Source organism: Cellvibrio sp. ATLC23 (assembly GCF_057196725.1).
In genome coordinates, this window is sequence record NZ_JBXUOS010000003.1 from 346,029 (window position 1) to 513,888 (window position 167,860).

General features: G+C 48.5%; 128 protein-coding genes (1 of these 128 running past the window's edge). 44 read left to right on the plus strand and 84 right to left on the minus strand.

What is annotated here, in order from left to right; translation table 11 throughout:
• The 5 genes in view from gspG to gspC are tightly spaced (at most 53 nt apart) and all read right to left on the minus strand, a layout consistent with a single transcriptional unit that may run on beyond the window.
• On the minus strand, positions 1-350 hold the 5' portion of the coding sequence (gene gspG, locus AC2CG4_RS07105) for a type II secretion system major pseudopilin GspG (protein WP_484485582.1). The gene continues 115 nt to the left of window position 1, outside the view; the window shows 350 of its 465 coding nt (coding positions 1-350); the start codon lies at positions 348-350; its stop codon lies beyond the left edge, outside the window.
• A gap of 53 nt (positions 351-403) precedes the next feature.
• A complete protein-coding gene (gene gspF, locus AC2CG4_RS07110; RefSeq protein WP_062062674.1) occupies positions 404-1,642 on the minus strand; it encodes a type II secretion system inner membrane protein GspF in 1,239 nt (412 codons plus the stop codon).
• A 12-nt stretch (positions 1,643-1,654) separates the two neighbouring features.
• Complete coding sequence (gene gspE, locus AC2CG4_RS07115) at positions 1,655-3,175, minus strand: type II secretion system ATPase GspE (protein WP_062063176.1); 1,521 nt, start codon at positions 3,173-3,175, stop codon at positions 1,655-1,657.
• A 27-nt stretch (positions 3,176-3,202) separates the two neighbouring features.
• Positions 3,203-5,266: a type II secretion system secretin GspD gene (gene gspD / locus AC2CG4_RS07120; RefSeq protein WP_484485583.1), complete on the minus strand. Its 2,064-nt coding sequence runs from the start codon at positions 5,264-5,266 to the stop codon at positions 3,203-3,205.
• Positions 5,267-5,273: 7 nt separating this feature from the next.
• Positions 5,274-6,308, minus strand: coding sequence for a type II secretion system protein GspC (gene gspC, locus AC2CG4_RS07125; RefSeq protein ID WP_484485584.1), 1,035 nt, complete (start codon positions 6,306-6,308; stop codon positions 5,274-5,276).
• Positions 6,309-6,854: 546 nt separating this feature from the next.
• On the opposite strand from gspC, the gene AC2CG4_RS07130 reads away from it, so the two are divergent.
• The 4 genes from AC2CG4_RS07130 to AC2CG4_RS07145 all read left to right on the plus strand — a co-directional run bounded on the left by AC2CG4_RS07130 (position 6,855) and on the right by AC2CG4_RS07145 (position 10,968).
• Positions 6,855-7,115, plus strand: a complete 261-nt coding sequence (locus AC2CG4_RS07130; protein WP_484485585.1) for an exodeoxyribonuclease VII small subunit — start codon at positions 6,855-6,857, stop codon at positions 7,113-7,115.
• Positions 7,115-8,002 carry a (2E,6E)-farnesyl diphosphate synthase gene (gene ispA, locus AC2CG4_RS07135; RefSeq protein ID WP_484485586.1) on the plus strand — a complete coding sequence of 296 codons (888 nt, stop codon included), beginning with the start codon at positions 7,115-7,117 and terminating at the stop codon, positions 8,000-8,002. Before AC2CG4_RS07130 ends, ispA begins: the two co-directional genes overlap by 1 nt.
• Before the next feature lie 73 nt (positions 8,003-8,075).
• Positions 8,076-9,983: a 1-deoxy-D-xylulose-5-phosphate synthase gene (dxs, locus tag AC2CG4_RS07140; protein WP_484485587.1), complete on the plus strand. Its 1,908-nt coding sequence runs from the start codon at positions 8,076-8,078 to the stop codon at positions 9,981-9,983.
• A 91-nt stretch (positions 9,984-10,074) separates the two neighbouring features.
• The gene (locus tag AC2CG4_RS07145; RefSeq protein WP_484485588.1) at positions 10,075-10,968 is read left to right on the plus strand and encodes a chemotaxis protein; all 894 of its coding nucleotides are present in this window, start codon (positions 10,075-10,077) and stop codon (positions 10,966-10,968) included.
• A 32-nt stretch (positions 10,969-11,000) separates the two neighbouring features.
• Here the strand turns inward: AC2CG4_RS07145 and vapC are convergent, their stop codons facing one another.
• The 3 genes from vapC to AC2CG4_RS07160 form a co-directional block, all read right to left on the minus strand.
• Positions 11,001-11,402, minus strand: a complete 402-nt coding sequence (vapC, locus tag AC2CG4_RS07150) for a type II toxin-antitoxin system VapC family toxin (RefSeq protein WP_484485589.1) — start codon at positions 11,400-11,402, stop codon at positions 11,001-11,003.
• Complete coding sequence (locus tag AC2CG4_RS07155; RefSeq protein WP_484485590.1) at positions 11,399-11,593, minus strand: type II toxin-antitoxin system VapB family antitoxin; 195 nt, start codon at positions 11,591-11,593, stop codon at positions 11,399-11,401. Before AC2CG4_RS07155 ends, vapC begins: the two co-directional genes overlap by 4 nt.
• Before the next feature lie 70 nt (positions 11,594-11,663).
• Positions 11,664-12,554: a LysR substrate-binding domain-containing protein gene (locus AC2CG4_RS07160; protein WP_484485591.1), complete on the minus strand. Its 891-nt coding sequence runs from the start codon at positions 12,552-12,554 to the stop codon at positions 11,664-11,666.
• A gap of 110 nt (positions 12,555-12,664) precedes the next feature.
• Here AC2CG4_RS07160 and AC2CG4_RS07165 point away from each other — a divergent pair, with 110 nt between their 5' ends.
• On the plus strand, positions 12,665-13,774 hold the full coding sequence (locus AC2CG4_RS07165) for an S-(hydroxymethyl)glutathione dehydrogenase/class III alcohol dehydrogenase (RefSeq protein WP_484485592.1): 1,110 nt from the start codon (positions 12,665-12,667) through the stop codon (positions 13,772-13,774).
• A 23-nt stretch (positions 13,775-13,797) separates the two neighbouring features.
• On the plus strand, positions 13,798-14,634 hold the full coding sequence (gene fghA / locus AC2CG4_RS07170; protein ID WP_484485709.1) for an S-formylglutathione hydrolase: 837 nt from the start codon (positions 13,798-13,800) through the stop codon (positions 14,632-14,634).
• Positions 14,635-14,953: 319 nt separating this feature from the next.
• Here the strand turns inward: fghA and AC2CG4_RS07175 are convergent, their stop codons facing one another.
• The 10 genes from AC2CG4_RS07175 to grpE form a co-directional block, all read right to left on the minus strand.
• On the minus strand, positions 14,954-16,174 hold the full coding sequence (locus AC2CG4_RS07175) for an MFS transporter (protein WP_484485593.1): 1,221 nt from the start codon (positions 16,172-16,174) through the stop codon (positions 14,954-14,956).
• A 41-nt stretch (positions 16,175-16,215) separates the two neighbouring features.
• Complete coding sequence (locus tag AC2CG4_RS07180) at positions 16,216-17,361, minus strand: Gfo/Idh/MocA family protein (protein ID WP_484485594.1); 1,146 nt, start codon at positions 17,359-17,361, stop codon at positions 16,216-16,218.
• Between the two features lie 17 nt (positions 17,362-17,378).
• Positions 17,379-18,431 (minus strand): sugar phosphate isomerase/epimerase family protein, encoded by a 1,053-nt coding sequence (locus AC2CG4_RS07185; protein ID WP_484485595.1) that lies wholly within the window; start codon positions 18,429-18,431, stop codon positions 17,379-17,381.
• Between the two features lie 214 nt (positions 18,432-18,645).
• A complete protein-coding gene (locus AC2CG4_RS07190) occupies positions 18,646-20,565 on the minus strand; it encodes a RecQ family ATP-dependent DNA helicase (RefSeq protein WP_484485596.1) in 1,920 nt (639 codons plus the stop codon).
• A 110-nt stretch (positions 20,566-20,675) separates the two neighbouring features.
• Positions 20,676-22,145 (minus strand): OmpA family protein, encoded by a 1,470-nt coding sequence (locus AC2CG4_RS07195; RefSeq protein WP_484485597.1) that lies wholly within the window; start codon positions 22,143-22,145, stop codon positions 20,676-20,678.
• 173 nt (positions 22,146-22,318) lie between these two features.
• Positions 22,319-22,822: an RDD family protein gene (locus AC2CG4_RS07200; protein WP_484485598.1), complete on the minus strand. Its 504-nt coding sequence runs from the start codon at positions 22,820-22,822 to the stop codon at positions 22,319-22,321.
• 125 nt (positions 22,823-22,947) lie between these two features.
• Positions 22,948-23,241, minus strand: coding sequence for a M23 family metallopeptidase (locus AC2CG4_RS07205; RefSeq protein ID WP_484485599.1), 294 nt, complete (start codon positions 23,239-23,241; stop codon positions 22,948-22,950).
• A gap of 111 nt (positions 23,242-23,352) precedes the next feature.
• Entirely contained in the window at positions 23,353-24,468 is a 1,116-nt protein-coding gene (gene dnaJ, locus AC2CG4_RS07210) for a molecular chaperone DnaJ (protein ID WP_484485600.1), read from the minus strand.
• 292 nt (positions 24,469-24,760) lie between these two features.
• Entirely contained in the window at positions 24,761-26,686 is a 1,926-nt protein-coding gene (gene dnaK / locus AC2CG4_RS07215; RefSeq protein WP_484485601.1) for a molecular chaperone DnaK, read from the minus strand.
• A gap of 228 nt (positions 26,687-26,914) precedes the next feature.
• Entirely contained in the window at positions 26,915-27,484 is a 570-nt protein-coding gene (gene grpE, locus AC2CG4_RS07220) for a nucleotide exchange factor GrpE (protein WP_484485602.1), read from the minus strand.
• A 421-nt stretch (positions 27,485-27,905) separates the two neighbouring features.
• Here grpE and AC2CG4_RS07225 point away from each other — a divergent pair, with 421 nt between their 5' ends.
• Both AC2CG4_RS07225 and recN read left to right on the plus strand, forming a co-directional pair.
• Complete coding sequence (locus AC2CG4_RS07225; RefSeq protein ID WP_484485603.1) at positions 27,906-29,525, plus strand: methyl-accepting chemotaxis protein; 1,620 nt, start codon at positions 27,906-27,908, stop codon at positions 29,523-29,525.
• 122 nt (positions 29,526-29,647) lie between these two features.
• The gene (gene recN / locus AC2CG4_RS07230; RefSeq protein ID WP_484485604.1) at positions 29,648-31,315 is read left to right on the plus strand and encodes a DNA repair protein RecN; all 1,668 of its coding nucleotides are present in this window, start codon (positions 29,648-29,650) and stop codon (positions 31,313-31,315) included.
• A 185-nt stretch (positions 31,316-31,500) separates the two neighbouring features.
• Here recN and fur read toward each other — a convergent pair whose 3' ends face one another.
• Positions 31,501-31,908: a ferric iron uptake transcriptional regulator gene (gene fur / locus AC2CG4_RS07235; RefSeq protein WP_484485605.1), complete on the minus strand. Its 408-nt coding sequence runs from the start codon at positions 31,906-31,908 to the stop codon at positions 31,501-31,503.
• A gap of 78 nt (positions 31,909-31,986) precedes the next feature.
• Between fur and AC2CG4_RS07240 the strand changes: the two genes are divergently transcribed.
• Positions 31,987-32,442, plus strand: a complete 456-nt coding sequence (locus AC2CG4_RS07240) for an outer membrane protein assembly factor BamE (protein ID WP_484485606.1) — start codon at positions 31,987-31,989, stop codon at positions 32,440-32,442.
• A 75-nt stretch (positions 32,443-32,517) separates the two neighbouring features.
• Here the strand turns inward: AC2CG4_RS07240 and AC2CG4_RS07245 are convergent, their stop codons facing one another.
• Positions 32,518-34,149, minus strand: coding sequence for a diguanylate cyclase (locus tag AC2CG4_RS07245; RefSeq protein ID WP_484485607.1), 1,632 nt, complete (start codon positions 34,147-34,149; stop codon positions 32,518-32,520).
• A gap of 269 nt (positions 34,150-34,418) precedes the next feature.
• On the opposite strand from AC2CG4_RS07245, the gene AC2CG4_RS07250 reads away from it, so the two are divergent.
• The gene (locus AC2CG4_RS07250; protein WP_484485608.1) at positions 34,419-35,642 is read left to right on the plus strand and encodes an HD-GYP domain-containing protein; all 1,224 of its coding nucleotides are present in this window, start codon (positions 34,419-34,421) and stop codon (positions 35,640-35,642) included.
• A gap of 6 nt (positions 35,643-35,648) precedes the next feature.
• Here AC2CG4_RS07250 and AC2CG4_RS07255 read toward each other — a convergent pair whose 3' ends face one another.
• From AC2CG4_RS07255 to AC2CG4_RS07280, 6 genes are all read right to left on the minus strand, one after another.
• Positions 35,649-36,032, minus strand: a complete 384-nt coding sequence (locus AC2CG4_RS07255; protein ID WP_484485609.1) for a response regulator — start codon at positions 36,030-36,032, stop codon at positions 35,649-35,651.
• A gap of 46 nt (positions 36,033-36,078) precedes the next feature.
• Positions 36,079-38,442: a PAS domain-containing protein gene (locus tag AC2CG4_RS07260; RefSeq protein ID WP_484485610.1), complete on the minus strand. Its 2,364-nt coding sequence runs from the start codon at positions 38,440-38,442 to the stop codon at positions 36,079-36,081.
• Positions 38,439-42,398 carry a PAS domain S-box protein gene (locus AC2CG4_RS07265; RefSeq protein WP_484485611.1) on the minus strand — a complete coding sequence of 1,320 codons (3,960 nt, stop codon included), beginning with the start codon at positions 42,396-42,398 and terminating at the stop codon, positions 38,439-38,441. The genes AC2CG4_RS07260 and AC2CG4_RS07265 overlap by 4 nt, the downstream gene beginning before the upstream one ends.
• 163 nt (positions 42,399-42,561) lie before the next feature.
• A complete protein-coding gene (locus AC2CG4_RS07270) occupies positions 42,562-42,933 on the minus strand; it encodes an RnfH family protein (protein WP_484485612.1) in 372 nt (123 codons plus the stop codon).
• A 42-nt stretch (positions 42,934-42,975) separates the two neighbouring features.
• Positions 42,976-43,410: a type II toxin-antitoxin system RatA family toxin gene (locus AC2CG4_RS07275; protein WP_484485613.1), complete on the minus strand. Its 435-nt coding sequence runs from the start codon at positions 43,408-43,410 to the stop codon at positions 42,976-42,978.
• 3 nt (positions 43,411-43,413) lie between these two features.
• Positions 43,414-44,796 (minus strand): sodium-dependent transporter, encoded by a 1,383-nt coding sequence (locus AC2CG4_RS07280; protein ID WP_484485614.1) that lies wholly within the window; start codon positions 44,794-44,796, stop codon positions 43,414-43,416.
• Between the two features lie 252 nt (positions 44,797-45,048).
• Here AC2CG4_RS07280 and smpB point away from each other — a divergent pair, with 252 nt between their 5' ends.
• Positions 45,049-45,534, plus strand: a complete 486-nt coding sequence (gene smpB / locus AC2CG4_RS07285) for an SsrA-binding protein SmpB (RefSeq protein WP_484485615.1) — start codon at positions 45,049-45,051, stop codon at positions 45,532-45,534.
• An 80-nt stretch (positions 45,535-45,614) separates the two neighbouring features.
• On the opposite strand, the gene AC2CG4_RS07290 is transcribed toward smpB, so the two are convergent.
• Together AC2CG4_RS07290 and tkt are read right to left on the minus strand one after the other, a co-directional pair.
• A complete protein-coding gene (locus tag AC2CG4_RS07290; RefSeq protein ID WP_484485616.1) occupies positions 45,615-46,787 on the minus strand; it encodes a phosphoglycerate kinase in 1,173 nt (390 codons plus the stop codon).
• 197 nt (positions 46,788-46,984) lie between these two features.
• Positions 46,985-48,988, minus strand: coding sequence for a transketolase (gene tkt, locus AC2CG4_RS07295; protein WP_484485617.1), 2,004 nt, complete (start codon positions 48,986-48,988; stop codon positions 46,985-46,987).
• 440 nt (positions 48,989-49,428) lie between these two features.
• Here tkt and AC2CG4_RS07300 point away from each other — a divergent pair, with 440 nt between their 5' ends.
• From AC2CG4_RS07300 to metF, 4 genes are all read left to right on the plus strand, one after another.
• Positions 49,429-50,454: a metalloregulator ArsR/SmtB family transcription factor gene (locus AC2CG4_RS07300; protein ID WP_484485618.1), complete on the plus strand. Its 1,026-nt coding sequence runs from the start codon at positions 49,429-49,431 to the stop codon at positions 50,452-50,454.
• A 150-nt stretch (positions 50,455-50,604) separates the two neighbouring features.
• The gene (gene metK / locus AC2CG4_RS07305; RefSeq protein WP_484485619.1) at positions 50,605-51,759 is read left to right on the plus strand and encodes a methionine adenosyltransferase; all 1,155 of its coding nucleotides are present in this window, start codon (positions 50,605-50,607) and stop codon (positions 51,757-51,759) included.
• A gap of 123 nt (positions 51,760-51,882) precedes the next feature.
• Positions 51,883-53,271: an adenosylhomocysteinase gene (gene ahcY / locus AC2CG4_RS07310; RefSeq protein WP_484485620.1), complete on the plus strand. Its 1,389-nt coding sequence runs from the start codon at positions 51,883-51,885 to the stop codon at positions 53,269-53,271.
• Between the two features lie 100 nt (positions 53,272-53,371).
• Entirely contained in the window at positions 53,372-54,220 is an 849-nt protein-coding gene (gene metF, locus AC2CG4_RS07315; protein ID WP_484485621.1) for a methylenetetrahydrofolate reductase [NAD(P)H], read from the plus strand.
• A gap of 96 nt (positions 54,221-54,316) precedes the next feature.
• Here the strand turns inward: metF and rph are convergent, their stop codons facing one another.
• Complete coding sequence (gene rph / locus AC2CG4_RS07320; protein WP_484485622.1) at positions 54,317-55,039, minus strand: ribonuclease PH; 723 nt, start codon at positions 55,037-55,039, stop codon at positions 54,317-54,319.
• Between the two features lie 137 nt (positions 55,040-55,176).
• On the opposite strand from rph, the gene AC2CG4_RS07325 reads away from it, so the two are divergent.
• On the plus strand, positions 55,177-56,046 hold the full coding sequence (locus tag AC2CG4_RS07325) for a YicC/YloC family endoribonuclease (protein ID WP_484485623.1): 870 nt from the start codon (positions 55,177-55,179) through the stop codon (positions 56,044-56,046).
• Between the two features lie 27 nt (positions 56,047-56,073).
• Here the strand turns inward: AC2CG4_RS07325 and AC2CG4_RS07330 are convergent, their stop codons facing one another.
• From AC2CG4_RS07330 to AC2CG4_RS07420, 19 genes are all read right to left on the minus strand, one after another.
• Positions 56,074-56,961, minus strand: a complete 888-nt coding sequence (locus tag AC2CG4_RS07330) for a helix-turn-helix domain-containing protein (RefSeq protein WP_484485624.1) — start codon at positions 56,959-56,961, stop codon at positions 56,074-56,076.
• A gap of 189 nt (positions 56,962-57,150) precedes the next feature.
• A complete protein-coding gene (locus tag AC2CG4_RS07335) occupies positions 57,151-58,773 on the minus strand; it encodes a DUF5060 domain-containing protein (protein WP_484485625.1) in 1,623 nt (540 codons plus the stop codon).
• 32 nt (positions 58,774-58,805) lie between these two features.
• Positions 58,806-60,287, minus strand: a complete 1,482-nt coding sequence (locus tag AC2CG4_RS07340; protein WP_484485626.1) for a nucleoside hydrolase-like domain-containing protein — start codon at positions 60,285-60,287, stop codon at positions 58,806-58,808.
• An 83-nt stretch (positions 60,288-60,370) separates the two neighbouring features.
• On the minus strand, positions 60,371-61,834 hold the full coding sequence (locus tag AC2CG4_RS07345) for a DUF1593 domain-containing protein (protein WP_484485627.1): 1,464 nt from the start codon (positions 61,832-61,834) through the stop codon (positions 60,371-60,373).
• A 27-nt stretch (positions 61,835-61,861) separates the two neighbouring features.
• Complete coding sequence (locus AC2CG4_RS07350; protein ID WP_484485628.1) at positions 61,862-63,277, minus strand: glycoside hydrolase family 140 protein; 1,416 nt, start codon at positions 63,275-63,277, stop codon at positions 61,862-61,864.
• Between the two features lie 52 nt (positions 63,278-63,329).
• A complete protein-coding gene (locus AC2CG4_RS07355) occupies positions 63,330-64,622 on the minus strand; it encodes a DUF1593 domain-containing protein (protein WP_484485629.1) in 1,293 nt (430 codons plus the stop codon).
• Positions 64,623-64,730: 108 nt separating this feature from the next.
• Complete coding sequence (locus tag AC2CG4_RS07360; RefSeq protein WP_484485630.1) at positions 64,731-65,753, minus strand: ABC transporter permease; 1,023 nt, start codon at positions 65,751-65,753, stop codon at positions 64,731-64,733.
• Positions 65,750-67,285 carry a sugar ABC transporter ATP-binding protein gene (locus tag AC2CG4_RS07365; protein ID WP_484485631.1) on the minus strand — a complete coding sequence of 512 codons (1,536 nt, stop codon included), beginning with the start codon at positions 67,283-67,285 and terminating at the stop codon, positions 65,750-65,752. The genes AC2CG4_RS07360 and AC2CG4_RS07365 overlap by 4 nt, the downstream gene beginning before the upstream one ends.
• Before the next feature lie 7 nt (positions 67,286-67,292).
• Positions 67,293-68,027 carry a DUF2291 domain-containing protein gene (locus AC2CG4_RS07370; RefSeq protein WP_484485632.1) on the minus strand — a complete coding sequence of 245 codons (735 nt, stop codon included), beginning with the start codon at positions 68,025-68,027 and terminating at the stop codon, positions 67,293-67,295.
• Positions 68,014-69,015: a substrate-binding domain-containing protein gene (locus tag AC2CG4_RS07375; RefSeq protein ID WP_484485633.1), complete on the minus strand. Its 1,002-nt coding sequence runs from the start codon at positions 69,013-69,015 to the stop codon at positions 68,014-68,016. Before AC2CG4_RS07375 ends, AC2CG4_RS07370 begins: the two co-directional genes overlap by 14 nt.
• Positions 69,016-69,119: 104 nt before the next feature.
• A complete protein-coding gene (locus AC2CG4_RS07380) occupies positions 69,120-70,616 on the minus strand; it encodes an FGGY family carbohydrate kinase (protein ID WP_484485634.1) in 1,497 nt (498 codons plus the stop codon).
• The gene (locus AC2CG4_RS07385; RefSeq protein WP_484485635.1) at positions 70,616-71,617 is read right to left on the minus strand and encodes a transketolase family protein; all 1,002 of its coding nucleotides are present in this window, start codon (positions 71,615-71,617) and stop codon (positions 70,616-70,618) included. Before AC2CG4_RS07385 ends, AC2CG4_RS07380 begins: the two co-directional genes overlap by 1 nt.
• Positions 71,614-72,456 carry a transketolase gene (locus AC2CG4_RS07390; RefSeq protein WP_484485636.1) on the minus strand — a complete coding sequence of 281 codons (843 nt, stop codon included), beginning with the start codon at positions 72,454-72,456 and terminating at the stop codon, positions 71,614-71,616. Before AC2CG4_RS07390 ends, AC2CG4_RS07385 begins: the two co-directional genes overlap by 4 nt.
• A 2-nt stretch (positions 72,457-72,458) precedes the next feature.
• Complete coding sequence (locus AC2CG4_RS07395; protein ID WP_484485637.1) at positions 72,459-73,895, minus strand: L-fucose/L-arabinose isomerase family protein; 1,437 nt, start codon at positions 73,893-73,895, stop codon at positions 72,459-72,461.
• Positions 73,896-74,157: 262 nt separating this feature from the next.
• Positions 74,158-76,089 carry a carbohydrate-binding protein gene (locus AC2CG4_RS07400; RefSeq protein WP_484485638.1) on the minus strand — a complete coding sequence of 644 codons (1,932 nt, stop codon included), beginning with the start codon at positions 76,087-76,089 and terminating at the stop codon, positions 74,158-74,160.
• A gap of 493 nt (positions 76,090-76,582) precedes the next feature.
• Positions 76,583-78,916, minus strand: coding sequence for a nucleoside hydrolase-like domain-containing protein (locus AC2CG4_RS07405; RefSeq protein ID WP_484485639.1), 2,334 nt, complete (start codon positions 78,914-78,916; stop codon positions 76,583-76,585).
• Between the two features lie 203 nt (positions 78,917-79,119).
• Positions 79,120-80,976: an endo-1,4-beta-xylanase gene (locus AC2CG4_RS07410; RefSeq protein WP_484485640.1), complete on the minus strand. Its 1,857-nt coding sequence runs from the start codon at positions 80,974-80,976 to the stop codon at positions 79,120-79,122.
• Between the two features lie 112 nt (positions 80,977-81,088).
• Positions 81,089-83,074: a cellulose binding domain-containing protein gene (locus AC2CG4_RS07415; RefSeq protein WP_484485641.1), complete on the minus strand. Its 1,986-nt coding sequence runs from the start codon at positions 83,072-83,074 to the stop codon at positions 81,089-81,091.
• A gap of 436 nt (positions 83,075-83,510) precedes the next feature.
• Complete coding sequence (locus tag AC2CG4_RS07420; protein ID WP_484485642.1) at positions 83,511-84,386, minus strand: helix-turn-helix domain-containing protein; 876 nt, start codon at positions 84,384-84,386, stop codon at positions 83,511-83,513.
• A gap of 316 nt (positions 84,387-84,702) precedes the next feature.
• Between AC2CG4_RS07420 and AC2CG4_RS07425 the strand changes: the two genes are divergently transcribed.
• Together AC2CG4_RS07425 and AC2CG4_RS07430 are read left to right on the plus strand one after the other, a co-directional pair.
• Positions 84,703-87,501: a TonB-dependent receptor gene (locus tag AC2CG4_RS07425; RefSeq protein ID WP_484485643.1), complete on the plus strand. Its 2,799-nt coding sequence runs from the start codon at positions 84,703-84,705 to the stop codon at positions 87,499-87,501.
• Between the two features lie 294 nt (positions 87,502-87,795).
• Entirely contained in the window at positions 87,796-89,256 is a 1,461-nt protein-coding gene (locus tag AC2CG4_RS07430) for a nucleoside hydrolase-like domain-containing protein (RefSeq protein ID WP_484485644.1), read from the plus strand.
• A 297-nt stretch (positions 89,257-89,553) separates the two neighbouring features.
• On the opposite strand, the gene AC2CG4_RS07435 is transcribed toward AC2CG4_RS07430, so the two are convergent.
• From AC2CG4_RS07435 to AC2CG4_RS07480, 10 genes are all read right to left on the minus strand, one after another.
• Positions 89,554-89,796 carry a hypothetical protein gene (locus AC2CG4_RS07435; RefSeq protein ID WP_484485645.1) on the minus strand — a complete coding sequence of 81 codons (243 nt, stop codon included), beginning with the start codon at positions 89,794-89,796 and terminating at the stop codon, positions 89,554-89,556.
• A 28-nt stretch (positions 89,797-89,824) separates the two neighbouring features.
• Positions 89,825-90,118, minus strand: a complete 294-nt coding sequence (locus tag AC2CG4_RS07440; protein WP_484485646.1) for a DUF2177 family protein — start codon at positions 90,116-90,118, stop codon at positions 89,825-89,827.
• Positions 90,119-90,308: 190 nt separating this feature from the next.
• Positions 90,309-90,737 carry an OsmC family protein gene (locus AC2CG4_RS07445; RefSeq protein WP_484485647.1) on the minus strand — a complete coding sequence of 143 codons (429 nt, stop codon included), beginning with the start codon at positions 90,735-90,737 and terminating at the stop codon, positions 90,309-90,311.
• Between the two features lie 240 nt (positions 90,738-90,977).
• On the minus strand, positions 90,978-91,574 hold the full coding sequence (locus AC2CG4_RS07450; protein ID WP_484485648.1) for a YceI family protein: 597 nt from the start codon (positions 91,572-91,574) through the stop codon (positions 90,978-90,980).
• 58 nt (positions 91,575-91,632) lie between these two features.
• Complete coding sequence (locus tag AC2CG4_RS07455; protein WP_484485649.1) at positions 91,633-92,187, minus strand: cytochrome b; 555 nt, start codon at positions 92,185-92,187, stop codon at positions 91,633-91,635.
• A gap of 283 nt (positions 92,188-92,470) precedes the next feature.
• Positions 92,471-92,875 carry an acyl-CoA thioesterase gene (locus tag AC2CG4_RS07460; protein WP_484485650.1) on the minus strand — a complete coding sequence of 135 codons (405 nt, stop codon included), beginning with the start codon at positions 92,873-92,875 and terminating at the stop codon, positions 92,471-92,473.
• A gap of 54 nt (positions 92,876-92,929) precedes the next feature.
• Positions 92,930-94,303 (minus strand): TRAP transporter large permease, encoded by a 1,374-nt coding sequence (locus AC2CG4_RS07465; protein WP_484485651.1) that lies wholly within the window; start codon positions 94,301-94,303, stop codon positions 92,930-92,932.
• Positions 94,297-94,863, minus strand: a complete 567-nt coding sequence (locus AC2CG4_RS07470) for a TRAP transporter small permease subunit (RefSeq protein WP_484485652.1) — start codon at positions 94,861-94,863, stop codon at positions 94,297-94,299. The genes AC2CG4_RS07465 and AC2CG4_RS07470 overlap by 7 nt, the downstream gene beginning before the upstream one ends.
• Before the next feature lie 92 nt (positions 94,864-94,955).
• Positions 94,956-95,492, minus strand: coding sequence for a transposase (locus AC2CG4_RS07475; RefSeq protein WP_484485653.1), 537 nt, complete (start codon positions 95,490-95,492; stop codon positions 94,956-94,958).
• A 109-nt stretch (positions 95,493-95,601) separates the two neighbouring features.
• Positions 95,602-96,873 (minus strand): M48 family metalloprotease, encoded by a 1,272-nt coding sequence (locus tag AC2CG4_RS07480; protein ID WP_484485654.1) that lies wholly within the window; start codon positions 96,871-96,873, stop codon positions 95,602-95,604.
• A 75-nt stretch (positions 96,874-96,948) separates the two neighbouring features.
• On the opposite strand from AC2CG4_RS07480, the gene AC2CG4_RS07485 reads away from it, so the two are divergent.
• The 10 genes from AC2CG4_RS07485 to AC2CG4_RS07530 all read left to right on the plus strand — a co-directional run bounded on the left by AC2CG4_RS07485 (position 96,949) and on the right by AC2CG4_RS07530 (position 106,485).
• Positions 96,949-97,437, plus strand: coding sequence for a DUF4265 domain-containing protein (locus tag AC2CG4_RS07485; protein ID WP_484485710.1), 489 nt, complete (start codon positions 96,949-96,951; stop codon positions 97,435-97,437).
• 128 nt (positions 97,438-97,565) lie between these two features.
• Positions 97,566-98,339: a peroxide stress protein YaaA gene (yaaA, locus tag AC2CG4_RS07490; RefSeq protein ID WP_484485655.1), complete on the plus strand. Its 774-nt coding sequence runs from the start codon at positions 97,566-97,568 to the stop codon at positions 98,337-98,339.
• 227 nt (positions 98,340-98,566) lie between these two features.
• Complete coding sequence (locus AC2CG4_RS07495) at positions 98,567-98,956, plus strand: TfoX/Sxy family protein (RefSeq protein ID WP_484485656.1); 390 nt, start codon at positions 98,567-98,569, stop codon at positions 98,954-98,956.
• A gap of 42 nt (positions 98,957-98,998) precedes the next feature.
• The gene (locus AC2CG4_RS07500; RefSeq protein WP_484485657.1) at positions 98,999-99,889 is read left to right on the plus strand and encodes a response regulator; all 891 of its coding nucleotides are present in this window, start codon (positions 98,999-99,001) and stop codon (positions 99,887-99,889) included.
• A gap of 96 nt (positions 99,890-99,985) precedes the next feature.
• Positions 99,986-101,248, plus strand: a complete 1,263-nt coding sequence (locus AC2CG4_RS07505; protein ID WP_484485658.1) for a hypothetical protein — start codon at positions 99,986-99,988, stop codon at positions 101,246-101,248.
• Positions 101,248-101,673 carry a hypothetical protein gene (locus tag AC2CG4_RS07510; protein ID WP_484485659.1) on the plus strand — a complete coding sequence of 142 codons (426 nt, stop codon included), beginning with the start codon at positions 101,248-101,250 and terminating at the stop codon, positions 101,671-101,673. The genes AC2CG4_RS07505 and AC2CG4_RS07510 overlap by 1 nt, the downstream gene beginning before the upstream one ends.
• Positions 101,670-103,268 carry a diguanylate cyclase domain-containing protein gene (locus AC2CG4_RS07515; protein ID WP_484485660.1) on the plus strand — a complete coding sequence of 533 codons (1,599 nt, stop codon included), beginning with the start codon at positions 101,670-101,672 and terminating at the stop codon, positions 103,266-103,268. Before AC2CG4_RS07510 ends, AC2CG4_RS07515 begins: the two co-directional genes overlap by 4 nt.
• Positions 103,269-103,533: 265 nt before the next feature.
• Positions 103,534-104,304 (plus strand): triose-phosphate isomerase, encoded by a 771-nt coding sequence (tpiA, locus tag AC2CG4_RS07520; RefSeq protein WP_484485661.1) that lies wholly within the window; start codon positions 103,534-103,536, stop codon positions 104,302-104,304.
• Positions 104,305-104,425: 121 nt separating this feature from the next.
• Positions 104,426-105,505 (plus strand): class II fructose-bisphosphate aldolase, encoded by a 1,080-nt coding sequence (gene fbaA / locus AC2CG4_RS07525; RefSeq protein ID WP_484485662.1) that lies wholly within the window; start codon positions 104,426-104,428, stop codon positions 105,503-105,505.
• 17 nt (positions 105,506-105,522) lie between these two features.
• Positions 105,523-106,485, plus strand: a complete 963-nt coding sequence (locus AC2CG4_RS07530; protein WP_484485663.1) for a class 1 fructose-bisphosphatase — start codon at positions 105,523-105,525, stop codon at positions 106,483-106,485.
• Here AC2CG4_RS07530 and AC2CG4_RS07535 read toward each other — a convergent pair whose 3' ends face one another.
• The 8 genes from AC2CG4_RS07535 to AC2CG4_RS07570 all read right to left on the minus strand — a co-directional run bounded on the left by AC2CG4_RS07535 (position 106,486) and on the right by AC2CG4_RS07570 (position 117,592).
• Positions 106,486-107,850, minus strand: a complete 1,365-nt coding sequence (locus AC2CG4_RS07535; protein ID WP_484485664.1) for a sensor histidine kinase — start codon at positions 107,848-107,850, stop codon at positions 106,486-106,488.
• A complete protein-coding gene (locus AC2CG4_RS07540) occupies positions 107,847-109,235 on the minus strand; it encodes a sigma-54-dependent transcriptional regulator (protein WP_484485665.1) in 1,389 nt (462 codons plus the stop codon). The genes AC2CG4_RS07535 and AC2CG4_RS07540 overlap by 4 nt, the downstream gene beginning before the upstream one ends.
• A gap of 24 nt (positions 109,236-109,259) precedes the next feature.
• The gene (locus AC2CG4_RS07545) at positions 109,260-111,677 is read right to left on the minus strand and encodes an ADOP family duplicated permease (RefSeq protein WP_484485666.1); all 2,418 of its coding nucleotides are present in this window, start codon (positions 111,675-111,677) and stop codon (positions 109,260-109,262) included.
• Entirely contained in the window at positions 111,674-112,447 is a 774-nt protein-coding gene (locus tag AC2CG4_RS07550; protein WP_484485667.1) for an ABC transporter ATP-binding protein, read from the minus strand. Before AC2CG4_RS07550 ends, AC2CG4_RS07545 begins: the two co-directional genes overlap by 4 nt.
• Positions 112,448-112,492: 45 nt before the next feature.
• Positions 112,493-113,749 (minus strand): efflux RND transporter periplasmic adaptor subunit, encoded by a 1,257-nt coding sequence (locus AC2CG4_RS07555; RefSeq protein ID WP_484485668.1) that lies wholly within the window; start codon positions 113,747-113,749, stop codon positions 112,493-112,495.
• Between the two features lie 195 nt (positions 113,750-113,944).
• Positions 113,945-116,221, minus strand: coding sequence for a methyl-accepting chemotaxis protein (locus AC2CG4_RS07560; protein WP_484485669.1), 2,277 nt, complete (start codon positions 116,219-116,221; stop codon positions 113,945-113,947).
• Between the two features lie 114 nt (positions 116,222-116,335).
• Positions 116,336-116,725 carry a TonB-dependent receptor gene (locus AC2CG4_RS07565; protein WP_484485670.1) on the minus strand — a complete coding sequence of 130 codons (390 nt, stop codon included), beginning with the start codon at positions 116,723-116,725 and terminating at the stop codon, positions 116,336-116,338.
• A gap of 27 nt (positions 116,726-116,752) precedes the next feature.
• A complete protein-coding gene (locus AC2CG4_RS07570) occupies positions 116,753-117,592 on the minus strand; it encodes a hemerythrin domain-containing protein (RefSeq protein ID WP_484485671.1) in 840 nt (279 codons plus the stop codon).
• A gap of 254 nt (positions 117,593-117,846) precedes the next feature.
• Here AC2CG4_RS07570 and AC2CG4_RS07575 point away from each other — a divergent pair, with 254 nt between their 5' ends.
• Both AC2CG4_RS07575 and AC2CG4_RS07580 read left to right on the plus strand, forming a co-directional pair.
• On the plus strand, positions 117,847-118,308 hold the full coding sequence (locus AC2CG4_RS07575) for a hypothetical protein (protein ID WP_484485672.1): 462 nt from the start codon (positions 117,847-117,849) through the stop codon (positions 118,306-118,308).
• Positions 118,308-119,678 carry a GAF domain-containing protein gene (locus AC2CG4_RS07580; protein WP_484485673.1) on the plus strand — a complete coding sequence of 457 codons (1,371 nt, stop codon included), beginning with the start codon at positions 118,308-118,310 and terminating at the stop codon, positions 119,676-119,678. Before AC2CG4_RS07575 ends, AC2CG4_RS07580 begins: the two co-directional genes overlap by 1 nt.
• A 12-nt stretch (positions 119,679-119,690) precedes the next feature.
• On the opposite strand, the gene AC2CG4_RS07585 is transcribed toward AC2CG4_RS07580, so the two are convergent.
• The 3 genes from AC2CG4_RS07585 to AC2CG4_RS07595 all read right to left on the minus strand — a co-directional run bounded on the left by AC2CG4_RS07585 (position 119,691) and on the right by AC2CG4_RS07595 (position 124,935).
• Positions 119,691-122,186 (minus strand): glycoside hydrolase family 2 protein, encoded by a 2,496-nt coding sequence (locus AC2CG4_RS07585; protein ID WP_484485674.1) that lies wholly within the window; start codon positions 122,184-122,186, stop codon positions 119,691-119,693.
• Between the two features lie 116 nt (positions 122,187-122,302).
• Positions 122,303-123,619 carry an alginate lyase family protein gene (locus AC2CG4_RS07590; protein ID WP_484485675.1) on the minus strand — a complete coding sequence of 439 codons (1,317 nt, stop codon included), beginning with the start codon at positions 123,617-123,619 and terminating at the stop codon, positions 122,303-122,305.
• A gap of 65 nt (positions 123,620-123,684) precedes the next feature.
• Positions 123,685-124,935 (minus strand): glycoside hydrolase family 88/105 protein, encoded by a 1,251-nt coding sequence (locus AC2CG4_RS07595; protein WP_484485676.1) that lies wholly within the window; start codon positions 124,933-124,935, stop codon positions 123,685-123,687.
• 119 nt (positions 124,936-125,054) lie between these two features.
• On the opposite strand from AC2CG4_RS07595, the gene AC2CG4_RS07600 reads away from it, so the two are divergent.
• Together AC2CG4_RS07600 and AC2CG4_RS07605 are read left to right on the plus strand one after the other, a co-directional pair.
• Positions 125,055-126,314 carry a DUF4861 domain-containing protein gene (locus AC2CG4_RS07600; protein ID WP_484485677.1) on the plus strand — a complete coding sequence of 420 codons (1,260 nt, stop codon included), beginning with the start codon at positions 125,055-125,057 and terminating at the stop codon, positions 126,312-126,314.
• Positions 126,315-126,533: 219 nt separating this feature from the next.
• A complete protein-coding gene (locus tag AC2CG4_RS07605) occupies positions 126,534-129,572 on the plus strand; it encodes a TonB-dependent receptor (RefSeq protein WP_484485678.1) in 3,039 nt (1,012 codons plus the stop codon).
• Between the two features lie 78 nt (positions 129,573-129,650).
• Here AC2CG4_RS07605 and AC2CG4_RS07610 read toward each other — a convergent pair whose 3' ends face one another.
• Positions 129,651-130,523, minus strand: a complete 873-nt coding sequence (locus tag AC2CG4_RS07610) for a hypothetical protein (protein WP_484485679.1) — start codon at positions 130,521-130,523, stop codon at positions 129,651-129,653.
• A 572-nt stretch (positions 130,524-131,095) separates the two neighbouring features.
• Between AC2CG4_RS07610 and uxuA the strand changes: the two genes are divergently transcribed.
• Positions 131,096-132,295, plus strand: coding sequence for a mannonate dehydratase (gene uxuA, locus AC2CG4_RS07615; protein ID WP_484485680.1), 1,200 nt, complete (start codon positions 131,096-131,098; stop codon positions 132,293-132,295).
• Between the two features lie 376 nt (positions 132,296-132,671).
• On the opposite strand, the gene AC2CG4_RS07620 is transcribed toward uxuA, so the two are convergent.
• The 6 genes from AC2CG4_RS07620 to AC2CG4_RS07645 form a co-directional block, all read right to left on the minus strand.
• Positions 132,672-135,263: an Ig-like domain-containing protein gene (locus AC2CG4_RS07620; RefSeq protein ID WP_484485681.1), complete on the minus strand. Its 2,592-nt coding sequence runs from the start codon at positions 135,261-135,263 to the stop codon at positions 132,672-132,674.
• A gap of 146 nt (positions 135,264-135,409) precedes the next feature.
• Positions 135,410-136,975, minus strand: a complete 1,566-nt coding sequence (locus AC2CG4_RS07625) for a cellulose binding domain-containing protein (RefSeq protein WP_484485682.1) — start codon at positions 136,973-136,975, stop codon at positions 135,410-135,412.
• A gap of 118 nt (positions 136,976-137,093) precedes the next feature.
• The gene (locus tag AC2CG4_RS07630) at positions 137,094-138,485 is read right to left on the minus strand and encodes a glycoside hydrolase family 5 protein (RefSeq protein ID WP_484485683.1); all 1,392 of its coding nucleotides are present in this window, start codon (positions 138,483-138,485) and stop codon (positions 137,094-137,096) included.
• Positions 138,486-138,546: 61 nt separating this feature from the next.
• Positions 138,547-140,841 (minus strand): hypothetical protein, encoded by a 2,295-nt coding sequence (locus tag AC2CG4_RS07635; RefSeq protein ID WP_484485684.1) that lies wholly within the window; start codon positions 140,839-140,841, stop codon positions 138,547-138,549.
• Between the two features lie 83 nt (positions 140,842-140,924).
• Positions 140,925-142,409 (minus strand): right-handed parallel beta-helix repeat-containing protein, encoded by a 1,485-nt coding sequence (locus AC2CG4_RS07640; RefSeq protein ID WP_484485685.1) that lies wholly within the window; start codon positions 142,407-142,409, stop codon positions 140,925-140,927.
• A 306-nt stretch (positions 142,410-142,715) separates the two neighbouring features.
• Positions 142,716-143,411 (minus strand): FadR/GntR family transcriptional regulator, encoded by a 696-nt coding sequence (locus AC2CG4_RS07645; protein WP_484485686.1) that lies wholly within the window; start codon positions 143,409-143,411, stop codon positions 142,716-142,718.
• A 245-nt stretch (positions 143,412-143,656) separates the two neighbouring features.
• Between AC2CG4_RS07645 and AC2CG4_RS07650 the strand changes: the two genes are divergently transcribed.
• Positions 143,657-144,523, plus strand: coding sequence for a substrate-binding periplasmic protein (locus tag AC2CG4_RS07650; protein WP_484485687.1), 867 nt, complete (start codon positions 143,657-143,659; stop codon positions 144,521-144,523).
• A 21-nt stretch (positions 144,524-144,544) separates the two neighbouring features.
• On the opposite strand, the gene AC2CG4_RS07655 is transcribed toward AC2CG4_RS07650, so the two are convergent.
• The gene (locus tag AC2CG4_RS07655) at positions 144,545-145,681 is read right to left on the minus strand and encodes a pectinesterase family protein (protein ID WP_484485688.1); all 1,137 of its coding nucleotides are present in this window, start codon (positions 145,679-145,681) and stop codon (positions 144,545-144,547) included.
• A gap of 124 nt (positions 145,682-145,805) precedes the next feature.
• Positions 145,806-147,296, minus strand: coding sequence for a mannitol dehydrogenase family protein (locus AC2CG4_RS07660; protein ID WP_484485689.1), 1,491 nt, complete (start codon positions 147,294-147,296; stop codon positions 145,806-145,808).
• A gap of 245 nt (positions 147,297-147,541) precedes the next feature.
• On the opposite strand from AC2CG4_RS07660, the gene AC2CG4_RS07665 reads away from it, so the two are divergent.
• Positions 147,542-148,483 (plus strand): sugar kinase, encoded by a 942-nt coding sequence (locus AC2CG4_RS07665; RefSeq protein WP_484485690.1) that lies wholly within the window; start codon positions 147,542-147,544, stop codon positions 148,481-148,483.
• A 107-nt stretch (positions 148,484-148,590) separates the two neighbouring features.
• Here the strand turns inward: AC2CG4_RS07665 and AC2CG4_RS07670 are convergent, their stop codons facing one another.
• The 5 genes from AC2CG4_RS07670 to AC2CG4_RS07690 all read right to left on the minus strand — a co-directional run bounded on the left by AC2CG4_RS07670 (position 148,591) and on the right by AC2CG4_RS07690 (position 153,748).
• Positions 148,591-148,986: a VOC family protein gene (locus tag AC2CG4_RS07670; RefSeq protein WP_484485691.1), complete on the minus strand. Its 396-nt coding sequence runs from the start codon at positions 148,984-148,986 to the stop codon at positions 148,591-148,593.
• Between the two features lie 122 nt (positions 148,987-149,108).
• Entirely contained in the window at positions 149,109-150,515 is a 1,407-nt protein-coding gene (locus AC2CG4_RS07675) for an NAD(P)(+) transhydrogenase (Re/Si-specific) subunit beta (protein ID WP_484485692.1), read from the minus strand.
• A gap of 2 nt (positions 150,516-150,517) precedes the next feature.
• Positions 150,518-150,817, minus strand: a complete 300-nt coding sequence (locus AC2CG4_RS07680; RefSeq protein WP_062062993.1) for an NAD(P) transhydrogenase subunit alpha part 2 — start codon at positions 150,815-150,817, stop codon at positions 150,518-150,520.
• Positions 150,818-150,829: 12 nt separating this feature from the next.
• Positions 150,830-152,002, minus strand: coding sequence for a Re/Si-specific NAD(P)(+) transhydrogenase subunit alpha (locus AC2CG4_RS07685; RefSeq protein WP_484485693.1), 1,173 nt, complete (start codon positions 152,000-152,002; stop codon positions 150,830-150,832).
• A 225-nt stretch (positions 152,003-152,227) separates the two neighbouring features.
• Positions 152,228-153,748 carry a UxaA family hydrolase gene (locus AC2CG4_RS07690; protein ID WP_484485694.1) on the minus strand — a complete coding sequence of 507 codons (1,521 nt, stop codon included), beginning with the start codon at positions 153,746-153,748 and terminating at the stop codon, positions 152,228-152,230.
• 763 nt (positions 153,749-154,511) lie between these two features.
• On the opposite strand from AC2CG4_RS07690, the gene AC2CG4_RS07695 reads away from it, so the two are divergent.
• From AC2CG4_RS07695 to gshA, 7 genes are all read left to right on the plus strand, one after another.
• Complete coding sequence (locus tag AC2CG4_RS07695; protein WP_484485711.1) at positions 154,512-155,906, plus strand: glycoside hydrolase family 28 protein; 1,395 nt, start codon at positions 154,512-154,514, stop codon at positions 155,904-155,906.
• Positions 155,907-156,209: 303 nt separating this feature from the next.
• Positions 156,210-159,011: a TonB-dependent receptor gene (locus AC2CG4_RS07700; protein ID WP_484485695.1), complete on the plus strand. Its 2,802-nt coding sequence runs from the start codon at positions 156,210-156,212 to the stop codon at positions 159,009-159,011.
• A gap of 103 nt (positions 159,012-159,114) precedes the next feature.
• Complete coding sequence (locus AC2CG4_RS07705) at positions 159,115-161,622, plus strand: DUF4861 family protein (protein WP_484485696.1); 2,508 nt, start codon at positions 159,115-159,117, stop codon at positions 161,620-161,622.
• 137 nt (positions 161,623-161,759) lie between these two features.
• Positions 161,760-162,599, plus strand: coding sequence for a 5-dehydro-4-deoxy-D-glucuronate isomerase (gene kduI, locus AC2CG4_RS07710; protein WP_484485697.1), 840 nt, complete (start codon positions 161,760-161,762; stop codon positions 162,597-162,599).
• 137 nt (positions 162,600-162,736) lie between these two features.
• The gene (locus tag AC2CG4_RS07715) at positions 162,737-163,531 is read left to right on the plus strand and encodes a gluconate 5-dehydrogenase (protein ID WP_484485698.1); all 795 of its coding nucleotides are present in this window, start codon (positions 162,737-162,739) and stop codon (positions 163,529-163,531) included.
• Positions 163,532-163,715: 184 nt separating this feature from the next.
• A complete protein-coding gene (locus AC2CG4_RS07720; RefSeq protein WP_484485699.1) occupies positions 163,716-164,045 on the plus strand; it encodes a hypothetical protein in 330 nt (109 codons plus the stop codon).
• A gap of 79 nt (positions 164,046-164,124) precedes the next feature.
• Positions 164,125-165,750 (plus strand): glutamate--cysteine ligase, encoded by a 1,626-nt coding sequence (gene gshA, locus AC2CG4_RS07725; protein WP_484485700.1) that lies wholly within the window; start codon positions 164,125-164,127, stop codon positions 165,748-165,750.
• A gap of 73 nt (positions 165,751-165,823) precedes the next feature.
• Here the strand turns inward: gshA and AC2CG4_RS07730 are convergent, their stop codons facing one another.
• On the minus strand, positions 165,824-166,384 hold the full coding sequence (locus AC2CG4_RS07730) for a flagellar basal body-associated FliL family protein (protein ID WP_484485701.1): 561 nt from the start codon (positions 166,382-166,384) through the stop codon (positions 165,824-165,826).
• A 241-nt stretch (positions 166,385-166,625) separates the two neighbouring features.
• Between AC2CG4_RS07730 and AC2CG4_RS07735 the strand changes: the two genes are divergently transcribed.
• Positions 166,626-167,123 (plus strand): disulfide bond formation protein B, encoded by a 498-nt coding sequence (locus AC2CG4_RS07735; RefSeq protein WP_484485702.1) that lies wholly within the window; start codon positions 166,626-166,628, stop codon positions 167,121-167,123.
• A 133-nt stretch (positions 167,124-167,256) separates the two neighbouring features.
• Entirely contained in the window at positions 167,257-167,721 is a 465-nt protein-coding gene (gene rsd / locus AC2CG4_RS07740; protein ID WP_484485703.1) for a sigma D regulator, read from the plus strand.
• Positions 167,722-167,860 lie beyond the last annotated feature (139 nt).

Sequence of the window (167,860 nt, forward strand, 5' to 3'; positions counted from 1 at the left end):
TGATAGTCATTGCCCCATGGGTCTTTGTTCAGGTTGTCGATATAACCACTCGACTTAAAATTGCGCGGTACCGGTGCGATAGAGCTTTTAGTCACCAGCGCTTCCAAACCTTGCTCGGTAGTGGGGTAATTGAAGTTATCGATGCGGTATAACTTGAGCGCGGTTTGCAGGGAGCTAAAATCCGCGCGCGCTTTTTGCACATTGGCTTTATCCAGGTTGTCCATCACGTTGGGCACTACAATACCGGCCAACAGGCCGATGATAATTACTACCACCATGATTTCGACCAGCGTAAAACCCGCCTGCTGCGCTCTTGTTTTCATCGATTTTATGTTCATTGTTGTGCTCATGACTGTCTCCTGAAATATCACTATAAACGGCTATCAACATCAACTCAGTCGCGTTAACCGAGCTTGGTCATTTCGAAAATCGGGGTGAGAATCGCCAATACAATCACGCATACCGCTCCCCCCATAAAAATAATGGTGGCCGGCTCCAACAAGCCCATGGCCACACCCAACATCATTTCCAATTCGCGCTCCTGATCTTTAGAGGCGTTATCTAACTGTTGCGGCAGAGTGCCATTGGTTTCACCACTGGCGACCAGCTGCACCAACAGCGGCGGAAAATGACCTGTATTTTCCATCGCCCGGCTCAGGCTCATACCCTCACGCACCGAGGCGGCGACGGTATCGCAAGCCTCTTGCAGGATTTTATTGGTCATCACCTGACCGGAAATATTCAGTGCCTGAAGCAGCGGCACACCACTGGCAGACAATAAACTCAAGGTGGCAGCAAAACGCGCCGAGTTAATCTGTTTCACCAACTCGCCAATCACTGGCAGCTTCAGCTGCACCACATGCCAGGCACGCAGGCGTTTGGGGTCGCGCATCAAGCGCTTGATGAAAAAATACACCCCGATCAAGGCAAATAACAAATAGACGCCGTAATTCATTAAAAAACTACTGGTGGCGATAAGACCCTCGGTCAGCGCGGGCAATTCACGCTTGCCCTGCTCAAAAATTTTGACCAGTTTGGGCACTACCAGCACCATCAACGCAACAATTACAGCGAGGCTCACCACCAGCATCACCACTGGGTAGATCATCGCCATTTTGATGCGCTGTTGCAGCTGCTGGCTGGTTTGGGTGTAATCCGCCAAGCGCTCCAGTACCGGGCTCAAATAGCCAGATCCCTCACCGGCGCGTACCAGTGCGCGATACATATCGTTAAAGGCGACCGGATTGTCGCCCAGTGCCTGCGCCAAACTAAAACCTTCCAATACTTTGGTGCGCACCTGGAGCACGACACGTTTAACGTTGGCTTTTTGCGATTGCTTAGCGGTTGCATGCAGGGCTTCGTCGAGCGGCAGACCAGATTTGACCAGCGAGGCCAACTGGCGGGTAATCAAGCTGAGGTCGCGCGTACTTAACTTGGATGCACGACGGCGGAAACTGGCAGCGATATTACCGCTCTCGCTATTGGCTGCTGCGGTGCTATCACCCGTGGCGCTCACCACCTCCAGCGGCTTTAATTTTTTCGCCCGCAATTGCGTGCGAATATGCCGCTCGGAATCCCCTTCCAGAATCCCTTTTACGGTTTTACCTTCATCGGTCAGCGCTTTGTAACTGTATGCACCCATAATCTACGTCCGCTACAGCTGGGTGGTGACGCGCAGCACTTCTTCAATGCTGGTGACGCCGTTGAGCACACACTGACGGCCATCGTCGCTCATGGATGGGCTGTGTTTGCGCGCTTCGGCCAGCAATTCCTGCTCGCCCGCTTGCTCGTGGATGAGATGGCGTAAACGCTCGGTGATCTCGATTAATTCGTAGATCCCCTTACGGCCGCGATAGCCCTGCTGATTGCAGTGCTTACAACCGCTGGGCGCCGGACGCCAGATGGGTGTTTCTTCGGGTAGTTTGAGCATCTCGCGCTCGGCATCGCTGGGCATATATTGCTCTTTGCAATGGCTGCAGAGTACGCGCACCAAGCGCTGCGCCATGACCACTTCAATACTGGACGCCAGCAAGAAGGGTTCTACGCCCATATCTTTCAAGCGCAACACCGCGCCAATTGCGGTATTGGTGTGGAGTGTTGATAGCACCAAGTGACCGGTCAGCGACGCCTGAATCGCAATTTCAGCGGTTTCGCCGTCGCGGATTTCACCGATCATCACCACATCCGGGTCTTGCCGGAGAATGGCGCGTAGACCGCGCGCAAAGGTCATATCAACCTTGGTATTCACCTGCGTCTGGCCAATACCGGGCAACAGGTATTCAACCGGGTCTTCAATGGTGAGGATATTGCGGCTGCGGGTATTGATATGGCTCAAGCCCGCATAGAGCGTGGTGGTTTTACCCGAGCCAGTCGGCCCGGTCACCAAAATAATGCCGTGGGGTTTAAGCAAGTTTTTGGTCAAGCGATCATAGACCAGCTGCGGCATCTGCAATTGCTCAAGCTTAAGTTGGCCTGCGGCTTGATCGAGAATACGCAATACAATCCGCTCGCCAAACGCAGACGGAATGGTCGATACACGGATATCCACCGCATGGCCTGCAAGGCGTACGGTAATACGGCCATCTTGCGGCAGGCGTTTTTCAGCGATATCCAAACGCGCCATTACTTTCAAGCGCGATACCAATACCGGCGCTAATTCCGCCTTGGGCGAGAGCACTTCGGTTAATACACCGTCGATACGAAAGCGTACCGAGACGCGATCTTCAAAGGGTTCAAGGTGGATATCCGATGCACCTTCGCGCACCGCCTGGGAGAGGATCGCATTGATCAAGCGAATAATAGGAGCGTCATCATCACCGGCGAGCAAGTCGGTACGGTCGGCCAAATCATCGGCCATAGACGACAAATCAAATTCGTTGCCCAAGTCTTCCGCTGCACGCTGCGCTGCGCCATCGCCACTTTGATATTCACGTGTGAGGCGCTTCTGGAAGTCTTCGGCGGGCAGCTCTTCCAGCACCAAATCGGCACCCAAAATACGCTGCAGTTCCAACAATACATCCAGTGTCAGCCCAGGGCGATGCAACACCCGCGGCATTAAACCGGGCGCCAGCTCTTCCAACATCACGCCATGTGCGGAAGCAAAACTGAACGGCAAACGCTCATAGACCGGGGGTTCGGCTACGACTTCGTCAAGGACCTCATCGGTCAGCACCAGCGGCTCCAACTCTAGCTCGCTCACGGCTTACTCCCCGGTTGCGTTCGCAGCATTTGCTGCTTCGGCTTGCTTGGTCTCTTCGAGATACTTCTGAATTTCTGCATCCCATTCGGGTAACACGGGAACATCGCGTTTGGGAATGAGAATCCCACGGGAACGCTGGAAATCCACCTGCTGCTCGCGAATGGTTCGATATTTTTCTGCCGTTGCACCCGTTAACACTTCATCAGTTCGGATAATCGTCGATTTAAGGAAAATCAATAAGTTAGTTTTGCGTTTAGAGGCGCTTTGGCTACGGAAAAGGTGACCAAGTACGGGGATACTACCCAACACCGGTACACGCGAATCACCTTTATTAATCTCATCCTGAATTAAGCCACCCAACACCACTGTTTGACCATCGCCCGCTAGAATTTGAGTTTTAATTTCACGTTTACTGGTAGTTGGACCGTTAGGGGAACTCTGAGTACTACCGATTACAGAGGAAATTTCCTGCTCGATATCCAAGACCAAGCTGTCGCCTCCATTGACATGTGGCGTCACTTGCAGCTTGATACCCACATCTTCCCGGTTAACTGTATTGAATGGACTGGCAAACGAGGTAGCTCCACCGGTGGTACCTGTATTAGCACCGGAGTATGAGCCCGTCACAAACGGAACCTGCTCCCCCACTAAAATTGATGCTTCGCTATTGTCAGTCGTTAAGAGACTCGGAGTGGATAGTATGTTGGATGACTCTGTCGTTTGCAGCAGTTTCAATACCGCCAAAAAGTCAATACTTCTACCTAAGCGTCCAACTCCAAATACAGGCGACTTAACAGCACTAATACCCCCTGCCAAAGTACCCAACGCAGTCGTGTCGCCAGGGTTGTCTAAAACATTCAGCGCTGCGCCTCCAACATTCGAAAGCGTCCCTCCCGAAGTGAAGCCACCAAAGCCCTGATCACCACCTTGGTACATCCACTCAATACCAATCTCTTTAGCGTTATTACCTTTGATTTCTACAATAATTGCTTCAATCAATACCTGCGCCCGACGAATATCCAAACTATCAATAATCGACAACATAGTGTCCATTGTGTCTACGTCTGCGGTGATGAGCACTGAGTTTGTTGCTTCATCAGCTTGAACCGCAGGCGGTGTGGCATTGGCGGGCGCGCCCTCCGCAGTTTTACCTTGCCCCAAGCTCTGGAGCATGCCCGACAGGACTTTCGCAACGTCTTCTGCCTTGGCGTATTTGAGGTATTCAACTCGCACGTTATTGTTTTTCGATTGCGGGCGATCCAGATCATCAATCAATAACTTAAGGCGCTGGCGAGTCAAATCATCGCCACTGATCACCACCGCGTTCGTGCGCTTATCCGCCACAATGACCGGCGGTGATGTGGTCATGCCACGGTTAGGGTCGGGTTTTTCCAACTGCGACAGCATAGCGACTACGTCAGCAGAGTTGGCGTAGCGCAGTGGGATCACATCGGTATGAGTGATGCCTATTTTATCCAGTTGCACCACGAGTTCATTCATCCGCGCAACGTTGGCGCGGGTGTCGGTAATGATCAGGGCGTTGCTAGGTTCATAAGTGGTGAGATGGCCATATTGCGGCACCAGCGGGCGCAAGGCAGCGAGGATTTTGGCAGCGCTGGTATTTTTAAGCGGAATTACCTGGGTGATATAAAGGTCATCTTTGTTGGTGACATTATTTTCGGTCGGGATGGGCAGATTGCGCGCGTCGCGGTTCATCACGATCCGCACAATATTGCCGCTCTCCACGGCGGTAAAGCCATGCACATCAAGGGACGCGAGAAATAGCTCGTACAACTCTTTCGCATTGAGCGGCTTGGAGTTGATCACCTTAATCGGGCCGCGTACTTTGGGGTCGATAATGAACGTTTTACCCGTCAGCCCCGCGATGGACTTAATCACATCCTGAATATCGGTATCGTTGAAATTGACTGCCCAGCGAGTTTCGCCTGATGCATCAACCGGTTGCGCTTCGACTTGGCCAAGGGCTGCACCACTCATGCCCACAAGCACTGCTAGCAACAGGCCGCCGATGATGTTGTTATTGTTACGACCATGAAACAGGATCACAAAAACCTCACTTGAGCATTACGTCTAGGTTAACTGTACTGCCACCGCGTCTGATTTCCAGATTCGCCGATGTGGCACTACCCATACTTTTGTAAATTTCCATAATCTTTCCCGGGCTGCTCAATGGCACGCCGTTAACTGAGGTCACTATGTCATCAGTTTGCAGCCCCAGTGAATTAAACATCTCCGCATTGCGCCCAGGGCGAATTTTGTATCCCACCACTTTGCCGCCTTCGCGATAAATACTCATTGCCACTACATCGGCAAGGGTTTTACTGGCGGCAGCGGCAGAGGGATCAGCGCCGAAACGCGGCGAATCCACTGCGGGGCTTTTATCGACATAAAGCGGTGGCTGTTGTTGATAGGGCGGGTTGGCATAACCACTCGGCGAGACTTGTACATCACCTGCTTGAGGGAACGCGACAGAACTGGTGAGTTTGGGAGCGTTTGGATCTTCTTTAAACAACCAGAGCGATTCAAAGGAGCCATTGTTATTGATAATAACCCGCCCATCCAACACCTTGGCGAGAGTCACATTATTGCCTACGGGCAGGGTATCGCCCACTGCATACACATCGGCACGCTCGCCCGAGGCGATAATGGCGCGACCCGCTTTTTCTTCATTACTGCCAAGCACCCCACGCAACACCAAGTTGAGTTGGGTATCAGCCGCATCATTTTCGATGCCCTGAGCAATCGGCTGAACATCAACGGACGGCGCCGCTTCTTGAGCGACGTCACCGAAGGGAGCCAATGACGTAATCTGACTTATGTTCACGGACTCAGCAGCAGCCCCTGACGTTTGTACATCAGCAGCGACAAGCGACAAGGTTGCCGGAGGAATCACCGGATTGGGAATGATGAGCCAAAACAGGCGCGCCAGACTGTGACTAAGCCAAATCACCAGCAATAGCATGACCAGCCACTGCCAGCGCTGTAGCGACACACGATTCAAAAGCGCAAAGAAGCGCCTGAGCTGGATTTCCAACTGGGCAGTACGCTGCTCGAAGGCGGCTCGATGGTTAAGTGATCTATCTTGCATAGGTCTGATTGAATCCCCACCTGGGCTGTACGACAAGAATCAGTGTGATGGCAAATAGTAGTCGTATCAAAAGCTTAGTGCGTTATGTTTATCAAAGCGATGAGATTCTACTCCATCCATATTACAAAAGCGAAGTACTAACAATGTGGCGCCAAGTCGCTAGGAACGCGAGTTTCAGCGCATTTTGGACGGCAGAACAGCGGGGAAGTTGCACAATCAATGAAATATGCGACAGAGGCCGCAAAATAGGCAGGTAAAAAAACAAAAAACCCTGATTGCAGGAGGGGGCAATCAGGGTTTTTACAGGATGACAGGCCATACCTTGGCGATAGATGTGCTCGATTCCATTTTACTCCTTGCCAGAGTCGCTTCCTGCGACAATCTCCAATGACGCCATTATTGATGAATTAAGCGTCACACAATAGTGGCTAATCTCGGCAAGTTTTGTAAGAGATGTCTCACAAAGACACCAATCAAAACGACTGCAGTTTTGCGCGTGCAGGTTTATAATCCGCCGCCTTCACTCAAATTCAGCGAGAAAACACCATGCCGCCCAAGACCTCTCCCGCCAAAAAGAAAGGCGTCGATTTTGAGCAATCGCTCAGCACCCTCGAAAGTCTGGTGAACCGTATGGAGCAAGGCGATATGACGCTGGAAGAATCGCTGCAAGCATTTGAGGCGGGCATTGCGCTCACCCGCGAATGCCAAACACGCCTCGCCGCCGCCGAACAGCAAGTGAACAAATTAATCGAGCAACAGGGCAATATAAGCTTGGAACCATTTCACGCCGATGAAGGCGACGCCTAATGCTCAGCGACTTTAAGCAATTTACCCAGCTTTGCCGCACCCGCGTTGATAGCGCCCTCGATCTTTATTTCCCTCTCGGAGAAGATCCTACCCAATTGCGCGCCGCCATGCGCTACAGCTTGTTCAACGGCGGCAAGCGCGTGCGCCCGATTCTCACCTATGCCGCCGCACTGGCGATCAAACCGGAAGCCGATCTCAGCCTGATCGACCCCATCGCCGCTGCACTTGAGTGCCTGCACTCCTACAGCTTGGTGCACGACGACTTGCCCGCCATGGACGATGACAAGCTGCGCCGTGGCAAGCCTACCTGCCATATCGCCTTTAATGAAGCCACCGCCATACTCGCGGGCGATGGCTTGCAGACACTTGCGTTTGATTTATTGACCCAAACCAATTTGCCGAGCAGCACACAAATCCAACTGGTGCGCCAACTTGCACTGGGCTCAGGCCTAGAGGGTATGGTGCTGGGGCAAGCAATCGATTTAGCCGCAGTTGCTCATCAATTGGATTTGGCACAATTAGAGCAGATGCACCGCCACAAAACCGGTGCCCTGATTCGCGCCAGTGTTGCCATGGGCGCCATTTGTTCCGGTGCGACTAAAACCCAACTGGCGGCGCTGGATAACTACGCGGCCGCCATCGGCCTCGCCTTTCAGGTGCAGGATGATATTCTCGATGTCACCGGCGATACCGCGACCATCGGCAAACAACAGGGCGCCGATATCGCCCGCAATAAACCGACCTATGTATCGCTGCTGGGGCTGGATGCAGCCAAAGCCAAAGCAAGCGAACTACACCGTCAGGCACTTGACGCACTGAGTGGTTTTGGCGCGAGCGCAACACAGCTGCGCCAATTGGCCAGCTATATCGTCGAACGCTCGAACTAGCCAAGGCTTAGGCAAGCCGCCTACAATGACCGACCACAAGCGGCAAACCGTACAACTATAAATGATGACTTGCATGCATAACGAAATCCCCACCAGCCGCCCGCAGACACCACTGCTGGACAGCATCGACTCACCCGCCGATCTGCGTGCGCTGGATGAAAAGCAATTACCCCAACTCGCCGACGAGCTGCGTGCGTTTTTGCTCTATTCGGTCGGCCAGACTGGCGGGCATTTTGGCGCAGGTCTAGGCGTGGTCGAACTGACCATCGCGCTGCACTATGTTTATCAAACCCCCGATGACCGCTTGGTGTGGGATGTGGGTCATCAAACCTATCCCCATAAAATTCTCACCTCGCGCCGCGAGCGGATGCACAGTATTCGTCAGGGTGATGGTTTGTCCGGCTTTCCGAAACGCGAAGAGAGCGCTTACGACACCTTTGGCGTCGGCCACTCCAGCACTTCCATCAGCGCCGCACAAGGTATGGCGATTGGCGCCAAAATGGCAGGAATTGAGCGTAAAGTCGCGGCGATCATCGGCGATGGCGCCATGACTGCTGGCATGGCGTTTGAAGCCTTGAATCACGCCGCGCACACCGAAACCGACATGTTAGTAGTACTCAATGACAACAACATGTCCATCTCGCCCAATGTCGGCGGCTTTTCAACTTACTTATCCAAAATCTGGGCAAGCAAGTTCTACAACTCCTTACGCGCAGGCAGCAAACAGGTGCTGGGCAAAATTCCGCCTGTGTGGGACTTTGCGCGCCGCACCGAAGAGCACATTAAAGGATTTATGTCGCCCGGCACTTTATTTGAAGAGATGGGCTTCAACTACGTCGGCCCCATCAATGGCCATGATTTAGGCGATCTGGTGCTCTGTCTGCGCAATTTGCGCGACATCAAAGGCCCCAAGTTGCTGCACATCATCACCCAGAAAGGTAAAGGTTTTGAACCCGCCGAGCTGGATCCGGTGGGCTACCACGCGCTGAATAAAATCGAACCGAAAAAAGCGGCGATTGGTGCAGTTGATGCGCCGAAAAAACCAAAATATCAGGATGTTTTTGGCCAATGGCTGTGCGATATGGCCGCGCAGGATGACAAGTTGGTCGGCATTACCCCCGCTATGTGCGAAGGCTCGGGCATGGTCAACTTTGCGCAAACCTATCCCGAGCGGTTTTACGATGTCGCCATCGCTGAACAGCATGCAGTGACCCTTGCCGCCGGTATGGCTTGCGAAGGGCAAAAGCCCGTAGTGGCGATTTATTCGACCTTTCTCCAGCGCGGATACGATCAACTAGTACACGATGTTGCACTGCAAAACCTTGATGTCACCTTCGCCATCGATCGCGCTGGCCTTGTCGGCGAAGACGGCCCCACTCACGCAGGCAGTTTTGATATTAGCTACTTGCGCTGCATTCCCAATATGGTGATTGCCGCTCCGAGCGACGAAAACGAATGTCGCCAACTGCTCTACACCGCCTACCAGCACCAAGGCCCCGCGGCGGTACGCTATCCGCGCGGCACCGGCACGGGCGTAGCGATTGAACAAACCATGGCCCGCCTGCCGCTTGGCAAAGGCCTACTGAAACATGATGGCAAACAAGTCGCTCTGCTCTGCTTTGGCACCCTGCTGCCAGTGGCGCAGCAAGTGGCCGAGCAATTCGGCTACAGCCTGTGCGATATGCGCTTTGTAAAACCGCTGGATACCGAACTAGTTGAACAGATGGCCGCCAGCCACCAATTGCTGGTCACGCTGGAAGAAAATGCCATCGCCGGTGGCGCTGGCAGCGGCGTGTGCGAATACCTCAACAGCCGCGCCCTGACCGTACCGGTTTTGCAGCTGGGTTTTGGCGATGAATTCGTCGAACACGCCAGCCAAAAACAGCAACTGGCCAGTCAGGGGCTGGATGCAAAATCTATCGCCGAACGCATCAGCCAGCGCTTGAGTACCGCCGCCAACACCCGCTTAGCCGCACGCTAAGCTCGATCTTGGCGGTGCAAGCGCCAAGTGGTGCTAGTATTGATTAACACCACCACTTTCCATCGATCCAATCTGCGAGGAGCGTTTTACCTTGTCATCCTCTAAAGCCGATCACTCCCAAGGGCTACTGTTATTCAGGCTGCACAACCAACAGGTGTTCGGTTTGGGCACCCTCAAAATTCAAGAGTTAGTGCCTTATCAGCCCGTAACCGCCATGGTCAACCAGCACCGCAGCATTTTGGGCGCACTGAATATTCGCGGGCACACCATGCCTATAGTTGATCTGGCGGCAGCCGTTGGCAAAGGCGCCACCCCCAAAGACGTGTTGGCGAGCAGTTTTATTATCGTCACTGATGTGCAGCGCCTCAAAGTAGGCTTTCTCGTGCGCCAAATAGAACGCATCACCGACACTAATTGGCGCGATATCAGCGCGCCAGATAAGGTGTTAGGTAAAGATATCTACATCACCGGTGTCACCCGGGTGGACGATCAACTGGTACAACTGCTGGATGTAGAAGTGATCATGGCGCGCCTGTTCCCACTCGATCCGTCCAAGGCCACCGCGACCATTAACGATGTAGAACGCGAACAACTGCGCCCTATGCGCATTCTGTTGGTGGATGACTCGCGCACCGCACGCAAACAACTGAGCGACTCGCTCGACGCCATCAATGTGCACTACCAAGTGACCGATGACGGCCAAAAAGCCTTGGAAATCATGCGCAACGCAGCCAATCAGGGTCAGCCTATCGACCTACTGGTCAGCGATATCGAAATGCCCGGCCTCGACGGCTACGAACTCGCCTTTGCCGTGCGCGACGATAAAAAATTGGCTGGCGCCTACATTATTTTGCACACATCTCTATCCAGCAGCATCAGCGTAAGCCAGGCTCGCCAAGTCGGCGCCGACGAGGCGCTCACCAAGTTTGATGCACGCGAATTAATCGATGCGATGCTGCGGGGGGCGGGGAAGAAGGTGAGATAGGCACCTCCACCGCACCGAGAGGTAACTATTAATTATCGGTAGAGCGCGAGCGGCAAGTGTTTCGAATAATTGTCGAAGTCTTTATCTGTCGTAAATATCTTCAACTTGGCGCGTATCGCTACCGCGCAAATCAGATAATCGGTATGCGACCCCTGAACGCCTCTGGCGCGGCAGAAGTTTGAATACTCAGCTGCAGCTTCATAATCGACATCCAGCGTTGGCTCATTGGGAAAGTATTGAAGTTTGGCGCGTAGATTTTCGTAACTTTGTTTATCGCTGTAACCTGACAGCAACTCCTGCCGGATGGCACCAATAATTCTGACTTGATTGTCGTCTATTAATTGGGTCAGTTCGGTGACTAGACCAGCATCGGCAGCTACTGCGCCACGCAAGGCGATAGACCAAACGCAGGTATCAACTAACACACCACTCATTTACGCCCCTGTTTGTAGTTGTAATCTACATCCTGCGGTAACTGCCCAAATAAAGCCGTGATTTCACGCTGTTTACGCCTTTGCACAAATTCTGCAAGCGCTTGATTTACCGTATCTTTTTTACTTGGAAGACCACCAATCAACAGCGCCTCATTGAGCAATCCCATATCGATTGAAAGATTTGTTGCCATCTTGAGACCTCTCGCTTACACACAAAAAACCATCATTTCACACAGTAGTCTACACACCAAAGTACAAAAATCAAACAGATTGCAACACCCCACCCGCAAACCTTTCCGCTAGAAAATCAACAAACAACCTCACCTTGGGCGCCAGATGGCGCTGTTGTGGGTAAACCACCCAAACGCCTGCATCTTTGAAGCGATACTCATCCAGCACCGCGACCAAACGGCCATCGGCCAGAAACTCATTGACGTAATAATCTGGCAGTTGCGCTAAACCCAAGCCTTTGAGGGCGGCGTCGACCAGTGCGGGGCCGGAGTTGGCTTGCCAGTTGCCGTGCACGACTAAATCCTTGCGCTGCCCCTGATCTTGCAGCAGCCAGTAGCCGCGGGTGCCGACTAAGCAGTTGTGGCGCTCCAGCTCGGTGAGGGTTTGCGGGGCGGAGACGCGCGCGAAGTAATCAGGCGAGCCGACGATATATTCCTGCCGGTCGCACAGGCGCTTGGCGACCAGGGTGGATTCGCGCATCACCCCCATGCGGATCGCCAGATCAAATCCCTCATCAATCAGCTCCACTTGTCGGTTGCTGAAATACATATTCACCTTCAACTGCGGGTGGAGCAGTTGGAAATCGTTCACTAATGGGGCGATATAGCGGTCGCCAAAAGTGGTGGCGGCGGTGATTTTGAGCAGTCCGGTCGGCTGCCCCTGATGGTGCTGTAGTAGGGATTCGGCCTCACGCAGCCCATCAAACAGATGACGGCAGCTCTCGTAATATAGCTGACCGCCATCGGTAAGACTGATCTGGCGTGTAGTGCGGTAGAGTAATTGGGTGCCGAGCTGCAGCTCCAACTGGCTGACCAAGCGGCTAACGTGGGAGTTGGATACTTGTAGCTCCCGCGCCGCCGCAACAAAACTCCCAAACCGGACCACAGCGATAAACGCTTCTACCCGCTCCCAATGTTGCATTGTTGCTCCAGTGCAATAATTAAGTGATTGTTAGGTAGCTTATTGCCAATGAGTCACTAGTCTACACTTTGCCCCCAGAAAATCCTCTCAAACCGGAATCAGGAGTCATTATGAAATCACGCGCCGCCATTGCCCTTGCCGCTGGCAAACCCTTGGAACTTGTTGAGATTGATGTTGATGGCCCAAAGGCCGGTGAAGTGCTGGTGCGCATAGTGGCGACCAGCGTGTGCCATACCGATGCTTACACCCTCTCGGGCGCTGATCCTGAAGGCGTATTTCCGGCGGTACTTGGCCATGAGGGCGCAGGAATTGTAGAAGCTGTGGGCGAAGGAGTGACCAGCTTGAAAGTGGGCGACCATGTAATTCCGCTCTACACCGCCGAATGCGGCAAATGCAAATTCTGCCTGTCGGGCAAAACCAACCTGTGTGGCTCAGTGCGCGCAACCCAAGGCAAGGGCTTGATGCCCGATGGCACCACCCGCTTCTCATTTGAAGGCAAGCCGCTGTTCCACTATATGGGCACCTCGACTTTCTCGGAGTACACGGTACTGCCGGAAGTCTCGCTCGCGAAAGTATCCAAAGAAGCGCCGCTGGATAAAATCTGCCTGCTCGGCTGCGGCGTTACTACCGGTATCGGCGCAGTAATCAACACCGCTAAAGTCACCCCCGGCTCGACCATTGCCGTATTCGGCTTGGGCGCTATCGGCCTAGCGGTGATCCAAGGTGCGCAGATGATGAACGCCAGCCGCATCATCGCTATCGATGTAAATCCCGACAAGTTTGAACTCGCCCGCCAGTTCGGTGCGACCGATTTTGTGAACCCCAAAGACCATAGCGCGCCCATCCAGCAGGTGATTGTGGATATGACCGACGGCGGCGTGGACTACTCGTTTGAATGTATCGGCAATGTGAACGTGATGCGCTCGGCGCTGGAGTGCTGCCACAAGGGCTGGGGTGAATCGATCATTATCGGCGTGGCGGGTGCAGGCCAAGAGATTTCTACTCGCCCATTCCAGCTGGTGACTGGCCGCGTATGGAAAGGCTCGGCGTTTGGCGGTGTTAAAGGCCGCAGCCAATTGCCCGGTTATGTGGATCGTTACATGAAAGGCGAGATCAAGATCGATGAATTTATCACCCACGATATGCCGTTCGACAAGATCAACAAAGCCTTTGAGTTGCTGCACCAAGGCAAAAGCATCCGCACCGTATTGCATTACTGATCGAGGGAGCGACCATGAGCCAAATAACCGAGATCGCCGCTAACAAAAGCTTTGGCGGCTGGCACAAACGCTTCAAGCATTACTCCAAGACACTCAGCTGCGAGATGATTTTTGCGGTCTATCTACCACCACAAGCAGAGACACAAAAAGTGCCGGTGCTTTGGTGGTTGTCCGGCCTGACCTGCACCGACGAAAACTTTATGCAGAAGGCGGGCGCCCAGCGCATCGCGGCGGAACTGGGTATCGCCATTATCTGCCCGGATACCAGCCCACGCGGACTCGATTTGCCCGGTGAACACGACAGCTACGATTTCGGTTCCGGCGCCGGTTTTTATCTGAATGCAACCCAGGCGCCCTGGAAAACCAACTATCAAATGTACGATTACGTGACGCAGGAATTGCCCGCATTAGTGATGACTAACTTACCGCTCAATGGGTGCGAATCCATTAGCGGCCATTCCATGGGTGGCCATGGCGCACTGGTATTAGCACTGCGCCAACCGGATCGCTATGCCTCAGTATCGGCATTTGCCCCCATTACCAACCCAAGCAATTGCCCTTGGGGCGAAAAAGCTTTTAGCGGCTATTTGGGCACTCAGCGCGGCACCTGGGCGCAATACGATGCCTGTAAGCTGATTTCCACTCGCCAATCGCGGCAGGAATTATTTGTCGATCAGGGCGAGGCTGATAGCTTTATCGCGGAGCAACTCAAGCCCGAACAGCTGCTGGCAGTTTGTAAAGAAGTAGAGCATCCGCTGATTTATCGCAGCCACGCCGGTTACGACCACAGCTACTTTTTTATCGCGAGTTTTATTGAGGAGCATTTGCGCTATCACGCAACGCATTTGTTCCGCAGTTAAGACAACCAGTGGGAGTATCAGAGAAACACAAAAGAGGGATATTCAAGGAAGGTGCTACTGGCTACTGGGGGAAGGGTGGAAACTCAAATCCTTTTGAGCTCACTAAACCACTCACTCATATCATGGTCATGCCAGTTATTTATACATTGGGTTTTTAAAAAAACCCAATGTACCGCAACACAAATGTGACGTACGTCCTGTATTTGTCGCCAAATACATCTAGATATTACAAAGCATTACAGTGTTTTTGTGATTGGCGTCAAATAACACCTACAAAAAAAGCGCCAATGGGCGCTTTTTTTGTAATAAGTGGAATCAGTTAATTGCTGTGCGCAAAACGTTTACGCAAGACAAACAACACACCAAAGGCAACGATCAATACACCAGGAATCATAGCAAGACTCTGCAGTGTCGCTTGCCCCGCAACCAGCTCGACTGCATCGCCGGTAACGCCACTTTCAATTGCCTCCTTCTTAGCAGCATCCAACCAACTGCCAATTACCGGATTCCATAAAAACACAGAGAACATACCCGCACCGCCCATCAGCGACATTCCCAAAGCGCCGGTTTTTGCCGTGTATTCACTAGTAAAACCGATCATAGTTGGCCAGAAATAGGTGACGCCCAACGCAAATACCGCCGCTGAGACATAAATCATGTAGCCCGATGCCTGACTCAATAACACCAAGCCGATGGTAGTCACAATCGCAGAAATCACCAATACACCAGCAGGATTAAACGCATGCACGAGTGGACCTGCAAAAAAACGCCCAAGTGCCATCAAACCTGCAGTGAGCGCTAACACCATCATAGGATGGACATCAGACGACTCAAAAATGCGCCCCACCCACTGCTGTGCTCCAAATTCCGAAATGGCGGTCATGGTCATACACAACATCATAAACAGGAACAAAGGCGAGATAAGCGCTTTGACATTGGCCGCAGTTGAAGTCTCAGAGTTCTCCATTTTCGGGAAAGTCTGACCAAAAATCATCGCCCCATAAATAAAGGTTGGGATAATCATAATGGCAATTTGCATCTGCCAGCCCAAGCCAAGCTTGGTCATGAGCGCTGACACCAAAGAGCCAATCACAATACCGCCGGGAAACCAGACATGGAATTTATTGAGCATGGCGGTTTTGCGCGTGTGATAAATATCGGCAATCAATGGATTACAAGCAGCCTCAACGGAGCCGTTAGCAAAGCCGATAAAAAAACTCGACAGCAACAGTGTCCAGAAACCGCCAGCAGTAATGGTCAAAACCAGCCCCAGCAGATGGCAGAAAAATGCCAGATACATCAGGGTGCGAGCGCCCACATAGTTATAAATAAATCCACCAAACAACATCGCAATGGGAAAACCAAAAAACGCCATGCCGTTGATCCAGCCCAACTCAGTATTGTTAAAGTTAAATTTAACGCTGAGCTCACTCAAAATACCGGCGCGAATCGCGAAGGTCATCGCCGTCACAATCAGCGCAACACAACAGGCGGTAAATAGCCGCTGTGGATTAATGGTTACAGTGGAAGTGGTCATCATTGTTATACCTTTTGTTATTGTTAATCACACAGAAAAAAATATTACGCCAGCGGCGTCCAAACACCATCGCGCTGGGATGAGGTTAGCACGGCTTGGATAAAGCGCATACCTTCCACACCTGTGTCTATATCCGGCACCCAGTGTTGTAGAAAATGGGTTTCACCTTGCTGACGCGCGACCAAAATATCGGCGATGTCTTTATACAAATTCGCAAAGCCTTCGAGATAACCTTCTGGATGACCGCCCGGTGTACGCATCCCGCGCGCGGCAATATCGCTACCTATATCACCACGACGGGTGAAGCGCTGACGCGGTTTATTTAATTCGCCAAACCACAATTCATTAGGATTTTCCTGCGCCCATTCGATCCCGGCTTTTTCACCGTAAACGCGAATGCGCAAACCATTTTCACAACCCGGCGCAACCTGACTTGTCCACAACATACCTTTGGCGCCACCATCAAAACGCAGCAGCGCATGCACGTTGTCATCCACCGGGCGGCCTTCAACAAAACTGGTCAGGTCCGCGCTCACTGCACTGAGTTTTTGTTGCGTAATAAAACGCGCAAGTTGAAATGCGTGCGTGCCTATATCACCCAAACAACCTGCAGCACCGGAACGTGCGGGATCAGTGCGCCATGAGGCTTGTTTGTTATCGTCCGCCGCCGCTTCCGTTAACCACTCTTGCGGATATTCCACTTGCACTACGCGGATTTTGCCGAGTTTGCCCTGCTCCACTAATTCACGAGCGTATCGCACTAATGGATAAGCGCTGTAGTTATGCGTGAGCGCAAAAAAGCAGCCGCTCTTTTTTACTATCTGCTCCAACTCCAACGCTTCTTCCAAAGTGCGTGTCACTGGCTTATCGCAAATCACATCCACGCCCGCTTCCAAACAAGCTTTAGCAACGGGAAAGTGCATGTGATTAGGTGTAACGATTACAACAGCTTGAATGCCATCGGCACGTGTTTTTTCTACGCGCAGCATTTCTTCATAAGAGGTGTAAGCGCGATCCGCAGCGATATGTAAATCGGCCGCTGAAGCTTTGGCATTTTCCGGATTAGCTGAAAGCGCACCGGCAACCAATTCAAAACGATCATCCATACGCGCGGCGATACGATGCACTGCACCAATAAATGCACCGCGACCACCACCAACCATGGCATAACGAATTCGTGGAGTTGTCATAGAGTTGCTCCTTATTTTTATAAACCGAGGATTCGGCGATTCTTGACTTCATCAACACCGCTTTTAGCAAAATCATCAAATGCGCGCTCAGTCACTTTAATAATATGTTGCTGAATAAACGGCGCACCTTCTGCTGCACCTACCTCTGGGTGTTTCAAACAACATTCCCATTCCAACACCGCCCAACCGTCGTAATCGTAAGCGGCGAACTTGGAGAAAATTTGTTTGAAATCCACTTGGCCATCGCCGAGTGAACGGAAGCGGCCAGCGCGATCTACCCAGCTTTCATAACCGCCGTACACGCCCTGCTGTGCAGTGGGATTAAATTCCGCATCTTTTACATGGAACATTTTAATGCGCGCGTGATAGCGGTCGATAAACGCCAAGTAATCGAGCTGCTGCAACACAAAATGGGATGGATCAAACAAAATATTCGCGCGTGGATGATTATCTACCGCCGCGAGGAAGCGCTCGAACGTTGCGCCGTCATGCAGGTCTTCACCCGGGTGAATTTCGTAGCAGACATCCACACCGGCTTTATCAAACGCATCCAAAATCGGCAGCCAGCGATTCGCCAACTCTTCAAAACCTTTCTCTACCAAACCAGCAGGGCGCTGTGGCCAGGGGTACAAATAGGGCCAGAGCAACGCGCCAGAAAAAGTGGCGTGCGCAGTGAGGCCAAGATTTTTACTCGCCTGAGCTGCAAACATTAATTGCTCCACCGCCCAAGCTTGACGCGCTTTGGGATTACCACGAACCGATTCGGGCGCAAAGCCATCAAACATATCGTCATAGGCAGGGTGAACCGCCACCAATTGGCCTTGCAGGTGCGTTGATAACTCCGTCGCTACCAAGCCGTGTTTCGCTAGCGTCGCCTGAAACTGAGCACAGTATTCAGGGCTTTTCGCCGCCTGCTCCAAGTCAAATACGCGCGCGTCCCAAGTGGGAATCTGCACGCCTTTAAAGCCCAAACTCGCCACCCATCCGGCAATGGCGTCAAGGCTGTTAAAGGGTGCTTCATCACCTAAAAATTGGGCGAGAAAGATGGCGGGACCTTTGAGGGTTTTCATAGCGTTTCTCCGAGCAGTGGCAGAACTTGGGATTTTTAATTATTGGCTTTGCAACCTACATGCAGGGCGCAAGGCGACAATTATCAGATTTATTATTTCAGGCGCAAGACTTTATGCCATGTCGCCCTAGGGCGCGATACTAGAAACAGTTATTTACACTTCTTATAACCATTGGCTGCGCAGGCCGCCGCCAATGGCTTGAGAATAGAACAATTTATTGCAAGGCAGCCAGTATCACTGGAAATGACACCTCCGCCAGCGCACCAAACGCGTGATGTGATTTCAGCGTGGAGCGGCTAGTCGCTGGGCTGGGTAAACCGCACAGGAACCGCGCCAATTGGCGCGGTTGGCGCAATACCGCGAGACCTTCGCTGTTAAGATTAGCGATCAAGCTTTGCTGTACCGTGGTAAGCGGTGCTGCAGCAGATAAATTAACCGGTGCCGGTGCAGTGCTGCGGCAGTGATTACAAATGCCGCAGGGCTGCGCGCTGGCCTCGCCAAAATATTGCATCAACTGCTGGCTTAAACAGGCGGGATTATTGGCAAACGCAAGCACGCTGTGAATGCGTTTGATATCGCGCGCTTCGCGTTCAGCAAATAAGGTATTTAAATGTTCGCACAGCGCAGCAATTTGTTCGGGCGATTTGACCGTCTGATTATTCTTGTAGCCCTGGCGCAAATTGGCGACAGTTAATTCGATCCAACCTTTCTCGGCAATGTAATCCAGTGCTCTGGTGATACGTTCTTTGGATTCATTTAATTGCAGTGGGATGGTGAGCATATCTAGCGATAGCCATTTTCTGCCCATGCGTCCAGCGGCAAACAACTGCTGTAAAAACGCGGCGCGATCTGCATCAAATTGGGAGAGGATAAATTGTTTATCCTGAATGAAATTGACTTTGTATTCAGTGTAAAACGGACTCTGCGCGCTAATCACATGTTGCAGCTCAAGATAGGTGAGCGCGGTATTTAATACCAGCGGACGCAAATCAAATTGGTTGGATAATTCGTAAGTGGAAATATCAAACACATCATCAAACGCGAGCAAGTGCTGAACCAGCGCGCGCAAACCCTCCGCCGTAGGTGTATCGCCGTAGGTGAAGTTTTCCAATACACGAATATCATCACCCACTGCCAACATTTCACACAGCGACGGATTGCCATCGCGGCCGGCGCGGCCAATTTCTTGCACATAGTTTTCAATCGATTTAGGCAAATTGAAATGGTACACCGCGCGGATATTGCTTTTATCTATCCCCATACCAAAGGCGATGGTCGCCACCACAATCGGTACTTCACCGCTCATAAATTGGCTTTGCACTTGCTCGCGCTCATCGTCTTTTAAACCAGCGTGGTAATGCGCAGCATTCAAGCCCGCTACGTTAATTGCTGCAGCAACTTCTTCTGCAGTTTTTTGCAGGGTGACGTAAATAATGGTGGCGGCATCACGCGGGTGTTTATGCAAACGGGCGAGCAATAAATCCATGCGCGATTCGGCCGTGCAAGGCGTAACGCGCAATTGCAGATTCGGGCGCGCGAAGCTGGTTTGAATATGGTGCTCAGGTTGTATCGCAAACTGTTTGCAAATATCAGCCGCGACACTCGGGGTTGCAGTAGCGGTTAAGGCAAGCACGCGACCGACGCGCAATTTTTTGGCGAGATCGGCGAGCAGCAAATAATCCGGGCGAAAATTGTGGCCCCACTCGGAAATACAGTGGGCCTCATCAATCGCTAATAAACTAATATTTAAATGGCTGAGCCGCTGCACAAAACGCTCGTTCTTTAAACGCTCGGGCGACACGTATAACAACTTCAAACTGCCATCTTGCAGCGCTGCATAAATCGCTTGGGTTTCATCTTTACCGAGCGATGAATCCAACCGCGCGGCGTTAATACCCAACGCCTGTAATGCATCGACTTGATCCTTCATCAACGCAATCAGCGGCGATACCACCAGCGTTAAACCTTCAAGCAGTAATGCGGGCAATTGATAACAGAGACTTTTGCCGCCGCCCGTGGGGAATACGGCAAGCGCCGACTGCCCATGCAAAAGCGCGGTGATTACCGCCTCCTGGCCCGCGCGAAATGCGGGTAATTTAAACGTATTATTTAACAGTGTTACAGGTGTAGTCATAATGGTTTCCGTTGTCTTTAATTTATCTTCCATGATGATTTGAGGGCTATACAATCCCTCTGGCTTTATTTAGAGGGATTGCAAGATCAAGCTTAGATGAAATTTAATAACTAACGCAAACGCTTCACCAATTCCACGCGGCGATTTTTTTGTTTGCCTGCATCGCTGGTGTTATTGGATGCTGGCGCGTAAGGGCCAACACCCTGTGCTTGCAAACGGCTGCTTGCAACTTGGTAATCTTTTACCAATGCCGCAACGACTGAATCGGCGCGCTGTTTGGATAAAGTTACGTTAGCTGCGCCGTCGCCCGTGTCATCGGTATGACCAACCACATAGAGCAACAAATCCGGATTGCGTTTTAATAATTCGGCGATGGCATCCAGCGTAGGTTTTGACTCGGTTTTTATCTCTGCCTTGCCGGTATCAAAATAGATACCGTAAATCAGCGCTTTGCCTTCCGCATCGATTTGCTGTTTTAAACCATCAGCATTTACATTTACCAAACCGGTTTGCACCGCTTTCTCTTGCACTACAACCTGCTGTACAGCGACCTGTGATTCATACGCACCAATGAATAGGGCGATATAAACATTACCAGTGGGTAGAGTTTTTTTAGCTAACAGATAATAGGGTTTTCGATACCAATTATACACATCGCCGGATAAGGCCACTTGATCACCCAGGTCATTCACTTGCTTTTCAGTCCCACAAGCCTCCAGCTCACACTGGGAAATAAAATTAAAGCCAGCATTGGTTAATGCGGTTTTGTAGTTTTCATATACTTTTAAAGTTGAAACATTTTCAACTGTATAGGTGTGCCTGGTTAAATCGCCGGTTAGCTGCAGTGGTGCTTTTTCCGTTGCATTAGCTGCAAACGGAATTTTTACCGTCTCAGTATCTACTTTTTTATGACCGTAAATTTTTGCCCCAGGGTAGCGCGGTAGCATAGAGTTATCTTCTGCTTTCTCTTTTTCTGACAGCGGCTCAACATGCGCTACTGCTTGCCCCGCGTAAGCAGCATCCACTTTAATCAAACCCGTTTCAAGCGATTCAGTTTCGACAATCACCTGCTGCACATTGACTGTATCTTCATAGGCGCCCACAAACCAAGCCGCCACCACCTTCCCTTTAGGCGAGTCTTTTTCACCGACCCAATAATAAGGATTGCGGTAGTTGTTATACACACTTCCACTGATTGCCAGCTTTCCACCAAGAGCTTTGGCATCCCGCTCTGCCCCGCAGGCATCTAACGCACAAACAAAAATTTCCTTGAAGCCTAATTGCTTAGCTGCGGCCAAATAATTCTCATATACCTTCAATGATGAAACATTTCTTATCTCATAAGTGTGGCGATAGAGATCCCCTATCAGCGCCAGTGGTGTGAATGTTTCGGGGTCAGACTCACCATTTACTGCAGACACCGGCAAAGTGAATTTTTCATAATCGATCATTTGCCCATAATTAATACTGGCTTGAGGATACGCGGAAAATAGCGGGTGATCCTTGTCATAACCCGCATATAACGGCTGACTGAATAAGGCCAAAGAAAACGACAAAAACGATAAGGTGCGAAGCAGCATAACAACTCCTTGATTCATTTGCAGTGAGGGACAAACGCGAGAACGGCAACAGAAAGATTGCAAGACTAACCACTAAAGCTGAACAAACGATGAACTGGAATCACAAAAGCCGTTTTTTAAAGTGAACAAACGCCACCGAGTGATAAGTGGCGTTATTTAACAGCGCATATGACTTAGCACTGAACCACTTTGGTTTTAGCAACCAAGTCATGAATGCAGCGTTTTTCTTTAGTAAAGATAAAGAGAATGTTAATTAGATTAAAAAGCTGGCCAACAAAGGGAACTTGCCCAGGTAAAAAATAGACTGCGTAGCGAACGAGTAAGTGCGACTGAAAAGCAGGAACGTTGCCGTTTAGATCAACAATTTTTATTTCCAGAACCTTTTTGCCCACAGTCTGACCATTAGTAACTAAAGAGCGATAGTTAATAATGAAGAATATAACAACGCCCAACACACCCATAGCCAAGGAATAAACAAATCCAGGCTGACGCCCATCCATTACACCATCAAAACCACCAGTCAAATACATCACAGGAAGCACAATAATCATCATGATTATCGAGTCAATCAACGATGCCCCCAAGCGCGCCCAGCGCGACGCCAACGGCTTTTCACTGTCATCTACTTGATCGACTAATTGTGATTGCGGGGTGCTGTAAACATTATTGTCAGTCATAAAAGCTCCTGTTTCTATTTTATTAATGCAATATGTGCTTTTAGTTAGCACTCAGAACTATAGCGAGAATCAGCAAGGTTGAGAAGGCACAGGAAATTTCAAACTGAATGGGTATTGCGATGGGCTTAGCAAACTCGCCATTTTGGCCCCAATACCGCCACCACTTTGCCACCACGCGGCAATTCGCCTGCAAAAATCACCACACCATAGGTAGTCGATAAAACGGGCGTATTCATCTTGCCAAAAATATCAATTCCCTTGTGCACCCCGGATTTTCCCCAAGGCTCAAACCAAAATGATTTTGCATTCCAATCTTTTGCAGTTGCGTCTTGTACAGGGATTTTGGGTAATTCAGGCAGGAATAAAATGATTACGAAAATTGCGAGAAAGATTTTTAACGCTTTGCGTTTTTTGGTCATGGCAGTTTGCCTGTTATTTTTGTAGGTTGGCGCTGAGCGCAGCGATGCCCAACATGAATATCAATAAAAAAGCCGATTCTCTCGAATCGGCTTTTTAGATTTAAATATTACTTACTCATTAAAAAATTTCTTAACCCCATCAAACCAACTTGACTGCTTTGGTGAATACTTTCCACCTTTCATCGTGGACTGGAATTCTTTAAGCAATTCTTTTTGCTTGTTGGTGAGACCAACCGGGGTTTCAACTACTACACGGCAGAGCAAATCACCTACACCGCCACCGCGCACTGGCGTTACACCTTTGCCGCGCAGTTTAAACAGTTTGCCGGTTTGGGTTTCTGCCGGAACTTTTAATTTTACGCGGCCATCGAGCGTGGGAACTTCCAATTCACCGCCGAGTGCTGCATCGACAAAATCAATCGGGACTTCGCAATATAAATCGGCGCCGTCGCGTTTAAAAATATTGTGCTCACGCACATGCACTTGTACATACAAGTCGCCACTTGGGCCGCCGTCTGCACCCGCTTCACCTTCGCCGGATAAACGAATACGGTCGCCAGTATCCACACCTGCTGGCACTTTAACGGAAAGCGTTTTGGTTTCTTCTACGCGACCTTGGCCGTGACACGATTTACACGGATCAGAAATAATAGTGCCGCGCCCGCGACAGGTTGGGCAGGTTTGTTGTACCGAGAAAAAGCCCTGCTGCATACGCACTTGGCCGTGACCGCCGCAAGTGGTACAGGTTACGGGTTTACTGCCCGGTTTTGCACCGGAACCATCACAAGGTTTACAGCTTACCAGGGTGGGAATTTTAATTTGTACGCTGGTGCCTTTAACGGCTTCTTCCAAACTCAGCTCAAGGTTGTAGCGCAGATCGGAACCGCGCGCTGGGCCTCCGCGACCACCACGTCCGCCGCCGCCAAAAATATCGCCGAACACATCGCCAAAAATATCGCTGAAATTATTAAAGCCAGCGCCGCCGCCCATGCCCGCTTGACCATCTACACCCGCGTGACCGTGACGATCATAAGCAGCGCGTTTATTGTCGTCGGACAATACTTCGTAGGCTTCGTTAGCTTCTTTGAATTTTTCTTCCGCAGAAGGATCATCCGGATTTCTGTCCGGATGGAATTTCATCGCCACACGGCGGTAAGCTTTTTTCAATTCTGCTGCGTCTACATTTTTTTTGACGCCGAGGACTTCGTAGTAATCGCGTTTAGCCATGGTTACACCGATAGTAGAAATGTGTTTTACATTTCAAATAAAATTTCATCGTAGCCCGTATGGAACCTAGCGGAATACGGGGTTGATCATTTAAAACATGCCCCGCATTTCGTTAAATTCCATACGGGCTACATTTGCCAGATTCTTACAAGACAAATGCGGGCAAGCCCGCATTTGTTTTTCGCTTTTCGTTTTTGTTCCTCCCCTTTAACAAGGGGGAGGCCAGGAGGGGGTTAGCTCAAAAAAAAACCCACCCCGACCCTCCCCTTGTTAAGGGGAGGGAGAGTAGGACTTACTTGTCTTCTTTCACTTCTTCAAATTCAGCATCGACTACGCCGTCATCTGCTGCTTTGCTGTTGCCACCCGCTTGTTGTGCGCCAGCACCAGCACCGGCTGCTTGTTGTTCGGCATAGAGTTTTTGCGCGAGTGAACCAGACGCTTCAGTTAACTTGGTGGTCGCCGCTTCGATTTTTGCCAAGTCTTCTGATTTAGCCGCTTCGCGACCTTCAGTCAGCGCTGCTTCGATGGCTGATTTCTCATCGGCAGTGGCTTTATCGCCCGCATCTTTCAAGGTTTTTTCAGTTGCGTGAATCAAACCTTCCAAGGTGTTGCGCGCGGTGACAACCTCAGCAAACTTGCGGTCAGCATCGGCGTTAGCTTCTGCATCTTTAATCATTTGCTGAATTTCGTCGTCGCTCAAACCAGAAGACGCTTTAATTACGATGGACTGCTCTTTGCCAGTTGCTTTGTCTTTTGCACTTACGTTCAAAATACCGTTGGCGTCGATGTCAAAGGTCACTTCGATTTGTGGCATACCGCGTTGCGCCGGTGGAATATCGCTCAGGTCAAAACGGCCGAGTGATTTGTTTTGCGACGCCTGTTTACGCTCACCTTGCACTACGTGAATGGTTACTGCAGTTTGGTTGTCATCCGCAGTCGAGAAAATTTGCGATTTCTTGGTAGGAATCGTGGTGTTTTTATCGATCAACGGAGTTGCAACGCCACCCATGGTTTCAATACCAAGCGTCAATGGAGTTACATCCAACAACAATACGTTGGTGGTATCACCCGACAATACTGAACCTTGAATTGCCGCACCGATTGCCACAGCTTCATCAGGGTTTACATCTTTACGCGCTTCTTTACCGAAGAAATCAGCAACGGCTTTTTGCACCATTGGCATACGGGTTTGACCGCCGACCAAAATAACGTCGTCGATTTCACTCAGGGATTTACCTGAATCTTTAATCGCTTGTTTTACTGGCTCCATTGAGCGAGTTACCAAATCTTCAACCAGCGATTCGAGTTTCGCGCGAGTCAATTTAACAACCAAGTGCTTTGGACCCGTTGCATCAGCAGTGATGTACGGCAGGTTCACTTCGGTTTGCTGGCTGGATGACAATTCGATCTTGGCTTTTTCTGCCGCTTCTTTCAAACGTTGCAGCGCCAAAGGATCGTTGTGCAGATCGATACCGGTATCTTTCTTGAAGGTATCAGCCAGGAATTCGATCAAGCGCATATCAAAGTCTTCACCACCGAGGAAAGTATCGCCGTTGGTTGAAAGCACTTCGAATTGATGTTCGCCATCAACGTCAGCAATTTCGATAATTGAAATATCGAAAGTACCACCACCCAAGTCGTAAACCGCGATAGTGCGATCGCCTACACCTTTATCCAAACCGTACGCGAGTGCTGCAGCGGTTGGTTCGTTGATGATGCGTTTTACATCCAAGCCCGCGATACGGCCAGCATCTTTAGTTGCTTGACGCTGTGAATCGTTGAAGTAGGCCGGCACAGTAATTACCGCTTCGGTAACTGTCTCACCGAGATAATCTTCAGCGGTTTTTTTCATTTTCTTGAGCACTTCAGCAGAAATCTGTGGCGGTGCTTTTTTATCGCCTTTCACTTCTACCCATGCATCGCCGTTATCGGCCGCAACGATTTTATAGGGCACCATTTTGATGTCTTTTTGCACTACATCGTCTTTGAATTTACGGCCGATCAAACGCTTTACCGCAAACAATGTATTGTGCGGATTAGTCACTGCCTGACGCTTGGCGGATTGTCCAACCAGAATCTCATCGTCGTTGGTGAATGCAATAATGGACGGCGTAGTGCGATCGCCTTCGGCGTTTTCGATCACTTTTGGCTTGCCGCCTTCCAATACAGATACGCAAGAGTTGGTGGTACCCAAGTCAATGCCGATAATTTTGCCCATGGTGCTGCTCCTAAAAATGCTATGTGTTGCTGAGTACAATTACGCGAGAACTTGTACTGAATTGTTAGTTTCTTGCCCTAGTTAGCGCAGATCTGTGACGATTTGCGCTTAGTTGGCAGTTGTTTTCTATATTGGCGCGCAGGAAATTAATTCAAGCCCTGCGCACAAAAAATCCTTACTTTCTTTGTGGTTTCCAGCACGCCCTTTTGTTGCCCCGCGCGCGAAGACTTAGGGCGCTTTGGAAACAACCACCATCGCCGGGCGAACCAGACGACCGTGCAGGGTGTAACCTTTTTGGAAACAATTGAGCACGGTATTGGGCTCAACATCTGGGTTGGGCACGGCAGAAACCGCTTGATGTAAGTTGGGGTCAAACGGCTCACCTTCCGGGCTAACAGCAAGCACTTGATGACGCGCCAACGCATCAACAAAGGATTTGTGAGTTAACTGGATACCTTCAACCACAGCAGCAAACGCCTCATTGCTGGTATCTATAGCCGCTAGTGCGCGCTCCAAATTATCCACCACAGGAAGCAGGTCATTGACCATCTTCTCCAAGCCGAATTTATGAGCTTTTTCTACATCTTGCTCTGCGCGACGGCGGGCATTTTGCGCATCCGCTTGCGCGCGCAGGGTTTGCTCTTTGGCAGACTCGTAAGCTGCCGCCAAGCTCGCCAGCTGCGCCTGCAAAGCCTCCATGCTCGGCTCATTGGATGATGGTGCCTGCTCCGCTTCGCCTTCGGCGGCATTGTGCGGCTCGGCCGTATTTTGAATATCGTTGTAGTCTTGGGTTGACACTCTTTTCTCCACTCGCAGGTTGGGCAGATAACAGGAAAAACACTGCTCCGCTTGAATTACTGTGTGGGCTATATGGGGTTGGCACGAGGGGATTCAAGTTTTAATGTCAAAGTTTTTCTCAATGCTGCCGCAATAGTAAATATGTAAGTTTAATCAGTAGCAGCAGCGAATTAATGCCTATACTCAAATCTGGGATTCAGCGGGGCACCCCACCCGGTTGAGACCAGAATAAAATAGGCAAAACGCACAAAGCAGAAGCAAAAACAAAGGGTTATGCACCAAAAAAGACGAGCCCGTAGCGCTTCAATTACTGAAAACCGAAAACCGCACTTATGCCGCCAAAAACCAGTTGACAACGTTGTCTTGTGCGCATAATGTCGATTGTTACTTGTTTATTACTTAGCCACTCCCAGGGGGCACAATGTCACTTCGCATCAAAATTTGGATCGTCTCTGCTCAAATTCTAATTGGCCTACTGGGAATTATGCTGATTGGCCTGTATACCGTGCGCTATTCCAGTGGTCAGGACAATGAGGCGCGCGTAGAACAACTGCTGAATAGCACCTATTCCACCGTGATTCAGATGGAACAGATGGCGGCACGCGGTGAAATGGATGATGAAACCGCTAAAAAAATCGCCACCACGCTGCTGCGCAACAATATTTATCACAAATCGGAATACGTATACGTCGCCGATGAGAAGCTTAATTTTGTCGCCGCGCCACTCGACCCGCAAATCCACGGCACCAGCTTTCATGAATTCAAAGATGGCAATGGCCGCAGCGTGGGCGAAATTCTGCTGAAAGCAGTCGGAAAAGCCAATGGCCAGCTCGCACGTTACAACTGGACCCAAAAACAAGCCGATGGGACGATTGAAGACAAACTTTCCATCGCCAAGCTCTCACCACGCTGGAGATGGGTGGTAGGCACCGGGATTGGTTTTAATGAAGTGAACGCTCGCTTTTGGGAGACCGCCAAGTGGCAACTCACTGTGTGCTTGCTGGTGATGCTGGCAATTGTAATACCAGTGGTGCTGTTCGCACGCAAGCTAGATCGCGGTTTGGGCGCCGAGCTGAAAGAGGTGTTAATTCTGGTACGCGCCGTGGCGAGTGGTGACCTGACCGAACGCAATGCCCATCAAGCACCGGAAGATAGTATTTACGGCTCCGTGGTCCGGATGCGCCACGCCTTGCGCGAAGTGATTGGCGGCATATCGCAAATGGTAGCGCGCCTGCATTCCATTAGTGACGATATAGTCCATAAAGCCGAAACCAGCACCGCAATGGCAGAAGATCAAAGCATCAATACCATTAAGATTGCCTCCTCTGCTGAAGAATTTAATATGCAGACTAAGGATGCAATGCAACAGGCCAAAGTCGCCACCAACCAGACCGATCATGCATCCAAAACGGCAACTCAAGGCCAGCAACTCATCTCCAATGCGGTAAATAGTTTTGTTGAAATCGACAACAGTGTGATTCAAACCCAAGGCAGCATTGATGACTTGGCCAACCGGATCAATAGTATTTCAGCCGTTATTTCGGTCATCAGCGAAGTCGCTAACCAAACCAACCTGTTGGCACTCAACGCCGCAATTGAAGCTGCTCGCGCTGGGGAACAAGGGCGCGGTTTTGCAGTGGTAGCCGATGAAGTTCGCCAACTGGCTCAACGCACTACCCAAGCAACCAGCGAGATAAGTGAGACTATTACCTCAGTACAGAACTCCAGCCGTGTCGCCAAACAAAACATGGATGACATGGTGATCCAACTCAAAGAGGGAATTGATCAAACCCGGCAAGGCGGTGAAATTGTGGAAAGCGTGCGCCACGAGACCGATGAAGTCGCCAAAATGGTGGCTCATATCGGCAGTTCACTCATCGAACACGTGCAGGCGAGCAGCTTAATTCTGGAATACGTCAGCCAGGTGGAGCAGTCATCCCTGGGCACCAAAGATGCTGCGCGCGGCACCTTGATGGCATCGCAACAGATTCGCGAAGCATCCGATGAGCTCAGCCGCCGCCTGGAAGGCTTTCGCTTGTAATAACATCGCTTTAATGCGGCGAGTTACTTGCCTCCCTTACGGCAATTACTGTATAAATAGCCAGACATTTAGTCACCCTAAGTGTCTGGCTATTTTATTGCTGCAACGCTTGCGAGGCGCCTATGCTCACTCACCTGAATATCCAAAATTTTACGCTGGTTGACCAACTCGATCTGGATATAAAGCCCGGTATGACAGTGATTACCGGTGAGACGGGCGCGGGAAAATCGATTGTGTTGGATGCGCTCGCGCTGACATTGGGTGACCGGGCTGAGGCTGACCGGGTACGTGCCGGGGCCAGCCGCGCCGACATTACCGCCACCTTTGACACCAGTGCGATCCCCAGTGCTCAAGAATGGCTGTTCAATATGGATTTGCAGCAACCTGACAACCCACAAGAATGCTTGTTACGCCGCCTGATCAATAACGAGGGCAAATCCAAATCCTATATCAATGGCCAACCCGTTACTTTGCAGCAATTACGCCTGTTGGGTGAAATGCTAATTGATATTCACAGCCAGCACGAACACCAATCGCTGCTGATTAAAGATACCCATCGCCGCCTGATCGACGAATTTGCCGGCCAAACCGACCTGGCCAAGCAGGTACGTCTTGCATTCCGCGAATGGCAGAGCCGTCTCGAACATTTTATCCACCTGCGCGATAACGCCGCCGATGTGAGCGCGCGCTTCCAGTTGCTTAGCTATCAATTTAATGAACTGGAGCAGCTAGGTTTGCAGCCAGGTGAGCTGGCAAAACTGGAAACGGAGCAGCGCAGCCTTGCCAATGCCGAAGAAATATTGCACGGCAGCCAACAGCTAGTTGCTTTTTGCAGCGACGACGAGCAGGGCTTGAGCGTCAACCTGCATCGCGCCTTACACATACTACGCAATTTGCCAGAGAAGTCGCAGGCGCTGCAGACCGCAGAAGAGCTGCTGACCAGCGCCCAGATTCAAGTCGAAGAAGCGCAGCACGAAATTGATCGCCATATTGATAGTTTTAATCTCGATCCGGAGCGCCTGAAGTTGGTGGAAGATCGCCTCTCGGCGATTTATGACTTGGCGCGCAAGCACCGTATTCAACCGGAAGAACTGCCCGCATTTATCGACAAACTCAGCGCTGAACTGGAACAGTTGCAAGGCGGCGATGGCAAACTCGACCAGCTCGCAAAACAAGTCGAACAGGCTGAAAAAGCCTATCGCCAACTGGCGGAACAACTCTCCGCCAAGCGCAGCAAAGCGGGCACCAGTCTCGCCAAACAAGTTAATGAGCAACTCAAGTTGCTGGCGATGACTAACGCTAATCTCAGTGTCAGCCTAATTCCACTCACCGAAAAACCCGGGCCTAATGGTTTGGAAGATGTGGAATTTCTCATCAGCACTAACCCCGGCCAGGCGCCGCGCCCACTGGCCAAAATCGCTTCGGGTGGAGAGCTGTCGCGTATCAGCCTGGCAATTCAGGTGATCACCGCGAAAACTTCCGCCACACCTACACTGGTATTTGATGAAGTCGATGTAGGCATTGGCGGTGCAACGGGCGATGTGGTCGGGCAGTTACTGCGGCAGTTAGGTGAGCGCGGGCAGGTGATTTGTGTTACCCACTTGGCGCAGGTGGCCAGCAAGGGGCATCAGCATTTGCAAGTGGTAAAAACCGCCAGCAAAAAAAGCGCAGAATCCACCTTGGTGGAACTGGAAGGGGAGGGCAAAGTAGAGGAGATTGCCCGCATGCTCGGCGGCCTAAAGATTACCGATCAATCACTGGCGCACGCGCGCGAAATGCTGGAGCTGTAGTGAGCTGGTATTCTCGCTAAGCATGTCGAATACCCGGAAAATAAAAAGGGCGCGATAAATCGCGCCCTCAAGCGGGTAACACAAATCAACGTTTTCTTTCATAAAGCACTAACGTTTACCGCATCTAACACTTGCTTTGCTACTTAAAAATACAAAAGCTACTTAAAACATCAACTTTTCTTGCACTAACGCTTCTTTCTCACATACAACACTAAACTGTGATCGGTCAGTTCGAAACCATACTCCGCTACAATACGCTTTTGCAAGGCTTCAATTTCATCATTATGGAACTCAATGATGTTGCCGGAATCTATATCAACCATGTGATCATGATGTTCACCGCGCGCCACTTCAAAAACTGAATGGCCGCCGTCAAAATTGTGCCTCACTACCAAGCCAGCGCTTTCAAATTGGGTTAAAACCCGATACACAGTCGCCAAACCTACATCATCACCCTGCTCCATCAGCGCTTTATAAACATCTTCCGCGCTCATGTGATGCTGTTCAGAGGATTCGAGCATTTGCAAAATTTTCACACGTGGCAAGGTCACTTTAAGACCCGCTTTGCGCAGTTCGTGGTTACCGTCTGCCATTATTTCCCCCAAACCCTTCTCAGTCTTCCTGTGGTTCGGGTATTATCCCCGTTCATTTTCGTTAGTGGAAGCCCTTGTATGAAATTAGCCAGCCGTGTTTTTCTGGCCACGATATTAATCTCCAGCCTCACCGCTTGCTCAAGCTTCCGCTTTCCCGGTGTTTATAAAGTCGGTATCCAGCAGGGGCACATCATCACCCAAGAGATGGTGGAGCAACTGAAACTGGGCATGTCCAAGCGGCAAGTACGCTTTGTGCTCGGCAATACATTACTCCCCGACAGCTTCAATGATGATCGCTGGGATTACCCTTATAGTGTGCGTCGCGGGTCGCAGGGTGACATTACCCAATACCTTTACACCGTGTATTTTGAAAATGACAAGTTGGTAAAGACGGAAGGTAACTATCTGCCTGGTAAGGCGCCCTTGTCAGGCGATAAATCTGAAAAATACCTGGATGACATGAACCGCGATGTGCCAGTTCCCACTGAAGACAGCACCCCGCCAAAAGTGCCAGATCCAGAAGAAATTGAGTAAAAAAAGCAGCCCCAATCCGATTAAACAAAACGCCCGGCTTTCCGGGCGTTTTGTTTATGGGGTAACAGAAATCATTTAATTGGCAAAGCAAATACGATCACGCCCTTCAGCTTTAGCGCGGTATAAAGCAGCATCAGCTTCTTGTAACAACTGCTCAGCACGCTCCACACCAGGCCGATAAGCGGCAATACCTGCGCTGAGTGTCACATTAAAACTGCGCTGATCCACCGTGAAAGTAATATCTCGCATGCGCTGACGCACATCATCCATCAACGCTTGCGCCTCTTCGCGACTGCAACGCGGCAGCACAGCGACAAACTCTTCGCCCCCATAGCGTCCCACGGCATCGGTTTTGCGCAGCCGTTGACGCAGCAGATGGGCAACTGCCTTAATCACTTTGTCGCCAGCCGGGTGGCCGTAAGTATCATTAACCCGTTTGAAATGGTCGAGATCAAGCATGACTACACTTAGGCTTTCGCCCCCACGTGCCGCCCGATTCAATTCTGCATCCACTTGATCCTTAATACGCGAATGTTTGAGCAACCCTGTCAGACTATCTCGATCCAGCGCATCGCTTAATTGACGACTGCGCGCTGCGCGCACTGACACGGCGGTAATCAGTTCGCGATCCCCCAGGGGCTTACTTAAAAAGTCATCGCCCGCCCGGCCCATTGCCATCGCGCGTTTTTCTTCATCTTGCTCCGATGAAAGATAGGTAATAGGAACGCGCAGCCAGTCCTGATTAAGGCGAATAACCTGTGCCAATTCGATGCCGTTGCAACCGGGCATATTGATGTCGAGCAAAATTAACTCGGGGTGAAAATCCTGTAGCACTTCAAAAATATCGCGCGGGTTATTACTGACTTCGGCGCGAATATCGGCTGAACTCAGCACCAACTTATAATGCTCCGCCAGCGCCAAATCATCATCGATAATAAGCACCCGATGCGGTGTACTGCGATGCCGATCAAGATAGTATTCAAAACACTCGACTAAGCGAATGATATCCAACGGTTTCACAAAATAACCCACTGCCCCTGCGCGCACAGCGGCATGATAGGCATCAAAATCCGTGCGTGTAGATACAAAAATAACCGGAATGGGGGCTGGTAAATGGGACTGTAAATTAGCAACTGCAGCGGGGGTTTCACGCCCCTCTTCGGTAAACATAATATCGCAAATCATGAAATCAGGCGGCTGTCGCAATACCTCTACTTCCGCCGCCGCGACAGTGGAGAAATGCACAACTTGATGACCGAAGTGTCGCAGCGTCATGCAGACCTCCGCCGCTACATCCGGGTCGTCTTCCAATACATAGATCAGGGTGTTGGTTTTGAGTGGCGCACTTTGCGATACCAAGGGAATTTTTTTTGCGCTATCGCTTTGCGCCTGCCCATCCAGCGCCGCAACCGCAACCGCAAAAACACGCAACATGCCCATATCCAACTGCTTGGCCGAGAGCCATGTCTGTGCTTGCAACTCCAGTTTTTTCGCTTGCTTACCCAAGTCTGCAAAACCAAAACTGCCCGCAGAGCCTGCTAACTTATGCAGTTTCTGGCTTAGTTGATCCAGTGCACCACGCTGTAATTCAGGATCGCTCAATTTATTGACTAAATCGCGTAGCGACTCAATCTCTGCAGGCAAACGCGCCGCATAGTCGTCACGCAGAGCCTGCAGTTTTCGCGTAATTTCAGCATTTTTATCCATGGGCAACCGGTGTTGGGGGCAGAAGGAAATTCTTATTATAGTGCGCGCACGCATTACTGACACCTGCACCGCCATTATTCTCGGCAAGGGGTTTAACCTGAATAATAGGAATGAATTGAGGGTTTAGCCAATCTTACGGCATAACAACATAGCCCCATCAGCGCACCGAACAATTTATTCCGCTTTCATTCCGCTGGCTAAAAAAACCCTGACTATACTCATCAGAGCACATCAATATTCCCCCTTTTGTCTTCATCTATTGGATCGACATGCTCAAACGAATTGCAGTTAAAGACATTCAGCTCGGCATGTTCATTTGTGAATTTTGCGGTTCATGGATGGAGCACCCGTTTTGGAAAACCAAATTTCTGTTAACCGATGAAAAAGACCTGCGCGATATACAAGCCAGCGGAATTAAAGAACTGTGGATCGATGTAGAGAAAGGCGCTGATTTGACCGCTGCGATTAAGGGGAAAACTGAAGAGGAAGTCGCGCGGGAAACTGAAGCTGTGTTAATGGAGGCGGAAAGTGCGCCGAGTAAAGAAAGAACTGCACTTGAAGATGAAATAGCGACAGCTGCCAAGCTCTGTGCCAAAGCCAAAGAGGCCGTTATTGCCATGTTCAGCGATGCACGTATGGGCAAGGCGATTCAAATCGAGCAGGCGCGGGAGTTGGTGGAAGACATTTCTAGTTCTGTCTTGCGCCAGCCCCATGCATTGATCAGTTTAGCGCGGCTGAAAACTGCTGATGAATATACCTACATGCACTCGGTGGCGGTCTGCGCGCTAATGATTGCCCTTGCGCGCCAATTGAACCTTACCGAAGACATGGTGCACGAAGCCGGATTTGCCGGCTTATTACACGATATCGGCAAGGTCGGCATCCCCCTCAAGGTACTCAATAAACCCGGCAAACTGACCGATAGTGAATTTGCCATCGTCAAATCCCACCCCGATGTGGGCGCCAAAATTTTAATTGAAAGCTATAAAGTCAGTCCTTTGGTGCTCGATGTCTGCCTGCATCACCACGAAAAAGTCGATGGCACCGGTTATCCCCACGGGCTCAAGGGCGACACTATTAGCCTGTTTGCCAAAATGGGAGCAGTTTGTGATGTCTATGACGCGATCACCTCCAACCGCCCCTACAAGAAAGGCTGGGCGCCAGCGGATTCGATTCGCAAAATGGCCGAGTGGAGTAAAGGCCATTTTGATGAGGCAGTATTTCAGGCATTTGTTAAAACCGTAGGCATCTACCCAACGGGTTCACTGGTGCGGCTGGAGAGTGGACGGTTGGCTGTGGTAGTGGAGCAGCACGAAAGCTCTTTGCTCAGCCCCAGAGTGAAGGTGTTTTTTTCAGCCAAAACCAAAATGCCAATTATTCAAGAAACGTTGGATTTGGCGACGCTAGTAGGAAAAGAGAAAATTATCGGGCGCGAATCGCCCGATGACTGGGGTTTTAAAAATCTCGATATGCTCTGGTCAGGTATTGGCTAGCCCGATTTATTGCTTTGCCCAAATATCCAGCAACTCCTGCGCCAGCGTCATAGGATCAAATGGTTTGGCGATGACACCGACGGCGCCTAAATTGAGATAGCCCTCCACCTCTTGCGGCTGCACCTTGGCAGTCATAAATACGACTGGCGTGTCTGCCAGCTCAGGAAAAGCACGCAAGCCTTTGAGCGTTTCCGGACCATCCATGCCCGGCATCATCACATCGAGTAATATCAAATCCGGCTTAAACGGCACGGCTTTTTGCAGCGCTTCACTGCCGCAACTACACGACTCCAAAGTGAATCCGTGAATACTATCCAATACCATCACCGCGATAGCCTGAATATCCGGATCGTCCTCAACGTATAAAATACGGTTCAACTCGTGTGCCATTATTAATCACCTATAAAGGAACGAATGATGCGCAACTGCGCAGGGATTACTGTAAAAAAATCGGTTGATCAATCACCGGAAAGCAGGCAAAAAACGTCGCGCCCCGCCCCGGTTCTGACTCAAAACCAATACTGCCGTGCATGCGCTCGACAAACGCTTTACTGATGGCCAACCCCAAACCGGTACCGCCGCGCTGACGTGAATCAGACGCGTCCGCTTGGGCGAACTTCTGGAAAATATGCGCGCGAAATGCGTCGCTAATACCTGGACCATAATCGACTACGGCAATCATCACCTGCTCACCTTGCCGCGATAATTGCACTTCAACTCGCCCTCCAGCCGACGAAAATTTAACCGCATTGGAAATAAAATTGGCCAGCACCTGCTGCAAGCGCTGCGCATCGACACACACCCACAGATTGCCACCCTCATTTTGCAACACCAGCGCGACATCAAAAGTAGCGGCATAGGCTTTGTTACTCTCCAGCGATGCCTCCAAAATCGGCAGGAGCGCCTGCTCCTGCATATCAAACACCATTTCCCCCGCGAGAATTTTCTCCATATCCAGCAAGTCGTTAATTAATAGTGTCAGGCGCTGAGCGTTTTTGTAGGCAATATCTAACATACTTTTCATTTTGGCCGGTAAATCGCCAAGTCTGCCGCTGTTCATCAATCCCAGCGAGCCGGAAATGGAGGTGAGCGGGGTACGCAGTTCATGGCTAACGACCGATACAAATTCATTTTTCATCTGCTCGATCCGTTTGCGCTCGGTAATATCTTGAATGAAGGACCAAATTTTCTGCTCCCCATCCGGACTGTCGATCAATACTCCGTTCAACAACACTGGGATCATGCGACCATCGCGGTGCCGATATTGTTTCTCATAGGGACCATATCGGCCACTTTGATGAAGGCTTTCAATCTGTTCAAGTTCCTGAGCTTGATATTCTGCAGGGGTTAAATCCCAATAATTTAGAGCAATTAATTCAGCCTGGCTGTAGCCAACCAATCTGCACAACTCCGGGTTACATTCCAGAAAGCGGCCATCACTCAGGGCATTCAATGCAATACCCAGAGGCGCCTGTGCATAGAGTGAAGATAGTTTTTGCTCATTAAGCTGAATCGCTTTATTGGCTAACTCTGTTTCGGTCACATCCCACAAAAAACCATCAATGTATTTTAAGTCACCGTTTTCCGCATAGATTCCTCGCCCAAACTCCCGCACCCAACGCCAATGGCCATCGGTATGGGACAAACGAAATAAGAGTTCAAATGTTTCGTTCTCGCGAAGCGCTGCATGAACTTTTTCAGCGATCCAAGGCACATCATCAGGATGAGTCAAATCGGTAAAACTACGCGGCGAATCCGGGCGCAGGAATTCGTCAGCAGGGTAGCCCGTCAAGTGCATCACGGCGGGGCTCAAATACAGCATCGTCCAGCGCGGATCGTTTTCGCAGCGATATACCGCACCGGGGAAATTGCTGATCATGGTCTGCAAACGAAGTTCACTTTCCTGCAGTTGAATGCGCGAATTGTGCAGCTCAGTGATGTCGCCATGAGTACCCGCCATCCACAAGGGGGCACCTGCCGAGGTAAAGCTAATCACCCGGCCGCGCGCAAACACCGTTACCCAATGCCCGAGCTTGTGCCGCATGCGGAATTGGTTTTCGTAAAATTCCAATTCACCGCTAAAGTGTTGCTCCAATAGTGCCCAGGATACTTTTGCATCCTCTGGATGAGTGAGCGACAGCCAGGTATCGATAGAGACTGGTGCAAGTTCAGCGAGGCTATAGCCGAGTATTTCCGCCCAGCGTTCATTAAAAATAGTTTCACCGGTCTGCACGTTCCAACGCCAGGTGCCCAAGTTAGCGCCCTTGAGTACGTCGTCGAGCAATTCACGTTCCTGTGCGAGGGCACTATTCGCCTCGCGCAGTTCTAGCAACTGAATAATTTGCCGCGCTAATATTTTCAGCGTCGATAATTGCATAGCGCTTAGCTGACGAGGGATACGATCAACCACACAGAGTGTACCCAGCGCATAACCTGCATCGGTAATCAAGGGTGCGCCCGCATAAAAACGAATGTAAGGTTCCCCCGTAACTAATGGGTTATCGTTAAAACGGGAGTCGAGCAAAGCATCTTCAACCACCAATACGTCATCTGGTGTGAGTATGGCGTGTGCACAAAAAGCGAGGTCGCGCGCGGTTTCTGTTCCGTCCAAACCAAGACAACTTTTAAACCACTGACGCTCACGATCAACCAGCGAGACAACCGCAATCGGAACTTCGCACAAGGTCATGGCCAAATGGGCTATATCATCAAAACTTTGTTCGCGTTGAGTATCTAAAATTCCCAAACGATATAAGTGTGCGAGCCGTTCATCTTCATCAATTGGATTAGCTGCTTTCATTGCACCGGCCCTCGCGACACACCCGGCACCTCTGCCAATACCTGCCTAACCATAGTATTTAATTGACTGCTTATTATTGGCTTCTGTAACCAGAAAACATCATCGCATTCGGTCAGCGAGGACAAATTTGTTTTACTCTGTTCGATAGCATCCACCACCATAATAATCGGTATTTTTTTCTTGCCCTTGAGCTGATGGGATTCCCGCTCGCGAATATGCTTCACTATAGAAAGGCCATCCATGCTCTGCAATTGCGGGTCGAGCGTAATTAAATCATAGTCACGCAATTGCAAATGCTCCAAAGCCGACTGCTCAGTCGTTACGCAATCCACCTCGTATTCTTGTGCGGGCAAAGCGCTAAGCATTGCGTTTTCCTTTTCAGTTGCATCGGCAATAAGCAACACATGTGGTTTTAGTTTTTGTGGTTCGACGCGAGAGGCTGGAACTTTGGGTGTGGAATCTTCACAGGGCAAATCAAAATAGAAGCTTGCCCCCTCACCCGGCACTGAATTCACCCCGACATTGCCGCCCATACGCTCAATAATTTCTTTACAGATAGCCAGCCCCAAACCCGTACCGCCTTTTTGACGCGAGTCCGATGAATCAGCTTGAGAAAATTTCTGAAACAACCGCGCGCGGAAGTCGTCCGGCACGCCCGGGCCTTTATCAGTTACCAGCACTCGTACATAACCAAAATGCGATTCAATATGAATTGTTACCACCTCATTCAACGGCGAAAACTTCGCCGCGTTAGACAAATAATTCGCCAGCACTTGCAATAATCGCTGATCATCCACTGACACTTCCACGTCATCAGCAGGTGCGATTAGTTCGTAGGTCACACCATATTGCTGCGCGAAGGCGGCATTGGCTTCGAGCGCTTGCTGCAGCAAAGGCAATAGCTTTTGGGGCTGCAGCTCAAAATGCATTTTTCCAGCAACTAACTTTTCCATGTCGAGTAAATCGTTAACTAAATAAATCAGCCGCTGGGCATTGTTGTGTGCAATCTGAATCATGCGTACCGATGATTCAGGCAGACTACCGGCAAACCCGCCGACTAAAATCCCTAACGCACCACTGATTGCGGTAAGCGGTGTGCGCAGCTCATGACTGACAGTGGAAATAAATTCCGATTTCATTTGGTCGATACGTTTTATTTCACTGATATCACGCGCTATCCCCAAATAACCGGTGAGCTCGCCTTCAGCATCGCGTAGTGCTGACACGGTGAGCAGTGCTGGAAACTGACTGCCATCCTTGCGCACATAGTGCCATTCATTTTCATCAATACCACCTTCGCGAGCCTTGGCAATAAATGCCTCAAACCCGGGTTTTACCTCATAACCCAGTTCACGCGTTAGCTGTTGCGCACGAGTGGTAACTTCTTCTGGCAAATGGATCAGCGCGGGCGTTTGTTTATCGATCAGCTCTTCGGCGCTGTACCCTAACATCACCTCTGCGCCGTGGTTGAAGGTTTTGATCATGCCATCTTTGTCGGTTGAAATAATCGACACGCTGGCCGCATCAAGAATGGCTTTGCGCAGTGCATTAGTTTCTTTAAGTTGCTGCTCAGTTTGTTTCAGCGCGGTGATATCCGATACATAGCCATTCCACAACACGCTGCCGTCATCCAATTTTTCCGGCATGGACTCTATATGAGTCCAGATCATGCCGCGCTGGGGATTATTGACGCGCACCGTCGCCACCCAGGGTGTGAGGTGGGCGGCCGAGTAGGAAACACTTTCACCCACCCAACCGGCATCGTCTGGATGAATAACCGCAAATATTTTATCGGCACTGCGCGCAGCATCTTCCTGGCTAACATCGTAGATATTTTTAATGCCCGGGCTGGCGTAGGGAAAAAACGAACTACCATTTGGACGCAGTTGAAACTGATACAAAAACCCCGGCAGACGCTCGCTGAGTTTTTGGAAGCGCTGCAGAATAATTTTTTTCTCGGCATCTTGCTGCCAGCGCTCCACTACGGAGCTGATCCAGCGCGCCAAGAGGCGGACAAAATCCCGGTCGAGCGAATCGTATTGGTGATGTCGGCTTTTCCGCGAATTAAAACTCAGCGTGCCGTAAATTTCTCCCCCTATCCACAGCGGAACGCCAATGTAGCTTTCTATCTGGCTAAGTAAATACGCGGGGTGCTGGCGATATTGACTGGCGGGAATATTATCTTCCGCCACTACCTCTAGGCGCTTTAGTGTGAGGCTGCAATAGGTTTTGCCCAGCGGACTGGCGCTGGGCGCAGCATGCTGGCCCTGAGCGGAAAACTGCACGTGAACTTTGTATTCTTCATCGTTGATCTGACTGATGATGCCGTTGCTCAAGCCGAGATAGCGCGCGCCCAAAGAGAGCGCACGGTGCAATTGATCATCTGGATCGACCGCCGAGAGCGAGGCGATTTCATTGAGCGAGTGCAGTGCTGCCTGTTGGCGAATACTGATTAGCTCAGTATTTTTGCGCTCGGTGATATCGGTATACACCCCCACCATCAACGCAGCCTTACCCTCTGCAGTCCACTCCACCACCTTGCCGCGAGTAAGAATCCACTTGTAGCTACCATCGTGAATTTTGAGCCGGTATTCGTTTTCGTACATGAGGGTTTCGCCTTTGATATGGCGAATAATATCGCTGTAGCTGGTGCGCTTATCGGCGGGGTGGACACGGCTCATCCACTCATCCAGGTCGAGTGAGTTGGGTGACTCTGGGCCTATGCCGCAGAGTTGACGCCATTCAGGGGAAAAACTGGCTTTATCGTGGGCTATATCCCATTCCCAAAAACCGGAATCACTGGAGCGCAGTGCCAGCGCTAACCGCTGCAGAGCCTGCTCACTCACCGCATGCTCTTCACGCATTTGCTCGCTATGCTGTTCGATCAGGCTGCGCAAATAGGAGCGGTACAAGCGAATAAATACCAGTAATAACAACTGCGCACACACCAGAGCAGTCAGCCACTTGGCAATTACCCGTTGGCGAATCGATACATAATCTTTATAGACCGAGGTTATATCGGTCCATACCAGCATCGCCAAGCTTGACTCCGGCAGAGGCAAATCCCACTGTTGCAACGGCCACCATGAGGCTATGTAGGTCTTACCTTCGGTATGCAGCAATTGCCCCTGTTGGTTGATTGGCACCAACCCCTGTTTCCACCAGGCATGCAGCTGTGGATCAGTTGTATTCTCCAGCCGCCAGTCATCCACGGTAGTTGGATTTTGCTGATTGAGCTGTTGGCGAGTCTGCTCCCAAAGTATTTGTTCGACTGCCGTTTTGCGTAAAAACACCGCCATCTGTATAGGCGCAGCATGCTCATCCGCTTTTTGTGGCAGCGTTGACATACCCACCTCTAGCACCGCAATGACTCCACCAGTCTGGTCGGCGTTGGCGGTGATAGGCAACAGAGCGCGATAGCCGCTCCCCTGACGGGCGACATCGATTCCCCAAGTCGGAACACCGGAACTAAAAGCATTGGCGAGCAGCGGGCGCAAACCACTAAGGCTATCGCCATAGCGATCCGGGCGGTGCATACGCAAAAAATTAACCACGCCGGGGGAAAAATACACGCTTAAATAGCGCCCCCCCAGCACTTCCATTCCGCCCCAATAGTCTTGTAATTGCGCCTGCAACGCCTGTCGCTGCACTCGCAGTTGTTCAGCGCCACCCGCGCCATTCTCTGCACTAAAGACCTTATGTGCCGCGCGCACTTTATCTAGCACCGCTTGATCGCGACCGATCAATTGCGCCAACAACATAGCCTGCTGCGTCAGGTCGCGCGCGGTAGTATCAAGCTCGCTTTTTTGGGTCTGGGTATTCCAGCTCAGGCGCTCATGCCACACCTGCTGGTGCACTTTTAAATCAGCGCACATAAACAACACAAATACACCCGTCAACGCCAAGGCGGAAAACCAAGGCAGCCAGCGGTAAAGGTGTTTGTATTTCAGCGACATGCGGTCTCTCGGGCGTGTTGTTTAGCGCTTGCCAGCAACCAGCAAAAACGCACTATTACCCCAGTGTAGTGCAAATTTTTACCGGGGCAGGCTCACATTGCGGCTCATCATCATTGAACCGCAACGCCAAACACTACCAAGAGAGACGAGAAAGAGGATTAAACTATTGCTGAACGTCGGTTGAGGTGCCACTCGATGCCTGACTCGCGATATCAGGTTTGGCGCTCTCGGTTTTTTCTGCCCGTTTGCGCCGCGCATCTTTGGGATCTGCCGCGAGAGGGCGATAAATTTCAACGCGATCACCGGCGTGCAGGATATGTTTATCGGCACTGTCCATACCTTTGGTACCGAGTGATTGGCCAAAAATCCCCATTTTGGCGCTGGCGATATCCAGATCGGGAAAGTGATCGGTAATTTTCGAGCGCTGCACGGCTGCGAGAGCGGTAGTGCCCGGCTCAACCAAGAGGGCGATAATTTTTTGTTTGTGTGGCAGTGCGTAAGCTACTTCCACCCGGATGAGATCAAAATCGGCCATGCTGTCTGTCCATCAAAAAGAGATCAAAAAATAAAATAGAAATTACTGATAAATCTGTTTGGCACGCGCACAGAGAGCATCGACCTGTTTGTTGCTCACCGTTTCAAATAATTTGCCCACCGCCATGCCCAGCAGACGGTTTTGCAACTCAAACTCCAGCTCGAAACTGACCTTGCATGCCTGTTCGCTCAACGCCGTAAAGCGCCACACGCCGCGCAGGTATTTAAACGGACCATCGACCAAATTCATACTCATGCTGTGCGGTGGCTGCAATTGGTTTCGTGTTACAAAACTCTGGTTTACACCCGCTTTACTCAACTCCAGCCGCGCCTCCAACCAGTCATCACCACGGGCGAGAATTTTCGCCCCGCTGCAGCCATCCATAAACTGCGGATAGGCTTCAATATCGTTGATCAAATTAAACATTTGCGCCGCCGAATAATTCACCAGCGCCGATCTCTCTACTCGATGAGCCACGTTTTACTCCACAAATACGCTACGCAATACCGGAAAAATTCCGTTGATCAAAATCACCAGTACCGCAATGGGGGAGATATAACGCAAAATGGGCCGCCAAATTTTTAACAGCAGTGGCGACTCAAATTTAAATTCATGCAGCAAGTGCTCATCGCGCAATTTCCAGCCCACAAAGAGAGCAATTAACACCCCTCCGAGCGGCAACATAATATTGGTGGCGATAAAATCCATACTGTCAAAATAGGATTTGCCCCACAGGAATTGTTTATCTGACCAGTCATTAAACGACCAGACCGAGCCCAGGCCCAACAACCAGGCAATAACCCCCAGCAGCAGGCTGGCACCTATGCGCGTCAGGCGAAAGCGTTCGTTGAGATAGGCCACACCCGGCTCCAACAGTGAGATCGTTGAGGTCCAGGCGGCGAGCATCATCATCACAAAAAATACCGCGCCGATCACCATGCCTGCAGTCATATTGCCAAACGCCACCGGCAGGGTCACAAACATTAACCCCGGGCCACTGCCCACCGAAAGGCCCGGCGTGGTAAATACCAGTGCAAAAATTGCCACTCCCGCCACTAGCGCGACCAACGTATCGAGCAGCGCCACCAACATCACCGTCTTCCCCACAGACTGGTTGCTCGGCATATAGGCGCCGTAAGCCATGATCGCGCCCATGCCCAAACTCAGGGTAAAAAACGAGTGCCCCATAGCGGTCAGCGCCGATTCCCAAGAGATATCCTCAATGTTGAAACTGAACATAAAGCGCAGTGAGGTCACAAACTCGCCCTCAACCATCGCGTAGCCGAGCAATATCAACAACAGTAAAAACAACAACGGCATCATCCAGCGCACCGAGGCCTCCAGCCCACGGGTCACGCCCAAGGCCAGAATAATCACTGTCATCAGGGTAAAAATGGTGTGCCATTGCAGCATCTTGCTGTTATCGGCCAACAGGCTATTAAACAGCGCTTGCGATGTTTCACCCGTCAGCCCGGCAAACTTGCCGCTCAATGCCGATTGCACATACTCCAGCGTCCAACCGGCGATAACGGTGTAGAACGATAAAATCACCAGCCCGGCGAGCGCGCCCATCCAGCCAATTACCGTCCAGCCTTTGCTCGCACCCGAGGTTTGGCACAACTCGGCGGTTGCCATAATCGGATTGGCGCGCGCGCGGCGACCCATTAAAATTTCCGCCATCATGATCGGAATCCCAATCACCGCGATCCACAGCAAATACATCAACACAAACGCACCACCGCCGTTCTCGCCGGTAATGTAGGGAAACTTCCAAATATTGCCCAAACCCACAGCAGAACCGGTCGCGGCCAGAATAAAACTGCCGCGCAATCCCCAAATAGTATGTTGCTTCAGTGGCTTCACGCGCTGCTCCTCTTTTGAGTCTCAATAGAGACGTAATTATTCTTAGCTAAGCACAGATCGCACCAAAAATAGCGCGCAACAATGACTTACAAAATGGCGTACATGATTGACAAAATGACGTTCGAGATTGAATTGTACCTAGATTGCCCCAAGGGTATAAGCCCATACACCATCCTACATCAAGACAGGGCGCGGACTTTGCCGATATAATGCCCGCCCGTTTGATGACACACCCTGAGTAGTTACCAGTTCATGGCCAAAAAAGCGCAAAAAAACCAAGGCAATACCATTGCCCTCAATAAAAAAGCCAAATTCGATTACGAATTACACGATCGTTTTGAAGCCGGCGTTGCTTTCCTCGGTTGGGAAATCAAAAGCATGCGCGCGGGCAAAGCCAATATCACCGATTGTTATGTGGTATTCAAAAACAATGAAGCCTGGCTGCAAGCCGCACAGATTCAGCCACTGGTAAGCGCCTCAACGCACTTTGTCACCGACCCCTTCCGCAACCGCAAATTGCTGCTCAACCGCCGCGAAATTAATCGCCTGCAAGAAGCAGTCAATCAAAAAGGTTACACAGTGGTGCCCACCGCGCTCTATTGGAAAGATCATTTGATCAAATTAGAGATCGCCATCGCCAAGGGTAAACAACTGCACGACAAACGCGAAACCGAAAAAGAACGCGACTGGGCGCGGGACAAACAACGCCTGTTTCAAACCGCAAGCAAGCGCGATTAATACTTCGCCTTTCTTATCGATAAAAAAATGCCGGTACTTTTCAGCACCGGCATTTTTTTATGCGGCAAAAAACTAACGAATTAGCCTTTTGCGCGCTCTTCCAAAATCGCAACTGCAGGCAATACTTTGCCTTCTACGAATTCAAGGAAGGCACCACCGCCGGTAGATACGTAAGAAATTTGATCGGCCAAATTCCACTTGTCGATTGCGGCCAATGTATCGCCACCACCGGCAACCGAGAAAGCTTCGCTCGCAGCGATTGCGCGGGAAATCACTTCAGTGCCCTGTGCAAACGCATCAAATTCAAACACGCCACATGGGCCGTTCCACAACACGGTTTTTGCGTTTTTGATGATCTCTGCAACACGCGCAGCCGTTTCCGGGCCGTAGTCGATAATTTCTTCGTCAGCCGCAATTTCACTTGGCTTTTTCACCGTCGCAACGGAATTGTGACTCCACTCTTTGAAACCTTCTTTGGTCACGCGCACATCGGTTGCGTAAACCACTTCAGTGGTTTTGCACAGGCGCTGCGCTTCGGGGATCAAATCTTTTTCGTACAGCGAGTTGCCTACTTCAAAACCGGCAGCCGCTACGAAAGTGTTGGAGATACCACCACCAACAACCAGAATGTCAGCGATTTTTGACAATGCATCTAACACGCTCAACTTGGTCGATACTTTTGAACCACCAACGATTGCCACTAATGGGCGCGCCGGGTTATCCAACACTTTTGCCAAGGCATCCAACTCACCTGCCAGCAATGGACCAGCGCAAGCGATAGGAGCAAATTTCGCAACACCGTGAGTCGATGCCTGCGCGCGGTGCGCGGTGCCGAATGCGTCCATTACAAACACATCACACAGCGCTGCCATTTTTTTACTCAGCTCATCAGAGTTTTTGCCTTCGCCAACATTAAAGCGTACGTTTTCCAGCAACACCAAATCGCCTTGATCAGAGAAGCCATCTACCCAATCTTTCACCAGCGGTACATTGCGACCCAATTTCTCGCTCAGGTATTTTGCAACCGGCGCAAGAGAAGCCGCCTCGTCATAAACACCCTCGTCCGGACGACCGAGATGAGACATCACCATTACTTTTGCACCGGCAGCCAGCGCCGCCTGAATGGTAGGAATAGATGCGTCGATACGCACAGCTGAGGTGATACGGCCATCTTCCAACGGCACGTTCAGATCTTGACGAATCAATACACGTTTGCCAGCGAGATCTTGATCTTTCATTAATTTTACAGTCATGCTTTTTACCTTTTCTGAAAGGGTTCCGAATAAAAACCAAATGCCTTTTTAAAACTAAATACTGGTTCAAAACCAAATGCTTTTCTAAAACTATATGCTTTTTAAAAATAGTTCTGCTGATGTTTATCGTGCACAGAGACACCGATAAAACAAAACACCCGACTCGCGCCGGGTGTTTTTATGTCTTGTAGAGAGACTTAGTCTTCCAACAACTCTTCAACTGTGTTGACGATGTTATCAACAGTGAAGCCGAAGTGTTCGAGCAGTGCGCCGCCGGGTGCTGACTCACCGAAGGTGGTCATGCCGATGATGCGGCCGTCGAAGCCTACGTATTTGTACCAGTAATCGGCGTGTGCAGTTTCTACTGCAACGCGCGCGGTAACATTGCTTGGCAATACGGATTCTTTGTAGGCTGCGTCTTGCTGATCAAACACAGAAGTAGAAGGCATAGATACAACGCGCACATTTTTGCCTTTTGCTTTCAGCGCTTCAGCGGCTTTCACAGTCACACCAACTTCTGAACCTGTGGCGATCAAAATTGCGTCTGGCTCGCCCACTGAATCAACCAATACATAACCACCTTTGGCGATGTCAGCGACTTGTGCTTCGCTACGCACGAAGAAATCCAGATTTTGACGGCTGAATACCAAGGCCGCAGGGCCATCTTTACGCTCAACCGCAGACTTCCACGCAACAACAGATTCGGTGCTGTCCGCCGGGCGCCAGGTTTCCAAGTTTGGAGTCAAACGCAGAGTGCCGAGCACTTCGATTGGTTGGTGAGTCGGGCCGTCTTCGCCTTGGCCGATTGAGTCATGGGTGTAAACAAACACGTTGCGCAATTTCATCAGCGCCGACATACGCACCGCGTTCGCCGCGTATTGTTGGAACATCAGGAAGGTTGCGCCGTAAGGAATGAAACCGCCGTGCGCCGATACACCGTTCATGATCGCGCTCATACCAAATTCGCGTACGCCGTAGTACACATAGTTACCGCTTGCATCGCCCGCTTCAACGCCTTTGGATTTTTTCACCAGCGTCAGGTTGGAACCAGCGAGGTCAGCGGAGCCGCCGAGAATTTCTGGCAACCACTCAACAAACGATGCGATGGTGTTTTGCGATGCTTTGCGGCTCGCAATTTTTTCGCCTTTAGCTTGAGTCTCAGCGATCAAGGCTTCTGCTTTTGCAGCGAAGTCTGCAGGCAAATCGCCTTTCACTACGCGGCGATCAAATTCAGCGGCGAGTTCTGGATACGCAGCTTGATAAGCGGCAAATTTTTCACCCCAGGATTTTTCTGCCGCAGCGCCTTTGGCTTTAGCATCCCAACCTTCGTAAACATCGGCTGGAACCACAAATGGCTCGTATTCCCAGTTAAGGGTTTTACGCACCAATGCCACTTCTTCCAGACCGAGTGGTGAGCCGTGGCAATCGTGTGATGCCTGCTTGTTTGGTGAACCGAAACCGATAATGGTTTTGGTGATGATCAGCGTCGGTCTGCTGGTTTCAGCGCGTGCGGTTTCGATGGCAGTTTTGATCTCTACTGCATCGTGACCATCAACTGAACGAATCACCTGCCAGCCGTAAGCTTCAAAGCGCTTGGCGGTGTCATCGGTAAACCAGCCTTCAACATGGCCGTCGATTGAAATGCCGTTGTCATCGTAGAAAGCAATCAGTTTGCCCAAGCCCAAGGTACCGGCCAATGAACAAGCTTCGTGCGAAACACCTTCCATCATGCAGCCATCGCCGAGGAAGCAGTAAGTGAAGTGGTCAACCAAATCATGGCCGTCGCGGTTGAATTGCGCCGCAAGAACTTTTTCTGCCAGCGCCATACCGACGGCGTTAGCGATACCCTGGCCTAATGGGCCAGTGGTGGTTTCAACACCTGGGGTGTAACCGCGCTCCGGGTGGCCGGGGGTGTTGGAATGCAATTGACGGAATTGCTGCAGGTCTTCCATTGAAACCGCATAGCCGCTCAGGTGCAGCAAGGAGTAAATCAGCATGGAGCCGTGGCCGTTAGACAATACAAAACGGTCGCGATCGGCCCAGTTGGGATTTTGTGGGCTGTGTTTTAAAAAGTCATTCCACAGAACTTCGGCGATATCCGCCATGCCCATAGGGGCGCCCGGGTGGCCTGAGTTAGCTTTTTGAACGGCGTCCATCGAGAGGACACGGATTGCATTGGCAAGATGTTGACGAGTTGGCATGAAACTCAAGGCTCCTTACGTATAAGTTGATTGCTGTTGTAGGTGGGCGCTTTCGCACCTGAACCGATTAAAGTCAGGGCGCCCTGGGGTTGCAAAGCACTAATGGGCAATTGCCACTTATTTACCGGCCTCTGATGGGCTTTTGTGTCGTTGGGTTCCAGCCGCCGTCGCTGGGAGTGAATACATTCACGATCACAATCAAATGCATCCACTGACAAAATGGGCAGGCATTTTCGCCCAGCAGGCGCTGGCCGTAAAGAAATAACCGTCTGAATCGCCAGATTTAGCGAGAATTGATCAATAAAGGTGGGTTACAGAGCGAAAAAACACCCATTCAGAACAAATCCTAACAAAAAAGCCTAAAACCTATATCAAAATATTTTGATATAGGTTTTTTTGGCTGCTAGACTGCACACCACTCATAGCCAATTGACTAAACAATGAACCAATCCCTGCAAGACCACTCCGATGCACTGCCAGTCCTGGCCGATATGGTCGAACTGGAGACTCCGCTCAGCCCACTGGCCAACCTGCTAAAAGCGGCTGGTGACCCGCTGCGCTTGGAGATATTGCGGGTGCTCAGCCAGGATTCGTTTGGTGTGCTGGAGCTGTGCCGCATCTTCAATGCCAAACAATCGGGCATGAGCCATCACCTGAAAGTGTTAACCAGTGCTGGCTTGTTGAGTTCACGCCGCGAAGCGAATTCGATTTTTTATCGCCGCGCCTATTTAGCGCCCGATCATGCACTCGCCGCACTACAGCAACAACTATTTGCGACGGTGGATACATTGCCGATTGCCGAGCACTTGCGCGAGCCGATCCGCGAATTGCAATTGGAGCGCAGCCAAGCCGCACAAGCATTTTTTAGCGAGAACGCGGATAAATTTCGCGCGCAGCAAGACTTGATTGCGAGTTATCCGGTGTACGCCGAGCAGATGACACAACTGCTCAACAACACAGCACTGCGCGATAAAAATCTTGCACTGGAAATCGGCCCGGGTGAAGGCGAATTTTTAGCAGTACTGGCGCAGCAATTTAATCATGTGATCGCACTCGATAACGCCGCCAATATGCTCGACAAAGCGCGCGCCTTTGCCAGCGAAAAAAGTCTGCGCAATATCGAATTTATTTTAAGCGATACCCAAAGCCTGCCCGAACATAAAGTATTGGCCGACTGTATTGTGGTGAATATGGTTTTGCACCACACCCCCTCACCCGCCGATATTTTTCAGGATTTAAGTAATGCCTTAGCGCCGGGCGGCGCTTTACTGATCTGCGATCTCTGCCGCCACGAACAAGCTTGGGCACGCGAAGCTTGCGGCGATTTATGGCAGGGCTTTGAACCGCAGGATTTTTCCCGCTGGGCGCAAGCAGCAAAACTGGATGAAGGTCAGAGTGTGTATTTCGCCTTGCGCAACGGTTTTCAAATTCAATTGCGACAATTTTTTAAACCAACGAATTTTTAAAACACAAATAGCCCCACCCTAACCCTCCCCCTTAAAAAGAGGGAGGGAATAAACACCACTCCGAATTAAGTAGGGAGTAAAGCCCCTCCCCTTTTTTAAGGGGGAGGTTGGGAGGGGGTAAATTTTTTAATTTTTACAAAGGAAAAAACCATGTCTGAATATTCCGTTTTTACGTCTGAATCCGTTTCTGAAGGCCATCCCGATAAACTTGCGGATCAAATTTCCGATGCCGTACTCGATGCGATTTTAAAAGATGACCCCAACGCGCGCGTTGCGGTAGAAACGCTGGTGAAAACCGGCATGGCGATTGTGGCCGGTGAAGTGCGCACCTCTACCTATGTCGATCTGGAAGATTTAATTCGTCAGGTGATTTTGGATATTGGTTACGACTCCAGCGATGTCGGTTTTGATGGCGCCAGCTGTGCGGTATTAAATGCTATTGGCAAACAATCCTCCGATATTGCCATGGGTGTAGATGAAGGCGATGAAAAAGATTTAGGCGCAGGCGACCAAGGTTTGATGTTTGGTTATGCCACCAATGAAACTGCTGTATTGATGCCCGCACCGATTTTTTATGCGCATCGCTTGGTAGAAAAACAAGCTGAACTGCGCAAAAACGGTGCGCTGCCTTGGTTGCGCCCCGACGCAAAAAGTCAGGTCACTTTGCGTTATGAAAATGGCAAACCGGTGGCAATCGATGCTGTGGTGCTTTCTACCCAACACAGCCCCAACGTTCATCAAAGTGAAATTCGCGAAGCCGTGCGCGAATTGATTATCAAAAATGTTCTGCCCGCTGAATGGCTGCACAAAGATACGCAATACCATATTAACCCCACCGGCCAATTTATTATCGGCGGCCCGGTTGGCGATTGTGGTTTAACCGGCCGTAAAATTATTGTAGACACCTACGGCGGCATGGCGCGTCACGGCGGCGGTGCGTTCTCGGGTAAAGATCCATCAAAAGTAGATCGCTCGGCTGCTTACGCTGGTCGCTATGTAGCAAAAAATATTGTGGCTGCAGGTTTGGCAGACAAGTGTGAAATCCAAGTAAGTTATGCGATTGGTGTCGCTGAGCCGACCTCGATTTCGATCAACACGTTTGGCACCGGAAAAATTTCTGACGATGCCATCATTAATTTGATCCGCGAGAATTTTGATTTACGCCCGCGCGGCCTGATTCAAATGCTGGATTTGAAACGCCCGATCTATCGCCAAACTGCGGCCTACGGTCACTTTGGTCGCGAGCTTCCCGATTTCACTTGGGAAAAAACTGATAAGGCCGATGCGTTGAAGAAAGCGCTTTAAAACAATTAATCGTAGGGGCGCTGCTTGCCGCGCCCTGCTCTTATGAAAAAGAGAAAAATGGGCGCAGCAAGCAGCGCCCCTACGCAATTTACATTTTTTGTAACTAAAAACAGGTTTCCGATTATGAGCTTCACCGATTACAAAGTTGCCGCACAAACCCCCGAAGCCTTTGCTAAAGATGCCAACTGGGGCCGTAAAGAAATTGAAATCGCCGAAGGTGAAATGCCGGCACTCATGGCACTGCGCCGCAAATATGCCGCGAGCAAACCATTGGCTGATGCAAAAATTATCGGCTGCATTCACATGACCATTCAAACTGCAGTGTTGATTGAAACACTGATCGACTTGGGTGCAGAAGTGCGTTGGTCATCGTGCAATATTTTCTCAACGCAAGATCACGCTGCTGCCGCTATCGCCGCTGCGGGCATTCCAGTGTTTGCCTGGAAAGGTGAGACCGAAGAAGAATTCTGGTGGTGTATTGAGCAAACCATCAATAAAGATGGCAAGCCTTGGGATGCCAACATGATTCTCGATGACGGCGGCGATGTAACCCAAATCGTGCACGAAAAATATCCACAGATGCTCGACAAAATTCACGGCATCTCTGAAGAGACCACCACCGGTGTCCACCGCTTGCTCGACATGTTGAAAAAAGGCCAATTAAAAGTGCCTGCCATCAACGTGAACGATGCAGTAACCAAAAGCAAAAATGATAACAAATACGGTTGCCGTCACAGCCTGAGCGATGCCATCAAGCGCGGTACTGACCATTTGTTAATGGGCAAAAAAGCCTTGGTTGTCGGCTACGGCGATGTAGGTAAAGGCTCTGCAGCATCATTGCGCCAAGAGGGTATGATTGTAAAAATTACCGAGATAGATCCAATCTGCGCCATGCAAGCCTGTATGGATGGTTTTGAAGTAGTGTCGCCTTACAACGACGGGATTAATACCGGTAAATATGAAGACATTAATCACGCCGTACTCAGCACAACTGATTTGTTAGTCACCACCACCGGCAACGTAAACGTGTGTGATTCCGCCATGTTACGCGCGTTAAAGAAAAGCGCCGTGGTGTGCAATATCGGCCACTTTGATAGCGAAATCGACACCGCGTTTATGCGCAAAAACTGGGAGTGGGAAGAAGTTAAACCCCAAGTACATAAAATTTATCGCGACAAGGCGACCAACGATCATTTGATTTTGTTGTCGGAAGGCCGTTTGGTGAATTTGGGCAACGCTACCGGTCACCCATCGCGCATTATGGATGGCTCCTTCGCAAACCAAGTATTGGCACAAATGTATTTGTACGAACGCAAATTTGCCGATTTGCCTGCGGAACAAAAAGCCGAGCATTTGTATGTGCGTGTACTGCCGAAAAAACTCGACGAAGAAGTCGCTAAAGATATGGTGGAAGGTTTTGGTGGTGTAATCACCAAACTCACTGCGCAACAAGCTGAATATATTGGTGTGGAAGCAGAAGGCCCATTTAAACCGGAATCTTATAAATATTAATTTTTGAATCGTAGGATGGGTGGAGCGCAAGCGATATCCATCTTATGTACGGCGGGTATAGTTTCACTTCGCCCACCCTACGCGAACAACGAGATAGATTATGAACGACTCACAACCGCGTTTAAGTTTTGAATTCTTTCCGCCTAAAACGCCGGAAGGAAAAGAAAAGCTAATCAAAGTACGCAACGAATTAAATCAGTTTGCGCCGGACTTTTTTTCCGTCACCTATGGTGCTGGCGGTTCAACTCGCGACAATACCAAAGGCATAGTCACCCAATTTAAAGCCGATGGCATCAGCATTGCGCCGCATCTGTCTTTTGGCGGTGACGATGAAGGCACCATCAAAACCTTAATTCAGGAATATAAAGACGCGGGTGTAGATCGCATAGTCGCCCTGCGCGGCGATATGCCTTCCGGTGTAGGCGGCTCGTATCAATTGGTGTACGCCAATGAATTGGTGGCGTTTATCCGCAAACATTTTGGCGAGCATTTTCATTTGGAAGTAGCGGCCTATCCGGAAATTCATCCGCAAGCCAAAAGCTACAGCGATGACATTCGCTATTTGAAAGGTAAATTTGATGCGGGCGCCAACAGCGCAATCACGCAGTACTTTTTCAATCCGGATTCGTATTTTTATTTTGTAGATCAATGCCAAAAAGCGGGCATCACCCAACCGATTTACCCCGGCATTATGCCCATCATTAACTACAAAAATTTAACGCGCTTTTCCGATGCCTGCGGCGCTGAAATTCCGCGCTGGTTGCGCAAAGCGTTGGAAAATTACGGCGACGATGAAGCCAGCTTAAAAGCCTTCGGCGTAGAGTTGGTGACAGAGTTGTGTGAAGTCATGCTGGAAAATGAAGCGCCCGGCTTGCATTTTTACACCATGAACCAAACCGAACCGACCGCGCAGATTGTGAAAAATTTGGGGTTGATTCCGAACGAATAATTTTCTCACCGTAGGGGGCGCTGCTTGCCGCGCCCTGCTCTTATTAAAAATAAAAGAATGGGCGCAGCAAGCAGCGCCCCTACGGTGAAAATTTAATTAATTATCGTTTAACGCCTGCTGCTGCAATTCATTCAACTGGGCAATTCCCTTCTTAGCCAAACTCAGCATCGCGGCAAACTCAGCTTCGGTAAATGGCTCAGCTTCGGCAGTGCCTTGAATTTCGATAATGCCGCCGTCATTGCCCATCACCACATTCATATCGGTATCGGCAGAAGAGTCCTCGGGATAATCCAAATCCAATACCGGAACACCTTGATAAATGCCCACCGAGATAGACGCAATCGCGCGTTTGAGTGGCTCGCCCGTCACCTTGCCTTGTGCTTTCAAAAAACTAATCGCATCAGCCAGCGCGACCCATGCGCCGGTGATAGATGCAGTGCGGGTGCCGCCATCGGCCTGAATAACGTCACAATCAATATGTATGGTGTTTTCGCCTAAAGCGGTTAAATCCACCGCAGCGCGTAGTGAGCGGCCAATCAAACGTTGGATTTCTACCGTGCGCCCCTGCTGTTTACCGCGCGCGGCCTCGCGATCCATACGGGTGCCAGTGGAGCGCGGCAACATGCCGTATTCAGCAGTGAGCCAACCCTGCCCTTGGCCACGTAAAAAAGGCGGAACGGAATTAACCACACTCGCGGTGCAGATAACTTTGGTATCGCCAAACTCTATCAACACCGAACCTTCGGCGTGTTTGGTATAGCGACGGGTGATACGAATAGGGCGTAATTGATCGGGATTGCGACCGCTGGGACGTTGCATAAAAGGATTCCTTACTGCTGGAAATGGATCTGCGGGAAGGTGTGATACCATCCCGCATCTGTTAATGAATGTAAATTTGCGAGGGAACTCTACCAGCTCTAGCGCGTAGACGTAACCGCCAATATTGAGGAGTATTTATGCCACGTAGTATGACTGGATTTGCCCGCCGTGAAGCCAAACTCCCCTGGGGTACACTGGTGTGGGAAATTCGCAGTGTGAACCATCGCTACCTCGAACCCAGTTTCCGCCTGCCGGAAGACTTCCGCGAAATTGAACCCCACCTGCGCGACGCCATGCGCAAAGCCCTGCAGCGCGGCAAAGTAGAAGCCAGCCTGAGCGTACAATGGGAGCAAGAAGGCGAATCTGAAATGGGCGTTAACCTTGCCAAGGTTGCTCAACTCACTAAAGCCACCCAACAAATTAACAACCTGCTCGGCAACGCCGCTGCGCCAGTAGATGCCTTGGATATTTTGCGCTGGCCGGGGGTGTTGCAAAAACAAGAACTAGATCGCGAAGCTCTGCACAAAGCAGCGCTGGAATTATTTGATCTCGCCATTGAAGGATTAATCGAGCACCGCTCGCGCGAAGGAGCAGAGTTAGAACAACTGATCATTAATCGTTTAGATAACGTCTCAGTTCAAGTCGCCGATGTACGCGCCCGCATGCCGGAAATCCTCGCTGCACAACGCGAAAAACTGCACGTCAAACTCGCCGCATTACAAATCGATCTTGACCCGGAACGCCTCGAACAAGAAATTGTTTTGCTCGCACACAAAGCCGATGTCGATGAAGAATTAGATCGTTTGGACACGCACGTGATCGAAGTCAAACGCAGCCTAAAACAAACCGATTCCCTTGGCCGCCGGTTAGATTTTTTAATGCAGGAATTAAATCGCGAAGCCAATACCCTCTCATCGAAATCGATTGTGAGTGAAACGACGCAAGCAGCGGTGGAATTGAAGGTGTTGATTGAGCAGATGCGGGAGCAGATTCAGAATATTGAATAATGCCTCAAGCCATTACTGAAACACCACTCAAGAAACAGCTTCGCGCCAGCCGTGGGCTTTGCGATATTCCCTAGGGGAACATCCGCATTGGCGATGAAAGGCTTCATTAAAGCGGCTGATAGAGCTAAAGCCGGATTGCAGGGCTATATCGGTGATTTGGCTGTCGGTTGTGGTCAGCAATCGCTGTGCATGCGCAATGCGGTGTTGGGTTAGAAAGTTCACCAAGGTTGTGCCGAATGTTTTTTGAAATAGATTCATGGCATAACTTGGATGAAAATTTACTTTCTGTGCGATCTGCTCCACTGTTAATTTATGCACATAATTTTGCGCAATATAGCAGGCCATTTGTTCCACTTTACTCAAGCCGGTATCGGCTAAACCTGACAAATAATTGCGCGTATTGCCAAGGGTTTTATCCCCTGCATAATTCAATGCCATACGCGTAATTCGCGCTTGCAATTCCAAACTGACGGCACGATCTATTCCTGTTTTTTGATCGGCCAGATCTAAAGCCCACTGTTTAAATAAATCAAGATCTGATGCTTTGCGCGATTTATCTATGCTCATCAACACATTGCCTTGCATTAGGGATTGCACAAAATGTTCAGGCAATTGCCAATGCAAAAATGTATGTAACGGAACTGTGGTTACAAAATAAGGTTGCTCCCCACTAAAGTGAATTATTTGATGGGGAATTGCCGCCCAGAATAAACACAGCGCACCTGCAGTTAGGGTCACTTTTCTGCCACCCAATAAATAGGTCACCGACCCTTCCGGGAGGAAGTTCAATTCGATTTCATTGTGATGATCTGGTCGCGCCATTAACGATGGCTGCCAATAAACGCAGCTTAATCCGTAGGGCGAAAAATCCCGTCGCGCTGGATCAAATGATTGTGGCTCGGTTGTATCTGGCATCTTGCTATACCTTAACCTTCATTACGGGGGTAGAACTGGCAATGATATTTTAGGTTAGGATACAGGCAATTGCATGGGTAAAACTGGAAGGAGTCTAGTTTTTCTAGCATCCATTCCTATTTGAACCCCGCAGTGGGTTTTAACCATTAAACAAAACTTAGCAAAGCGGGGACGCAGATAGCAGGATTTTCATAGCCGTTTAATTCGCACCGCAATGCCCTCTTTGCCCGGCAGCGCAACAGAGCGCTTATTGATATCAATAAACTTATACCTGTCCCGGCGTTTTATTTCAAAAATCCCCTCAGCGGGGGTGATGGTCATCGCCCAGGTGTCGATCACATCAACCTGAAATTTCATACCATCCTCCAAGCCCGTTACATTCAATTCAAATGGCCATTGTGTGAGTGATTCACGGCCAAAATACATCAAATAATATTGGCCCGCTTCTCCACCCACATTGGGTGTCCACCATTTATCTATAGGCTCTATACCCTGTGTTGGCCCGGTCTCAATAATACTGCGCAAAAATGCAATACGCGCTGGGCTTTCACCTTTCAGTTTTCCGCCTTGCCCCAACCAAATAAATACACCTGGATCGTTCGGCTCGGCAAGAAACTCACTATGGCCAACATAGGTTCCTGCAACAGTACCCGACCAAAAACGATGCACCAATTCTTTTCCGCTCAGCTGCCCCCAGCGCGAATTGGAGTTACCTTCGTATTCAACTTCATCGTAAACAATGGGTTTGCGATAGACATCGCGATAGAGTTCAGCACTGGTAGGGCTGGTAACCGCGGAACCATTTTGGATACTGGCGTGTGTCACCCAAGGCTGTGAGTTGTTATAAATAATTTTGCCATTGTGAATAGAACGCAAATGATTGTAGGGGTCGGCGGCAGCGACTATTTGAAAAAGCCGATCCCAATCAGCCTCAGTTTTAGTGCGAATAAAATCATACTCATTGGCCATAGACCACCACACATTGCGATAGGCCCCCAGGCGCGCCACTATGTAGCGCAAATAGCGTTCATCGACATCTGCGGGCATATTATCCAAGCCCCAAATATGCTGATCGTCATAGGGGTGAAACAAAATTAAATCTGCCTCTATGTTGAGATCGCGTAATTGACTCACGCGTTTTTCAAGATGCTGAAAAAATTCAGGGTTAAACCGAGTGTAGTCAGGTGCAGTTGGTTTTCCCGCAAATGGAAAACGTTTAGGCGGCATGGTTTTTATGCCGTGACTTTGCGGAAATACACACATGCGTATTTTATTAAAAGGTGAGTTAGCCAAAGTCTGCAAGGTTTGCTGTTCAATATTATCGGGGCGATGCGTCCAGGAATAGGATGTAGTGCCAATAGGTTTGTAAGGCGAACCGTCGGCATAAGCGAAATGATAAGTGTGCGCAACGCTGATCGGACCATGATTATTTCCAGTAGCCTGGGTCACCAAAAATTTACCGCGCTTTTCGGTCAACTCCCAGCGATTACTTTTGGTAATGTAAGTCCAATTGCCAACTGTGTCCGGCATAAAACGGACTTTATATTGCCCCTTGCCATCGTAAAAACCGGCAACAGAAACGGTTTTATGGCCATTGCTGAAACTGGCCGATAGTTGCGTATCGAGAAATGGATTGCCTTTGTCAGTACCGTTCAAGGTAATTTCAAACGTTCCCCATTGCTCCACAGCTGCGGGCAATGACACATTATTTTCTTGTGCATGCGCGGCGCTAACTGCAAAAACAAACAAACAACATTGAAACAAAACTATTTTCGCTATTTTATTAGTCAGTAAAAATAATATTTTATTCATCTTATTCTTCCACTCTGCAATTATTTTTCCACTTAAGGCTGCACATCAACAATTACGCGCTTATAGCGAGTAAGCCGAGGGGTGCCGTGATCGGTAACGGCGAGAATAATATGCATGGTTCCTGTACCGGGTGGCATCACCCTACTTGTTTTTACATTAAACCAGGCTTTTGGTTGATCGAAGTTTTTGATATCCAGCATTACACCGGTGGCCGAATTTGATAAACCGAGAGTGCCCGCTTCCGCATAGACAAACCACTCGTAGGAAACTGCGTCGCCGTCAGGATCTGTAGTGGGTGATGCATCCAGCTCAATTCGCTCGCCGGGTTTTGCAATAATGTATTCAGGGTGATTGAGTTTAGGCTCAGGGGGATGATTAGCTTCCTCGTAGGATTTAATTGTCCAATCCATCCGCGCGGCAAAATCATTTTGATAGGCTTCGCGCCAGCGCCATATAGTCGCGTGGTTAGTGGTGTGCCACTCGCCATCATTGCCTAAAACTTCATCTTGTGCGTTAGTCCAGATAGGGCGAGTTTCTTCGGCTAAAAACCATTTCTCTTTTTTGGGTGTATAAAATTCATAGCGACCGCCCCAGCTGCCCCAGTTGGGATTTTCAGTGCTGCGCAAACCATTATTAAGCAAGTACAAAAAAGCCGGGGTATCGCCTTCCATCATAAATTTCCAGCGCGGATATTCGGCGCCCAGCGGGCCTTTCTCGCGGATATTGCGATCGAGCCATTCATTTGTTACCAGAGAAAAATCGGCGCCGCCAAATCGGCCGTGAAATTTATCGCCGCCAATCGCAATCCAGGTGGCATGATGAAAGCCTCCACCGGCATTGATACCGGGAGTCACTATATAAAAAAGTTCGGGGAATTCTTTGCGTATCCAAGGGCCGCTGTTGTCTTGATCGGAGATGGCGTAAACGCGAAGTTTTGCCACAAACTTGGCGAGATCTGCCGCGCTGCGTGTTGCGCGAACTTTCCACAGTGCCTGTGCCAATACGTTGGGGCCACCCCATACGTTAACCCAGAGTGGCCGGCTATCATCGCGATCTACAACCTTAATCAGTAGCTCGGAGCCAGGTGAATCCTTGCCCTTGCCTACGCCTTCCATATCATGAATGGGCAGGCTTATTGAAATAACCTTAAGTAAAGCTTTTTCACTCGGGTATCCAGTTTCATGGCGCGCTAAGTTGTCGCGCACTTTGCCGTAGGCGTTTACAATTTTTGCAATTCTTTGTGGTTCAACTTTGTCTTTATTTGGCCCTTGCGGCGTGGCAACCAAACCTTCGATATCCAGTTGGTTGGCGTAAGTCATTAAGCGCACCATGGACATCTGGTCATCTGGGTCGCCACCTATATCGGTCAAAACAAAAAGTCGCGGTTTTTTTGAATCGCTCCCGAGTAATATATTTTTTGCATTAGCAAAACTGGCCGGTGCACAAACCAACAGCGTGGCAAATATCAAAATAGACGAATAAAGCGATAGGGATGGGTTGTTGCGCTTTTTCATAATGGTGGCTCTCTCGTTATTAAACATGCTTCAGCTAAAACTGAAGCATGGCTTGCAACAATTTATAATGCAGGCAGAAAATATTATTGGATTTCGATAATCACGCGCTGATAGCGAGTCAGTTGTGGCTCTCCGCTATCGCTCACCTCAACAATTAGATGAAGTGTCTTTCCCGATGCTGCGGTTTTGGGAATAGTAATTAGCGCGTTTTGTCGCTTGGCATTTTTTATCGTCAGTGGCTCGGCAAGAGTTCCCGCCTCTTGGTATTGCCACCAGTGATAGTAAAGTTTGTCACCATCTGGATCCTTAGTGCCGCGCGCACTTAATTTCACCTTGTCGCCAGGGCGGGCTTTAAGATTAAGTGCGTGCGCCAGTTTTACCTGTGGTGGATGATTGGCTTCTTTATAGGATTTAACATTCCAATCAGCGCGTGCGGCAAAATCATTTTGCAGTGCCTTACTCCAACGCCACATGGGTTTGAAATAAGCGAGACGCTGCGCTTCGGTAGTGTTACTGCCATCGCGCATACTGACGCGCCCCCAACCGGTTGTTGTATCCCATCGCCCTTCGGGGTAGCGATAATCTGCAACCGGAACCGGGTCTAACCAGGTGTTATCCCGCACTCGCACATAGCGCCCGCCCCAACCACCCCAATCGGGAGATTCCATATTGCGCAGACCGGTGTTGATCATGTGTAGAAAAGCGGGCGAGTCACCTTCAGAGCGAAAATCGCCCGGCGTAAAATCGTAATCACCTTGCAACCCATAACTACCTTCTACGTGGGATTTATAAGCAGCGCAGAGTGGGCCATGGTTTTGCAAAATATTTTTATTCATCCATGAAGCTTGAAAGTAGGGACGCATCTCGGCGGGTTGTATTTTGTTCCACTGATAAGCGAGCGCCCAAAATTGATCTGAAATAATCGTTAAGATTTGGTATTTGCCCCAGTGGGGTTTGATGTAAGTTTGATAAGTAGCGTCTTGCTCCCAAATTAAAAATAAACGAATTTTATTGGCGACATAGGCCATTTTTTCCGGGTGTTTTTCTTCGATGGTTTTTAGCGCCCGCGCGATGGTATTAACCCCACCCCAAGCCTGTAACCAAACGGGGCGATTGTCGGTTTCATCAAGCAATACGTTTACAATTAATTGCGAGCCGGGTGTCACTTCTTCCATCTCCCCCTCGGCTTTTACATTGCCGAGCAAGGTGCGTGCCCGCAGATGCTCTACACTCGGGTAAGCGGGATCATGCAACCTCAAATTGGGCAACACTTTTTCATAAGCAGTTAAAAAAGGTTGCGCCCAATCATCGCCCGCCCATTTGTGCCCTTGCCAGTGATATTGCGAGCTGGTGGTAATAATGCCTTCAACATCCCACTCATTGGTGTAAAGCAAAAATCGCACTAGCGAACATTCATCATCTATTTCACCATCCGAGGTGACTATCACGCGGGGCTTCTGCTCAGCAAAAACACTGCTGCAGAAAAAAATAACAAGAATATTTATAAGCAACTGAGAAAAGGTTTTGGGATAAGTTAATTTTTTCATCGTCAAGTTTGCTCATGTTGGGTTTGATTAAAGAACTGATTGTTCTTGAGAGTTGCGACGAGTGGTTTCGGCAACTCTTTCGAACACCAACACCCAATCCTGCCCTCTTCCGGAAGACGGCGGGGTAAAAATCTGAAAGGTTTGATTGTCGCCATCGCGCGGCGACACACGAAATTCATAACTCACACCGTAACGTGGATCAAACCAGGATAATTTGCTGCGCACCGCAGTGAGTTTGCTTTGATCCAGCGTAAAGGCTTTGCCAAACGGCGAGTACACAACAATGCGCGAGCCATCCTGCGCGCGCATAGCGCGAATTTTTGCCGGACCGTTGAGTGGGCCATCAATAATTAAGCTCTGGTCGGGCAACAGGTTTTGAAATTCGTTGGCCTCCATAAAACGGCGCAACAAACCCATTTGCCGTGCGCCTGGGTGATCCAACGCCTCTTGCCAGGGAATATTGGCACCAATCATAGGCTCGCGCCCGGGCTGCCACATTTGCCAAATATTATTGTTGCCATAGGTGTGGCCACAGGCGCCCGCCATTACCGACCACCAAGCCGCTTGGCGCACATCACTATCTTCAAAACGCAATAAACGATTGTGATCTTTTAAATAAAAACCAATTTGAATTCCCTCGTAACGCGGTTCACCATCGAGTGTCGGGCGCAGGGGTTTTAAGGCGAGATCGCGCTCGACAAATAAGCCGGTATCGAGGTCGCGACCAGCGTGCGATGACTGCGACATATGAAAATCTAACCAGCGCGCATTTTGCAACTGCGCGGACGATTGGCCTGGGCCACGCGGGTGGAAGGTAATAAGATGTTTGCCTTGATCGCCTTCGCGTAGCCCGGCAGCCATGGCATCAATCACTCGGCGCTCCTCTTGGGTGACAACATTTTGATCGCCACCCAAAATCCAGATAATCGGTTTATCTTTGTAGCGCTGCCCCAAAAAACGGCCATAGACCCGCGCGTTTTTTTCGGTAAATATTTTTTTGTCGTCACCGGATTTCCAATAGCGCCCCCAACTTGGCAAAAAGCCAATGTACATGCCCAGCGACTCAGCGCGATTGACAATATAGTCAACGTGAGCGAAATATTTTTCATTCGGCTTCAACGGGTCTTTATCGATTAAGGGCAAATCGCCATAGGCATTTGCAACGGTAAGTCCGTCCAATTCAGCCAGCGCGGAAGTTTGAATCACATTAAAACCTTTGCGCGCGCGATCCTTAAGGTAGGTATCAACCTCTTCCCGATTGAGCCGATGCATAAGGCTCCAGGCGGTATCCCCCAAATAAAAAAAAGGGGTTTTATCCTGCTGCTGTAAATGACGGCCATTGGCAGATACTTTCAGTTGTTTAGCAGCTTGTATGTCGGCCAATACTGGATAGCTATTTACCAAGAGCGCGCATAATAAAAATACGGGGAACCTAAGTTTCATTCTCTGTCTCTCCACTCTATAAATATTGTTGTAGTTTTAATTGCGATGATAATTAGCGTTCAGATTCTTCATTTGATGGAGCCTTGACGCTTGCGCGATTAATTCGATGAGCAAAATCACTTAAAAAATCCTTGCGCCAGCGATTGACCGTTTTAGCGCCAATATGTGGCCCCTCGGCGAATTCGGGAGCTGGGTTATCCACCCACCAATTTGGCCAGTGTGGGTCAGGATGATTGGCAGCAGAAGCGGGTGTAGGTATGGCAGTGATGGCTCCGGTTTTACCCTCTAGCTCAGGAATATTGCTGTGCAAGCGATACGTAAACACAGCGGCGGCCTTGGGTGAAAAACGAAAATGCACTTGCTTTTGGCGATCGATAAATCCCGTCAATTGTTGATTTTCAATATGCAGGGTGACTACAGGATTTTTCGGCAAATTTGCAGGCAGTGGAAATACAAATTCGGCAAGACCAAATTCTTCGATTTGATCATCTGCTGTGGTGAAACGATTAAATATTGTATTGGCGCGAGTCCAAGCGCGCACAAATTGTCCGCCCCAACCGGGTTCTGATGGATCGAGGGTGTTGTTATTTAACAGCCAGGTGACCGAGGGGGAATCACCCATTTTAATAGTGCCTTCCAGCGTGGTAGCAAAATATTTTCCGAGTGCGCCATGAGGTGCAAGAAATGTTTTTACAAACGCTTGATTGCCCCAATCGCCTGATTGTTCGCCGCCAACAAACCAACCGCGGTAGGTCGCGTTATTTTCGATGATCCACAAATTAGGGTGTTGGCTGGCAATGTAATGATACGCACTGGGAGTCCATTTTTTATTGGGGCCGCCAATGTAATAGACCCTCAGCTTGGGCAAAATGTCGGGCGCATCGTGCAGCGCTTGGGCAAGGTCTTCTATTCCACCCCAGACTAACAGATGCAGTGGGCGCGGATCTTTAGCGCGCGCGCGGGCAATTATCCAACGTGAACCCTCAGTGGGCTTGCTAAAACCCTGATAGGGTGCAATCTCTTTTTGACCTTGTTTAGTGATCGCACGCAGTGCGGCAGCAGTCGGATATTGAGCTGAGTGGGTTGCCAGCATGGGGTAATCTTTTTCGTATTGATCGATCACCTCTAAAATATGTTGCTTGCGGCCAGGCCCAAACGGGGAAGATATCAATCCCTCTATATCGAGCACATCGGCATACAACAGCAAATGCACCATAGATTGAAAATCATCCGGGTCGGTGCCGCCTATGTCAGTGGAAATAATTACTCTGGGGCGCGATTGTTCAGCGGCTGCCAGCGGCAGCGCCAAAAAAAAACTGAGCGCTATTAATAACAAGCGATTCATTAGGTTTCTCTCAGGTTGATTTATTTTTTAATTGTTTTGTAATTGTTAACAGCGTGTTGAATTTAGTCTGATTGGTTTTTAGCTCGGTCGTTTTTAACTCGATCGTTTTTAACCCGCTTGATTTTTAGCATTGGCGCGATCAATAGCAACCGCCACCAAAATAATTACACCCTTGATTACCTGCTGCCAAAATGGCGACACATTCAGCAGGAAGAGTGCATTGTTTAACACCCCAATAATCAGGCAGCCCAAAACGGTGCCCATAACACTGCCCTTGCCACCCGACAAGGAAGTTCCGCCAATCACCACCGCGGCAATAGCATCCAGTTCGTATCCCAACCCGGCATTAGGTTGCGCCGAATCCAGCCGAGCGGTAACCAACAAACCCGCAATACCGGCGAGCCCGCCACCCAGGGTATACACCCAAATTTTGATATTGTTTACGCGCAAACCCGTCAGCAGTGCAGCGCGCTCATTGCCACCAATCGCATAGAGATAACGACCAAAACGGGTTTTGCGGGTAATCACTACAAAAATGGCAACCAAGATCGCGGTGATCCAAACCGGCATAGGTATGGCTAAAAAATTGCCCGTTCCTAAAAAAGTAAAACCGTCGCCCAAGCCAGTCACTGGAAATCCGCCCGTCCACAACATAGTCAAACCCCGCGCAATACTGAACATACCGAGTGTGGCAACAAATGGTGGAATGCGAAATTGGGTGATCATAAAACCATTAAACCAACCCAACATCAGGCCAACTAGCAAACCGCTGACGAGCGCGCCAGCGAGGGTAAATTGAATAAGCAGATCAAACATGGGCAGCGCTATACCATTTTTAAGTGCGCCCGCCGCGACTGCTCCGGCTAGTGCCAAAATCGCACCCACCGATAAATCAATTCCGCCGGAGAGAATAATTAAAGTCATGCCGATGGACAGACATAAATTCACCGAAATCTGACGCAAAATATTCCAGCCATTATCGGCAGTCAAAAATGAATCCGATAAAAATGACATGGCAATAACCATGATTAATAGCGCAATCAGCGATTGTGATTTTGCTAGCAGCTCTTTATTGGCAAGCGTCTGGGATAAATTATTTTTCGGCAAATTAGTGGGTAATTGTGTACTCACGTGTTAGATGCTCCTAGAGGTAAGGCGGCGCTGATAATAGATTCAGCCGTTGTTTGGCTTGGGTAGAATTCGGCAGTTTTTTTACCTTCGCTTAACACCATGATGCGATCTGATAACGCGAGTATTTCCGGTATTTCCGAGGACACCAGAATGACGCAAATACCACTGTCACTGAGCTCATGGATGATTTTATAAATTTCAGTTTTTGCATTGATATCAATGCCGCGGGTAGGCTCATCCAATAACAAAATATCGGGCTGAATCGCCAACCATTTGCCAAGAATCACTTTTTGTTGGTTGCCGCCACTGAGATTGCGAATAAGTTGTTTGCAAGAAGGTGTTTTTACGTTAAAGCGAGCGATAGTATTATTTGCTAATTGCTGTTCGGCGGATTGATCGATAATGCCCCAGCGCTCCATTTTTTTTAAACAGGCGAGACTGGCGTTCTCCGCTATGGTCATACCCAGAATAATGCCTTCGTGTTTTCGATCTTCCGGCGCCAGCGCAATGCCTTGGGCAATTGCATCGTCCGGCGATTTAATACTCACCGCCTTATTATTGATAAAAATTGCACCGGATGAAGTGCGCGGATGCAAACCAAAAATAGTTTCCAGTAACTCGGTTCGCCCTGCGCCCATCAAACCAAAAATACCCAATACTTCGCCGCGATGCGCGCTAAAGCTGATATTTTTCAAGATAAAATCCTGCGCGCGCGAAGGGTGTTTGAGCGATAGATTTTCAACCCGCAATATTTCCTGGGTCGCGTTTATCGGCACCCGCGTCACAGCGGTTTCCAGATCGCGCCCCACCATCAGACGCACCATTTCATCGCGGCTTAATTCACCAATGGCAGCAGTGGTAATCAACTTGCCATCGCGCATGACAATGGCGTCGTCGCCAATGCGTGTCAGTTCTTCAAATTTATGGGTGATGTAGGCAATCGCCACGCCCTGCTGTTTTAGATTTTCAATAATACTGAACAGCGCTTCTATTTCTTGCTCGGTAATTGCCGAGGTGGGTTCATCCATAATGATGACCCGCGCGTTGCACGAAATAGCTTTGGCAATTTCAACTAACTGCTGTTGACCCACGCGCAATTGATTGAGCGGTGTGGTGGGTGCCAGGTTAAGCTGCAGTTGCTGCAAAATTTTTTGCGCCGCAGTATTCATTGCCTGAGCATCAATTAACCCCCAGGCATTCAGCGGTTCGCGGCCGAGAAAAATATTCTCGGCGATGGTCATATCAGCAACTAAATTTAATTCCTGATAAATCATGGCTATACCCGCATCCAGCGCGGCCCGTGGGCAGCTAAATGTCACCGGCTCGCCGTCCAGTTGAATTTCACCGCCGTCGGGTGGAAATACACCGGCGATAATATTCATCAGGGTTGATTTGCCCGCACCGTTCTCGCCGAGCAATGCCGTTAAGCGGCCGCGACGCAAACGAATACTGACATTATCCAGCGCGCGCACACCGGGAAATATTTTGGAAATACCGCGCGCTGCTAGTACTACATCGGTTGCACTCGTCATAGGCAGTTCACAACCATTCAATCAATACAGGAACAAGTGTCAGTGATGTTAAAGGTCCATCTTCCGTGGCGACTTCAATTCCCCCGGTAAAATGTACCTGCATGCCTACCTGCGCGGTCTGCTGTAATGTAGGCAACACTTGCTCTTCAACACGGCGATTAATGTCGGAGGAAATTGCATTAAAATGTTGGGTATTGGTAAAGTCACTGATGTTGAGCAAACCTGAACCGTCGCGAATGCTATTGCTAAATACCGGCCCCAGTTCTATGACAAGATCAAACGGAGTTTCAGCACTGACGCGAATCGTAATGCTCTCATCGTTGATGGCGCTGACCTCGCCACTACCTCTGGCAAAAAATGCGGTATTGCTACCAATACCCAATCTATAACCGAATTGTTGCGCAGCACTTTCAGGATTTTTTTGCAGCGCAGCCATCAACTCAGTGACATCAATCGCTCTATTGCTGGCTTCACCCAAGAGTTTTTGCCACAACACATCTACATAGCGCTGGGCATTAAACACACTCTCGGCAGTTTGCTGTTGCTTGGCCTTGAGCGGCACCAGATGAAACAGGGGCACGTTTATAAAAAATATAAGCGCAGCAACCAAGCCGAACACTGCGCGCCACCGGCGCGATTTAAGTGCAACCTGCAGCGGCGATTTTTCAGCCTGCAGTTGATTATGGCGTTTGGCGGAATTCATCGTGAGGCGGCCTACAGAGGTGTCATTAATGTCTGCCATAGTTGCCATACTTCTTAACGTTTTCTTGGTTAACTAATTCGACAGCAACGGGCGTTTTTTGGGGGAACTCCCGCTTTCCTTTTATGTAGTCATCGGCACTTTCGGCGGCGGTTCGCGCCATTACTTTTGGAAATTGCATAGCGGTTGCAGTAATTTTTCCGGCGGCGATTAATGCCACTAAATCATCCGCACCATCAAAGCCAAAAATTTTAATTTGCTCCGCTTTATTTGCCGCGATAACGGCCTGATAAGCCCCCATAGCCATGGCGTCGTTACCGGCAAATACCGCATCTATATCCGGGTGCGCCTGCAATAGAGATTCAGTGACTTCCAGTGCTTTAGCGCGGTCAAAGTCTGCACTTTGCTGGGCAACCATTTCGATACCGGAAAATCGATCTACCACACTGTGGAAACCCTTGGAGCGATTCCAGGTATTGTTGTCGCCCACTAAGCCCAGCAGTTCTATGTATTTACCTTTTTTATTGAGTTGTTTTACAAAATACTGCCCAAGTTGCACGGCGCCAGCGTAGTTGTCGGACAAAATTTGTGTGGTGGCGACATCGGCCACATTGATTTCACGGTCCATACAAAAAACCGGAATATTGGATTTTTTTGCTTTGCGCACGTTGGCGACGGAACCATCGGCATCGGTTGGATTAAACAAGATGGCTTGATAACCACTGGAGATAATATTTTCAAAATTCTCCGCCTCTTTCGCAGGATCATTTTGTGAATCAAAAATAGTCGCTTTGTAACCCAATTCCTGCGCGCGGTCGCGAGCCGTTTCTGCCAGCACCACAAACCAGGGGTTGTTGAGGGTAGAGATAACAATAGCGATCGGCTTGTCACTGTTATCCGTTGCACTGGTTGACTCAGTGGTATGGGATACAGGGGCGGGATTGTCACGCTCTTTCTGACAGCCGGCCAGCGTTAGCATTGAACATAAAATAGCGAAAAAAGTGAGAGCCTTTTTATTGTATATAGTCATTTTTTTCCCCTTGGGGTTGTTCATTTATTTATAGTTATAAAAATTATCGTTATTGAATTTATAGATATTACTACTGCTATTAATTTGGACGCTTTTTTAAGTACCTAATGAATGCCACTTAAAACTTGTTTAATGGCTTGCTGCCACCCACGATACAACTGATCCGTTTCTGCTAGCGCCCTCTGCGGCACAAATCGGGTTTCTACCAATGCCAGCGCCTGAATTTCCGCGAGTGATTGATAGTGCCGCAAACCGAGCAAACCCATCAAACATGCACCTAATGCCGAGCAATCTGCACTCGCCGGTAGAACGAGATGGGTGTGCGTAATGTCTGCGGTAAATTGCATCAATAATTTATTAGCGGTGGGGCCGCCATCTGCTTTTAACTCGCTCAATCGCACATTGCTTTCTTGCTGCATGGCATCCAGCGCATCGCGCAGTTGATAGGCGATAGACTCCAACGCGGCGCGCACCACATGACGGCGATCGCTGTGGGCCGATAATCCCACTAGCGCAGCTCTGGCATTGGGCTGCCAATAAGGTAGACCCAAACCGGAAAACGCGGGCACTAAAAATACTCCGCCGGAATCACTCACTTCACTGGCGAGCGTTTCTACTTCGCCAATCTGTGTGATTAAGCCCAATTGATTTTTCAGCCACTCAAGTGTTGCGGCGGAATTAATAATAATGCCTTCAAACGCATACACTGGAGCGCCTTGCTGCACCCAAGCCAAACTGGTCACTAAACTCGATGATGAAAATAAAGGGGTGCTGCCTATGTTTAACAAAATCGATGAACCTGTGCCAAACGTAACTTTGGCCGTGCCGGGTTCATAACAGCGCTGCGCAAATAATGCGGCTTGGGAATCCCCCATTACACCCACAATCGGCAGGGCTGACTTGAGCAATCCGTTTAGTGATGATTCACCAAACCTTGCATCACAAGCACGGACTTCAGCTAAGGCGCTGCGCGGAATATTCCACAGCTCGCACAGCTCATCGCTCCAATCTAATTGACTGATATCGTAGAGCAGCGTGCGGCTGGCATTAGTGACATCCGTCGCATAGGTTTGCCCCTGGGTAAGGCGATAAATTAAATAGGTATCCATGGTGCCCAGCAAGGCATCGCCCGTTTCAATCTTGCTGCGCAGGCCGGGAATATTTTCCAATAACCATTGAATTTTTGACGCAGAAAAATACGGATCAATACGCAGCCCCGTCAATTGCTGCACACGCGCATTCTGCTTCACTGCAATATGGGCCGCACAAATGGCTTCACTGCGCCGACACTGCCAGACAATCGCGGGCGCCAAAGGCTTGCCGGTAGCGCGGTCAAATACCACGATGGTTTCGCGCTGATTGGTGATGCTAATGCCTGCCAACGCATTAAGGTACTGCTGATTTCTGGCCAGCAAATGTTGCGCTACTGCGAGCACATTTTGCCAAATCTCCTCCGCATCATGCTCCACCCACCCGGGTTGTGGGTAATGCTGTTTATGGCTTGCGGATTCGCGATCCAAACATTGCCCCAGCTCATTAAAAAGCAGCGCCTTGGTCGCGGAAGTGCTTTGATCAAAAGCAATGATGTAGCCCATAGTCATTAGACTTCCCACAGCTTACACATAAGATCGGCAAGCCCTTCCATTGATATCCCATAGTGGCGAAAAATATCGGCCTGACTGCCGGTGACTGTATATTCATCGGGAATGCCGACGATTTTGAATCGACACTGACTATTGGCTTGCGCGATCACCGCAGCGCAGGCTTCACCCAAACCGCCATGCACCATATGCTCTTCCACGGTGATGACAGCGCGACACTGGGTTGCGGCAGCGAGAATTGCTTGGGTATCGAGCGGTTTAATACTGGGCATGCTAATCACGCGGCAGCGCATGCCTTCAGTGTTTTCGAGATATTTTGCAGCCAACAGTGCGTGAATCACTGTCTCACCGGTGGCGATAAATGCTGCGTCATCACCCGGGTTAATAACACGCGCCTTACCCAATTCAAGCGCTGCAGCATTGGGTAAATGGTAGGTCGGCGCTTTGCCAATGCGCAGATAAACAGGTGTGTTCATACTGCGCGCAAGCTGTACAGCCGCGCGGGTTTCATGATTATCGGCAGGCACCAGGATGCTGATATTGTTAACGGCGCGGAGCGCCGCCAAATCGTGCAGCGAGTGATGGGTTGAACCCAGTGCGCCATAACTCACCCCGGCACTAATACCCACCAAGGTCACTGGATTATCTGAATAAGCCACATCGTTTTTAATTTGCTCAAACGAGCGCGCTGTTAAAAAACACGCGGGCGATATTGCAAATACATTTTTATCCACCGAAGCCAAACCGGCTGCAACACCTACCAAATTTTGCTCTGCTATGCCCACCTCAATAATTTGTTTAGGCAGTGCTTCAGCAAACGGAACCAATTTTCCCGAGCCACGCGAATCACTGGTGACAATGACAATATCTTGATCGGCACGGGCCAATTCCAACAGCGTTTGGGCAAACACATCTTGATTCGCTTTGCCCATTGTCAATTGCAATTGTTCGGCAACCTGACGAGCTGCAGCAGAAAACATTGAGGGTGCAGGTGCACTCATAGCGATACCTCCGCGAATTGCGCGCGCGCCGCATCCAGCTCTGCGATTGCCAGCGCGTATTCTTGATCGGTGGGAACACGATGGTGCCATGCTGCAACATTTTCCATAAAGCTAATGCCTTTTCCTTTAATCGTGTGCGCAATAATGGCACTGGGTTTACCCGGCTCGATGGGCTGGCTCAGCGCAGCGCTAAGCTCCGCAAAATTATGGCCATCTACCCTGCGCACCGCCCAGCCAAACGCCGCAAATTTTTCTGCTAGAGGCTCGTTGTTCATCACGTCACATGTGTGGCCACTGATTTGCAAACTATTGCAATCCACAATCGCCGTGAGGTTATCTAATTGGTAGTGCGCGGCGGCCATAGCGGCCTCCCAGTTGGAACCCTCGGCAAGTTCACCATCACCCAACAAGGTAAACACCCGAAAGTCGGCAGCATTTAATTTGGCTCCAATCGCCATGCCTGTACACATAGGTAACCCGTGCCCAAGAGCACCGGTGTTTTGTTCAACACCGGGAATTTTACGCGTGGGGTGACCAACAAAATGGGATTGATATTGGCACAGCGTGGCGAGTTCTTCTGCCGCAAAAAAACCCCGGTCGGCAAGCACGACAAAAAGTGCCTCCGCCGAGTGACCTTTACTCTGCACATATCGGTCACGTACCGGCGAGGCAAAACTACTACGAGGGGTCACGCGAAGAACTCGGTTGTACAGCACATTTAAAATATCAACACAGGATAAGCTGCCACCTGTGTGACCAGCACCTGCGTGTTTAATCCAATGCAAAATATCGCGGCGATACTGCAGGGATTTCAATGCGAGTTGTTGATCGTTATACATGATTAATCCTGCGGCGCGTTGTGGTAATAAACTTCCCACCCCAGATAGCGGCTGAAGGCTTCATTGAGCACTGCGGCCGAGTGCGAGGCGCTCATTACCGCGTGGTGCTCAAAACCTTCGTTGCAAATGTACTGCAATAATTTTTGTAATTTTGGCACCTGAGCTACGGCGCGATTGCCAAAGGTTTTTAATTCATCGTTGGTGAGCTGACCTTCACCTATGTAAGCGCGAATCACACCATTGGTGTCATCGGTAGTGATGCGGGCGTAAGTCAGCGGGTTGGCCGGTGTGCGACCATCGAGTGCGCCCCAGGTATTTTCTTCACCGGCGATGGTGCCCAAAATTGGCGCCGTGGAAATTTGAATATCGGGAATAAAGGATTTGGCCCAGTTGCCGCAGTGGAAGAGCACACATTTCTCATCGTCGGTGCCGTAATTGTTGTTCCAATCCACCAGTGCGCTCGGTGTGCCAGAGGCAAGTTGCAGGGCATACATAGTTAATACACCGGTAACGTCCACCTCGCAGGCGCTCGGCATAAAACTTTCACTCATCATGCTCATGCTGGTGCACACGTTACAGCCGTGATTGGATTGCACCGATGTCCAACATTGAATAGCGGTGCAATCAAGTTGGTTTTTACGCACAAAATCATCTAACACCACCCCTAGGCGTGCCATTTGTACCAGCTTGGGCGAAGGCACCGCAGCGGTGGAGGCATAGGCGTCAATTTCTTTTATCTTTTCTACTACGCGAATATCTTCCGCCTGCAGTTTTTCGGCTTTGCCCAGAATTTCAGACAGGTCGACGGTGGTAACACTAATGCCATTGCGCTCAAGAATTTTTTCACTGTAACGCACAGTGTTAAATGCACCCGGGCGAGCACCTACAGCGCCGATGCGCAAATGACGCAAACCGCGCACCACGCGACAGACTGCGATAAATTGTTGCAGGTCAGCTTTAAAGGAGGGGTCGCTCGGGAAGACTACGTGTTTACTGGTGATGGAATAGGGAATGCCCGCTTGCCGCAAATTGTTGCACACCGATATTTTGCCGCAGAAGGCATCGCGTCTGCGCACTACATCCAATTCATCCAGGTCATCGGGATAGGCCTGCACCAGAATGGGCACATTCAGGTCGGCGTATTTCATGGTATCGGCAACGGCTTTTTCATCGCCGAAGTTGGGCAACATCACCAATACACCTTCAATGCGATCGCGGTGCTGGCGAAATAGCTCGGCACATTTGCGCGCGTCGGCATGGGTTTCTACCCCACCCAATTTGGTGTCTTCATCGCCCAGCAGTACCGCATCAACTCCTAGGGTTTCAAACAATTGCAGAATTTCACGGCGTGCATCGCCGATTAATTGATCCGGGAAAAAATCGCGATTACTTAAAATAACCCCAAAAACCGGGCGGCTGGACGAACGGGAATATGACATGGGAGACCTGCTGTTTTTATCGTAAATAGGGATGATGCGTTTTATGTTTTAAGCAGATTAGGCTGATTTTGCAGAGGCTTCATCCTGTTTGCTGGTAAAAACATCCTGAATTCTAAGATCAATCGCAGGTCTCATGAAGATTTTGACGACAGGGTAAAATTGGCGCGCCGCGCAGTTAAACTCGGGCAGAAACTAGAAGAGACTGAGGCCTCACGTTGAGGCCTCAGGGTGGAGCGAGTGTTACTTATAAATCCGACCGCGATTAGATAAGACTGTTGAGATACTTCTCCAGCATGGTGTAACCCACGCCATCCTTTTTGTTTCTATCGCTTGCATCGCTGGGGTTCAGGCCGTTGGCATTCTCCCAATCGTCAGGCATACCATCTTTGTCGCTGTCTTGTGGTGCAGTGCCGCTATTCAGCGATGGCCAGCCACCCACTTCTTGCTGTGATTCGATGATGCCATTTTTTCCGTAAGTGGCGGTGCCATTGCGCACTTCTTCGATGATGCGTGTATCCACCGAGTCGCGCACTTTGGAAGCACCGGCTTTTGCCAGAACCGATAGGTAAGCTTGTTCTGCCGTTTCTTGCTTGATTGGCATAGATGGCCAGGGCTTGGTTAACTTCGCAGCGGCAGCGGCGGGCTGTACACCGCCATCCCAGTTATCTGCAGTTACTCTGGCGTTGCCGACCACGTAGTTATCAGCCACATAAAAATGGCCGTAATCTGCATCGCCATTGCGGGTGGTTGGGTTCAGAATACGGCTGCGCACCGCGTTTGCAGTTGCCGGGCCCGGTTTGTAGTAGTTAGCCACCATGTTGATGTTAGAGAAGTTGAAGTTGGCATTGCCCACTTGTTGTTGCTCACCACCATAGGCGCTGTTGTAACCCCAGTTGTAAATCACGTTGTTGCGATAATCCACATTGCCGCCACCCGAGGCAAAACGAATCGCGCGGCTCACGTTGTGGGCGATGAGGTTGTGGTGATGACTGCTGTAAGGTGAGCCCCAGATACCGGCAAAGCCATGATCGCCACCACGGTTGAGGGTTTCGGTAATCATGCTCCACTGAATGGTGACGTTTTCGCCGTGGTAAATCGACATGGATTCGTCATCACCCCAACTGGCGGAGATGTGATCCAAAATAATGTTTTTGCGGTAGCGCATAGAGATCGCATCAGCATCATTTTTTAACAGATCGCCGTAGCGTGAGCGAATATAACGAATGATCACATTGTCGGCGTTGATCACTAATGGATAACGCTTCAGTGTAATGCCATCGCCCGGTGCGGTTTGACCTGCAATGGTGATGTTGGGGTTGCTGATGGTCAGGTTACTTTTTAAATCGATAGTGCCTGAAACACGGAACACAATAGTTCTCGCACCCGACGCTGAAACCGCCGCACGCAAACTGCCCGCGCCTGAGTCATTCAAATTCGTCACTTCGTAAACTGCACCACCACGGCCGCCGGTGGTGTATTTGCCGTAACCTTCCGCGGTTGGGAAGGCGAGCAACTCAGTGGCGGTTGCACTACTACTGGAAGAACTGCTCACACTCGGCGTTGAACTTTTAGGCGTTGAACTGGCAGCCACACTACTAACCGCCGGTGTACTGCTAAGCGCAACCGAGGAGCTGCTTACTGCGGGCTTGCTGCTGGAACTACTCGAACTACTTGCGACCACACCGCAAATACCTGCGCCTGTTTTCGCCCCCAGAATACTGAGCGAGTCTATATTGGGCAAACCCTCGGCCGTTAATGCGGTTAACTGCAGGTTGTTATTGCCCTGGATTAAATCCACCTCAATAGAGGCTGTTTGCCAGTTGGTCCAACTGCCGGTTGCGGGCAAGTTCAACGTGTAACTACCGTTGCTGCCACCATTGAGCAGTAAAGTGCCCGCACGGTTGCCACTGCCACCGTTGGCGTAGCGAAAACTTAAGGTGTAACGGCTGCTACTCGTTGCATCTGCCGCCCACTTGATTGCAGTCCCGACTTTATTGGTGGTGTTGGCAAAACCATTGCCAGTGAACCCCGCATTGTTATTGTCAATTGTGCCGTCAACACTGCAGAAACCTGGCTCCTGCTCCTGAAGTACAAAAGTTGACGTGGCTGCCCAAGATGACGAGGAAATAGCTAGCGCTAATCCAGAAAGGATAAATGAATACCCTGCCCGCTTTGTCGAATGAAATCGATTCATGATTGTTATGCTCGTGATGTAGTAATGGAAAAAATGCAATAAGTTATTTGAACTCATTGCCGCTGTTAGCAAACTGCCCTGTAATGAGCAGTTCTTTATTGTCACCGGCCAACAAGGCCCCCTGTGTTTGAAGGGATGAACCTTCTTTCCATGAATGTAAAAAACGTGAATTAAAAAATGAGTGCAATAAATTCCGCGTGAGAGCTGCACACCAAAGCACTGCAATTAACTTGATGTTATTTTTGCTTCGTTAACAAACTTAGATTTTTTGAATACTTTATTTTATTCACGCTAGGCGTCAGCCACTTAGAGATCACCCTGCCCAATAGAAAAAACAGCCTGAATGCTAAGGTTTGGCGCGTAAAAGACAGATGTAGATCACAGAGCTATCAAATTCAGTTTTATTTACCGAACGGAAAAAAATCCATAAAAAAACCAGAGCGCCTAATCACTAACGCTCTGGTTTAAAAGTAAATAAAAAAATGTTTCCGGTTTATTGCACGTTAATAATTACCCGGCGATAGGCGTACAGATTGGGCGATCCGTTATCCCGCAGGGTTAAAATAATGTGAAGATTTTTGCCGCTCGCACCTGAGGGAATTTGCACCGTAGCATTCGCCGAGGTGCTGTTATTAATGGTTACAGAACCGTTGTACGAACTCGGCTCATCGTAGTAAGACCATGCGTAAGCTAAGCCGTTATTGTCCGGGTCGCTTGAACCTGCTGCGGTCAGTGCAACACCAGAGCCTGCGCTGGCATTGAGATAAAGCACCTGAGTTGAGCTATTGCCATTCACTACCGCGATAGGGTGATGGTTGGCATCGGCATAATTATTTTTGATGCTCCAATCCATGCGCGCCTGAAAATCATTGTCGATCGCAGGCTTCCAACGGCTAATCGCACTAGTGCCTTCAGCGGTGTTGCCAAACATTTTATAGGTGTCGTACTGCGACTCATTTGTCACTGGCGACATACCGCGAATACCGCTTTTTTTATTGGTGTCAAAACGGCCACCCCAGCCACCTTGATCTACTTTTTCCGGGTCGTGCAGACCATTGGGAATTAAATGCATAAACGCTGGCGAATCGCCCTCGGTTGCATATTTGCGGTTGGGATAGGCTGCGCCCAGCGCACCATGGCTTTGTACATTAGTGCTCAACCAGCTGTCGGAAGGCGCCCAACCATAAACACCGGTCGCGCGGATAAAAAATAAATCCGGGAAGTTTTTTGTCAGCCATGCACCCGCATCGTCTTGCCCCAGCACATCATAAATACGCAATTTGCTGAGGAATTTATTGAAGTCGCTGGCCGAGCGTGTATTGCGCACATCCCATACTGCTTGCGCGATAGTATTGCAGCCGCCCCAACAGGTAACCCAGAGCGGGCGCGCATCATTTTTATCGGCCGCCGCAATAATAAGATTGGAACCAGCCGTGGCTTTACCGGCGCCGACATCCCCCATGCCATAACCTCTTTGCCCCATAGTGGATACGGATTTCAAATATTCGTATGAGGGAAAACCATCGGCATGTTTTTTCAAATTAGGTAAGGCTTGGTTATAGGCATTTAATAATTTGTCGAGCGCCGCCGTTGAGGTTTGTGTTTTTTTCCAACAGCTGGTGGAAACAATTAAACCTTCAATATCAAACAAGTTGGCCATGACCAATTGCCGCACCATAGATTGTTCATCATCCGGGTCGGCATTTAAGTCAGTGGTGTTGATGATACGAATGCGCTCGTTGCTATAAGTCGGTGTCGAGCTGGAGCTGGACGAAGGCGTATTGGACTTAACCGAGCTGCTTGCCATGGAGCTAGTCGCCATTGCGCTACTCGCTGGCGCGCCACTGCAGGAGCCCGGCGTTGCGGCTGCACCAGTGACTTGCAAATAATCCATATTGGGCAAACCCTCTGCGGTGAGCGCAGACAATTGCACCGTATTATTGCCCTGCACCAAATCGACTTCGATGGATGCGATTTGCCATGCAGCCCAGCTACCGGTGGTCGGCAATTCGACTGTGTAATTACCGTTGCTGCCGCCATTGATTAACAGCGAGCCATTGCGGTTACTGCTGCCGCCGTTTGCAAACCGGAAACTGAGAATATAGCGACTGCTGCTGGATGCATTGATCGCCCACTTAACACCATTGCCCACTGCGTTGTCGGTATTGGCAAAACCACTACCGGTAAAGCCGCCATTGTTGCTGTCGACTGTGCCGTTCACACCACAGAAGCCCGTCTGTTCTTCTTGAATGATAAAAGTGTTATTGCCTTGCGCGCTTGACGAGCTACTCGCTACGGATTTTGAACTCGGTGCAACTGAGCTTGGCGCAACTGAGCTTTGAGGAGTGGAACTTGCTGGCGTGGAGCTTGCTGGTGTCGAACTGGGAGCAACCGAGCTAAGGGGTTTTGAACTCGGCGCACTGGAACTTATTGCATTGCTCGATTGGCTAACAGCATTACACAGGCTACCCGTGACTACCGCCACACTGGCATTGCCGGTTCCCTGAAAACCAAAACTGGCCGACGCATTGGGCGCAAGCGTGCCATTCCAACTTAATGCCGTGGCGGTATAAGGGTTGGCTCCGCTGAGCGTAACATTCCAGGCGCTAGTGATAGTGGCAGAATCTTTCCAACTCACCGACCAACCGTTCACCGTTTGATTGGTATTGTTGGTCACTTTAATTTCTCCGGTAAAACCCGAGCCCCAATTGTTGGTAATGGTGTAACTACAACCGGCCCAGGAGTGACTGGAAATACTTAAAGATAAGCCCAACAGCAGTGCTGAATAGGCGATTTTTTTTGCCGAGCAAAATCGATTACTGTTCATTATGATTTCCGCTTGTTGTGAAGTGATTTTTTACGATTGTTTGCTGTTGGTTATTTTTATACAGCTAACAATCTGCTTAGTCGGTTAAGCATTAATACTTACTTGATGAAAATAAATACGCGCGCTGATTAAATTAAAAATTACAAAATAAATTTAAAAAACCATGAAACTCCTTTTTCATGGATAAGGGACGACCTGACAGCCTACCTACCTAAATAATTCATCAACCAGGTCATAGCTGGGCGCGGCGTACCATTGTCTTGAATAAGGCCGGTGCCATCGCGCCAGGTTTTACCTACAACATAGCCCCACAAGGTAATGCCCTTGACAGAGGAATGTTTATAGAACAGTGGGAATTGCTCCTGCATGATGCGCAATTGATCCTGATCATTAGTTTTAGCGATGTCGTATTCAGAAATATAAATCGGCACACCCAAGGCGGCGATTTGATTTAATTTGCTAGTCAATTCTGTCAGCGAGCGGCTCTCCAATCCGTGCGCTTGCAAGCCAACAGCATCTACCACACCGGCGGCGATCACAGGTTTTGCCAAGGTGATAAATTTATCGGTATCCCAACTCAGCACGTTGTAGTCATTCAAAATAAGTATCGCGTTGGGGCAGTATTTACGCGCTAATTGAAACGAGCGAATAATCCAATTATTACCAAAGGCGTTTTGTGCATAATTTGCTGGCGCATGTGAAGGAATTGCTTCGTTCACTACATCAATCATTGCGGTATCGGGATAGCGTGTGCAGTAATCGCGAATCCACTCTTCAATTTCTGCCGCCTGCTCAGTCGCACTCAATGAATTAATCCAACTGGGATACTGGCTGCCCCACACCAGCGTGTGCGCTTTGACCGGAATATTGTGCTGGCGAGCGTAGGCGTAAATGCGATCGGTGCCACTCCAGTCATACACATCGCGCGAGCGCTCGACCGAACCCCATTTGCCTTCATTTTCAGGGGTGATTTGATTCCAATATTTGTTGAAATCCGCACGCACTGCGCCCGACGTTGTAATGTTGCCGACAAACTTTCCTTGCGGCGCGGGCGCACTGGAAGAGCTCTTGCTCGATGCGCTACTGCTGGCCGGAATGCTGCTTGCGTTTGTGCTGCAAGCACCGCCACTGGTTGGTTGACCGGTAATGGTTAATGAATCGATATTGGGTAAACCTTCTGCCGTCAACGCGGAGAGTTGCACAAGGTTATTGCCCTGCACCAAATCCACTTCAATCGACGCGGTTTTCCAGCTCGTCCAACTACCGGTGCTTGGCAACTCGAAGGTGAAATTACCGTTGCTACCACCATTGATTAGCAGAGAGCCATTGCGATTGCTTGTGCCGCCATTAGCAAAACGGATTGTCAGTGTGTAACGGCTGCTAGTGGTCGCGTTAATCGCCCACTTAACCGCCTTGCCTTGGGCGTTATCGGTATTGGCAAAACCGGTGCCGGTAAAGCCGCTGTTATTGCTATCGATACTGCCATCTACACTGCAGAAGCCTGCTTGCTCTTCTTGCACAACAAATGAGGAATTATTGGCTGCACTGGACGAGCTGGGCGCGATTGAGCTGGCGGCTTTGGAGCTGGGCGCCGCTGAGCTAGGTGCGATAGAACTCACGGGAGTTGAGCTGGGCGCTGCGGAACTTGTCGCGGGTGTACTCGATTTACTGGTCGATGACGCCGCTGCGCCACAGAGGCTGCCAGTCACGGTGGCAACACTTGCATTGCCCGTACCTTGAAAACCAAAACTGGCAGAGGCGTTGGGAGCCAAGGTACCGTTCCAATTTAATGAGGTCGCGGTATAGGGATTAGAACCGGAAAGGGTTGCATTCCATGAGCTGGTAATAGTGGCAGAGTCTTTCCAATTTACAGTCCAACTATTCACGGTTTGATTGGTATTGTTGGTGACTTTAATTTCACCGGTAAAGCCTGAACCCCAATTGTTGGTGATGGTGTAACTGCAGCCTGCCCAACTAAAAGAACTTAGCGATAAGGTAAAGCCAGCAACAATAAGAGCAGTACTGCGCCGCGTTAAGATTGCCAATAGATTTGTTTTCATTGTCCCAAATACTCCTGGTTTTTAATGGAAGAAAAAGCCCTCACTGAATGCGCCGGCAGGGTTTAAACCTTGGCAAACAGGGCATTCAAAATGAGGGTAAGCACGTAGGGAATTACATTTTTAGATCACAGGTATTGCCGACACCGCACTTGCTGGAAAGAATGGCGGCTTTGGCTTGTGAAGCTGGCATTACGCTATAGCTGTAAGGCGGTTTAAATACACTGCCGGTTGAATCGTTAACATTTTTGGCAGTGCCTTCGTTGCCTATACCTTTCCAACCCGTGTGTGCACCACCCATGGTGAAAAATGCTGGTTTACCTGGATTGTCATAGGTGCAACCTTCAGCGAGCAGTTGCATTTCTTTGCCGACGCCATGCATATCGCCGGTGTTTTTGTGATAGTTGTTAAGCATGTGAACCTTGCCGAAGCGGCCACGCGGTTGACGTGATCCAACCAAGTCGCCCCACATACTAAACATATAGGTAATGTTTAATTTGCCACGGCTTTCCGTTTCGTCATCGCTACCGGCAATCAAATTGGAAAATTTATGTTCTTTGTTGTAGGTGTAGTGAAATTTACACCATGAGCAGGTAACAAAATCCCCCGAGCGAGTTACATCAAAATTGCCATCTTGCCCATCGGCTACATCGAAGTGATCGAACCATACATGGTGCGCACCACTACCAATATAAACGCCGTCTGCACCCGATCTACATTCGTCGTAACTACCACATTGTTTGCCGCGCACCGAGATATTGCGCACGATGATGTTGTATTTATCGGAACCGCTAATGTTGATATTGCCGCTGATAATTACACCGGGCTTGGTACCGATAATTGTGGTATTTGCGCCTGGAGTAAGCGTGCCATCGTAAACGCCGGGTGCAACCAGCACGATTTTGCTGCTGGAGCCGCTCACCGCTGATTTCAGCGCGCTCATGTTGGTTACGGTAATAGCTTTACTTAAATCAGTGCCGCCACCGGTGGTGCCGCCATTCATGCTCGCCCAACCCGGTGCCTTATCGGTAATGCTGATATAGCCAGGGTTGTTATTGCTCGGCGTGCTAGAGGCTACAGATGATGAGCTTTGTGGCACTGAGCTTGGCACAGAGCTTTTGGGCGCAGAGCTGGACGAAGCCGGAGTGCTGCTTGCGGTTGTGCCGCATGAACCCGGTGTTGCGGCTGCGCCAACCAGAGTCAATGAATCCACATTAGGCAAACCTTCAGCGCTCAGCGCAGACAATTTCACATTGTTATTGCCTTGCACTAAATCCACTTCAACTGAAGCAGTTTGCCAATTAGTCCAGCTACCTGTTGTGGGCAATTCGACGGTGTAGTTGCCGTTGCTGCCGCCATTAATCACCAGCGAGCCATTGCGGGCACTGCTGCCACCATTGGCAAAACGGAATACCAGTGTGTAGCGCGAACTGTTCGATGCATTCACTGCCCAGGTAATAGCGGCGCCTTGGGTATTGTCGGTATTGGCAAAGCCACTGCCGGTATAACCGCTATTGTTACTGTCGATGGTGCCATTCACCGAACAGAAACCACTCTGATCTTCCTGCAAAATCAAAGACGTGTTGGTCGCTGCAGAGCTGGTGGCTTTGGAACTGGGTGCAACCGAACTTGCCGGTGTTGAACTAACCACAACCGAACTGGCCGCTTTAGAGCTTGGCGCTGCAGAACTGACTGGTGTACTGGATTTGCTGCTGGATGACACCGCCGCACCACAGAGGTTGCCGGTTACAGTTGCAACACTCGCATTTCCCGTACCTTGAAAACCAAAACTGGCAGACGCATTAGGAGCCAAAGTGCCATTCCAACTTAATGCAGTTGCGGTATAGGGGTTTGAACCAGTGAGGGTTGCATTCCATGAGCTGGTGATAGTCGCAGAATCTTTCCAAGTCACAGTCCAGCCATTCACCGTTTGATTGGTATTGTTGGTGACCTTAATTTCACCGGTAAAGCCTGAGGCCCAATTGTTAGTGATGGTATAGCTGCAATCGGCCCAGGCAAAAGACGAAACAGCAAGAGCCAAGTTGGCAAGCAGCAGGGAGCACCCACTTCTTTTAATCAACTTATAGTGTTTGATGTTCATAATATTTATGACTCGCTAAATTTTAGAATAATAGGAACCGACCATTTGCCATGGCGTGCAAATGACTACGGAGAGATTGTGGATGTTGAGCGAAACGACAATGCCGTTAAATTGCTAAACAGCCCTGTATTTATGCTTAATACTTGAGGCTATTGGAGATGCAATGCGCACTTTTTTATAGTGCTGCTCGGGTTGAATATCTATTGTTGTTATTTTTATTTTATGTTTAACGAGGTGATTAAAGAGTAATCCTGTTTACCTAAGTGAACTGCCTGAAATCTTATTAAAAGCACCTGAATACTAAGGTTGCACTGGCGAGAGTGTGCGTTTTTTAGCAAAAAAAACAATCAATGTTCAAATAGCAGATTTTGTTTTAAATATAAATTTTTCTGCGCCGAATAAACTTCCACTCATCCTTCACTGAACTCGTGTGTCATCAAATCGACTCGTGGGCTTTACGATAATCGCGCGGCGAGCAGCCACATGAGCGACAAAACGCTTCGTTAAAACGGCTAATGGATAAAAAACCCGATTGCAGGGCGATCTCGGTAATCGGAAGGTCAGTGGTACTCAGCAGGCGCTGGGCATGGGATACCCTGTGCTGGGTAATGTAATTCACCAATGTTGTCCCAAAGGTTTTTTGAAAAAGATTCATGGCATAGTTGGGGTGCAAATTCACCACCTTACCCACATCTTTAACGGAGAGTTTTTGGGTGTAATTTTTAGCGATAAAACACGCCATTTGTTCAACTTTGTTGAGCCCGGAACCAGTAACACTGGACAGATGGTTGCGAATATTATGGGAGTCTGCATGGGTGTGAAAATCCAGCGCAAAACGAGTCAACCGCGCTTGCATTTCCAGAATGACTGGTCGCTCATGCTGCGGGGAATCATTCATTAAGTCGGCCTCCCAATTTTCAAACAGCTTTGCATCTGATTCTGCTTTTTGCGCGCTGAATTCGCTGAGAAAGTAGCCTTGCATTAAGGGCTGAACAAATTCTTCTGGCAAACGCCACTGCAAAAAAAACTGCAACGGTATTGTGGCCACAAAAAAAATGCTGTCTTCTGAATAATCAATAATTTGATGCGGTATTGCCGCCCAAAAAATGCTGAGCCTGCCCACTTCCACACGCTGTTTTTTACCCCCCAACAAATAGGTAATCGAACCTGACTTAAGCAGATTAAGTTCAATTTCGTTGTGATGATCCGGGCGCTGCATGGGGGAAGGTTGCCAATGAACACAGGTTAAACCATAGGGCGTGAAGTCCGGACGGTTTGGATCAAATGACTGGGTATTAATATCTGAATTCATTTTTATTATTCAATGCTGGTAAAAAAACTGAGCACAAGATTCCCCTTCCTTTTATCACCCAGGAGGCTTATGCATTTTTTGCGCATCCAAGCTATCTACACAGTAGACAGCATAATCTTTAGCTTGGGAATAAAAGCTTAGAATCCGAGAAATATTGTGCGAAAAACAGGATGACTCACAACTTTGTTAAGCTCATTGTATGCCGGTAGTTCCTTTTTAGGCTCCTTCTGTTTGGCCGTATTTTGCCTAACTCAGCTTCTAAATCGAACAGAATGGATCTCAACAATAAAAATGACAGACACCAGAGAGGTGAATAATGAAAATAGTTCCAGAGCAAAAAAAATTTACTAAAAATACACTCACGCTAGCAGTAATCGCTGTCTGCTCAGGTATTTCTTGCTTATCTATGGCGCAAAATAATGCCAAGGAAGATGGGGTTATTGAGGAGGTAACCGTAACAGGATTCCGCAGTAGTCTGGTCAATAGCCTGAATATTAAAAAAGAAAAAGTCGGCATGGTTGACAGTATTACCGCTGAAGATATTGGCGACTTCCCGGATAACAACCTGGCCGAATCCATGGGGCGTATTTCAGGTGTAGTGATCACGCGCGCAAATGGACAGGGTAAAAATATTAGTGTGCGCGGCTTAAGTTCTGATTTTACTCGCACCCGTTTAAACGGCATGGAGGCGCAAGCCGCTACCTACAACACCACCTCCCGATCTTTTGACTTTAACCTTTTTGCGTCTGAGCTTTTTAGTCGCCTCGATGTAACCAAAACGTCAGAAGCTAAATTAGAAGAAGGTTCTTTGGGCGCGACTGTGGATATGTACACCGCACGCCCCTTTGACTATAAAGGCAATAAATTTATTGTGGGCGCAAAGTTAGGACGCAATGAAAATGCAGATGAATTGGATCCACGCCTTACCGGTTTAGCAAGCATCCAAAACGATGAAGGTACTTTGGGCGCTGCCGTCTCAATCGCCTACTCGGATTTTTATACCGCAACGAATTCAGCGAATACAGGCCGCTGGGAAGCTAATACCGGTGCGGGCAATAACAAATGGAAAAATGCGGCGAGTTTACCGGCTGACATTAACAATGCTTTTCATCCTCGTTTTCCACGTTACTACAATAATAAAGCTGAGTTTAATAACCTCGGGATTACAACAGCACTGCAATGGCGACCTACTGATTCAACTCTATTAACACTGGATGTATTGCACTCGACACAAGATCAGGATGAAGTTGCGCCGGCATTAACACCCATTTCTCTTTCGCGCACTGGCACGGGTGGCCGCGTTCAAACGACGGTTAATCCCGATCCAAACACTTACACCTTTGATGCTAAAACAAATGCCTTGCTACGCGCACAGTTGTCCGGTGTTGATATTCGCTCGGAAGGTGTTGAGCGCCACATAGAGGATGAATTCAATCAATATTCTTTATCGCTCAAACAAGACATTTTTGACAATTTCAAATTAAATTTGATGGCAGGCCGCTCGGAATCAGAATCCCGCGGGATTCAAACCCTGGCCATTCTTGAAGCATTCAATCAGGACTTTTCTTATGACTATACAAAGGGCGGGCAATCATCTCCCACTTTTACTTACGGATTTGATTTAACCAACCCTGCCAATTGGATCATTTCCGAGTCTCGTCTCAACAACAAAACAACCACCTATTCATTTGATAATTTTGCTGCTGATCTCGACTGGGAAATTAACGATACATTTTCGGTGAGCACCGGGGCATCGAGAAAAGTTTTCGAGTTTGATTATTTTGATTTAAATAAAAACGTAAACTTTTGGGATGATTCCCTGCAAGGCAGTAAATTAGCATCCAGTGTCGTTAGCGCTGGCTGTCCGGTGACAGTGGCAGGCTTAAAAACCGTTGGTCAAGATATGGGTTCCCTTTACCAAGACTGGGCAGGGCAAGTGTATTTCAATGCCGATTGGCCAGCATTTGCTAAAAGTATTGGCTTTCCACAATCCAACAATAACACTACCGATTCTTGTTACAAACTTGATCATGGCGCAAGTGGACGACGCAATGTTCAAGAAACAGATTCAGGTGTCTATGCCCAGTTAAACTTGCGCACTGAAATAGGATCCATGCAATTTCTGGGTAACGTTGGTGTGCGTAAAGCAGATACCGAAGTTGAGTCAACCGGTGATATAGGTGTGGAAGCAACAACGGTTAAAAAAGAATATTCCGACACTCTGCCCTCTATTAATGCGGGATTGTGGTTGACCGATGAAATAATTGTGCGTGCTTCATGGGCGGAGGTTATGTCGCGCCCATCATTGGGCAACCTGACACCAGGCGGAACGGTAGATGGATTTAATCGCACCTATACAGCGGGCAACCCAGGGCTTGATCCTTATCGTGCTAAAGCAACCGACATATCGGCCGAATGGTATTTCACCGAAGAAGGCCTCTTGTCGATCGCTTATTTTGAAAAGGATATTGAATCTTTCCCGGCAAGAATTGATGTCACCGTACCTTGGACTGCACTTGGCTTGCCCAACAGTTTGCTCTCTAGCACACCGGCGACACCAAGCGATATGTTCCAATACAAATCGCTGCAAAATGGTGTGGGCGGCAAGCTCGATGGCTGGGAGTTACAGTACCAGGCACCCTTCCAATTTGGTCCACAATGGCTGCAAGACTCCGGTGTAATTGTCAATTACACCAGCATATCTTCCCGCGTAAATAACGGCACCGAAGCGGCTCCGGTATGGGGGCGTTTGGTTGATCAGGCAGATGAAAGTTATAACCTGACACTCTGGTATGAAAACGATGCAGGTTTTGATGCGCGTATTGCCTATTCCCACACAGGCGATTCGCCAACCCTGGCCATATCTCGATTCAATGTCAGTAGCGGGCCGCGCGCAGGTATATTGCACGGTGAGGATTTGCGCGATGCAACAGATTTTGTTGACGCAAAAATCGGTTATAAATTTAATGACTCGCTGAGCGTTAGTTTTGAAGTATTGAATATTACCGACGAAACAGTGAGAACAAGTATGGGCAGTGACGGCTATAATCTGGAAGAGATTTCTGATCAATCCGGGCGCCAGTTCTACTTAGGGCTGCAATATAAATTCTTGTAATGTTTCTACGACACTCTGATTAACATCCAATCTAGCCAGTCACAATTAACTTTAGATAGTAGCTAGATTGAAATGGCAAGAAGGGTGTTGTTTAGTTAAGAAAAATCAATAACTAAGGATTCCGGCAATAAGCCCTGAAAAATGGGCAGCAACATTCTAGTTGCGCGCTAAGCTGTACTTTAGTTATCTCTGGAGAGTATTTAGTCCTTTAGGTCTGCTTCGGCAGGCCTTTTTTTATTTTCCAGGATGAAATGTTCACTACACTTAACTGCACAAAGGCAGGAGTATTTTTTTATGACAAAACCGAAGCGCATCAGCAGCTTGGCAAACAGTTTATATGTCTGGCTATTAAGCAGTTTACTGGTGCCGGGATTGCCCGCTATGGCAGCTGAAATACAGCCGGAGCGCATGATTGTGCTGACCGATATCGAAGCAGATCCGGATGATGCACAAACACTGGTTCGCCTGATGCTCTACGCCAATCAAATCGATATTCAAGGCTTGGTTGCTACCACTTCGGTGCATCAAAAAAATCGCATTGCACCCGAGTCGATTCATCAAATCATTAAGGCTTATGGCAAAGTACAAAAAAATCTGAACCGCCACGAGCCAGGCTTTCCCGCCGAAAAAACGTTGCATAACCTAGTTAAGTCGGGGGCGTCAATTTATGGCATGGCAGCGGTTGGCGATGGCAAAGACACCGAAGGTTCTGACTGGATTATCAAGGTGCTACGCGAACCCGATACGCGCCCGCTGTGGATTTCAGTCTGGGGTGGCGCCAACACGCTAGCGCAAGCGCTGCATAAACTAAAAGCGACCACATCACCCGCCGAACTCGCTGAATTAGTGGCGAAATTACGCGTGTACACCATTTCAGATCAGGACGATGCCGGTTTTTGGATTCGCAAAGAGTTTCCGCAATTAGACTATATCGTCAGCCCCGGCGGCTATGGTGCAGCCACTTGGATTGGCGTGAATCAAGTAGTGGATGGCATTGATAATTCCACCATCAGCAATCGCTGGCTGGCGAAAAATATCCAACAAAATCACGGCCCACTGGGCGCAGCCTATCCTGATGTTGCCTACGGCATGGAGGGCGATACTCCCGCCTGGTTAAATTTAATTCCCAATGGTTTGCGCTCGGCAGAAACTCCCGCTTGGGGTGGCTGGGGCGGACGCTATGAATTGTATATTCCCCAGCGCGCCGATACCGACCCCAAGGGCTTTAATGGTGGCATTCCAATTGAGCAAGAAGTGCGCCCTATTTGGACTAATGCGGTAGATACTTACTCTCCATCGGTTATGGGGGAATATGGCCGCGCCACTCGCAGAAGTGAAAAAACCTTTAGCGATTATCGCACCACTATTTGGCGCTGGCGCGATGAATTCCAGGCAGATTTTGCCGCACGTATGGATTGGACTATAAAAAATTATGCTGAGGCGAATCACCCACCCAAAGTTGCGCTGACCCATGAAAAAAATATTCGCGTTCAATCAGGCCAATATTTTTCTTTAGATGCCAGTGCATCAAGCGACCCGGATGGTGACAGCCTGAGCTACTACTGGTTTGCCTACCCGGAAGCAAGCGGTTTTAAAGGAGAGGTAAAAATTGATACGGAAAATTTAGCGCGCATTAACATCACCACAGCCAACGTGAGCCAGGAGCAAACGCTGCATGTGATAGTGCGAGTGACCGATAAAGGTAAACCAGCTTTATCGCGTTATGAACGTATTATTGTGACGCTGACACCTTAGAAAAGTGCTGGAAAACCCCCAACTTTAATGGGTCATCTACGCAGTGATTACAAGCGATGAAAGATAATGGCGGAACTTGATATTTAACAGGGCACTAGTGAAGTTTTTGTACACCTGTCTAGCACGCTTAATCAAACTGGATGAAAGTCGACTTATCCCGAGACTCTTTTAAAATGGTTGCAGGAAAGCGATTCCTCAACGAAAAAGGGATAGACCCGTCTGATTTATATAAACATATAAAATGCACACCACAAACAGATTCAGAATATCGAGTGATTAGCTCAACCACACATAAGGTTACGGCCAAGGAGCGGGCGTGACACTGATATACTGGGCACCTCCGTCTTCCGGCTCAGGCTCCATTGCTTGCGCATCGATACCACATGCAATTTTACGAAAGTTTTCTTGCACTTCAGCAAAATCGTTTCTGTGTAAAGGCGACTCTTTGTTGGGTGTATTTTCTATAATCCAATCAACTAACTCATTGAATTTACTATTTACTTCCACTGCAAAGGCGATTTTTTCGGGTGCTTGTTGCATCGTATACTCCTGCCCAAATGATGATTGCTTACTGTCCGGTAAATACCCTGGCTGCGTAAAAACCTGCCACGGCCGAGGCTGCAGTTACGGCTGCTCCCCATGCGACATCCACTAATGTGAGGGTTATTGACCAATCCTTCAGTGTAACCATATTGATCAAACCATAACTCACGCATGCCACTAGCCCCAGCAATAAACTGAACCCGGTAGCAAGCATCCAGTGTTGCTCAGGCAAGGCAGGACTTACTGCAAAAAAAACGACTCCCACCAAATAGAGTAGATAAAAAATTAGCGCTGGAATCATCCTGACTTCTGCTGTCATGAGCACCCCTCCTTTGTGATTGATAGAAATTCTTAGCCACTTTTGTCAACCAAATAAAAATCCATTACACACAACACACGCGCGGCGAAACAACTAGCAACAACATCACGCAAAACTAAAATTTCACGTAGCTATGCATAGCAATAGCAGATGAAAATTTTCACAACCTTCTAGCTAGGAATAACATTTATTAATTGTTATCAAGTGTAACTAAAAGGCTGATTTTGGCATTCAGCACTTTGGAAACAGGGCAAGCACTTTTAACTTCGTTTGCTATCTCCTCAAACTCTTCCGCGTCCATCTCAGGAATCTTCGCTTGCAAATCGAGATGGACGGCAGTGATGGTGAACTCTTTTCCTGATTGCTCCAGAGTCACCTCAGCATTGGTAGTTAATTGCTCGACCAACATTTTCATTTCCGTTAACCGCGCAGCCAATGCCATAGTGAAACAACCCGCATGAGCCGCACCAATTAGCTCTTCTGGATTGGTTCCTGGAGTATCCTCAAACCGGGTATTGAAACCATAAGGTGAAGATGAGAGAGCAAGGCTTTGAGTTGAGATATAGCCTTTGCCTTCCTTTAATGTACCAGCCCAAGTTGCCGATGCCGTACGTAACATAATGATGCCTCCATAAAATCGATGGACTGATGCAGATAGCAATTTAAGAAATTTTGCTCAAATCGGTTGCATCATCGAGTCGTAACCATCGCAGGTACAACTAGGAGAGTCTGTGCGGTAACTAACAGTGAATTTCACTGTAAAAAAGCGGATTTATTAAATAAGGAGGGCTGAATTAGGCCGCAGTGGGAAAATTAAAAAAGGAGGCAATCGCCTCCTTTTATTCACTTCAAAAAATAATTACTTCTTAATACCTTCCACTTCCAGAGCAAGCTTCACAGTTTGCGATGCTGGACCGAGATCCATTTTTACGTTGAAGTCTTTCAGGTTGATGGTGGTTTCGCCGGAGAAACCCGCACGATAACCGCCCCACGGATCTTTGCCTTCGCCGATTTTATCGACTTCGATGGTTACGCTTTTGGTAACGCCATTCAGGGTGAGATCACCAACAATATCGAACTCGTCTTTATTATCACCCACTACAATTTTGGTGCTGGCAAAGGTGGCTTTTGGAAATTTTTCTACATTTAAAAAATCATCGCTGCGCAAATGTTTGTCGCGCTCAGCGTGATTGGAGTTTACGCTGCCGGTGTCGATAGATACGTTAACTGTGCTCGCTTCAGGTTTAGCTGGATCATAAGTGAACTCACCAGAGAAGGTATCAAAGCGACCGGTCAATACACTGTAGCCCAAATGTTTGATGGCAAAATTGATCGAGGCGTGCGCGCCCTTGGTATCAATAACATAAGTATCCGCCAAGGTTGGCAAACTCAAGAAACCAATACTACTCAGCGTTACCGCGAGCAAAGATTTTTTAAATAGGGATTGTTTTAACATAAATAAACTCCTTTGAGATTAACCAGCGTGGTGAAAAATAAATATTCATTTTTTTGCATCAATCAGATTTTTTTACCGGTTTTAGCATTCGCACTAAGGTGCGATCGCGAATAATAAAATGGTGAAATAAAGCACCTAGCACATGCAATGCAACCAGTAGGACAATGCCCCAGGCAAAATATTCATGCAGCTCGCCAGCGAGATCGACTTTTTGTGAACTCAATTCAATCAATACTGGGAAATGAATGAGATTAAACATACTCGCCGGTTGGCCTTCGGCGGTAGTAATTAAATAGCCGCTAATTAACACTACAAAGATAAAACCGTAGAGACCAAGCTTAACGAGTTTTGCCGCAAGGTTTTGCGCGCGCTTAACAGAAAGTTCAACCGGTGTTGGATTAACGACGCGCCAAACAACACGCAGCAACATTAACAGCAGCACCACCAAACCTAAGCTGATATGTAATTCAGGGCCTTTGTGATACCAGTCATCGTAGTAGCCCAAATCCACCATGTAGATACCAAGGCCAAACAAAAACAAAATTAATATCGCACTGATCCAATGAATCGCAATAGACATTAAACCGTAGCCACTGCGGGAATCCTTCAACATGCATCGCCTCTGAATTAAAAGTACAAATGAGCGCAATCGACTGCGCTCTGGACAAGGTGAACGAACGATAGCAGCAATGCGTACAAATTACAGTAGCGATCAAGTCTAACGCGACGGAGATGAAAAAACAGAACACCGGAAGTAAAGAAAGGTTTAATAGAATATTTTTTTATTTTTCAGCAGCTTATAAAAATAATAGTGCTCCTGTGCCAATCCCACAAAACCAACCAATCTACTTTTTTGTTGCTTATGATCAGTTTTTCAGTCGCTTTAACAGGCGACATTAAACAGAGATAGAGGGATTATTTAATACAGGTCGCTTGTGCCCATGCTCATCCAGCGCGACGTAAACATACTCACCCTGGGTGACCTGAGTAATTTGATGGGTGAGAAAATCTTTAATCCACACTTCGACTTTGACGCGTATCGATGTATTGCCGATACGCAAGGTACTGGTGTAACAACTGATAATGGCGCCCACCGGCACCGGCCGCATAAACACCATACTACCCACTGCAACCGTAGTCACCCGCCCCTGCGATACTTCATTGGCGTGGATCGCGCCAGCGAGATCCATTTGCGCCATTACCCAGCCGCCGAAAATATCGCCAAAGGGATTGGTGTCGGCAGGCATGGTGATGGTTTGCAGAGCGATGGTGCCGGTGGGGGTCGCATTAAACGTTTGCATAGATTACTTCCGAAAAGCTGATTCCAAGAGGCGGATTGAGCTCTGAGTATAGACCTACATCTGCTCTGGCAACCAAGTCACCAACCCCGGCCACAAGGCCATAGCGCAGAGCACCAATAATTGCAGGGCGATAAAGGGAATAACACCGCGATAAATTTCGCCGGTTTTAATACTGGCGGGCGCTACACCGCGCAAATAAAACAGGGCAAAACCAAACGGCGGGGTGAGAAATGAGGTTTGCAAATTTATCGCGATCATAATGCCCAGCCAGATTGGATCCACCCCCATGGCGAGCAATACCGGGGCGACAATGGGTACGACTACAAAAATAATTTCGATAAAATCGAGAATAAAACCCAGCACAAACATCACCAGCATAACGAGCAATACGGCAGTGAAAACGCCACCCGGCAGCTGGCTAAAAAAGGCATGCACTAATTCTTCACCGCCGAAACCACGAAACACCAATGAGAATAATGAAGCGCCGATCAGGATCATAAAAATCATTGCGCTGATTTGCAGAGTGGAGCGCGAGACTTCGCGCAAGCGCTTAACACAAAATTGTTTTTTACTGAGCGCTAATAAACAGGCACCTAATGCGCCGACACCCGCCGCCTCAGTTGGTGTTGCTGCACCGATTAAAATAGAACCCAAGACCAAACCAATTAATAACAAAACCGGCAACAAGCTCAGCAATACTTTTACAAGAGATACTTGTTGCTCGTCAGCGTTGATCACCACCCGCGGAATAATATGCGGGCGGAAAAAGGCGGTGAAAAAAACATAGAGCATATAGAGTGCAACCAGCAACAGGCCGGGCACTAAGGCGGCGACAAATAAATCGCCCACGGAAATCGTTTTTGGGTTAAACACGCCGAGTTTTAATTGCGCTTGTTGGTACGCACTCGACAACACATCGCCCAGCAATACCAACGCAATCGAAGGCGGAATAATTTGCCCGAGAGTGCCTGTGGCGCAAATGGTGCCGCAGGCAAAACTGGGCGCATAGCCGCGTTTAATCATCAGCGGCAGCGACATCAAGCCCATGGTCACCACTGTTGCGCCGACAATGCCGGTGCTCGCTGCCAACATGGCACCAACGGCTATCACGGAAATTCCCAAACCGCCCGGTAAACGCCCGCAAGCTTTGGCCATATTTTCTAACAGATCTTCTGCAAGGCGGGATTTTTCCAACACTGTGCCCATAAACACAAACAGCGGCACAGCAACTAGCGTGTAATTATTCATGATGCCGTAAAGGCGCGAGGGAAAACTTTTTAATAAATTCGGATCAAATACGCCGCCAACAATGCCCATACCAGCAAATGCCAGAGCGACGCCACCGAGGGTGAACGCAACGGGATAACCGAACATTAAAAAAATACAGATAGCGGCAAACATAAACAGCGGAATCAATTCAATTAGCATGATGATTCCTCCTGCGCGACAAACTCACTCTCAGGAATTATATTCATCAATAGCAACAAACTGCGCAGCAGTTCTGCAATGGCTTGCAAACTCACACTCAGCGCCATCAGCGGCAGTAAACTTTTTAACAAATACACACCGCCCATGCCCCCGGAATTTGCCGAGCCTTCGTTTATTCGCCAACTTTCCTGCACAAACTCCCAACTGCCCCAGCCGATAAAAATCATTAGCGGCAAGGTCAATAACACACTGCCCAAGGCATCCACCCACGCGCGTTTACGCACTGACATACGGCGATAAACAATATCCACCCGCACATGGCCGCCGCGTTTAAGCGTGTAAGCCGCGCCCAACATAAATACCAGCGCGTGCATATAAGTGACTGACTCTTGCAAGGCGATGGAACCTATACCCAACAGATGGCGCAAGCCCACCACAATGCAGGCGATGATCACCATAATACCGGTGAGCCAAGCCGTGGTATTGCCGGTAAATTCAGCAATTGCATCGAGCCAGCGAAGCAGAAAAAAAGAGGACGCAGGTGCAGGGAAGTGATTCATGAGTTAGATTTTTTATCAGAACTGAGTGGCGGCGATTATACCTGATTCTTATTAGACATCACTTAAGTTAACGGGTAGCAACTTGTTCATGGTTACGTATGATACGTATCCTCTTGCCAACGTTGCGGATTGGTACGCACATATTCAGTTATCGCTGAATAAGCTTCCTGGCTACGAATAATATGCTCGTGATAATTGCGCTGCCAAACCGGAACACCGTGCATATCAATATTTTTATTAATTGACCAAGTACACCGCGCCTTAAAACCCCGCACAATTTCCCCAACCGTAGGGGCGCGATTTATCGCGCCCTGATTTAATTCGGGCGCAACATCAAGATTGGGCGCAATAAATTGCGCCCCTACGAGTTGGATTATTCCGTGTAGGTGGTTTGGCATGATTACAAAATCATGCAAATTTACCTGATGGTAATTGCTGATAATTTCGCGCCAATACTTTTCGACAATTTTGCCTGTGCCGTTGAGTATCATTTGGCCATCGACAATATCACCAAAAATCATGCGGCGCTCATAAGTACAGATGGTAATAAAATACCAGCCGGGTTGTGAGTAATCATAGCTACGTAGGCGAATAGATTGGCGGTGATGTACCTTGGGGTTGTAACTCATACATTCCTTTGTTTGATTTGTAATGTGACATGATCGATGTAGGGGCGCAATTTATTGCGCCCTGGTTTATTCCCAAAAATCAGGGCGCGATAAATCGCGCCCCTACGGTTTACTGCAATTTACCCAACTTGCCCTTCGCCGCTTCGCCAATATCACCACCGCCTTGCGCAGCTTGCTGGTAATACTGTGCCGCTTGCGCGCGGTTGCCTTTGGCCATATTGACCTCACCTAAATAGTAAGCCGCAATTTGAGTAGGCAAATAACGCTGGCTCACCAGCAGATCTTTTTCTGCCATGTCGTTTTTACCCAACTGGCTATAGGCGATACCGCGAAACACATAGGGTTTAAAATATTGTGGATTGGCTTGCACGGCGCGATCCAACGCGGCTACTGCGTCGCTGGTTTTATCCTGCTGCAATAACAACTGACCTTTCATCTCCCAGAATAAATTTTCTTTCGGCTGTTGGGCGATAGATTGTTCGACATAAGTCATCGCATCGATATATTTTTTCTCTCCCGCCAGTTTTTGCGCTTTTTGATAATTGGCGTAGGCTTTTTGATCTTTGGTCACTTGCGCCATAGCCCGCTGAAAGGCCTCTTTGTTGCGCACGCCACCGGGATATTTAGCGGCATTAGCGCGATTGCGAGCGACCCGCTCCTGTGACGGTGGATGGCTGGCAAACAGGCCTTCGATAAACCCGGAGTTGCGCCCTTGCGATAACTTCACAAAAATTTCCTGCAATTCAACGGCGGCTTGTGCATCGTAACCGGCCTTCGCCATGTACTTCATGCCCACTTCGTCGGACTGCAACTCGTGGTCGCGGCCATACTTGGCTTGCCATGCCTGTGAGCCCACCGCCAAGGCCCCCACACCCAAAGCACCGTACTCGGGTTTTTTCTCGGCAATCGCCACACCCGCTATTAATACTCCCGCCCCCATCAATACATTTTGGGTTTGCTGTTGCGCACCGTGGCGCGCGGCGGCGTGCACAATTTCGTGCCCCATCACTGCCGCCAGCTGGGCTTCATCTTGCAGGTACACCAATAGGCCACGGTTGATGGCGAGTTTGCCGCCGGGCATCGCCCAGGCATTGGGCACATCGTTATTGAGCACCACAAATTCGTAGGGCAGATCGGGGCGATCGCTCACTGCAGCGAGTTTTTTACCCACCTTCTGTACATAAGTAGTAAGGCCTGGATCAACCACATATTGGCCGCCCTGGGATTGCTGCGCAGGCACATAGTTTTGCGCACCGGCTGCCACTTCTTGCTCGGGCGACATAAGTGAAATCTGGCTTTTGCCAGTCACCGGGTTAACCACACAGCCAACCAGCGACCATGCCAGAACGCTAACGGCGAGAATGGGGGAAAGTAATTTCATAGTAAGACTCCTTGAGACAGAGGCGGGTATAATGCCACATCTTTTACCACACGATTTTTAATACAAGGTGAATCCCTGCCAATGAAATCCCTGCAAGTGATCGAACTCTTTGCCGGTATCGGCGCCGATGGCAAACCGATAGTCGAACAACTTCATGTGCGCGAGTTGGAAGATGGCAACTTCCAACTGGTGCAATCACCCGCGTTTGCCAAGGGTTTAGCCAGTGGCGATGTGGTCAAAATGCTGCCCGATACCCGTGAATTTGATTTGGTCCAGCGCAGCGGCAATCTGAGTGTGCGCGTATTTAGCCGCAGCGATATTCAAGCGCTGGGCGATGTGCTCACCGCTGAACTGGAAAAACTCGGCGGTGAACTGGATCGCGAGACGCCGCGTATGTTGGTTTATTCTATCCATGTGAGCTGTGGCTTCAGTGCGATCGAGAACATACTCAACGAATATGTCGGCCGCGACGGCCAAAGCGCCTGGATGTACGGCAATGTCTACGACCCAGCCGACGGCGAAACACCGCTCAACTGGTGGCTGGATTTGCTCAAGCCTGAATGACATTTTCGACAAAAATCTCTTACAAGTATTTTGATCGTCACTCCCGCGCGCGGGAGTCCAGTTTTTGACCATCAGACCTATGGATCCCCGCCAGCGGGGATGACGACTCCCTTTTGAAGAAGCCCTGTATGCTGCATCTGATCTCCCCTGCTAAAACCCTGGACTTTGAAACGCCACCCAAAACCGCCGAGTTCACCCAACCGCAATTCCTCGACCATTCACAGGAATTGATTAACGACCTGCGCCAGCTCACGCCGCCGCAGGTTTCCAAGCTGATGTCGATCAGCGAAAAACTGGGTGCATTAAACGCGCAGCGCTTCCTCGAATGGAGTGCGCCTTTCACCCCACAAAACGCCAAACAAGCGCTGCTGGCATTTAAAGGCGATGTGTATACCGGAATGGACGCGGAGCAATTTTCCAAAGCCAATTTCACCTTTGCTCAACAACATCTGCGCATCCTCTCGGGTCTATACGGCTTGTTGCGCCCGCTCGATTTGATCCAGCCCTATAGGTTAGAAATGGGCACCAGCTTCGCCAATGCGCGCGGCAAAAATCTGTATCACTTTTGGGGCGATATCATCACCGAGCAACTCAATCAGGAGCTGGATGCGCAGCAAGAGCGGGTATTGGTGAACCTCGCCTCTAACGAATACTGGAGTGCGGTGAACACTAAAAAATTGCACGCCGAAGTAATTACGCCGGTGTTCAAAGATTGCAAAAATGGCCAGTACAAGATCATCAGCTTTTTTGCCAAAAAAGCGCGCGGCATGATGAGCGCCTATATCATCCAGAATAAATTGACCAAAGCGGAGCAGATTAAAGGCTTTGATACGGCAGGCTATCGCTACGACGAGACCAGTTCATCGCCCAAAGAATGGGTTTTCTTAAGAGAAGAAAGTTAGAGCAATAGAGCTGCGGAAAATATGACGATATGTACTTAAACAAACAGATAAATTAATCGCGATAAACAAAAATATTTTTAGCGACAAACTTTATATAGTTAAAAACTCGACTAACCTAGTTTTGGCGGCGAAAACGATCTTAGCAGGCCGTTGCAAATGAATGCGCAGCTCCCTACAGTTTTGGAGCTTTTGAATAACCAATAATAGCCACGATAGGAAATCGCCCGATGAACCTCAGCCATGCGTATCTCGATCGCATTATCGCCCGCTTGTCGCAAGTGGCCGAGGTTTCCTACCGCCGGATTTTTAACGGCGTCGGCCTGTATTATCGCGGTGTGCAGTTCGCCATTATCATCAATGATCATCTCTATCTTCGCGCCGATGAATACTCACGCCCGCTCTATCAGCAAAAAGGCATGACCGCCTTTCAGCCGCGCGCCGCCATTAATGTCGACTCCTGCTTTTTCCAATTGCCCAATGAAGTGCTCGATCAGCCGGGTGAACTCCGCCACTGGCTGCGTATTGCGGTAGAGGCAGCGCAGATTGGCAACTTCTGCGACGATGAAACCACCCTCGACACCCCCATTCGCCACCTGCAAGCGCGCGCAAATTATTAAAGCTGGTCTAGGCTAAAGGGATATTTGTTAGAGAGATGACCTATGGGCATTCGTATTCTGGTGGTGGACGATGCCACTTTTATTCGCGACATGATTAAAAAACAGCTGCGCGACAAAATTTCCGGTGTGGAAGTATTTGATGCACCTGATGGCGCCCGAGCCTTGGCACACCTAAAAGGTCAGACCATGGATCTGATTCTCTCGGACTGGGAAATGCCCAATATGACCGGTGCCGAGCTGCTCACCGCAGTGCGCGCCATGCCCAATGCCGGCACCATTCCCTTTATCATGATCTCCAGCCGTGGCGACCGCAGCCATATAGTGAAAGCCATTGAGCTGGGGGTATCAGATTATTTAACCAAACCCTTTTCCGCCGAGGAACTGTTAAAAAAAGTCTTTAAACAACTCAAGCTCGCGGGCAAAACCCCGGTACAACAGGTGCGCACCGCCTCTACCCAAGGCATCGCCTTCGCCTCGGTCGATGTACTGACCGGCGGCGCCGCACCTCTCTCTACCACACCCAAAACTCCCAATCCGTTTGCCAATAACAGCGCTGGTGTACTGGGCGCGCAGTCAACGGCTCCCGCTGCGGCAAGCCCCAAGGAAGTCGCATCGCCTAAAACGGCCAAGGGAAAAGCACAGCTGCGCTTCTCGAATAACCGTAGCTTTGGCTGTGTGATTCGCGAAATGTCGCTGCAAATGATGAATTGCTTAATGCAGCGGACAGAGGACCTACCCACTATTTTCGAGCAGGCAGTGGTCGATATAGAAACGGGGGATGGCAACAGCCTTGCCCGCGTCAATGGCTATGTTCATAGCATTCAAGCCGGTGAAAGCCGCCCGGATACCAATGTGGTCAAAATTATTATCCGCTTTGTAGATAACGATGCCGACAAGTTTGAAACTCTCTCCAAGTACATCGCCCAGATGTAGCTTTTTTAACTTCGCAGCAGCAATCCAGCACTCAATGACTATACTCAGTCCATAATGATTGACTGATTGCCGCCCGATTTGCAGGTATCCCTATTTATGCTTCGTCTTACCCACTATTGCCAACAAGCTTCCCTTCTGGCGCTGCTGTTTATTGCCGCTTTTTCACAGGCGGAAATTGACCATCGTTTTTCCGGTTTTGCCACACTCGGGCTGGTCAGCAGCGACAACCCCAAGCTCGCCTTCCGTCGCGATATTTCACAAGGTGATGGTTCTTATGATGGCACTCTGGAATGGCGCACCGATAGTTTGATTGGCGGCCAATGGGATAGCAGTTGGTCATCCAACATCGATACCACTGTGCAGCTGGTTGCCAAAGATCGTCATGAGAACAATCTCAACAATTCAGTGGAATGGGCATTTGTACGCTATCGCCCGGCCGATGGTTTTGACCTGCGGCTGGGGCGCTTGGGTACCGATATTTTTATGCTGTCGGACTACCGCCAAGTCGGTTATGCCTTCCCCTGGGTGCGTCCACCACACGACTATTACACCCTGCTTTCACTCTACCATTTTGATGGCATTGACCTAAATAAACGCATCAATTTGAGCCAGGGCACGCTCAACTTGAAAGCGTTCTATGGCAACTCCGATCAAAAATTCCCCACCGGTTTGCGCTCCAGCGATACAACTCGTCTGGATTTTGATGTGAGTGGCGCAAGTGTGGTTTGGGAGCAAAATGACTGGAAGCTGCGCTACAGCTATGCCAACGTAAACATCAATAATAATGTTGCTCAATCACTGATTGATGCGCTCGATGCCGCAGTACCACTTTGGCCCGAGGCCGCCAGCCTCTCCAGAAAAACCGCCACCCAAGGGCGCGATTTTCGCTATCACGAACTGGGCTTTGGCTACGACAACAATCAATGGTGGGTACAAGCAGAGGCAACACAATTGCGCAGTGCAACTGCCATAGTGCCCCAAAGTGACCACGCCTATCTCAGTATTGGCCGCCGCTTCGAGCACTTTTCGCTCTATACCCTCGGCGGTATCGCCCGCCCCAGGCATGACCCCGCTGTTGTCACCCCGCCAACAGGCTACCCCAGCCCCATTGCTGAACAGCTAGCCCAACTGGCTAGCGCCACCGCGCGCAGTCTCAATGGGGTGCGCATCCATCAAAAAAGTCTAGGTGCAGGCATACGCTGGGATTTTGCCGCCAAAATGGCACTTAAAGTGCAACTTGAAGAATTTAGAATTGACCGACAAGGCACCAACTTATGGTTGCGAACTAATTCCGGGCAAGCAATTACCGAGAATCAGAAATCACAGGTAATAAGCGTCTCACTGGATGTACTGTTCTAATGATGAAACTGTCAATATCGATCATTCTGCTGAGTTTTAGCGGCCTGCTCCAAGCCAATACCTTGGTGATCGTTAATGCTCACAATCCCATTACCCAGATGGAACACAAACAAGTGGTAGATTTATTTATGGGACGCAGCTCCGTTTTCCCCAATAAAGAACCCGCCCACACTCTGGATTTAAAAGCCGGTACACCGGTGCGCGCCAGCTTCTACAAAACCCTGACCGGCAAAAGCGAAGCGCAGGTGGATGCCTATTGGGCAACATTGGTCTTTGCCGGGCGTATGTCGCCTCCCAAACAATTAACCGATGAGCAACAAGTGATTGCGGAAGTCGCCGCCAACCCCAGTGCGATCGCCTATGTCAATCGCCAACCGCTGCCCGCTAGTGTAAAAATTGTGATGGAGCTAAACACCCCCGAATGAATATCAAAAGCCTTCACATCAAAGTATCTCTCAGCGTTGCCGCCGCGGCGCTTTTTGTAGTGATGTTATCGTCGCAATTTTTTTACAAAAGCAGCTATGAAAGCTCGTTTAGCGATAGTGAGCGCTCAGTGCAGCAGCTATTGGAAACCGTGCAAACTACTGCGGCTATTGCCGCCTATGTGGGCAACCGTGAACTCGCCCAGCAGGTGGTCACCGGCTTGACCCAAAACGATATTGTGGTGGGCGCCCAAATTATCGCCAACAACGAAATCATTGGGCAGGACGGTAAAACCAGCAGCGACATCAAACAAACTGCGCTGATTTCCATTCCCTTGATCGCCCCTTTTGACGACAAAGAAAAAGTGGGGCAATTGGCGGTTACGCCCAACGTTGCCCTTATTGCCCTACGCGCACGGGATTCGGCTATGGCCACCACTATCGGCCTGGCCGCCCAAGGCGCTGTAGTAGCGCTATTGGTATTGATACTGGTTTACTGGATGATGACGCGGCCGCTCTCCTATTTATCCGGCAACCTGCACCGCATCACCCCGGGCGATGGCAAACGGCTCGATGTAAATGGTTTGCACCGCGGCGATGAAATTGGCCTGCTCGCAGGTGATATCAACGCGCTACTGCACACAGTTGAAAATATGCTCGAAGAAGAACGGCAGTTGCGCCACCGCGTAGAACTATTGGAAACACGCTTTCGCGGTATTTTTGAAGACAGCAGCGCGGGCATTTTTTTAGTGCGGGAGTTGGGCGCACTGGTTACCGCCAATCCGGCCTTTTTCCGCCTGACCGGTTTAGCGGAACACCAAAGCGCTAATGTCGCCAACAACGATATTATTGCGCGGGTATTTCTCGACCACGAACAGGCCCGAGCGCTGATTCAGCTCGCCTTGGCCAGCCAGTTGCCGCAGGCTGCTGACCTGCGTATCCGCACCGGAAGCGAAGTCAATCTGCGCTGGGTGCACTGCATTTTTTCACCGGCAGACAATGAGCAGCAAGGCACCACTGTGGAAGGCGTGATGTACGACGTCACCCAGCGCAAGTTTTCCGAGGAGCGCATTCGCGAACTCGCCGAAAAAGACAGCCTCACCGGTTTAAGTAATCGGCAAGCCGCTGAAAGCGCGCTGGTGGAATTAATTCACCAAACCCCCATCAACAGCTGTGAATTTGCAGTGATGATGATCGACCTCGACCGCTTTAAATTCATCAATGACACCTACGGCCACGATGCAGGCGATAAAGTATTAGTCACTGTCGCCAAACGTTTACGCAAATTGGTACGGGATTCAGATATTGTCGCGCGTCTGGGTGGCGACGAATTTTTATTGATTCTCAATCATGCAGGCAATGTCGGCATGATTGAACGCATCGCGCAAAAAATACTGGATGCCCAGCAAGCCCCCATCGAAGTACAGCCGGGGGTGATGGAAAAAATCGGTATGAGTATCGGCATCGCCCTCTACCCCCAGCACGGCGACAACTCCCTCAGTCTGCGCAAACATGCCGATCAGGCGATGTATTCGGTCAAACGCGAAAGTAAAAATAACTACGCCATCTACAATCCAGACGAAAAAGCCACGACCTGAGTCAGGATCAAATGGTAGCCAAATAATGTATACGATTACATTTTTAAACGCGCCAAAAATGAAACGTTTACACACAATTTTCAACATAAATTAGGATTTAGTTTCTACAAAAAACCTTTTTTAAGCAAAATAAAACCAACCAGCTATTGCCCGAACTCGTTCCCCTGTGTAGCATTTTCACTATCAAGGTCGCGTTCATTGGAACACCGTGGGTAGCCCATGGCCGCCACTCTATTCGCGCCAATTCCTTTTTTGAGCCAACACCATGAAACAGCGTAAACCTATAGTCATCGCCAATTGGAAGCTGAACGGCGGTCTGGATCTGATCTGCACCTCCGTGGCGTCATTTATCGGCAAACACTTCGCGGCACAAATCGCCATCTGCCCGCCCTATTTGTACATGCGCGACATGATGACTTTTTTGCAGTATTCCGAATTGCAAATTGGCAGCCAGAACGTCAGCCGCTATGAATCCGGCGCTTATACCGGCGAGACCTCCGCACAGATGCTGAAACAAGCGGGCTGCTCGCTGTGTTTGATTGGCCACTCGGAACGCCGCGCCATGTTTGCGGAAAATAACGAGGGCTGCCAGATCAAAGTGCGCACCGCATTGAATCAAGGTTTACTACCCGTGCTCTGTGTTGGCGAAAACCAACAGCAGCGCGAGAGCAATATCACCGAGGAAATTCTTCGTGAACAATTGCGCGGCGGCCTTACCGGCATTGACCTTTCCGACAAAGATCTGTGTGTAGCCTATGAACCGGTATGGGCGATTGGCACCGGCCTTGCAGCAACACCGGCAATTGCGCAGCAAGTCCACCAATTTATTCGCGCCGAACTCACGCAGATTTTTGACGCAGACACAGCAAACCGAGTGCGTATTCTTTACGGCGGCAGCGTGACCAAAAGCAACGCGCGGGATTTATTGCAGCAAACCGATATCGACGGCCTACTCGTTGGCGGCGCCAGTCTGGACCCGGGCCATTTCCGCGCGATTTGCGAACAGGCATCCGAACTTGCAGAGATGAATACCTAGCAGGACAAGGGCGCGGGAAACAGCGCCCCTGCAGATCACATAACAAAAGAAAAACTAAAAAAGCTAATCGGCGAACAACACGGTCATCACAAAAAAATCAACCACAGCTCAGGATTTGATGATGAACAGTCTCGCTAACCTTGTTGCCCCCGGTGTTGCCACTGGCGATGCCGTAAAAACCCTATTTAATGCCGCCAAAGCAGGCGGCTTTGCCTACCCTGCCGTAAACGCAGCCAACACCAACACGATTAACGCTACGCTCGAAGCGGCACGCAAGGTCAACTCGCCGGTGATTGTGCAATTGTCGCAGGGCGGCTCCGCATTTTTTCTCGGCAAGAGCATTAAGCTCGAAGGCCAGGGCAGTTCGATTCTCGGCTCCATTGCCGCCGCGCACTATGTACACACAGTTGCCGAAGCCTACGGCATACCAGTGATTTTGCACACAGATCACGCCGCGAAAAAATTATTGCCCTGGATCGACGGCCTGCTCGATGCCAGCGAAAAACATTTTGCTAACACCGGCGCGCCGCTGTTCAGCTCGCATATGATCGATCTATCAGAAGAATCGCTGCAGGAAAATATCGAAATTTCTGCCGCCTATTTAGCACGCATGCACAAACTCGGCATCACCCTTGAGATTGAATTGGGTTGCACCGGTGGCGAAGAAGACGGTGTGGACAACAGTCATTTGGATAACTCCGCGCTCTATACCCAGCCGCAAGATGTCGCCTACGCCTATGAAAAATTGCGTCCGATCAGCGACAAATTTTCCATCGCTGCCTCGTTCGGCAATGTGCACGGTGTTTACAAACCCGGCAATGTAAAACTCACCCCGGAAATTTTGCGCAACTCACAAGCCTATGTGAGCGAAAAATTTGGTGTACCCTATAATAGTTTGGATTTTGTGTTTCACGGCGGTTCCGGTTCGGAAGCAGCCGATATCACTCAGGCAATCCAATACGGTGTGGTGAAAATGAATATAGACACCGACACCCAATGGGCATTTTGGGAGGGCACTATGAGCTTCTACAAAAACAATGCCGATTATTTACAAGGCCAAATCGGCAACCCTGATGGCGAGGAAAAACCCAACAAAAAATATTACGACCCCCGCGTTTGGTTGCGTCACAGTGAAGAGCATATGGTGCAGCGCCTTGAGCAATCATTTGCGGATTTAAATTGCCTTAACCGTTACGTCTAAATAATGCAGGTATGTGCATGAAAGAATTATTGAATGTGTTGCGCAGTGATGAAGTAGATACAGATTTAATTCACGTCATTGAAACACTGGTCGATATCAGCAAAGAAATCGCGTTTCGCGTGCGCCAGGGTGCGCTCGCGGGCGTGCTCGGCTCCTCCCAAGAAGAGAATGTTCAAGGCGAAACTCAAAAGCATTTGGATATTATTTCCAACCAGCTGATGAAAGATTTATTGCTCGCCTGCGCACCAGTGGCTGCGCTAGCATCAGAAGAAGAGGATTCAGTGGTCGCGGCAAATGCAGCTGGAAAATATGTAGTTGCCTTCGACCCACTCGATGGCTCATCCAATATTGACATCAATGGCCAGATCGGAACTATTTTCAGTATTTATCGCGCGCTCGATTCAGTACCTCATCACAGCGAGTTGCAATTTAATCAAAAAGGTTCACAACAAGTCTGCGCCGGCTATGTGCTTTATGGCCCGTCAACACTATTGGTAATTACTACTGGAACCGGCACGCGCTGCTTCACCCTCGACTCACGTCAGGGCGACTTTTTACTCACCGCTGACAATATTCAAATAGCCAAAGACACGCAGGAATTTGCCATCAACATGAGCAACTCGCGTTTTTGGAATGAGGCAATGAAAAGCTACATTAATGATCTTGTTCTAGGCGAAACCGGGCCGCGCGCAAAACGGTTTAACATGCGCTGGAATGCGGCGATGGTGGGGGATGTGCATAGAGTATTAACCCGCGGTGGAATATTTCTATACCCATCCGATAGCCGCAACGCCAAACAACCAGCCAAATTGCGTTTACTCTATGAAGCGAATCCAATGGCCATGTTGATTGAAAATGCCGGCGGCAAAGCACACAGTGAAACCCAACGTATTTTGGATATTCAACCGCAACAATTGCATGAAAGGGTGGCGGTGATTTTAGGCTCGGCGAATGAAGTGGATACCTGCCTAAAGCTGTAATTATTCCTGCTGCGACATTAGGGGCAGCTCAATACGCGCGCAGCAACCTTGTGCAGCTTCACGATTAAAAATGCGCAAGCTGCCTTGGTGCAACTCAATAATTTGTCGGCTCAACGCCAAACCTATACCAGAGCCTTGCGCCTTAGTGGTATAAAAAGGAATAAATAAATTTTGGTTGTGACGAATACCGCAACCGGAATCCACAATATCAATGCGCAGGATGCAACTCTGTGACGTTTGAATTTTTTCAACTGCAATAGTAATAGCGGCCGAGGCATCGCCCGCTTCTGCATGCTGCATAGCCTCAACCGCATTCTTCAATAAATTAATCAGCACCTGTTTCATTTGCGTACTATCGAGTGCGCAAACCAAATCGACATCGCCTATCAGCACAATGTTCTGCGCGATAAATAAAGGCAAAATGGGATTGACCAAAGTGCGGATGGAAATCTCTTCGCACTGCGGCGGTTTAATATGCGTCAAGCTGCGATACTGGGCAATAAACTCGGCGAGCGATTTGGCTCTATCAGCAATAATTGTCGCGCTGCCGAGAATATCCTCCCGCGCCGCCTGCGCGGCATCCACCTGTTGAAAGTCACAGTGGTTTACAATATCCATTAAGGAATGGCTTAGCGAAGCAATTGGCGCCAGCGAATTATTAATTTCATGACTGATAACCCGCACCAAACTCTCCCAGGATTTTAACTCCTCCTGCCGCAACACATGATTCATATCCGTAATAAGTACTAGCGTTTGATCGCTGCCAAACTCTCGAAACCTATCCACTTGCAAATACAATTTTTTAAACTGCTCACCCAACTGCAGATGAACCAGCGCTTTGCCCGGTTTATCTGGCAGTGTTATGGGTAATTGCTGCAGCGTTTTAAGCGGTGTTTTTTGTTCGAGTTGTAGCATTAGTGTGGCCGCACGATTTATCGCACTGATATTGCCATCCTCATCGGCGGTAATCACACCTATCTCAATTTGCGTAATAATTTTTTCCAACAGCGCACGCTTTTCAATGTTGGCCAATTTATGGCTGGACAATTCTTGGGATAACGTATTGATACTATTGACCAAACGGCTCAAGCCGGAAGAAGTTAATTCCTGCCGAGCTTTCAGTGAAAAATCACCTTGCAACATGCCCTCAACTACCGAGGTTAAACTGCGCAAGCGATAACGTAATTCGTGCTGCGTGATATACACCGCATAGGCAATGGCGGAAAATTCCAGCAGCCCCAAAATGGCAATAAAATAGGGCGAAAAATCTAGCTGCACACACAACCCAAGTGAAAAAAACGCCAGTGGTAAACTGGCGGCCAGTATTGCGCGGGTTTGAATAAATTCTAGTGGGCGCTTTTTCATCGAATTCGCAATTTTTCCAAACGCCGATAAAAAGCGCTGCGACTTAAACCTAACGAACTGGCGGCTTTGGACATATTGCCCGCCTGTTGCAAAATACGCGCTTCAATAATATTGCGCTCAAGCTCATCCAGAGTGCAATTGCTATCCAAGGCATAAAATGCCGAGCTGAGTTCACCGGCAGTTTGACTATTGCCCTGCAACATTAACGCATCCAGATCGATGATCCCGTCATCACATAGAATCAAACTACGCTCGATAACATGCTGTAGCTCGCGAATATTTCCAGGCCAATCATAACTGTTGAGCCGCTGGCGCGCCTCGGCGGTCAATTGCGCGAGCGGGCGCCGATGCCGCAGGCAAGCGGCCGTCAAAAACTGTTGGCATAGATCATCTATATCTTCGCGGCGCTCGCGCAGTGCAGGCACATGAATTTCAACTGTATTCAAGCGATAGAGCAAATCTTGCCGAAAATGCCCTTCACTGACGAGCGCGTGAATATCGGCATTGCTGGCAGAAATTAAACGCACATCGGCATTCAGCGTCACCGATGAACCCAAGCGCTCAAATTGTCGCTCCTCCAGTACCCGCAATAATTTCGCCTGTTGGCTGAGCGGAATATTGCCAATTTCATCTAAAAATAAGGTGCCATGATGGGCAAGTTCAAAGCGGCCAATGCGCGTTTCTTTGGCATCGGTAAAGGCGCCTTTTACATGACCAAACATTTCACTTTCAAATAAGGATTCGGCAATAGCGCCCATATTAATGGCAATAATTTGTTGATCGCTGCGCGCAGATAGGCGGTGAATATAATGCGCAAGCATACTTTTACCCGTGCCATTTTCACCGGACAAATAAATATTCAAATCACTTTTGGCAACACGGTGAATCGTATCCAGAGTCACTTTCATTGCCGCTGAGTGGGTAATAATCTGCTGATTTTTATGCGCAGAAACAGCTTGGCTCAACAATTTATTTTCCGTCATCAGCGCTATCTGGCAACGCTTTTGTTCCATGATGCGCGCTTGGGTTCGCACTATGTGCAAAAGCCGCTCGTTGTCCCAAGGTTTTTCAATAAAATCACTCGCGCCCTGTTGCAAAGATTTCACTGCTAGCTCAATTGACCCCCAACCCGTCATTACTACGAGAGGGATATCTGCATTAAAAGCTACGCATTGGCCAATTAAATCCAGACCTTCGCCACCTGAGGTAGTGTCATGGGTAAAATTCATATCCAACAACACTACATCAATCGCCGTTTGCTTGAGCGCGACCATTGCCTCTTGAGGGCTTTTTGCCAATAGCACCTGATGTTGATCGCGCTTCAACAACAGTTTCAGCGCCGCGAGAATTGCCTCATCATCATCAACAATTAATACAGTGGCCATTTATTTATCCGGGTTAACGTCATTTTATTCATAGCGCAATGCGGCTGCGGGCTCCATACGCAATGCACGTCGCAGAGGAACCCATGTGGCAAACGCGATCGCAAGCATAATAATTAGCGGCACCAGAATATAGGCTAGCAGATACAACTGGCTTTCCGTACCAATAATGCGCATGAAATTTTGGCTCATAACATACGCAAGGGGGATACCAAAGATAAAACCCGCGATTAATTGTATTGCGCTCTGCCGGGTAAATAATAAAACAATGCGTGTATCCGGTGAGCCCAGAGCGCGGCGGATGCCCAACTCCTGCGTGCGCTGTTCAACATGATTAGCCATGACGCCGTAAATACCCGTTACTGCCATCACCAAGGCACAAAGCGCAAACAATAAAAAAATTCGCTCCACAAATTGCAAAAACATTCGATTATTTTCCGCTTGCGCCGTCAACGCCGCAAACCGGTACATAGGCAAATTGGGGTCAATGCGGTGCAACACTTTCGCCAAGGCATCCTGATACTGATTAGGGTCTGAATGGGTTTTTAATACGATTGCCATTGCATCGCGCGGCATCTGACGAAAGGGTACATACAAAACCGGCAATTGCTCCGGGCCAAATAAACTGCCCTGCATTAATTGCGGCACCACACCGACAATGGTCATCCAGACATCGTCGGCGTTAGGGGTTCCGCTAATGCGCCGAATCCGTTTGCCAATGGCGGATTCATCCGGCCACATTTTTGCGGCAAAAACATCGGATACCACTGCAACCTTGGGTGAATTTTCACTGTCGCGCGTATCAATCAAGCGACCGTCTAAAAGCGGTATCGACAAGGTATCAAAGGTATTGGGATACACCTGCACCAAATGCGCTTGCGGAAAAACAAAATCGGGAAATTCCTGCCCTTCAGGTTGAAAACTACTGGGCGGCAAATATTCCGTGGGCACGTGCGACATCAGTGTTGCCTGTTCCACGCCTGGGATATTGCTCACATCCATTAAAACACGATTATAGTAGCCGGTTTGCGCTGGCCCTTGTGCATAAATACTGGGGGGAGGATTGACCCGTGCCGTTAAAAAATTATTGATATTAATGCCGTAACCTTCACTAACGGCTTGATAAATTAAAATTGAAATTACACCGGCAACAATCATTAGCGTACAAGATAAACCTATCTCAATCATGACCAATAGTTTGCTGATCTTACTAGTGGTTTTCCCCATAGCCGTTTTTGCGGTGTCTTTTAATACGGCGTTAAAGTTGCCGCCTGAAGCCTTCCATGCTGGCACCCAACCGGTGACTAACGCGGTTACCAAGGTGATAACAATGGCGTTCACTACATCCTCAAATTTCAAGCTCATAAATGCATAGAAAGGCAAAATATCGGTGCTGCGATCCAGAAAAAAATGGGTTGTTGCATCCAGCCCCCAACCGGCAAATAAAATTGCCAGCAAACCACTGGCACTACAAATCAAAAAACTCTCCCATAACATTTGGGTAATGAGTCGCGCCCGCGGTGCGCCCAGAGCGACACGTATGGCAATTTCTTTAGCGCGCATATTGGCTCTTGCCAGCAATAGATTGCCAACATTAATACAGCTCAAGGCCAACACAAACAGCCCCGCACTTAACATCAAGTAAGCAACACCAATAAAACCACGCATAAACTCTTGTTTATAAAGCCCCGCCCGCACACTGACATTTTGTTGCGGGTTAATACGCAAATCAGGGCTATTGGCAAAAATATTTTTTAATTCCAAATCGACGGCTTGCGCCGAAATACCGGGTTTGGCCTTGGCTAAAATACGCACCAAAGGCGAATCTTTTAACAAGTAGTTAGTCGCCGTTTTTCGCAACGGCATCCATATTTGATTATTAAAGGGGAATAAATATTCCGGCGGCATTACCCCCACTACTTCAACCTGTTGGCGATTAATCTGGGTTATTTTTCCAATAATAGTTTTATCGCCGCCAAAATAGTTCTGCCACAGCTCATAACCAATCACGACCACCTGCGGATTACCCTCCAATTGATCGCTCTCTATGAGCGTGCGCCCTAACAGGGGAGCTACAGAGGTATATTCAAAAAATCCAGCACCGGCAAAAATCCCTTGGTAGCGAATGGATTTCACTCCATCAGACAACACTGCCGTTTCTGAACCAAAAGCTACCACTAACTCCAGACTTTGACTTTCAGTTTTTATTTTTTGGTAGTCGTGCAAAATCGTTTGCTGTACCCGATCATCTACCGTGCGATTTACAAACATCAAACGCTCGCCATCCGCAAAATCCAGCGGGCGAAACACGATGGTATTGACAATCGACAACATAAAAATAAATACACCCAAACCCAGCGTCATCACCGCAATCGTCAGGGCAGTAAACCCCGGTGCTTTAAGTAACAGACGCAGACTGTATTGAATATCGCGTAAGAAATTCATAAGGCACCCGCCTGCAGCTGGCCCAGCTCGAACTCATTCAAATGCGTCCCTGCCGCTGGCAAACGCTGTTGTTTGAGGTTGTCGTTGGCGATATCACTAACGATTTGCCCGTCCATCATTTGCACAATGCGATTGGCGCGATGTGCCGAGCGCGGGTCGTGAGTCACTATACAAATAGTCGCCCCCCTAGCGTGCAGGCTATCCAGGAGTGCCATTACATCAGCAGCATTTTTTGAATCGAGATTACCTGTTGGTTCATCCGCTAATAACAATGAGGGGTTGCCCGCTATAGCGCGCGCAATCGCCACACGCTGCTGCTGGCCACCGGATAATTGCGCAGGATAGTGATTGACGCGGTGATGCATACCCACATCTTGCAAGGCTTTTTCTACCATCGCCAAACGCTGTGTTTTGGTTAAATCGCTGCGATAGGTCAACGGCAGCTCCACATTTTCTTGTACTGTCATATCGCTGATTAAATTAAACGATTGGAAAATAAAACCTATCTCCTTATTGCGAATTTGGCTGCGCTGTTTGTTATGAATATCACTGACCGGTAAACCCGAGAGCAGATATGTGCCAGCCGATGAACTATCCAATAAGCCCATTACCGATAAGAGCGTCGATTTGCCACAGCCGGATGGCCCGGTAATAGACACATACTCACCCTGTTTAATCGTTAAATTAATATTGCTCAGGGCATGGGTTTCCATGTCGTCGGTGACAAAGATTTTTTTTATTGCATCCATTTTAATTAATTGCGCTGTCATATTTTATGGCCTCCGCCGTTATTTTTAGTAGATAGTTTCTGGATATTATCGAGTTAATTGCAACCGGGAATAGCTATCCAACTGTGATTGGTCTGAAACAATAATTTGATCGTTAATACTTAGGCCGCTGACAATTTCAATTTTGCTGGCTGAGCCTCGGCCAAATTCAACTGGCACTTTATCGGCATAATTTCCGTCTTGTGATAATTTAAATACGCGCATTTTGCGAAAATTTTGCGAATAGGCCGGGCGCTCCACAAACAGAGTATTGCTTAATGCGGCCACCATAATTTCGCCATCAATTGTCAGCTCTGGCCGCGCATCAGCAGGCAAGGGTTCACGCAATGCAACATCCACTTCTACTGTGCCATTCACCACCGAAGGCGATATACGGGTAATCGCACCCGCGATACGGTTATTGCGCGTATCAATACTGACTTGCTGAGCAAGAGCCACCTGCTGAATTTGTATTTCCGGAACCAGCAGGCGCGCAATCAATTGGTTCTGCTGTACCAATTTGGCAATATTGGTTCCCAGACCAAGCTGCTGCCCCGGCTCAATCGACACCTCTTGCACAACACTTTCCATAGTGGCGCGCACCACCAACTGCTCAACCTGTTGTTGCGCGCGCTGAATTTGTTTTTCTAATTTTTTGATGTGCGCCTGTTTTACGGCAATTTGTGCCGCGACATTTTCTTTTATGCTGAGGGTTCGTGTCTGCTCTATTTGCCAGCGCTCTTTGCGCTGGGCAGTTTGCATTTGCATAGATTCATAATCAATTTTTGATACTGAACCCTGATTGCGTTCGCGCAAAAAATTTTGCGCATTGAGTGTCAACTCTGAAGTTTTAAATAAGCTTTTGGCTTCCAGTTCAAGCGTTTTTTGATCCAGCAGTGCAAACTCCAGGTCTTTTATTTCCGCCGCATTTTGCGCCTGCATGACTTCCATATCCCACTGTAAATCATCGTAGGCCTGTTCCAATTCAACATTGCTTAATACCGCAATAATATCGCCCGCCTGTACATGGGCGCCGGGCTTAACCAATACCCGCTCCACCTTGCCGTTGGTCTCAGCCGCCAACCACCGAATCTGGGTGGGCACCAGAGTGCCGGGGGCGCGCACAATAATCTCAAAGTCGCCCTGTGCCACACCGGCTACCCGGAGGCTATTGCGCGCAATTTTATAGTCGGAAGCATTTGGGGAAATAAATAGGGAAAAGCCGATTACAGCGCACAGCAAAACACTGGCGATAATCCATTGGGGTTTGAATAGGTTTTTTTTCTGGCGACGAATAATATCCACGTTGTTAAGTGCCCGCTATCAGGTTGTTAATACCTGTTCTATAGCAGCAACCACGCCAACTGAATATTATTCAAATAAAACAATAGATTAGAAGATATTCACGCAATCCCGATAACAACTGCTGTGCTGTTATCGAGACGTTGAATAAAAAAACTGTAGCGAAAATGGGACAGGTTTATTGCGGCGCAATCCGGCTTACTTACGCGCAAATTTCAACACCTTGGCTGCAGACATCACTTTGTTGGCCAAGGTATTTTGTTGCTCGGCACCTTCTGCCAAGCGCGCAATTGCAATATCCGTTTCATTAATGCCGGTAACAAGATTGATTAAACGACCGCGCATTGCCAGAGCGCGGCTGCTTTCATCCTGCGCGCTGCTATTTATTTGTTGCGCAAGTTCACTCGCATCTGCTACTGATTGCTGCACGCTGCTCAGTGAATTCTGGGTGGCTTGAGTTTCTTGCAAACAGGTCTGCGCAGTTTTTTGCTCCGCATCCAAACCTTCAGAAATTTGCTGCACAGTCGTGCGCAAATGAGCAATCATGGTATTAATTTCCCCCGTCGCTTTTTGTGTATCAAACGACAAACGGCGTACCTCTTCTGCAACTACGGCAAAACCGCGCCCGTGTTCCCCCGCACGCGCCGCTTCAATCGCTGCATTGAGCGCAAGCAAATTAGTTTGCTCGGCGACACTGTGAATCGTATCCAATACCGAGCCGATATTATCGGTCGCGGTGCGCAACTCGCCCAGTGTGGTGCAAGAGTGGCCAATCTGTTCCGCCAGTGTTTGCATTTGTTTAACCACATCTAACACGCGGGATTTACCATCACTCGCGGCGATCATCGCCTGATTCACTTTGTGGCTAACCGCATCCAGGCGCTCGGTCATATCGGCCATAGATTTCACCACCGCTTCTGTTTCGGCGCCGACATGATTCATTTCATGGCGCTGGCGGGCAGTTTCATCGCGACACTGGCGCGTGGTGGTGACATTTTCCAATGCACCCAGCAAACTCTGTTCACTGGATTGATTCACTTGAGTTAACACGCTATTTAATTCTGAAAATAAAAAATTTAATGAGCGCCCCATTTCACCAATTTCATCCTGCCCCTGCGCCGGGAATTGACTGGCAAGATTTTTTTCTTGCGCGGCTTGTTTAATGGTCTGCGCCAAACGCGCTAAAGGATTGCCAATATATTGCGCAAAAATATAGGCGACACCCGCGGCAATCAGCGACAACAACACACAGGCGATCACCACACTGCGCCACACGGTTTGCTCCAGATTGTTAAGCGAGGCAAATACTTCAGTGGGCGACTGCTGTGCGATTAAGGCAAACGTTTGATTGTGAATATGCAGCGGCTGCCAACTCATCAATACCTTGTTATGCAAGGCATCCTGTTGCTCACCCAAACCGCGGTTACCAGCCAAGGCTTCGGCCACGGCGTGAGTATTAATTGGGGAAGGTTTAAGAGTTTGCACTGCCGATTGCTGCTGTGTGCGCATTTCAGTAATTAAAAAATGTTGTGCGTCCACCAAATAAATATCACCCGTATCACCCAACCCAAGTGTGTGCCACTGTTGATTTGCACTAATGATATTGGTGAGCCGCGCCGCCGGAATTTCCGCAATTAAAAAGCCAATCGCTTTAGTGGGGCTTTGCACATCGTGAAATACCGGAACACCCAAATACACCAGGTGTTCACCAAATCGCCATTGATTGTGATGAAAATCTGAGAGCAGTAATTGATTGGGCTGCGCGTTTTGCAATTGCGTGGCCAGCGCTGCCAGTGGCGAATTGGCAAAAGGGCCATCTTTTAATGAGCTACCCAGCACTGGAGTTTTGGCAACGGAATAAATCACCGCAAGACTTTGGCTATCCACCATTAACAAATCGGTAAAACCAAAACGTTGCACCAAATCGCGAAAACTACTTTGGTAGCGGCGATGCTGCTGCCCGTAAATAGTCGCATCGGCGGCATCATCCATTAAAGCTAATTGCGCGATAGGCTGTGAATTTTTTTGCAGATAATGATGCTGAATTAACAGCGCCTCTAGCGACAACTGCTGCACCCATTGTTTAACATCCGGCGCCGCCGCGCGATTGATAAGGCGGTCATGCGGCAAATAGGTTTGTTCATACCAATCGCTCAATTGCGCGCGCAACTCATCAATCGATGCAGCGCTCACTTCATAGCGATAAGAGGCAAACGGCCGCACCAAAGCGTACACCGCCTCCTGCGTCATACGCCCGTGGGAGAGCGATAACAACAAATCGGAATAACTGGAGAATTGGGAGTTAATCGCCTGCGCGCGGCTTTCCGCCAAGGCCTGGAATTGCTGTTCCAAATTGTGCGACAAAGCTTGTTTGGATTCTTTAAGAGCCAACCAGCCAGTTGCACCCGCCGCCAATACCACGGCAATGCCAGTCATGGCGATGGCACCTAACATTAAACGCGCTGAGATTTTCATAGACAGTTGAACTGTAAGACCAAGGGCTATTCAATCTAGGCAAACTGCATGACAGTTTTATGACAAAGATAAACTAGCCCTAAGGTTTTACCTTTTCAACATTGGGCAAACAGACTACTTACTATCCACCGCCGTTGGTGCGGAGCGAACAAACAGAAAGATCATCACAATTAACGCCACCAATGCCGCTAACGAGCCCAGGCTTAATAAAGGCTCCAGCTTTTCTGGCGGCGCTATTTTTCCATAGAGCAAATACAAACCAGATAGCATCAACAGTAGGCCAAGCTGATGGCAATAAAATTGCACCTGCGCCAGTTTGGGATGGCGATTGCCCAACCACAATTTATGGCAGAGTGCATAAATAAAGGTGACCACAAAACCCAGCAACATAATATGGGCATGAGTCACCAACTGACCGTGATTGTGAGTCGCGGCCATATGAATCCCCAGAATCATTCCCAGCAGGGCATAAATCAAACCGGTAATGGCAAATTTTCTGTCCATTTTTTTCTCCAATAAAATTGTGTGATATCAAACTTCATTTGCGACTAATGCTGGCAACTCCACTTCCTGTTCCAGCTTGTGCCATTCACGATTGCTGAGCAGCGGTTTTAACATAGACAACAACATACTGAGTGTTTCCGCAGGCACAACCTGCGCCATAGGTTGCAGCACTTCCAAACGCTCGGTATGGGTAATATTCGGCAGCATCATTAATAACGATTGCAGGTTTTCTTCGGGGCTGAGTGAGGCAATCAATCGCTGCTGAATATTGCGTATCTCGGCATCGCTGCAAAACTCCCACAACAATTCCGCGTTGTAAGTTTCCTCTACTTGCATATGGGTAAAATTTTCCGCCACAAAAAGCGAAAACTCACTGTAAAAATCAAGCAGTACATGGCGCCGACGCAAGGCGGGCAACTGTTTAATCAGCGCAATTTCCGCCTGTAATTTTTTAATTTCCTGCTCGTGCTGTTGATGATCCAGCGCCGTTTGCAAAGGGGAAATATCAAGCTGTGCAGGGACTCTGCGTTTTTCATCTAGCAGGGTATGAATAAAATGATTTTCATGTTGCAGATGGCTGATACAAAAACGCAGTAGATGATTGCAGGCTTCCAGTTGCTGGGTCACGGCTTCGGTATCTGTATCGTCGAGCCGCCCCAACTCGACCAGTTGCTGGCAGAGACTGGCGCGCAGGCCTTTGTGAATCAGGGTATAGATGTTATAGCGTGGGTCTGTCATAAAACACCTCAGGTTCCATTGAGTAAGAGAGTGAGTGAGAGAATGCAAATGTGATAAGCGTTTGCCATCAGCATCAGCAGGGTTGCCAGCGTAACAAGTTGCGCGCAATGCGATTCCTAAATCATCCATAACGATTTCCTAAAATTTTCTTAATTTTCCCTGATTTCAGTTCGCGCACGCGATGAAAGTTGTTAAAAATTGTGTCTGGTATAAAAAGTCGATTGTTAGCTTTGGACTATAGGGTCTATGATTTAACCCAAGACGGATCTGGTGCGATGGCATACTCGCGCCCTCATCAAACAGCGTTAAAACGGCTCCCAATGACACTATCTATTAATCCAGCAGCGACTGAGAGCGCAATCGGACCAAAGCTTTCGGAGGAGATGAACAGCTTTATTACGTCCGGCGTATCGATTACTGCCTGCGCGCGCGATAGCCGTCTTATTCCATCCATCAGCCGGATATTGGCCTGCACTACCCAGCATCAGGGGGCGTTGGTGCGTTTATTTTTGGTGAAATCCCAAGCGCTGCAACTGCTGCGCGATATTGCCGCTAACGGTGAAATCGCCGTGGTATTTAGCCAACCGTCCAGCCATAAAACCCTGCAAGTAAAGGGCACTCAGGCGCACCAAACTGCAGTGCTCGATTGCGAGCTTGCCGCGATCGAAAGCGGCTGCCAGGGTTTTGCCGATAATGTGTTTTTACTGGGTTTTGATTACTCATTTTCCCGCACGTTTCAACACTATACCCCCGCCGATTTAACCGCGATTGAATTTACCCTCAGCGCGGTGTTTGAACAGAGCCCCGGCCCGGATGCGGGTCGCGCTATAGAGCTGAACCGCTAATGCTACTCGCACAGATTCGTCGCTGCCTGGAAGGATGGATTCCTTCCACACTCGCCACCTGCAGTGCCGATGGTTCACCCAACATTACCTATGTTTCGCAAGTGCATTATGTCGATGAGCGTCACCTCGCACTCACCTTTCAGTTTTTTAATAAAACTCGCCACAATATTTTGGCCAACCCCCAAGCGACACTGTTAGTCATAGATCCGCTCACCACCGCGCAATATCGCGTGGCACTGTTGTACAAACGTACCGAAGATTCAGGCCCGCTGTTTGAACGCATGAAAGCCCAATTAGCGGGCATCGCCAGCAAAAGTGGAATGGAAAATGTGTTTCGCTTGCGCGGCGCGGATATCTATCAAGTGATGGATATAGAGGCAGTTCCCTGTGTGCAACTTGCACCGCCGGAACCACAGCGCAACCTGCTATTCGAGTTGCGCCACAGCCTGGACTACCTCAGTGCCGCGCAGGATTTGAGTGAATTATTTGAACGCACCCTGCACCAACTTACACAACAATTGGGTGTAGATCAGGCGATGCTTTTGTTAGCCGAAAACTCTGCACAAAAACTCTATGCCGTGGCCACGCAGGGTTATTCTCAATCCGGTATCGGCGCGGAAGTGCCGATGGGTTATGGCGTGATAGGCACAGCGGCAACATTTCGCACGCCCATTCGCATCACTCATATGGCAAGTGAATACACTTATCTACAGGCGATGCGCGATTATCTCCACCACGAACAAGACAGCGCCGCACTGGAAACACATATTCCATTTCCCGGCCTGCCCCAACCGCACAGCCAAATGGCGATGCCGATTGTCGATGGCGAAAAATTACTGGGCGTTATTTATGTTGAAAGTCCCAAGGATGAATATTTTCAGTTTGACGATGAAGATGCACTCAGTTGCTTGACGCAGTTTCTCGCGCAGATGATGCTGAAATTACAAACGGCAGAGTGCCTTGGCAGCGTCACATTACCCGGCACAGATATTACACAAAACGATTCCGCCGCAAAAAAACCACGGATTAACGAAAAAGAGAATCCCGTATTGATTCGCTACTTCTCGCAAAACCACAGCATATTTCTCGCACAAGATTATTTAATTAAAGGATTGGCGGGCGCAATTTTGTGGCGACTGCTGCAACTCTATTGCAGTGAAGGGCGCAGCCATTTTAGCAATCGCGAATTGCGTTTGGATCAGCAATTAAAAATGCCCGACATTGACGACAATCTGGAAGCGCGGCTGATTTTATTGCGCCGCCGGCTGGAAGAGCGCTGCGACTTTATGCGCATTGAAAGAGCGGGGCGCGGCAACTTCAAGCTGGTGCTGAGCAGCCCCATTGAGCTGCTCGCAATTGATGTCATCTGACAACCCAAAAAACTAAGGATTAACCCTTAGATAAACCCCTTTTATATTTTGCGTTCTCACCTCAACAGTGCTCGCATGTTGGCCGGGTTTAAATTCGATAGCGGCGTAGCCGTTTGCCATTTCAATAATACTACTGCCGGTGGGTGTTCCTTGATTTTCAAGTAGCTGGCCGTTTTCATCCAACGTAGAAAAATAAGCGCGCTCGGAAAAATCCAATACGCGATTTCCATTAGCATCCACCGCTTCTGCTTCGATTAATACTCGCTGCTTATCAATTGCTGTTGAGCTTAATTTTAATGTTGCAAACGGCCCATGATGCCCGATCAGATAGGTGACATTTAACATATCTTCTACTTGCGCCTGATCGCTGCGGCCAGTAACTTTCAATTCGTTAACACCGGCAATAAAGGGTACTTGCCACACCAGTCCGCCCGCTGGAAATTCTGCTGGTTTTCGCTCTTTCGCCCCCAAACTTTTTCCATTTAAAAATAATTCAGCGCTGTTGGTGTTGCAAAATACTTTTACCGGACGCCCTTCTTTTGGCCCTTCGCGATGAGTCCAACTTTTAGATTCTATATAGCAAAATGGTTTTTTCGACCAGTAACTGGCAAATACATAATAAGCATCCTTAGGTTTGCCATTGCGATCTACCAGCCCTTTTTGATTCATATAGGGCAGCGGATTTTCCGGGCGCAAAGGGGTACCAAAATCTTTAAACGCCCACTGGGCATTACCGGAAAAATTTGGTGTGGATTCAGAAATATGTAAATGCCAATCAAATAAATTAACAATGTAATTTTCATTCCAATCGCTATTTTTCGCCGGGTTGGCCACTACCGCTTGATTCATTGTCTCTTCCACCGAAACCTGCGCGCCTTCAATGCCCTTAATACCAATCGGATTTTCCGAGTGGCGTCCAACATGGCTGGAGCCGCCGTATTCCATATGCAAAAACGCGGGATAATCTTTCATCGCCAGAGTGATGGCCTCTTCATATTGCCCGTAAGCGCCGCCATACCAGCCAGCCCAAATCGAAGGCGAAAACGCATCGACAATAGTTGCGGCAGGATAAAATTTTCGCAGCGTGGTTAAACGCGAAGTATCCTGCTGTTTAACCAATGCATTTAATTTTTTTACATAGTCGGCAACCACTTGATCATCGCCACCGCCGGGAAAATCTTCTTCCCAATACATTTCATTGCCTAGAGACCAGAAGGCAATACTTGGGTGATTGTAATTTTGTGCAATTTGCCGGGCGAGATAGGACTCGGTATTTTGTTCCCAAACTTCGCCGCCTTTGCCGCCGCGACACCAGGGCAGTTCGTCCCACAGAATCAAACCCAACTCATCGGCAGCGCGATAGACTTCCGGGTCTTGCGGGTAGTGCGCCAAACGCACAAAGTTTGCGCCCATATCTTTGATCATCTGCATATCGCGGCGATGGATTTCATTTGGCAGTGCCGCACCCACTCCCGCTGACTCTTCATGGCGATGGGTGCCGCGAATAAGCATGCGTTCGCCATTTACAAAAAAACCTTGATGCGGACGCATTTCAAACCAGCGATAACCAAAGCGATCACTCAGTTCATGTTGCACTGCGCCTGACTCATCCGCTAGTTGCACATTGATGGTATAGAGATTAGGTGTATCAACTGACCACAACTCGGGTTGAGCGAGCTCATCAAAAACAATTTTTTGTGTACTAGTACCATCATTTACTGGTACTAGTTTTTCTTGTAGCACATCACCTTGGGGCGATAACAATTGCGCTCGCAATTGCAATTCATTTGCAGCGCCCGCTGGCAGTTGTTTAGCTAATTGATTGAACTGCACATCGACAAAAGTTTGCGCAGCCTCATGTCTGACAATTGGGGTGTTAATCGCCAACCGCTCGATAAAAATATCAGGCAGGGTTTTTAACCAGACATCGCGGATAATGCCGCCGTGAATAAAAAAGTCAGCTTTTTGCGAGGGAATTAAATTGGGGTTATAAGCATTGCTCACCCGCACCAATAATTCATTCAGTTGGCCGCGCTTGAGGTGGGGAGTTAAATCAATTGTAAAACCAATATAGCCACCCACATTTTTTCCCGCCAGCTCACCATTGAGATAAACCTCGGTTTCCATATTGGCGCCTTCAAAATACAACAGCTGGCGCAACTGCTGTGCGCCGGTAAATTGTTTTTTGTACCAACTGGCACTGCGCCGGTAACCCGGTGCAGCATCAACCGTATCGGTTGCATTCCAGGTATGGGGCAATTGCACAGTTTGCCATTCTGGTTCAGCGGCAACTGCCTTGACATCGGTAAGGGCTTTTTCAAGGTACAGCCAATTATCATTAAACAATTGGGTCTGCACTTGTTCCGGCGGTAATTGATTTTTGTTTTGCGGTGTTTCTGCGTCCTCGGGTGCGCAAGCACTTAACAATATAACCAAGCTGATTAACCCAGTTATAACAAGAGTTTTAATGGTCGTTAAACAAAGAGATGAGTGATTGTATCTGGTCATGACAAAACCTGAGCAATAAGCGCCGCAAAAAACAAACCCGTTTTAAATGAGGTAGGGTTTATTTTTTGCTGGCGCTGTAATTGAAATACATGAGTTAAATTATGTTGTGCACTGTATCAATAGGCGCAGAATGAGAATTTTTTGCTGTTGCTATCACTTGATTTTTTATTGGGCGAGGGAAAATTTTCACCCAGCAATAAATTGCATTGTGACCACTGCGAACTCGCAGGCGCTATATCAGCATAGGCGTTAGGAGATAGTTTATAGCGGCGGATATATTCGGGTAACAAAGGCACTATAATTTCGGCTTCAATTTCCAGCTCTTCAGTTCCACCCCAATTTTTTTCCAGCTGCATGCGTGTCAATAAATAATCCATACCCTGTTTGATATTGGAATGTTTGGCGGAAGGGTAATGCCATAAATCTACACCAATACTTTCTGCTATATGGGCAACACCAAAAAACGCCTGTAGATTAAATACGCTGTAATGGAAAGGGCGTGTGCGCGCCAATTCCAGCTTTTGTTTTCCCTGTGCATAAAAATGCGCCTGCATGCGCGCTTTAGTGCGCTCAATAGTTTCGCGCACCACCTCATCACGCCCCACATAGCGGGCAATAGCGGATACTTGAAAATCATAAAATGTGCCGTGATTGTTCAAGGTGTTTTGTGCTTCAAGACCCAGCGGACTTTGCAGTAGCCAATCGAGATAAGTATTAAACCACTGTTGTAGCCCAGCCGATTCTTGCGCACTGATAGCACCTGATGGCTGTACCAATAAAATGCTATCCAGCACGCGATAAAATAACCGGGTGTCGATAATGCCTATACCGCGCCCGGTGAACTTTCCCGGAATTGCTTGAGCGTATTGCAGATGCGGATTCATTTTAGTGGCTTCGTCTAAAAACCAAGCGCGCACTAGCTCCGCTGTTTTTTGCGCATAGGCTTTATTGCCGGTAAAAAAATAAGCGCTGCTGAGAATATGGGTGGCATTTACTAATCCATTAAAGGAGACCTTGTCGGAAAATTCATCCCGCGATGCAGGATTTACTTTACCGTCCAATTGAATCCAGGGCATGCCATCTTTAGTTTCAGGATTGGGCCACCAGTAGGGAGCAAAACTAAAATAATCATGAGCATTGCCGCTGGCCGGCAATACTTTTTTATTGACGACGGTAAATGGTTCTATCTTCAGCAATTTTTTTGCTTCCGCATCCAACTGCGCAACGGCTGCGGTTATAGCAGCATCACCTGCTTGTAAACGAGCCCGCGCTGCAATGAGTTGTTCATAGGGTAAACGTACCGTTTCTGGCATGACTAGTTTCGTGGAAGCATCTGCTGGGGCAGCAACGCTATGCCCCACAATACTATTGCCAACAACCAGAACACATAACAATACCCATGTTCCCAGTGAACAGCGCGGTTTCGTTTTCATTTTTCTCTCACCTTTTGTGCTAATTATTTTTAATGTTTTTTCACAGTATTGTTATCAATGCCAGATTATTGCTGCCCAGCTAATTTGTAGACTTCTGTCGCCGCCAATAAAAATGCTCCGGCGCCATAAAGCTCGGTATCTTTTTTGGTGGCGCTGCCCGGCGCAAAACCAACTTGCTGCACCCAACCCATGCGGCCATTTTTATCGACACTGCGCACCAGTGACTGCCAACCTTTTTCAATTACCGGTAAATAAGTTGCGCGATCCAAATACCCATTGTTTACGCCCCAAGCCAAACCAAATACTAGCAAGCCAGTGCCGCTCGATTCAGGTGTTGGTTTTGCAGAGGTATCCAACAATGAAGAAGGCCAGCTGCCGTCGGCATTTTGCGCGGCGCGAATATGCTTGCTCATATTAGAAAATAATTCGATGTAATCTGCGCGCTTGGCGAAATCTTTGGGCAAATGTGGAATAGTGCGGGCTATGCCAGCCAATACCCAACCATTGCCACGCCCCCAATAAATCGGCTTGCCATTTTTATCGCGCTGGGTGAAGAAGCGACTGTCGCGCAGAAAAAGATGATCTTCTTTGTTGTAGAGATAATCGGTGGCGAACCAAAACTCTTTATCCATAAATTCCAAATAACGTTTATCGCCGGTTATTTGGCTCAGTTCTGCCCAGACTGGTGGCGCCATAAAGATGGCATCGGCCCAACACCAGCGCTGGGTACACCAAGGGTCTTTAAATTCGCGCCCGGCGGTATTCATCACTTCCATTTCCGGCCCTTCAAATTCAAGCGCGCGCTCACTCGGGTTCGCCAACACCCAATTAAAGGTTTTTTGTAAATCATCAATCATGTGTCTGTCGCCATAGCGTTGATACAGATCCATATAGACCTGCCCCATGGCGTGATCATCGGCGTGATAAAAACGCGGGCCGAGTTTCCATTCATTAACAGCGGAAATATTGCGGATCGCTTGAATGTAAGCCTGATCATTGCGGGTTTCGCCCCACATCAACAGGCCGATATTAAAGGTGGCGTAAATCCAGCCCTGCGGGATAGCACTGGCGCGCTCTTCCGGGCGCATTTGATTGGAGCGAATGTCGTACTGGCTAAGTTGCCAATCGGCCACTTGATTGGCGATGGCAGCAATTTTGCCGTGCTGCAATTGCGCACTAAACCGCTGCGCTTGGGTGCCCGGCGCTTGATAGGGAACTGGCTCCAGCCATTGCTCGGTGGAGTAAGCAGCCTCCTCGGCCCAGGCATTAACGACCGTACAACCCATCAGCGCCAAGATTAAATGTGCAGACTTCATACTCAACCCTCTCTCTTATATTTTAAAGTGGTAATGTGGCATTACCAATTATCCTATAGTATATTGCCTTAAATTCAAACTTATTTGCATCTATTTACCTTCAAATATAAGGCGCGGTGATGATGAACACTATCGGTTTTAGCTTGCTCCTAACTGGCCTATGCTTAAGCCAGTTAACGCTTGGCAACACACCACAAGCCAGCGACAAAGTTGCACGTAGCTTGTGGGTAGAGGCGCACAACCCCCTACCGACTGAGCGCACCAATGCCGCCACTCTAATTCCCATTAGCCTGCTCCAACCGCTGCTGGGCGATAAACTGAATACCCCACTACTGACCGAAATAGGCCAACAAGTAGTCGCCAACCAATGGCTCGACACCGACCACAATGGCAAGCCAGACACCTTGTTAGTCATAGCGGACTATCGCGCTAATGCCAATGTTCGCATTCAGATCAGCCGCCCTCTGCACGGCCAATTGGCGTTGCAATACCCCCAACTCACCCAAGCGGAAATGGGCTTGCGCATGGGCGGCACAGCCAATGCGCAAGGTGTTTACAGCGGTGGCAACTACTACCCCGTGCAACAAATGAAGCTGCCACCGGAACATAAAATTGGCGACAAACTATTTAAATATGAAGGCTTTGGCTGGGAGTCAGACCGCATCGCCTACCGTTTTTATTTTGATCAGCGCGGCTTGGTCGATATTTTTGGCAAGCGTATTCCGGACTTGGTACTAGGGCGCATCGGCCTGGACAAGGGGGATTATCACACCCTTAGCGATTGGGGCATGGATGTACTCAAAGTCGGCCCTTCGCTCGGTTTGGGCGGTATGGCGGCCTGGCGCGATGGCAAGGTGCAACACCCCGCACCTGCCACCCAGCAAGTTCAACTCAATAGCGGCCCACTGGCATCATCGGCACATCTGATCCAAACGGGCTGGAAGCTGGGCGAGGACCAGCTGACCTTAACCCGCAACTTCACTATTCAAGCTCACTCCTACCTGACACACACCCAAGTCAACAGCAGCAAGCCCTTGAAGCAAGTGGCGATTGGCATAGTGAAACACAACGTCAGCAAGCTGGAATATCTCAAGGCTGACAGCGAATGGAATTATCTGGCGACCTTTGGTCAGCAAAGTTTGGGCAATGATGGCTTGGGCATGGTGCTGTTCTTTCGCCACAAAGACCTGCAACACACCACTCGCGATGAATTTAATGAACTGGTCATCCTCAAGATGAATAAAAACCAGGATTATTATTTTGGCGCCCGCTGGGAGGGAGAAGCACCATCCCCTCTCACACCTTCCGCTTTTGCAGCGTTTTTAGAGCAGACACGCGCCGAACTCAACAACCCCATTCGCGTCAGCCAATCAAAGTAAAACCATCAAAGTGAGCCTTACCAAATAACCATATGCGGCCATTTCTTATGCCAATTTCATTAGATCGCAAACCGGTAAGGCCACTTGACAGCAAGATATTAATACCCGAGTATAGTAAAACACTCGCCAAGCTTGTTTTCTGAACACAGCGGCGATGGACGAAAAACCAGAGCGATCAATAATCAATAACTAGAACCTGTAATCTCCAAGGGTAATCACATGAAAAAACACACGTCACACCTGACTACACCCCTGTTTACCAAAACCCTGCTGAGCGCGCTTATCGCCGTTAGCGCCAGCGGTGCTTACGCGCAAGACAACAATGCGGGCGGCGCCGTTGAAGAAGTATTGGTCACCGGGCAATTCCAACGCAACTTGCAAAACGCGCTGGATATCAAACGCAATTCAACCACGATTGTCGATGGCATTTCTGCGGATGACATCGGCAGCTTGCCTGCTCTCGATATGGGCGAAGCCCTGCAAGCAGTAGCCGGTGTACAACTCAACCGCGAAGGTGAGCGCCGCGAATCCAGCGTGAACCTGCGCGGCCTGCCTGCCGGTTTTGTACTGACCACCGTAAACGGCCAACAAATGGCGACCCCAACGCGCGTCAACAACCTTGAGTCCAGCCCTTTTGGCGCCGCCTCACCACTGGGCGCGTTTGACCCAGCCGTATTCAGCGGCATCCAAGTGATCAAAACCACTACCGCAAACATGATTGAAGGCGGCATTTCCGGCACTATCAATCAAGCCGTAGGTGGTGCACTGAAAAAACGCGATGGCAAATATGTAGTCTCTATCGCCAACCGCTACGAGGATTTGGAAGAATCTAACGATCCGGAAATTGTGCTGAGCGCCTCCAAGCACCTGATTGCAGATACTCTGGCAGCGACCGCGACCTTTGCGACATCCGATCAAACATTCCGTCGTGACACCATTAAAATCAACCAATACAACGATTTAACCACCGGCAATTTCCGTGGTGCCAACGGCGAAACACTCGCCGCGTGGAAATCGGCAAACGGCTTGAATGCAGATGACACTGTACAAATCCCGGGCGAACTGCGCCAAGGTTCGGAAATCAGCGAAGGTACCCGCACCTCTTTCTCTGGTGGGCTAGAGTGGCAAACCACTGACGAACTGAAACTGGGCTACAACCTGATGTATACCAATCGCGATATGGATCAGAACACCCAGCAGGAACTTGATCTGCGCCCGCGCATCACTGGCACTAAAATTACTCCTCTGTCTGCTCCATTTGCTACCGGCAAAGATGCAACCTCAGGCGGTAAAATCTACAGCGTTAGCGACATCGCCTTTACTAATGTGCAATACGGCGCGACCTCGCGTATTTATGATCTCTCCGAAGAGTCTGCAGCCCATATTTTTGATGCAGTTTGGGAACTTGATCGCTGGACTCTGGACGCCAAAGCCACGCTCTCTGCTTCAGAAAGCGTGCAAAGTGAAGTGTTTTTCTCCCCAACCTATCGCGCAGCCGGCGGTGCCAATGGCAATAATGGCATCAGCGGCACTCTGGTCACTGGTCGCGGCAATATAGGCAACTATGATGTCTCGCTCACCGGTGCAGGCCAAAGCGCGGGGGATGCACTCAGTTTGGATCAGGCTTGGGTAAGTACCAATGCCCTTTCAACCGGCGCTGATGTCGCCTCTGCCGCGCCCAATTTAATCAGAACCACACTCACCGGTTCTTATCGCAAACTGGAATTGGAAAACAATGCCGCAGAAGCCAACGCCAAATACATGATTGAAATGGGTCCGCTGGAAAGCATTCAATTTGGCGGCCGCTACTCAACCGAGTCACAAGATTTTGTGAATTTGAGAAACTCACCTGCCGGCATTAATTTCAGCGGCATCTACAACAACTCAGTGAAGACCAATCCGCACTACTACAGCAATGGTGCCAGCAGCTTTTTTGGCGGTGAAGCGCCCGGTTTTGCCGGCCCGGATCAAGGCTGGTTTGCGATTGATGTCGATAAATTACTACCGCAATTAACCGCCACTATCGATGTCAATAACGTAGCGCCGTTAAATGGTGAAACTGCCATCATCGTGCCGGGCACCGGCTTGGTACAACGCGCCGGTCAGCAAACTGCATTCCCCGCTTACCAAGCGGATATAGACACAGTTGCGCTCTACGCCATGTCTGATTTTAAATTTGAAATGGGCAATATTCCGGTTTCGTTGAACGTCGGCGCTCGCTGGTTGACCTCTGATGTGAGCTCACGCGGATTGCTGTATAAAATTGGTCAGCCGGTAGATCAATCCACTGAAGTCGAAAACAAAGACGATTACAACTTCTTGTTACCCAGTCTGAACGCCGGTTTCGATTTAACCGACGATTTAAAACTGCGTTTAGCTTACAACCAAACCATCGTGCGCCCGAACATCGCCACTGTGAGTCCACTGACCACTGTGCGTGAACTCGACGGCGCAGCAGGCTCAATTGATGTACGGTTGTCCGGCGCGCAACTGGAACCACTGCAAGCAGAGTCGTTTGATTTGTCATTAGAGTGGTACAACCGTGAAGGCAGTTCTATTAGCCTCGCGCTGTTCCGCAAAGATATCGACGGCTACTTTACCAATGTGAATTTCTGTAACGAACCCATCCTGCGCAAATACGGCATAGATTCAAATACAGTGGGCACGTTGAGCTTCTCTAACGGCGAATGTACCACTCCAGAATTAACGCCCGGCCTGCCGACCACCGGTCAACCAAAACCCGTTACCATTAATCAGCTACAAAATTCTAATGAGACATCTGTACTGACCGGTGCTGAATTGTCGATCCAACAAAACCTGAGCTTCCTGCCTTATCCATGGGATGGTTTGGGCGGCGTGATTAACTATTCGCGTATTAATCAGGATGACGACGAGCTGACCACCAATAAAATTGTGGGCATCTCCGAAGGCACTACTAACCTGATTGTTTACTTCGAACAAGGTGATGCAGGTGTGCGCCTCTCGTACAACTACAGAACTGAATACGATCTGGAAAGTACCAACGCAATTGCTGGTGTTGGCACAGGCTTTAATGGTGCGGGCGATAAAAGTGTAAAAGCAGCAGGTCGTTTGGATTTATCGGCCTACTACAAAATCACCGATGACTTAACCATCAACTTTAAAGCCTACAACCTGACCGATACCTTGTATGAAGAGTATCAAGATACTGAATACCAACCACGCGCAACCCACTACGATGGCAAAACCTACGTATTGCAAGCGAAGTATCAGTTCTAATCGGTAAGCTATAAAAATAAAAGCCCCATAGTATTTACCTACCATGGGGCTTTTTCTTATCTATTAAAAAGTGGGCAACTAAGGCGCAGGCGTGAACCACAATTTTTTATTTTTCAATAACGAATAATCATTAAACGATGGATTATTAATTTCAATAATCGTGCGCCCGCTCAACTTTGCCTTGGCAATATCATCGGCGTAATGGCGATTAAATAGCGCCTCCAAATCACCATTCTCTACCATTTTTGTTAGGCCAGCCTCAAGCCGACGCGCCAAGCGCGGTTCAGCAGGCGATACATAAGTGTAAGTAGGCATGATCATATACAGTGCTAAATTCGGCTCCTCTACAATATCGGGAGCCACATCTTTGCGCACCGCCAACTCATCATAAATTTCGTGAATGCCGCGCGGAATATAATGAAAGCGGCGATTTTCCAGCATCAGAAACAAACCATCGTAGGTTTGCGCACGCCGTATTTTAAAACCAGCATCCGTCATTACAGCAGTCGTGATCCATTCACTTTGCAACCCCGCCGTTAGTTTTTTTAAATCATCGGCGGTCTTTACCTTGGCAAAAAGAGGAATATCGGCCTGATGAATGAGCAGCAAGCGATAACTTAAAATACCGCGGCGAATCGGTATTTTAATCGCTATGGTATTTTTATTGAGATTGTCGCTAGCCGGTGAAAAATACACATTAATCAGGGTCCCACTGCGCAATGCATGCAGCGCACGATTGCGCATCATAGGTGTGCCAATCATCTGAATTTCAAACTCACCATACTCTTCGACGGTCAGCGTTAAGGCGCGCTCCAGTAATTCATTTTTATAATTAAAGCGCACGTCCAGCTCCGATTGCATTTGAGGCAATTTCACGACATCCAGCGCAAAACTGGCCGCAGATTCAAGCCAAGCGGCAATTATTAAACTGAAACAAAAAAAATGGCGCATAAATTCATTGGCCGCAAGAAATCAAAAGCATTACGTCGAATAGCTGATTATATACAGGAGCAAACCAGGCAACGCAAAATGAAAAAACCCGCGACAGCAAGCTGTGGCGGGTGAAAATTAAGAGCTACGGTCATTACTCTTAATATAGATGGGAACATCTATGCTACTAATGCGCTCGAAACCTAACCAAGCTCGAACAAACCAGCACCATAGAAGCCAAGATACAGCAATATAATTGGTAAGGCAACCCTACCACTTATATTTATTTATCTTAGCGCCCAACCGGTGTCGTTTTTAGTAACTGCAGCAGTTTAGCGGCAAATATTTCAATGAAACCCGTTCCAAACCCGTAACACTTTGCTTGTACACAAGTATATTTGGCGTATCACTTGAAAAAACAGAGCCAATGAGTTTTAATTGGTTAAGTGGTAATGCCAGTTATATCCTGACTTAATTGGCAAGCTACCGCCTGGCATAAGCCGCTGTGTAATAGACGCTATAACCGCTACTCCAGCCCAGGCAGATCCATTGCGTTACATTTATTGAATTCCACTTTAGGGTAGGTAATAGCCATGCAAGAAACCTGGCGCTGGTTTGGCCCCAACGACTCCATCTCGTTAGAGAAAATTATTCAAGCCGGTGCGTCCGGCATTGTCAGCTCATTGCATGAGATTCCAACTGGCGAAGCTTGGCCATTGGACGCTATTCAAGCGCGCAAAAAAATCATTGAAGATGCGGGTCTTGAGTGGTCAGTGATCGAAAGTATTCCGATGCATAACGACATCAAAACCCGCACCGGAAATTTTCAGCGCTATATCGACAATTACAAAGAATCGATTCTTAATGCGGGTAAAGCGGGCGTCAAAGTGGTGTGTTACAACTTTATGCCCGTGGTGGATTGGACCCGCACTAATTTAATGTATCGCCTGCCCAATGCCAGCCACGCGCTGCGTTTTGAAATGACCGATTTTGCCGCTTACGATGTCTACCTGCTGCAACGCGTAGGCGCAGAAGCCGATTACTCGCCGTTAGTCATGGCGCGCGCGCAAGAGCGCTTCGACGCCATGAGCGATGAAGAAAAAATCTTGCTGGAAAAAAATATTATTGCCGGTTTGCCCGGCGGTGAAGGTTCTTACACGCGCGATACTATACGCGCCGCCATCCAACAATTTATCGACCTCGGTACCGAGGGTATGCGCGAACACCTGTTCCAATTTTTACGCGAAATTATTCCGGTGGCCGAAAGTGTCGGCGTGAAAATGTGTATTCACCCGGATGATCCGCCGTTCTCTCTATTTGGTTTGCCGCGCGTTGTTTCTACCGCCGATGACGCGCGCAAAATTTTGCAAGCAGTGCCCAGTGAATCTAACGGTTTAACCCTCTGCGCCGGCTCCTATGGCGCCCGTGGCGACAATGATCTGGTTGCCATGGCCAATGAATTTGGTCCGCGTATTTACTTTGTGCACTTGCGCAACGTTACCCGCGAAGAAGATGGTTCGTTTTTTGAAGCGGAACATTTGAATGGCGACAACGATATGGTTGGCCTGGTTAACGCACTGCTATGCGAAGAACGCCGCCGCAACAAAGCTGGAGAAAGTAATTTCTGCATTCCCATGCGCCCCGATCACGGCCATTTAATGGGCGATGAAATAGGCAAAGCCGATGTAAAACCTGGCTACTCCTATGCAGGCCGCATGAAAGGTTTGGCGGAATTGCGCGGTGTTATCCACACACTGGAAACCTTGCAAAATAGAAATTCTTTAGCCCTCTAAAATCCAGAAAAAACCCCCGGCTTACGCCGGGGGAAGAGACGAGCTAGGAGATGGTTTACTGACCGCGAATTTTTAGAAACTTACAGCCATTCGATAGCTCAACTTTTACTTTGGTGCCGGTGATGTTGGTTGCCGCTTCATAGTTATCCGGCACATTCAACACACCACTACCATCGATAGAAATTACATTTCCTCTGAAATCACAAGCGGTGTTAGCATCGCTATCCCATCACGCTTACCAAACTTTCTGTAGAAAACAACACTCTACGCAAGAAGGAAAAAACTGTTGCTAAAATTACTATTTTTCATTGTTATCTTCTCAGAATAGGTTAGAACTACCTGAATACAGCGGAGACTCAAGTAGTTCTATTTATGATTAATAGATTCTAACTTTAATGAACTTACATGAGTTACCGGTTGCGTTAATCAATTTTATATCCGTTCCCTTCAATGAATTAGTCGAAACATAGTTATCGGTAATGGTAATAAAACCTGAACCGGCAACCTCTGTAGCCGCGCCGCGAAAATCACAGTCATTTTGGTCGCTATCCCACAACTGCAATGTTTTACCTGACAAATTTTGAGAAAAACGCAAACATGAGTCTTTTGTTAATGCCACCTCGGTGCGCACATTAAATGGAATGTTAATAAATGATGCACAATGATTAGCGGATGGCGCAGAACTATTGCTAACACTGGACGCGGGAGCAGATGACAAGGGAGCCTTAACATTGACTGAGCGTGTATCGGATGTTACTTGGGTACCGTCCTGTGCAATCAACAGAGCATCAATTACATAGCTACCCGTTTGTGTTGGTATCCATTCAACAGAGTAAGGCGCATCACTGTCTTGTTTTAAAAATTGTCCGTTAACACGGAAAACAATTTTGTTGATACCTATTAAGTTGGTAATAGCATTTGCAGTTAAGGTTACCGGATTGTTTAATTGAAGCTGGCTGTTGTTCACAGGCGCTGTCATTGACACAGATAAGTGCGGCGCAACCACACTCACTGTACGTGAATCAGATATCAGCCGGGTGCCATCATTGGTAATTAACACTGAGTCAATCGTATAGTTACCGGCTTGCTCTGGACGCCATTGCGCACTGTAAGGCGCCGAACTATCTTGTGATAAATATTGTCCATTGATACGAAAGTTAACCTGAGCAATGTTATTTTTACTGCTAGAGGCGTTTGCAGCCAAAGTAACATCCTGCCCCAACACAAACTGACTATTGTTGTTTGGTGAACTTATGGCAATCGAAAGAATCGGGGCGGTGACTGCAACTGATTTTGTATAACATTTTTTTTCTGTTTTGGGTGAAGGATCACCAAAGGTTGTGTTATTGCATCTGACGTCACTGGTCTGCTCATAGAGATAATTGAAAAGGCCTTTTGCGCCATAGGCAACATTCATAGCACCAGTCACCTTGACTGTTTCATTTTCGTTAGCCGCAAATGAATAGCCATCTGGTGCTTGATCAATTTCTCCAAAACCTAAATCAATGATTTGTACATGCAAAGGCAACTTCGTGCTATTACCTTTATCTTGCAAGTAGTAATACACCTTGCCGTTATGGATTGTTAAAACGCCATGAGCAAACTCAGCACCATTTTTATCCTCATAAACCGTGCTGAACTGATTAGTGCCACCTTTTCCTTTCTGGATAAATGGACGGCCATTTTTTAAGCCAATGATATACACACTGTCACCATAGGTATAAAGGTTTGATCCACCGGTGAAGTCTGTTGTGTGTGTAAAATCTGAAGCGCCCGCTGGTTTATATGAGTGCAATTTTTTCGTTACGTTAAACTCTTTGTCTTTTACGAGGCTAACAATATGGACATCGCCATTTTCAGTCACTGTAAAATCAAAGCCGCCAACAATATAGACCTGATTAGGTTTTGTAGTTTTAACCAAATCGCCTGGTTCATATATTTTTAATGGTTGAGGATTTGCAAACGGAATGGTAATCCCTTGGCCTTTATGGTTTTTCCATTGGGTCTTGCCTGATTGGTCATCAGAGTAAGCGTAATAAATTCCATTTTGATATTCGAATTTATCGTTGTTATCTGCGCTGCGAACTTGAAATGCGGTACGTAATTTTCCATTGACGTATTTCATTTCACCGTAAAGACCCCAGTTGTGTTCTGGTCCGTCTGATTTTTGGCTGGAATTAATATGGTTAAATTGGGTCATATTTGCCCATTTTCCGGTTGCCGAGTTGTAGCTGGTAAACACATAGCCACCGTTATTATTTCCACCCGTTCGCATGAAAAATAATAAATCGTTATTTTCATTCAAAAAAAATGTTGGGTAGGTAAGGTCGGAAAATTGGCTAGGGTCATTCTGACCATTCAAGTTATTGTGACCATAATCATTAGGGCCATCGGCAACAAATAAGGCTAAGGTAAAATCTTTATCGGGCACTGTGGCCGCATTCGCTTTTGTGTAAGCGTAACGAAAGTAGTCGTTGTTGAATTGGGAATTACTGTATGAATGCATATCATACAGAATATGGATCTTTCCATCTTTTGGTGATATACCCACAGCAGCAGTATTGTGCGATTCACCAATCCACCACTGACCGTTGTAACCGGTGTGTCTATGGGGGAACTCAATAGTTTTTACTACACCAGTTTTAGTATTGTAGCGCGACAACATTAAGTTCCGCTCACCCTTACCGCCCTTATACCAAGTGGTAAAAATAAAATCCTCATGAACTTTAATCGCATCGCCATGAGCAGAAATAGACCTACCAAATGCATAATCCATGACATTGGGGTTGTTTTGGTTGGGAGAATCGCTCTTGCGTTGAATACCATTAAAGTAAAGGCCAACATCACTGACTTTGTATTGCTGCTCAAAAGTTACTGCAGCGTTTACCTCTGTCAATGAAAAAAACATCGCAATCAATGTCAGCATAGAAAGCCATCGATTTGGAAGAATCTTCGTTTGTATTGTCATGATTTCCTCTATTCATTTTAATAAGTTAACAAAACCCAAGTGAACGGCAGAGTTCATCTACTAAGCAGCAGAAATTGCTAAAGTTATTTTTTAAAATTGAAAAATCTAGGGCGCTTAACGCCCCAGAAAAAAAACGCCACCACAAGTTAATTGAACTTTGCGCCAGTGACATACAGAGTAGTGGTTCCGTCATGTTTATCGTCATCAGCTTCTTGACGATAAAGGCCCCAGCGCCAGCCATAAACAGAAGCATTACTTTCTAAGGTGGGTTGAGGGTGATCTTCTGCAATAACACGTGTGCAGTTGTACCACACCTCGAATTTAAACCCGTTTGATCTAACCCGTAAGTTAAAAGGCTTACGCATCATGCCAGTATCTAGCTCAATTGTTCCCTTTCCTCTACGAGCAATTTCAAGTGAACCATCTACAGCGATAAGTCCCTGAATAATAAAGTTGCTGGCATCATTGGTTTTAATTTGAAATATCGCGTATCGCTGCGCTTTATCCCAACCACTCAAATAATAGTTCGCACTAAATTCATGCCAGGTAGAACCATTTGCACTGCGAGTCCACGGCGTGGCATAAGCTTCTACTCGTGGGCGTAATATTGACGACGTAGTATTTTGATTACCTTCATGCAATTGAAAGCGCTGGGTCTTTCCACTTTCGGTGTACCACTCAGCAAAATCAGAGAAATCAGGGCGATCAATTGATTTATCTAAAATGGTATGAATTTTAATATTCTGCGGAATAGAGTTATCTATATTGCTGCAGCTAGATGGTGGCTGAAGAACATCACTATTGCTTTTGGCTAGATCAATGTAATCAATGTTGGTTGCACCATCGACAAACTCGACCGTTAACCGCGTATTGGAGGAAATATTAACGCTGCTAATTTTTAATAATTCCCAATTGCTCCAACCGCCACCGCTAGTCGTAACAGTGCCTAATAATTTTCCGTCGGCCAGCAGTTTAATGCGTTTGCCGGAATCGCGACTGGCCACTCGTAAACTCACATCGTAGCGACCATCAGCATTGCCAATTGCATAGTCCAAGGTTTCACCAGCACTAGTCCAACCAACCAAACAGCCATCCGCATTGGCTGCAACATCAACATTTAAACCGTAATAGGTACATGCAAAAGAATTTGGATTGGAGTTGCCAGGGCTTAAATCATAGGCATTGCTGTATTTTTCTGCTTCGATACGGCCAGGTAAATTAAATCGGCCGGTATAGCCAGTAAGTGCAAGGCTAGATTGAGAGCTGCTCGATAGCGCCACACTGGATTTTGAACTACTGGAAGGTGTCACGCTGGATTTCGAGGCCGAACTGGTTGCTGTTGCGCCGCACACGCCACCGCTCAGAATTGGCGCTTCTACTGCACCACCATTTTTAAGACCTTTGTAGCCAAAAGAAACTGAACCGCCTGCTGCAATATTGCTGTTGTAGCTGACATTTGTCGCGGTGTATGGATTACTGCCTGTAATTGTGGCGCTATAAAAACTCGCAATGGTGTTGGTTGCATACTTAATAGATAGCGACCAACCATTAATATTTGTCGCGCCATTATTGGTAATAGTCACTGTCGCGTTGTAACCGCTCGACCATTCTTTATCAACTGTGAAGCTACAAATTGCCGCAGAGGTTTGCACAGATGCAAAACTCAACATAGATAACACAGAATAAAATACTGCCTTGTATAGCTTAAGCATAAAATTTTCATCGCAACGTTATTGGGGATGTGAATTGATCGCGCAATCTAACCAAGCATCCAACAAAAACAGCGCTGTCAAATGCTTGGTTATACGGACCAGCAGGAATTTTTTCGTATTAATAGGCGCGTACTTTTACATACTTGCAGGAATTTCCGGCCGCATTAGTCAACTTAATATCAGCGCCAGTAAAACCAGTGCCCGATACATAGTTTGAAGTGATGCTCAAACTGCCTGATCCACCAACCGCAGTTGCGGTACCGCGGTAATCGCAAGATGTATTGGTATCGCTATCCCAAACTTGTAAGGTTTTACCGCTCAGGTTTTGACTAAAGCGTAAGCAAGCACCAGCAGACAAAGTCACTTCAGTGCGCGTATCAAATGCAACAGGAATATAGCTTGCACAGCTCCCTGTTGCCGGTGCTGAAGAAGAGCTTGAACTACGCACAGAGCTTTGTGCTGAGCTAGGGGTAGAGCTGCGTACCGAGCTTGCAACAGAGGATGAACTACGTGAAGAAGTAGTTCCTGCGGCAGGCCAATTGCTAATAATATTTTTTGCTAACGCACCTGAAGCAGTTAATTGGTTAGACGGCCAACTGCCATTAGCACTTGCACCGGGAACTAACGCAGATGCGCCTTCAGATTTATCATTCAATGCCCAGTTTGCATTGCTGATTTTATTGTCTTTCATAAATTGCACCCAGGCATTGGTTTCGCTATTTGCGACACTGCCATTGCCATCGGCATTTACTGAACCCCATTCAGTCACAAATAATGCAATGCCATTATTTAATGCTGTCTGTGCTTTATCGCGTAAATATTGTGTGTGAGTACCGGCGTAAAAATGTAATGTGTAGGCAATATTGCTGTAGCCGGTAATCGGGTCACGAGAAGCAACATCGACATCCTGCGACCAGGTTGGGCTGCCCACAATAATCAAATTATCTGGATCAATACGGCGAATAGCGGCAATAACACGTTCAGCGTAGGGTTTTACTTTTCCTGCCCAGGTCACATCATTTTTGGGCTCGTTAAAAATCTCGTAAATCACGTGATTTTTATTGCCATAGGTGCGCGCCATATCTTCAAAAAAAGCAATAGCTTGCGCTTCATAGTTATGCGCGTAGTGCGAGTGCCAATCGATAATTACATACATATCATTGGCGATGGCCGCATCTACCACTGTTTTTACTCTAGCCTTGTTGGCCGCAGGGTTTGAGATATAACCACCATTGTCTTCAACGCCCATAGCGGCGCGAACCAAGGTTGCGTTCCAGTCATTCTTCAACCAGGCGATGGCATTAGCGTTGTAATATTTTTCGCCACCCCAGCCTGTATTGCTCCAAAACAAACTCATCCCGGAAAAGCTTGCCGCTTGTCCGTTTGCCATAATTTTTGTGCCGTTCACCGATAGCGGTGCAACATCGGCATTTGCCGAACCCACAAAACCACCGAATAACATCGCCGATACTAAACATGCACTGCGAGCTTTGCTCATAAGTGTTTTCATTTTTTACTCTCCTGCGAGAAAAATTATTCTTAGTAACATTCATGACTCAACTAAGAGCCTATTAATAGGCTCTAATTTTTAAATAATTGCAGCTAGCCCCTGCTGCTGCGGTGAATTTAAAAATGCTGCCAGACAAATTATTGGCAGTAGCGTAGTTGCTAGTGATGCTCAGATTTCCGCTGCCATTAACTGACGTCATGGTGCCGCGATAATCGCAAGATGTATTAATCGCACTATCCCACACCTGCACATTGGCTCCGGCGAGGCTGCGGTCAAAGCGAATACAGCTTGATGGCGTTAGCGTAATTTCTGCCCGTGTATTCCATGGCACATCGATATAACTTGCGCACCCATTCACCACACTGGATGCAGCAGAGGACACCGAGCTAGAAGACCGACTTGAAGAACTAGTCGCAGGAATAGATGAAGGTGCAACTGATGAGAGCGCAACCGATGATGCAGCAACTGATGAAGGCGCAACCGAAGACGCTGCCACCGAAGACGCAGCAACTGAAGAGCTGGCAATGCTACAACTTATACTGGCGCCACCAGGTAATAGACTGGTGCCGGCATAATTACAATTTGCATTGATACCCACATTTGGGTTCGCAATAAAGTTTTGTGTTTCCTGATGAGTCCAAGTTGATAGCGGAATACCATTCAACGCCAAATGCTCCCAACCATTACCAGCGCTAGTCGCGCGATTCCAGCCGAATTGATAAATCGTATTGTTATTTGCACCATAGGGCACGTAAGTAGTAAAGGCAGCACCAGCTGTTAATTGTTTTTTCATGGTATTGCGAAAGAAAACATTTTGCGGACCGGTTGCACCAGACCAACCACCAGCGTGCTCACCCGCAGCCCACCAAATTGGATACCAGGTTCCGCTGTTGTCGCCCACTATACAATTTGGATTACAATCGCGATGATAAAACGAAATAGTGGCGGTGTTATTTTCGATAAGATTGTAGCGCTCCCAACCGCCGTGCAAATTGATATCCGCATCAATATTATTGGCGGTTACCACATTGCCCGATGCCGACCATTGCAGGGTCAAATGACGCAAACTGCGCAGCGTATTATTTTTAATGATTGAATCCCACAATTTACTATTGCGGAAATAACCATTGCCGCCTTTACCCTTATTCCATGAACCTTCAAGATAATTATTTTCAAATTGTAGATTTTTCGCCATTTCGGTGACAATCGGGTGCGAGCCAGTCATATAGGTGCGAATATTGCGCGCATAGCTATTCAACGCCCATTTAAAAACAAGCCCATTGATCGCGCCGTTATAATCGAGATTGTTGTAATTATTTAACGCATCAGCCGCGGTGAGATTGCCCGGCGCTACTTGTGTTAGATAGAAATTTTCAAAGCCTACCCCCTCTACCATAGTCAACACCGCCACCCGGCTATTGTAAGTACCGGAAATAGGCGCCGAACCGTCGGCAGTGCTATTCATTGGCAAATCAAATTCGAGTGGTTTGTCGATAGTGATGGTTTTATTTGTTGTATCCACGGCAACAATTTTAAAAATTTGTTGCCGCATATGCATATTTAAACGATCAGCAGACAACACGCCTTGTTGATCGTACATCTTGTTAGTGTTGGCTGCGCCAACCCATGCATACTTACCTGCGCTAAAACCTGCAACAGAATTGATTTTTATTTTTGTATCACCTTGCGCCGCGTTTTGCGTTACGTTCTGATGCTTCCAGTGAACATTCACTGTGCCCTCGTAAATATCTTTACGATTTTCAGGCGCGTTAGCGTAAGCGGTGGCATAGCTTGAGTGAACATCGCGTGTCTGTACGCGAAATGCACCGCGCCCTGGCCATATCCAACCGCCATTGCCGCCGCCTGCATCGGTCATTCCCGCAAGATCAAAATCGATAATATTGTCATAGCGAGTATTGCTGTCAGGGTTAAAAATTATTTTGGTTGCGGTACTCGATGCAGGATCACTGCCCTTGCCGCGAATGACTAAATAGTTGGCATCTACGTGAATCTCTTTGGAAATATTCAGACTGCCTGAAGGCAACTCAATGAGGGATAAGTTGTTGTAGCTGCCTGCACAATTAGCGCGAACAAAATCAATCGCCTGCTGCAGACCGTGGCTGTCATCCACATTGTCATTGGCATACACAGCAAACTGCTGTCCCAATTCGGCGGAAGTAATTACGCAGGTTGTATTAGTGGTAATTTCACTCGTAGCAGGTAAGGGCAAACCTTCCCGGTAGCCCGCCTTACTCCAATCAGGTAGAAAATTTGCTTGTACAGGAATAGCGAACACGCAGAATGCGGCCGCCACTAGAGGCAGCCATTGGCCGCCTCTAAGGTGGATATTACTCATAGAAACCTCGTTATTAATTATTGGTGTGGTAAAAAATACTACTGAGCGGTTATCAATAACTCTAATTACAGAGTTATAGAAAATTAATAAGCGCGCACCTTAATGTAATTACAACCGCTTCCAGCAGCATTGCTAAATTTCAAAATAGTTCCGCTTAACGAACTGGCTGCTAAATAGTTGCTATTAATTAGCACACTGCCTGAGCCATTAACCGATGCGGCAGTACCGCGATAATCACAAGAGCTATTGGTGTCGCTATCCCAAAACTGCACAGTCGCGCCGCTGAGATTGCGATTAAAACGCACGCAACTGGAGGAGGTTAAGGTTAATCCTGTACGCTGATCCCAGGCTACGTCGATGTAACTGGAGCATCCAGTTGTAGCAACTGATGAAGCAGCTGACGATTTTATTGAAGACTGCACGGAGGATTTTATCGATGACGCAGTGGATGATTTTGGTGAAGACGCAACACTGGATGCTGTTGAAGACGTAGTTGCATTAGTAACGTAAACACCCGGCGCAGGAATGTTGGCAGGAATATTATTGTCGATAGATGCTGCCGACCAATTACCGGCTATACGATCACTGCGGCCATCTAAACGTATATTATTGCTGGCAACATGATTGACACCTTCAGACGCAAACAATAAATAATCGTTGCTGCCATCCAAATCAACCTGATTGCCGATAAATGTATTTTGATCCGCATCGCTGTGTGTCTCAAACGCATTTTTAACATTGCTTTCGCCATTGCGATACGCTTTGTTGCCGCGAATAACTGCGTATTGGCCTTTGATATCGACAAAACTATCGGCAGAATTTTGACCGGTGATACCAATACCATTCATCACATTGTATTCAAAAATAGTACCGCGAGTTCCCTCTTTAATATCGATGTGTTCAGCCGCAATACCTGGGCCAATAGTATTGCCGCCGATTACATTATTATGGCAAGCCGCACCATAAACATAACCCTTACCATCGGATGAGCCAGGATGTGAACCGACATAAAATGCTTCGCCAGTTCCCGGGCTAACCAAACCCGTGTTATAAACCCGTGAATTTTTTACCAGATTATTCGAGCTGTTATCGCGCAGGTGAATGGCTTCCTCACCGATATTGTAGACAGCAACATTGTCGATCACGGAATAGTTAGAATTATCCAACACTATGCCTTTGGCAGAGTTAGTGACTTCTATATCTTTCACAATCCAATAATCGCCGATGATATATAAACCAATTTTTTTGCTGGTGGTGGTGCCGCGTAATATTTGGCGATTTGTGCTGCTGTAGCTGCGCAAGGTAATCGGTTTTTGCGCAGTGCCATTGGCGCTGCCAAAATAATGCGCGTTAGAAAAGCCGCTCAGTGTCGAAGTAGCTTCACTTTCATAACCGCCGGGCTGTAGCACAATTTCATCACCGGCAACGGCCGCTTGAATTGCCTGCTGCAATTCTTGTCCGCTGTATACATCAATGCGTGCCGCCTGCGACTGGGCAGCAGTTAGCAACAAAATAACGGAGGCGCCCAGACCCAAAGTCCGGGACGAAAACGATAGGTTTGATTTCATGGTTGATTACCTGGCTATTATTGTCATTGGCTATGCCGTAATGGCTAAATAACAATACACCCCAACAATTGGTAAGGCAACCTTGCCGCAAGACCAGAAAAGAATTTATTGCAAAAAAAAAGCCCAGCAATAGCTCAAAAGGCCAAGCGCATCACGCTTTTGGCTTTATGGGTAAAAGCTGTTTTTTATATGAAGTCTGCCCGACAGTGTTTAGCTATCAGTGCAAGAGAGCCAGGAAGGGGGATAAAGGAACGAGCAACATGGAGGAGGATAGCGACCCGCTAGAGAGGCCGCTATCTGGGAGGACTATACTTCTTTGCCGAAATGAGCGGCAGCGGCAGCTGTGGCATTTTCAATATGAACTTTCATCGCCATACGCGCCTTTTCCGGATTGCGTTTTTCCAATGCTTCCACAATACGGCGATGGTCATTAATAGACGGGTGAATCCCCTCTTTGCGAATGCGCTCCAGGAACGCGGTGCTCAATGCTGATTGATTGCGCAGCTCCCAGAGCCAGTTGACTACCGAATAGATGGCACTGTTTTGCGCCGCTTCGGCAATAATCGTATGGAATTTCCAATCGGCTTTTTCAGAGGCGTCTTCCTGCTTTTCCTCTTCTTCCATTTCGCGCAGCACTTCTTTGAGCTGGGCAATCTGCTCATCAGTTATACGTGTAGCGGCCAAGGCACAGGCTTCTGATTCGAGAATATAACGAATTTCCAATATTTCGAATGGACCAACACCTTTATCGGCGCTGTCCAGTGTGGGCTTCTTTTTGGTGACATAAATGCCAGAGCCGGTGCGGATTTCAATAATGCCCGACAGCTCAAGCGCAATCATTGCCTCGCGAATGGTTGGGCGACTAACACCCAATTTTTCGGCCAAATCACGCTCTGCCGGGAAGCGCTCCCCCGGTTTGATGGTGCCATCATGAACCAGCTTGGATAGCTGCTCTGCCACCTTGATATAAAGCCTATCGGTTTTAACGGCCTGTAATTCCACGCTCTACGCCCTCACCAAGAATGATTCATTGAATACTAAAAACTGTGCTTGGCAACCTATTGGCTATCTGACCACTTGATACATACACCATTGCGCCACTCAAGGTGTGCATTGTATCCGAATTACTAAAGCGCTTCGAATGATAAACGCTATGAGCGGTATAGTTTCAGCTTGAATCTCGGCCAACAAAAACATTAATATGGCAAGGTGGCTTTACCAATACTAATTATAAGGGCGGACAGTGTATGCGCAGATCGAAATGGTTGGCGATCGGGCTTATCTCCTTTATTGCCTCAGCTTATGCGGTTCAACTAGCCGCGCAAGAGAAAATAGTCAGACTCAACGCCGCCAGCGGTGCCAAAGCTGACTATGTGATTGATTTACTCAACCTTGCGTTTGCCCAGATAGATACGCCCTACCGCATTCAGAAAGACCTAACTCCATCTACCCAATCGCGCATTACTGAAGAAGTGCAAGCAGGCAATTTGGACCTGATGTGGGTATCCACCAGCCAAACCTATGAGACTGATTTTCTACCCATTCGCATTCCCCTACTGAAAGGATTACTGGGTTATAGAATTTTATTAATTCGCGCCGGAGAACAACAAAAGTTTGATGCGATTTATACCAAAGACGATTTAACCAATATCATTTTCGGGCAGGGTAGAACCTGGGCAGACGCGGGAATATTGGAAGCAAATGGTTTGAAAGTGATTAAAACCACCAAATCGCCGGGACTGTTTCATATGCTCGATGGCGGGCGCTTTGATGCATTCCCGCGCGGTGCCAGCGAGCCTTTTGCAGAAATAAAAAAATACCCGGAATTAAACTTAGCGGTAGAAAAAAATCTTTTGCTTGCCTACAAGATGCCGTTTTATATTTTTGTAAATAAAAATAATCCCGGTTTGGCAAAGGATATAGAACACGGTTTAAACCGGGCAATTGCCGCAGGCGAATTCGATAAAATATTTTTGCAAAATCCAACCGATAACGATGTACAAGAATTTGCCAACCTATCCCAACGTCGAGTGATTTATTTAGACAACCCCACTCTGCCGCCACAAACACCTATTGATCGGGCAGAGTTATGGATAGACCCGCAGACATTTTAAGGTAGGTTCCACTCAGGAAAGTTATGGTGTTGGCCGCCAATCGCCAAGAATTTTTTCTTGTGTGTAAGCTTGTATCTCTACCGCCGTTAATTGCCGACGCTTCACATTCACCTGTGCACCTGGGCCGGTATTTTGATATTCAAAAAAACGTGCATCCTCTGGCATAAATGGAACTTTAGTGCCGTCTTTAGCGGTGCCATTCATTGCGTACCAACCATCGCGAGTGATGTGCGCATCCATCCAACTACCAATAAACACTGCCTTGCCTATTGCATTCGGGTCAGCATAACGGCCATCGGCAAACTGGGTAGTGGGGTGCCAGGGGCGACCAAGCGGTACAGAATTATCCGGCACCGACTCTGCACGTGTGAGCCTGCAATTGATAAAGGTTAAGCCGTATTCATCCGCAATTTGTGTGGAGGGGGCAACCAGATATCCGTGTGGATAATTGGGTTTTCCGCGCCCTAGCGTATGAATTTCAGATTCGGTAAAGAGTGCATTGCCCTTCCCGAAAATAAAATCCACATTTCCGGCAATAAAACTTTTATCGAACCAGCTGCGCCCCGCGTTAACAAATAAAGTATCTTGATAACCTAATAGACGAACTTCCCGCGCTAAAAACCGGTCGCTACCATTATCCAGAAACAGCGCAACTGCCTGACTATTGGCGATGCGTTGAGGATCGTCATTTGCCAGTGCATCGTTAGTTAAAAAATCAAAACTATTTTCAATAGTGAGCTGATGTAATTGCACATTCGCAGCGCGAACAATCACGGTCGCAGAACCGGGCGTCCCCCATATTTGTCCTTTACTGGCGGCGGTGTCAGTGGACTGCTGCCCGGCATAGGCATCGTAAGAAATTCGAGTGTTCTGTTTATCTTCCCCGATTAAATGAATGTTGGGTTTGGCAATAACGATTTTTTCGTAGTAGTCGCCCGCTTTGATAAAAATGCGATAGGGTTTGGTGGCGTTATTGAGTGCTGCCACAAGTGCAGCTTGAATACTGGTGAAGCTGTTGGCGCTGGCTGTTTCTGTTTTGCTAACCAGGGCATCATAACGTGATGAAGGTTGATTCGCGCAGCCGAAAATAAAGATCAACAAAAATAAAATTTTGGCGATTGAGCAAGCGGAATGAATTGTCGATTGATGGAAGAGCATGTTTCCTCCCATGCTGAATTGGTTCACTGTAGGGGCGCAATTTATTGCGCCCTGATATGCATCGCGTGTTATAAAATATTTAAACCACAAAATTAATGGGCGCAATAAATTGCGCCCCTACGGGTTATTCAAAGGCTTGCTGTACCGTTTTTAATATGCCTTTGGCATAGAAACTTTCCAGCCATTGGGTAGTGGTTGCAATAAAGCGCGCGTCATTGATCAGGTCTGCACCAAATACTTTTTGAATGCTCACTACCGCACTCACCATACCTGCTGGATTACCTTGATTCGCATCGCACGCAGCGCGCAACTCTTTCGCCAATGGATCTGACACTTCAATGGGCGCGCCTTTTTCATCCACACCCGACACATAGCGAATCCAGGCTGCAACACCCAAACACAAAATATCGATATGGCCATTGCCTGCCAATTGTTCGCGCAAGGTTTCCAACAAACGCTGCGGTAATTTTTGTGAGCCATCCATCGCGATTTGCCAGGTGCGATGCTTCAACGCCTTGTTGGAAAAACGTTCGCGCAATTGTTGCTTATAAGCTTCTATATCAAAACCCGCAGGCGCAACCACGGTTTCACCGGCTTCGCGCGCCATATAGGTTTTCACCAAATTGACAAACGCGGGCTGCCCCATCACTTCACTGATGTACTCAAAACCAGACAGATATCCGGTATAGGCCATTGTGGAGTGCGCGCCATTTAACAAACGCAATTTTATTTTTTCAAAGATATGCACATCTTCAACCAAAAGTGCACCGACTTTTTCCCACTCGGGGCGGCCATCGGCAAACTTGTCTTCAATTACCCACTGTGAAAACGGTTCGCACACCACCATGCCTTCATCGCGCAAGCTTTCACCCTTTACCCCCAAACGTGCTTCAATATCTTGCCGATCAGCATCAGTGGTGGCAGGAACAATACGGTCAATCATAGTGCAGGGGAAGGTCGCATTGGCTTTAATCCAAGTGGCCAGTGCAGGGGAAATTTTTTGAGCAAATTGCAGAACAACTTTTTCTAATACTTCACCATTATTGGGAAGGTTGTCGCAGCTTAGCGCGGTAAATGCTTTTTGTTGATTGTCGCAACGCTGTTTTAATGCAGCCACCAGAAAGCCAATGGCGGAAACGGGCTTATCGAGATGCTGCAGATCGTGAATAATATCGGGATGGGCTTCGTTTAAATTTCCAGTTGCCGGATCGTGGCAATAGCCTTTTTCGGTCACGGTCAACGAGACAATTTTTATATTGTCTGCTGCCATTTGTGCAACCAGTGCAGCAGGATTTTCCGGGCCCACCAAGGTATCCAACACGGCGCCAATAATTTGTAATTTTTCGCCTTCGCCTGAACGCTCTACCAAGGTATATAAACCATCTTGCGGAACCAGTTGGTCGCGCACACTGGCGGAGCGCAAGCTACAACCAATAATGCCCCAGTCGCCACCAAATTTATTGAGTACCGCCTCAGTATAAAACGCCTGATGGGCGCGATGAAATGCACCAATACCTAAATGTACAATACCGGCTTTAAGCTGCGTGCGATCATATGCAGGAAGAAGAATATCTTTTGGCAGATCACTTAATAGTTTTTGATTTAAACGATTCATTAGAAAAATCCAGCAAAGTTAATATAACAACACATTTACAATGACCAGCATTGTAAACCTGCCTATAAATTCATGACATCTTATTCACAAGAAAAAACAATTTTTATTGGATCAAATTCTTCTATGACTTATTTATTTCTACTTTTAACCTTGTAAGAGTGATATATTTTGCGCTGATTTTATTCATGCAAAATATTCAATCCCTAGATTAAACACATCAAAAATTTTAATTCCGGAATACTCAAATGGCACACTTAGCAGCAATTGGCGAAGTTATGGTGGAGCTTGCTCCCTTTCCTACTGCCGACAACAATGGCCGCGAAATTATGGCCTTATCTTTTGCTGGCGATACCTATAACACCTCGGTGTATATGGCGCGCCTGGGCTTAACCACCGATTACGTCACCCAACTGGGTGAAGACCCATACAGCGAACAAATTATGCAGCGCATGGCCAATGAAAACATTGGCACCGGCATGATTAAACAACTGCCCGGAAGATCACCTGGCTTATACATAATTCGTAACACCCCCGATGGCGAGCGCGAATTTTTCTATTGGCGTAAAGAGGCTCCCGCACGTGAATTATTTTCTTCGCAAGAAGCAGCAGATCAACTATGCCAAAAATTGGTGCACTGTAACTGTGTTTATTTAAGTGGTATTACGCTGGCGATTATCGGTGAGAAGTCACGTGAGTTTTTGTATAACAGTTTGCACAAGTTGCGCCAGCAAGATGTGATAGTTGCGTTTGACAGCAACTATCGGCCGCGCTTGTGGCGCGACAAGAATGAAGCGCAACAGGCGATGCTGGCAATTATGCAATATACCGATATTGCTCTACTTACACTCGATGACGAGCAACTGCTGTGGGGCGACGACAGTGTTGAAGGCTGCAAGCAGCGCTATGCCAATTACAACCTGAGCGAACTGGTATTAAAACGCGGCGCCGATGATGCAATTATTATCACACCCACCGCAGAAATTCGTGTTCCGGTTCCACCGGTGCAAGGCGTGATTGATACCACCGGCGCAGGCGATACGTTTAACGCAGGTTATCTAGCTGGCCGATTAATGAATAAATCACTCGAAGATTCTGCCAAGCAGGGCATTCGCTGCGCTGGCATTATTATTCGCCATCGCGGCGCAATTATTGATAAGGCTATTTTTGATAAAGAGCTTGGCGCATAGGCCGATCAGATTACATTTTGGAACTGTAGGGTGGGTGGAGTCTAAGCGATACCCACCGCTGTTAATGGGTATCGCTGCGCTCCACCCATCCTACAAATTTAATGTCGTTACTGCTGACACCGCAACATTTTATTACCGCGCCTACACAACTGAATTGCCAATCCCCAAGGGTCGCGCATCATCACCAGATGTGAACCATCTTTAATGTGCACCTCTTCTGCGAAACTCGCACCAACGGCTTCCAATTCCGCACGCTTTTCTACCGGGTTCTCACACACAAATGCCAGATGCACCAGCAGCGGATTCATATTCGCGTAATCGGGCACTTGATCGGGTGGGTTGTTGTAAATTTCCAACATTACATCGCCGCTTTCATCCGCGAGGAAATGGGTGTTGGCGCCGCCATCTTGTTTTCGCACAATTGTTAACCCCATATGGGCCACATACCAAGCGGCCATAGCGACAGGGTCTTTTACATTAATGGCAAAATGTTCAATTTTCATAATTGCATCTAGCTTAGTAAATTATGTCTACTGCATTAACTGCTAAAAAAGGAGTGTCTTTTCTTACACTTAAGAAAAGACACTCAGTAGGAGCCTCCACAGCTTCATTTCACAACTTCAAATCAGACAATATTTTTTACAATGGTTTCTACCATTTTTTTTGCGTCGCCAAATAGCATCATGGTGTTGTCTTTGTAAAACAATTCATTTTCCACACCAGAATAGCCCGATGCCATTGAGCGCTTAACGAAAAGCACTGTGCGCGCTTTTTCCACCTCCAAAATTGGCATACCAAAAATGGGGCTTTGTGGATCGGTTTTAGCGGCAGGGTTAGTAACATCGTTTGCACCAATTACAAAGGCTACATCCGCTGTTTGAAACTCATTGTTGATGTCTTCCAACTCAAACACTTCGTCATAGGGTACGTTCGCTTCGGCGAGCAATACATTCATATGCCCCGGCATACGGCCCGCAACTGGATGAATTGCGTAACTGATTTTTACTCCCGCTTTTTTCAACTCATCACACATTTCACGCAACGCATGCTGGGCTTGTGCGACCGCCATGCCGTAACCGGGAACGATAATAACCGAGCCTGCATTTTTCATAATAAATGCAGCGTCTTCTGCACTGCCGCGTTTTACCGGGCGATCTTCTTCTGCACTACCGGCTGCAGCTGCAGACGTATCTGCACCAAAACCACCGAGAATGACATTAAAGAAAGAACGGTTCATACCTTTACACATGATGTAAGAAAGAATCGCACCCGAAGAACCTACCAGCGCGCCAGTGACGATGAGCGCATCGTTATGCAAGGTAAAACCAATACCTGCTGCCGCCCAACCTGAATATGAATTCAACATGGAAACAACCACGGGCATATCCGCGCCGCCAATTGGAATAATCAGCAATACACCGATCACAAATGCCAATGCCGTCATGCCCCAAAAAACCCAGGGTGATTGATCGATACAGAAATAGCCGATCAAACCGAGAATGGCCGCACCCAAAATGGCATTAATAAAATGCTGTCCAGTAAACACTATTGGTTTTCCCGAGACCAAACCTTGCAGCTTGGTAAACGCAATCACCGAACCGGAAAAAGTAATTGCACCAATCACCACACCCAAGCCCATTTCAATTTTGCTGGCGACGTAAATTTCGCCCGCTGCATTTAAAATGCCGAATGCTGCAGGATTACTAAACGCTGCACCGGCCACCAATACCGCAGCCATTCCCACCAGACTGTGAAATGCGGCAACCAATTGTGGCATGGCAGTCATCGCAATATTGCGCGCGATAAAAATACCAATCACCGCACCAATCGCCAACGCCGCAACAATCCAACTATAGGAAGTAACTGCAGGGCTGAGCACAGTCGTGACTACCGCAATCAACATGCCCAACATGCCAAATAAATTACCCTTGCGCGACGATTCGGGTGATGACAAACCACGCAGCGCCATAATAAATAGCACCGCCGCAACCAGATAAGCGAACGATGTAAAACTTTCATTGAGTGACGACATAATTATTTCTCCCCCACTTTATTTTTCTTTTTATACATAGCGAGCATGCGATGGGTAACGGTAAAGCCACCAAAAATATTGATCGCTGCCAGCACCATCGCGCAAAAGCCCAGAACTTTAGATAAGCTCATGCCTTCCGGGCCGACGGCAATAATTGCACCGACAATAATCACACTCGAAATTGCATTAGTCACCGCCATCAGCGGGGTATGCAATGCAGGGGTTACACTCCAGACTACGTAATAGCCGACAAAAATGGCCAAAACAAAAATCGATAATTGCGAAACAAAATTGGCTTCCATAACAACCTCCGATTAAGCGGCGCTGGCCGGTTTGAAATTGGGATGAATAACGGCACCATCGCGCGTCAGTACCGTGGCGGAAATAATTTCATCTTGCCAATTCACTTCAAATTGTTTCTCGGCATTCATCATCGGGGTTAAAAAATTCAATACATTTTTTGCGTAGAGCGCACTGGCATCGGCAGATAACCGGCTCGGAATATTAAATAGACCAATAATCGTCACGCCATTTACCTCAACCACTTCACCAGGTTTGGTGAGCGTGCAATTGCCACCTTGCTCTGCCGCCAAATCGACAATTACCGAACCCGGGCGCATGCTGTGCACCATGTCATCGTTAATCAGTATTGGCGCTTTGCGGCCAGGAATTAATGCGGTACAAATGGCGATATCTTGTCTCTTTAAAGTCTCAGCAACCAATTCTGCTTGGCGGCGTTTGTAGTCATCGCTCATTTCTTTGGCGTAACCACCAGCGGTCTCTGCGTTTTTCACCTCGTCACTTTCAACCATGACAAATTTCCCGCCGAGACTTTCAACTTGCTCTTTGGAAGCGGCGCGCACATCGGTAGCCGACACAATGGCACCCAAACGTTTTGCGGTAGCAATAGCTTGTAAACCAGCAACGCCTGCACCTAACACCATTACGCGCGCAGGTGCGATTGTTCCTGCCGCCGTCATCATCATCGGCATCGCGCGATCGTAAACATTGACTGCCTCTAACACGGCGCGATAGCCAGCGAGGTTAGATTGCGAGCTCAGTACATCCATCGATTGCGCGCGGGTAATGCGCGGCACAAATTCGAGGGTCATCGCGGTGATACCTGCGTCGGCATACTGCTGAATTGCTGTTGGCTCGGCGTAGGGTGATAGCATCGCAATTAAGAGTGCGCCGCGCTTGATTAACGCCAGCTCATTCACATCGCCTTCGCCTGCCAACTTTTCATTTTCCAGAAGGGGGCGCTGCACTTTTAGGACAATATCGGCCGAGCCCAATAAACCGGCGAGATCATCGCTAATGGTTGCGCCTGCAGCTTTATAGGATTCATTGGAGATTCTGCTAGCGATACCGGCATCTTTTTCAATCGCGACTTCAAAGCCCAGCGCGATAAATTTTTTGACGGTATCGGGAGTTGCAGCCACGCGGCGTTCATGCGCGCGCCGTTCTTTGGTGATGACTATTTTCATTGTTTTGTCGCCCTCTGTAATAGTGGCAAATTTTTGGTAATAGTAAGCCGCATTAATAACGGGATTAATGTGACATTTGGAGCAACCGTCATTTGCTTTCTAGTAGATCCCAACTTTTTATGCTGTTGGTTTTTTATCGAGCCAATTTTTTAATTGATCTCGTATTGTTTTTTATTCATTCAATAACGTGTGGTTTATGGACTCCATGACGCGGAGAGACTGAAGTTAAACTACCGCACCAATTTTCCAAGGGATAAATTCATTATCGCCGTAGCCAAGCAATTCACTTTTGGTTTTTTTGCCTGATGCTACCGCGAGAATTTCTTCAAAAATTTCCTGACCAGATTCTTCCAAACTTATTTCACCATCAGAAACCTTGCCGCAGTTTAAATCCATATCTTCTTGCATATGGCTATAGATTTTGCTGTTGGTCGCCAACTTAATACTCGGCGCAGGTTTGCAACCAAAGGCCGAACCGCGCCCGGTGGTGAAGCAGAGGACCTGTGCGCCCGAGGCGACTTGACCCGTGGCAGAGACCGGGTCGTAACCCGGGCTATCCATAAATACAAAACCCTTGGTGGTAATATCTTCACCGTAGAGAAAAACATCGGTCAAATTGGTTGAGCCGCTTTTGGCTTGAGCGCCGAGAGATTTTTCAATAATGGTAGTAAGCCCACCCGCTTTATTGCCGGGCGATGGATTGTTGTTTAATTCAAAGTCATTGCGCGCGGTGTAATCTTCCCACCAGGTGATGCGATCCAATAATTTTTGCGCGATTTCCGGCGATTGGGCGCGACGCGTCAATAGATGCTCAGCGCCATAAATTTCTGGCGTCTCCGATAAAATCACCGTGCCGCCGTGCCGCACCAGAATATCGCCCGCAATACCCAGCGCGGGATTAGCGGTGATGCCAGAGAGAGCATCGGAGCCGCCGCACTGCAAACCAATAATCAACTCACTCGCCGGCACGGTTTCGCGCTGGCATTGATTTACCAGCGGCAACATGGCGCGCAGAGTTTCAATGCCTTTTTCAATCGCGAGGCGCGTGCCGCCGACATCTTGAATCGTGTACGCGGTAACGGTTTTGGAGTCAGCCAACCCGCACTCTTGCATCACACGCTGAATTTGCATGGTTTCGCAACCGAGGCCGACCATCATCACCCCGCCAAAATTCGGGTGGCGTGCATAGCCATTAAAGGTGCGACGCAATGTCTCGTAGCCATCGCCATCGGAGCGCATACCGCAGCCGCTGTCGTGGGTCATGGCGACCACACCATCGATATTCGGGAATTGTTCCAACTCACCGGAATAGGTGAAATGCTGGGCAATCGCCTTGGCGACTGTCGCGGAGCAGTTCACTGTGGTGAGGATGCCTACATAATTGCGCGTGCCCACTTTGCCATTAATCCGCCGGTAGCCTTGAAAGGTAGCGCGCTTATCAACAGGGATAAATTCAGTGGGCCTGGCCTCTTCACAAAAGCCGTAATCTTTTTCCAACTCGCCCATTACACAGTTGTGCACATGAACATGCTCACCGGCGGGAATATCCTGGCTGGCAAACCCGATCGTCTGACCGTACTTAAGTATGGCTTCGCCTTTGGCGATGTTGCGCAAGGCAACTTTATGCATGGCAGGGATGTCGCGCAGGAGGGTGACATCTTTTTCTGCAAACAAAACACCAGCGGGTAGTGACACCTTACAAATTCCAACGTTATCACTGTCTTGCAAAACAATAATGCTGCTCACGCTGATCTCTCTCGATTCGTTAACCAACTGATAAATTTATGCCGCCACTACACGTTTATTAGAGTGTAGTCCGCTACGCCAATTACTCCTCATAGAAGCAATCATTTCGGCGCATTTCTCCACCTCTAAAAACCGCCCCGAAAAAAAAGGCGCCTTGCGGCGCCTCAAAATCGGCAATGGTATTCGGTCAATACCGGGATCAAATCTACCCCTGAAAATACGGGTCGGCAACAGGCCAAAACCCATCCAAAAGGCCAATGTAACCGTTTTCATTTGTGTAATGAGTCAGGCCTAGCCTGTTACACAAAATACACCCGCGGCGTAAGTGACAAAAAAACCAATATTCTTAAAAAAATAGGACACACCTCACTTTCATAAAAACTAATATTTTTAAATTAATTTCTATCGACACACAAGTGTAAACGTTTACAAATCAATGATAGATTTGATGTAAACGTTTACATATTGAATATTGGGAAAAAAATACTCAAAAACAGTTTTTTGGAGTGATTTTTTTGGGCATGGGTTGATTTTATTCAACATGACACCCAGAATGTTTTTCATCCGATATGAGGACGCTTATCTCCCCAAGGTGACAATTGGTCAGCGGCACGCTACCCACACCAAAACTTGAGTGCGCATCCAGGATCGAGTGATTAAAAAAACATATCAATAGCAGCCAATACGAGAGTGAATACCGGTGACAGATTCTTGCCTATCTCATTCAAGCCGCCGTGCCTTTATTACTCACTCGCTCAGCAGTGTGGTGAGCTGTTGTGCACTGGGCGCACTCACGGGCTGTACAAGCGCCACATCTACCTCATCTACGCTAGCAGCCGACGCCTGGGTTGCAGCAGAAAAAATTCGCCAGCAGGTTAGACCGCCACAATTTGCCGATCGCACGTTTGATGTCCGCGACTACGGCGCCAAAGCTGATAGCCAACACGACAACTCAAAGGCTTTTTCTGCCGCTATTAGGGCCTGTCACCAAGCAGGGGGCGGAAAAGTTCTCGTTACCCAAGGCCGATATCTGTGCGGGACGATTCACTTGTTGTCCAATGTGAATTTGCATATCACTAAAGACGCGACCATTGCTTTTATCACCGATCCCAACGCCTACCTGCCTGCGGTGTTCACTCGTTGGGAAGGCATGGAGATCATGGGCTACTCGCCACTTATCTACGCTTACAGCCAAACCAATATCGCCATTACCGGCGAAGGCACAGTGGATGGCCAGGCCAACCGCACCACCTGGTGGCCCTGGAAAGGCAGTAACTTCAGTAGCGTTGATTGGGGTATTGCGGGAGTGCCAACCCAAACCGAAGCGCGTAATAAGCTGATGCAGGACATGGAAAACAATGTGCCGGTTGCCGAGCGCATTTATGCCGATGGCTCTTATTTGCGACCGGTATTTATCCAACCGTATCTATGTACCAACGTATTAATTGAAGGCATCACCATTACCAACGCGCCATTCTGGCTGATGAATCCGGTGCGCTGCGAAAACGTCACCATTGATGCAGTGACCTTTGCGAGCCTCGGCCCTAACTCTGATGGCTGCGACCCTGAGTCTTGCAAAAATGTGGTGATCAAAAATTGTTTATTTGATACGGGCGACGATTGCATCGCCATTAAATCCGGCCGCAACGCCGATGGCCGCCGCTTGAATATTCCCTCAGAAAACATCTTGATCAGCAATTGCAAAATGCGCAATGGCCACGGCGGCGTGGTGATGGGCAGTGAAATTTCTGGCGGCGTGCGCAATGTTTTTGTTGAAAATTGCGCAATGAGCAGCCCTGAGCTGGAGCGCGGCATTCGCGTTAAAACCAATTCAGTACGCGGCGGCCTGATTGAAAATATTTTTGTGCGCGATGTCACCATCGGCGAAGTGCAAACTGCCATCGTTATCGACTTTGATTATGAAGAAGGCGATGCCGGAAAATTTACTCCAACGGTGCGCAATATCGATATCCGCAACCTCACCTGCCAAAACGCCAAGCAGGTGTTTCAAGTGCGCGGCTACCAACGCTCGCCGATTCAGAATTTACACCTCACTAATTGTCACTTCAAAGAAGCAGCCAAAATCGGTGTACTGGAGCAATTAGACAATTTTGCCGCCACCAATGTAACGATTAAAGGGGTTGAATTTAGTGTCTGATACAAGGCGGAGCCTTACATCAAATACAGCAATATTTTTTTATTGATACAGCAAATTGAAATATAAAATTTTCTTTGGCAGCTAAATCATGCAACCGACATGACAGCTGCAGTAAATCAACTAAGCTCAAAAAGTTGATTTGGTACCAGTTACAAATTGCAACAGGTTAACCGCCGCAATCAGGCCAAAAATCTGTGACATTTGTGAAAACGTGTTTATCACCGCTGCGTTGCTATTGCGGTGAATAGCACCAGCTCCGTTAGCTCGAATGTAATCAAACAAAATAAAAGATGGGGAATAGCTATGAGAAAATTTACACTCAATCCACTCGTATTAGCCATGGCAGCCTGCACACTGCCAATGAGTGTTTATGCGCAAAATGCACAAAATTCGGATGATGGCACTGTAGAAGAAGTCATCGTCACCGGTAGCTTCCGCGATAGTTTGGCGAATGCTATTAATATCAAAAAGAATGAACGCGGCTTTGTCGATGCAATCGTGGCATCTGATATTGCTGAATTTCCAGATAACAATTTGGCAGAATCATTACAACGTATCCCCGGTGTAGCCATTTCGCGCGCTGGTGGTGAAGGCCGCAATATCACCGTTCGTGGTCTTGGACCTGGTTTCACTACTGTGCGCCTAAACGGCATGGAAACAATTTCAACTACAGGTGGTACGGATGCTGTCGGCGGAAACAACCGTGGTCGCGGTTTTGACTTCAATACATTCTCTTCTGACCTTTTCAGCTCAATCACCGTGCGTAAAACCAACGCAGCGGAAGTGCAAGAAGGTTCTTTAGGTGCCACAGTAGACCTGAAAGCAGCGCAACCATTCGACTACGATGGTTTTGTATTATCGGCTGCTGGCCAGATGGGCTATAACGACCTATCTGAAGAAACAGATCCAGGCGCATCTTTTTTGGTTAGCAATACATTTGCAGATGGAAAATTTGGAGCCTTGTTCTCATTTTCTTACTCAGAGCGCAATGTACAAGATGAGGGCTCAAGTACCGTTCGTTGGGATAACGCTAGCTCGCAGTATATAACTAGCGTACAAGGACTTAAGGCTGGTGCTTTGGGCGCTGGTAAAGAAGGAATCGCTCCCAACCCCAATGCATTTGACCAAGTAAATGGCGATTGTGTTTTAGTTAAAAATGTCTGCACTTATCCTAATCGCAAATTCACTCCTCGTATTCCGCGTTACGATTCATACCAACATGAAATGGAACGTATAGGCTCAAGTTTATCGCTGCAATTCCGCCCTACTGACTCAACTGAAATTAGTGTTGATGGTTTGTGGGCAAAATTTGATGCCAATCGCCAAGAAACTTTCCTGCAGGGCTCACTGAATCCTGGCACTAACTCAACTAGTAACATAATTGATTATGCAATTGAGGGCGACACGTTAGCTTATGCCGATATCAGCGGCGCTCGTTTGTTGTCTGAACAACGCTATGACGAAATGTCGACTGATTTTTCACAAGGCACCATCACCCTGAAGCAAGACTTTACTGACAGCTTCCGCATGAACGCGATGGTCGGCAATACCAAATCGGATTATGACAACCCGATTCAAAATACTTTGCTAATGCAAGCCAGCAACCAGCGTTTTTCTTACGATTATCGCGACTACGACAATGCAAAACTGAAATTCGGTGATGCTGCGTATAACAAGGCATCTTGGGTAGCTACCGGCGTGCGTCAACGCCCACAAACTACCGTTAATGAAAACACCGCTGCAAACTTGGTGTTCGAATTCGATTTCAATGAAAATATGACATTGAAAGTAGGTAGTGACTGGAAAGATTTCACATTCAACACGGATCAATATGCATTTGCATCTGAAGGTGCCAATGGCGTTAACATTCAATCCAACCCTGACTTTATTTCCGAATATGATTCTGGTTTGGGCGATGGCAAACCTTGGTTAGTTCCAAATCGCGCACTGATTATGGAGTCCTACAATCTATTTGATTTGCCCTTGGTTCCTAATTACGGCAGCACCTATGAAGTAGGTGAAGAGACTGTTGGTATATTTGCTCAATTGGATTTCCAATTTGATTTAGGTTCAATGCCAGTACGTGGTGATATTGGTGTACGTCGTTTTGACACAGACCAAACATCCAGCGGCTGGTTGAATGGCAGCACTGCTAGCAGATCTTATGTCACAGTTGATCATGATTACTCTGACACATTGCCAGCAATGAACATCAGTATTGAACCAGCAGAAGATGTACTTGTACGCGCAGCATATTCTGAAGGTATTTCACGTGCTGGATTGGGACAAATTATCCCTGCCGTCAATGTGAGTGTAGCGGGTACCAACCTTGCAGTTACCGGTGCCAACCCATTGCTAGAACCAACCAAAGCAAAAAGCTATGACCTTGGTGTCGAATGGTACTTTTCAGAAGGCGGCTTGCTTGCTGTAACTCTCTTCAAAAAAGAAATTGCAAGTCACATTCAAACCCTGAGATCAACTCCTATTTATGCATCTACTGGCCTGCCAACAGAAGCTGTTGTTAATGCCTGTAATACACAAGGAGCTTCATTAGGCGGGTATGGCGCAAACTGCAACGAAAACCTGCAATGGAACTTCTCGGTTCCAGCAAATGGTCCTGGTGGCGACTTGGACGGTTACGAAATTGGCTACCAACAAGCGTTTACTTTCTTGCCAGGCTTCTGGAGCAACTTCGGCTTTATGGGTGCTTATACCAGCGTAGATTCAGAGCTCGCGTATCTGAATACTGATGGTGTAGTGCAAGCAATCAAACCGTTAGTGAATTTATCAGACGAAACTATTAGCGGAACTCTCTACTGGGAAAACGATACGTTCAGCGCACGTGTTTCTATGGCAAATCGTAGCGGCTATCTCACCACGCCAATCGGTCGTAACAACAACGAGGAAGAGGGTACCAACGAAACCACAAACGTTGATGCCGCCTTTAGCTACCAGGCAACCGACAACCTCAAATTCACTTTTGAAGCGCTTAACCTGACTGATGAAGTTGATGACCAATGGGTAGGTAGCGAAAGCGAGCAGCGCTCATCTTACTACCACAGTACCGGCATTCAATATAATCTCGGTGTTTCTTATAAATACTAATCAATATTGAAGGTATTTGTGTGAACAAAAGGGATGCCAGCTTGCTGGCATCCCTATTTGATTATTAGTGTGCGAAATTTTGAAGCGACAAGAGGTAATACGCGTGAGTCTATTGTTTAACAGCAAAGTAATTTATGGCGGGATTTTTCTAGCAACACTAAGCGGTTGCTCACCGGAGAAAACCGATGAACAAACAACCACTGCTACGCCACCTGTTGCGCAATCAACCGCAATTAATTACCAGCTGGCAACTGCAGAAATTACCAATGCCAATGATTTTGCATTGCAGCAAGAAGCTATTTATTTTCCGTTTTATGATTTGGGTATAACAGCTGATGCCAATGCTGTTAAGAATTTAAATGTATTGGCCGATGGTGTCGCACATGCATCACAATCGGTCGATAGCGATGGCGACGGCACACTCGATGGCCTGTTGTTAGCAGCGGATTTTAATCCTGCTGAAATTAAATCTTTTACCATTTCCAGTGATCCCACCATTGCTAAACCTGCGCTGAAAAAACAAACCCAGGCAGAAATTTCTATTAAAGAAGGTGGTGAGTGGAAGGGCAAAGAATATGTGGGCGGCACATTTAAAAATGTGCAAAGCGTAACGCCACCACCACAATACACCGATCACTCCTACTGGATTCGCTATGAGGGCCCAGGCATAGAGTCGGACAAAGTGGCCTACCGGGTCTATCTCGACTGGCGCAACGGTTTTGATATTTTTGGAAAAAAAACCAACGATGTGGTTTTGCAAAATGTCGGGCTGGATGGCTACGACTCCTATCACCTGAACTCCGATTGGGGTGTCGATGTTTTAAAAGTGGGCAAATCACTCGGTATGGGTGGTTTCGGTTTCTGGAACGGTAAAAGTGTCGATTTGGTTTCGCTGGTCGATACCCGCGATGCAATCATCACCAATAACGGCGATATTTATTCCGGTTTCAAAATTAATTACAACGGCTGGCAAATCAACAACCAAAAGGTGGATATTGCCGCGCACTTTACCATGAATGCAGGCAGCCGTTTAGTGAACGTCCAACTCAAAGCCAGCCAGCAATTGCCAAACCTTGCGATAGGAATGGTAAAACACCAAGGTACAACCCTGCTTGAAGGCGACCAGAATATCAGTGGTTATGCTTGGACTTATGTAGCAAGTTGGGGCAAACAAAGTTTAAGTGGTGAAGATGATCATTTAGGTATGGCGGTTATATTCCGCCGCGATGATCGCGCGGAGCAAACTACCGATGAAAACTCTTATGTTTCGGTCATGAAAGATAAGGGTGGCGAACTGGAATATTATTTCCTTGCTGCCTGGGAGCATGAACTAGACGGCATCAAAACCGAAGCAGATTTTAAAGCTTATCTTGATCGCGAAGTGGAGCGCTTAACTAAAACTCCGCGTGTGCGTTTCGAATCTACACTCAGCGCCAATGCCAAGAAAAATCTGCTTGATGCGGATGCCGCTTTAGCTTGGGCAAAAAAATTAGCGGATTCAGAATTAGAGCGCAAAACACTGAATTACCACTATCAAGGTTGGGACGAATACCGCAAGCGCCCTGGCAAATTTGAGTACGATGTAGTGGGCATGCAAATCGCGGCGCTGCAAGAATTAAATGCCGTCAGCCCCAATCCTGCTTACACCAAGGCACTCGAGACGGTCACCGGAAGTTATATTCGCGACGACGGTCATATCCACACCTTTGATGCGGATTTATTCAGTATCGATTTAACCAAACCAGGGCAAATGGTTATTTTACTAGAACAACAAACCGGTGCAGAAAAATATCGCAAAGCCGTAGATTTTTTGCGCGAGAATTTAAAACGTCACCCGCGTACCAGCAACGGCGCCTTTTGGCATCGCGCTACCTACCCTAATCAGTTGTGGCTCGACGGTGTATACATGGGTATGCCTTTCCTCGCGCAATACGCATCACTCTATGAAACAGGTGAACAACAACACGAGAGTCTCAAAGAGGCAGTACATGAATTTGTCGTTGCGCGCGAACAATTGCGCGACCCGGAAACCGGCCTTTACTACCATGCGTGGGATGAATCCAAACAGGCATCTTGGGCGCACAACGACCATGGGCGCGCTTCGCAATTCTGGGCGCGAGGCATAGGCTGGTATGCGATGGCCTTGGTCGATGTACTGGACTTCATTCCCGAATCAGAAACTGAATTGCGTAAAATATTAATTGATAACACTCAGGAGTTAGCCGCCGATATTTTGCGTTATCAAGACGAAGATACCGGTACATGGTGGCAGATCATGAATAAACCGGCCGCTATCGCTAATTACCGCGAATCAACCGCCAGCGCTATGTTTACTTATTTTTATACTAAAGCTGTTAACAAAGGTCATCTACCCGAACCTTATCGCGATGTCGCGATTAAAAGTTACCGAGGCATGATTAACGAATTTGTTACTGTGCATGCCGATGGAAAAATCAGTATGAATGATCAGTGCTTGGTGGCTGGCTTAGGTTTTGGCCGCGACGGCAGCTACAACTACTACATGACGGAACGCATTGTTTCCAACGATGCCAAAGGCAATACCCCGTTTATTTTAGCGGGTGTCGAAATGTATAAATTACTCAAACAATAACAATGGCTCGCAGCGTCAGTTTGATAAAAACAGCCGCTGCCGAACTATTATTTAGCGGGAACATAACGCTAACAACCGGTTAGTTATCCACCCTAAAGCCCATAACTCATGAGCTAGTAGACACAAAAGGTTTTATTATGAAAGTCCTTGAAGAGCGTTTTGCCGTCCATCTCGACGACTACAAACATTACGACACTGAAAAATTGCGCAAACATTTTTTAGTGGAAAGCATTTTTGTTGCCGATGAAGTGCAATTCACTTACACCCATTATGAGCGTTTGATGGTGGGCGGCGTTATGCCAGTGAATAAATCTGTGCAACTGGAAACTTACGATCAACTCAAGATGGAATTTTTTTTGGATCGCCGCGAGCTGGGCGCAATTAATATTGGCGGCAGCGGCAAAGTATCGGTTGATGGCCAAGTCTATGAAATCGGCACCAAAGAGGCACTCTACATTGGTCGCGGTGCCAAAGAAGTTTTTTTCAGCAGCGATGATGCCGCAAATCCAGCCAAATTTTATTTGAACTCTACACCGGCGCACACGACTCACCCAACCAAAAAAGTGAACAAAGAAAACAGCAAAGTACTGCACATGGGTGCGGGAGATACCTGTAACGAGCGCGATATTTATCAGCTGATGATCAGCACTGTACTCGACACCTGCCAGTTACAAATGGGCATGACTGAATTAAAACCCGGCAGCATTTGGAACACTATGCCAATGCACACCCACAGCCGCCGAATGGAAGCCTATTTTTATTTCAATATTCCCGACACTCATGCGGTGTGTCACTTTATGGGCCCGGCAAATGAAACCCGCCATATTTGGGTAGGCAATGAACAAGCAGTAGTTTCACCACCCTGGTCAATGCACTCAGGTGTCGGCACTGCCAACTACACCTTTATTTGGGGCATGGCCGGTGAGAATATGGATTACACCGATATGGATTTCCACAAACCCAGTGAATTGAAATAAATCATCCGCATTATTTTTATGCCATCCCGTAGGGGCGCTGCTTGCCGCGCCCTGATTTAAAATTGCGCCCTCTTCAATAATTGGGCGCAGCAAGCGGCGCCCCTACATCGGGCATGACATTGTGAAGGTAAAAAAATATGAATCACCCACTCTTTGATTTAACCGGAAAAGTTGCGCTGGTCACCGGCGCAACCCACGGCCTTGGTATGGCTATGGCCAGCGGCCTCGCCAGTGCAGGTGCAACACTGATCATCAACGGCAATTCATCGCAAGAAAAAATCGACAATGCGGTCAATGAATATCGCGCCAAAGGTTTTAACGCCTTTGGTTATAAATTTAATGTGACCGATGAAACGCAAGTCATCGCCGCTGTCGATCAAATCGAAGCCGACCACGGTCCGATTGATATTCTGGTGAACAATGCTGGCATCATCAAACGCACACCATTACTGGAAATGACATTAGAAGATTTTGAAGAAGTCATCAAAATCGATTTAACCGGCGTCTTTACCATGACTCGCCCTATCGCACGCAAAATGGTTGAGCGCCGCCAGGGCAAAATTATTAACATCTGTTCGATGATGAGCGAATTAGGCCGCAATTCAGTAGGCGCTTATGCTGCTGCAAAAGGCGGTTTAAAAATGCTGACCAAAAACATGGCGACCGAGTGGGCCAAGTACAATGTGCAGGTTAACGGCATTGGCCCGGGCTATTTCGCCACCAGCCAAACTGAGCCTATCCGTGTTGACGGTCACCCCTTCAACGATTTTATTATCAGCCGCACTCCTGCCGGAAAATGGGGCGACCCGGACGACCTCCAAGGCGCAACCATCTTCCTCGCCTCCAAAGCGAGTGATTTTGTAACCGGACAGATTGTGTACGTGGATGGAGGTATTCTGGCAACCATTGGCAAGCCGAGTAATGAAGCCTAACCAATTTAAATAAGATTCATGCAAAACCCCACACTAACAATGTGGGGTTTTGTTTTTTTGGCCTTTAAACAGAAACAACACGCATGAATTTAGCGCTCAGAAATCTGTCACGCCTTGAAGTTAAGTGCCATCACCCCCACATCCGCGCCTAGACTATCTGAGGCAATCAGGAACTGATCGGGTTATGAGCGAACTTTTTATCCTGCAAAACCAAGACAAACTTTTTCTCGGCCGCCAAAACAATTGGCTGGATGGGCGCGATCTGGCGGCGCTGTTCAAAACTGCGCACAAAGATGAAGCTATCAATCAGATGGTGGAGGCCAGCTCTAAAGATTATCGGCAGCGCATTAAGGTGATTAGCTGCAGCGCCAACGAGAAAGGCCTGCCGCTGATCGACCCGGACATCATGCCCGAGCCCCTGCCCAAAGCCGGCAAAGATTTGTTTGAAACACTGGAGCAGGGCGCGGCAGCGGATGAATCTACTATCGCCGCCCCCCAAGCTGACTTGCCATAAAGCCTGCGCAGGCTATATTTTCTGACTATTGTCGCCCTTGCGGCCTACCTGATTGCTCTTGCAGCTAAAGGAACCTTAAGTGTCTGTACCCCAAGGCTCGCGCCAACACCTGAATAGCGAGTTGCTCGCTACCTTTGCCGAACCGGCGAACAATGCCAGCCTGCGCGGAATTTTACGCGGCTTGGAAAAAGAAAGCCTTCGAGTAACGCCAGAGGGTACGCTGGCGCAGACCGATCACCCCCACTCGCTCGGCTCGGCACTTACCCACCCGCATATCACCACCGACTACAGCGAAGCGCTGCTCGAATTTATTACCGAGCCGTTTGCCGATGTCGAGCCACTGCTGGAGCAACTCGATAACATCCATCGTTTCACCTACCAACAACTGGCCAGCAACCGCGAGCGGCTCTGGCCGGCGAGCATGCCCTGCATTCTCGGCAGCGACGCCGACATTCCGGTAGCGCGCTATGGCAATTCCAACAGCGGCCAGATGAAAACCGTATACCGCATTGGGCTTGGCCATCGTTATGGTCGCTCGATGCAGACCATCGCAGGGATTCATTACAACTTCAGCCTGCCCGATGATTTTTGGCAGGTGCTGCAAACCCAATCCGGCAACCAACAGAGTCTGCAGGATTTCAAAACCGAGCGTTATTTTGGTTTGATCCGCAATTTCCGCCGCAACTTTTGGCTGCTGATTTATTTGTTTGGCGCATCGCCGGCGGTGTGCTCCAGCTTTGTTAAACAGCGGGAACACAAATTACAGCCATTCCCGGCTGCCGAAAAAACCCTGTATCTCCCTTATGCGACTTCGCTGCGCATGGGCGATTTGGGCTATCAAAGTGATGCACAGCAAACCCTGGTGGTGAATTACAACAATCTCGGTGATTATTTAAAAACCCTGTGCGGCGCCATCACCCAAAGCCATCCGGCTTATGCGCAAATCGGCGTAAAAGATAGCGCGGGACATTACCAACAACTCAACACCAGTTTGCTGCAAATCGAAAACGAGTTTTATTCCAGCATCCGCCCCAAGCGCACCACCGGACGCGGCGAAACCGCATTGCAAGGTCTGCGTTTACGCGGTGTGGAATATGTTGAAGTGCGCTGCGTAGATTTAAACCCATACGAACCACTGGGTATTAGCATTGAGCAAATGCAGGTGATGGATGCGTTTTTACTCTACTGCTTATTAAGCGACAGCCCGGCCACCGATGAACGTGAATTTCATCAAGTGCAGGAAAATCAAGCGCGTATTGTCAGCAATGGGCGCGACCCGGCGCTGGAATTGCTGCGCGGTGATCAGAGTCTCTGCATGCGCACCTGGGCAGAGGAAATCCTGCAGGGCAGTAGCGCCTGCGCCGAACTACTCGATCAAGCCAAAGGGGGCGATGCCTACCGACAGGCAGTCACGCGGCAATTCGCCAAAATCGATAATGCAGACCTAACCCCGTCAGCCCGTGTATTGCGCGATATGACTGAGGCACAGCAGAGTTTTTACGCACATACCCTTGCACAGGCAGAGCAGCATCGCGCCTATTTTGCGACTCGGCCACTTGGCGATGAAAAGCTGGCTGAATTTGCCCAGATGAGCGAGCGCTCGCTGCAAAGCCAAACGAACCTGGAAGATGCACAACAAATCAGTTTTGACGAGTATTTGGACAACTACTACGCCCAGTATCGCGGCTGTAGTTGTGAATCGTAATGCGGAGATCTAGCGGCAAATAAGTGGGGTTCGAGTTAAACCAGTCGCCACAATTATGGCGACTGGCAGCAGATTATTTTTGCACCACAAAATTATTAAAATACAAATCCGATGCGGGACCTTTAACGGGTTTGATATCAGCAATTGAAGGCACTGCAGGTGCGGCCTCCGCATGATGTTCCGGCTGTTTCGCATCCTCATGTGTTGGTTTGGCACCCACTTTCTTATCAGCTACGCTGTGTTTTGCATCATGCTCAGCAACATCATGCCCTTCTACCTTAAGCAGCGCCTTATTAATTTCAGCCAACGCATAGACGCGTAGATATTCTTTACCTTCGACCGAGTTAATCGCCTCTTCGGTCTGTGCACTTAGAATACTCACCAAGCGATCGCGGATTAGCGGTAAATGATGGGTGACTTCAATGGCATCCGCTCCGGTTTCAGTGCGAATCGAAATTTCAGCTTTAATAAAACGCGCCTTACCCCGCCCACCGTAATTCACTACTAACGCAGGTTCCAGCGCAATATAATTCACCCCCTCCGCCACTTTGGGCCCACTGCCACCGCTCGCCAGTACCGACGATGCCAGGGTCAAACCTAATACTGCCACACAATATTTCACTAACAGATTCATACCCGCTCCACAGCTCTGAACTTGCGCTCTATTTCGCGCTCCAACTGACGCGATAATCGCGCTCGCTTCAAAGCATAGACTATTCCCTCCAGTCTACGCAGTGGTTTTACCATGCACCCATAAGCAGCCGCTTAGGAAAAGCTAGCCCTGCTATGTGCTAATTGCTTACCATAAGCCCAACCAATAATAAGTTCAGCCGTACCTAAAAAACTAAAACACTATCCACTTTTAAGGATTTACTATGATCCCCAGTGTTCGCCCAACCAACTTCCTCATCTTTATTACCTGCACATTGATGATACTCGCCGCTGCCTATATGGAGCACGTAATGAAAATGATCCCTTGTTCGCTCTGTATCACCCAGCGCGGCTTTGTCGTTCTCACAGGTCTTTTGGCACTGGCGGCTGCGCTGCACAACCCAGGCATCACCGGGCGCCGCACCTATGCGGTATTGGGAATTGCCAGTGCGATCCTCGGCGCTTGTTTTGCAGGTCGTCAACTTTGGCTACAAAGTCTGCCCGCTGATCAGGTGCCCGCATGCGGCCCTGGCCTCGCCTATATGTTTGAGGTGTTTCCATTTATGGAAGCGCTAAAACTGCTGTTACAAGGCGATGGCAACTGCGCCCATGTGGATAAGATTCTCGGCCTGAGCCTCGCCGCTTGGACATTTACGGCCTTTATCTGCTTGGCTGGCGCGAATTTATACCAACTGATTCGCAAGCAGAGCAAACTGGCCTAGATATCTTGCCCTCACAGAAAAGATGGCCTATTGTGGCAAACTCAAACCAATTATGGTTTGTTTGCATCTTCCTGAAGCCAGCATGCGGCCTCATTAAAAACAAACTACGTCGAACAACCCATAGGATTACCTGATGTTAGAAAATTGCAAAAGTGCCAAAGAACGCTGGGGCGGTGTGAGTGAAATTATTGATCGCTGGCTAGATGAGCGTCAGGCAGTGCTGGTGCAATACTGCGCACTCAGTGAAAGAGAGCAAAAACTAAGTGACCTGCAGCGCGGTGAAAAACTGCGTACCTTTTGCCAAATTCTGGTGGACTATGTGTCAGCGGGTCACTTTGAAGTTTACGATCAATTGATCAAAGAAGGGCGCGAGTTTGATGACGCAGAAGCCCTGCAAGAAGCCAGCAAACTCTACGATACCATCGATACCACCACTGAACGCCTATTGGATTTCAACGATAAGTATCTTGAAACTGACGATATCACCTCACTCACTGCCGATTTATCGCAATTAGGCGAGACACTTGAAGTGCGTTTTAGCGCTGAAGACCGCCTGATCTCGGTACTGCACACCTCGCACAAAGACCTGGTGAGTTAAGTACTGATTCACCAAATCGCAGCCATAAAAATGTATGGTTCCCCTCATTGTTGCAATCACTTTTGTGACAATGAGGTGGTTTGCGCTAATGTATTCGGAGTCCTATTGGGATCGAATCCCGCTCCACGATGAGCATCCG

What these genes read in the sequence shown, in the direction of transcription:
- gspF (WP_062062674.1), bottom strand. Translation starts at nt 1,642, where the DNA reads ATGGGTGCATACAGTTACAAAGCGCTGACCGATGAAGGTAAAACCGTA.
- gspC (WP_484485584.1), bottom strand. Translation starts at nt 6,308, where the DNA reads ATGCAAGATAGATCACTTAACCATCGAGCCGCCTTCGAGCAGCGTACT.
- AC2CG4_RS07130 (WP_484485585.1), top strand. Translation starts at nt 6,855, where the DNA reads ATGCCGCCCAAGACCTCTCCCGCCAAAAAGAAAGGCGTCGATTTTGAG.
- ispA (WP_484485586.1), top strand. Translation starts at nt 7,115, where the DNA reads ATGCTCAGCGACTTTAAGCAATTTACCCAGCTTTGCCGCACCCGCGTT.
- dxs (WP_484485587.1), top strand. Translation starts at nt 8,076, where the DNA reads ATGCATAACGAAATCCCCACCAGCCGCCCGCAGACACCACTGCTGGAC.
- vapC (WP_484485589.1), bottom strand. Translation starts at nt 11,402, where the DNA reads ATGAGTGGTGTGTTAGTTGATACCTGCGTTTGGTCTATCGCCTTGCGT.
- AC2CG4_RS07155 (WP_484485590.1), bottom strand. Translation starts at nt 11,593, where the DNA reads ATGGCAACAAATCTTTCAATCGATATGGGATTGCTCAATGAGGCGCTG.
- AC2CG4_RS07160 (WP_484485591.1), bottom strand. Translation starts at nt 12,554, where the DNA reads ATGCAACATTGGGAGCGGGTAGAAGCGTTTATCGCTGTGGTCCGGTTT.
- AC2CG4_RS07165 (WP_484485592.1), top strand. Translation starts at nt 12,665, where the DNA reads ATGAAATCACGCGCCGCCATTGCCCTTGCCGCTGGCAAACCCTTGGAA.
- AC2CG4_RS07175 (WP_484485593.1), bottom strand. Translation starts at nt 16,174, where the DNA reads ATGATGACCACTTCCACTGTAACCATTAATCCACAGCGGCTATTTACC.
- AC2CG4_RS07180 (WP_484485594.1), bottom strand. Translation starts at nt 17,361, where the DNA reads ATGACAACTCCACGAATTCGTTATGCCATGGTTGGTGGTGGTCGCGGT.
- AC2CG4_RS07185 (WP_484485595.1), bottom strand. Translation starts at nt 18,431, where the DNA reads ATGAAAACCCTCAAAGGTCCCGCCATCTTTCTCGCCCAATTTTTAGGT.
- AC2CG4_RS07190 (WP_484485596.1), bottom strand. Translation starts at nt 20,565, where the DNA reads ATGACTACACCTGTAACACTGTTAAATAATACGTTTAAATTACCCGCA.
- AC2CG4_RS07195 (WP_484485597.1), bottom strand. Translation starts at nt 22,145, where the DNA reads ATGCTGCTTCGCACCTTATCGTTTTTGTCGTTTTCTTTGGCCTTATTC.
- AC2CG4_RS07200 (WP_484485598.1), bottom strand. Translation starts at nt 22,822, where the DNA reads ATGACTGACAATAATGTTTACAGCACCCCGCAATCACAATTAGTCGAT.
- AC2CG4_RS07205 (WP_484485599.1), bottom strand. Translation starts at nt 23,241, where the DNA reads ATGACCAAAAAACGCAAAGCGTTAAAAATCTTTCTCGCAATTTTCGTA.
- dnaJ (WP_484485600.1), bottom strand. Translation starts at nt 24,468, where the DNA reads ATGGCTAAACGCGATTACTACGAAGTCCTCGGCGTCAAAAAAAATGTA.
- dnaK (WP_484485601.1), bottom strand. Translation starts at nt 26,686, where the DNA reads ATGGGCAAAATTATCGGCATTGACTTGGGTACCACCAACTCTTGCGTA.
- AC2CG4_RS07225 (WP_484485603.1), top strand. Translation starts at nt 27,906, where the DNA reads ATGTCACTTCGCATCAAAATTTGGATCGTCTCTGCTCAAATTCTAATT.
- recN (WP_484485604.1), top strand. Translation starts at nt 29,648, where the DNA reads ATGCTCACTCACCTGAATATCCAAAATTTTACGCTGGTTGACCAACTC.
- fur (WP_484485605.1), bottom strand. Translation starts at nt 31,908, where the DNA reads ATGGCAGACGGTAACCACGAACTGCGCAAAGCGGGTCTTAAAGTGACC.
- AC2CG4_RS07240 (WP_484485606.1), top strand. Translation starts at nt 31,987, where the DNA reads ATGAAATTAGCCAGCCGTGTTTTTCTGGCCACGATATTAATCTCCAGC.
- AC2CG4_RS07245 (WP_484485607.1), bottom strand. Translation starts at nt 34,149, where the DNA reads ATGGATAAAAATGCTGAAATTACGCGAAAACTGCAGGCTCTGCGTGAC.
- AC2CG4_RS07250 (WP_484485608.1), top strand. Translation starts at nt 34,419, where the DNA reads ATGCTCAAACGAATTGCAGTTAAAGACATTCAGCTCGGCATGTTCATT.
- AC2CG4_RS07255 (WP_484485609.1), bottom strand. Translation starts at nt 36,032, where the DNA reads ATGGCACACGAGTTGAACCGTATTTTATACGTTGAGGACGATCCGGAT.
- AC2CG4_RS07260 (WP_484485610.1), bottom strand. Translation starts at nt 38,442, where the DNA reads ATGAAAGCAGCTAATCCAATTGATGAAGATGAACGGCTCGCACACTTA.
- AC2CG4_RS07265 (WP_484485611.1), bottom strand. Translation starts at nt 42,398, where the DNA reads ATGTCGCTGAAATACAAACACCTTTACCGCTGGCTGCCTTGGTTTTCC.
- AC2CG4_RS07270 (WP_484485612.1), bottom strand. Translation starts at nt 42,933, where the DNA reads ATGGCCGATTTTGATCTCATCCGGGTGGAAGTAGCTTACGCACTGCCA.
- smpB (WP_484485615.1), top strand. Translation starts at nt 45,049, where the DNA reads ATGGCCAAAAAAGCGCAAAAAAACCAAGGCAATACCATTGCCCTCAAT.
- AC2CG4_RS07290 (WP_484485616.1), bottom strand. Translation starts at nt 46,787, where the DNA reads ATGACTGTAAAATTAATGAAAGATCAAGATCTCGCTGGCAAACGTGTA.
- tkt (WP_484485617.1), bottom strand. Translation starts at nt 48,988, where the DNA reads ATGCCAACTCGTCAACATCTTGCCAATGCAATCCGTGTCCTCTCGATG.
- AC2CG4_RS07300 (WP_484485618.1), top strand. Translation starts at nt 49,429, where the DNA reads ATGAACCAATCCCTGCAAGACCACTCCGATGCACTGCCAGTCCTGGCC.
- metK (WP_484485619.1), top strand. Translation starts at nt 50,605, where the DNA reads ATGTCTGAATATTCCGTTTTTACGTCTGAATCCGTTTCTGAAGGCCAT.
- ahcY (WP_484485620.1), top strand. Translation starts at nt 51,883, where the DNA reads ATGAGCTTCACCGATTACAAAGTTGCCGCACAAACCCCCGAAGCCTTT.
- metF (WP_484485621.1), top strand. Translation starts at nt 53,372, where the DNA reads ATGAACGACTCACAACCGCGTTTAAGTTTTGAATTCTTTCCGCCTAAA.
- rph (WP_484485622.1), bottom strand. Translation starts at nt 55,039, where the DNA reads ATGCAACGTCCCAGCGGTCGCAATCCCGATCAATTACGCCCTATTCGT.
- AC2CG4_RS07325 (WP_484485623.1), top strand. Translation starts at nt 55,177, where the DNA reads ATGCCACGTAGTATGACTGGATTTGCCCGCCGTGAAGCCAAACTCCCC.
- AC2CG4_RS07330 (WP_484485624.1), bottom strand. Translation starts at nt 56,961, where the DNA reads ATGCCAGATACAACCGAGCCACAATCATTTGATCCAGCGCGACGGGAT.
- AC2CG4_RS07335 (WP_484485625.1), bottom strand. Translation starts at nt 58,773, where the DNA reads ATGAATAAAATATTATTTTTACTGACTAATAAAATAGCGAAAATAGTT.
- AC2CG4_RS07340 (WP_484485626.1), bottom strand. Translation starts at nt 60,287, where the DNA reads ATGAAAAAGCGCAACAACCCATCCCTATCGCTTTATTCGTCTATTTTG.
- AC2CG4_RS07345 (WP_484485627.1), bottom strand. Translation starts at nt 61,834, where the DNA reads ATGAAAAAATTAACTTATCCCAAAACCTTTTCTCAGTTGCTTATAAAT.
- AC2CG4_RS07350 (WP_484485628.1), bottom strand. Translation starts at nt 63,277, where the DNA reads ATGAAACTTAGGTTCCCCGTATTTTTATTATGCGCGCTCTTGGTAAAT.
- AC2CG4_RS07355 (WP_484485629.1), bottom strand. Translation starts at nt 64,622, where the DNA reads ATGAATCGCTTGTTATTAATAGCGCTCAGTTTTTTTTTGGCGCTGCCG.
- AC2CG4_RS07365 (WP_484485631.1), bottom strand. Translation starts at nt 67,285, where the DNA reads ATGACGAGTGCAACCGATGTAGTACTAGCAGCGCGCGGTATTTCCAAA.
- AC2CG4_RS07370 (WP_484485632.1), bottom strand. Translation starts at nt 68,027, where the DNA reads ATGGCAGACATTAATGACACCTCTGTAGGCCGCCTCACGATGAATTCC.
- AC2CG4_RS07375 (WP_484485633.1), bottom strand. Translation starts at nt 69,015, where the DNA reads ATGACTATATACAATAAAAAGGCTCTCACTTTTTTCGCTATTTTATGT.
- AC2CG4_RS07380 (WP_484485634.1), bottom strand. Translation starts at nt 70,616, where the DNA reads ATGACTATGGGCTACATCATTGCTTTTGATCAAAGCACTTCCGCGACC.
- AC2CG4_RS07385 (WP_484485635.1), bottom strand. Translation starts at nt 71,617, where the DNA reads ATGAGTGCACCTGCACCCTCAATGTTTTCTGCTGCAGCTCGTCAGGTT.
- AC2CG4_RS07390 (WP_484485636.1), bottom strand. Translation starts at nt 72,456, where the DNA reads ATGTATAACGATCAACAACTCGCATTGAAATCCCTGCAGTATCGCCGC.
- AC2CG4_RS07395 (WP_484485637.1), bottom strand. Translation starts at nt 73,895, where the DNA reads ATGTCATATTCCCGTTCGTCCAGCCGCCCGGTTTTTGGGGTTATTTTA.
- AC2CG4_RS07400 (WP_484485638.1), bottom strand. Translation starts at nt 76,089, where the DNA reads ATGAATCGATTTCATTCGACAAAGCGGGCAGGGTATTCATTTATCCTT.
- AC2CG4_RS07405 (WP_484485639.1), bottom strand. Translation starts at nt 78,916, where the DNA reads ATGAACAGTAATCGATTTTGCTCGGCAAAAAAAATCGCCTATTCAGCA.
- AC2CG4_RS07410 (WP_484485640.1), bottom strand. Translation starts at nt 80,976, where the DNA reads ATGAAAACAAATCTATTGGCAATCTTAACGCGGCGCAGTACTGCTCTT.
- AC2CG4_RS07415 (WP_484485641.1), bottom strand. Translation starts at nt 83,074, where the DNA reads ATGAACATCAAACACTATAAGTTGATTAAAAGAAGTGGGTGCTCCCTG.
- AC2CG4_RS07420 (WP_484485642.1), bottom strand. Translation starts at nt 84,386, where the DNA reads ATGAATTCAGATATTAATACCCAGTCATTTGATCCAAACCGTCCGGAC.
- AC2CG4_RS07425 (WP_484485643.1), top strand. Translation starts at nt 84,703, where the DNA reads ATGAAAATAGTTCCAGAGCAAAAAAAATTTACTAAAAATACACTCACG.
- AC2CG4_RS07430 (WP_484485644.1), top strand. Translation starts at nt 87,796, where the DNA reads ATGACAAAACCGAAGCGCATCAGCAGCTTGGCAAACAGTTTATATGTC.
- AC2CG4_RS07435 (WP_484485645.1), bottom strand. Translation starts at nt 89,796, where the DNA reads ATGCAACAAGCACCCGAAAAAATCGCCTTTGCAGTGGAAGTAAATAGT.
- AC2CG4_RS07440 (WP_484485646.1), bottom strand. Translation starts at nt 90,118, where the DNA reads ATGACAGCAGAAGTCAGGATGATTCCAGCGCTAATTTTTTATCTACTC.
- AC2CG4_RS07445 (WP_484485647.1), bottom strand. Translation starts at nt 90,737, where the DNA reads ATGTTACGTACGGCATCGGCAACTTGGGCTGGTACATTAAAGGAAGGC.
- AC2CG4_RS07450 (WP_484485648.1), bottom strand. Translation starts at nt 91,574, where the DNA reads ATGTTAAAACAATCCCTATTTAAAAAATCTTTGCTCGCGGTAACGCTG.
- AC2CG4_RS07455 (WP_484485649.1), bottom strand. Translation starts at nt 92,187, where the DNA reads ATGTTGAAGGATTCCCGCAGTGGCTACGGTTTAATGTCTATTGCGATT.
- AC2CG4_RS07460 (WP_484485650.1), bottom strand. Translation starts at nt 92,875, where the DNA reads ATGCAAACGTTTAATGCGACCCCCACCGGCACCATCGCTCTGCAAACC.
- AC2CG4_RS07465 (WP_484485651.1), bottom strand. Translation starts at nt 94,303, where the DNA reads ATGCTAATTGAATTGATTCCGCTGTTTATGTTTGCCGCTATCTGTATT.
- AC2CG4_RS07470 (WP_484485652.1), bottom strand. Translation starts at nt 94,863, where the DNA reads ATGAATCACTTCCCTGCACCTGCGTCCTCTTTTTTTCTGCTTCGCTGG.
- AC2CG4_RS07475 (WP_484485653.1), bottom strand. Translation starts at nt 95,492, where the DNA reads ATGAGTTACAACCCCAAGGTACATCACCGCCAATCTATTCGCCTACGT.
- AC2CG4_RS07480 (WP_484485654.1), bottom strand. Translation starts at nt 96,873, where the DNA reads ATGAAATTACTTTCCCCCATTCTCGCCGTTAGCGTTCTGGCATGGTCG.
- yaaA (WP_484485655.1), top strand. Translation starts at nt 97,566, where the DNA reads ATGCTGCATCTGATCTCCCCTGCTAAAACCCTGGACTTTGAAACGCCA.
- AC2CG4_RS07495 (WP_484485656.1), top strand. Translation starts at nt 98,567, where the DNA reads ATGAACCTCAGCCATGCGTATCTCGATCGCATTATCGCCCGCTTGTCG.
- AC2CG4_RS07500 (WP_484485657.1), top strand. Translation starts at nt 98,999, where the DNA reads ATGGGCATTCGTATTCTGGTGGTGGACGATGCCACTTTTATTCGCGAC.
- AC2CG4_RS07505 (WP_484485658.1), top strand. Translation starts at nt 99,986, where the DNA reads ATGCTTCGTCTTACCCACTATTGCCAACAAGCTTCCCTTCTGGCGCTG.
- AC2CG4_RS07510 (WP_484485659.1), top strand. Translation starts at nt 101,248, where the DNA reads ATGATGAAACTGTCAATATCGATCATTCTGCTGAGTTTTAGCGGCCTG.
- AC2CG4_RS07515 (WP_484485660.1), top strand. Translation starts at nt 101,670, where the DNA reads ATGAATATCAAAAGCCTTCACATCAAAGTATCTCTCAGCGTTGCCGCC.
- tpiA (WP_484485661.1), top strand. Translation starts at nt 103,534, where the DNA reads ATGAAACAGCGTAAACCTATAGTCATCGCCAATTGGAAGCTGAACGGC.
- fbaA (WP_484485662.1), top strand. Translation starts at nt 104,426, where the DNA reads ATGAACAGTCTCGCTAACCTTGTTGCCCCCGGTGTTGCCACTGGCGAT.
- AC2CG4_RS07530 (WP_484485663.1), top strand. Translation starts at nt 105,523, where the DNA reads ATGAAAGAATTATTGAATGTGTTGCGCAGTGATGAAGTAGATACAGAT.
- AC2CG4_RS07535 (WP_484485664.1), bottom strand. Translation starts at nt 107,850, where the DNA reads ATGAAAAAGCGCCCACTAGAATTTATTCAAACCCGCGCAATACTGGCC.
- AC2CG4_RS07540 (WP_484485665.1), bottom strand. Translation starts at nt 109,235, where the DNA reads ATGGCCACTGTATTAATTGTTGATGATGATGAGGCAATTCTCGCGGCG.
- AC2CG4_RS07545 (WP_484485666.1), bottom strand. Translation starts at nt 111,677, where the DNA reads ATGAATTTCTTACGCGATATTCAATACAGTCTGCGTCTGTTACTTAAA.
- AC2CG4_RS07550 (WP_484485667.1), bottom strand. Translation starts at nt 112,447, where the DNA reads ATGACAGCGCAATTAATTAAAATGGATGCAATAAAAAAAATCTTTGTC.
- AC2CG4_RS07560 (WP_484485669.1), bottom strand. Translation starts at nt 116,221, where the DNA reads ATGAAAATCTCAGCGCGTTTAATGTTAGGTGCCATCGCCATGACTGGC.
- AC2CG4_RS07565 (WP_484485670.1), bottom strand. Translation starts at nt 116,725, where the DNA reads ATGGACAGAAAATTTGCCATTACCGGTTTGATTTATGCCCTGCTGGGA.
- AC2CG4_RS07570 (WP_484485671.1), bottom strand. Translation starts at nt 117,592, where the DNA reads ATGGATGATTTAGGAATCGCATTGCGCGCAACTTGTTACGCTGGCAAC.
- AC2CG4_RS07575 (WP_484485672.1), top strand. Translation starts at nt 117,847, where the DNA reads ATGAACAGCTTTATTACGTCCGGCGTATCGATTACTGCCTGCGCGCGC.
- AC2CG4_RS07580 (WP_484485673.1), top strand. Translation starts at nt 118,308, where the DNA reads ATGCTACTCGCACAGATTCGTCGCTGCCTGGAAGGATGGATTCCTTCC.
- AC2CG4_RS07585 (WP_484485674.1), bottom strand. Translation starts at nt 122,186, where the DNA reads ATGACCAGATACAATCACTCATCTCTTTGTTTAACGACCATTAAAACT.
- AC2CG4_RS07590 (WP_484485675.1), bottom strand. Translation starts at nt 123,619, where the DNA reads ATGAAAACGAAACCGCGCTGTTCACTGGGAACATGGGTATTGTTATGT.
- AC2CG4_RS07595 (WP_484485676.1), bottom strand. Translation starts at nt 124,935, where the DNA reads ATGAAGTCTGCACATTTAATCTTGGCGCTGATGGGTTGTACGGTCGTT.
- AC2CG4_RS07600 (WP_484485677.1), top strand. Translation starts at nt 125,055, where the DNA reads ATGATGAACACTATCGGTTTTAGCTTGCTCCTAACTGGCCTATGCTTA.
- AC2CG4_RS07605 (WP_484485678.1), top strand. Translation starts at nt 126,534, where the DNA reads ATGAAAAAACACACGTCACACCTGACTACACCCCTGTTTACCAAAACC.
- AC2CG4_RS07610 (WP_484485679.1), bottom strand. Translation starts at nt 130,523, where the DNA reads ATGCGCCATTTTTTTTGTTTCAGTTTAATAATTGCCGCTTGGCTTGAA.
- uxuA (WP_484485680.1), top strand. Translation starts at nt 131,096, where the DNA reads ATGCAAGAAACCTGGCGCTGGTTTGGCCCCAACGACTCCATCTCGTTA.
- AC2CG4_RS07620 (WP_484485681.1), bottom strand. Translation starts at nt 135,263, where the DNA reads ATGACAATACAAACGAAGATTCTTCCAAATCGATGGCTTTCTATGCTG.
- AC2CG4_RS07625 (WP_484485682.1), bottom strand. Translation starts at nt 136,975, where the DNA reads ATGCTTAAGCTATACAAGGCAGTATTTTATTCTGTGTTATCTATGTTG.
- AC2CG4_RS07630 (WP_484485683.1), bottom strand. Translation starts at nt 138,485, where the DNA reads ATGAAAACACTTATGAGCAAAGCTCGCAGTGCATGTTTAGTATCGGCG.
- AC2CG4_RS07635 (WP_484485684.1), bottom strand. Translation starts at nt 140,841, where the DNA reads ATGAGTAATATCCACCTTAGAGGCGGCCAATGGCTGCCTCTAGTGGCG.
- AC2CG4_RS07640 (WP_484485685.1), bottom strand. Translation starts at nt 142,409, where the DNA reads ATGAAATCAAACCTATCGTTTTCGTCCCGGACTTTGGGTCTGGGCGCC.
- AC2CG4_RS07650 (WP_484485687.1), top strand. Translation starts at nt 143,657, where the DNA reads ATGCGCAGATCGAAATGGTTGGCGATCGGGCTTATCTCCTTTATTGCC.
- AC2CG4_RS07655 (WP_484485688.1), bottom strand. Translation starts at nt 145,681, where the DNA reads ATGCTCTTCCATCAATCGACAATTCATTCCGCTTGCTCAATCGCCAAA.
- AC2CG4_RS07660 (WP_484485689.1), bottom strand. Translation starts at nt 147,296, where the DNA reads ATGAATCGTTTAAATCAAAAACTATTAAGTGATCTGCCAAAAGATATT.
- AC2CG4_RS07665 (WP_484485690.1), top strand. Translation starts at nt 147,542, where the DNA reads ATGGCACACTTAGCAGCAATTGGCGAAGTTATGGTGGAGCTTGCTCCC.
- AC2CG4_RS07670 (WP_484485691.1), bottom strand. Translation starts at nt 148,986, where the DNA reads ATGAAAATTGAACATTTTGCCATTAATGTAAAAGACCCTGTCGCTATG.
- AC2CG4_RS07675 (WP_484485692.1), bottom strand. Translation starts at nt 150,515, where the DNA reads ATGTCGTCACTCAATGAAAGTTTTACATCGTTCGCTTATCTGGTTGCG.
- AC2CG4_RS07680 (WP_062062993.1), bottom strand. Translation starts at nt 150,817, where the DNA reads ATGGAAGCCAATTTTGTTTCGCAATTATCGATTTTTGTTTTGGCCATT.
- AC2CG4_RS07685 (WP_484485693.1), bottom strand. Translation starts at nt 152,002, where the DNA reads ATGAAAATAGTCATCACCAAAGAACGGCGCGCGCATGAACGCCGCGTG.
- AC2CG4_RS07700 (WP_484485695.1), top strand. Translation starts at nt 156,210, where the DNA reads ATGAGAAAATTTACACTCAATCCACTCGTATTAGCCATGGCAGCCTGC.
- kduI (WP_484485697.1), top strand. Translation starts at nt 161,760, where the DNA reads ATGAAAGTCCTTGAAGAGCGTTTTGCCGTCCATCTCGACGACTACAAA.
- AC2CG4_RS07715 (WP_484485698.1), top strand. Translation starts at nt 162,737, where the DNA reads ATGAATCACCCACTCTTTGATTTAACCGGAAAAGTTGCGCTGGTCACC.
- AC2CG4_RS07720 (WP_484485699.1), top strand. Translation starts at nt 163,716, where the DNA reads ATGAGCGAACTTTTTATCCTGCAAAACCAAGACAAACTTTTTCTCGGC.
- AC2CG4_RS07730 (WP_484485701.1), bottom strand. Translation starts at nt 166,384, where the DNA reads ATGAATCTGTTAGTGAAATATTGTGTGGCAGTATTAGGTTTGACCCTG.
- AC2CG4_RS07735 (WP_484485702.1), top strand. Translation starts at nt 166,626, where the DNA reads ATGATCCCCAGTGTTCGCCCAACCAACTTCCTCATCTTTATTACCTGC.
- rsd (WP_484485703.1), top strand. Translation starts at nt 167,257, where the DNA reads ATGTTAGAAAATTGCAAAAGTGCCAAAGAACGCTGGGGCGGTGTGAGT.